This is a genomic window from Rhizobium sp. F40D2, from assembly GCF_051810745.2.
Classification (GTDB): domain Bacteria; phylum Pseudomonadota; class Alphaproteobacteria; order Rhizobiales; family Rhizobiaceae; genus Rhizobium.
Window position 1 is genome coordinate 3316937 of record NZ_CM131436.1, and the last position, 224502, is coordinate 3541438.

Here is a 224502-nt window from a genome sequence, read left to right on the forward strand (position 1 = left end):
CGGAAATCTCTCCGTTCTCGCCATCCTCGGTATCGCGGCCGCCGCCGCCAGCCGAAGCCGGGCGCCGGCCGAGACGGCGGAGACGGCCCCGCGGCCGGAGACGAGCGAGGATAAGGAGACGATCGCTGCGGTCGATGCGCTGATGGAGACTCGCAAACTCTATCGCGATGCCAATCTCAATCTGGACCGGCTGGCCCGCAAGGCCGGCATTCCCGCCCGCCAGATTTCGGCGGCGATCAACCGGGCAATGGACAAGAACGTCTCGCAATATGTCAATGATTACAGGATCGGCGAGGCCTGCCGGCTGCTCGCCGCCACCGAGAAACCGGTGACCGAGGTCATGTTCGAGGTTGGCTTCCAGACCAAATCCAATTTCAACCGCGAATTCCGCCGGGTGACGGATATGACGCCGGTTGCGTGGCGGCAGAGGAAGGGGTGAGGGAGCGCCAACCTCATCCTCAAAGGACACGGTCGGCCACTTCCACGTACACAATCGCGATCGAGGACTGCCTGGATCGTGTTCGAGGGCGCGATTTCTGCCGGGTCGGCGATGTTTGCCGGCATGAACACGACATCAGAACATGACCGAGACCTTGCCGCCAAGCTCAGATCGCTTTCGATCGAGCCCGGGGCCCTCAAGACCGAGCCGCCGAAGCCTCATGCGCGGCGGCGCGTGATCCCCGGCGCGATGCTTGTCCTTGCTGCGACTGCATCGCTGGTGGCGGCTCTTTTCTATAGACCTGAGACGCTGCAGCGTATCGAGCGCGCGCTTGCGGGTTTTTCGGGCGGCGACCTTGCGATATCTGCTGATCGGGTGAAGGCGCGAGCAGGGACGGTGCCGCTGTTGAGGCGGTGCGGACTCGGACCGAGGATGGAGCGAAGAGCGCGATTGCACCGACCCGGGAAATCACCGGCTCCGGTTATGTCGTCGCCTCCGACGTCGCCACTGTCTTTTCCAAATATGAGGGCCGGATCGTCGCGGTCGAGGTCGAGGCGGGCGACAGCGTCGTCGCGGGGCAGGTGCTGGTGCGGCTCGACGATGCCGGCGCGGGCTTTGCGCTTCGGGGCGCCGAGATAGCGGGACGGGCGGCGGCGCTGGCGCTTGATACGAGGACTATCGAGCTTGCACAGGCGCGCTCGTCGTTTGCACGCAGCGAGCGGCTCGCCGGGCGCGATGCCATGTCGGCACAGGCGCTGGAGGAGGCGAGGACGGCTGTCGACAAGGCCGAGAATGCCGCCCTGCAGGCACGCCAGGATGTCGAAAAGGCGGAGCTCGAGTTCGACAAGGCGCGCGAGCAGGTGGAGGCGCTAACCGTGCGTGCGCCGATCTCCGGCACCGTCACGCGGCTCGACGCGCATGTCGGCGACACGGTGCTGTCGCGCGAGGACAGCGTGCGGGAGGATGAAAGCCTGCTCACTATCACCGATGCGGCGAGCCTGGTCATCGATGCCGATGTGGCCGAGGCCAATATCGCGCTGATGCGGCCGGGCCTTTCGGGCGAGGCGGTGCTCGACGGCTTTCCCGGTCAGCCCTTCGCGATCGCGGTGTCGAAGATCGCGCCGGTCATTTCGCGGGAAAAGGGGACGGTGACGCTGCGCCTGTCGCTGACATCGCCACCGCCTGGCATGCGGCCTGCCATGGCTGCGCGCATCCGGCTTGTGGTGCGGGAGGTGGCGGCTTCCGGTGCGTCGGCCGCTGGTGCCCATCACCCGCCCCCGTCCTTCGAGGCTCCGGCCCTTGGTGCGCGTGCTTCACGATGAGGGCGGCCACCGGTTACCGGTCACAAAACAACGAACCACCAAGGAGCAGAGCATGACCGACACTGAAGACCCCTATATCGCGCTTGCCGGCGTCAGGAAGGCGTTCCGGATCGGGGCAGAGACGATACCGATCTTCTCGGGGCTCGACCTTGCCATTCCGCGCGGCGATTTCGTCGCGGTGATGGGGCCGTCGGGATCGGGAAAATCGACGCTGCTGAATATGCTCGGCGGCATCGACAGCGCCGACGCCGGCGAGATCCGGATCGGGCGCAGCCATCTCGAGCAGATGGGCGAAGGGGCAAGGGCCGCCTGGCGGGCGCACAGCATGGGCATCGTTTTCCAGTTCTATAATCTGCTGCCGATGCTGAATGCGGCGGAGAATATCGAGCTGCCGCTGCTCTTGAAACCACTCGGGCGCAAGGAGCGGCGCGCGCGCGTCGATACGGTGATGGATCTGGTCGGGCTCACTGGGCGGCAGCGGCAGTTTCCGTCGAGCATGTCGGGCGGGCAGCAGCAGCGCGTCGGCATTGCGCGTGCTATCGTCGCCGATCCCGATCTCATTCTCTGCGACGAGCCGACCGGCGATCTCGACCGGAAATCGGCCAATGATATCCTGGAGATGCTCGGCTTCCTCAATCGCGAGCTTCAGAAGACCATCATCATGGTCACGCACGATCCCGAGGCCGCCGCCTTTGCCAGGCGCACGCTGTATCTCAACAAGGGCGAATTCGTCGAGGGGGAAGGCCGATGACCTTTTTCCAGCTGATGCGGCGCAATGCCTGGCGCAAGCGCCTGCGGGCCATTCTGCTGATGTTATCGGTCGGCATCGCCTTCCTGATCTACGGACTGACGGCGAGTTTCGTCAGCGGCAGCCAGGGGCGGCCGGCGCCAGCGACAATCTGCTCGGTGTGTTCAACAAATCGGGCCGGGGGCTGCCGCTGCCGATTGCCTATCTCAACCGGATCGCGGCGCAGCGCGATGTCGCGGCCGTCGCCTATACCGCGCGCATGCGGGGCTTCGTCGAGATCGAGAAGAATGTCGTCGCCGTCAGCGCGGTCGATCCGCGGGCGATTGCCGCTGCCAATGGCGCCGAACTCCGGCTGACGCCCGAGCTGATCGCGGCGCTGGAAGAAGGCGGCGACCGGGTGCTCGTCGGCAGGGCGCTGGCCGAGGCGCAGGGCTGGTCGGTCGGCCAGCGCGTCGGCCTCACCAGCCAGCTCATGAAGGCCGACGGCAGCCGGAACTGGAGCTTCACCATCGCAGGCATCTTCGAAGGTGCCGATGCCGGCACCGACACCTATTTCATGCTCGCCCGCTACGATATGGTCAATGCCGCCCGCGCGCGGGACAGGGATACGGTCGACGCCTTCGTGGTGCGCCCGCGCGACGGTGTCATCTCAGGCGTGCTGGCGGCGCGTATCGACGCGCTCTTTGCCAATTCGGCGGCGCAGACCCGGACACAATCGGAAAAACAGTTCCTCGAAGGGTTTCTCCGGCAGTTCGCCGATGTCGGGCTGATCGTCAGCCTCGTCGTCGGCGCGGCCTTCGTGACGATCCTGATGATATCGGTCAACACCATGCTGTTTGCCATCCGGGAGCGCCGCTTCGAAATCGGCGTGATGAAGGTGCTCGGCTTCTCCCGGGGCCGCATCGTCGCGCTCATTCTCGGCGAGACGCTGTTCATCTTCGCCATCGGCGGGGCGGGCGGGCTCATTCTGGCCAAGCTCGCGACGCTGTCGATCGGGCCGGAATTCGGCCTCGTCTTCAGTGGTGAGGTGCTGCTGAAATCCGTCGCGATCATTGCCGGGCTCGGCCTCCTGACCGGACTGCTGCCGGCCGTGAATGCCATGCGTCTGCCGATCGTCAATGCCTTCAAAATGAGATAGTCCAATGTCATCAGCGCTCAAGCAGACCTTTCTCATGATCAGAATCAATCTCGGCAGCCTGCCGCGGCGGCTGTGGATTTCGCTGTCGATGGTCTTGTCGGTCGCTCTCGTGGTGGCGGTGCTGGCAGGGTTTCTGGCGATGGCGCGCGGTTTCGAGGCGGCTCTTGCCGGCGCCGGCTCGCCAGACATCGCCGTCATCCTCGGCGGCGGCACCAACCAGGAAACCGGCTCCGACGTGCCGCCAGATGCCATCCGCAGCCTGACCGCTATCACTGACGACACCGGGATCGCACGCGACGGGGCCGGCAGGCTGGCGCTGTCGCGCGAGACCATCGTGCCGATCGATGTAAAGGGGAGCGACGGTGCCGAGCAGACACTGTCGCTGCGGGGCATGGACCCCACAGGGCTCGATCTGCGCGGCCGCGCCGGGCTTTCGCAGGGGCGGCTGTTTGCGCCGGGCGCGCTCGAGATCGTCGTCGGCGCCCGCATCGCAGACGCTTTCCCCGACTTTGCCGTTGGCCGGAGGGTGCGGTTCGGGGCTGTCGACTGGACCGTCGCCGGCCATTTCTCCTCCGGTGGCAGCGCCTTCGAATCCGAGATCTGGGCGGACCTGGACGCGGTGCAATCGGCCTTCGACCGCCAGGGGCAGGTGCAGAGCCTGCGCGTGCGGCTTACCAGCGGGGGCGATCCCGCGCGTGCGCTGGCGGCGCTGCGCGAGCGACTGTCCGATATATCGAGCACGCCGCTCACCGCCATCCCCGAGGCTGAACTCTATGCCGCCCAGGCCGAGCGCACCGAGAGCCTGATCCGCCTGTTTGGCTGGCCGATCGCGCTGCTGATGGCGGTCGGCGCGACGGCGGGCGCTCTGAACACGATGATGAGCTTGGTTTTCGACCGCGGCGTTGAGATCGCCACCTTGCGGCTGCTCGGCTTTTCCCGCCTGCCGGCCTTCGCCGCCACTTGGGTCGAGGCTATGCTGCTATCGGCCCTGGGAGCGGCGGTCGGCGCAATCGTCTCCCGTCTTGCCTTTAATGGCTGGCAAGCGAGCACGATGGGCGCCAACAACACTAAGATGGCGTTCCAGCTCGATGTTACGCTCGACGTGATCCTGACGGCCGGTGTGCTGGGGCTGGCGATCGGCATCCTCGGCGGCGCCTTGCCGGCGCTGGCGGCGGCGCGGCTGCCGCCGAGGGCGGCGTTGCGGGCGAGGGGGTGAACTAGCACCGTGACGACGCGCTTGTCCTTCAAGCTCCGGCATTTGGCCTGCGCATCTCAGGCTGAGGGCTGGTGGGTGTGCCGTGCCGCGCAGCCGTGACGAACCGCGCGATCTGCCGATTCATGCAATTACCCCGCCGGATATTTTTCGGATAAGTTGCATCTTTCCAGTGCCTTAGAGAATCCGGGCATTGCCTGTGGAGTAAGGTCCGCAAACCGACCCGCTGCCGCATTGACAACATCTTCTCGCCCTTTTGCCGTGGCGGGTTGCCCCCGTCGCGTTCGGACGGCCGGTTCCGGTCGATTCGCGTGGCAATGTAGCGATCCGACGAACAGGGCAACATTGGCGATATGACAATCTACTATGTGAACTCAGCGACTGGCTCCGACCGCAATGGCGGGACGGACCAGAAATCGGCTTTTGCGACTTTGTCCAAAGTGGAATCCTTGGGGCTGAAACCGGGCGACAGCGTCCTTCTTGCCAAGGGAAGCGTGTTCAACGAACAGTTCGATATCAAATATTCCGGCAGCGAGACTGCGCCGATCAAGATCGGCAGTTACGGGACGGGGGCCGCACCCGTCATCCACAGCGGCGGCGATGGCATTCACAGTCTTTATGCCTCGAACATTGTCATCGAGAACCTCAAAATATCGAACACCGGCGGTGCGGCCATCTATGGCGGCGATGTCACCAACTGGACGGTCCGCAATGTCGAGATCGCCAAGAGTGGAATGTCTGAAAACGCAGGTGCTGTCACCTTCAGGAGCAGCAAGAACGTCACGGTCGAAGACAGCAAGATATCTGATGTCAAAGGCGACGGCTTCTGGATCGAAAAGGTCAGCGGCGTCAAACTTCTCAACAATACCGTCACCAGCGCCAATGGCTCTACGGCCGATGCGATGCAGGTCAACGACAGCAGCAATATTCTGATCAAGGGCAATCATCTCGACCAGACGCATGCCGTGAGTCCGAAGGGGGGGATCGCGCTGGTGCGGGCCACCGATGCCGTGGTGGCGGACAATGTCCTGACCGGCGGGGGCTTCGGCATCAGCGCGCCTGCGGGCAAGAACGTCGCCATCCACGGCAACGACATATCGGGATATCACGGTTACAGCTGGTCCTTCGCCGTCGGCCTCGGCGATCAGGGCAGTGCGAGGGACTACGACATCTCGGGCAACCATATTCACGATGGCGCCTGGGGCGTGGCCGTCAGCGGCGCCACCGGCACCAGCTATAGCCTCACGAATATCAAGGTCCACGACAATGTCTTCGACGATCTCACCCAGGCGGCGCTGAAGGTCGACAGGCCGGCATCCGGCTCCTTCTACAACAACACCATCGAGACCGGCGTCAAGGCCACCAGCATATCGCCCGCCATCGTCGACGCGCATACCTTTTCCGTCAGCAACAACCACACGGTCGCAAATGTCGAGACGGCGCTTGCGAGCACCGAGACCAAGGTTGCCGCAGCCACGGAGGCGGTTGCCGACCCGGCAGTCGTCGCCGTCCACGACAATCTGAAGATCTTCACCGATACGGGCGAAGCCCATCGCGGCAATCTTCTGGATAATGACAGCTCCGACAACGACACGCTGGTGCTTCGCCGCTTCGGCGACGAAGCCGTCGGCAAACACGGCCTGACGCTGACCGGAGACTACGGTTCCATCCACATGGACCGGGAGGGCAACTATGCCTATACGCTCGATGAAACGAAGCTGCCCGACGACCATAGCGGGCATGTGAGCGAGTCTTTCAAGTACGGCATCGACGATGGAACCTCGCATCACAGCGACGCGGATACACTGACCGTCTTCATCCATATGGATGGCTTGCTGAGCTGAGATAGGCGGCGGCTTCTCTCCGCCCTCACCCTGAAGCGCCTCGTGAGGGGCGTTGAAGGGCGAGGGCGGCCATTCCCTCACGTTAATTGCAAACGGTCCGTTACCGTTTCATTCACCTTTCGGTCGTTATTTCATAGACTATTTTCTCTTAAGTTGTATTGTCGAGGTTGCAGCCACCGCCAGGCTTCTCGGGAACATCGCAGGCTACAGCCTGTCTGCCGCCGTCATGACAATGGAAGATTGTCCTATGGCCTTTCGCCCCGACCGCATCCGATCCACTCATCGCAGCTGATCCCCAGACGGCTGCGCGACAATGCGAGCATATGGCGATATGACAGTCTATTATGTGAACTCGGCGACAGGCGCCAACAGCAACAGCGGCACGAGCGAGGATGCGCCTTTTGCATCCTTCTGGGCGGTGGAAAATTTGAAGCTGCAGCCCGGCGACACCGTGCTGCTCGCCGCCGGAAGCGTGTATAACGATCAGCTCGACCTCAAATATTCCGGCACAGCCAGCGCCCCGATCACAATCGGCAGCTACGGGATCGGCGATGCGCCGGTCATCCATAGTCCCGGCGACGGCATTCACAGCCTTTATGCGTCGAACATCGTCATCGAGAACATCAAGATCTCGGATACCGGCGGTGCAGCCATCTATGGCGGTTATGTTTCGAACTGGACGGTGCGCAATGTCGAGGTCGATCACACCGGCTTGGCGGGCAAGTCCGGTTCCGTCACCTTCCGAACCGGCTCGAACATCACCATCGAAAACAGCACGATCAACGACGTAAACGGCGACGGCGTCTGGATCGAGAAGATCAACGGCGTCACCTTTCTCAACAACACCGTCACCAATGCCCATGGCACTGCGGCAGATGCCGTGCAGATGAACGACAGCAGCAACATCCTGATCAGCGGCAATTATCTCGACCAGTCGGGCGCCAGTAGCCCGAAGGGCGTGCTGGCGCTCGTCCGGCCAGTCGATGCCTTGATCGAGGATAACACGCTGGTTGGCGGCGGCTTCGGGCTGAGCGCTCAGGCGGGTACGAATATCGCCATCCACGACAACGACATATCGGGATATGGCGGCTACAGCTGGTCCTACGCCGTCGGTCTCGGCGATCAGGGCGACACCAGGGACTATGATATCTCAGGCAATTACATCCATGACGGCGTATGGGGCGTGGTGGTCAGCTCCGCCGGCACCACAAGTTACGTTCGCGAAGATATCGATGTTCACAACAACGTTTTCGACGATCTGTCGCAGGCGGCGTTGAAGGTCGACCGGCCTGCATCCGGGGCTTTCCACGACAATGTCATCGCCAGCGATGTCACGCCGTACAGCATATCGCCGGCCATCATCGCCGCGAACACCTTTCCCGTCAGCAACAACACGACGCTCGAGGAGGCTGACGCCTTGTTTGTGAGCCTCGATAGTCACGTTGCCGGTGATACAACGCATGTGAGCGCGGCCCCGATAATTGTCGCGGCCCATGACAGCTTGAAAATTTCAGCCGACGCGGATGGCGCCCATCATGGCAATCTGCTGGAAAACGACAGTTCGGCCAATGGGATCCTGCTGCTTCGCCGCTTCGAGGGCGAAGTCGTCGACAAGAACGGTCTGACGCTGACCGGGCAATACGGCACCATCCATGTCGACGATCACGGCGACTACAGCTACACGCTCGACGCGGCGAAGCTTGCTGGAGTTAGCGGAGACGTCAGCGAGACTTTCCACTATAAGATCTCCGACGGTGCTGCGCATCATTTCGATACGGATACGCTAAGCATCTCCATTGATGTGGACGGCGTACTGACCTGACAGAGGGATACCCACAGCAGCTTATCGGCCGCCGAGCAGGATCCTGGTGACGTCGACTTCGATTTCCGTGCAGATCATCTCGTATTCGCTGACGATCGCCGGATCGGCCGACTGATCCTTGCGCATGCGATCAAGAACGGCGCAAGCCTCCCCATAGGCTCCGCACAGTTCGTAAAGATGGGGCTGGGTCGCCGCGGCTGCTCGGATCGTTGCCCTCGTCGCGGGCAGCCTCATCATAAGCCTGGCCAGCCCCTGTTCGGCGACTTGTCGGATGATGTGTGCGACGCCTTCTTTCCTGACCATTCCATCAACCCTCGCCGCCTGTAACTCGCTGTCGAGAGTTAATACGCAGGAATGCTGCATCTGGTTTCATGCCGGATGCAAGATCGTCCTTTAAAGCCTCGATGGTGGAGGAAGTCCGGCAAGGCCGGGCGTTGACGATCGGCGGCTTTCTCTGCCATCTGCTTACGAAGAGAGGCCGATCGTGATGGTAGCGGAAAGCACGCCGCCATCGAGCTTCTTGAAGTCGAATATGTGATCGGCGGCATCCTCCGGGATGATGGCGTCCGATTCATTGCGGGTATCGCGGGGAGGGCGTCCAAGATAGTCCGGATGCTCGCCATAGATGATGTCGCTCAGCGTATCGTCGAAATAGAGCTGGCTGACGAGAAGCTCCTTGCCTTCGACGAGGATGAGGCAATGAACATGCGGCGTGCGGCCCTTGTACCATCCGGGGTAGGCCGTCAGGAAGCTTGCCTGCCCCTCAGTATCCGTCAGCTGGCGTCCGCGAAAGGCGAGGCCGCCGATTGCCTCGGTATCACCGAGCGTACACATGTCGGCTGCCTCGCGGCCGGAATAGATGCCACGATGATCGGTATGCCAGATTTCGATATCGGCATTTTCGATAGGCCGGCAATCGGCGGCATGGACCATGCGAACGGCCAGCCGCAACGGCAGTCCGGCCTGTCCTTCCGACACGTCCTGACGGGCCGGAATATTGTTGACGTGGCAGGGGCCGAGGGTTTGGGCGGTGGTCACGATGCAATTCGGACGGCTGCGGAAGAGCGGCGCAGGCAGCCTTTCCAATGCGACCGACTTTGTGCCGCCGCTAAGGAAATCCGTTCCCTTCCAGTCGAATGTCCTGGCGGCAACAGTGATATGCTGCCGTGGCCAGATCGCCGCCGCGGCCACGGTTGAGGCCGCAATGGCTGCACCTCCAAGCACCAGAGTTCGCCTTTGCATCGGTCTTCCTTTCCTGAAGACGCAGCGTGTAAGGAGGATGCGCAGCAAACTCCAATTAAATCCAGGCAATGATTGATGGCAGAGGGAGCCAAAGTCTCCAAACTTGCCACTTCCGGTTCCGCAGCCTTTACAGCGCGTCGTGTCTTTTCAGATGCGCAAGGTCGCTGTAATTCTTTGCGGCGGGCATCCGACATTCGTTGCTGAGCCAGGGCAGGGCATATGGAACCAACCCACTTATTCGAGCTTGTTATCGCGATGTTTCTGGCGATCATCGCGCTGCACTATGCCGCCCACAGGCTCGGCCTGCCGCCGTCCGTCGCGTTGCTGACCGGTGGCGCTTTGCTGGCGTTTGTGCCGGGATTGCCGGCGATTTCAGTCGATCCAGGGCTGGTGCTGGTCATCTTCCTGCCGCCGCTGTTGATGGATGGCGCCTGGTCGATTGCGCTGTCGCGGCTGCGACGCCACATGATCGGGATCGCCTCGCTTGCCGTCGGCGCGGTTTTGTTCACCTGCGCCGTCGTGGCTGTTGTCGTCCATCTCATCTTTCCGTCACTTCCCTGGGCCGCCTGCGCGGCACTGGGCGCGATCGTTGCGCCGCCGGACGCAGTTTCGGCGCGCGCCGTGCTGGAGCGCGTCAGGCTGCCACGGCGGCTGCAGATTCTGCTGGAAGGTGAGAGCCTGCTCAACGATGCGAGCGGCCTGGTTCTTTTCCGTTTTGCCGTCGCCGCCGCCGCAACGGGCGCCTTCAGCGCGGGGGAGGCCGTTGGCAACTTCTTCGTGCTGGCGCTCGGCGGCGCTATCGTCGGCATCGTGATCGCAGCCGCATGGGTCAAACTTATCCGGCATCTCGGCGACGACTATCTGATCATTGCGGCCACCGTGCTGCTCGGCTGGATTTCCTATCTGCTTGGCGAACTGCTGCATGTTTCCGGCGTCATCGCCACCGTGACCACGGGCCTGGTCGCCTCCTGGCACCAGCACACGGTATTTTCAGCGGCGACGCGCATGCGAGGCACGTCGTTCTGGACGGTGATGATCTTCCTGATGGAAGCTGCGGTCTTCACATTGATCGGGCTGTCGCTCCGGGATGTCGTCGAACGCGGCGGCGGCTTTAGCACCGTGATCGCGACAATGGGACTGCCGATGCTGGCAGTCCTCGTGACACTCGTGGTCGCGCGGTTTGCCTGGGTCTTTGCCTCGGATCTCGTCATCAAGTCATGTGCAGCGCTGGGGCTCACGCGTACCCAGCCGCTCGGCGCCGGCGGCGCGACCGTTCTGAGCTGGGCGGGTGTGCGCGGCGTGGTGACGCTGGCCTTGGCGCTGAGCCTGCCCGACGGTTTCCCCGGCCGCGACTTTATCCTCGCCACGTCCTTTACCGTCATTCTCGGAACGGTGCTCGTGCAGGGCACGACATTGGGGCGAGTGATTGCCTGGGCGCGGCTTGCGCCGGAGACGGAAAGAGCGCGCCTGACAATGAGCCAGGCGGAAGCCGCCATGGCGCAGGTGCAGCTCGGGATCGTGCAAAACCTGGCCTATGACGCGAAGGGAAAGCTCATTCATCCGCAATTGTTGGAGCGCTATCAACGCAGGGCGACGGCGATCGTCGACTATGCCGAGAGAACCGAGCACTACGTGCCGCTGCTGCATGCTCATTTCGACGTCGTTCTCGAAGCTGTCGCGACAGGGCGCCGGGAACTCATTCGTCTCCACCGCGCCGGCGACATCGATGACGAGACGTTGGACGAACTGGAACGCGATCTCGATCTCGAGGAGTTGAGCGCGATCTCGGCCAAGGCCTGACTCAGTCTCTGACGCCGGCGGCGCTGGCGACGCGCGCCCATCCGGCACTGCAATTTTTCGCCTTCGCTATCCCGCTCTAAGCGCGTCGCATCAAACTTGATTCATGCGACGCACTTTAGCTCTTTGTTTTGATGCATGTCGTTATCCCGGAACCGCTGCACACTTCCGGGCGACATGCATTAAATGGCAATCTGTTCGCCGAGTTCGACGACGCGGTTTGACGGCAGGTTGAAGTAATCGGAGGGATCGATCGCAAAGCCTTCCAATGCCATGAATATGCGCTCCTGCCAGTCGGGCAGGCCGGTGTTCGGCGTCCTCACAAGGTTCCGGCGACCGAGATAGAAGGAGGTCTTCATGATCTCGAATTTGAAACCGCCCTCCCGGCAGAGCGCCAGCGCCCTGGTGACATCAGGATCGTCCATGAAGCCGAAGGTGAGATCAAGGCGCACGAAGCGCGGCGAGAGCTGGCTGATCTTGATGCGCCTGTTGTCGGGGACATAAGGTTCGTCTTCGGTCCAGACGGTCAGGATGACGTTCTGTTCGTGGAGCACGTGGTTGTGCTTGAGATTGTGGAGCAGAACATTCGGCGTTCGGTCCGGGACGCTGGTCAGGAAGACAGCCGTTCCCGGAACGGTGACCGGCGAATGGTCCGACTTTCGCTCGATCGATCTGATGAAGGAATCGAGCGGAATCTCGTTGCTGGCGCGCAGCCGCTTCAGATAGGCCTGCCCGCGGGTCCATGTCCACATCAGGATCATGATCGCCAGTGCGAGGGCGACCGGAACCCAGCCGCCATCGTAGATCTTCAAGAGGTTGGCCGCCAAAAACAGGACTTCAATGAGAAAGAGCGGCAGCAGCACGACGCCGGCGAGCAGGAAGGAGTAGCCCCAGACGGCGCGGAGAAACTGGAAGACCAGCATGGTCGAGATGACCATGGTTCCGGTCACCGAGATGCCGTAAGCCGTCGCCAGTGACTCGGAATCGCGGAAGAAAAAGATCAGCATCAAGACGCCGACCAGGAGGAGAAGATTGACGCTCGGCACGTAGATCTGGCCCGTGTTGGTCTCCGACGTGAACTTGATCCGCAGCCGCGGCAGGAAGCCGAGGTGAACCGCCGAGCGGGCCAGCGAAAACGCACCGGTGATGACAGCCTGGCTGGCGATGATCGTCGCCATCGTCGCCAGCAGAACCACCGGCAGCAAGGCCCAATCGGGATACATCAGAAAGAATGGATTGGCCGCCGCTTCGGGATGGGCGAGAACGAGCGCGCCTTGTCCGAGATAGTTGAGAAGCAATGCCGGAAAGACCAGCACGAACCATGCCGTCTGGATCGGGCGGCGCCCGAAATGCCCGAGATCGGCATAGAGCGCTTCGCAGCCGGTGACGGTCAGAAAGACGGCGCCGAGCACGATAAGGCCGACAGTGCCGGCATGGGTGAGGAACAGGAATGCATTGACCGGATTGAGCGCCTCCAAAATCGCCCAGTCGTCACCGATATGGATCAGACCGCCCGCCGCCATCGCCAGAAACCACAACACCGTGATCGGCCCGAAAAACATCGAAACGGCAGCGGTTCCCCGCGACTGGACGCCGAACAGAACGATCATGATCGCAGCCGACGCCAGCGGCACATAGTCGGCAAAGGCCGGGGTGACCAGCTTCAGGCCTTCGAGCGCCGACATGACCGACAGAGCAGGCGTGATCATCGCATCGCCGATGAAGAGAGCCGCTCCGATCAGGCCGGCGAAGAAGAGCACGGGGACGTTCCGTCCCATCTTCTTCATCAGGAGGGCGAGAAGCGAAAGCGTGCCGCCTTCGCCGTCATTATCCGCCCTGAGAAGGAAGAGCACATATTTGAAGGTCACAATGATCGTCAGCGTCCAGACCATCAGCGAAATGAGCCCGATGACCTCGGCCTCATGCACGCCATCGGCGGCAAAGGGCCTCAGCGCCTCACGAAGGGCATAGAGCGGGCTGGTGCCGATATCGCCATAGACGACGCCGATCGCGCCGACGACCAGTCCGACAAAGCCCTTGCGGCCGGCACCTTCACCCGTATTGTCTGCACGTGTTGACGTCATGGTTCCCCGCTCATGCCACCTGGCCATGCACACAAACATATGCCGCATTGCAGAACGGCAAGTAAATTGATGCGGGTGCGAATTTTTGTGAGGGGGAGAATGCGGACTGAGGAGGACAGCATCCACGCGTGGTGTCACAAACGGTTGCCCGACGACTGCTTCCGGCAAGCCGCCAATCCTCCTGAAACGAGCAACGGTGGGAGATAATCGAGAACCGCGGATTTTGCGGCCAGTCGCCATTTCGTTGGAATGTCCGGCTATCTCGGATAGCTGGGCTTCAATCGCCGCCCCAATCGGAGCAAGTCCCCGAAATGAAGCCGCATCATCGCATTTTTTTCATTCAATTTGCCGTCGCCCTTTCCGTCGGTGCCTTTCTTTCGCGGCTGCCCGATCTGCAGCGCAAGTTCGGCCTTGCCGAGGGCGAGCTCGGCCTTTTGCTCGCTGTCTTGTCCTCAGGGGTTCTGTGCGGGCTGACGTTCTCGGTGAGGTTCATCGAGAGGCTCGGTGCACGCAAGACCGCCTTCGTCACAGTCTTCGGCGCGTCGCTGTTTTTGGCGCTGATCGCCTGGATGCCTTCGGCTCCGTCGGCGGTGCCTTTGTTCTTCATTGCCGGCATTTTCACCGGGGCATTCGAGATCAACGCCAATATCGAAACCGATCGCCATGAGGCGCTGCTTGGATACCGCATCATGAGCCGGGCTCACGGCATGTGGAGCCTCGGCTTCTGCCTCACCGCCCTTGTTGCCGCCGGCATGCGGCAGGCTGCCGTCTCCATCGAACTGCATACTTTCCTCATCCTCGTCATTGTCTTGATTGCGGGTTCCATCGTTTTCTCCGGGATCGAGAATGCGCCCAAGCGGCGCGATACTCACCCCGGCCATGCGCCGCTTATCGCCTTTCCCACCATCGGGCTGCTGCCCCTTTGCCTCGTCGGCGCAGCCCCGCTTCTTGCCGAAGGCGCAAGCGTCGATTGGTCGGCAATCTATATGCGGGACGTATTTGCCGTCGAACCATTCGTCGGCGGGCTTGGCGTGACCACCTTCTCCTTGCTGATCGCCATCGGACGGCTCGGCATGGACCCTGTCATCGATCGCTTCAATCCCCGCCCGGTCGCCATAACCCTCCTTGGAATTACGGCCGTCGGTGTTGTGATGGTGGCGACGGCGACGCATCCTGTTGTCGCGCTTGCAGGCTTCGGCCTGACGGGGATCGGCTGCTCATCGGTCTATCCGCTTGCCATCTCGGCTGCGGCCCGGCGCAGGGATCGACCTGCACCGGTCAGCGTTGCAGCACTCGGGCAGACGACGTTTCTCGTGTTTTTCGCTGGGCCGCCGCTGCTCGGTTTCGTTGCCGAACACCTCGGCATCCGCTTTTCTTACTGGGCAGTCGTCCCTGTTCTTGCTGCGGCACTTCTGGTCACCAGGGCGCTTGCCGCGGATCCTGCTTCGGTCACAGGCCGGCCCGAACCGGTGCAACCTCACGGTTGACTCGCCGCGCCGGCTATCCACTGTCCGGCAGCGTCCATCTCCGCAACCTACATGGTGGTGCACTACCAGCTTTGGCCGCAGTATGGGCGCGGGCGCAATGTATTTCCGGTCGAAACTAAGTATTACTTTGGCTATCTTGAATATAACCCGTATAGGTGATGGCCGCGGCCGCTCACTGCTGTCAACTTTTTGGTGAATCAACTTGTTGCTCAATCACTTGCGGGTGCGGTTCATCCTACCCAGAAGGAACTGGGTTCGGATGGTGAAACGCTAGCCTTTCGACCCAACAAAACATACGGTTTGCAGAGTTCGCGATGATCGGGTCCAGCCGCAAACCAAGCCTGCCTGCAGCGGTTTCGGGCCTTTCTCTGGTCTAATTTCTGTCGGCAAAATACCAGTATTAGTTGTTTCTAAATCACGCCATAATTGGCTTCTACGTTGCCGCGCCTGTTTTATTCTTCGCCACATTTCGAAATTTCAGCGTTATACAAACAATGGTGGGTAACTATGAAGGTTATTCTCGTCATCGTCCTCACGGTGCTTGCCGTGCCCTGTGAGGCGGACATGCTGGGCACGGCGGTCAAGTACAAGAGCATGCACGAACGCTCCATCTCCTTCCTCAGCATCAATCCCCGCAGGGTATCGTGGTGCGGGGCGTTCCTGGCCTTTGTCGCCAAGCGATCTTCGCGACAACCGCCGCCCAACCCCAATATGGCGGTGTCCTGGAGGAAGTTCGGCAAGCCGGTGTTCTTCCGCGCCGCCAGGCGAGGGGATGTCGTCGTGATCCGCACGGGCAGGCGCTTTCATGTGAGCCTTTTCGATCACATCGACCAGCGCCGGCAGTACGTCTACCTGTTCGGCGGCAATCAATCCAACCGGGTGCAACTGTCCAGGTATCGCGCCAGCTCAGTCGTCGCAGTGCGACGATAAGGGGGCGGAGAGGGTGCGCTTGCGTCACCCGATGGTGTCGCTGCGTGCCAGCGGCAAAACTTTACAGGGCTATCGATTGGCGACGGACGCAAGGGCGGGTTAGCGCTGATGGGAATTGCCGCTGACGCGCCTGAACGCAGCGATGATGCTCTCCGCGGCCAGTTCCGCCTGATCCGATGTCGTCTGGAAGTTGGTGACGGAGAGGCGCAACACGTCGCGGCCGTGCCATTTGGCGCCGCCGGCAAAGATCAGGCCATCCGCCTGGATCTTTTCGATCGTCTTTCGGGTCAGCGCATCACCTTCTGCGTCCGGACGGTCGGCTGCGAAGCGGATGACGAGTTGGTTCAGCACGACCTCGTTCAGAATGGCGATGCCGGGCTCGCGCCCGAGCAGGTCGGCTGCCCGCCGCGCCGAGGCGCAGCACTGGTCGATGAGGGCGGCCACGCCTTCGCGGCCGAGATGTTTCAGCATCGCCCAGGTGGCAAAGCCGCGCGCCCTTCTTGATAGCTCCGGCACGTAGTGGGAAGGATCGCGTTCGCCGTCGCCGGCGAGCGGCAGATAGCTTGCGGCGATCGTCATGGCGCGGCGATGGGCGAGTTCGTTGCGGACAATCGCATAGCCGCAATCATAGGGTGTCTGCAGCCATTTGTGGCCGTCGGTCGCCCAGCTGTCGGCGGCTTCGATGCCGCGGCTGAGATGCCTGGTCTTCACCGACGCCTGCGCCCAGAGGCCGAAGGCGCCGTCGATATGCACCCAGGCGCCTTTCGCTTTCAGCAGCGGGATGATCGCGGCGAAGTCGTCGAAAGCGCCGGTATTGATCTGCCCCGCCTGGAGAATGGCGATGACGGGACCGGAGACCGTATCGAGCGCGCCCGCCAGCGCGGCCGGGTCTATCCGTCCCACCGGATCGGTGCGCACGCGCAACACGCGATCATGGCCGAGGCCCAGGAATTGCAGCGCGGAGAACACCGTCGTGTGAGCATCGTCACCGATCAGCACGGTGATTTCCGGCGCGCCGAACAGGCCGCGGGCATCGCCATCCCAGCCGACCTTGCGCAGCACCTCGCCGCGGGCGGCGGCAAGGCAGGTGAAGTTCGCCACCGTCGCGCCGGTGACGAAGCCGACCGAGCTTTCAGCCGGCAGCTTCAGGAGATCGAGAAGCCATCTCGCAGCGACCGTCTCGACGGCGGCAGCGGCCGGGGCGGCGGTATGGTTTCCGGCATTCTGGCCCCAAGCGCTGGTGAGGAAATCGGCTGCGACGCCGACGGGATGGGAACCGCCGATGACCCAGCCGAAGAAGCGCGGGCCTGTTGTCGCATGAAGCCCAGGTTCGGCGCCATCTGCGAGCTGCGTGATGACATCAAGCATCTGCGAACCGACCGTCGGCAGCGGCTCGTCAAAGCAGGCAAGCGAGGTGGCGTAGTCGTGAATGGGCATATGGCGAGCGGGTGTCGCCTGCCGAAACCCGGCCGCAAGCCGGGCAGCTTCCTGAAACAGAGATGCAATTGCCGACATGCGGATACCCCTGCCGCCGACCGCCCCGGGATGCCCCTCGGCGCAAGCTGTCGGCGCATGCAGTCCAGCCGATCTTACCGACGCCGTCTTGGCGGCGCAATATAAGATTGACGTGCTTCTCGCCTTTACCGGGATGGCCAAAATAAATCGAGCGCTGCGGGAGATGTTTATTCAAACTCGGCAATAACTACCCTATTTTGCGTCGTCCATTTCCGAATTCTACTGGTTTTCATTTAAAATCTATTGCCTTCTCTTCAAGTATCATTCAATGATGGAGAAATATCATTCGCGCCGCTGTCAAGGCCGCTCTGCCAATCAGCGAGGGATATGCACTGAAGTATTTCGTTCTCTATACGCTGATTTGCATGGTGGTCGGGATAGTTCTTCTCGTCATTGTCCGTCAGACTGCCCCCTTCAAGCTGGAAAAGCCGAGCGATCAAACGACCGAGTGGTCAGCTGATGGATCGGCGACGGGGTCCACCGATCAGCCGGATAATCTGGTTGTACGGTCGACGCGCGAGCCGGCGACCGAGCGACCTGCCGTCCGGCCGTCCAATCAATGGGACCTCCGGCCAACGAACCAGCCGACGGACGGGGATCCGTCGGGTGTCCGGAAGGGCGGCCGGGTGGGAACCCCGGCGCAGTAATTGCAGCCGGAGCCTGCCTCGTCCTTCGAGACCCCTCAGAATGAGGCTCTCTGGGGTGCGGCATCTTCCGACGCCCTCCATCCTGAGACGGAGCCTCGAAGGACAGGCTTCAGCATTTCCCCCTGCATTCTTGCGCCACCGGCGCACCTTGTCTTCGAGGCCCCTTGCGGGCTGTCTCGGGATGAGGCTCTTCTAGGTGTTGGCGTGAGGCGGGTGCAATAAGGGCCAGATTTCAGTCATCGTCTCCGCTTGCATCGGCCGGAACACACTGTCATGACGACAGCTGAGATATCCGGGAGGTCTCCGAATGGATGCAAGCGGCGTAACGATCAGGCATATCCAGGCAGGCGAGGTGGAGGCCTTCCGGCGCATCCGTCTGGAAGCGCTTCGCACCGAACCCGCCTCCTTTGCCAGCCGCTACGAAGACTGGGCGGCTCTTTCCCTGGATGAGTGGCGCAACCGCCTGAGCGAGCCGGTTTTCATTGCGTTTCAGGGCGGTGAGCCCGTCGGTATCATGGGCCTGCTCCGCCAGCGGTCGAGCAAGATGGCCCATCGGGCGACGATCATCATGGTCTACATCGGAAGGAGCCTGCGCGGCACCGGTCTTGCCGAGAGGCTTCTTGATGTCGTGGTCGATCATGCGCGCGATATCGGCATCCGGCAGCTCGAACTCTTCGTCAGCGCGGAGAATGCGGCGGCGATCCGGTTCTATCAGCGGCAGGGCTTTTCCGAGGTCGGCAGGATCCCTGCCGGGGTTCTGGAAGAGGGCAGGGAGATCGACGACGTCATCATGGCTCGCCGCCTGGTCGATTAGGCCTCGCGCGAAATTTTAGCGCATTTGCTCTACCTGATCTATTGACCTCAAGCGCGGTTGGGGTCGGAGGATGCCGACACAAGCTGGTAGAGGTTCGCCCGTGACGAAAATATTGAGAGACGAGGATCTGGCCGACAATGCGTTGATGGGTGTTGCTATCGATGCGCTCGAGACCGCTTTTCTTGCGAGAGCCGGCAATCGGCTGGTCTCTCCGCCCCGGCATCATGTGTCCTTTCCCGATCGAGGCGATCTCGTCTTCACGGTCGGCGGCATGCTTGGCGACAAACCGCTTGCGGGTTTTCGCGTCTACGAAACATTCGACGGGGCAGAGCATTCGCAGATCGTCGCGGTGTGGTCGGCCGACGATGCCAGGCTCAAGGGCATTGTTCTCGGTGAGCGCCTCGGCAACCTCAGGACCGGTGCCATCGGAGGTCTCGCCGTCCGCCATCTCAGCGCGCCCGGCGCCAGGATCGTCGGGATCATCGGCAGCGGGGCGCAAGCGCGAACCCAGCTTGCCGCAGCCGCCGCCGTTCGAAAACTGGATCGCGCCCGCGTCTACAGCCGCGACGAGAACAATCGCGCCGCCTTCGCAAGCGAAATGCAGCACGTCCTGGGGCTGGAGGTGGAGCCTGTCGGCAGCGTGTCAGAAGCTGTTTATGAGGCAGATATCGTCATTTGCGCGACGACGAGCCAAGCGCCTGTCCTCCATGCGCGCGATCTGAAGCCCGGCGCCCACGTCAACACTGTCGGCCCGAAAATGCTTCAGGGATACGAACTCGGTCTTGATGTCGCGGATGCCGCTGCCGTGATCGCGACGGATTCTCCCGAACAGACCCGAGCCTACGCTTCGACCTTTTTCCTCGCCGGCTCCGGCAACGAAGATCGCATGGCCGACCTTGCCAACATCATTGCCGGGAAAGCGGCCGGGCGGGAATCGCCTGAGGATATAACGCTATTCTGCTCCGTAGGTCTTGCTGGAACCGAAGTCGTCGTCGCCTCTGCGATCCTCGATAGGGTGGGCGTGTCGGTGTAGGCTTTGATTCAGAGGCGGGCTTCAAGCCTTTGTTTTAATGCAGGTATCGTTGAGGTGGTTAGGGCAGGGAGATTTGCGACGTCAGATGAGAGGGCGCGGCACCCTCAACGCTCCTGAGCCGCAGCCATAGGGAGGAGCCTCGAAGGACACACCACAGCGCTGCTCCCTCCGTCATTCCACATTGGTGCATCCGCCTCGCCCTTCAACGCCCCTGCTGGGCACAGCATGAGGCTCTCTTGGAGGCCGGGCACAACCGGGGACCCGCTTAGACTTAGATTCAAGGACGCGCTTCAAGCCTCTGTTCACCCTGTCTCTTCGGTCTTTCTCAGGCCAGATCCAGCACATCCTGCATGCTGTATTCGCCGGGCGCGCGCCCAGCGACCCAGCGGGCGGCGGCAAGTGCGCCGCGAGCGAACATGCCGCGGTCGAGCGCCGAATGCGAAAGTGTCACGACTTCCTCGGCGGCGGCAAACAGCACGCTGTGTTCTCCGACGAGCCCGCCGGCGCGCAGGACGGCAAAGCCGATTTCGCCGGGCGGCCGTTCGCCGGTGATGCCCTCGCGCCCGCGCTGCTCGACGGAGGCGAGGGAGACGCCGCGGCCCGCGGCGGCTGCCTCACCGAGCATCAGCGCCGTGCCGGACGGCGCGTCGATCTTCCTGTTATGATGGGCTTCGAGGATTTCGATATCCCAGCCCTGCGCGGGAAGGGCGCGCGCGGCCTGGGCGACGAGGCCGAGCAGCATATTCAGGCCGATGGAGAAATTGCCGGAGCGCAGGATTGGAATCGTCCGGGCTGCCTCCGTGATCCGTTCGATCTCGTCCGCTTCGAAACCCGTCGCCCCGATCACCAGTGCAGGTCCGCCGGCCGAGGCGCACAAGGCGGCAAGTTCGGCGGCGGCACGTCCTGTGGTGAAATCCAGGATCACGTCGGCGGCGGCGATCGCGGCCGAACGGTCGATCAGCCCTTCGCCGATGGAGCCGGGACGACCGATGCCGCCGACGACTGCAAAAGCCGGATCGGCCGCCAGCAGCGGCAGGATGGCGCGACCCATGCGGCCGTTCGCGCCGGCGACCGCTATTTTGATTGGTGAGGTCACAGTTTTTCCTTGCTGCGGTATTTCCGATGGAGGGGCTGTTTTCATCCGGCATTCGCGCAGGAGAAGGGATTTGCACCTACCGCACTTCCGCTCCCGGCGCAAAGCGGGGATCTCCTCCGGCCGTCCCCGTGAACGGCTGGCCCTTACCAGTTGCCGGGGTCGACGGTGTGATCGATGCTGGCGAATTCATCCGCCTTTTCCCGATCCAGCTTCACGTCCATGGTCACGCTTGTTTCGTCGGTGACCGCGTAGCGGTCAGGGACCGATCCTTTTGATAGTTCTTGGTACATGAGCAAGGCAGCCTCTTCGGCGGTATCGGCCTCGATCTCCCGAGTGAGGGTAACGGTGAATTTATGCATGGTTCGGCCTTTCGATCGGCGCGCAGGCGATGCGCAGCTTACGCACTCTGACACGAGTTTTGTGGCAAGGACACAAAAAGCGTGTCGCTTAGAATTTGATTCATGCGATGGTTTCAGGTTCTTGTTTTTATGGATGTCGCGGTCACGGCGTGTTCTGCTGTCGGCGCTTTTTGGTCACTTGGCAGGGCGCGGCGATCGCCATCGGGAAATTGTTTCGGTGGGCTGGAGAAACCCGGTTTGCTTCTTATTTCACCGAGGGAATTCGAAACGAAAAGCGAAAGGACCGCGCAATGGCAAAGAACACGATCTGCGTATGGTACGACAAAGACGCCGAGGCGGCGGCCCGCTTTTATGCGGCGACGTTTCCCGACAGTGCCGTCGGCGCCGTCATTCGGGCGCCGGGAGATTATCCGGATGGCAAGCAGGGCGACGTATTGGTCGTTGAATTCACCGTGGCGGGTATTGCCTGCATCGGCCTGAACGGAGGGCCTACGTTCAAACACAGCGAGGCTTTCTCGTTTCAGATCGCAACCGACGATCAGGAGGAAACCGATCGCTACTGGAACGCCATCATCGGCAATGGCGGCCAGGAAAGTGAGTGCGGCTGGTGCAAGGATAAATGGGGTGTGTCCTGGCAGATCACGCCGCGCGTCCTCTCCGAAGCGCTGGCGGCAGGTGGGGGGCAGGCAAAGCGTGCTTTCGATGTGATGATGACGATGAGGAAGATCGATGTCGCAGCGATCGAGGCGGCCCGGCGCGGCTGAGGGGTCTGCCCGAAGCCAAGAGATATCAGGCTGTCAGAACCAGAGGTCGCGCACGCAGCGCCCTTTGGTGGGAAGATCTTCGAAGGTGTCCAGGCCATCGAAATGATCGATGGGCAGATCGGCGACGAGATCCGGCGGCGCAAGCCGCATGTTGACCGCCATGCGCCGGCGGCCATCCTTTTGAAGCCGCAGGCCGCGCCAGCTCAAGACGCAGGCGCAGGATGGGCAGAACAAGATTTCGAGGGACGATGTCTCCCGGCCGGAACGGGTATAGGAGGCGGTTTCTCCGCTGAGAGCGATACGCTCTCCTTCGTAATCATAGGCCCAGAGAGTGCCGTAGCGGCGGCAGAGGGTGCAGTTGCAGGCGGTGACCGAGCCGGGATCGCCTTCGAGCGTCCAGCTTGCCTTGCCGCAATGACATGAGCCCGTCAGCATCAGTGTTCGTTCAATCTGCTGTTTCTTCAGGTGCATCCTGCCCCAATCGCGAGGCGATCGCAATTGGGCTTTCAAGCGCCTCGCTTCCCTCCGCTCGCTAGCCCGTTTGGTCAACTTATGAAATTTCTGGTTGGGATGGCGGCCGAAAGATGATCCCATGCGACTTGGCGTAGCCGAGTCCACGCTTCTTCCCAATTTTTGATCCGAGCGGCCCATGTCGATTTCCGATGCGATCTACCGTCCCTTCGAAACCTGGATCCGGCCGCTCGACATTCCGTACCGGCCGCTGCCTTCCAAGGGGCCTGTGGCCGTCCTTCTGCACTTCATTTCGATGTTTCGAGGCGTTCTCATCGCTTTGGCGCTTTCCTCGATGGCGATCGAAGCAATCAACCTCACGATCGTCTGGGGGCTTTCGGTCATTGTCGACGGTGTGACTCAAAAGGGCGCGCCTGCTTTCCTGAACAGTGAATGGCCGCTGCTTGCCTTCCTCGGCCTCCTGATCTTTCCAGCCATGCCAATCGCCTCGTTTCTTCTCAACACTTTCAATTCGCATACGCTCGGCGTCGGTATGCCTGCCGCCATCCAGTGGCAGGGTCACAAGGCGGTGGAGCGGCAGGATCTGGCTTTCTTTCACGATGTTTTTGCTGGACAGGTCTCCTCGCGCCTGTCGCAAGTGGCGTCCTCCGTCCAGCAGCAGATCGTTGTCGCCTTCCAGGCCATTCCGCGCTTCCTGTTGCAGATGGTCGGTTCCGTGCTCTTGCTGGTGAGTTTGTCCTGGCAGCTTGCCCTGCCGGTCGTCATCTGGATCGCGCTCAATGTAGCGCTCGCCATCAGGATGGCGCCGGTCTTCACTGAGCGTTCGCGGCGCACCGCCAAGCAGCGCAGCCTCGTCGCCGGTGCTATTACCGATCTCTACACCAACATGCAGATGATCAAGCAGTTTGCGGCTGAAGACAGCGAAGCGGGTGCCATCCGCCGCATCATCCAGAAATCCGTGCAGACGCAGCACAAGGAGCAACGCATCTACCGCACGTCGGAATTGATCGTCGTGGCGCTCAACATGATGCTGTGGCTCGCCATGCTTTCGATCGGCTTTTCCGGGCTCATCAACGGCTTTCTCACCGTCGGCGAGTTCGTCGGCGCGGTCTATATCCTGCACCGGCTGTCCGGGCACACCTTCACTTTCTTGCAGATGGGACAGCAGATCTTCCAAGCGATCGGCACGATCAAGGACGCCATGCCGGTCATGACGACGCCGCCGACCATCACCGACCGGCCGGATGCGTCAAATCTCACGGTCAGCCGCGGGGAGATCCGCTTCGAAAAAGTCCACTTCGCCTACAAGTCGGGCAAACCGGTCATCGATGCGTTGTCGCTGACGGTGCGGCCCGGCGAAAAGGTGGGCCTGGTCGGCCTCTCCGGCGCCGGCAAGACCACGCTCGCAAATCTGCTCCTGCGCTTCTACGACATCGGCGACGGCGCGATCCTGATCGACGGGCAGGACATTCGGGCGGTCACGCAGTCGAGCCTTCGCCGCGCCATCGGGGTCATCGCGCAGGACGTCGCGCTGCTGCACCGGTCGGTCGGCGATAATATCCGCTATGGCCGGCCGGACGAGACGCGGGACGAGATCGAAGAGGTGGCGAAGATGGCAAGCGCCGATGCCTTCATTGCCGATCTTACCGATGGCGAAGGCCGCAAAGGTTATGACGCTTTCGTCGGCGATCGCGGCATCAAGCTTTCCGGCGGCCAGCGGCAGCGTGTCGCTATCGCTCGCGTTCTCCTGAAAGACGCACCGATCCTGGTGCTGGACGAGGCGACCTCGGCGCTCGACAGCGAATCCGAAGCCGCCATCCAGGAGAGACTGAACCTCGTCATGGAGGGAAAGACGGTGATCGCCATCGCGCACCGCCTCTCGACCATCGCCAGGATGGACCGGATCGTCGTGCTTGATCACGGGCGGATCGTGGAAGAGGGCAGGCCGGACGAGCTGGTCGAACGCGATGGCCTGTTTGCCCGTCTTTGGAAACGCCAGACCGGCGGCTTCATTCCCGAAGACATCGATGAAGCATTGCCGGCTTCGCCTGCGACCTGACAAGCGATGTCGTTGCGGCAAAGCGGCTGCACGGTTTTGCGCGACATGCTTTCGGATGCCGTCAGCGAACCAAGAGCAGGCGGCCGCCGATCAAGATCAGGGCGGCGCCCATCACGCGCTCGATGCTGGCCTTGAAGCGCAGGAAACCGGCGGAAACGCGCGGATTCGAAAAGAAAAAGGCCAGGCCGCAATACCAGAGAGCCGAAAGAAGGAAGCAGGTCAGGGCGATGAGGCAATAGAGCCAGACGGGCGCATGTGCCGGGATGACAAGCGCAAAGATACTGCCGAAGAAAGCCACCGATTTCGGATTGGTCATGCTGACGACGTAAGCGCGGCGCATGGCGGAGCGCCAAGAGACTTCGCTCGGTCCCGTCGGCTTCAAGGGCTTGGACGCGTTGCGGATCATCTTCAGCCCCAGCCAGATCAGATACAATGCGCCGGCCACCTGCAACATCATATGCAACCATTCGAAATGGGTCAGCAGAAAACCGAGCCCCGCCATCGCCATGACGGCCCAGGTCAGGGATGCGATCGCAAGTCCGAGACCCGCAAAGAGCCCGGCAGCGCGCGATACCGTCATGCTTGTGTTGGTGACGATGATGAAATTCGGTCCGGGGCTGACGAGGGAGGCGATGTAGACGCTGACGAGCAATGCGAGCGAATTGATATAGTCCATCCGGTTTTCCTACATTGCTGGCCCGAGCCTATGCGAGGCCAGTGGCTTTTGAAAGGGCTTCTCACTCAAGGGCTGCTTAAGGGCTGACGGACAGGCCGTCGCGGCACCCCTTGACGATCACGGCGGCAATCCTGCCTACTGCCGGCAAGGGAACCGGGGGCTGAGTGGTTATGATCAATCCGTCGAGCAACGCGGGAATGCGCGACCCCGATGTCACCGTCCGTCGCATTCTCAAGGTCAACCATGCGGGCGAGTTCGGCGCCATCAGGATCTATGGCGCCCAGATCCTGATGGCCCGGCGGCTGTTTCCCGGCATCGTGCCGGCGCTGGAAGAAATGCGTGAGGACGAAATCGAGCATTGCCGGCTGTTTCGCGAGGCAATGCCTGCAAGGCGCGCCAGGCCCTGTCGCGTCATGGCCTTCTGGAGCCTCGGCGGTTCCGTGCTCGGTATCCTGACGGCGCTTGGCGGGCGCAACATGATCTGGATCTGCACAGAGGCGGTGGAAAGCACGGTCCATCGCCATCTCGAAGACCAGCTGGCCTTCCTTGCCCAGCGTGATCCCGAACTTCACGCCCTCATCGCGTCGATCCAGGAACAGGAGCTGGCGCATCTGAGGAAAGCCGAAGACAGCCAGAAGAGACGGGGCCTACGCCACGCCTTGCTGCTGCCCGTCATCGGTGCCCTGACCGACCTGATGATCTGGCTCTCCACTTGGGGAGACTCGAGCTGGATGCGCGCCGAAATGACGCGTGCGAGGAGGGAATAGGCTTTGATGAGGAAGCTTCAGGGGCATTTATGGCCGTAGAAGAAACGGTAAGCTTTGAGGTCGGTGGGTGTCGCGTTGTCGGAACATTGTGTCTGGCGGCCTCGGAAAACGCACCGATTGTCGTGCTTCTCCATGGGTTCGGAGGAACGCGGCACGAACTCATGATTTCTCACACCGGCATCGGTATCCTGGCTCATACGGCGGAGAAACTCGCATCCCTGGGTTTTTCGAGCCTCAGGATTGACTTTCGAGGTGTCGGCGAAAGCGGCGGACATTTTCAAGACACCACGTATAATCGCCAGGTCGAGGATTGCATCGCTGCGATGGACTTCGTCAGCGATCTGCTGTCGGCTGGTCCAAATGCGATATTTCTGCTGGGATGGAGCCAGGGTGGGCTGGTTGCTGCTGTGGCGGCGGGCCGTACAAATCGACCAGCGGCGGTCGCGCTCTGGGCTCCCGTCGGCGAACCGAAAGTTTCCTTTCCAGCCTTGATCGGGCGCGATGTGTATGAACGGGCGCTCGCAAGCCGATCGCCTACCAATGTCCAGATGCCGTGGGGCGTATCGCTAACCCTCGGGCATGAATTCTTTGCCGACGTCGAAAATCTGGATCCGTTGGACGAGATTGCCAACTATCGTGGACGGGTTTTTATTGCGGAAGGTAGTCTGGATACTGCTATTCCTCTGGGAACGGCGGCAAAATTCGCTCAGGCGCACAAGGGGGCACATGAAGTTTGGGAGGCTCCCATGGATCACATTTTCAACACTTCTGAAAACGTCGAGATGCTGGACAAGCTGATCACCGCCACGGCACTGTTTTTCGGTGCCCGACCGATTTGAGGTGAATCAAGATGCGGTACGCGGCTCGATGCCCACTTCGATCCAGGCGGATTTCCTCGGCCACTATTCGACAAGCCCCAGCATCGGGCCGTAGCCGCCGTGCCAGGAGCGGTCGTTGCGGCCCATCGCCGGATGGTAGAGCCCGACACCGTTTCCGCCGTCGAGAAACAAGGCGTCGGGGCATTGCAGATGATCGCGGAAGAGCCGTGCGAAATCGTGGAAATTCACTCCATCTTCGCTGATCGCCAAGCGAACCGTGCCCGCCGCGCAGACGCCGATACCGCTTCGGCGGGTTCGATCCGTCGAGCCGGGGATGAAGATCGGGTTCAGCTTGTCGGCGATGACAAGCATCGGACCGGACTGCGTAGCGAACCGCACCTTCTGCGCACGCTTCAGAAACTCATCGGTCGGCAGTATGCCGGCGCCGGTTTCACCAAGAAAGAATACGCCGTTCGGCTTCTTGTAGAAATTCGGCACCTGGCCGGCGGAGCTTTCGGCCTTTGCGGTATTGGCGGGTTTCAATTCCCTGGCGTTCTCTACATACAGCCCCATCGGCGAAAAATCGGCCCGGTACATGCCGGCGTTGACGGCAAGCGCCAGCGTCTTGCCCTCGGCGCGAACGGCTTCGGCAAGGCTTGAAAAAGTCCGGTACGGCTTGCCATCGGCGCCCTTCCAGAACAGGCGCAGGTCGGATTTCCCCGTTTGCAGGGTGCAGACGACGTATTTCGCCTCTTCGAAAGTCTCCTGGTCGCATTGCTCGGCATGGGCCTGATGCAGGGGTGTCATCGTTGCTGCCAGCATCATGGTGGCAGCGAACGCGGCTTGTTTGAAATAGGTCATCGGCGTCACGTCCTCGAGCTGTCTACCATGTGCCCGACAGAGCCGCGCCGGCGAGCAGCACGCCCGTCAGGATATTGGCGAGGAACAGGCGATAATTCAGATCCGGGCGGGCAAGGTCGATCCGCCGGGTCTGCCAGGCCAGGTGGGCTGCGATCACCAGCATTCCGATCGCATAAGGCGGCGACATCTCCAGCAGCCAGCCCCCGAGCGACCACGCCCCAACGGCCAGAGCATAGAACAAGCCGATCCACAACTTGCCGCGCCGGCCGAACAGGATTGCCGTCGATTTCAAGCCGAGGCGGGTGTCATCCCTGACGTCGACATAGGCATAGACCGTATCATAGCCGATCTGCCAGGCGACGGCCCCGGCCCACATCAGCACAGCGCCGGCCGGGATATGGCCGGCAATCTCGGCCCATGCCATGAGCATGCCCCAGTTGAACGCCGCGCCCAGCACGGCCTGGGGCCAGTGGGTGAAGCGTTTGCAGAGCGGATAGACGAACACGAGCGGCAGAACCGATATTGCGATCAAACGCGTGTAAGGCGTCAGGAAAAACAGAAGCGAGGCCGCGAGCATGAGTTCGGCGACCAGAAAGACGAAGGCCTGCAGCGTGCCGATATCTCCGCTTGCAAGCGGCCGAAAACGGGTCCGCTCAACGTGAGCGTCAAAGTTCCGATCCGCGATGTCATTGACTGTGGAGCCGGCACTTCTCATCAGCAGGGCGCCGAGAGAGAAGATCACGAGTTCACCGAGGTCCGGCAGGCCGCGCGATGCCTGGATGAGGGCAGCCCAGCACGGGAAAAGCGTCAGCCATATTCCGACCGGCCGATCCAGCCGCGCGAGCCGCGTATAAGGCCGCCATGCGGCCGGCAATCGGCGATCCACCCAATCGCCAAGGTGGATGTCGCTGAGGTCGGGGTGACTGAGACTGGTCATGATGTAATCTGCAATTCCTATCGCAATAACCCCCATGACTCAGTTTATCATCGTCATCGGCGGCGCCGAGGATAGGAATTTTTGCATGCACGGCAACCACCGTCTGGCGCGAGTGGCATTCGATGATTTTCGGAAACCGTTGCGGCCGAGTCGCGCCTATTCGAGCCCTCGGCATCAGCACAAGCGAGAGCCCACTCCGGCAGAGGGACATCCGATCCCTACCAGGCGGTACGGGCAGTGCCGAGTGCTGTCGTATGCGAGGATGATACCTGCGCGATATGCGCTTTGAGCGACACGACGCAGTTTCCCGGAAAACTGAGTTTGTGCATCGTCAAGTGCTTCAGCAATGCCTCCGCATCGCGCTTCTCGGTAAGCGGAAATGTCACAGTCATGTGAGTTCCTCCAAAGAACACAGTGAGCATCTGTGATAGCTAATGTCTAAATTCTTTTGCGCTGCAACAAGAAAATTTTAATGATAAAATTAAAATCGATTAGTTTTCTGGCGTGTGTTTTTAAGATCGTTTGAAATCGATTCCCGTTCATGGTTGCCAACGCGCCGATGCAAGTCAGGGCTCATCTGCCGTTGCGGGCTGCCCAGCTTCTGAGCCGCAATCCGTTGAGTTTGATGAAGCCTTCGGCGTCGTGATGATCATAGGCGACGGCGCTTTCCTCGAAGGTGACGAGATCGGCGGAATAGAGTGAGCAGGGCGAGGTGCGGGAGATGACCGTAGCGCTTCCCTTATAGAGCCTTACCGTCACTTCGCCGCTGACGAAGTCCTGGCTCCGGTCGATCAGAGCCTGCAGCATGTCCCGCTCGGGAGAGAACCAGAAGCCGTTGTAGATCAGCTCGGCGTAGCGGGGCATGATCTCATCCTTCAGGTGCGCGGCGGCACGATCGAGCGTGATCGATTCAATGCCGCGATGCGCCGCAAGCAGGATCGTGCCTCCCGGCGTCTCGTAGACGCCTCGCGACTTCATGCCGATGAAGCGGTTTTCAACGAGATCGAGCCGGCCGACGCCATGCCGGCCGCCGAAGCGGTTGAGCTCGGTCAGCAGGGCGGCTGGAGTCATAAGCCTGCCGTTCACCGACACCGGGTCGCCGCTTTCGAAGCCGATGGTCACGGTCTCGGGGGCATCGGGCGCATCGACGGGGTCGACCGTGCGTTGATAGATGTAATCGGGCGCGATCTCGGCCGGATTTTCGAGGATCTTGCCCTCGGTCGAGGTGTGTAGGAGATTGGCATCGATCGAAAACGGCGCTTCGCCGCGCTTGTCCTTCGGCACCGGGATTCCATGCATCTCGGCATATTCCAGAAGCTGCATGCGGGAGCGCATGTTCCATTGGCGCCAGGGAGCAATGACCTCAATCGACGGGTCGAGCGCATTGACGGCAAGTTCGAAGCGGACCTGGTCATTGCCCTTGCCTGTCGAGCCGTGGGCAACGGCATCAGCACCGACCTGCCGGGCTATGGCGACCAGATGCTTGGCTATCAGCGGCCGGGCGATGGAGCTGCCGAGCAGATACTGACCCTCATAGACTGTGTTGGCACGCAGCATCGGAAAGACGAAGTCGCGAACGAATTCCTCCCGCAGATCGACGATACGGATGTCCCTGACGCCAAGCATTGCCGCCTTCGTCCGCGCCGGCTCGAGCTCCTCGCCCTGGCCGAGATCGGCGGTGAAGGTCACGACCTCGCATCCGTAGGTCTCCTGCAGCCATTTGAGGATGATCGAGGTATCCAAGCCGCCGGAATAAGCGAGCACGATTTTATCTATCTGTCTTGCCATCAGCCGTCTCCACATCAATGCTTGCAACGATAGGTCATGTCTTGCGCAATGGGCTTGCGAAGCGTCCTCAAAATTGCGATCATTTGGCATATTGTGCCACTATGGAAGAAGTCTGTAGCTATAAAATGCCGCTAGTCCTCGACGTGATCGATCGCCATATTCTGCGCGTGCTTCAGCGCGACGGGCGCATTTCGAATGTCGAACTGGCGAAGGAGGTGGGGCTCTCGCCTTCGCCGTGCCTGCGCCGCGTGCGGCTGCTCGAGGAGGCGGGGATCATCGATCGCTACGTCGCGGTGCTGGACCCCGCCAAAGTCGGGGCGGGGCTGACGGTGTTTGCCCGGGTGTGGTTCAAGACGCAGGATGCCGAGGTGACGCTGCGCTTCGGCGAAGCCGTCAAGCGCTTTCCAGAGGTGATGGAATGCTATCTGACGACGGGGGAATGCGACGCCGTGCTGCGGATCGTCACCGCCGATCTTCACAGCTATTGGCGTTTCCAGGCCGACCACCTGACCCGCATTCCGAGCGTGCTCAGCGTCAAGACCGATGTGCCGATGGAGACGTTGAAGCGGAGCTACGAACTGCCGGTTCGGTAGGCGTCTTGTTCATGCGGTGGCCAGCCCCGTCCTTCGAGGCCCCTGCGAGGCGCCCGCCTCAGGATGAGGCTGGAGAGAGGGCGTGCTTTTGGGCTGGGAATGGGGACCGTTGGATGCGGTGGGAGAGGGGGAGCGCCGGCGACAGGGTCACATCGGTCAGCCCTCATCCGAGGTGCGGAGGCTGAAAGCCGGAGCCTCGAGGGACGAGGGCGGGTGATTGGGCGAACGGTTGCAACATGTTCATCGCATCCCCACGTGTCCATGAAACGGGCAACGGAGCAGCCATGGACGACCGGGAGCAGAAGGCGAGTGGTGGGGGATTTTTTCATAATTTTCAGTCGGCATTGGAAGCTATCGTTGAAGGGATCTGGGAGTTGGATTCCGAAATCGCTCTTCTGCTGGTGGCCGCTCCCCTGGTGATCCTTGTCATCTACTACGCATTCCGCGCCCTGTTTCGGCTTGGACGGTGGGTCTGGAGCGTTTGCCGATCCGGCCGCGTTAAGAAAGCGGTTTTCAGATCGGCTGAAAGCCACAGCGCGCGCGCCGAATTGGCCGCGAAGCCTTTGGGGTAACTCCGGTGATCGTCACAACGCGTGGGAAGCTAATATCCGGAGCTGACATTGAAGTTCGTGACGGCGAAAGAGGTCTTTCCCGTCCGCAGCCGCGGCCTCTTCAACGTGCATCCGCGGCGCGCGTGGGGATCTGAAGCAGCGCACGTTCAGTCAAGACGGTTTCCTCATCGACTGGGTAGCTGCGAAGCACCGACATCAGGGATTGCCTGCGGCGTTCAAAACATGATTTCGAATGGCGGCCGCACTTTCCTTCGGTGAAGCGAAAGTGACATCCAGGACAAGGGTATTTTGATGCTGAGGATCGAGAACGCACGCTCGTCGGCTGCGTTCTCTCGAGGTTTCCACATCTATCGATTTTAGATGGACGCGGCGTTCGGGGGTGGAAATCCGGCGTGCCAACTCGTCCTCATCACAGAGCAACCGGATGGGCACCAGCAAGGCCTGGCGCTGTTGAGCTGCGGCAGCAATTTGCTGAAACGTGCGCATGCTTCGCGGATCGCCTTCAATCCCGGCATGCGTGAAGATGAAATTGGCCGAGGGCGCGCTGTAGGCCACGATCGCATCCAGGACGGCTTGCCGAACTCCTCCGGTATATTCCCATATTCCTTCCGGGAGGGCAGACATCCCGTCGTCATCCAGGAGGCGCAGTATCGGGTTATTGAACCAGTGATTGTCGATAATCTTTGCGGGGATAATCGGACTTAATTCTTTGGCAATCGCGAGTTTCCCGACGCCTGGAAAACCGATCAGCAGAATGAAAATATTCATATGAAGCAACCTCCTCACTCTCGTCGGACATAGTCTTTGCTGCGCGATAGGGCTTTTCGCAATCCTTGCAGCTAATGCTCACTCGACCTGGATATGGATATGGTCGTCGTGGCGGGCGGCGCGGCAGCCTTGGAAACGGACATGGCTGTCGGTGATGCCAAGCGCGTTCTTCAGATGCGGCTCGATGAAGATCTTCTGCAGGCCGAAGCGCGCCCCGCCTTCGCTGGTCAGCCAGGCGAGCGCGGCCGATGTGCGCCGCTCCTCGATGCCATAGGCCGGAAACAATGGCTGCAACTCGTCGAAATCCCAACGAGTTGTCAGCCAGTCGTTGCGGCCTTCGCATGGCAGTTCGTCACCCGGTGCCGGCTCTTCGAAGGCGAAATAGCCGATCGGGGAGCGGGTGGCGCCATTCAGGAAGGCACCGTCGGCATTCCTGTAATAATAGGCGAAGTCGAGCTTTTTCCCGTCAGCATGCGACAGATGCGGAAGCAGCGGAAAGCCGTTTACGAAGGGAAAATTTGCATCGAGCGCCACGGTGACGGTACCGGGAAATTCCGCGTCCATATGGGCGGCAAGCGCCTTTGCGAGATCGCGCACGTCAGGCGTGACGTAATTGCGGTTCAGCAGGCAATAGATCGGGGAGCGAACCGCCAGCCTGTCTGTGGTGTCCGATATGCAGGAGAGGGGAACGCGCCCGAACATCGGGGCTGCGAGGTTCGCTGCAAACGACGCACCGGCATAGAAAAGCAGGAAGATGGCGAGCTTCACTAGTAAGCGGCGGATGCCCCAGGCGCGAGACGCGGCGAGGGCAATCAGATAGGCGACGCCGCCGATCTGCGTGAGCAGCGTCAGAATGACAACGATCAGGACGTGGAGGGTAAAACGGAACACGGGGAGGGGCCTTGCGGGACGTTGCCATTCCATAGGCGAGGGGATGGTGATCGGCAAGACGGCTGCAAGCCGCCGACCGGCCAGATGCCTAATGCGCTCCGAATTGACAGCGGCAGTTATCTGACTTAAGTCAGATAATATGGCTTGTGATCCCATCTCTCGCGTTCGTCGCTTCAACCGTGCCGTCACCTCCGAAGTCGGCGCTCTCGACAACTCGTTCCTCGGACGCGGACGGCCGCTGGGCGCTGCGCGGGTGCTCAATTCGATCGGCCGGGGACAATCGGATGTTGCGGTGATCCGCGATTATCTCGGCCTCGACTCGGGCTTGATGAGCCGTCTGCTGCGCAGCCTGGAGGAGGAGGGTCTCATCGAGACGGTGCCGAACGCTGAGGACGCACGTCGCCGCGTCGTCAGATTGACCGAATACGGCCGGTCCGAGTTTCAGGCCTATGAAGCGCTGTCCAATGCGCAGGCGGAAGGATTTCTGGCGCACCATCGCCGCCCGGAAGAACTTCTGCGCGCTATGGATATGGTTGCTTCCTCGCTGAGGCGCGACTGGATTTTGATCGAGGAGACGGACCCTCGGCACGAGGATGCCCGCTATTGCCTGAGTGAATATTACGGCGAACTTGCACGCCGCTTCGAGAAGGGTTTCGACGTGTCGCTGTCCCGCGATCCCGACGCCAAGGATATGATCCGTCCGCGCGGTGCGTTTCTGGTGGCCATGTCCGATGGCCTGCCGATCGGCTGCGTTGGGTTGAAGGGCAGTGGCGGCGAGGCCGCGGAGATCAAGAGACTGTGGGTTGCCCCATCCGCACGTGGCCTCGGTCTTGCAACACGCCTGATGACGGCCGTCGAAACTATCGCTGGCGAACTGTCCGTCCAGCTCCTGCGCCTGGATACGAACAGCGCGCTTTCCGAGGCGCAACAGCTTTATCGCGGAAGCGGCTGGGTTGAGATCGACCGTTTCAATGACGATCCATATCCCGACACGTTCTTTGAAAAGCGCCTTTAAGCGTGTCGAAGCAGCCGCGCGGCTGATGCGTGGCTTCTAGGGGAGCGGATACTACTGATGCTCCAGCTGCTTCGACAGCTCGGCTAAAAGCCTATTGCGGTCAGTGTTCAACTGGACGAGATCGACGGCAATGGTGATGGCGCGGCGCCCTTCAGTGCCGTCGATATCGAGCTTTCTCTCGCAGCACCATCGCCGAACAGCATCGGTGACGATTGTTATTTCATCGTCGTTGAGTGAGATGAGCGATAGGAGCATCGTCGTGCCATCCGAAAAGCCCAAAAGCGCCTATGGTCTCAAACGGTCGTGCCGACGCCGCTGTGCCAATGGCGCTTAGTTTACGCGCATTCCCCAACAACTCCACAGCTATTTTGACACGGTTTGGCGCCGATCCTGCTGCGCGTGCTTCCCATCCTTGCCAGTGCATGCCTCGGGAAGCCTGCGGCATGCACTGGCGGAAAGAATGCCGATCGGCTGCCAGTTATTTTGCCAGCACGATGTGTGTGGCGTGTTCGGTGGCGACATGCTCGGCGACGCGGAAGCCGAGGGCGGGCAGGTCGATGCCGGTGAACATCGCTTCTCCCTTGCCGAGCACGACCGGCGAGATGGCGAGATGCAACTCGTCGATCAGGCCGGCCTGCAGATATTGGCGGACAGTGCTGACCCCGCCGCCGATTTTCACGTCCTTGTCGCCGGCCGCAGCCTTCGCCTTTTCAAGTGCATCTTCGATGCCGCCGGTGATGAAGTGAAAGGTCGTGCCGCCCTCCATGACGAGGGGGTCACGCGGATAATGCGTCAGGATAAAGGTTGGCGCGTGATAGGGCGGGTTCGGCCCCCACCAGCCCTTCCAGGTCTCATCCGGCCAATCGCCGCGAACGGGGCCGAACATGTTGCGCCCGAGAATGAAGGCGCCGAAATTCGCCATGCCGCGGGCGGCATAGTCCTCGTCAATTCCTTGCGAACCGTCGTCCTTTCCCTGCATCGCGCGGAAAGTGCGGGTATGGAAAAACCATCGAAACATCTCGGCTCCGCGTTTGCCGAGCGGATCTTGCATGCTTTGTTCCGGACCCGCGCCGAAACCATCTACAGACAGGGAAAACCCTGCAACACGCACCTTTGACATGATCTCCTCCATCTGATTGCGATTTGAAACCGGTTGCGTTGTTGCATAAGCGCTCCTATATTGCAACCAGTTTTTTATAGGAGTGCATCTCGTGGATATCGAACTGCGGTCGGGCTGCCCGATCAACCTGACGATGGAGGTGCTGGGCGACAGGTGGAGCCTCATCATCATCCGGGACATCATGTTTGGCAACCGTCGCCATTTCCGCGATCTCCTGACCCATTCCGAGGAGGGAATCGCCTCCAATATTCTGGCAGCCAGGTTGAAGCGCCTGCTTTCGCTCGGGTTCATCAGCAAGCGGGACGATCCGAGCCACAGCCAGAAGGCAATCTATAGCCTCGAGGAGCCGGCTATCCAGCTGGTTCCCGTCTTCGCCATGATCGGCGCGTGGGGACGGCGCCATCTGCCTGTCAGCGAGGAGTTGAGCATCCGCGCGCAGCTTCTCGAAGAAGGCGGGCCGCCGCTCTGGGACGACTTCATGGAGGATCTCCGGGAAATCCATATCGTCGATCCGATCGGCGGAGCCAACGGCACACGCACCTCGGCCGTGCTGGCCAAGCTGACGGCAGCGTTTCTCGAGGTCCGCGCGAAATCGTCGGCGCCGGCATCCTGATGTCGAAGGAAGTCACCCGGCCCGATCAGCCGCCGGCACCCTGGTATTTCCGGGTGGCGTAGCGCCAGTACGCGATTGCGATCAGCACCCAGACCGGGCCGGCCGCCAGGGCCGCGGGCGCGGCCCAGTCCCCGAGGATCGGGACGGGTTTGCCGAGCAGGGCGGCGACGGGAACCGAACTGGTCAGCGCCAGCGGAACAGCGGTGAGGAGGGTGATCTGGATGCTGCCGGGAAAAATGTTGAGCGGGTAGCGCATCAGCTCCCAGAAACCGAAGAAGATCGAGAACAGATGGCTGGAGCGCACCCAGATCAGCGCGGTGGCGCCGATCATGGTGATGAGCGCGGCGGTGAGAAGCGTGGCACTGAAAACTGTGGCAACGAGGAACAGGGCCGAAGGGATCGACCAGGCGAAATCGACGGAGAAAACCGCCCAGCCGAGCAGCGGCACGGCAAGGATGATGTGGCCGGCATAGCCGATATTGAGGCCGGAAAAAATCAGATAGACCCAGGGGCTGAAAGGCTTGACCAGCAGCGCGTCGTAAATGCCGAGCCGCACCAGTTCCTCAAGATCGCGTAGCTGCGTGAAGCTCATCGCAGCGCCAAGGGAGTAGGCCAGCAGCTGGAAGCTGTAGAGCAGCGCGAGCTCCGACCAGCTCCAGCCGCCTAACGTTTGGAAACGGGCAAGCAGGATGCCGATGGTGGCGAAGACGCTGCCATAGGAGAGGATCTGCGCAAGACGATCGAGCCAGAATGCGCCGCGATATTCCATCTGCGAGCGCACATGCATGCGCACCAGCAGCGGAATAACGCGGAGGTGATGAAGGAGCACGGTCAGCCTCCCTGCACGGTGATGCGGGTGGAGGCTGAGCGCCATAGCCAAAGGACGCCCAAGAGGAACAATCCGGCCCAGCCGAGACCGAGGCCAAGATGAAGCCAGGTGTCGGCAACCGAAAGCCGGCCGAGATAGACGGCATTGGGATAATAGACCACCCAGGCGAAGGGCAGATGGCGGGCGATCGTCGCCAGCGGCTCGGGAAAGAACCAGAAGGGCACCAGCAGGCCGGAGAACAATTGCAGCAGGGCGCCGAGGATCCAGTCGAGCGAGAAGCTCGTCATCAGCCAGAAGGCGATCAGGCCGCAGAACGTCGACATCAGGGACAGCAGGATGAAGGAAAGCGCCCAGAAGGCGATGAACATGGCGCCGTCGAACAGGCTTGCCGGCGGCAGCATGCCGTAGAGTATCGCTGTGACAGCGACGGTGGGGATGACCTGCGTCATCAGGCGATAGCCGAAACTGCCGCATTCATTGGCGAAGATGTAGAGCGGATAGAAGATGGGCTTCAGCAACCAGACGGCGACGTCCCCCGTCTTCAGCGACCGGCCGATCTCGTTGATGATCCTTTCCGGGCGGGTGGCGCCCATCACCGCGCCGCCGAGCAGAGCATAAGTCACCATCTGCTGCAGCGAGACGCCGTCGACCACGATTGCGCCGACGCCGGCATAGGCGGCCTGCCAGATGGTGACACGGGCGACGACCTGCACCAGTTTGCCGAAGATGTTGGCCCAGACCTCGTTGCGATAAGCGAGCTGGGAATGGAAGGAACTCCGGGTAAAAGCGAGATAAGCGCTCATGACGCCCGCGCCCTGGCGTTGCGCCCCTGGTAAAAGGTGCGGATGACTTCTTCGATGTCGGGCTCGTGCAAAGCCACATCCTTGAGGCCGCGGTCGCTTCCCACCTCCGACAGGATCCTGACCAGTGAAACGTCTTCGCGTTCGATCAGATAGTTCTTGCGCAGGCCCTCATCGCTGACGAGCGTAGCGGTGCTGAGCGGCAGCGGTCCTGGATCGCTGGCAAATTCGAGTGTCAGCCGCCGGGCCGAACCCAAGGCCGCGCGCAGGCTCCTCAATTCGCCGTCGAAGATCAGCCTCGAGTGATCGACCATGATCAGCCGCGGGCAGATGGTCTCGATGTCCTGCAGGTCGTGGGTGGTGAGGATAATGGTGACGCCGCGCTCGCGGTTGATCTCGGCAAGAAACCGCCGCACGGCATCCTTGGCGACCACGTCGAGACCGATGGTCGGTTCGTCCAGAAAGAGGATTTTCGGATCGTGCAGCAGCGACATGACGATCTCGGCGCGCATGCGCTGGCCGAGGCTGAGCTGGCGCACCGCGCGGTCGAGAAAGGGCGTGAGGTCGAGCAGTTCGCTGAAGCGCCGGAGATTATCCGCATAGCGGGTAACGGGAATGTCGTAGATGCGCTGGCGCAAGGTAAAGCTGTCGACCAGCGGCAGGTCCCACCACAGCTGGCTGCGCTGGCCGAAGACGACGCCGATCTCGCACGCATTGTCCATGCGGCTCAAATGCGGCGTGCGGCCGAGCACGGAGAGCGTGCCGGCGCTCGGCACCAGAATGCCGGTCATCATCTTGATCATCGTGGATTTGCCGGCGCCGTTGGGGCCGAGATACCCCACCGCTTCGCCGGCCGCGACGTCGAAATCGATGTCGGAAACGGCCAGAACTTCGGTATATTCGCTCGTCACCAGCGTCTTCAGGGCGCCCAGAAAACCCGGAAATCTCTTGTGCTGCCGGAAGCGCTTGCTGACGCCCCGTGCCTCGATCAAAGCCGTCATCTCTATTTCCCGCCGATTCGGCAGCTGTCAGGATTGGAACTCAAGCTAGCGCCGGGCTCGGCCAGTGCAAGCAAAAGTCGCTTTTGCCTGTCTCTCAATCGCGCAATTCGAGGTGCCGCAGTGCCGCCTGCCGATCCGAAAAGACGCGCGGCGCCACAGCCTTTTGCGTTGACAGCCGCGGTCAATCGATCGCTGTTAGGCTCATGAAGATTCTCGCAATATCCGGTAGCGCTCGGCGCGATTCCACCAATACGGCCATGCTGCGGGCTGTCAGCGTCGTTGCACCAAGTGATATCGAAATTGCGATCTTCGATGGCGTGGGAGGTTTGCCGGTGTTCTCGCCCGATCTCGAGGGGGAAGCTCTGCCGGCGGCCGTGCGGGATTTCGTCGCAGCGATCGCTCGGAGCGACGGGGTGATTATTGCCAGCCCGGAATATGTGCGATCCATCCCCGGCGGTCTCAAGAATGCGATCGATTGGCTGGTGTCAGGAGAGCAGATCGTCCACAAGCCCGTTGCGCTGCTGCACGCATCACATCGCGGCGATGACATGCTGGCAGGCCTGCGCACGATCCTTGCGACCATCACCGATCGGTTCGCAGCGGACATCTTCCTCCGGCTTCCTCTGATGAAGCTGGAACCGGCCGAGGTGTTTCGGGCCATCGATACGGCGGAGAACCGTTCCAGAGTGCAGGCCTATCTTCAGGCATTCTCGGCCTATTGCGAGGCCGCCGGCCAGACCGTCATCGGACCTCCATCATGAGGCCGCTCTCGAACGCTGCTTTTCCGAGTGGGCCGGTAGCCGCGGCACGCCGACGAGGAGCACGAAACCGGTGCCAACGGTGAGGACGGTGGAAACATGCAGCGCGCTGCGATCGTCTGGTCGCGCGGGGGCAAACTCGCTGCAGAACAGGCCCCGCGTTTCGGAAGTCGGCGACGCCTATAGCCCGCTTCGAAATTCAGCAGCGAGTTTCCCGTAGGCTGATTAAAGGCCGGCAACCGAAAAAGCCTCGCATCTTCATGCGAGGCTTTCTGCGTGCGGGTAGACGGGTTTAACGGCACTGGCGGCGCGGGCCGTAATTTGGCTGATAGGTATTGTCGTAGGCGCGGTACGACCGATAGCGGGCGTAGCAATATTCGGCGTGCGAGCTGTAGCCGGTGGAACGGTAGGCGCGCGGCTGAGAGGCGATGATGCCGCCGATCAGGGCGCCGGCCGCCAGGCCGCCGATGATGGCGCCTGTATTGTCATGATGGTAGCGGTGACCATAGCGCCGGCCGTAGCGGTCGCCGCGATGGTAGTCTCGGTCCCGATAATAGCTGCGGTCGCGGTAGTGGTGGCGTTTGCGGTACCAGTCGTCATTGTTACCAAACTGGCCAGGGCAGTTGGTGAAGTTGTTGCAGCCGACGGTCATGATACGGGCATCTGCACTTTGAGGCGCCGGTTGCGCCGATTGCGCCGGGCTCGGCACGAAGGCCGGGCCTGCCGAGGCCGGCATTCCGGAGAAAGCCGTCGCTATCGACAGGGCAATGATGGCGAATCTGTTCATTTCACTCACCTTGGGTAACGGATGTATCGAGGGGATAACGCAGGGAAAGGCTATAGGTTTCATTTTGGGATGGGAGGCGCGATCTATGTGCGCATCTGCTAACGCAACGGGGCGAAATGGGGCTCGGCCAATGGCGGTCGGCGTCGTGGGTCCCGACCTGCCGGACACCGGAAATAATGATGAATTTGAGCGTATAACGGGTCGCGTGTTATCAGGTTCGCTTCCCGCCGGCCAGCAATCGAAGCTGGTTCTCGTCATGCACGCCTTGCCGGTAAAGCTCGATGATAAGGGCGCCGAGATGGGTGGCTTCCTGGCCTGATCGGTCGATCTGGAGCTCGCCACACAGCGCTTCATGGACCCGCCTACACACATCGAGGTCTTCGGATGCGAGCGGTTCGTCACGCGTGCTGAACAGCTTGTCTGACATCGCAATCTACCCTCTTTCGATGCCGTGAATCGCCAACGGTGAAAAAAAGATAATTTCGCGATCCTTGCTCTGCAAGATGGGCGAACGTCCGATATTCAAAACAATTCGGGGAGCGCCAACTCGGAAGGATATTGGCGACGCAACGCGGGACGGGATGATAGCGACGAGCGTTTCGGCCTGACAGGCAGCGTGGAAATCTACTTGGTTGCGGGATCCTTGCCGCTCTGCTTCGACAGGCGCAGTTCTTTCAGCCGCTTGGTTTTCTCCCGGCGGGCTCGCTGCTCAGCCTCGATGGTTTCCTTGGCGGCTCGCTCGGTGTTTTCGAAACGATCCTGCCGGTAAGCCTTTGATGAGGGTTCACGTTCTCTTGTCATGGCCGCTAAACGCAAATCGGCGAAAACGGTTTCATGAGAAAATGCGTAACCGGCTATCAATCGATCGGTCTGCGGCGACAGCGCCCGTTTGTGATGCCGGGTGCCGGGCGCCTGATCGACGCCCGGCGGATTGATCGGTCAGCCCTTGATAAAGGCGAGGATGTCGGGATTGATGATGTCGGCATGGGTGGTGCACATGCCATGCGGAAATTTTTCGTAGACCTTCAGCGTGGCGTTCTGCAGCAGCTTGGAGGAGAGCAAAGCGGAGTCGGCGATCGGTACGATCTGATCATCGTCGCCGTGCATGACGAAGGTCGGCACGGTGATGATCTTCAGGTCTTCCGTGAAGTCGGTTTCCGAGAAGGCCTTGATGCCGTCGTAGTGCGCTTTGGCGCCGCCGATCATGCCCTGGCGCCACCAATTGTTGATAACCGGTTCCGACACCTTCGCGCCCGGCCGGTTGAAGCTGTAGAATGGGCCGGCCGGCAGGTCACGGTAGAACTGCGCTCGATTGGCGGCGAGCTGCCTGCGCAGGTCATCGAAGACCTCGATCGGCAGACCGCCCGGGTTGGCAGCCGTTTTCACCATGATCGGCGGCACGGCGCCGATAATGACGAGCTTGGCGACGCGGCCCTGCGGCTGGCCATGGCGGGCGACGTAATGGGTCGCTTCGCCACCACCGGTGGAGTGGCCGACATGGACGGTGTTTCTGAGATCGAGATGCTCGACGACAGCTGCGGCATCGGCGGCGTAATGATCCATATCGTGACCATCGCCGACCTGGGTCGAGCGGCCGTGGCCGCGCCGGTCATGGGCGACGACGCGGTAGCCCTTCTCGAGAAAGAACAGCATCTGGGCGTCCCAGTCGTCGGAGCACAGCGGCCAGCCGTGATGGAACATGATCGGCTGGGCGGCCTTCGGCCCCCAATCCTTGTAGAAGATCTCGACGCCGTCCTTGGTGGTGACTTTGCTCATGTCATAGCTTCCTTGGTTGGTTCGGTTGATGCAGTCGGAAATTTGCGCCGTTGCCGGCAGAATTGGCAAGACGACGAGCGCTGCCGCGCCGAGGCTTGGGCAAGAGTGTTGAGCCGAAGGCAACGCCGGCTCGATGTTGTTATTGAATGCCTGTTTCTATTCTATTGATATGACCGCAGTTTGTATGGTCCGATGCATTGTCGCCGTAACAGGCTGGTCATAGCGTATCGAGGGTAGCGGATTGCACGGGCGAACATCTGCAGTGAGCCAGTTTTTTGCCGTTCGTTCAAGATATCTGTCCGGGTAGTTCGATCTAGCTGTCCGCCTAGTTATGCTCGCGTGCAGCCGCAATTGCCGGAGCTACCCTCGCTCACTTGAACCGCGTTCGAGGCCCAACCATCTAATCCTCAACAACAGTATGATGGCGATCCGTTGCAACCAAGGCCGCTTGGGCCGCGGACGACGGCTACTCCCGCCTGAGGATCAAATCATGGGTTACATGGACAAGGCGATAGCGCCTCAAAATGACGGGGTGCTGATCGATGCCTATTCGCAATCGATCGCAGCAGCTGTCGATATGGTCGGGCCGGCCGTCAGCCGGATTGAGAGGGTCGGTGGCCGGCAAGGGCATGGTTCGGGCTTCGCCGTCTCGCCAGACGGCCTGATCATTACCAACAGCCATGTCGTCGACGACGCCAAAGCCGTTCGCATTACCACGCCTGACGGCTTCGTTACGGAGGGCCGGGTGTTGGGGCGCGATGTCGATACCGATATCGCCCTCATTCGCGCCAACACAAGCACCGGCGCCTGGGCGAGGCTCGGGGATTCCCAACGCCTGCGCCGAGGCCATATCGCCATCGCAATCGGAAACCCGCTCGGTTTCGAATGGACTGTCACCGCCGGCATCGTCTCGGCGCTCGGCCGGTCGATGCGGGCGGCCAGCGGCCGCCTGATGGAGGATGTCATCCAGACAGATGCGGCGCTCAATCCCGGCAACTCAGGTGGACCGCTGGTGTCTTCCAGCGGAGAGGTTATCGGCGTCAACACCGCCGTCATCCAGGGCGCGCAGAGCATCGCCTTCGCCGTGGCGTCGAATACCGCCAATTTCGTCGTTTCGGAAATTCTCCGCTACGGCCAGGTCAGGCGCGCCTTTATCGGCATCGCGGGCGATACGATCGTCCTGCCGCGCCGGGTGGCACTGGCGGCGGGGACAGTGCAGACGACGTCCGTTCGCATCCGACGCGTCGAGCCGGAAGGACCGGCCGCAAAGGGTGGGCTGCAGGACGGCGATTACATCCTCGCCATCGACGGCAGTCCGGTCGGCGGCGTCGACGATATCGTCAGGCTGATGGATGGCAGCAGGATAGGCAGGGAGACGGAGATTTTGGTGTTCTCGGTGGCGGGTCGGATCGAGAAGAAGACCTTGCTGCCGATGGCGCGGACGTCCTGACAAAGACGTGACGTCCCGTCAGGCGCTGACCGCCTCCTGCTCCGTTCCCGAAAAATCCACGGCCGCAAAAGCTGCGGCCAACACTTCCGGTCCGGCACCGCTTTTGGCCGCGTCGGTTGACAGGATCTGGCGGTAGCGCCTGGCGCCGGGCAGGCCGGTGAACAGGCCGACCATGTGGCGGGCCACGTGCTGCAGCCGGCCGCCGCTGGCGATATGGCGTTCGGCATAAACCATCATCCGGTCGCGCAGGTCTTCCCAGTCCGGCTCTCCCGCGGGAGTGCCGAAGAAGCGCTGGTCGACTTCGGCAAGGATCGCCGCATTCTGATAAGCGGCGCGGCCCAGCATGACGCCGTCGACATGGGCGAGATGGGTTGCGGCTTCATCAAGCGTGCGGATGCCACCGTTGATGCCGATGAAGACATCGGGCCAGCGCTGTTTCATCCGGTAGACGATCTCGTAGTCAAGCGGTGGGATCTCGCGGTTTTCCTTGGGGCTCAGGCCCTTCAGCCAGGCCTTGCGGGCATGGATCCAGATCGCGTCGGCGCCGGCATCGAGAACGCGGGTGATCAACTGCGGCAGGGCCTGTTCCGGTTCCTGCTCGTCGACGCCGATGCGGCATTTCACCGTCACCGGCGCGGTCGCGACCCTCTTCATCGCCGCGATGCACTCGGCCACCGTCTCCGGCGTCAGCATCAGGCAAGCGCCGAAGGTGCCCGACTGCACGCGGTCGGAGGGGCAGCCGACATTCAGGTTGATCTCGTCATAGCCGTAGGCTTCTGATATCTTCACCGCCTCGGCAAGCTTGGACGGGTCCGATCCGCCGAGCTGCAGCGCCAGCGGATGTTCCGCAGCATCATGGCCGAGCAGCCGCTCGCGCGGGCCGTGAATGATGGCATCGGCCACCACCATCTCGGTATAGAGCAGCGCCTGCCGGCTGATCTGGCGATGGAAATAACGGCAATGCCGATCCGTCCAGTCGATCATCGGGGCGACCGCGAAAATCGGGCTCTTTTGCGTCATCGACGTTCCATAATTCGTTGTTCTCTTGGTGCCGCACGGGCGCCGCACCGCCACAGGAGCGGGATCATCTCTTCAGCGCGCATATAACATCTGGCGGTGCGATCGACAAATGCCGTTCACGCCGCAAACAGAAACGGCGCCCCTTGCGGAGCGCCGTTCATGCCGCCGAAGCGGAAGTCTGACTTACGAAGCCGAGATGTTGACGGCCTTCGGGCCCTTGCCCATGCGGTCCGGCTCGGTGTCGAAGGTAACCTGCTGGCCTTCGCGCAGCGACTGGATACCGGAAGCCTGCAGCGCAGAGATATGGACGAAAACGTCCTTTGCGCCGCCGTCCGGCGTGATGAAACCAAAACCCTTGTCCTGGTTGAAGAATTTTACGGTGCCCTTGGTGGCCATTGGGATCGTCCTTTTCCCTTAGTCTGTGTAGTATCCGCGCCCCCGAGAGGAAGCGGACGGCTTTAGCTTTCGCCCCGATCGATTGGGACGAAGGGTCAGTCGGAGAAGTCACGTACGGGGAAAGAACGTCTACGTAGGCGGGTAGTCCCGCGCCGCCTTCCAAACGGAAGGGATTACCACATCAGTCCAGTCACCGGCATGCAAATGCCCGAGTAGGTGAATTGGTGCCAGCTTTTCGGGCAAAAAGCAAGCGGGATTATTTTGGCATGCCCGCATCGATGGCAGGAAATGCCGAAGATTCAGATACTTGACGGAGAGTTAGCGGTTCCTTGCAAAGGCGTCCCATAGCGGGATTCCGTGTCGAAACGGGATGAGCCCGCAGATTCGATAGCCGGGCATGGATTTTGCCGTCTGGCGCGGCCCTCGAGCCGCCCTCATCCAGAGGTGCGGAAGCCGAAGGCTGAAGCCTCAAGGATGGGGGCGGCCACTGGCGCCATTGCCTTCGCTTCCGGATGCGAGGCATACGAAATTGCATCGGAGTTTTCCACGCCCGCCCTCGTGGTTCGAGACGGCCCTTTGGGCCTCCTCACCATGAGGGCTATCCTCAGCATCTGCGGCTTGCTACCCAAGTTAGCGCAATTGTCGCTTCATCCATGGCGAGGGTGCCCAAGGCCACCCCTTATTGTGTATCACCCAGCAACGCGCTCAGGCTCCACGGATTGTCCCCTTTCTGATTGGCGATGTCGTCGACCTTCCAGCCGCCGTGTTGCCGCACCAGCGTGTAGAAGAGCGTCACCTCTTCGCCGTTTTCGAACTGCACCTCCACCTCGGCCTTGTCATCCAGCAGGATCGGCTGGCCGATCCTGACGTCGCTCGCCGTGCCATCCTGGCCCGCGATGACGGGATCGAAGTCGATCGCGCCGACATCGCCCTCGGGCGTGTTGTCGAGGTCTGCTTGAAGGAGCTCGTTCAGATGATCGGAGAAGAAGATCGAGTAAGGCGAGGGCGCCTCGGCGTCGCTGTTGTCGGTGTTGTAACTGTAGAGCGCCTTGAGCAACGCCTTCGGCGTCTTGTAGGTCTCGGCCGATGCCGGCAAGGCTGCGAGTGCTGAGACGGCAAGGGCCAGGATGAATGTGGGCAGGCGCATGCGGGCTCTCCTCGGATGACGAGAAATCATAACCGAAACGGGTATCAAGGTGGAGGTGCATTTTGGAAAAGGGCGGTCCGGAAGCGGTCGCCGCCCTCGCGGTTTCCTACGGATGTCCTGGGCACAAGGAAAGTTCGGCCGCTTGGGCAGCCAGGCGGGGAGTCCGGCCTTTTTGTCGAGATCGCCGGTGGCGCATCTCTGCGTCCACCGGCGATCGTATCGCGGTTAGATCAATGCTTCATGCGACTGGCTCGTAAACGACGGTTCGAAGACGTCCTTCACCGCGATGGTGAAATCGTGGCTGGTGACATTTCCAGCCGAGTCATAGGCTTCGGCGGTGAAGGTCAGGCTGTGGTTGCTTTCGAAGTCGATCGCGGCCTTCGTCTGGATCTTGTTGCCGACGAGCTTGAAGATGCCGTCGGCATCATCGGTCAGCCGCCACTTCACCGCGCCGCCTTCCGGGTCGACGGCCGAGAGAAGACCGACCGATGTGCCGATCGCGACGTTTTCGGAGATTGAGCTGCGCGAGAAGGAGAGCTTGATCGGCGCCTGGTTGACCGGCGCTTCGTTGACGTCGAGCACGTTGATCGTGATGTCCTTTTCGACCGTGACCTTGCCGTCGGAGACGGCGACCTTGATCGTGTGGGACTTGTCCGTCTCGTAGTCGAAGGCCTTCGAGGTGACGATGCGATTGCCATTGAGGCGGAAGTGATCGTCGGCGCCATCGATGAGCTTGTAAGTGAGGGTGTCACCATCGGCGTCCTTGGCGCTCAGCAGGCCGAGCGTCGTCCAGATCGGCGTGTTTTCCAGCAAGGAGGTTTTCGACAGCTGGATATTGGTCGGCGCGCTATTGCTGCCATCGGGCGTGAACGTGCCCTTGGCGAAATCGTAGACACCATCGGCAAAACGAGCGATTTCGATATCACGCAGCGTATCGGTACCCTCTTTGGCGCTTGTCAGGATATGATCAGCGTTGTTCATCGCGAAGGCATAATTGGCAAAATTGCCGGAGAAGACCGCCGTGTCGATGCCAGCACCGCCAAACAGTGCGTCATTGCCGGCGCCACCTTCGAATCGGTCGTTGCCATCGGTCCCGAAGAAATAGTCGTCGCCGCCGCCGGTCTTGACGTCGATACCGAAGGCGGTGCCGAAGATGTCGACGTGGCGGTTTGCCAGTTCGTCGGAGAGGTCAGCATGGGCGCTGTCTGTCAGCGTCAGCGCGAGGACATCGTTCTCGTAACCCGGCTTGTCGTATTTGACGATCTTGTCGAAGCTTTCGAACTGGGCGGCCGAGGCAAGAACCTCGGCTCCCGCCGTTTCAAGAATTTCGACGTTCTTGATCGTCAGGCCGGCAAGCCCGATGAATTCGTTGCCAGGGCCTAGCGTGGGCTTGATGACTTGCAGCGTATCCGTGCCGGTACCGCCGTCGATCACTCCGGAAATCGCGGAAGAGTGTGTCTGCAGGTTGATAGCATCATTACCATCGCCGGCGTCAATATCGAAGGTCTCTGGAGCGGTGGAAATATTATCGCCATCAGTGATCGTGTCGTCGCCTGCGCCACCCTTGATGACGTCATTTCCGACACCGCCGAAGATCTGGTCGTTGCCATCGCCGCCGGTCAACTTGTCATTGCCGGCATTGCCGTTGATCGTGTCGTTGCCGCCGCTACCGTCGAAAATGTCGTTGCCGTCGGTGCCCTCCAGTTTGTCGTTGCCCGTACCCGTCGTCACGTCGATACCAGAGACGTTGCCATATATCTGTGCCCGACGGCCAGCCAGCTCGTCGGAGAGATCGAGATGGGCGCCGTCCGTCAATCTCAGGAAGACGGCATTGGTCGTATTCGAGTTGATGATCGTATCGAAACTTTCGAATTGGGCGGCCGAACCGACACCCGCAAATCCCGCGGTGTCAAGGGTTTCGATGTTCTTGATTGTCAGGCCGGTAAGCTTGTGAGCTTGCAATTTGTCTGTGCCTGCACCGCCGTCGATAATGCCGGAAAGGGCGGTGTTGTCGTTCTCCAAGATCACGGAGTCATTGCCGTCGCCAGCATCAATGTCGAAGGCTTCGGGGTTAACGGCGATCAGTTCGCCATCGACGATCTTGTCATTGCCGGCGCCGCCCCTGATGACGTCGTTCCCGGCGCCGCCTTCGATGGTGTCGTTGCCCGTTCCTCCGGTCAACCGATCATTTCCCTCGTTGCCTTTGATAAAGTCGTCACCGGCGCCGCCATCGAGGATGTCATTCACGCTGGACCCGAAGAGTTGATCCCTCGTGCCGCCGGTCGTGACATCGATGCCGGTGGCATAATCGTTGGCGTAGATGAAGACCGCTCCGGGTCCCAGCTCTTGCGAAAGGTCGACATGGGCGCTGTCCGTCAACCGCAGGGTGATGCCAGGACCGGAGCCGGGAATGACGGTGGAACTGATAATCCTCTCGAAGCTTTCGAACTGCGCAGACGATCCGGTAACGCCGGATATTTGCGTGTCGAGGATTTCGAAGCTTTTGAGCGTCAGGCCGGTCAAATCGGTGGCTTGCAGCGTGTCGACACCGGGGCCGCCATCGACTTTGCCGGTAGCCTTGCTAGCGGAGCCATTTCCCAAAGACACCAGATCGTTACCAGCGCCCGCGTCAATATCGAAGATTTCAACAGTGCTTGAAATAAACATGCCATCGGCGATAACATCGTCACCCGCGCCACCCCTAATGACGTCGTTGCCGTAGAAGTCGAAAAGCTTGTCGTTGCCATCGCCGCCATTCAGCGTGTCATTGCCGGCTTCGCCTCTGATAAGATCGTCGCCAGCGCCACCGCTCAGCGTGTCATTGCCGTCACCGCCTAGTATCGTGTCGTTGCCTGCGCCCGTCGCGATCGTGTTGTCGCCGCTCGAGCCGGTCACGTTCGCCGATGCCGAGCCCAACTCGTCGGCGAGGTCTGCCACGGTGGAATCTGAGACGGTGAGGGCGACGGCGGCGAGAGGAGTGGCGTTAGAGTGGCGGATAACATCGTAAGCTTCGAACTCAGCGCCGGTCTTGGTGATCGTTGCGCCGTTGGTGTCCAGAATGTTCAAGGCCATATTCAAACTTTCAAAAAAGAGGTTGGCGACGCATCCCTGAATCTGGGAGCGATCATGTTGAGGCTAGGTCAGCGCTTAGTGCAGCAGGCTCGAAAACGATGGCTCGAAGACGTCCTTCACGGCGAGCGTGAAGTCGTGGCTGGTGATGTTTCCAGCCGAGTCATAGGCTTCGGCGGTGAAGGTCAGGCTGTGGTTGCTTTCGAAGTCGATCGCGGCCTTCGTCTGGATCTTGTTGCCGACGAGCTTGAAGATGCCGTCGGCATCATCGGTCAGCCGCCACTTCACCGCGCCGCCTTCCGGGTCGACGGCCGAGAGAAGACCGACCGATGTGCCGATCGCGACGTTTTCGGAGATTGAGCTGCGCGAGAAGGAGAGCTTGATCGGCGCCTGGTTGACCGGCGCTTCGTTGACGTCGAGCACGTTGATCGTGATGTCCTTTTCGACCGTGACCTTGCCGTCGGAGACGGCGACCTTGATCGTGTGGGACTTGTCCGTCTCGTAGTCGAAGGCCTTCGAGGTGACGATGCGATTGCCATTGAGGCGGAAGTGATCGTCGGCGCCATCGATGAGCTTGTAAGTGAGGGTGTCACCATCGGCGTCCTTGGCGCTCAGCAGGCCGAGCGTCGTCCAGATCGGCGTGTTTTCCAGCAAGGAGGTTTTCGACAGCTGGATATTGGTCGGAGCGTTGTTTGTGCTCGTAAAGGTTGCTGTGGCGAAGTCAAAAACGCCGTCGGCAAAAAGGGCGAATTCGACGTCTGTCAGCCTATCGTCACCGTCCTTCCAGCTCATGCTCGCTACAGTGTAGGTGTCACCATCGGATGGGATTATAAAATAGTCGGCGAAATCATCGGAGAAGACCGCCGTGTCGATGCCGGCGCCACCATTGATGACGTCGTAGCCGCCGCTGCCCTCGAAAATGTCGTTGCCGTCGGTGCCCACAAACTCGTCATCGCCGTTGCCTGCCTTGACGTCCATGCTGGAGCCGTAGCCGGTAATAAAGGCTCCGAGAAACCCCAACTCGTCGGAAAGATCGAGGTGAGCGCCGTCAGTCACTGCCAATGAGGGGCGAGAATAGCTTTCGAACGGATTGGTCGATCCGACGATGCTATCAAAACTTTCGAACTGCGCGCTCGAACCGGCAACCTGAAATCTTCCCGTTTCAAGCACTTCGATGTTCTCGATCGTCAAGCCTCTAAGATCGGGGGCTTGCAGCGTATCGAACCCGTCACCGCCATTGATTGTTCCGGAAACCAGTGGAGCGAATGGCTGCACGATGACGACATCGTTGCCGTCGCCGGCGTCGATGTCCAGGACTTCCGGCACGAGGCCGAGATCCGGAGAGAAGTTGCCGACATCGCCGTCGGTGATCGTATCGTTGCCGGCGCCGCCCCGAATGACGTCATTCCCGCCGTCGCCGAAGATCTGGTCATTGCCGGCGCCGCCATTCAGCGTGTCATTGCCAACTCCGCCGTGGAGATGATCGTTTCCAGCGCCGCCGTTCAGCACGTCTGCGCCGTCACCGCCGGAGATCGTGTCGTTGCCTGCGCCTGTCGTAATCGTATCGTCGCCGCTCGAACCCGTCACATTTGCGGAGCCCGAGCCCAGTTCGTCGGAAAGGTCTACCGTCCCGGAATCCGAGATGACCAGGCTGGCCGCGACGAGGGGATTAAGCTCAGAGTGGCGAATGACGTCGTAAGCTTCGAATTCCGCGCCGGTCTTGGTAATCGTGGCACCGTTCGTCTCCAGGATGTTCAAAGGAACATCCGGAAGGGTACTGTTGAGCGTGAAAGTCTTCGTGTCGAAATTGTAGACACCGTCGGCAAACCGTGCGAATTCGACGTCTCTCAGCGTATCCGTGCCTTCCAGTGCGCTCGTCACGACGTTGTCGAAGTTTTCTATCGAAAGGGAATAGTCGGCAAAATTACCGGCGAAAACAGCCGTGTCGGTGCCGTCGCCGCCATCGATCTGGTCGTCGCCGGCGCCGCCGGTCAGTTTGTCATCGCCGGCATTGCCATAGATGTTGTCGTTGCCGCCACTGCCGTCGAAAATGTCTGTGATGTCGGTGCCGTCAAACAGGTCGTCGCCACCGCCGGTCTTGACGTCAATACCGGATGGATTGCCCCGGATAGAAGCTCCGCGGTCTTCCAGCTCGTCGGAAAGATCGAGGTGAGCGCTGTCCGTCAACGTCAAAAGGGCGGAATTGAAGAACGGAATGATCTTATCAAAGCTTTCGAACTGCGCGCTCGAACCGGTCACCTCAGATGACGGGGCCTGAAGAACTTCGATGTTCTTGATCGTCAGGCCCACGAACGAATAGGCCTGCAGCGTATCGATCCCGGCGCCGCCATCGATTATTCCTGATTTCTGCTCGAAATTCTCCAAAACGATGGAGTCGTCGCCGTTGCCGGCGTCAATGTCCAGGAATCCCGGCTCCGAGCCACTGTCAGGCACCGGCCAAGGACTGTTGCTATCGTAGATGTAATCGTTGCCGTCACCGCCGATCAGCTTATCGTTGCTGCCGCTGCCGAAAATCGAGTCGTTGCCTGCGCCGCCACTCAGCGTGTCCATGCCGTGGCTATCCGAGATGGTGTCATCGCCTGCGCCCCCCGTGATTGTGTTGTCGTAGTAAGAGCCAAACACGTTTGCCGAGACCGAACCCAATTCATCGGCCAAATCCACCACGCCGGCATCGGAAACAACGAGAGTCACAGGCGCGGAAGGATTGGCCGCGGAGTCGCGGATGACGTCATAGGCTTCGAACTCGGCGCTGGTCTTGGTTACTGTGGCGCCATTGGTGTCCAGTATATTCACGGCCATATAAAATTTACCCCCAATAGATGCGTTGTACTTTGAAAAATGAAAAATCCGCGGAAGAACTGCTTTATTGGTTTCAGCGGAAGACAACCCCACGGGGATCTATGCCAACCATTAATGAAGTTTTCAATGAAAAATTGTGATTTTTTCCTGGTCTTTTAACGAAAAAATAAGGCTGAAATACTGAGGAATAACTTTGAATTTGCAAACCAAAGGTCGTATTTTAGTCTTTTAATTTATACCCATCCTAAGTGGACATAAGCTCGCGGTATAAGCGTGAAAAACTGTATTCGTTTGGCGCGCTTTGGCATTGCGCGTCGGCGCCTGACCGTCGGCTTCGCTATTCCGCCTGATGACGGGCTTGGCGCCTGCCGTTTGAGGGCGGCCTGTTGAGACCTCTCATGCGAGCTTGATGAGGCCCGCTTCGGTGGGGGTAAATCCGCAGGCGCGGTAGAAGCCGGTCAGGTGCGGTTCGAAATCGACATGCAGCCACGCAGCGCCGCGCTCGCGCGCAACCCTCGTCGCTTCCCTGACCAACCGCGTCGCAATTCCCTGCCGGCGCATGTCGGGATGAACTGAGGTGTCGAGAATGAAGGCATGAATGCCGCCATCCCAGGCGACGTTGACGAAGCCGACGAGTTTGTCGTCGTGATAGGCGCCGATATGGGCGAGGCTGCGGGACAGGATGCGGGGGAAATTCGGTGCTTCAGGGGTGCTCCAGGCGGCTGACCAGAGGGCGTTGAGTTCGGCGGGCGACGGGAAGGGGTCGATGCGGAGTTCGGGCATGGGTGATTTCCGATTCGTTTGTCGCGCCGCTTGCGGCCGTGTTTTTCTGCCCATTCCGCTTGTTTCGCAATGGGATGGATTGCTGGGCAGGCCTCCTCTCAGCCTCGACGTGAGGACGCCCACTTCTCATCCTTCATTTCTGTGTCCTCGTGGCCGCGAAGGGGTATTCCTCAACGGGCACAACTGAGGCTTCGTTGACGACGTCTCTGTCGAGAACATAATAAGAACATCTAATATGCCATCGACAGGAAGCACAATGTGCGGACGCATCTTCGTAAAAACGTCGCTTGAAGAATTGATCGGCAATTTCGCCTTTGCAGTGAAGGGCGGGGATATCGACGGGCTGGGAAATCGCTTTCCCCGCTGGAATGGGGCGCCGTCGCAAGATTATCCTATTATCATCAGGGATATCGTGCGCGAACCCGATACGTCGGGCCCCATATTCGCGACCGCGCGCTGGGGCCTGATGCCCTCCTGGGCGAAATCCGGCGGCAGGCCGCCGCCGGTCAATGTTCGATGCGAGACGATCAGCGGCAACGGTATGTTCCGCTCGGCATACCGATCGCGTCGCTGCCTCATTCCGATCAATGGCTTCTTCGAATGGAAGGACATTCACGGGACCGACAAAAACAAGCAGCCCTATGCCATCGCCATGACGGACGGGTCGCCTTTTGCGCTCGCCGGCATCTGGGAAACATGGACGGATGAAAAGGGCGTGTCCATCCGCAACTTCGCCGTCGTCACCTGTGAGCCGAACGAGATGATGGCGACGATCCATGACCGCATGCCCGTCATCCTGCATCGCGCCGATTACGAGAGATGGCTGTCGCCTGAACCGGACCCGAACTATCTCCTGAAACCCTTCCCGGCGGAGCTGATGACGATGTGGAAGATCGGCCGGGATGTCGGCTCTCCAAAGAACGACAGGCCGGAGATCATCGAAAAGGTCGAGGACGATGCGGAACCGACGCTGATCTAAAGCAATTCCGGCAAATGCGTGCGGCGTTTTGCGCACCTTCGGAATTGCTCTGATTTTACCGGCTCGGGCGGAGCCATTCACGAAACCATGCGGCAGAGACATCCTCACGAGGAGAGGAAACGCATGCAAGACGATATCGGAACGCTTCTCAGATCGTTCCTCAATAATGCCCTTCGCAAACAGCCTCAGCGCCGCATCCGGGATTTCGGCGGTTATGAGGTCGGCAAGCGCCGAAACCTCCATGTCATCGAACCGATCGCGCGGGCTACGGCAGATTTTCTCTGCACCTATCTCCGTATCAGGCTGCGCGGCGAACCGGCGAGCCGGGAAGGTGTTGCCTCCATCGTCGCCGCTGCTTTGAAGAATGTCTCCGATGAGTTCGCCTACAAGCTGACCTGGCACAGTGACGAGGCATGGAGCACCGTTTGCAACTCGGTCGCAGAGTTTCTGGAAGGCTGCCTGCAGATCGAGCCGAAACCCTATGACGGCTCGCTGACGGCGCAATCGGACTATAACGGCTGGAAGAGCTGGGAGATGGTCATCAGCGGCGAGACGCCGCGGGGGAGGTGGCGCCACTCCTGGAAGGAAAAGCCCGGCGACGATTTCATCGGCTTTTACGGTGATGCCTGCATGGGGCGGATCTTCAAGATCGACCTGACGGGGTCGGACGAGCGCTGGTACTGGCTGATCGCGGCGGACGGCAGCCCTCGACGCGGATGGCCGGCGGCGGGGTTCGAGGCGAGCGCAAGGAGTGCCGCCTGTCGGGTGGAGCGGATTTATTTTGCTCTGGCGGCGGGGACGGCGAGGGTCGGGTGTGGATGAGTGGGGAGGTATGCTCGCCGCGGCATTGGTAATTTTGCGGAGTGGGGCTCCCTCACTCGGCGTCCCGCTCGCCTCACCGCCCCGGTCGCCCAGTCTTTCCCTTCGTCCGGCCTTTGCGCTTCTGCTCGCCCGGCTCCTCATAGCTGCCGGCGCCCACTCGGGCGCGTACCACGGGCCGCACGCCATCTTCGCGCTCCGGCTGGCCCTCCAGCAGTGGTGAAAACCGCTTCGTGCCCTTGGCGGCATCAGGCTTCTCCGGCACCTGCCCGATGACCGGTTTTTCCGTTCGGCCGACGGTCATTTCGTCGAGGTCGTTCCGGCGGAACAGACTCTTCTTTGTAGGTTCGGCGATGTCGCGGCCCATGTCGTCGAGGGCGGGTTTGCGGAAGAGGGGGGTGTCGGTGCCTGGGCCCATGTCGTCGAGAGAGGGGCGGGAGAAGTAGGAGGGTGTGGCCCCCTCATCCGCCCTGCCGGGCACCGACCGGGGTCGAGCCGCTTGTCTCGACCCGTCCTCCGGACCCCCGGCGGGGAGAAGAGACTCGCGGGTCGCCTTGGCATTCCGCTTGATGCCTTCCATCGACTTGGCCTCTTCGCGCGCCATCGGGTCGTCCATGACCGCCAGTTCCGCCGCCTTGAGGCGTTTGATTTCGTCGCGGAGGCGGGCGGCTTTTTCGAAGTCGAGGTCGGCGGCGGCGTCGCGCATGCTTTTTTCGAGCGCGTTGAGATGGGCCTGCAGGTTGTTGCCGACCAGGTTGCCGCCATCGGCGAAGCCTTTGCCCGAGACGCCCGAGATGTCGGCGCGGACGTGGTCGCGTTCGTAGACAGAGTCGAGGATGTCGGAGATCCTGGCCTTGACCGATTCAGGTGTGATGCCGTGTTCCTGATTATAGATCATCTGCTTTTCGCGGCGGCGGCCGGTTTCCTCCATCGCCCGCTTCATCGAGCCGGTGACCTGGTCGGCATAGAGAATGACCTTGCCGTCGACGTTGCGCGCCGCACGGCCGATCGTCTGGATCAGCGAGGTCTCCGAGCGCAGGAAGCCTTCCTTGTCGGCGTCGAGGATGGCGACGAAGCCGCATTCGGGAATGTCGAGGCCCTCGCGCAAAGGTTGATGCCGACGAGCACGTCGAAGGCGCCGAGGCGGAGATCGCGGAGGATCTCGATACGTTCAAGCGTGTCGATGTCGGAGTGCATGTAGCGCACACGCACGCCCTGCTCATGCAGATACTCAGTCAGGTCCTCGGCCATGCGCTTGGTCAGCACGGTGCAAAGGGTGCGGTAGCCCTTGGCGGCGGTCTCGCGGATCTCGCCGAGCACGTCGTCGACCTGGGTGCGGGCCGAGCGGACCTCGACCGGCGGATCGATCAGGCCTGTGGGTCGGATCACCTGTTCGGCAAAGACGCCGCCAGACTGTTCCATCTCCCAGCCGCCGGGGGTGGCCGAAACGGCGATGGTGTCGGGGCGCATGGCGTCCCATTCCTCGAAGCGCAACGGCCGGTTGTCCATGCAGGAGGGCAGGCGGAAGCCATATTCGGCCAGCGTCGCCTTGCGGCGGAAGTCGCCGCGGTACATGCCGCCGATCTGCGGCACGGTGACATGGCTCTCGTCGATGAAGACGAGGGCGTTGTCGGGGATATATTCGAACAGCGTCGGCGGCGGATCGCCGGGGTCGCGGCCGGTGAGATAACGCGAATAGTTCTCGATGCCCTGGCAGGAGCCGGTGGCTTCGAGCATTTCGATATCGTAGCGGGTGCGCTGCTCCAGGCGCTGGGCCTCCAGCAGGCGGCCGGCCTTCTCAAGCTCGGCGAGGCGAAGCCTGAGCTCCTCCTTGATCGACTTGATGGCGCCGTTCAGCGTCGGGCGCGGCGTGACATAGTGCGAATTGGCGTAGATCTTCACCGATTTCAGATCGCCGACCTTCTGGCCGGTCAGCGGATCGAACTCGGTGATGGCGTCAATCTCGTCGCCGAACATCGAGATGCGCCAGGCGGCATCCTCAAGGTGGGCGGGGAAAAGCTCGATCGTATCGCCGCGCACCCGGAAGGAACCGCGCGTGAAATCCATGTCGCGGCGCTTGTATTGCTGGGCGACGAGGTCGGCCAGCAACTGGCGCTGATCGAGCCGGTCGCCGACCGACATCTGGAAGGTCATCGCCGTATAGGTTTCGACCGAGCCGATACCGTAGATGCAGGAGACCGAGGCAACGATAATACAGTCGTCGCGTTCGAGCAGCGAGCGCGTCGCCGAGTGGCGCATACGGTCGATCTGCTCGTTGATCGAGCTTTCCTTCTCGATATAGGTGTCCGAGCGCGGCACATAGGCTTCCGGCTGGTAATAATCATAGTAGGAAACGAAATATTCCACCGCATTGTCGGGGAAGAAATTTTTGAATTCCGAATAGAGCTGGGCGGCCAGCGTCTTATTCGGCGCCAGGATGACGGCCGGGCGCTGCGTCGCCTCGATCACCTTGGCCATGGTAAAGGTCTTGCCGGAGCCGGTGACGCCGAGCAGCACCTGGCTGCGGTCGCCATTCTCCAGCCCTTCGACGAGATCGCGGATGGCTGTGGGCTGGTCGCCGGCCGGCTCATAGTCCGACTTCATCAGGATGCGGATGCCGCCTTCGGACTTGTCCGGCCGGGCCGGGCGGTGCGGCGTCCAGATTTTGCCGTTCTTGTGCAGCGGATTGCCGCTCTCGATCAGCGCCGACAGCGCCTCGACCGTGGCGGTGACGGCGGTGCCGGCCTGCAGCGACGAGGCCTCCTCCAGCGTCGTATCCATGCCGGCGACGGGATTGAGGCCGGCGGCCGCGCGCGTCTTCGGGTCGGTCGAGCCGCCCATCGAAGTCCCACGCGCGCTCTTTGAGGCGCTCACGCTGTCGGCGTTTTGCGCCTTCGCTCCGCGGGGGCCTCGCAACGGCTCGGGCGCCTGTTCGGGCTTGCGGCCTTCGGCCGATTTGGCGGCGATTTCGACCTTCTTGCGGTGCTTGCCGGCCTTGGAGGCGATCTGGCGCTGGGTCTCGACGCCCGAGGCTTCGGCATCGGCCTCCAACTGCTTCACCCAGTCGGCCACGGAGCCGGACAGGGGAGCGCCCTCGAAGGACGACTGCGGGGCTTCCTCGAAGCCATTCGGGGCGGGGATTTCTTCGGAGATTTGGCCATGGCTGGAATATGGAGAGAGTCAGCGCGAAAGGGAAGAGGGGAGGAGTACAAAAGGGAAACGAACTGTGTGTTCGAAGGATGGAATAGTTTGGAGTGGTTTAGCTCAGGGCCTGGGTAAGACCACCGCAGCTTTGCACCAATAACAGTCGTTGCGCCCTCAAGGCTTGGTTTCCGTCGTGCAATTCGTGTTCTCATTGTAAAAATTGAAATCAATGCCGAATTTTCCGGCGGCCTCACTGAGCTTCACGTTGACGGTTTCTCCCGAGGGCGAAGCGAATCTCGCGTCGATATTCGATATCCATGTCGGCCCAACCGGGAATGTCAAAATGGTCGTTGCCGGCTCGCCATATTTTATTCGAAAGGTTTGCACGATCAATGCGAAGTCATGAAGTCCGCCATCGCGATGCTGTTGGATAGAGCCGACTTTGTCGTTGCATATGAAAAGACTGAGATTCGACCCTTCCACGACCCAATTGCCAGGAAGGTTGGGAGAAAGCTCCTTCAATCTCCAACCTTTTTCACTCGCATTCCGCTGGGCATCGGCAAACGAGCTACCCAATTTGAAATCGTGCAAACCGTCCAGCATTTGTGCGCAAGTTGCGTCGCTCGAGAGTTCCGTCAGGGCAAAAGCAAAGCCGCAAATCAAAGGCAGTCTATTGGGCATGAAGGCCGTCCACTGTAATAAGTTGAGCGCCGACAGCGACGCCGCGTCGGGTGATTATTTCGCGTTGAGATTGCTCAATTCGCCACCTGCTCCATCATATTCGATGAATGTGGTTGGGCAGGACATCCGGGCGGCCTGGAATCTGCGGCGGGCCTCTTCCGTGGCCCCGGCAAGCAGATACCATTCGCCATTGTAGAAGATCGACTCGCAGATCTGGTTGCTGTCGGCCGCCTTCGCAGTCAGCTCGTCGGGTTTCAACTCGCCGAGGAAAAGACGGAAGATGGGGTGGGGCCAAGCCGTCTGGTCGATCTCGCCGGCTGCAGCCCTGAGCTCATCGAGCGCTTTCGGATCGCCGCCCCGGCTTTGAGCAATGAAACGCCAGAGACGAAAATAGGGGGCGGTGCGCGGATCCTCGCTTGCCAAGACGGCAAACCCCGTCGCGGCCTGCTCGTACCTTCCCCGGAAATAGTTGGTCATCGGGTCGTTGACATAGAATTGGCGCGCATTGGTGATGGGCCAAAGCGACCCGGCCGCGATGAGGACGAATGCAGCGCTGAAAGCGATCGCGGCTGCGCCGAAACGCGGCGTCGGGCGTTCCCGTGGCCAAAGGGTCAACAGCAGGAGCGAGAGCGCCGCGCCGGTCACCGCGCCGCCGAAATGGCCGGCATAGTCGATGGTCTGCCCCTCCTTCGCCGCAGACAGGAACGGCAGCAGCGAGGGAACCAGAATCTGGATGGCGCCCACCTGCAGGGAAGATGCGACCGGCGTCGACCGGAAACGGATGCTGCCGGCGATCAGGGCGGCGAAAAGCCCGACAATGCCGCCGGAAGCGCCGACACCGACCGTGTGGACGTCGTTGATCCAGACCGATGCGAGGGAACCGCCAAGGGCGCTGGCGAAGAAGATCGCCGCAAACCAGCGCCAGCCGATCAGCCGTTCGAACAGCATTCCCGCAATCCACAAGCATAAGCAATTGGATACGAGATGGATGATGCCTCCGTGCATGAACGGCGCGGTGAACAGCCGCCACCACTCGGCACCCTCGACGATGCTCGGGCGAAACGTGCCGCCGAGCATCAGCAATGTGCGAATGCTGGGAGAGCCGGCCCTGGATGCTTCGACGCCGAAGGCGAGTTCGCCGGCATAGACGGCGACGAGAACGGCAAGAAGAGCATAGGTGAAGACGGGATAACGGGCGCCATCGAAAGCGGGTTCTGGCACTTCGTCTTCTTCCTCCTCGGCGATCGAACCGGCTTCCTGCAAGGCTTGCCATTTGGCCTCGAACGCTTCGGTCGCCACTTCCGCGAATTCATAGAATATGAAGTTCGAACGGCCCCGCAACATATGCAGAGGGATGCCGACCTTGAGGCGCGAACCAACGAACCACTCCGGCAGCCTGGCGGCCAGCCCCCGTCTGATCAACGCCTTGGCAGCGCCGGGATCAAGGTGGAGGACTATGGAGTCTGCACCTTTGCTCTGGAATCTTTCGAAGCTCCGGATGTCCGACCAGCGTATGATCTGGTCGGGGAAATTCGGCAGCCGGACGCCGGCCGTCGATATGACCAATCCTGGCCCCCTAGAAAAGAGCTTTGGCACGAGCAGCAGTGCGAGGAGGCCAAAGAACACTGCGCCCAGCAGCGAGAAGAACCAGATGGCATGAGGGTCCTTGTCCTTCGGCGGATGGAAGCCCAACAGGATGGCCCCGGCCGCGATGGCGATCAAAATCAGGATGATGAGCAGCAATTTGCCTTTGTTGTAGTTGTATTCCGATCTGCGCAATTCTTCCGGCTTCATTCAAAATTCTCACTGAAAAGGGCATTCATGGCACCGCGCTGATCCGAGATCGCAAGCGAGTGATTTCCGTATCAAGAAGATTTCCCCGAGAGAGACTATCTACTTGCAATAGAAATTTGCAAGGTGGCTTTGGACGTTCTCGAGACGAATAAGCAGGGCGGATGGCGGTCCGCCGCCCGCCGGCGCGGCATTCTGCAACGGTCCTGATTCTGAGGCGCGCAGCCCGCAGGGCGAAGCGTCGAAGGACGCGCCGCAGCGGCGATACCTGCGTCGTCCCTGACAGGCGCGTTGCCCTTTGCACGCAGTGAGTTTCGACTGGAACCGAGATCGGCCTTCCACAGTTAGTCCTAGTCAATTCAGCTTCAGGTGCTACTGCCATTAGCGACCATTCCGCCTTCTGGAAAAAACCGATCTCGATCGACCTCGATAGTGGCGAACGGCTGGTTCTCCGCTCACCGCAGGATGCGCTTTATGCTCTCGTCTCGGACTGGCCGATCCATGGCGGCGTCCATCAGCAGAGAGCCATCGATTTCTGCCGCGCCTGGCTTGCCGGGCGGATGCCGGCCGAGACCGTGCGGCAGGCCTTTATCCTTGCGGCGCTGGAAGCCGGTGTGCCCATCGATGATCATGAGGGCGATGCCGGTCATGCGGACAGCCGGTAACGCCAACGAAATTTGTTGCTATGTATTGCAAATATTATTCCCGCTGTGTTTGTGGGAATTGGCGTATATGCGCTTCGATTCTTTGGGGATTTTACTGAATGAGAATAAAAGCCATTGTTTGTGCCGCTCTGCTGGCGCTCGCCGGCTGCAATGCCCCGGTGTCGCAATCCGTTGCCGATTCCCAGCGACCTCCCTCGAACGACGTCCGGCAGAACTTCATCAACCTCATATTCAAGAGAAGTTATAGACACGAAGCGGGAGAAGTCGTCTGGGCCCGGATTTCGAGCGTTGTGCTGCTTGATCCCGAGAAGAAGATCTATGCTTACTGTGTCCGCGTGGTGCCCAAACGCAGCTGGGGAGACTGGGCCTATCTCGGCATCTCCTTCACGGATAGCCAAATCCTAGGCGGGACCGCGAATGATAATCGCTGCAAAGACAAGCGGCTGCGCTACTACCCGTTTCCCGAGCTGACCGGGATGAAGACCTGACCCAGGACGAGGGCTCGGGTCGCGTCGCCGTTCCAGGCTTTGTTGAGCGGCTGCGCGATTTGCCCCCAGTGTCGTGGGAGCGCCGTCCCTCCGGCAAGCTCAGTCCATCGATTTTCGTAGAGAAAGATCCAACCGAATGAAAAGCAAATTCCTTCTCTACGCTGCCCTGCTGGCGCTGGCCGGCTGCCAGACGCCGGAGCCGCAATCGGTTGCCGATTCCCAGCGACCGCCTTCCAGCGCCGTTCGACGCGAGCACGTCGATGCGCTGCAAGGAACCATCAAGTCGGGGAACTTCGTAAAGGCCGAGATTTCGAGCGTGGTTCTGCTGAATGCGGAAAAGCAGATATATGCTTATTGCACGCGCACGACGGAACGCAGCAATCCGAACTGGTCCTATATCGGCCTGAGCTTGCAACACGACTTGATAGTGGACTTGAAAAAGAACGACTATCGCTGCCACGATAAGCGGCTGCGTTACTATGATTTTCCTGAATTACGGAACATGAAGTACTGAGGCAGAGGCGGGCTTTTGCCAACCGCGCCGGTCCCCTTCGGGATGCCGTCAGAAGCGGACCGCGCACCCCGCAGTCCGCGTAACGACGATGACCGGTGCCTCGGACCCGCTCAACCCGCGAGGATCATCCTCACACCTTGCTCACGCGAACACGGCTTCCCTGGAATCATCCATTGTCGACGCCCTGCGGTACCATACGAGCACGACAACCGATCCAATGGGAACTAATAGTGCAAGAAGCTGCCACCATCCGCTTCGGTTGACGTCGTGAAGGCGTCGGGCGGCCACGGCGATCCACGGAAGAAACGTGGCCAGCGACCAGATCCGGTTCAAGGTTTGGCTCCGATCGACGACAAGCAAAGCGATGGCGACGAGAGAGACGAAGAGTGCCGAATACCAGAATTCCGATCGGCTCGCTCTGCCGTTGAAGTTCACATAGTTCTTGAAATAGCTTCCAATCGCCTGGCCGAAACCCATGGCCTGCGGCCGGCCGCCGAAGCGGTTCGGCCCAACCAGCGGTTTTCTGAAGACGAAGAACAATGGCACGCCGAACAGGATCAAGACGATCAACCAGTGAAACAGAGAAAAACTGCCCATGAGAAACCCCAGCTGTTAAAACGGCTTAGAGATAAGCGACGTTTGTTTCCGGAGGATTAACCGGCTGGTAATTGAATATGTTTCGCAATCACAGCGTGAGAAACTGCGGCTGCCATGGGGGCGGCGGGATGATGCTTTGAGCAGGCCGCAATCGCCGCCGCTCAGTGCTTGACCAGCACACGTGCCTGCACTGGCTGCTCGATGCCCTTCAGGGCCAGCATGCGGGTTTCGGCGCCCGCCGCTAGGTCGGAAGCTTTCGCGGCCGTTTCCGCCGAGATCAGGATCTCGCCGGCGGCGGCCTGGGATTCCAACCGCGCGGCTTGGTTGACGACGCCGCCGATCGCGGTGAAATCGCTGCGGAAGCTCGAGAATTCGCCGATCTGCACCTCGCCGGAATGGATGCCGACGCCGACGCCGAGGGTGCGGCCGGGCAGGGCCTCAAGCGCCAGGCCGTTCAGTGCCGCGGCACAGTTTCGCTGGATCTCCTGCGCGGCGCGGATCGCGGCGCTGGCGTGATCCTTGCTGACGATCGGGAAATTGAAGATCGCCATCAGGCCGTCGCCCATCTGCTTGTTGACGATGCCGTCATGCGCCCAGATCGCCTGGGCGCAGCGATCCTGGAACAGGCTGACGATCTCGCTCAGTTGCACCGCCTCGATGCGCTCGGACAGGTCCGTGAAGCCCCTGATGTCGGCAAACAGGATGGTAGCGTCGACGGTGATCTGGCGCTGTTTCTTGACGTACTGAAAAGATCGTTCGCAGATGGTGCAGATATCGGGGTTCATCTTGCTGCGAGTGATGCCCAAGGCGCGGAAAGGCAAGGCGAGCGGGCCGCCGATCGGTATTGGCATATGCATCTGGTCCCAGCAGCCGCGGCAGATCCTGGCGCTGCCGTGTCTGGCCTGCTGGCTGGAGGAGGCTGTCGTCATATCGAACAATCCGTCGGCTGATAGCCAAAAAACAAGCTTCTGATACTCGCCTGCTTTTGGCAACTCTCTCCCGATCAAACCGGCTGCGATGGTTTGAAGTATTTCGGCGGGCGCGATTGTTGTCGCCCAGATCGCTGCCAAGCCGAATGTCATCGGTTACAGTCGATTGAGCCAGATCGAAGAAGAGGGCACGCGCGTTTTCGGGCGGACTGACGAAATGCTGCCTCATTAAGGCTATTACCGGCGGGAAGCGATCTGCAGCGCCATATGAAACAGGATTTTGCCAATCGATGCGCGCCGGCTGGGCCGGTCGCGCTGCGAGGGTGGCTTGCGCTAACGCTAGCCAACCACTTCGTTGCCGGCGGCCGGATCGGCGGCGCCGACCGCGGGAATTGCCGTCACACTTGTTACTCCCACTGTCCGATCTCCGATGCGAAACTATCTCCGACCAATGCGCGATGAACCAGTTTCGACAACGGAGCGCGGGAATTCGCCTCAAAGAGGAGATCGACGCAATGACTGCAACAACGGAGAATGGAAAAGGCGGGCAGGCCATGCACAAGCCCGCGGTCGTCTCGCAGCAGGCCTGGGAAGCGGCCCATAAACAGCTTCTGGTGAAGGAGAAGGCGCATACCCGCGCTCGCGATGCGCTTGCCGCCGAGCGGCGGCGTATGCCCTGGGTGGCGGTCGAAAAGAATTATGTCTTCGAAGGGCCTGAGGGAAGGGTGAGCCTGCTCGATCTGTTTGCAGGCCGGCACCAGTTGATCGTCTATCGCGCCTTCTATGAGCCAGGTGTCTTCGGCTGGCCCGAGCACGCCTGCCGGGGCTGCTCGATGGTGGCCGATCAGGTCGCCCATGTCGCTCATCTCAACGCCCGGGACACGACGCTGGTCTTCGCCTCACGCGCACCGCAGGCCGATATTGCCCGGCTGAAAGCGCGGATGGGCTGGACCATGCCGTGGGTGACGATCGTCGACAGCTTCGACAAGGCTTTCGGCGTCGACGAGTGGCACGGCACCAACGTTTTCTACCGCGACGGCGAGCGCATCTTCCGCACCTATTTCATCAACAACCGCGGCGACGAGCAGATGGGCGGCACCTGGAACTATCTCGACGTTACGCCGCTCGGGCGCCAGGAAGTCTGGGAGGATTCGCCGGAGGGTTATCCCCAGACTCCGACCTATAAGTGGTGGAACTGGAACGATGCTTATGTCGCCGACGCCGAGCCCGACAAGAAGTGGGTCGAAGTCTCCGATGCCGGCGAGGCGGCGTTCCGGGCCGAGGGTGCAAACGAGAAATCGTGAGGGGCAACTGCCCTGCCGGCCTTGCATAGCGGCCGGCAAGGCGGAGGGGCCGATGACCGGATTGCAGCTGGCTCGGCCGAAGTGCTGTCGTTAACGGCAGTATCGACCGGCGGCGTCTGGGGCGGAAGAAAGTTCAATGCACAGTCGAAACATTCTAGGGCCGGCCGCGTTGTAGCCGTTGCCGGCGGTGTGCCCGCGGCCGGACAAGGAGGCTATTCATGAAGGTCATGATCGTTGAAGACGAGAATATCATCGCTCTCGAACTCGAACGCATTGCGCAAGAGGCCGGACACCACACTGTCGGGCCGCTTTCGACCGTGGAGCAAGCTCTCGCCTACGCTCCGAGAAGCGATGTGGCGCTCGTCGATCTCAGCCTCTCCGACGGGCTGAGTGGCGCCCAGCTTGCGCGCCGGCTGATCGACCGCTTCGGCGTGGACGTGATCTTCGTGACCGGCAGCCCGGAGAATGTCGGTAACGGTATCGAAGGGGCGCTCGATGTGATATCCAAGCCCTTCACCGACGAAAGGATTGTCAACGCGCTTTCGCAGGCAGAGGCTCGACGCAAGGATTTCGACAGCAAGGCAGCGGGCTGATCAGGTGGATTGACGTCGTTTATTGGGTGCCCTCCAGGGAGATCATCCGGATGAAGCTTGCACTTTTCGCCATTCTCCTCACCCTCACGGCTTGCGCCGGCGCGGGAGAGCCGCAGCCTCTTTCGGGCAGCCTCACCTATGGCGGAAAGGTCGTTCATTCACCCTATAGACCGGGAACGGTGGTCAAACATACCTTTCTTGGTCAATTCGGCTACCGTGTCTTCGAGACCTATGTTGTTCAGCCCGACGGGAGGCTGAAGCTCACGTCCCAGAGCACCGGTCCCGATTTCCTCTGGCGGTAGCGTCATCGCCATCTTTCCGCGTAACCCTCAAAGCTAGGCGCCAAAGGCCCGACTGGCGGGAGCTAGTCCCTTTGCTTCCCGATGTTACAGTCCTTGCGAAGGAGGTTCCGGCCTGTCTATGCGCAATTGAATGTTGCGCTGCGGCAAAAATCTCGTCTATACGGTCGGCATTCACCACGGACCCGGTGAGACCCCGGGTGGCTCTTCTGGCCGCCGATCCGCCAGACAACGCAAAACCTGCATGTCATTACGCGACCACTCGGCAGAGTGTGTCGGGCCATGCTTTGCGAGACTCCATCCTATGCTGCTTTCCTCCATCCGTCGCGATTGGTCTGCTAATCCCATGCGCGAAATGCTTGCCGGAGCGGTGGCGACCTTCGCCCTGATCCCCGAAGTTATCGCCTTTTCATTCGTCGCGGGGGTCGATCCCGAGGTCGGCCTGTTCGCCTCCTTCGTCATCGGCATCGTCATTGCGTTTACCGGCGGGCGCCCGGCGATGATTTCGGCGGCGGCCGGGTCGGTCGCGTTGGTCGCAGCACCGCTGGTGCACGCCCATGGACTGCCTTATCTCTTTGCGGCCGGGCTGCTGGCGGGGCTACTGCAGATCGTGTTTGGCCTGCTGCGGCTCGGCGTGCTGATGCGCTTCGTTTCAAAGTCCGTGCGCACCGGCTTCGTCAACGCGCTTGCCATTCTGATCTTTGCCGCGCAGATGCCGCACATCATCGGCGCCGGCTGGATGGAATATGCCGTGCTGGGTGCCGGGCTTGCGATCATCTATCTGACGCCGCGGATCACCACGGCCATTCCGTCGCCGCTGATCTGCATTCTGATCCTGAGCGTCGCTTCGATCGGGCTCGGGCTTCCCGTGCTGACTGTCGCCGATCTCGGCAGATTGCCGGATTCGCTTTCCTCGTTCGGCTGGCCGGCGGTGCCGCTGACGCTGGAAACCCTCCGGATCATCGCCGGCCCGGCGCTTGCCATCGCCATGGTCGGGCTGCTGGAATCGATGATGACCGCGAGCGTCGTCGACGATCTCACGGATACGCCGAGTTCGAAGAACCGCGAATGCACCGGTCTCGGCCTCGCCAATGCGGCCGCGAGCCTGTTTGGCGGCATCGCCGGCTGCGGCATGATCGGCCAGACCGTGAGCAATGTGAAGTATGGCGGGCGCGGCCGGCTCTCGACGCTGTTTGCCGGCGCGTTTCTGTTGATCCTGATGGTGCTGCTGAAGCCATGGGTCTCCGAGGTTCCGGTCGCCGCCTTGGTGGCGATCATGGTCATGGTCTCGATCGACACCTTCGACTGGTCGTCGCTCAGGGCGGTGGTGGTCCATCCCCGAACGTCGAGCGTCGTCATGGCGGCAACTGTCGTCGTCACCGTCTTCACCACCAACCTGGCCCTCGGGGTCACGGTCGGCGTGCTGCTCAGCGGCGTGTTCTTCACCTTCAAGGTCGCCCGCCTATTGCGCGTCGACGTCGCGCCCGATCAAGCCGGCGAACGGCTGATCTACCGCGTCTCCGGTCAGGTGTTCTTTGCCTCCGCCGACGTCTTCGTCGACGCCTTCGACGTTCAGGATGCGATCGGCAAGACCGTGCTGATCGACGTCTCCGAGGCGCATTTCTGGGACATCACCGCGGTTGCTGCGCTCGACAAGGTCGTGCAGCGCTTCAAGGCACACGGCAGCGCCGTGGAGGTCGCCGGCCTCAACCAGGCCAGCGCCACCTTGATTGGAAGCCTCGATGGCAAAGTGGCGCTGGAGGAGGCGTGACGGACTTTCCGCTATATGATGGCGAAGTCGTCGCTGCCGTCGGCTCCCGCGTTCAATCGTCTGGCGGCGAGTTCGATAAAGGTCTTGACCAGAGGCGGCAGGTGCCGGCTGCTCGGATAGACGACGTGCAGGCCGCCGACCGGGGTCGTGTAACCGTCGAGAACGCGGCACAGCCGCCCATCCCTGAGGCAGGTATTGGCGACCCCATGGGGCAGTCGGGCGATGCCATAACCGGCGATCGCTGCGGCCATGACCGCCTGCATTTCATTGGCGGCGAAGCGCCCCGAGACCGAGACTGTTTCCTGTCCGTGCGGGCCTTCAAGTAGCCATTGCGCATGGGTGGATTGGCCGGCGACAACGCAGTCGTGGCGGACGAGATCTGCCGGGCGATCGGGCGCGCTGCAGCGGGCGAGATAGTCGGGGCTCGCGCAGAGCAAGCGATGGGTAGAGCCGAGTTTGCGGGCGATCAGCGTCGAATCCTCCAGAATGCCGGTGCGGAAGGCGAGGTCTATGCCGTTTTCGACGAGATTCAGCCTGTCGTCGGTCAGCCGCAACTCGACCCTCGACTTCGGGTAGGTTGCCAGAAGATCGAAGACCGCATCCTGCAGGAAGTGGCCACCGAAGCCGACCGGCGCCGATATGCGGATCGTGCCGGCGAGCTCCGTCCTTGCTTCCGCAAGACGCAGGTTTGCGCCTTCGATCGCTCGGAGCGCTTGGCTGCTTTCCTCGTAATAGAGGCGGCCGGCATCCGTCGGGCTGAGGCTGCGAGTCGTGCGCTGCAGCAGGCGCACGCCGAGTTCGCGCTCGAGAGCGGCAATGCGTCGGCTGACTGTTGTCTTCGGCATGCCGAGCAGGCGCGCCGCGGCGGTGAAGCTGCCGGCCTCGATGACGCGGGCGAAAATCAAAATATCGTTGAGATCGAGCATTGTATCCTGAAATGGTACGATGTTTCTCAACTATAGGCCATTATGGTTCAATGCGACAGGCCTTAACTTTGCTCTATCGTTCACAACAAGGAGCAGACAGATGAGCAACACACGAAGCGTTCTGGTGACGGGCGCCACCGGCCAGCAGGGCGGCGCGGTCGTTCGCGCCCTAACCGCGCGGGGACACCGAGTCAAGGCTATCTCGCGCAAGCCGGACAGCGATGGCGCAAAGCGGCTGGCCTCGGCCGGGGTCGAGGTCGTCGCCGGCGATCTCAACGATGGCGCATCCGTGGCGAGGGCGGCTGAGGGCGTCGATACGATGTTCCTGATGGGCAACAGCTACGAGGCCGGGACGGAGGCGGAAACGCGCCAGGGCATCACCGTCGCCAATTCGGCAAAGGCCGCCGGCATCGGGCACCTGATCTATTCCTCCGTTGGCAATGCCGACAAGAAGACCGGCATTCCGCATTTCGACAGCAAGTACCTCGTCGAAAAGCATATCGCAGGCCTCGGCATTCCCTATACGATCAGCGCGCCCGTCGCCTTCATGGAAAATACGGTGGCGCCCTGGGCGATCGACGGGCTGCGCCAGGGCGTCTATGCCGCGGCCCTGCCGCCGACCCGGCTGCTGCAGCAGATCACCATCGACGACATCGGCGCTTTCGTCGCAGCACTGGCCGCGCGGCGCGAGCAGGTGTTCGGCAAGCGTTTCGATATTGCCGGCGACGAATTGTCTGGCGAGCAGCAGGCGAAGATCCTGTCCGAGGCGCTAGATCGGCCGATACGCTACCTGGAACTGCCGATCGCCGCGATGCGGCAGCAGAGCGAGGACGCGGCGCTGATGTTCGAATGGTTCGACCGCACCGGCTACGACGTCGACATCGCTGCCCTGCGCCGCGATTTCCCCGATGTCGGCTGGCACAGCTATGCCGATTGGGCGCGCGGCTTCGACTGGAGCGTTCTCGGCAAGGCATCCGCCTGATACACTCTCCGTCGTCCCCGGCCTGAACCGGGGACGACGGAGAGCCCGACCCGCCTTGCGCAAGCCGACGGATCGCTCGGCTCTGCGGCGATAGACCATCGTTGTTGAAGAGGGAGGCTTCGATGCCGTCGAGTTTCAATGTTGAAAGTGCGGATGGTTATGAGCGGCTGATGGGGCGCTGGAGCAGGAGACTGGCGCCGCTGCTGATCGATTTTGCGGGATTGGCGGATGGGGATCGTGTGCTCGATGTCGGCTGCGGCACCGGCAGCCTGGCTTTTACGCTGGCGGAAAGACCAGGCTTAAAGGAGATCGCCGCCATCGATTATTCGCCGGTTTTCGTCGAGGCGGCGACGCGGCGCAATACCGATCCGCGGATCGCGATCGGGCAGGCAGATGCCTGCGCGCTGCCGTTCGAGGATAACCGCTTCGACCGGGCGATGTCGCTGCTCGTGCTGCATTTCGTGCCGGAGGCGGGAAAGGCAATATCCGAGATGCGCCGTGTCGTGCGCCCGGGCGGCATGGTCGCGGCCGCCGTCTGGGATCATTATGGCGGCATGTCCGGCATGCGGATGATGTGGGATACCGTTGTCATGCTCGACGGGAACGCGCTGCCGCTGCGCCGTAGATATTGTTTCCAGCCGATGATGCGGCCCGGCGAAATGAAGGAAAGTTTCCTCAGCCAGGGCCTTACCGATGTCGAGGAAACATCGCTGCTGATCCGGATGGAATACCTCTCCTTCGACGACTATTGGCTGCCGATCGCCGCCGGCGAGGGGCCGCTCGGCAAATATGTCGCCGGGCTGGAGCCGGCGAAGCGAAAGGCAGTCGATGCGGCCGTCAGGGCGGCATATGAGGCCGGCGAGCCCGACGGGCCGCGATCGTTCGCGTCGGTGGCGTGGGCGTGCCGGGGCAGGGTTGTTTGAGTCACGTTACGGATGCTCCGACGCTCAAGAGAGCCTCATCCTTGAGCGCCCCGCAGGGGCCTCGAAGGGTGAGGCGGGTGCTCCGGCGGGATGGATGCAAGAAGCAATGTTGCGGCGCGTGCTTCGAGGCTCCGCCCTGTCGGGCTGCGCACCTGGGCACGACGGAGATTGGTGGGTGCCGCCACCGCGGATAAAGAGCGCTGGGAGGTGCTCCCCCCACCGAGACGCCGCTCTTGATCACGCGAAACGTGATGGAACTCGGCCAGCATCGCTGCCGTTGTTTCCGCTGTCTCCGATTGCGAATGCGCTTTCCCGCAACCGCAGCCCCTGACAGCCGCAACCCGCCCGGTTCGGGCACCCCTTCCGACGGCATCCGGAATTGACCGCCTCGCCGCCGCTTTCGGACGGAGGAATTCATATGTCCGCTTTGGAAAGTCTGCGCCGGCTGACGCCGCAGCAGCGTAACACCGTCATCGCCAGCTATCTCGGCTGGACGCTCGATGCTTTCGATTTCTTCATTCTCGTCTTCGTTCTCAAATATATCGCCGAGGAATTCCACACCGACGTCCCCGCCGTCTCGGTGGCGATCTTCCTGACGCTCGCCATGCGGGCGCTCGGCGCGCTGATCTTCGGGCTGGCGGCCGACCGGTACGGGCGGCGCATCACGCTGATGGCCGACGTGCTGCTCTATTCGCTGTTCGAATTCCTGACCGGCTTCTCCACCGGCCTCACCATGTTCCTGGTGCTCCGGGCGCTTTACGGCATCGCCATGGGCGGCGAATGGGGCGTCGGCGCCTCGCTGGTCATGGAGACGGTGCCGGAGGAGAGCCGCGGCATCGTCTCCGGCATTCTGCAGGCGGGTTATCCCTCGGGCTATCTGATCGCCTCGATCGTGTTCTTCCTGCTCTTTCCCGTCATCGGCTGGCGCGGCATGTTCTTCGTCGGCGCGGCGCCGGCGCTGCTGGTGCTCTACATCAGGCGCAATGTCGAGGAGAGTCCGGCCTTCCTGAAGCGGCAGGCGGCGGGGCGCCGGCCATTCCTGACCGTCCTGCGCGAAAACATTCCGCTGTTCATCTGGGCGGTGCTCTTGATGACGGCGTTCAACTTCTTCAGCCACGGCACGCAGGACATCTACCCCACCTTCCTCGAAACTCAGCGCAACTATTCGAGCTATACGGTCGGCGCGATCGCCATCGTCTACAATATCGGGGCGATCTGCGGTGGGCTGTTCTTCGGAGCACTGTCGCAGCGGATCGGCCGAAAACGGGCGATCGTCATCGCCGCGCTGATCGCCGTGCCCGTGGCACCGCTCTGGGCCTATGCGCCGGGACCGGTGCTGCTCGCCATCGGCGCCTTCCTGATGCAGTTCTTCGTCCAGGGCGCCTGGGGCATCGTGCCGGTGCATCTGAACGAGTTGTCGCCGGACGAGGTGCGCGGCACCTTTCCCGGTTTCGCTTATCAACTCGGCAATCTGCTGGCCTCTGGCAACGCCACGCTGCAGGCGGGGCTCGCCGCCCGCTGGGACGGCGATTACGCCTCAGCGCTGCTGATCGTCGCGGCGGTGGTGGCGCTCGTCGTCGCCCTGCTCGCCGGCTTCGGCTACGAGAAGAAGGGTGTTCGCTTCGGCATGGAGGAAGCCGAGGAGCCGCATGGCGCGATGCAGATCTAGCGCTGCCTGCGGTCCAGAGGCCGGCGGCTGAGGTCGCCGGCCTTTGCTGGACCACGAGCGCGCGAAATACTGGCGATCCGCCTCGTCTTGGTAACGTGAGACGATCGGTCCGAGTCTCGGGGGCTTGCCGTCGAATTGCGGCGTGCTAGGTAAAGCCCGCCGGTATCTCGCCGGATCAGCCGTGTTCCCTCCGAAGCCCCGAGTTACTCCATGTCATTTTCTCCCGCCGCCCTCTGGCCTGTCATCATGCTGTTTGCCTCCAACATCTTCATGACTTTCGCTTGGTATGGCCATCTCAAGCACAAGAGCAGCGCCATCTTCCTTGCCATCCTCGTCAGTTGGGGTATCGCCTTCTTCGAATATTGCCTGGCGGTGCCGGCCAACCGCATCGGCTCGGCGGTCTATACGACGGCGCAGTTGAAAACGATGCAGGAGGTGATCACGCTGATCGTCTTTGCCGGCTTCTCGATCTTCTGGCTCGGCGAGAACCTGACCTGGAACCATGCGATCGGCTTTGCGCTCATCGCAATCGGAGCTTCCTTCATCTTTCGGGCGTAAATTGTAATTTTTTCAACAGATTACAAATCGTCCATGTCTGGATATCGCCACATTTCCTACAGATTGCCGTCGCAATCGGCTGGCAGCCTGTCACCTCAAGCATTCCTGCTCTCTTCGAGTTGTTGAAATGCTCTGTCTTTTGTTTGCGCAATTCCAGCAAACCGCGGCGCAGTTTGCTGGAATTGCTTCAGCATTGATCAGGAGTTGACCGGCCATGAGCCTCTCTTTCCCGACGATGGCGGCGATCCGGTTCGGCTATGGTTTCCGGCCGGGCGAGGCGCCGCCGCAAAGCAAGGATGAGCTGATCGGCCAGCTCGGCAAGGGAATGGCGGCAACGCCGGACTTTCCGCTTGGCGGCCCCGAGACACGCCGCCGGGCGATCCTCAGCCTCCAGGCGCAGCTGAAACAGATCCGAGAGGACGCCGGCACGGTGACCGACGATCCGACGCGGCGCGAGATGCGCAAGGGCGTGCAGCGCCAGGCGCAGCAGCAATTCCAGCACGATGCGAACCTGCGGCTGATGCAGGCGGTGCTGTCGCCGTATGGCTTCTACGAGCGGCTTTCGACCTTCTGGACCGACCATTTCTCCACCAGCGCCAACAAAAGCCTGCCGATGCGCCTTATCGTGCCGCTCTATGAGGCCGAGGCAATCCGGCCGTTCATATCGGGCAGGTTCGGCGATCTCCTGCGCAGCGCCACGGCCCATCCCGCCATGCTGATCTACCTCGACCAGGCGGAATCACTCGGGCCGGAATCGGTCGGCGGCATGAAACGCAACAAGGGGCTGAACGAAAATCTCGGCCGCGAACTCCTGGAGTTGCACACGCTCGGCGCCGGCAGCGGCTATACCCAGGCGGATGTGACGGCGGCTGCCATGGTGCTGACGGGCCTGACCATCGACCGCAGGGAGATGGACATCGCCTTCCGGCCGAATATTTCCGAGCCCGGCGCGCATGAAGTGCTCGGCGTCCGCTATGGCGGTCACAAGCGCTCGCGCGACGATTATCTCGAGATGCTCGACGATCTCTCGGTCCATCCGAAGACAGCGGCGCATATCAGCCGCAAGCTCGCGGTGCATTTCGTCTCCGACCAGCCCGACGAGGGGCTGGTGTCCGACATGGCCGCGGCCTGGAAGAAGACGGATGGTGATCTCACAGCCGTCTACACCGCCATGCTCGACCATCCCGCCGCCTGGCGCGACGAGGGCGTAAAGGCGCGTCAGCCCTTCGATTATGTCGTTGCGGGATTGAGGGCGCTGAATGCGGGGCCGGTCAACGGCGTCGTCGGCAGCTTCCTGGCGGCCAACCAGCAGGGCACCGAAGAGGGCGACATGGCGGCGAATACGCCTGGCATGGCAGGATCGCCTGTGACGACGGATCCGGCCGGCGAGGCGAGGGACAAGCGGCTGAAAGCCTTCCGGACGGCGCGGGCGTTGGGGCAGGGGGCGCTGAAGCGCATGGGCCAGCCGATTTGGCTGCCGCCGAGCCCGGCCGGTTTCGAGGAGGGTTTTTCCGCCTGGATCACCGGCAGCCAGCTCGCCGAGCGATTGGCCTGGGCACGGCGGGCGGCGGCGCAATTCGGCCGCGACGAAGATCCGCGAGAATTCCTGAAGTCGACGCTTGCGGATGCTGCGCGCGACGAGACGATCCGCGTGGTGTCGCAAGCGCCGAACAAGATCAGCGGGCTGACATTGGTGCTGGCATCACCCGAATTCAACCGCCGCTAAGCAGACTTTCGTTGGCAAGCCAACGCTTCGTCTCCTTAGCTCATTTGTTTTGTCGCAGGTTCTGACCGGAAAACCGCTGGACACTTTTCCCGAACCTGCTCAGGAGGCCCCCGCCATGACGCTGTCGATGAACCGGATTTCCCTTTCCCGCCGCGGCTTTCTGACGTCGGCCTGCTGTCTTGCCGCCACACCCATCTTCACGCCGGTCACCTTCGCGGCGATGCCAGGCGACAACCGCTTCGTCACCATCGTGCTGCGCGGCGCGATGGACGGGCTGGATCTGGTGCAGCCCTATGGCGATGCGGGTTTTGCCGCGCTTCGGCCGACCTTGGCACTGACGCCTGATACCGGGCTTCTCGATCTCGACGGGCGTTTCGGTCTCAATCCCGCTGCCGTGGATCTTATGCCGCTTTGGAAGAACCGGGAGCTCGCCTTCGTGCATGCGGTGTCGACGCCCTATCGCGACCAGCGTAGCCATTTCGACGGGCAGGACATGCTGGAATCCGGCGGTGAACATGTCGCCGAGGAAAAGACCGGCTGGCTGAACCGGGCACTTGCCGTCATTCCACGCTCGGATGCGCGCAAGGCGATCGATGTCAACACCTCGACCGAGCTGATCCTCTCCGGGCCGAACAATGTCGACGTCTGGGCCTCGGATTCCAATCTGGCACCGGCGCGCGACGAAATGCAGTTCCTGGCGCGGCTCTATGCGGGCGATCCGCCGTTTGCCGCAGCGCTTGCCGAGGCGACGCGGGCCGACGCCGCCTCGATGATGGTCGAGCCGGATGGCCAGCGCGGCGAGAAGGTTGCTGATGTGGCAGCGCTCGCGGCCAACATGCTGAAGGGCGATTACCGGATCGCCAGTTTCTCGATCACCGGTTGGGACACGCATATCGGCCAGGCCGGCCAGTTCAAGCGGCCGGCACAGGATCTGGCGCAGGCGATCAACACGCTGAAGACGACGCTTGGGGCCGAGATCTGGGCAAAGACCGTGGTGCTCGCGATGACCGAATTCGGCCGCACCGCCCGCCAGAACGGCTCCGCCGGCACCGATCATGGCACCGGCGGCTGCGCGCTGCTTGCAGGCGGCGCGATCAACGGCGGGCGTATCCTCGGCAAGTGGCCCGGCATCGGCGACGGCCAGCTGCTCGACGACCGCGACCTGATGCCGACCGCCGACGTGCGCGAGGTGGCGGCGGCAATGCTCTACCGGCAGTTCGATGTCGGTGTGGATGATCTGACGGGGAAGATTTTTCCGGGGCTGGGATTTGATAAGGGGTCGCAGTTTTTGAAGGCGTGAGGGGCGGTCGGGCGCAGCCCGAGCGATCGATCCAGTGAATTGATTGCAGCGGCGAACGCCCTGAGCCCAAGCGAATGGCCGGGCGGCCGCCTGCTCTTGTCGAGGCACAACCTCTCCTCCGTCATTCCTGTGCTCGTCACAGGAATCCAGCAGCCGCGTGTCCACGCGGCAGAACACTTAAGAACGTTGCCGGAGGATGCTGGACGATGCCGGCAACGCCGGTCAGCAGCCTGGCAAGCGAAAGGCTGATGACCATGCCCATCACTACCTTGATGTGAAGGAAGACTTCCGGCGAGCTGACCGTTTCCATTCTCTATTCCCCGGGCCGTTTAATTCTCGCGCCATTTACTTCTCGCGATTATCACTGCTCGGGGACGGCCTTCGGTTTGCCCTCTTCATCGAGCGCCACCATAATGAATGTGGCGGCGGTAACCTTCTCCATCTTGGCATAACGGGCACGATGCGCCCAAGCTTCGACGATCAGCGTGATCGAGGTGCGGCCGACGCGCTCGATATCGGTATAGACCGACAGCGTGTCGCCGATCTTGACCGGCAGCTCGAAGGCCATCTCCTTGACGGCGGCGGTAACGACGCGGCCCCTGGCGCGCTCGGCGGCGCGAATGCCGGATGCAAGGTCCATCTGCGCCATGACCCAGCCGCCGAAGATATCGCCGGCCGGGTTGGCATCACCCGGCATTGCGAGCGTGCGCAGCGTCAGTTCGCCTCTCGGCTTGGCGGCATCGGTCATCAAGGGTTCTCCATCTGGTGCGGGCCATGGGCCGGCGATTCACTGATGAGTACCCTAGTGCAAAGGCTGGAGGCTGTAAAAGACTGCCGGACCAGGCCCTTGGAGTAGACGGCGGCCGAAAAATGCCGTGCCGGCGCGGATCCAAATTCTATTCAATTTCAATTGGTTGAATTTTACAACCGCTACCTCCCTTACGTTATTTAATCGTCTTCTAACTAAACTTTACGCTCCAGTAATTCTGATGGGTCAGTATGTGAACGATCTCACATAGAAGACTCGCCGGGAACCTCATGCGCAACATCAAGATTTCCACACGCCTTTATTGCCTCGTCGGCTTCACGCTTGCCGTGCTCGCGGCAACGATGGTGTTCTTTCTGAACTATTCCTATTCCGAGCTGCAAGCGGAGCGGAAGGCGGGGCTGGAGAAGATGGAGGCGACGGCGATCGGCATCTTCGACAAATATCACCAGATGGAGCAGGCGGGCACGATGACCCGCGAGCAGGCCCAGGCGGCCGCCAAGGACGTGATCGGCGCGATGCGTTACGGCGCCGACGGCTATTTCTGGATCAATGACATGCATCCGACCATGGTGATGCATCCGATCAAGCCGGCACTTAATGGTACCGACATCTCGCAGATGAAGGATCCGAACGGCAAGTTCCTGTTCGTCGAATTCGTCAACAAGGTGAAGAAGGACGGCAAGGGCTTCGTCGATTATTACTGGCCGAAGCCGGGCGCCGACGAGCCGGTGCTGAAATATTCCTATGTCGCCGGTTTCGAGCCCTGGGGCTGGATCGTCGGCACCGGCGTCTATGCCGATGATCTTGCCGCGCTCTATCGCCAGAACGCGATCTGGGCGGCAGTGCTCTGCCTGCTCGGCGCGGCCGTCACGGTTGCCATCGCCTATGCCATCGTGCGCAGCGTGACGGCGCCGATCGCCAGGCTGAAGACGGCGATGAACGCGATCGCCGCCGAAGAGGCATCGGTGGAGATCGCCGGCAGCGATCGTCGCGACGAGATCGGCCAGATGGCCAAGGCGCTGCTGGTGCTGCGCGATTCCGTCGACGAGCGCAGCGCGCTGCGCGGGCGGGAAGACGAAAGGCAGCGGCAGATCGAGGACGAGCGCCGCGGCAACGAGGCAAGCCTGCGTTCGGCTTCCGAGCGGCAGACCCTGGCGATGCAGGCGCTGGGCGTCGGCCTGGAGAAGCTCGCGGGCGGTGACCTGACGGTCGCGATCGGCGATATCGGCGAAGACTATGCCAAGCTGAGGGGCGATTTCAACGCCGCCGTCGATGCGCTGAACGGGGTCATCCATGCGATCGCCGAATCGAGCCGCGTCGTCAACGACAGCGCTTCCGACATCAGTGAAGCGACCGGCAACCTGTCGAAGCGGACGGAACAGCAGGCGGCGGCACTCGAAGAGACGGCGGCAGCGCTCGACGAGATCACTGCGACGGTCAAGACGGCATCCGAGCGGGCGAACGAAGCGCGCGAGATGGTGGCCGAAACCAAGGCAAGCGCCGGCCGTTCCGGCGATATCGTCCGCAATGCGGTGACGGCGATGGGCCGGATCGAGGAATCGTCGAGCCGCATCAACCAGATCATTTCGGTTATCGACGAGATCGCCTTCCAGACGAATCTTCTGGCGCTGAATGCCGGCGTCGAGGCGGCGCGGGCAGGCGAGGCGGGCCGCGGCTTTGCCGTCGTCGCCCAGGAAGTGCGCGAGCTCGCCCAGCGTTCCGCCAATGCCGCCAAGGAGATCAAGGAGCTGATCAGCCGGTCGGCCAACGAGGTCGAGGGCGGGGTGGCGCTGGTGCGCTCGACGGGTGAAGCACTGCTGGAGATCGAGGCGCTGGTCAACAAGGTCAACGACCACGTTGCGTCGATCGCGACGGCGGCACGCGAACAGTCGACCGGACTGAACGAGATCAACGGTTCCGTCAACCATATGGACCAGATGACGCAGCAGAATGCCGCGATGGTCGAGGAAACGACGGCGGCGAGCCGCACGCTCGCCGACGAAAGCACCCAGTTGAAGACGCTGCTTTCGAATTTCCGGCTGCGTGGGGCAGGGCAATCGCCTGGAGCCCGGTACACACGGGCAGCGTGAGTTGAACGACAGATTGAAGGCCGCGAAAGCGGCCTTTTTCATCTCTGTCGCGTTCAGATTGTGCCGGTAAGTTTTCATTCACCGTTTTTAATTAAAATTGGAGTGAGTTTTTTCTGTCACTGCCCAGTCGGCCTGCGGAAGCGATAAGAGTATGGCGTTTGTTTCCTTTCCTCGGCGATCCCTTTTGCCCCTGCTGCTCTCGGCGGCGCTGACGACCTGTTCGATCAGCGATGGGCTGGTGCCGCCGGCCAATGTCGACAGCGGCACCAGGGTCAGCTCGATCTCGCCGGCACGGGCGCCGGCGGCGCGCATGGCGCCCTCGGTCCGAATGGCGCCGGTGGAAAGCCAGGCCTCCTATCCGGTTTCCAATGCGCCGGTCGGCAATAGTCAGGGCTCCGTCGATTACCTCAATACGCCGAACCTTGCCGGCACCGGTCATGCCGCGCCCTCCCAACCGGCGGCGCGCCGGGGGCGCCTGCCGATGATCGACAGCGATGAGGCGCTGGCGGCGGGCCAGCCGAGCGGCAATTGGGGCGGCACCCAGAACCTTGCGATCCCTTCCGGCGGCGTCAATATGGATGACGAACTTGGGGCTGAGCCGGTCGTCGGGCTGGCGCAGGAGCAACAGCAGCAGATCGCCGAGGGCAATGCGACCGAGCCCGTCGTTGACGGCATCGGCACCGATAGCCCTAGGCAGGTGAACCAGCCGCTACGCCAGCCCGCACCGATGCCGCAGCCGGCAGCACAAGCGCAGATGAGCCGGGCGCCCGCCTGGAACGACGGCAGCCCTGTGGTGGCGCCGACACGCGTTCCGGAAGAGGACGAAAGCGAAGAGGTCGCGATGCTCCGGCCCAACAATCCGATGATGAGCGAGCCGGCGGCACCCGTCGATCCGAGCGTCATGCCCGCCTCCGAGCTTGCCTGCCGGCGCGAGCTGAAGCGCATGGGTGTGCTCTTCGACGAGAAGCCGCCGATCTCGAACGGGCCGGCTTGCCAGGTGCCCTATCCTGTATCGCTGAAAGGGCTTTCCGGCAGTATCGGCGTCAAGCCGGCGGTGACGCTGAACTGTCAGGTGACGCTCGCCTTCGCCAAATGGGTGAAGAACGAGTTGGCGCCGTCTGCCCGCTACCGCTACTGGAGCGGCATCAGGACGATCCAGCCGCTCGGCGGCTATTCCTGCCGCCGCATGAACAACAGCCGGCAGAGATACAATCCGATGTCTGAACACGCCCATGGAAATGCCATCGACGTCGGCAAGTTCGTGCTGAAGAACGGCCACGAGATCGACGTGCGCAAGAAGGGCCTGTTCTCGCTGCGCGAGGGCCGGTTGCTGAAGGCGGTGCGCACCGACAGCTGCCGTTATTTCAGCACCGTGCTCGGTCCCGGCAGCAACCCGGAGCACTGGAACCACTTCCACTTCGATCTGCGCTCCCGCAAGAGCGGCAAGGTCTATTGCGACTGATATCTGTCCCCTTGAACCGTGCAGCGTGGGTGCGGCGGTGGTCGCGGCAAATAGGCCCGCCGGCAGAAAATGGTTCATCCTGGCGGCCCGGCGCGCTATAGATCGCCGGGGCGGATTGCCGTTTGAGAGTTGGATCCATGAGCTATGATTTTCATGTCGGCCAGAAGGTCGTCTGCATCAACGATACCTTCAAACATGTCAGCATCGACCAGCTCATCCGCAAAGGCGAGATCTATACGATCCGCTGGGTGGGCGAATATACCCATTATGTCGACGGCACCTTCATCGGGGTGAAGCTCGCGGAAATCCACCGCGGCAATGATGACGGGCCGGAAGGTTACGGGGCGGCCGATATGCCCTATCGCGCGACGCGCTTCCGGCCTCTGGTGAAGGACAAGATCGCATCGCTGCGCAAGCTGCTCGCCCCGACACCCGATGCACCGGCGGAGCCAAAGGAAAAGGTCAGGAAGAAAGAGAAGGTCTGAGCGCCGCTCTGCCCCGGCCGGTCGCGATCCCGAAAGACGGTGATCCGATCAGGCTGGCTTCCTGCTAATGAACAGCCCGGTTTCCCTGCTGACATCGAGCGCGCCGCTGCCTTGCCTGAAGGCATCGGCGATCGCTTGGCGGAAGTGGGTGAGGTGAGGCTCGCCAGCGCCTTCGCCGGGCGGATAGGAGGTGAGAGCCAGGAAGACATCTTCCGGCTCGGTGATCCGCATGCTTGCCGGATACTGCGACATGGCGACGTTTCCGAATTGCGACCGCATCATTTGCTCGGCAGCGTCATATCCGAAGGCTTCGGCGGCCGGATCGGTCGGCGCGCTGCCGAAGACGGTCGTCAGGCGATAGATCTCGCGCATATTGCCGATGCCATTGGTGGTGACCGCGAGAAAGCCGCCCGGTTTCAGAACCCTTGCCATCTCCGCGACGCCGGCGGCGGGGTCGGGCAGGTGATAGAGCATATGCATAGCGATCACGAGATCGAAGGCGCCGTCTTCGAAGGGAAGTGCGGCGGCATCGGCCCGGCAGCTTCGAACGGAGCCGAAGGGCAGTGCGCTGCAGCGCGCCACTGCCTCGTCGACCATGCCTGACGAAAGGTCGGTCAGCGTCAGGTGCAGATCCTCCGGCAGCAAGCTTGCCGTTGCCGCCCAGAACCATGCCGGTCCGCAGCCGACGTCGAGCAGGTGATTTCCCGGTTTCAGGGGTAGTTGCCCGGCAACCCACGGGAACCAGGCGGTTTCGGCGATGGTATATTCGGTATGGAGCCTGGCGCGGGCGGCGAGCTTGCGGCTGTCGCCATACTGCACCGCATTACCTTCGGTTATGGAGGACATCTCAATTCTCCGCCTTCCTCGTCAAGTCCCGGGCCTCGAGGCAGAGCCTATAGAGGGCTTCGTTCATGGACAAGACACGACTATGCGCCGCTCGAGCCTGCCCGCGCGGTTGGCTCAAGCCTTCTGTTGGAAATAAATCGCATCCGATGAAATCGGAATATTGTTGACATCGAAATCGGCTCAACATATTAAGGCGCATCCGATTAAATCGGATACGATAAAAAGATCAAACAGGAAGGATACGACAATGACTGAGAAGCTTCTTTTCGCCGGCAGGACCCATATCGCCGGCGGCCGCAACGGCTATGCACGCAGCAGCGACGGTACGCTCGACATCAGGCTGCCGCAGCCGCATCCGGCGGCCGAAAACCTGTTCGGCGCCGCCTGGTCGGCCTGCTATATCGGCGCCATCGAGCTGGCCGCCGCGCAGCGGAAGATCACGTTGCCAGCCGGTCCCGAGGTCGATGCCGAGATCACGCTCAATGGCGATAACGGCTCGTACTTCCTGCGCGCACGGCTCAATGTCAGCCTGGCAGACATCGATCGCGGGATCGCGCAGGAGTTGATCGAGGCGGCCCACGGCATCTGCCCTTATTCCAAGGCGGTGCACGGCAATATCGACGTCGAAACCAGGCTCGTCTGAACGGGAATGGCCGGCCTCGCGCCGTCACCTTCAAGGCGGGGTCTGCCGATTGGCGGCAGACCCGTTTCTGAGCCAGCAGCCCAACCTGCCGATCCGGAGGATGTGCCATGATCAACAGCCACGCCGAGCCGCACCAAGCCTATGACGAGTTTTCGCTTGTACTCGATCCCGACGTCTACGAGCCGTTGCCTGACGATTGGCTGATCGGCATCACCGACGTCGTCAGCTCGACCGCGGCGATCCGGTCGGGGCGCTACGAAGACGTCAATTATGCCGGCGCATCGATCATCGCCGCCCTCGGCAATGGCTGGGGTTCATTCGATTTTCCCTTCGTGTTTCGCGGAGACGGAGCAGCCTTCGCCTTGCCGGCGAACGGCATCATGGCTGCGACATCGGCCTTGCGTGATGTCGCGGGCTTCGCCAAAACCGATCTTCATCTCGACCTGCGTGTCGGGCTCGTCACCGTCGGCGAAATCCGCGCGAACGGGCGCGACGTCAGGATCGCGCGCTATGCCGCTTCCGAGAGCGCGACCTATGCGATGTTTGCCGGCGGCGGGCTGAAATGGGCGGAGCAGCAGATCAAGAAGGGCCGCTATCTAGTCAAGCCCGGCCGTTATGCGATGAAGCCTGACCTGACGGGCTTGAGCTGCGACTGGGCGCCATTCCCGAGCCAGCGCGGCGAGATCCTTTCGCTGTTGGTCGAGCCGCGCGACCAGACGCGCCCGGAGGTTTTTGCGGCGCAGGCGAAACGCGTTCTGGCGGTTTTCGACGCCGCGCCGCGCCGGTCTCATCCGCTGTCCGGGCGGACGGGTATGGCAAGAGAGAAACAGGTCAGCGCCAAACGCTGGCCGGAGGTTGCCTCCAATTCGGATTTCCGCAAGTTCGACGACGGCCTGCGCCTGACGCTGGACTGCGCGCCGGAGCAGATCGACAGCGTCGAAGCGATGCTCATTGCGGCGCGGGCGCGCGGCGAGATCGATTTCGGCCTGCACCGCCAGTCTCACGCGCTGATGACCTGCCTTGTGCCATCGGGCCGGCCGGATCTGCACCTGCATTTCCTCGATGGAATGGGCGGTGGTTACGCGAAGGCGGCCGAGATGATGGAGGAGGGCGCTCTGGAGGATGTGGCGCGGTCATGCGCGTTGTAGGCTGGGGTTAGCACTACCTGTCCTCCTTCATTCCTGTGCTTGTCACAGGAATCCAGTGCGCCCAAGTCCTTGGGCGCGGGAGAATATTAAAGGTCACAAGGAGTCGTTCACCGCGCGGACGCGCGGTGGCTGGATTTTTGTGACGGGCACAGGAATGAGGGAGGGTGGGGAAGGCACCTTCATCGTGTCTTGCGGGTCACTCCCGCCTGAGCAGCTTCAGGAGCATTTCACCAAGCTGAGGCGGCGCCAGTTCGGTTTCGCATTCTATCTCCGAGGTGGTAAACCATCCGAGCGCCGTGTGTTCATCGCCGATAAGTCGTGGAGAGCCTTGCCATCGGTCGACGTGATAGACATGGAAGGTGGCGGATACCCCGGGCGGGCTTTCCGAAACGAATTTTCCGGCAAACAGCCAGTGCTGCGGCGTCACGCCGATTTCTTCCTGCAATTCCCGGCGCATTGCCGTCTCGGCGTCTTCGCCGTCTTCGACATGGCCGCCCGGCAGGCTCCACCGATCCGGGTGCGTCCGGCGCTCCGAACTTCGCCTGGCGAGAAGAACGCTCCCATTCCCGATCAATGCGCCGATTGCGATCTCGGGCATGTCACCGGGTACCGACATCTGCCGCGATCATGATTTTTGCGGCTCCGCCTGCGCCCGCAGCAGGTTGTCGCGCAGCCGCGTCACCGATTTCTGTACGATGGGGAAATCGTCGCCGAGGCCGACCGCGTCGATCAGGACTGAGCCGGGATCGGTGTCGAGAAGATCGCGCCCCGCCGGCGTCAGGTTCACGCGCACCTGGCGTTCGTCGGCGGGGTCGCGATGGCGGGTGATAAAGCCTGAGGACTCCAGCTTCTTGAGAATGGGCGTCAGCGTGTTGGATTCGAGGAACAGTTTTTCCCCTAGCATGCTGACCGTCTGGTCGTCCTCCTCGGAGAGGGCCACCATGGCGATGTATTGGGTATAGGTCAGGCCGAGTGCGTCCAGGACCGGCTTGTAGGCGCGGCCGAAGGCGAGATTGGCCGAATAGACCGCGAAGCACAGGAAGGTCGAAAGCTTCCTGCTCTCCGCGCCTGGGCCGGCGGGCGTCGGCATCTCGGGCTGTTTCGCGGTTTTGGAGGTAGACATGGGAAATCCTATCAACGCTCTGATTGCTTAGGACTATATATACATCGCATCCGATTAAATCGCAATGCGTATTCACCTGGTTTCTAACAGCGTGTCCGGCCGTCGTCCCAGCTTGCGGAGCGGCGGCCAGCGTTGGCGTCCAGCGGATTAACCGAACTTCTCCGTCGTATCGGCCTTGCCGAATACCCAGTAGCCGGATGCCTTGATCCAGCTCAGCGGGTAGCGTCGTTCCAGTAGATGGGCGCGGATGTCGCGTGTCACCGAGGCTTCCGCCGCGACCCAGACCAAGGTTTCCTGCTTGATGTCGATTGTGCGCAACAGTTTCAGCAGTGCCGCGGCATCGGTTGCCTCGGAAAGAGGCCGGTGCGCCCAGTGAACATCAAGGTCCGCGCGGGTCTCGAAGCTCTGCTCTTCCAGCGGGCCGGTGACGGCGGCGATCGCGGTGACGGCCGTTCCGGCCGCACTCTCCTCGATCCGGCGGCCGATCGCAGGCAGCGCGGTCTCGTCGCCGATCAGCAACCATCGCGTCGCCGCCTTCGAGACCACGGCAGAGCCTCTTGGCCCGCCGATCTCGAGCCTGTCGCCGGGGCGTGCGCCGACCGCCCATTGCGTCACCGGACCTGCCTCGTGCAAGGCGAAGTCGATGGTCAATCTGCGCGCAGCATTGTCATAGCGGCGCGGCGTGTAATCCCGACGCGCTTCCCCGCCATCGGCGGCGGGAACGAAGATCTTGATGTGGTCGTCGGGCGCAAGACTGGTGAAATCGACAAGATCGTCGCCGCGCAATGTGATACGGCGCATGCCGGGGGTGATGTCGACGACGCTTTCGACCGTCAATGTGCGCCGCCGCGTGTCGTGGCGCACCCGCTCGATTCCGGGGGCCGGTAAAGTCTGCTCTTTGAATTGATTGTTATCCATGTGTCCTCAGGAGCTTTTGAAACTCGATCCGCAGGACACAGTCGCGCAGATCGAAGCCGCAAAGCCGTTCGATCATACGCGTTGAGTGACGTTAACGCTTACGTGGCCGGGTGACCCGGCCATTGACGAGGATGATGTAGCGGAGCGCGGCGGCATGCGCAACCGCGTCGAGGCTGCCAAATCCGATGATTGCCTAAGTTTAACTTTTCGCAGCCAGTTCGGCCGGGCAATATCGGCCATCAATCGAGGACAGAAGAGCAGGGCCGTTGGACAACAGGATCGAGGAAGTCCTCGATATCTATCGCGCGATGATCGAGACGGAGCGCAACAGCTTGCGCGAGCTGCCTCCCGGCGGCCGCGACGGAGGGCAGGACCAGCGGCTGCGCGCAGTCGGGCTTGAGACCGGGCAGTTCATCAATATTCTCGCCAGGAGCCTAAGGCGCTACGGCGAAGCCATCCGCGCCAAACCCGGGATATCAAGCGTGCTGCTGCCGGTCGGCAGCGGACTTGAGGTCAGCCGGTTCGACCGAGGTTGACGGCGGGCGATCACAAGAATCCGGTGCGTCCAACTGCTTAGGCGAGAGCGTATCGTGGGATTGCACCGTGTTTTGTCGACCTCGTAACTGCACACAAATTGCCGCTCATTGCTACTTTTGAATGCGGCACAAAAGATGACACGTTTGAAGCTCATTTCCGACATTTTCCCGATCGAAGCTCCGCGCCATTCAGTCTTGGGGAAATGTGATGTCGGGCATTCTTATCGCCACCCTTTTGGCAACGGTTTCAGCAAAGATTCCCGCCGGATTATCCAGCGGTGACGTTCTCTATTCTGATTGCAGCGGGTCCCGGCAGTTTGTCGTCGGGTATGTTGCCGGCTGGTTGGACAAATGGAATAGTGACGAGTATCTCGCTCGTCGCATTTTTACCGAGGCCGCTCCCAGACCCAGCAGGATGGTGAACTCGGCGCATTTTGCAATCGCCGTTGGTGTTAACGTCTGCATTCCAACCGGGACCACGGCGGAAGCGATCGGCAATACGCTATGCACGTTCCTCGAAGAGAATCCCGGCATACGCGAGGCGACCGGCGACGAGCTGATGATGACCTTGGCTCATTACAAATACCACTGCCCGATTCCTTAGGGGATTCACACCGGCTTCTTGGCCTCGATGAAACGGCTGAGGGAGGTGGCGGCGTTCAACATGTGGGCGCGCATACGGCGTGAGGCCATCTCGCCGTCACCTTCGGCAATGGCCTGCATGATCGCCTCGTGCTCGTCGCGGGAGCGGCTTAGCCTTTCGCCTTGGCGCAGCTGCGTGCGGCGGAAGGCGTTCAGGCGGTTGCGGATGGCGATCGCCTGTTCGGCAAGAAAGCCGTTGTGGGTGGCATGATAGATGGTCTCGTGGAATTGGCGGTTGAAGCTGTCATAGGCATTGACGTCGCCGGCGTCGACGATCGGCCGTGAGAGGTCGTGCAGTTCGATCAGGCGGCTGCGCTCCAATGGTGTCATGCGGTAGGTCGCGAGCCTGACGCAGACGGCCTCGATTTCGGCCACGGTCTCGAACATGTCCATGATGCGCTGCGGCGTCATGCGGGCGACGACGCCGCCTCGTCGGGCACGAAGCTCGACGAGGCCGCCGGCGGCGAGCTGGCGTAGCGCTTCCCGAACCGGGGTGCGTGAGGCGCCGAAACGATCGGCAAGCTGCTGTTCATCGAGTGCCGCGCCCGCTGGCAAGGTGCCGGCGGCGATTTCGTCGGTCAGGGCGTTGCGAATGCGGTCGGAGAGCAGCCCGCGATCGTCGCTGTCATCCTCAGTTTCGAAGCCATTTCCCATTTCGTCATCTCCCCGACCTGTTCCAGGCCAGCGGCTCCAACAGCCGTGTATGCAAAGCTGCTCGGAACACTCGCCTGTGTATGCGTATCCGCTATCATGACGCTGTTACGTATTCAACAATTGACATTCTGCGAGGTGGGAATACATAAATTTCCAGTTGGCGGCGCTCTGTATACGCAGGCCGCAGCAAATGCCGAATTGGAATACACCCAAGGACAATCTCGATGCGGCCGGAGCCGCCGGCGAGACGACCGGTTCTGGCGCAGCATCTTGAATCCTAGATTTTTCACCGAGCCCGGATCCTGGTCTCGGCCGCATGCTTTTCGCAGTCTCAACATGTGAGGAACCATATGATGATTATGAACAGACGGGCTTTCTCGGCCGCCCTTGTTGCCGGTGCTGCCGCCACTCTTCTCTCCAGCCGCGGCATGGCCGCGACGCCCGCTCAGGCCAAAGCGCGCAATGTCGTGTTGGCGCACGGGTTGTTTGCCGACGGCTCGTGCTGGAGCGAGGTGATCACGCGCCTGCAGGCGGCCGGGCTCAATGCAACGGCAGTGCAGAACCCGCTGACGACACTGCCGGAGGCTGTTGCTTCGGTAAAGCGGGTGCTCGACCGGCAGGATGGCCCGACGGTGCTGGTCGGGCATTCGTTTTCGGGCATGATGGTCACCGAGGCGGGTGTGCATCCCATCGTCTCGGCGCTCGTCTATGTCGCGGCCCGTGCGCCGGATGCCGGCGAGGATTACACAGCGCTCGCCAAGACCTTCCCCACGCCGCCGGCTTCGGCCGGTATCGTATTCTACGGCGACGAGGGACGCTTGAGCGAAGCTGCCTTCCTGCGCGATTTCGCCGGCGACCTTCCGGAAGCCAGGGCAAAGGTGCTCTATGCTGTGCAGCAGCCGTTCCAGAAGGCGCTGCTGACCGGCAAGACCACTCAGGCCGCCTGGCGTTCGAAGCCGAGCTGGTATGCGGTTTCGACCGAGGACCGAACGATCGATCCCGATCTCGAACGCTTCATGGCCAAGCGCATGGCAGCGAAAACCATCGAGGTGAAGGCCAGCCACTTGTCGCTCATCTCCCATCCCGATGAGATCACCCGGCTGATCCTGGAGGCGGCGGGGCAGTAGTTTCCCGGGGCTGGTGTCTATAGAAAATGTGCCACCGCTCATCACCCGCCCTCCTATAAGGCTCGGGCGTTTGGCCTGCGTATGAGTGCTGCTGGCGGGAGCGGGTGGGCAAGTGCCGCCATATCGTCTTGCGCGCCCGGCGCTTTCACGCGACAAAGTCCGGATGAGTATCCCCACTACCCATCCCTTCGACTTCGACCCGACCTACGGCATGCAGCTCGAAGAGCTTCTTGCGGTCGAGCCGCCGGAGGAGCCTGATGGTTTCGACGCATTCTGGGAGGCGCGGCACCGCCAGGCGCTGACAGTCGATCCGCAGCCGGCGCTTTCCCGGAGCCAGCTCACCCACCCCGATTGGCACGTGCTCGACCTTGTCTATCTCTCCACGAATGCGTTCCGGATCGGCGGCTGGCTGCTGCTGCCACGTGAGGGGCAGGTGCGGCGCGGCCTCGTCGTCGGGCATGGTTACGGTGGTCGGGACCGTCCGGATTTCGACTTGCCGGTGAAGGAAACGGCGCTCATTTTTCCCTGCTGCCGCGGGCTGTCGCTCAGCGCCCATCCGCCGATTTCGCAGAATCCGTCCTGGCATGTGCTGCACGATATCGACAAGAAGGATTCCTACGTCATCGGCGGCTGCGTTGAGGATATCTGGCTTGCCGTCTCGACGCTCGCAGCCCTCTATCCCTGGCTTTCAGGGCATATCGGTTATAGCGGCATCAGCTTCGGCGGCGGCGTCGGAGCGATGGCGATCGCTTATGATCCGCGTATCGACCGCGGGCATCTCGCACTTCCAAGCTTCGGGCACCAGCCGCTGCGCCTCAAACTGCCGAGCGTCGGCAGTGCGCAAGGAGTGCAGGAATATCAAGCGGAACACGGAAACGTGTTGGAGACGCTGCGTTTCTTCGATGCGGCGACGGCCGCGCGACGGATCAGGGTGCCGATGCTGACGGCGGTGGCGCTTTTCGATCCTTCGGTCGCGCCGCCCTGCCAGTTCGCTGTCGCCAATTCGATACCGAAATTTAACGAAATCTTCATCCTGGACGCCGGGCATTTTGACTACCCTGGAAGCGCTGAGCAAGAGGCGGTCCTCCGCGACAAGATCGGACAGTTCTTTGGGGTGCCATGAACCGCGAATATCTCCGCTGGTACAGTCAGTGTCTGCATCGAGACCTGGAGATGCCGCTACATAATTCCTTCAATCGGAATCGACTAAGGACAAATTATGCAGCCATTCAAGTTGCTACAGCGTCCTTTGCGCGTGTGAAGACGCGGGTCATGGCCAATGCAGTGCGGCCGTGGCTACCGGCGCGTCCCACAGCGCGATCTCCTCGTCGGTCAGTAAGGCGAGGGTGACCGACAGCCCCTGCATGTCGAGCGAGGTGACGTAGGTTCCGACCAGCGAGCGCTCGATCTGGATAGATTTTTCCTCGAGGAAGCGGCGGGCAGCATTATAGGCGAGGTAGAGTTCGGCCGGCGGTGTGCCGCCGAGGCCATTGACGAACAGCAGTGCTCTGCTGCCCGGCGTCATTGAGATGTCGCCTAGAATCGTCTCGCAGAGATGGCCGATGATGGTGTCGGCGGTGGCGAAGGGCTGCCTGGCATGGCCGGGCTCGCCATGGATACCGACGCCGATTTCGATCTCGTCGGGTCCGAGCGAAAATGTCGTACGTTCGGTCTGCGGCACAGTCACGCCGTTCAGCGCGACTCCCATCGAGCGGATCCGCCCGTTCAAGCCTTCGCCGAGCGCTTTCAATTCCGCAAGCGACATGCTGCGTTCGGCGGCCGCGCCAAGGATCTTTTCGACGATGAGCGTGCCGGCAACACCGCGCCGGCCGCGGCCATCACCGGTTCTCGACGTCTCGATGTCGTCGCTGACGACGACCATGTCGAGGCTGTGGCGGTCGCCTGCCATCTCGATGGCCATTTCGAAATTCATCAGGTCGCCGTCGTAATTCTTGACCACGAGCAGGCAACCGGCACCGGTATCGGCCTCCTCGATGGCGGCAATGATCTGGCTCGGCGTCGGCGAGGTGAAGATATGGCCGACGCAGGCGGTATCCAGCATGCCGTGGCCGACGAAGCCGATATGCATCGGTTCATGCCCGGCGCCGCCACCGGAGATAAGCGCCACCTTGCCAGGGGTGAGATGGCGGCGGCGGATGCATCTGCGCTCGGGCCCGAACACCACGGAGGCCTCATGGGCGCGCACGAAGCCTTCGACGCTTTCGGCGACCATGGTTTCCGCAGTGTTCATGAACTTCTTCATCAAGCCCCCAAGGCCAAAAGCATTACGTTACGTCAAGCGGCTCACGTCATTCCGCGCCCGATATTGCGACGATCTTCTGCACCAGATCGGAGATCGCCTCTTCAAGAAGACGGTTTTTCCTGTCGTCACCGAAATCAGGCACCATCAGCGACAGGTGCCGCAATTTCTCTGAGTGGCCGACATCCGGCAGCTTTCCAGGATGGGCGGCCTGATAGGCTTCGAGAAACCGCTCCTGTTCGGTGGCGCTGAAGTGGCAGACACGGACGATTGTCGCGAGATGGCGCGCCGGCAGCGGCGTCGCATAGGTCGGGCTGGTGATCTGGGTGACGAAGCTGCGATGCTTTCCAAGCGCCGTCGCCAGTCGCTGGCGCGTGCCCGATGGCCTGTTGTCGATGATCTGCGCCAGAATGGACTTGTAGGCGATAATGGCGTCTTCGGTGTCTTCGCGCGCCATTCTATTCTCCGGCTGCCCTTGTGCCATCGGCATTGAGGCCGATGATCGCCGATCTTATCGCGGGACGCCGGGCTGGCGCCACGGAAAAATGCCGGAGGCCGGCAGCAAGCAATGCAGGCAGATAGGTAGGATCGCCGGCCATGTCGCCACAGATGCTGACCGGCTTGCCGGCGGCAAGCTTCACCGCCTCGGCAATAAGCCGGAGCACGGCGGGTGCTGCCTTGCCGGCATCGGCGTCGACGTCCTCTCGGGCGGAGGCGGCAAGATACTGGGTAAGATCGTTGGTTCCGAACGAGAAGAACGCCGCAGTTCCAAAGGTGTCGAGCATCAATGCGGCCGCCGGCACCTCCACCATCATACCGATCGGCGGCATGCGGTGCAGCAGGGAACGGCGACCGAGCTTTTCGGCCTCCTCACGAAATAACTCGCGCATCCTGTCGATCTCGTCGGGAAAGGTCACCATCGGCAGCATCACCGAAAGCCTGCCGAAGGCGGCGGCGCGCAGCAGGGCGCGTGCCTGGACGCGGGCGATTTCCGGCTGGGCAAGCAGCATCCGGATGCCGCGCAAGCCCGAGGTGAGAGCCGGCAGGTTTTCGAGGCCAGCGAGCGGCTTGTCGCCGCCGATATCGAGCATGCGGATCGTCACCGGCCTTTCGCCCGCCTGCTCCAGCACGCGGCGATAGATGGCCAGCTGCCGCTCCTCGTTGGCGGCATCGGCGACCGAGGCAATTGAAAATTCCGAGCGCATCAGGCCGACGCCCGCGGTTGCTGGATCGAGTGCATCGATCTCGGCGGGATCGTTGATGTTGATGGAGAGCAGGATCGGCACGCCATCCGCCGTGCGCAGCTCATCACCGGCTGTTTGCGTGTCGCCGGCAGGCGCTTGTGCAGGTGCGAGCGGCGAGATCAGCATGCTGCCCGGCTGTAGGACGACCGTACCGGCGTTTCCGTCGACGCTGACGGGATCTCCGTCCACGGCCGAGAAGCGGCCGGCGCCGACCACCATCGGTACGGATTTCGTCCGGGCGAGCAGGGCGACATGGCCGGCGGTGCTACCTGCAAACAGCGCGATGCCGCCGCCTTTCGACCAGTCGTGCGCGAGAAAGCGGCTGGGCTCCATGTCCTTGCCGACAAAGACCGAGCCGGGCGGGAAATCGGCGATCGGGGTGCCGGCAAGCGCGCCGAGCACGCGGTTCTTAATGTCGAGAATATCGACGGCACGCGCCCGCATCTGCTCCTCGTCGGCCGCTTCGAGTTCACCGATATAGGCGTCGAGGGTGGCGACCCAGGCAAAGACGACGTTCGCGTCAGCTTCCATGCGGGCGCCGCTCGCTTCCGCGATCGTCGGATCGCGCAGCACCTCGATCTGGAAATCGATGATATCGCGGCTTTCGGCGTCGGATCCCATGGCGAGGCGCTCGAGTTCGCCGATCGAGACGTCGATCGCCTTTTCCAGCGCGGCGTATCCGCCGACGGTACGAGGCGCGGCGGGAGCGCCCGGCCGCTCGGCCAGAAAGGCCGGGCCGGATGCGATGCCCGGAGATGCGCTCTTCGCTTTCAGTCTAAGCGGTCCGGCCATGTTTCTTTTCCTCATCGAAATTGCGCTCGATGAGTCCCTTAAGGGCGCGGATCGCCTCTTCTGCGAGAATGCCGTCGGCGCGGATCCTGAGGACCGATCCCTTGCGGATTCTCGCGCCCATGATCTTGATGATGCTCTTACCGTTCAGCCAGACGTCGCTGCCGTTGACTGCGACCTCGATCGAGCAGGGGAAGGACTTGGCAAGCCGCGTGAAGGTGACGGAGGGGCGGGCGTGCAGCCCGACACCGTGCTTGACTTCCACCTCCGTCTGGCAGTTCACCCTAAATGGCTCGGGCAATGGCTCGGGCTCCTGTTTCTCTATGCGCACTCCGCTCGTCATCAGGGCGATAGTTCCTCGGCTGTAGCAACGACCTTGGCCAGTGAGGCGCCCCCCGACGCCTCGGCGGCGGCGATGACGGCGCCTTCGACCAAAGGCGCGTTGCAGATGGAGACGAGCGCCGAGCGGGGATGGCCCAGCATTTCGATCGCCATCTCGCTGTTGGTTTCGGCGCCGCCGAGATCGACGAAGACGGCGACGCCGGCATCGGACCAGGCGGCCTCGATCGCCCTGAGGATGCCGCCGGCATCAGTGCCGAGCTCGCCATGGACGTTGCCGCCCGACCAGGAGAGCGGCACGCAGTCGCCGACCATCTGCCGCACCATGTCGGCGATACCCCGTGCCACAAGCGGCGAATGGGAGACGATCACGATACCCACATTTGCGGTCTTTCCGTTCATTCCGGACGGTGCTCCCCGAGAAAGCGGCAGATCGCCGTAGTCAATAGTGCGCAGCTCGACGCGCCGGGATCGACGTGGCCGATCGAACGGTCGCCGAGATAGGCCGCGCGCCCGCGCATCGCCTTCATGTCAGCGGTGCGGCTGGCGGAACATTCGGCCTTGCTGGCGATGGTACCGAGCGGCGAGCGACTGGCGAGTGCTGCATGCACGGGATAGAGCACATCGAGTAAGGTCTTGTCGCCGGCATGCGCGCGGCCGCGCCTGGCTACGGCGTCGATCGCCTGTTTTAGCACCAGCGAAAAATCGGCCTCCGCCTCGCTTTTGCGAAGCTGGCGGCCAATTTCCATCAGCAGTGTGCCGTAGAGCGGCCCGGCGGCACCGCCGACATTCATCACCAACGTTAGGCCGATCTTTTCCACGGCGTCGGGGAAGGGCAGGCGGGACAGGCTTTCGCCTTCGGCGCTCACTGCCTCGCAGCCGCGCCGCATGTTGGTTCCATGGTCGCCATCGCCGATGGCGCGATCGAGCGCGCAGAGGTGATCGCTGTTTTCCGCGATCGTTGCCCGGCACACCTCGATCAATCCCGCAACTAGCACCGGTTCCGCCTGCACTGCCATCCTCCCTGTCGCCGCGCCTCCCGCGCGGCTCTCAAACTGTACTCCGGTCAGACGAGGCTTGCTACCACGCCGAACGCGCCGGCAATCGCGACGGCGCCGGGATCGGCGACGCCCGCCAGATCTCTTTCGCCGACATAGGAGGCGCGTCCGGCTCTCGCCTTCATCATGGTTTTCGTCGACTCGGCACCGGCTGCCGCAGCCCTCGCTGCGGCGGCGATATCACCGGAGGCAAAGGCCTTCAAGGCGGGTGCCAAGGCATCGACCATCGTCCGGTCGCCGACCGTGGCGCCGCCATAGAACGTCATCCTATCGAGCCCGGCAAGAAGGGCGGCGGCGATATCGGCCTTGTCAGCCATCGCTTTTGCCGCCGCGGTGAAGAAGATCGAAAGCAGCACGCCGCTCGACCCGCCCATGCTGGTGCCGAGGATATCGCCGAGCGAGGCGAGCGTTGCCGCCGGCCGGTCGAGCGGCAGCGTGTCGAGGCGGGCAAGCACGCTGCGGGCCCCCGTCGCCACTGTCGAGCCGGTATCGCCGTCGCCGACACGGCCGTCCAGCCTGTTGAGTTCGCTTTCCTGCGAGATCAGATGGTCGCAGAGCGCCGTGATTAAGCGACGGTTGCGCGTGTTTTCCCCGGCTGCGGCCGCGCCATTCATGCCGGCCGCAGTCCTCGGTGCGGCGATGATGTCGATCTCGTGTCGTTCGACGGCAGGCATCCAGGCATGCGGTTCCACCGCTACTGTCAGCGCCGCCTCGCGAGCGGCATCCAGCCGGATCAGCGACAGCGAGAAGCCATTCATATTGAGCGCGGTCATCATCGGCGCCGGCCCGATGATCAGTCGGACGCGACGGCCAAGCGGCGAGGCGAGCACGGCATTGGCGATGACCGCCATTTCGAGCGGCGGCACGGCGCCGAGATTGTTGATGAGGAGGGCGTGGCTTACTCCTTCGCGCAACGTCGGCGACAGGCGCGCCACCATGGTCGCGACAATATCGGCAACCGGCTGCAGTGTGATGCGCTCGATGCCCGGCTCGCCATGGATACCGAGGCCGAGTTCGCCTTCGTTGGCACCAAGACGGTCCTCATGCGCCTGGCCCGGCGCGCTGCATGTGGAGAGCGACATGCCAAGCGAGACGATGTCGCCCGCTGCTGAGGCGGCATGGGCCGCGACCGTCGTCAGGTCCTCGCCATTTTCGGCGTGATAGCCTGCGATCTTGTGGACGAACAGTGTGCCGGCGACGCCGCGCGGCTGGTTGATGTCGGGGATGGCTATGTCGTCGGCGACGATGACCATCTCGACATCGAAGCCCTCGGCGCGCGCCTTCTCGGCGGCGAGGCCGAAATTCAGGCGGTCGCCGGTATAGTTCTTGACGACCAGCAAGGCACCCTTCGGACCGGTAACGGCGCGGATCGCCGTCAGCACGGCATCGACGCTCGGCGAGGCGAAGATCTCCCCGGATACGGCTGATGTCAGCATGCCCTTGCCGACGAAACCGGCATGGGAGGGCTCATGGCCGGCGCCGCCGCCGGAGATGATCGCCACCTTCGATTTGTCCCAGTCCGCGCGCAGGATCACCTTGATGTCGGGAAAGCTGTCGAGGCGGGCAAGGCGACCGCTGCTGCTCGTCAGAAGCAGACCATCCAAGGCTTCGGTGACGATGCTTTCCCTGCGGTTGAAGAAGTGTTTCATCGATTGAGACCCGTCTGTTTGTTTTTCATGCCGTTATCATGCCAGTTCGGCGGTTAGGACAGGCGCTGTCCAGCCGCATCGAAATAGAGCGGATCGCGCAGCGTCAGGCTGATCCGGTCGCCCGGCGCGATCGCCAGATATGGATCTGCAAGTGTGACGAGCTTGTGATCCCGCGCTAGCTGCTTGGGATCGACAACCCTGATGTGTAGATGGTTCTGGTCACCGAGATGTTCGATCCAATCGATCTCGGCATTGGCATCCTCGCCGACGATGATGTCGAGATGCTCGGTACGGGCGCCGACAGTCTTCGTGCCGGCCGGCGGATTGCCGCCGGGCAGGAGGTCCGCCGGCAGAAGGTTGATATGCGGCTGGCCGAGACGGGCGGCGACATGCAGGTTGGCGGGATTGCCGTAGATCTCGCGCGGCGTTCCGACCTGCATCAGCCGTCCCTCGGCGACGATGCCGATGCGGTCGGCCATGGTCATGGCTTCCACCTGATCGTGGGTCACATAGAGCAGCGTCGAGCCCAACTCCTTCTGGATGCGCTTCAACTCCAGGCGCAGTTCGGCGCGCAGCTTGGCGTCGAGCGAGGAGAGCGGCTCGTCCATCAGATAGATCGCCGGCCGGCGCACCAGTGCGCGGCCGATGGCGACACGCTGCATCTCGCCGCCGGAAAGTCTGGTCGAGCGGTTCTCCAGCTTGTGGTCGATCCGGACCATGCGTGCGACCTCGCGGACGCGCCGGTCGATCTCCCCCGCGCTCAGCTTGCGGACCGGCGCCTTCAGCGGGAAGGCGAGGTTCTCGTAAACCGTCATGTGCGGATAGAGCGAATATTGCTGGAAGACGAAGGCGACGTCACGTTCGGCGGGCGCTTCGGCGGCGACATCGCGGCCGCCGATCTCGATACGCCCGCCATCCGGCTTTTCCAAGCCGGCGATCAGCCGCAGCGTCGTGGTCTTGCCGGCGCCTGTGGGACCGAGCAGCACGACGAATTCACCGTCGCGGATCGACAGATCGACATCGCACAGAGCCTGGGTGTCGCCGAAGCGCTTGTTAAGGTTTCTGAGGACGACATCAGCCATGCCGGGTCTCCTGATAGAGCGAGGATGCCACCGCGTGGCCGGACGCGCAGTCGAAGAGCGCGAGTTTTTCCGGGTTGAATTCGAGGCCGACGGTCTCGCCGATCCGGAAGCTGCGATTTGCGGGAACACGAGCCTTGATCAGACCGCTCCGGGTTTCCACAGCCACGACCTGGTTGGTGCCGAGATATTCGCTGCCGTAGACGGCACCGCGGAGCGCCGAGGCGTCATTGAAGCGGATATGCTCCGGCCGCACGCCGAGCGCCAGCTCACCCTCGGCCATATCCTCATGGATCTCTGGGACGGCAACATCGACACCGTCTAGCAGGATGGAGTGGTCGCCGCTTTTCAGCCCCGAGGTAAAGCGCATGAAGTTCATCGGCGGCGAGCCGATGAAATCGGCGACATACATGGTCGCGGGCTTGGCATAGATCTCCTGCGGCGTGCCGAACTGCTCGATGACCCCATGGTTCATGACGGCGATTTTGTCGGCCATCGCCATCGCTTCGTGCTGGTCGTGGGTGACGTAGACGGTGGTCGCGTGGATCCGGTTGTGCAGTTCACGCAGCTCGTGGACCATGATCTCGCGGAACTCGGCGTCCAGCGTGCCGAGCGGCTCATCCATCAGAAAGCATTTCGGACGCCGGACGATGGCGCGGCCGAGCGCCACTCGCTGCCGGTCGCCGCCGGCTAGGCCCGATACCGAACGGTCGAGAATATGATCGATCTGCAGCAGCCGAGCGGTCTCTTCCACGCGCTGACGGATTTCGGCATTGGCCATGCCCTGCGACAACAGCGGGAAACCGATATTCCTGCGCACGTTCATATGTGGGTAGAGTGCGAAGAGTTGGAAGACGAAGGCGATGTCGCGGGCGCTGGCGCGGTTGAACGTAACATCCTCGCCGTCGAGATAGATCTTGCCGCTGCTCGGCAGCTCGAGACCAGCGATCATGCGAAGCGTGGTGGTTTTGCCGCAGCCGGAAGGCCCGAGCAGCGCCAGGAATTCCCCGTCATGAACGGTGAAGCTCGAATCCTGCACGGCGACGAAACTGCCGAACTCCTTGCGGAGATTTTCGATCCGGATGTCCGCCATGGTTCACTCCGGGAATTTCGAGACGATGATGAACATGACGGTGCCCGCAAGCAGGGTAACCAGCGAATAGGTGTAGAGCACCAGCAGGAAGGGCTGGAAGAGCATCAGGAAGCCGAGCCCGATCAGCGTGGTGGCGATGGCCTCCATCGGGCTGCGGCGCAGAAAGAATGGCCGTTTCGGGCGGGCAGGGATGCGTGTTTCGATCAGGTGGGTCATTTGCGGACGGCTCCGAAGGTGATGCCGCGCAGCAGCTGCTTGCGCAGGAGAATGGTGAAGACGAGGATCGGGATCAGGAAGATCGTCGTGCCGGCAGCAACAGCCGGCCAGTCCTGCCCGCCTTCGCCGATGATCGTCGGGATGAAGGGCGGTGCGGTCTGGGCCTCGCCCGAGGTCAGCAGGGCGGCGAAAGCATATTCGTTCCAGGCAAATATCAAGCAGAAGATTGCGGTGGCGGCGATGCCGGTGGTTGCCTGCGGCAGCACGACCTTGCGGAAGGCCTGCAGCCTCGTATAGCCGTCGATCATCGCCGCTTCCTCGTATTCGCGCGGGATTTCGTCGATGAAGCCCTTGAGCAGCCAGACCGCGAGCGAGACGTTGACGGCGGTGTAGAGCAGGATCATGCCTACAGCCGTGTCCGACAGGCCGAGCTCGCGATACATCAGGTAGATCAGGATGGCGACGGCAATCGGCGGCATCATGCGCGTCGATAGGATGAAGAACAGCAGGTCATCGGCAAGCGGGACCTTGAAGCGCGAGAAGCCATAGGCGGCGAGCGTGCCGAGTAAGACCGCCAGGAAGGTGGAGCCGAAGGCGATCACCAGCGAATTGACGAAGCGCGGCAGGAAATTCGACGGACCTGCGATCACCATGTTGCGCTTGCGGGTCACCTCATCACAGGTGCCGACCGGCGCCGGCAGCGAGGCGATATAGTCGGGCGTCTGCCGCGTACGCGTGGTGAACAGGTTGCAATAACCTTCGAGCGACGGCGTGAAGACAATCTTCGGTGGATAGCTGATCGAATCCGGCGGAGACTTGATGCTGGTCAGGAAGATCCAGACGAGCGGAATGAGGGTGATCAGCGCATAGAGGATGACGATCGTGCCGGCAATGCGCTTGCTGGAACGGCTCGGTGCGACGACCGAATGGGCTGAGTTAGCGGCGCTCATCGTTGCTTCACCCTGTTCAATGCCTTGACATAGATGTTGGCGAGGCCGAACACCGCGACGAAGAGGACGATGGCGAAGGCCGAGGCCCGGCCGGTCGCCCAGCTTTCGAAGGCGGCGCGCTTCAGCGTGATCGAGGCGACTTCGGTGACCGAGCCCGGCCCGCCGCCGGTGAGCAGCGTCACCATGTCGAACATCTTGAAATTCTCGATGCCGCGAAAGAGCACGGCGAGCATGATGAAGGGCAGGGCCATCGGCACGGTGATCGACCAGAACTGGCGCCACGGCGAGGCGCGGTCGACCTCGGCCGCTTCGTAGATATAGTCGGGGATCGAGCGCAGGCCGGCGAGGCAAATCAGCATCACATAGGGCGTCCACATCCAGGTATCGACGATGATGATCGCCCAGGGCGCCAGAGTGACATTTCCGAGCATCTGGATATCGGAGGTTGGAATGCCTGATACCAGCGACACCGCATAGGCGAAGAGGCCGATTTGCGGCTCGTAGAGGAAGCGCCAGAAATTGCCGACGACGGCGGGCGACAGCATCATCGGGATCAGGATGATCGTTGTCCAGAAGGCATGGCCGCGGAACTTGCGGTCGATCAGATAGGCAAGGCTGAAGCCGATCACCGTCTGCAGGACGATGGTCCAGAAGACGAAATGCGCGGTGGTCTGCATCGCCTGCCAGATATCGGGGTCGTTCAGAACGCGCTGGTAGTTTCCAAGGCCAACACCCTGGACCGGCGCATTCGGCCGGTTGGCGCGGTAATTGGTGAAGGAGAGATAGATTGCCCAGATCAGCGGGAAGATGTTGATCGCCAGCAGCAGGGTGATGGCAGGCGCGATGAACAGCCAGGCGATCGCTCTGTCGGAGAGGCCGCGAACGCGCCGGGCGACCGAGACCGGCGTTGCCCTTGCTGTCGCATCGACTGCATTCTCGACGATGGAGGAATGGGAAATGGTCAATTTTTCACCCGGTCTATTGGGATATGGAAGATCTGGCGGCCCGGCTCGTCTGCCGATCCGGGCCGCCACCCTGGTGAGGATGGCGCGCAGAGGGGTGCCGCCTGTCCTGTCGTCCGGCACTAGATTTTGCCGTCGTCCTTGAAGACGTCGCTCCAGTCCTTCACCAGGCCATCGAGCGCTTCCTTGGCGGTGCCGTTGCCAGCAACCACGTAGTTATGGACGCGCTTCTGCATGGCTTGCAGCAGCGAGGCGTAGCTCGGCTCGGCCCAGAAGTCCTTGACGATCGCCATCGAGTCCAGGAAGGCCTGGGCATAGGGCTGGCTCTTGGCAAAATCTGGCGCATTGACCACGGAGTTCAGGCAGGAGAACCCACCTAGCTCCCACCATTTGGCCTGCACATCGGGCTGTGCGAACCACTTGATGTATTGCAGGGCGGCGTCGCGTTTGTCGGAGTAAGAGACCACCGAGATTCCCTGGCCGCCGAGCTGGGCGAAATGCGCCTTTTCAGCAGGATTGGGGAAGAAGCCGATCCTGTCGCCGCCGACCTTCTCGTCCTTGTAGAGGCCGGGCCAGGTGAAGGCAAAGTTCATCTGCATGGCGACCTGGCCGGATTTGAAGGCGTCGGCCGATTCGACCATGTAGACGTTGGAACTGCCGGGCGGTGTGCAGCAATCATAGAGCGATTTGTAGAATTCGAGGCCCTTGACCGCGTCTGCCGAGTTGACGAAGCCCTCCATGTCATAAGGCTTCTTCGGGTTCTCGTACTGGAAGCCCCAGTCGTAAAGGACGTTGGTCACGCCCATGGTGATGCCTTCGGAGCCGCGCTCGGTATAGATCGAGGCGCCGTAGACGGTCTTGCCGTCGATCTCGCGCTTCTGGAAGAACTCGGCGATCTGCTTCAGTTCATCGTAGGTCTTCGGGGCTGCGAGATCGCGGCCGTATTTCGCTTTGAATTCCTTCTGCAGTTCCGGCTTCTCGAACCAGTCCTTGCGGTATGTCCAGCCGACGACATCGCCCATGGCAGGCAGTGCCCAGTAGTTCGGCGTGTTCTTCGGCCATTCCGAATAGCCGACGACCGTCGCCGGCACGAAGTCATCCATCTTGATGCCTTCCTTGTCGAAGAAGTCGTTGAGCTTGACGTAGTGGCCGTTCTCGGCCGAGCCGCCAATCCACTGGCTGTCGCCGATGATGAGGTCACAGAGCTTGCCATGGGAATTCAGCTCGTTGAGGAAGCGGTCGGCATAACTCGTCCAGGGAACGAATTCGAACTTCATCTGCGTGCCAGTCTTGGCGGTGAAGTCCTTCGACAGCTCGACGAGCGCATTGGCGGGGTCCCAGGCGGCCCAGCACAGCGTCAATTCTTCGGCTTTGGCGAGATTGGGCAATGCCGACGACATGACGAGTGCCGCAGCCAGCCCCAAAAGGGCTTTCGATGTTTTCTGCATAAGTTCCTCCCAGAACCAATGCCGGCTCCCCGCCGGCGTCGCATGTTCACCCATTTTAGAGAATGCTCACATGAACTCATCAATCATCATGTTTAGCAATATGTTTAGTGATAGCGGTTTATGTAAACATTGCAAGCGCCAATCGTTGCTGCACTGCACAGGTCGATCGCCAAGTGGGCAACGACTTTGCGGACTAATCTCGGCGCTTCTCGGAATTTTAGTTCGCGAGCGTACCGATACGGGGAAATCTGACCTCGCTGCGAGATGGGCCGCAGGATATGGACCTCGATGCCGCTCCTGTTTTCCCGGGAGCGGTTCAAACTTGGCCTCGCTCCGGCGGGGCCTTTTTCTTAAAGTCGCGCCGCCCGCCGCGTCGGGAATATTCTCGCGTAGTGCGAGATTTGGCCTTTCCGGCCGCGCGCAACGAGCGTATGCAGCCCGTGCGCGGCGCGTTTCCGCGTTCTCTCGCGCGGCAGATCCTCCGATCGGCTCCTTCCCGTTTCCCTGCCGCGGCATTCTGAATTTCATTGGCGGATCGATGACCACGATTGGCGGATCGATGACCACGGCAGAGACGAGCGAGAATGGGCAGGAGGCGGCAAGCGGCCGCCAGGCGAAGATCGTGGCGCTGGTCGTTGCCGTTTCCTTCTTCATGCAGATCCTCGACGGCACCATCGTCGCCACCTCGCTGCCGCAGATGGCGGCAAGCTTTAACGTCCAGCCGGTGTCGATGAGCATCGGCATCACCGTCTACATGCTGACGATGGCCGCCTTCATTCCGTTGTCGGGCTGGCTCGGCGACAGGTTCGGTGCGCGCCGTATCTTCCTGATGTCGATCGCCGTCTTTACCGCCGCCTCGCTGTTCTGCGGCTTGTCCGGCAGCCTTACGGAATTTGTGATGTGGCGCGCCCTCCAAGGAGCGGGCAGCGCGCTGATGACGCCGGTCGGGCGCATCATCGTGCTGAAGAACGCCCGCAAGTCCGAGCTCGTCCAGGCGATCGCGCTGATCACCTGGCCGGCGCTGACCGCACCTGTGATCGGCCCGGTGCTCGGCGGCTTCATCACCACCTATGCCAGCTGGCACTGGAACTTCCTCATCAATATCCCGATCGGCATTCTCGGCATGGGGCTGGTGCTGCGCTTCGTGCCGGAGCAGCGCGAGACAGATCCCGGCCGGTTGGATTTCGCGGGCTTCGTTCTGAGTGCTGCAGGGCTGACCTTTCTGCTCGCCGCCCTGGAGCTTTCGGTCAAATGGGACGGCGGGCTTTTGCCCGTCATATCCATGCTTGCAGCCGGCATCGTGCTGTCTGTGATGGCGACCCGGCATTTCCTCGCTGTCGACAATCCGCTGCTCGACCTTTCGGCCTTCCGCGTCCAGACCTTTTCGATGTCGACGCTGTCGGCGGGCACGGCTTGCAGGGTGGCGATCAACGCGACGCCGTTCCTGCTGCCGCTCCTGTTCCAGCTCGGTTTCGGGCTGAGTTCGATTGCCGCCGGCACCTATCTGCTCGTCTACTTCCTCGGCAATCTCGGCATGAAGACGGTGACGACACCGCTCCTGCGCTTCTTCGGCTTCCGCATCGTGCTTGTGTTCAACGGGCTGATCGCGGCGCTTTCAATCGTCGCCTGCGGTTTCCTCACGCCAGATACGCCGCAGTTTTTCATCCATGCGCTGCTTTTTCTCGCCGGCCTGTCGCGGTCGATGGAATTCACCGCGCTGAACACGCTTGCCTTCGCCGATATCGGTCCGGCGCAGCGAAGCTCGGCCTCGACGCTGTCTAGCATGCTGCAGCAGGTGTCGATGCTGCTCGGCGTCGCCGTTGCGGCGGCCGTGCTGAATATCGCCTCGGCCCTCAGGGGCGTCGACAATCCCGTTCTCGCCGATTTCCGCTGGGCGTTCGTCGTGGTCGGCGCGATCGGCGTCATATCGTCGTTGCGCTTCCTGCAATTGCCGGCGGAGGCAGGCGCCGAAGTATCGCGCCATCGGAAATTCCAAAAGAATTAGCCCGCCGGCGGAACCAATCGGGCCGCTCGGCTTTTAAGCGTTTCATTTCAGGTTGTCCGTTTCCATCCTTCAATGGCTCCATGGGATACTCCTCCAGGTCGGTTCGTGTTCTGAAAATACCGGCTCCCCGACATCCTCCTTTCGCGCCACCTGCGACAAGGGCGAGGGATAACCGCTGTTTACCGCAGGCGGCCGATGCAATACGACATTGCCATGCGGACGACTCGGACGCTTGCGAGCGGTCGTCGCTGCGAGAGAAAGCCGGGAGACGGAATGAGCACTTCTAGCGGCAATGCGGATGCCCTGATCCGCATCCTCTATATCGATGACGACGAGGGGCTCGCCGTCTTGATGCAGAAGAACCTCGGCCGGCGCGGCTTTTCGGTTGAATGGGCCGAGAACGGTGCTGTCGGCCTTGCGAGACTCGGCAAAGGCGGCATCGACGCCGTCGTGCTCGATCATGTCCTGGCTGGCGAAACCGGTCTCGACATCCTGCCCTGCATCACGGCGCTGCCGGATCATCCGCCGGTCATCTATGCGACGGGCTCGGGCGATACCAGCATCGCGGTCGCGGCGCTGAAAGCCGGCGCCGACGACTACATGCTCAAGGGGATCTCGGCCGATTATTTCGACCTGCTCGCCGCCGCCCTCGAACAGGCGCTGGAGCGGGCGCGCTTTCGCCACGAGACGGCGCAGGCGCAGGAGGTGATCCGCCAGCAGCGCGACCTTGCCGAGATGCTGCTTGCCGAGGTCAATCACCGCATCGCCAACAGCCTCGGCCTCGTCGGCGCGCTGATCCGCATGCAATCCTCGATGACCAAAGATCAGGTGGCGATCGACGCGCTGCACGAAACCCAGATGCGCATCAACGCCATCGCCAGCGTGCATCGCCGGCTCTATACCAACCGGCAGGTCGGCTCGGTGCAGGTGGATGGATATCTGAACAGCCTGCTCACCGAGCTCGAAGCCTCGATGCGCGACGACAAGCGGCCGCACCGCATCGTGCTCACCGCTGAGCCCGTCAATCTGGCGACCGACAAGGTGATCACGCTCGGCTTGATCGTCAGCGAACTCGCCACCAATGCCTTCAAATACGCCTATCCCGACGGCGTGCCGGGCGAGATCCGCGTCTTTGTCGATCAGACGGATGAGGCGTTGAGGGTCATCGTCGAAGACGATGGGGCGGGGTTCGATCCGGAGAGCCCGGCGAGGGGAACCGGGCTCGGTACGCGGATATTGACGGCCATGGCTGCGAGCTTGAAATCGGATTTTGCCTATGATCCCGGACATGATGGGACAAAGGCGACGCTGGTGTTTTCGTTGAACGAGGGGAAGTAGACGGACGTGGGTGGCTAGAAGCAGGAAGGCCTGCCGTGTGGACCACGCGGCACACTATTATTCCTTCTCTGCAATGGTTTACCGACGCCGCATTATCAAACATAACGCTAGGGGAAGCGAAGATGACGACGATCCGTAGGCCGAAGGAAGTCTATGATTTCTGGTTTGTCCGATGCGGCCGGGAGCTGTGGTTCCGCCCGCCGCCCGAGCTCGACGTCGAGATCCGCGAAGGCTTCCGAGAGACGCATCTGGCTCTCGCCGCGGGCATCGGTGACGAATGGCGGGTCGATGCCGAAAGCCGGCTCGCGGCCGTGATCGTGCTCGACCAGTTTCCCCGCAACATTTATCGCGGCACGCCGCTCGCATTCGCAACCGACGGGCTCGCGCTTCGGGAGGCCAAGCTCGCCCTTGCCGCCGGCGCCGACCAGGCGATCGAGACCGCCTGCCGCACATTCTTCTACCTGCCGTTCGAACATGCCGAAGACCTTGGTGAGCAGGAACGTTCCGTGGCATTGTTCACTGCGCTCGGCGATGAGGAATATCTGGATTATGCGATCCGCCATCGCGACATAATCGCCGCCTATGGCCGCTTTCCGCACCGCAATGCCATGCTCGGACGGGAATCGACGGCTGGCGAGCGCGATTATCTCTCCAAGCCCGGGGCCGGCTTCTAAACCTTTCCAGGAGCCTCCGCCTTTCTGTCGCCTTTCTTTGCTAGGAAAAGCAGGCATTCTATCCCGACGACAACCTTTCCGGAGGCGCTTTTGCGGCTGAGGTCCATCCTGCTTCGCACCGTTCTTCTCGTGACGCTGGCGCTTGCCGGCGCGCATTTCGAGGGTGCCGCGGCCTTCGCGCAGGAAGCGCAGACGCAGGCGGTCGCGCAGGCGTCTGTCGAGACGCCGCTCGACCAGGCGGCGAAGGAGATCGACAAGGCGAAGGTCCAACTGACGGCGCTTCAGGACGGCGTCAAGGGGAATGCCGACAATGACGACGCGCTGGTCGAGCTTGCGACCAAGGCCGACGAACTCAGCCGCGCAATCATCACCATATCGGTCAATCTGAGACCGCGTTTCGACCAGATCAAGAACCGGCTTGCGGAGATCGGCGAGCCGCCGACGGACGGGCAGCCTCCTGAAGCCGAGATCGTCACCCAGGAGCGCAATGCGCTTGCCGCCGAGCGGGCGCAGATCAACGCGGTGACGGGCGACGCCGAAAACCTGTCGATCGCGGTGACGAAGCTCGTCAATCAGATTATCGAGATGCGGCGGCAGCTGTTTGCCGATACGCTTTTCAGGCGGACCGAGGTCTCGGCTTCGGTGATCGACGATGCGGCTGGCGCCTTCGTGCACGAGATCAGCGAATTCTCGCAGGCCCTGTCCAGTTGGGCCGTCTTCGTCTGGAAATTCAAGCGTTTTCCGATGTTTGCCGCGATCTTCCTGTCGCTTGCCTCGGCCCTCATCCTGCTTTCCGGCAGCTACCGGCTGTTCGGCGCGTATCTGCGCCGGGATGAGGCGGTCGAGGAGCCTTCCTATATCGGCCGGCTGTCGATCGCCTTCTGGTCTACCCTGATCCGTACGCTGGCGCTCTCGGTGCTGCTCGTCACCTCGTTCTTCTTCCTCAACGGCTTCAACGTGCTGAGGCCGGATATCGCGCCGGTCATCGGCGCGCTGTTCGGAACGATCGGGCTCGTCTATTTCGTCGGGCGCTTCGTCAATGCCATCTTCGCGCCACGCGAACCGCGCTGGCGGCTCGTGCGGCTTTCCAACCTCGGCGCCCGCTCGATCGGCTATTGCCTGTTGGCGATGGCTGTCGTCAACGGGCTCGACTATCTGTTCGGCACCGTCAGCGAGGCGATGGGCTCGCCGCTGGTGCTGACCGTGATCAGAAGCCTGTTTGCGGCGCTGATCATCGGCATGATCCTGATCACGGTCTCCTTCGGCAAGCCGATGCTGGCAAGGAACGGCGATCCCGATGCGCCGGGCAGGCATTGGCCGCGCGGCATGGCGATCATCCTGCGCGCCGTCGGCGCCGGCCTGATCATTGCCGCGCTGACAGGGTATGTTGGGCTCGCCCGCTTCGTTGCCACGCAGCTCATCATCACCGGTGCGGTTGTCGCCACCATGTATGTCGGCCTGCTCTCCGGCAAGGCGATATCAAGGCAGGAAAGCTTCGGCGATACCTTCTTCGCGCGCTTCCTGACGCGCCGCTTCAATCTCGGGCCGGTGGCGATCGACCAGGCCGGCCTGCTCGTAGGGCTTGCCATCTATGCCGTGGCGCTGCTAGTCGGCGTTCCGCTGATCCTGCTGCTCTGGGGCTTCCATGTTCAGGATCTGCAGCTTATCGCCTATAGGCTGTTTACCGAGGTCAGGCTCGGCGGCATCAGCATCTCGTTGCTCGGCATCTGCACCGGCATCCTGCTGTTTGCCGGCGTCTTCCTGCTAACGCGCTGGCTGCAGCGCTGGCTCGACGGCAATGTCATGGCAAGAAGCCATGTCGATCTCGGCGTGCGCAATTCGGTCAAGACGGGCATCGGCTATCTCGGCGTCGGTATCGCCGCGATCATCGGCGTCTCTGCCGCCGGCATCGATCTGTCGAGTTTCGCGCTCGTCGCCTCGGCGCTCTCCGTCGGTATCGGTTTCGGCTTGCAGAACATCGTCTCCAACTTCGTCTCCGGCCTGATCCTGCTTGTTGAGCGGCCGTTCAAGGTTGGCGACCATGTCGTATCGGGCACGGCCGAAGGCATTGTCAAACGCATCTCGGTGCGCGCTACCGAGATCGAGACTTTCCGCAAGCAGTCGATCATCGTGCCGAATTCGGAACTGATCAACGGCCTGGTCGGCAACTGGACGCATCGCAACAGGATCGGCCGCTCGGAAATTCCGGTTTCCGTCAGCTACAACGCCGATCCACAGCAGGTAATGGATATTCTGCTGGAGCTGACGGCAAAGATACCGCTCGTCATGCGCAATCCCGAGCCGCATGTCGAATTCCTGCGCTTCGGACCCTATTCGCTGGATTTCGAGCTGCGCTTCTTCCTCGCCGACATGGGCGACGGCATGACGGTGCGCAACAATCTCAGGATCGAGATCCTACGGCGCTTCAAGGCCGAAGGTATCGAGATCCCGCTGCCGCAGAGCGATCTCACCATCCATCGCGGTGCCGCGCCTGTCCTTGCCAATGCCGTCAAGGAGCAGACGGACGGCCGGGACGATCCAAAGAATAAGCCCATCGAGGAAGAGGAGCGGCCGGTGCGGCAGCTGCGCGGGCGGACGGCGGATGGCAGCCTGAAGAGCTGAGCGGCTCATTCAGCCATCATTCACAGGTCTATGTGCATGATCTCCACCATCGGGATCGCTGCCGAGGGCAGCACCGATCGTTAGAGGGGAGGGCGCGCCCGCGCCGCCGCACATGATGGCAAGGTCTGCCGCCGTTCTGCTTGTCCCGCTGCTTGCCGCGCCCGCGGTCCAGGCGGCATCCATCACCAACACCGATCCAGCTGCAGTGGTGCTCGTCATCACCGAGAGCGGCCAGCGCGTCGAGGTGGTGGTCGATGCCGGCGCCTCGGAAAACCTCTGTTCCTCAGGCTGCTTCATGACGACGCCCGACGGCGACCGGATCGGGCTCGACGGTGGCGAGACGATCGAAATCGTCAAGGGGTCGGCCGTCGTCAAGTAGGCGGGATCAGACGATCCGCTTGCCCTCGGCGTCGAGCACTTGGCGCCTCTGTGCGTCTGGGCAGGATTTTCCAGAACCAGCTCGGAGGGCCGTGAGAGACGCTGGCGAGCGGTGTAGGAGAGGCCGGTTGATCAGGATCGGATGCGCGGGCATCGCGTCGAGAAGCTGGTGGTCGGTCAGATCGAGATTGTCGAGGCCGAGTACGATATAGGGCTTATCCTTCTGGCGAATGGTTCGCGCACGGCGAGGCCGGCATCGGCGATCATCCGAGCCATTTCCTCCCGCGAGGGCGGGGTTTCGAATCCATATCCGGCGCGTCTTGCGCACGCTGGGCTTGGCGTCAGGTATCGATTGAGCGCTGAACATCCCACCATCTGAGCACCCGCATCGCGCGGAGCGTGATCCATCGCGAGGGCTCGCCTTGCCCATCGTCGACCTCGAACCACGCACGCCCCGGCAGGCGCCAGTCGAGCGGCCAGCGGCCGTCCTGAAGGCGCCGGGAGCGCAGATGGTCGATCGCCTCGCTAAGGCGGCGATCGGGAGTGGCGCCGGTCAGGATGGTGCTGGCGCGGAAATAATCGAGGGCACGCAGAATGTCGTAGCGCCAGCGGTTCGGGTGCAGGAACTGCAGAAAGCGCTCGTCGGCCGGCTCGCCGGTGCCGAGACGACGAAAAAGATGGCGCTCGAGCAGGAATTCTTCGCCCGTCCGGCGCGCCTGGCGGGATCGTGGCGTGCCGCCGGTCGATTTCTCGAACTCCAACAGCCCTTCCAGCACATTGATGGTGCTGGCGAAGGATGAGCGGTGAGAGCCGTTGATCCTCTCGCAGTTCCAGCCGCCGTCGTCGAGACGCTCACCGGCCAGCCTGTCGACAATCGGCGAGACATCGATGCCGAAATAGGCGCCGTCGGCGACAGTGCGGCCGTTGATGCATTCTTCGACTTCGCCTTGCCAATAAGGCTGGCCGCCTTCCTCCCAGCGGGCATTGGCGCCAATCAATTCGACGGCGCGCCTGGCCTGCTCGCAGGCGGGATCGAGACCGAATTCCCTCAGTTGCGACAGCGAAAAGGTCGTGGCCGTCCATGGCTGGCCGTGCTCGCGCCATTCCTGTGGATCGAAACCGGCAGGCAGGAAGGCGCCGCCCGCCCATTGCCCGTCCTCGTCCCGGGAGGCAAGCAGCTTTGCACCCCAACCTTCGGTCTCGACTTTCGCCCGCTCGGCCACCCAATTCCGCTCCGGTGCGTCGATGAGGTCACGCATCACCTGCCACCGGATCGATGGGTCGGAATCGAGGAGCCATTCGATCACCGGGTCGGATTGGGTCATGGGAGAACCTCTCGGCGGGTCGGTCGATACCGCTTATAATCGCTTCGGCCGGGCGCGGCCAGCCGAGGGGCTGAAGTAGGCGTCTCATCGAGCTGCCCAACCTACCGCCCCGTCCTTCGAGGTTCCGGCCTCTAGCCTGCTGAGAATGCGACAATTTATCGGCGAAAGCCCGTTGGATGGCCGCGGGGTTTCGCGCCTGATTTCTTAATCATATCTGCAAGAAATAGGAGGCGGTCCCATCGGGCCGCTTCTTCGTTTCACATCCGGGCGCGCCGATTAATAATTACTCAAATGAATTGATGTACCAATTTGACCCGGGGACAGATTTTACATCAAAGGTTTGCTATGGCGTTTCTAGGTATTTCGGGGATGCAATATTCCGGGGAAATGTTTGCCGGCGCGCGCATTATCGTCGCGGAAGATTCCAACGTATTCACCTCGATGATCAGCAAACGCCTCAAAGAGCTGTTCGACATTGACGTCGAGATTTGCCGCAGCTTCGAGGATCTGCAGTTTTCCTACGACAAGTCTTCCGATCCGATCACGCTGGCAATCTCGAACATCAACCTGCCCGGCGCCGAAAACGGCGAAGCGCTTGAATATCTGGTCGATCTCTCCATCCCGACCATCGTCTTTACCGGCACCTTCCACGATGGCATGCGCGACAAGCTGATGGCCAAGGACATTGTCGATTATATCCTCAAGGACAATATCTTCGCCGTCGACCTCCTGGCGGAATCGATCTGCCGGTTCCTGACCAATCATCGTCACCACGTGCTGATCGTCGACGACAGCGCCACGGCCCGCGCGCTGCTGTCGAGCCGGCTGAAACGCTATAATTTCCGCGTCAGCACCGCCGAGAACGGCGCCAAGGCGTTGGAGATCCTGAAGGCCAACCGCGATATCGGCCTGATGATCACCGACTACAATATGCCCGACATCGATGGCTTCGAGCTGACGCGACGCATCCGCTCGAATATCGGCTCGCACGAGCTGCGCATCATCGGCGTTTCCTCCTCCTCCAACCGGTTGCTTTCCGCGCGTTTCCTGAAGGCCGGCGGCAATGATTTCATGCTGCGCCCGTTCATCGACGAGGAGTTCTACTGCCGCGTCAATCAGAACCTCGATACGCTGCTGCAAATCCAGTCGATGCGCAGGGAGCGGGCGGTTGCCTGACGGCCCTTCCAGTATCGGCATCGCCAGCGGGGCGGAGATGACGGTCGTAGACCGTCATCGAATTTCTGCAATTATAAGTAACGCCGTCATTTGTCCCCTTCACGCGCGCGGGCCCCTCGGTTATCGTCCGCCGCGCCGGGGAGATGGCCGAGTCGAGGCCATCGGACGCATGGGGGAGTAGCGGCTGTGGCTTTTCAAGCGGATTTTCAGCGAGATGGCATCGGGCTCCGCTCAGGCGGGCTCAAAATACTTCTGGTTGAAGATTCCCGGATGTTTTCCGCCGTGCTCTGCCATCGGTTCCAGACCGAGCTCGGCCTCGCGGTCAAATCCTGCTCGTCGCTAAAGGCTCTTCGCAAAGAACTTGCCGAGGACGGTCACGGCTACACCATGGCCGTCGTTGATCTCAACCTGCCGGATTCGCCCTATGGCGAAGCGCTCGACTGCACGATCGAGCACGATATCCCGGCGATCGTCTTCACCGCGACATTCGATCTCAACACGCGCAACAGGATCATGGAGCGCAATGTCATCGATTACGTGCTGAAGGACAATGAATTCGCGCTCGACAATCTGGTTGCCACCGTCCGGCGGGCGATCTCCAACCGCAAGACGCGGGTGCTCGTCGTCGATGATGTCGTCTCTGCGCGCCAGGTGCTCGTCGACCTCCTGAAGGCGCAGCAATATCTCGTCGTCGAGGCAAATTCGGGGCTTGAGGCGCTGGCCGCGCTTGAGGCTTACAGCGATATCGAGCTCGTGGTCACCGACCACCACATGCCCGACATGAGCGGCTACGAGCTGACGCGGCGCATCCGCCATCGCTTCGGGTCGGACAGGCTGCGCGTCATCGGCGTTTCCGCCTCCAACGACCGCATGCTGTCTGCCAGCTTCCTCAAGGCCGGCGCCAGCGATTTCGTCTACCGCCCCTTCGTCGCCGAGGAATTGCAGTGCCGCATCGCCAACAATGCCGAAACGCTAGCGCAGATGCGGCAGCTGAGGGCGGCAGCGGCCTGCGACTACCTGACCGGCCTCTACAACCGCCGCTATTTCTACGACAACGGCCCGAAGTTGGTGAACGAGTGCCTGCGGCTGAAAGTGCCGAGTTCGGTGGCCATTCTCGATATCGATCACTTCAAGCGATTGAATGACACCTATGGCCACGAGATCGGCGACAAGGTGCTTAAGGCTGTCGCAAACAGGCTGTTCACGATCTTCGAGGGCAGCGACAATCTGCTCTCGCGGCTTGGCGGCGAAGAATTCGCCATCCTTTTCCCGCAGATGGATTCGGCTGCCGCGACCAAGCTCTGCGACGAGATCCGCTCGGACATCTCGCGGCTGAAGGTGACGGCCGACGACGAGGAACTCGGCGTCACCATCTCGATCGGCATCGCCGAAATCGAGGGCTACGAAACCTTCGAGAACTACCTCAACGCCGCCGACCAGTTCCTCTATATGGCCAAGCATCGAGGCCGCAACCAGGTCTTTTCCGACGCCAGGATGACGGAAGAAGCGGCGCAATAGGGCTATTCTGGCAAGGCGCCGCGCTTTCATTTCAGGCGGCGCTCTCTTTCAAATTCTCAGGCCGCGACCGCCTGTTGACGCGCCGTCGCCATGGTCATCTTGCGCTCGGCGCGCTCCTGCTGCGGCGAGCGATGGTAGAGTTCGCGATAACACTTGGAAAAGTGCGATGCCGAGACGAAGCCGCAGGCGACTGCGACCTCGACGACGGGCATGGAGGACTGCACCAGCAGGTGGCGGGCGCGATCGAGGCGGATTTCCAGATAGTAGCGGGCCGGCGAACGGCCCATCTCCTGGCGAAACAGCCGTTCGATCTGGCGGCGCGAGAGGCCGGCGCCGTCGGCGATCTCGATCAGCGACAGCGGCTCGGCGAGATTGCCTTCCATCAGCTCGATGATCGACAGGACCTTGGCGTTCTGCACGCCGAGGCGGGCGCGCAGCGGCAGGCGCTGGCGGTCGTGCGGGTTGCGCACGCGGTCGGTCAGGTGCTGTTCGCAGATGCGGTTGACGAGGCTTTCGCCGAAATCCTCGCCGACGAGGTTCAGCATCATGTCGAGCGAGGCGGTGCCGCCGGCGCAGGTATAGAGATTGCCGTCGATCTCGTAGAGATCGGCATAGACTTCGGCCTGCGGAAAGGCTTCCGAAAAGCCCGGCAGGTTTTCCCAGTGGATGGCGCAGCGCTTGCCGTTCAGAAGGCCGGCCTGGGCCAGCACATGTGCGCCCGTACAGAGGCTGCCGACTGCAACGCCGCGATTGTAGCATTCGCGCAGCCAGGCATTGACCGACTTGTTGTTGAACTGCTCGACATCGATGCCGGAACAGACGAGCACCATGCCCGGCCGGTTTTCGCCGCCGAGATGGCGGCGCTCCTCGGCGAGCGAGGAATTGGCCTCGACGCCGATGCCGCAGGAGGAATAGACTTTCTCCCCATCAAGGGAGGCGAGGCGCCAGGTATAGGCCTGGTAGCCGAGCATGCGATTGGCGATGCGCAAAGTGTCCACGGCCGCCGAAAAGGGCAGCATGGTGAATTGCGGTACCATAAAGAAGACCAGCGAACGCTTCTTGATCTGCATCCTGTTCATAGCGAAATCCATGCTCGAGGGGCGATGACATATTCGTTGCGCGGAATGCGTCGCGCCGATGTCCTGAAAGCGACACTGGCATGGAAAAATGCGGCCGGGAAGAGCAAATATGCGACATTGGTCGCGATCTAGCCAGTCAAGCCGCCAGGAGGGCTGCGGATGGGGCAAAGAACGGGCTGATGGGCAACTGAACTTCAAGACTGAAAACGGCCCGGGAATGGATGGTCAGGCCACGAAAAAGGCGGCGTTGCATGATGCAGACGCCGCCCTCATCTTAAGAGGAATGTCGCATTCATTACATGGTCCGGTGTTTGTTGTCGTCCGTGCTCGGCCAGCCGATATCCTTGCGGATGTCGAAGGGCATGGCTTCGATTTCACGGGCGGTCCGCCAGCGGGTCCAGGCGAGTACGAGCTTGCGGGCATAATTTGCCAGATCGAAGCGGCCTGCGCCGGAGGTGAAGGGCTTGTCGCCACCGCGATAGGTGAGCGTGGTCATTTTCCGGTTCCTTTCTTTAGGTCAGGGACATGGTCATCGATGGGAGGTTCGTCCATGTCCATGATGCTAATATGGTCCCTGGGAACTCATCATTCAAACGAATAGAGTTTATGGATAACATCAGAGATATTGAATGATCGCTGCACCGCGGCCGGGTTGTCCCGCGTTGCCGGATTTGTCGGGACAAGTTATTTGCGACGCTGAATCCAAAAGAAGCGTACTCGATCTCGTATCAATTGAGATTTTTGAATCGGTATCCTTACGCGATTGTTGAGAATTCATTGAGTTAGCGAAGACGCGGACAGGCAGCTAGCTATTAGTCGTTACGGGCACGAAACAAATAAAACGCGATTGCATCCAAAGAATGTCGATTTCCGCATTGAGCGTGACCTGATGTGGTGGACGGCCTCCGCTCCCGGCATCGCAATGTGCCAAAGTGTGGCTGTCGAAAGTCACATAAGGGAGAGCCGTCCATGGAGAAGATTACCACAATTGGTCTGGATATCGCCAAGCATGTATTTCAGGTTCACGGGATCAATGGTGCTGGCGCGACGGTGAGCCGCCGCAAGCTGCGCCGCGACGATGTCGTTGGATTCTTCAAGGCATTGCCGCCATGCCTGATCGGAATCGAGGCATGCGCGACTGGACACCACTGGGCTCGGGTTCTTATGGCGCTGGGTCACGAGGTTCGGCTGATGCCGGCGTCTTACGTCAAGCCATACGTGAAGCGGCAGAAGAATGACGCGACGGATGCCGAGGCGATTTGCGAGGCGGTGACGCGGCCGACGATGCGGTTTGTCCCTGTGAAGAGCGAGGAGCAGCAGAGTGTGCTGATGCTGCATCGGGTCCGCGAGCTTTTGATCCGGCAGCGGACAATGCTGGTAAACGCCTTGCGCGGCCACTTGGCGGAGTTCGGCATCGTAACGCGACAGGGCATTGCCGGCGTCGGAATGCTGATCGCGTTGGTCGAAGATGGTGATCACGATCTCATCCCGCCGCTCGCGCGGTCCGCGCTTCTTCCGCTGATCGGGCAGTTGCGGGAGGTGCACGAGAAGGTTAGCGAGCTGGATCGCCAAATTCATGCTTGGCATCGCTCGAACGAACTGAGCCGCCGCCTTGAGACGATCCCTGGAATTGGCCCGATCACTGCCAGCGCAATTGCCGCGACGGTGACCGACGCGTCGCTCTTCAAATCCGGCCGACAATTGGCGGCCTGGATAGGCCTGGTGCCGCGGCAGAACTCATCAGGTGGCAAGGACCGCCTCGGAAGGATCAGCAAACAAGGCGATCCCTATCTCCGCCGGCTTCTCGTTGTGGGCGCGCATGCGGTGCTTCGTTTCAGCGGCAAGGCTAAAGTTGCACCGACGCGTTGGGCGGCCGAACTTCTGGTGAAGAAGCCGTACAACGTCGTCGCTGTTGCTTTGGCCAACAAGATGGCGCGGATCGTCTGGGCGTTGATGACGACGGGCAGGCGCTTTGAGGCAACCGCCGCCCTTTGAATGCTCACAGAGGATGCAGAAATTGGTGAGGTGCTGATGGCGTGATGGCGAACGGTCGAGCCGGGATCGGACAAACCCGATCAGTGGGTGCCGCTTGAAAGCGCGTTGACCTGTCTGGGATCCGATCAGCGGACTACATCAGGGCCAGCGGCATGAACGCGCCGCAATCAAAGGCCGTATACATGCCTGCACCCGACCAATCTGCCAGAAATACTACACTGCCCCTTGCCACGCGGAGGCCGTCCATACATGCCACTGAAGTTTCATCCGACTGCGATTAGAGCCTCGGCGGTTTTGAATACGCCAAGTGGCGCGGTGGGAGCAACCGGCGGAAACGCGAAGCTTTCATCTCGCGCAGCGTTGGAGCCGGTTGCGGCGATGGACCCGGCATAGCTTGCCGGGGTCTGATATCCGAGCGATGAGTGCGGCCGGAAATGGTTATAATCGTCCGCCCATTCAGCAATGGCGCTTCGGGCATGATCAAGGCCGAAGAACAGGCTTTCGTTGAGCAGCTCGTCGCGCATGCGCCCGTTGAAACTTTCGACATAGCCATTCTGCATCGGTTTCCCCGGAGCGATGTAGTGCCATTCGACCTTGTGATCTTTCGACCAGGCGAGGATGGCATTCGACGTGAGTTCGGTGCCGTTGTCGGAGACGATCATTCCCGGTTTGCCGCGCCGCTCGATCAGCGTCGTCAGTTCTCGAGCGACACGACGACCGGATATAGATGTGTCCGGGATCGCGGCCAGGCATTCACGCGTCACGTCATCAACGATATTGAGGACGCGAAAGCGTCTGCCGCAGGCAAACTGGTCATGCACGAAGTCCAGCGACCATCGGGCATTGGCCTTCGCTTCGACCAGGATCGGTGCACGGGTGCCGACAGCACGGCGTCTGGCTTTGCGCTTGCGGACAGAGAGACCCTCCTCGCGATAAAGGCGATAGATGCGATTGACACCGGACGGCTCTCCCTCCCGCCGAAGCAGGACGAACAGCCGCCGGTAGCCGAAACGCCGACGCTCGTTGGCAAGGTCACGCAGCTTTGCTCGCAACTCGGTCTCCGGCGCTCGGTTCGACTGGTAGCGGACCGTCTTGCGGTCGGCGGATATGATCTGGCAGGCCCGCCGTTCCGAAAGACCCATCACGGTCTTCAGATGCGCGACGGCGTCACGCTTGGCGGCGGGCCCTACCATTAATGGGATGGTCCGCCTCGTCCTCCTGCCGCATCATGAGGCTGTCAAACCGAAGGAGGTTGCAATGCCACAGCGCAATGTGCCGCGCCCAGCGGCTGTCTACGGAATTGATATCGGCAAGAACATATTCCACGTCGTCGGCCTCAGAAGCGATGGCGTGCCCGTCCAGAAGGTGCGGTTCCGACGCGACACACTGCTGCAGTTCTTCGAACGAGCGGCGCCGGCGATCGTGGGGATGGAATCGTGCGCGGGATCTCAATGGATCGCTAGAAAGATACAGGCTCTCGGGCATAGGGTACGCTTGATCCCCGCACAGTTTGTGAAGCCCTACGTCAAATCGAACAAGTCCGATATCATCGATGCGGAGGCGATCGCTGAGGCGGCGACCCGACCAACAATGCGGTTTGCAGCACTCAAAAGCGAAGAACAAGCCGATCTTCAGGCTTTGCACCGAGTGCGGGACCAGATGATCGGAACAAGAACGCGTCTGATCAATCAGATGCGGGCTTTCTGCCTCGAATACGGGATCGCCCTCCGGCAGGGCGCGGGCCTGTTCAAGCTCGACCTGCCGCAAGTTATCGAGGACCGATCAAACGACCTTTCGTCGGCGATGCGTAAGCTGCTTGCAGATTTGTTCACCGATCTAGGCCAGTTGGAACGACGCATTGGCGACGTCACACGCGAGATCGAAGCTATAGCCAGTCGAGAGGATGCCGCAAGACGGCTCATGACGATCCCAGGGATCGGAGCGTTGGGGGCAACTGCACTCTTGGCTGCCATTGGAAACGGCCGACAATTCCAGAAAGCTCGTGATCTGGCAGCATGGCTTGGCCTTGTGCCACGGGAACACTCGACCGGAGGAAAGCAGAAGCTTCTCGGCATCAGCAAGCGGGGGAACCGCTATGTGCGCAAGCTCCTCGTACATGGAGCACGATCCTGCTTTCGGCACCTCGACCGAACACGAGATCGATTGGGGAGCTGGCTGGATGGCCTTCAGGCTCGGATGCACCCCAACAAAGCTGTCGTCGCACTTGCCGCAAAAATGGCCCGGATCGTCTGGGTCGTCCTGACAAGGCCTGGAGCACTCTACGAACGCAGAGACCCTGCCTTCACCTGAGGATCCAAGCTCGATTGCAAGGCTCGGGAATAGTGATGACGAAACAGTGGATCAACATGCCGTAAGCCCTGTGCAAAAAAGCGGGCTTCGTGCCTGGACCATTTATTGGGAACGGCGTGTGCGGATCTCATCATGGCCTGGCTGCAACCGCAGTCCACTCGCGAGAGGCCGGATACATTTATGCAACTGGAATCGTCATTTACGATGTCGCGTACCCTTGCACGGACGAGGCGGACCATACATTTTTTGCAAGAAGCTCGCGAAGCGCGGCTGCATCCAGCATCTGCTCGGCGAGCAGCTTCTTCAGTCTCACGTTCTCGTCCTCAAGCGCCTTCAGCCGTTTCGCCTCGGAGATTTCCATACCGCCGTATTTGGCCTTCCAGTTGTAAAACGTCGCTTCCGAAATTCCGTGCTTGCGACAGAGGTCGGCTGCCTTCGCACCAGCCTCCTGCTCCTTCAGTACCGCAATAATCTGCTCTTCCGTAAATCGCTGCTTCTTCATGCGTCCGTCCTTTAATAGGCCGGACTCTAATCCATTCTGGAGGAAATTCTCAGTGGCATGTATGGACGGCCTCCGCGTGGCAAGGGGCAGTGTAGTATTTCTGGCAGATTGGTCGGGTGCAGGCATGTATACGGCCTTTGATTGCGGCGCGTTCATGCCGCTGGCCCTGATGTAGTCCGCTGATCGGATCCCAGACAGGTCAACGCGCTTTCAAGCGGCACCCACTGATCGGGTTTGTCCGATCCCGGCTCGACCGTTCGCCATCACGCCATCAGCACCTCACCAATTTCTGCATCCTCTGTGAGCATTCAAAGGGCGGCGGTTGCCTCAAAGCGCCTGCCCGTCGTCATCAACGCCCAGACGATCCGCGCCATCTTGTTGGCCAAAGCAACAGCGACGACGTTGTACGGCTTCTTCACCAGAAGTTCGGCCGCCCAACGCGTCGGTGCAACTTTAGCCTTGCCGCTGAAACGAAGCACCGCATGCGCGCCCACAACGAGAAGCCGGCGGAGATAGGGATCGCCTTGTTTGCTGATCCTTCCGAGGCGGTCCTTGCCACCTGATGAGTTCTGCCGCGGCACCAGGCCTATCCAGGCCGCCAATTGTCGGCCGGATTTGAAGAGCGACGCGTCGGTCACCGTCGCGGCAATTGCGCTGGCAGTGATCGGGCCAATTCCAGGGATCGTCTCAAGGCGGCGGCTCAGTTCGTTCGAGCGATGCCAAGCATGAATTTGGCGATCCAGCTCGCTAACCTTCTCGTGCACCTCCCGCAACTGCCCGATCAGCGGAAGAAGCGCGGACCGCGCGAGCGGCGGGATGAGATCGTGATCACCATCTTCGACCAACGCGATCAGCATTCCGACGCCGGCAATGCCCTGTCGCGTTACGATGCCGAACTCCGCCAAGTGGCCGCGCAAGGCGTTTACCAGCATTGTCCGCTGCCGGATCAAAAGCTCGCGGACCCGATGCAGCATCAGCACACTCTGCTGCTCCTCGCTCTTCACAGGGACAAACCGCATCGTCGGCCGCGTCACCGCCTCGCAAATCGCCTCGGCATCCGTCGCGTCATTCTTCTGCCGCTTCACGTATGGCTTGACGTAAGACGCCGGCATCAGCCGAACCTCGTGACCCAGCGCCATAAGAACCCGAGCCCAGTGGTGTCCAGTCGCGCATGCCTCGATTCCGATCAGGCATGGCGGCAATGCCTTGAAGAATCCAACGACATCGTCGCGGCGCAGCTTGCGGCGGCTCACCGTCGCGCCAGCACCATTGATCCCGTGAACCTGAAATACATGCTTGGCGATATCCAGACCAATTGTGGTAATCTTCTCCATGGACGGCTCTCCCTTATGTGACTTTCGACAGCCACACTTTGGCACATTGCGATGCCGGGAGCGGAGGCCGTCCACCACATCAGGTCACTTGGACGGACATCGTCAAAAACGTAATTGATGGCGTTGTTGAGGTATCTGTTAAAGACGGCACCGAGCCACTTATTCGCCGGCTGCAGGTCGCTCACGTGGGCCAGCTTGAGAACGTCGTCGCGAAATCTTCGTCAAGACGCTGGTCGGAAAACGTAGTGCTTGGCAACTACGAGGTCGGATTCTATCTGGGCATCTCGGAGTGCGAGGTCTCCAATCTCGTGACCAGTGGTCTGCTGCCGACCCACGGTATACAGCTTTCGGCAGCGAGACAGTTCCTAAAGCGATACATATGCGCGGCGGAAATCATAAGTTATCTCTCCCTGCACGGGCATCCCAACCGATCGGTCGCGGCGACCTTCTCTAAAGTGCTGAAAGCGGGCATTGAACCCGTTCATCTGCGCCCTGCGGTACGGGACAGGGATGCGATGAGGGCATATTTTCGGTCGATTGGTTACTGAGGCACGGCGACCTATTCTGACCCGAGAATCGACATTCTCAGTTCGATTTCAGTGTTTTCAAAGACTTATGTGAATCACATTTTACTTGTCCCGACAGGATTGGTCCCGGCCAGCATAATTCCAGCTGCGTCAGGCCGCATCGGAACCATGTCCGCTCCATGTCGTTGCCGCTTTGTAGCAATGACGCAAAGGAGGAAATGATGATTTCCGCAGACCAGATCCGAGAACATATGGAAGTGCGGGCTGCCGATGGCACCCATATGGGAACGGTCGATCATCTCGACGGTCCCACCCGCATCAAGCTGACGAAGACCGACTCGGAAGACGGCAAACACCACCTGATCCCGATCGATTGGGTCGATCACGTCGACGCACATGTTCACCTGTCGAAGAACGCCAGGGATGTCCGCAGCCAGTGGGCCACAATCAACTGACGAGCGGTCGGCTGCGGCTTCGGCCGCAGCCCCATCGTCAAAGGGAACAGACATGTCCAAACACTTGAAGAAAGGCGACGAAGTAGGCTGGGATACCAGCCAGGGAGAGACCGAAGGCAAGGTGGTAAAGAAGCAGACCAGCCCCACAAAGATCAAAGGTCACAGGGTGAAGGCGTCGGCGGCGGAACCGCAATATGTCGTCAAGAGCGACAAATCGGGAAAGCGCGCCGCACACAAACCGGGTGAACTGAGGAAGCATTAAGGGCTGCTGATCCCAACAAGAAGGAGATCGATATGCCAGCCAAATCCAATGCCCAGCAGAAGGCGGCGGGTGCCGCACTTTCGGCCAAGCGCGGCGAAACGCCCAAGAAGGAGCTCAAGGGTGCTTCGAAGCAGATGGAGGAATCTATGAGCGAGAAGCAGCTCGAGGAGTTCGCATCCACCAAACGAAGGGGTAAACCGGAGCACGCCTCCAAATAGGTCGAAGAACAGCGGCAGCGACGGTGGCGTCCCGGTCACGTCGTCGTTGAATGCATCGCGAAATTCGCGACCTCGTAGGTCTCGGAGACGGCGAAAAGGATTGCGCGAGCTGATGCATCCGGATCTTTCGCCAGCCAGCGCAATTCGAACGTCACACCGATGCGGCCATCTTCGGTCTGTCCCAGCGCAAGGAACAATGCGCTGCATTCAAGAGAGCCCAGCACATCTGACAGGTCGGGAATATCGGAGCTCGAGCCGTAGACGACGAGCGTCGCCTTGCGTTCGCAGCGCAGCCAACTGTCCAGGCGTTTCAGCGGCGACAGCACGATGAAGGCAAAGATGGTCGCCACTGTGCCGGTGACGATCTGGCCGCCGCCGAAACAGAGGCCGACAACCGTCATGAACCACAGGGTTGCCGCCGTGGTGACGCCGGTCATCATGTCGCCGCGCCTGAGGATCGCTCCGCCGCCGATGAAGCCCACGCCTGTGAGGACGCCGAGGGGAAAACGCAGCACGTCCATCTGCGTGAAGAAACTCAGCGTTTTTCCGTAGGTCGATAGTAGCAGGTTCGCCTGGACCATCGCGATGCAGGCGGCAAGCGCCACCAGGATCGTGGTCCTGAAGCCTGCGGCGTGGCCGCCGCGCTCGCGGTCGAGGCCGATAAGGCCGCCGGCAATTACCGTCAGCATCATGCGCGCGGCGATATCCCACCAGCTCGGCGTCAGCGGCATGGCGTCGGTCAGGAGCGAAGGCATGTTTCGCTCCAGACTTCGTCACGGCCTTTCCGCTGCTCGTCGGGCATTCGATCCTCCTCGGTCTCGATGCATTAGGGGCCTAAACTTCATGCGGCGCAGGACGCTCCCCCGTTGCCGGTGTCGCCGCCGACAGGTCGAGATTGGCGGTTCGGCTGCAGCCGGTGTATGTATGGTTTCAAATATGGGCGGTTCGCCCCTCAACTAAAGGGCACAGCGCCCAAAACGGAGCATAGAATTGGCCGTCGCCTTCACCAAGGAAGAGAGTTTCGAAACCGCTTCGGAAACCCTGCTGCCCGATCGTCCGGTTTCGCCGCATCTGAATCTGGTCACGCAGGCTGGGCTGAAGGCTCTGGAATTGCAGTTCCAGCAGGCGCGCGAGGCATATGATGCTGCGAGCACCATCGAAGACGTGAACGAACGGCGGCGGCAGGCAGCAGGTCCCTTGCGCGACCTGCGTTACCTCGCGGCAAGGCTGCGCACCGCCCAGCTCATGGCCGATCCTGCGTCAACCGACACCGTTGCCTTCGGCAGCACGGTGACCTTCAGCCGTGACGACGGGCGCGTGCAGACCTATCGAATCGTCGGCGAGGATGAGGCCGATCCCAAGGCCGGATCGATTTCCTATGTCTCTCCGGTGGCGCGGTTGCTGATGGGCAAGGCTGTCGGCGATGTGGTGGAAACCGGCGGCCGGGAGCTGGAGATCATCACTATCGCATAGGCCGCGATCTCTAAGCTGTGTCGGAGACACCCACACGGATAAAAATGGTACTGTTCGGTACTTTATTTATCGGGCATTTACCATTCGTGACCTAGAAGGTCACATTCCATCATCGAAAGTCATGCTCATGGTCAGCGCAATTTCCAGTTCTGCATCCACCATTTTGAGTTCAGCCGCTTCAACCTCGTCTTCCAGTTCATCGGATCAACTTGCTTCTCTCGAGGCGCAGCTTGCCGAAAAGCAGGCAGCCCTGTCGCAGACACAGGACGAGAAAGAAAAGGCCACGATCGAAAAATCCATCGAGACGCTGGAAGCCAAGATTGCCAAGCTCGAAGCGTCCGAGAGCAGCAAGACCGAGGCGTCTGCGGGATCGAAGCCAGCCGCTGAGGCTCCGCAGGAGCTCTCTGGCGAAAGCGAGCGTATCGGCACGAAGAATTTCGACGAGACCAGCGAGTTCGGCAACCGCACCGCTTACGTTTGAGCGCAATCAGAGGCGGCGCTTCGCCACCGTGACGACTTCGCGCGTCAACTCCGCTAGGCGGTCGGCGGCGAGACGGTTGATCTGCCAATAGAGTGGAATATCCAGCGGTGTATCGGGAACGAGTTCCACCAGCCGGCCTGAGGCGAGATGTTCGCGGGTCAGCTGGATCGGGTTCATTCCCCAGCCCATGCCCGAAAGCGCGGCCTCGACGAAGCTTTGCGTCGAGGGCAGCCAGTGGGTGGGGTGGTCGAGATCGTCTCCGAAGGTCTGCCTTATCCAGCCGCTCTGCAACCTGTCCTTCTGATTGAAGGTCAGCGTCGGCGCGTTGCGGATCGCTTCGGCGGTAACGCCATCAGGAAAGTAGCGCGCAACGAAATCGGGGCTTGCGGTGGCGTGATAGCGGAGAACGCCGAGTTCGAAGCGACGGCATCCTCGGATCGGCTTTTCCAGGCTGGTGACGGCTGCGATCACCCGTCCGCGCTCAAGCCATTCGGCGGTGTGATCCTGGTCGTCGACGGCGATGTTCAGGAGGTAGGACGCGTTCTTCGCGAAATTCGCCATGGCCTCGACGAACCACGTTCCGAGACTATCGGCATTGGTTGCGATCTGAAGGGTGACCCGCTGGCGCGGCTCGTCGGGATCAACGAGCGCCGGCAACTGCCCGAGGAGTTCGGCCTCCAACATGCCGACATTCTCCATATGACGACAGAGCCACTCTCCTTTTTCCGTTGCCGTGCAGGGCGTGCCTCTGACGATGAGGACGGTGCCGAGACGCTCTTCAAGTTGCTTCACGCGCTGCGAAATCGCCGAAGGCGTAACGTTGAGGATGGCGGCGGCGCGTTCAAAGCTGCCTGTCTGGACGACAGTTGCGACGGCGCGGAGGGCTGGATAATCGAGCATGGATTAGTTTCGCTTAATTGGGCTAAAATGGATTAACTAGCCTAATTCGCGAAATAGCGATACCCCATCGTCACCGAAGTGAGGGTGTTCGCCGAAGCGATGAATTTTTCCATCTATGTCACCGGCCTGATGATGGGCCTCAGCCTGATTGTCGCGATCGGCGCGCAGAACGCTTTCATCCTGCGCCAGGGTCTACGCAATGAACATGTCTTCGCCGTCTGCCTTGCCTGCGCGCTCTCCGATGCCGTGCTGATCGTGCTCGGTGTGACCAGCCTGCAGCAGATCGCCCGGTTCATTCCCTGGCTCGATCCGGTCATGCGTTATGGAGGAGCCGCCTTTCTCGCCTGGTATGGCGCCAAGAGCCTCTATTCCGCCTTCCGGTCATCCGCTACCCTCACGGCGGCGGAGGCCAAGACGGCGAGATTTCGCCAGACGCTTGCGACCTGCCTCGCGCTCACCTGGCTCAATCCGCATGTCTATCTCGATACGGTCCTGCTGCTCGGCACGATCTCGACGCGTTATCCCGGACAGCAGGCTTCGTTTGCCGCAGGCGCGGTGACGGGTTCTTTCCTGTTCTTCTTTTCGCTCGGATACGGCGCGACTTGGCTGCGGCCGATCTTCTCGAAACCTTCATCCTGGCGGATGCTGGAAACGCTCGTCGCTTTCACCATGTGGATCATCGCCGTCAAGCTGCTCGGCGGGATGTAACGTCACGGCATTTCCGGGTTCGACGAGACCAGCTCTAGGAATTGTTCCTGCGCGCGCGTCGGCATCCAGTTGACACGCAAGGTGAGGCCGATCGGCCGGGCGGTGTGGCCGAGGTCGAGCGGCAATGCCTTAAGCAAGCCGCGGGAGAGTTCGGCCTGAGCCTGCAGGTAGGAAATGCAGCCGAGATGATCCGTCCCGTTCAAGAGCTCGCGCATCAGGATGAGGGAGCTTGATTCGACGATACTCGACGGCCGGCGCTCCAGGCCTTCGAACAGGGCGTCGAAATGCCGCCGGATCGGCGTGCCGCGCTGGCCTACGATCCAGGGATAGGCCGCAAGCTCTTCGACCGAGACCGTGGATCGCGCCGTCAGCGGATGGTTGCTGCCGGCGACGACGACAAGCGTATCCGTGAACAGGAAGCGCTGCTCGACGTCACCGATGGGTGCAGGTTCGCGTAGCGCGCCGATCAGGAAGTCGATCTCGCCGCGCCTCAGACCTGCGAGCAGGTCGGCATAAGGCCCTTCGAGAATGTGGATCGGTGTGTTCGGACGCAGCTTGCGGAACTCGGCAATGGCGCGCGGCAGGACGAAGGAGCGGGACAGCGGCATCGCGCCGACGACGATGCTGCCTGCTTCCTCCGACAGCGTCTCCGCGAGATCCACTTCGGCCTGCGCCAGTTCGGCAAAGGCGAGGCGTGCCGCCTGGGCGAGCGTTCCGGCGGCACGCGTGGCGACGATGCCGTAGGAGGTTCGCTCGAACAGCGGGCGGGCGGCTTCTTCCTCGAGCTGTGTCACCGCCCGGTGAACGGTCGGCTGCGCCAGCCCGAGCCGGCGCGCTGCAAGGGTGAAGTTCTCGGCTTCGCGCACGGCGATGAGGGCCTGCAGCTGCGAGGTCGTGGCGACCATGCGAAGGCGCGGGCTGAGTTCGTTCAGAGCCGGGTCGAGGAAGCCGAAGGCTCTTCGCACGCGTTTTGCCACAACGTCTCCCTGCCCATTGGCGAACAGTCCCTGCGGCGTCCTGGTGAACAGTGTCGTGCGCAGGCCGCGTTCGATCTTGGAGAGCGCTTGGGTGACGGCTGGCTGCGAGAGATGGCAGATATCGGCGGCCCTGGTGACGGAATTGGTGTCGACCACGGCCAGGAAGACCCGGAGGTGGCGGAGATTGTGCTGGACTTGCGATGCCTGAGACGCCGTCGGGTTCAAGTCAGATTCCGCTCCAGGATGGCATCCGCCCGCGCCTCCAGGGAATTCTCCGGCGCTGTGATGCCCAATTCGCCGATCTGGCGCTGCCAGTCGGCTGCCGCCGCGGCCATGCGATCCGGCAGACCGAGTTCCCTGAGGGTTGCGGCGACTTCCTGCATCTCCGCGGCCCGCCGCCTCCCGTGAACAATCATGCGCTCAAGGTTGTAAGCTGCACGCGCGGTCCAGTCTATCCCTGGATCGGAGGCCTGGAGAGAGGCGAGCACCGCCTTCTCGACGCCGGCGCGGCGCGCGGCGAGCATGCATTCGGCGGTCAGCGCCTCCAAGCCCTTGATCATTACCGACCGCAGCAACTTGATCGAGGAGGCCTGTCCGACCTCGTCTCCCGCGATCTGTGCTTTCATTCCAAGGCCGAGGAGAATGTTGTGTGCGCGCTTTGCCTCCGATCCGGAGAGCAGAAGCGGCGTGCGATGGCGGGCGGGATGAACGGGCGACATCACCGCGACGTCGACATAAACCGCGCCGGCAGCTTCAACGACCCTGGCGGCGGCGGCTTTGGTCGCAGGGGAGCAGGAGTTGCAGTCGAGATAGAGGGCGTCCCTCTCGAGAAATTCGGCGACATTTGCCGCTGCTTCCAACGCACGGTCGGCGGTGACCAGGCTGAAGACGGTGGCGGCGCCTGCCAATGCCTGTCGAGGGCTTTCCCCACAGGTGACGTCAAGATCCGAGCAGGCGCGACGCAGATTGTCGCGTGGCGAAGGGGTCTCGACCTTGATGTCGAAGGTGGAGATTTGACCGAGAGACACACCGTCCTCGGATCTCCAGCCCGATACGAAGGCCTGCGCCGCTTCGCCGAACCCGATCGTTGCTATCGCCGACATGGATTTTCCTTTCCGAAGGTTTTCCCGAACCTATGTTGTAAGACAGGCGCGGCTCTGCCACGCCTGCGTTGCTGCGCGATATCCCGGCTTGGGAGATCGGCGAGCCCCTCATCCGGCTGCCGCCACCTTCTTCCCGCTTGCGGGGCGAAGGGGATATGCCGCAAGCTCTCCGTCCCTCACCAACGCCTCGCAGGGCACGTCCTCTCTCCCCGTTAGAAGGGGGAGAGGGTTGGGGTGAGGGGCAACCGCTGGTGCCAACCGCAGTCTGAGCGCGGCCCAGCCGCGCGCCTCTCAGCCTTAGTGAGCTGGATCCTTGACGTGCTCGAACGTCTGGAATTCCGTGTTATACAGCTCGCCGTCCACTTTTTCGACCTTGCGCATATAGATGTCCTGAACGATGTCGCGGGTGTCGGGATCGATGGAGATCGGGCCGCGCGGGCTCTGGATCTGCATGCCCTTGGCCGCTTCGACGAAGGCATCGCCGCCGGCGTCGCCCTTGGTCTTGTCGAGCGTCTTGTAGATCAGGTCGAGGGCGTCCCAGGCAGCGGCCGCCACCATGTTCGGGCGCATCCCGTCATTGTTCTTCTTGAACGCCTCGACGAAGGCCTTGTTCTCGGGCGAATCGTGGTTGGCGGAGTAGGGGCCGCCGGTAACGACGCCGATTGCCGGATCGCCCATGTTGTTGATCAGGTCGTCATCCGTCACGTCGGCCATGGCGATGACCTTGATGCCCGATTTGTCCAGCCCGCGTTCGACGAACTGCTTCATGAAGGCAGCACCCGCGCCGGTGGGCACGAAGACGAAGAGAGCCTCAGGCTTCTCGTCGGCTGCGCGCTGCAGGAAGGGGGCGAAATCAGGATTGGCAAGGGGAACCTTGAGCTTGGAGATGACGGTGCCGCCGTTCGCCTGGAGAGTCTTGCCGAACCACTGCTCCGCATCGGCGCCCGGGCCGTAGTCGGAAACGATGCTGACGAATTTCTTCGCGCCGTTTTCCGGCGCCCATTTGCCGATGATGCTTGCAACCTGTGGAATGGTCCACGAGGTGCGCAGCATATAGGGCGAGGCCTTCATGATCGACGAGGTCGCGGCGACCATGATGACCTGCGGAATCTTTGCCCGCTTGGAGAGCTGGGCAACCGAAAGCGCCGTCGGCGTGTTGCCGAAGCCGGTGAGAACGGAAACCTTGTCTGATGTGACGAGTTCCTGCGAGATGCGTAGCGCATTGTCGGGCGAGCTGCCGTCATCCTTGACGATGAACTCGACCTTCTTGCCGCCGGCGGTCTCGCCGTGCGTGGCAACGAAGGCCTTCAGCGCGGCGTTCATCTGGCGGCCGTTGGACTGGAAACCGCCGGTCAGCGGAATGACCACGCCGACTTTTACGCTCTCCTCGGCGTGGGTTGTGACGGCTGACGCCGCCACGACCGAGAGCGCGGCAAGCGCGCCTGTTAGAAGCTTTCTCATGTTCATTGCTCTCCTCCTTTGGAAATTCGGCGTGCAGACCTTCTCGTGCACGCCATCTGCCTGATTGATTTCAACGGTCCGCGATCCGCTCACGCCGCCGCCCCGACGCCCAGAAACCGGCCGAGCGTTTCCCGATCCCCGGAAAGCTGTGCGCTCTCGCCGGAATAGGCGACGCTGCCGCGGTCGAGGATGATCGCCTCGTCGGTGATCGCCAGGATCTGCTGGGCGTGCTGTTCGACGATGATCGCGGCAAGGCCTTCCTCGCGGACGATCCTGCGGATCGCCGCCAGCAGCTCCTCGACGATGATCGGCGCCAGGCCTTCGGTGGGTTCGTCGAGCAGCAGGATCTTCGGGTTCAGCACCAGCGCGCGGGCGATCGCCAGCATCTGCTGCTCACCGCCAGACAGTTGGTTGCCGAGATTGGCGCGGCGCTCCTTCAGGCGCGGGAACAGCTCGTAGGCGGCCGAAAGAGTCCATCGTCCCGCTCGTGCGACTGCGGTGATATTCTCCTCGACCGTCAGGGAGCGAAATACGCCGCGCTCCTGCGGCACCCAGCCGATGCCGGCCTCGACGCGCCGTTCGGGCGGCAGCCGGGCGATGTCGACGCCGTCCAGTCGGATCGATCCCGAGTGGTGGCGCGTCAGTCCGACGATGCTGTTCAAAGTGGTCGTCTTGCCGACGCCGTTGCGCCCGAGCAGCGCCAACGCCTTGCCGCGCTCGACCGAGAGGCTGACTTCGTAGAGGACGGTCGCCTTGCCGTAGCCTGAAGAGAGGGATTCAAGTTTCAGCAGTTCAGTCATGGCCCGCACCTCCGAGGTAAACTTCCTTGACGCGCTGATCCCTGGAGATTTCATCGACGTTGCCTTCGGCAAAGAGCGCCCCGGCGACGAGCACGGAGATGCGGTTGGCGAAGTTGAAGACCAGGTCCATGTCGTGCTCGATCAGCAGGATCGAGACATCGGAGGGCAGGGCTGCGATGCGGGCCATCACCTCCTTGCGGTCGGCCTCGGGCACGCCGGCGGCAGGCTCGTCGAGCAGCAGCACCTGCGGCCGGCAGGCAATGGCAAGGGCGATCTCGAGCAGCCGCTGCTTGCCGTAGGGAAGGGCCGAACATTGCTGGTCGAAGACGGCTTCGAGGCCGAAATCTCGCAGCAGCATGGCAATTTCCTCTTCGATGCCGGCCGCCGCTGTCGCAGGGCGGAACCAGTTCCATCCGCGTCCGCGGCGCTCGCTGATGACAAGCGCGAGGCTCTCGACGACGCTCAAGCCGGGGAAGAGCTGGTTGATCTGGAACGTCCGCACTAGGCCCCGGCGCACCCGTTTCTCGCGCCTGAGCGAGGCGATGTTCTCGCCGTTCAAGAGAATGTCGCCGCTCGATGCAGGCAGAACGCCGGTCAGCAGATTAATGAAGGTCGTCTTGCCGGCGCCGTTCGGCCCGATAAGGGCATGACGGGCGCCCTTTTCGAGGCGGAAACTGACATCGGTGGTCGCTTTCAGCGCGCCGAAGGTCTTGTTGAGATGCCTTGTTTCGAGCGCTGGGGCGGTCATGAGCTTTTGCCTTTCGAAGCTGCCGGCTCGAGGCGGCGCAGGGCGGAAAACCTGCCGGCGAGGAGCTGGACGAGCTGCCGGGGACGGTCGCGCCCGATCAGCACGAAAGCGACTAGCAGGATGCCGAGCCAGAACTGCCAGTATTGCGGCGTGAGCGAGGAAAGCGCGTCCTGGATGAGTTCGTAAACCAGCGCGCCGAGAAGGCCGCCATAGAGATAGCCGGTGCCGCCAATGACCAGGACCATGAGGCCGTCGGCCGACTTCTGGAACGACAGCGCGTCCAGCGAGATGAATTGCTGCGTCTGGGTGAACAGCGCTCCCGCGATCCCGGCATAGGCGCCGGCGAGCGTGTAGATTGCGACCAGCCGCGGCTTGACGGGAATGCCGACCGCGGAAGCTCGCAGCGGATTGTCGCGGATCGCCTTCAGCGAATAGCCGAACGGCGAGGAGACGATCAGGCGGGCGAGAAGGAAAAGCACGAACAGCACGGCAAGGCTGTAGGCGTAGCCGGTGTGGCCGTAGATGTCGAAGTCGAGCACGCCGAAGAGCGGTTCGATGGTGATGCCCTGCAGGCCGTCGGCGCCCCCGGTCAGCCAGCCGGCCTGGTTGGCGATCTCGAGCAGCACGGCGGCAACGCCGAGCGTTACCATCAGCCGTGTCAGATCGGCGCCCCGCAGCAAGAGCAGGCTGGTCGGAAGCGCGACGGCGGCGCCGGCGAGAGCTGCGACGAGAAGCCCGGTCAACGGTTCGCCAGAGACACGAATGGAGAAGAGACCGCTCGCATAGGCGCCGACGCCATACATTGCCGCCTGTCCGAGCGTGACGATGCCGGCATAGCCCAGAACGAGGTCGATCGACAGGGCAAGCAGCGCGAAGATCACGATCTCCGTCAGGATCAGATGCTCATCCGGCAGGAAGAACCAGGCGGCAACCGCCAGCGCCCAGAACAGGATTTCAAGCATACCCCAGCGGGCCTGCCGCTTCAGGGTGCCGCGCACATCGGCGGCAAGAGAATGCGTCGAATTCGAACTCAACATCAGCCGGCCCTCGAGAAAAGTCCCTGGGGACGGATGACCAGCACCGCCACGAGGACGATGTAGATGATGAAGCCGCCGAGGGAGGGGATGTAATATTTGCCGAGAACATCGGCGACGCCGAGCAGGAGGGCTGCCACCAGCGGCCCGGTCATGCTCGAAGTCCCGCCGACGGAAACGACGATGAGGAAATAGACCATGAATTTCAGGGGGAAGGTCGGGTCGAGGCCGATGATTTCGGCGCCGAGCGCGCCGCCGAGGCCGGCAAGGCCGGAGCCGACGGCGAAGGTGACGGCGAAGATGGTGTTGACCCGGATGCCGACACCGCGCGCGACACGCCGGTCGTCGACGGAGGCGCGCAGCCTGCTGCCGAAACGGGTCTTCGCGAGCACCAGTTGCAGCGCCAGCGCCAGCGCACCGCAGACGGCGATGAGAAAGGCCCGGTAGACGCCGATGCCGACGCCGAGAACCTCGACGCGCCCCTTCAGGAAGTCGGGCAGGTTGAGGATCTGCTGTTGGGAGCCCATGACATAGTCGATGCCGGCGACCGTGATGAAGACGATGCCGATCGAAAAGAGCACCTGATCGAGATGGGTCTTGTCATAGAGCCGCGCATAGAGCGTCCGCTCGAGAACCAGGCCGGCGGCTGAAGTGGCGAGGAAGGCGATCGGCAGCGTCAGCAGGAAGGGCACGCCCCACCGGTTAGTCAGGATGACGGTGACATAGCCGCCGGCCATGGCGAAGGCGCCATGCGCAAGGTTGATGAAATTCATGAGCCCGAGGGTGACGGCCAGTCCGCACGAAAGCACGAACAGCAGCATTCCATAAGCGAGCCCATCGAAAAGAAGGGTGAGCATTGATCCTCCCTGCGTCGACGCCCGCCTTTCATTAATGGAGAGGCGCCGGTGCGTATGAGGGCCCGGCATGGTGCTGCGAGCCCGAACTTGGCCTTAGGCTGTCGGGATATGAGGCAAATGCCCATTTCAAAATGGTCGGCGACATATAAGAAAAAGCTATAGTTGGCTGGCGGAATGGCCTGTCTTGAAAATTCCCTATAGCGAAAACTTATAGGCTCGGCGCCAATTCCAAATTGGCAAACGGCAGGCTAGGGCATGAAATCTACCCAACCTGGAAGGAGACATTCATGTCGGAAAATAAGACGGCTCTCGTGATCAGCGCTCATGCTGCGGATTTCGTCTGGCGCTGCGGCGGTGCGATCGCGCTGCATGCCGAAAGAGGTTACGACGTCACGGTCGTCTGCCTGTCCTTCGGAGAGCGTGGCGAATCCGCCAAGCTGTGGAAGGAGCCCGGCATCACGCTCGAGAAGGTGAAGGCGGCCCGCAGGGCTGAGTCGGAGAAGGCGGCCAAAGCGCTCGGCGTGCATGACCTCATCAGCTTCGATCTCGGCGATTATCCGCTGCGGCTGACCGATGAGGACAAGTTCCGCCTGGTCGACGTCATCCGGCAGGTGCAGCCGGCTTTCATGCTGAGCCATTCCCAGTATGATCCTTACAATACCGATCACATGTATGCGACGCAGGTGGCGCTCGAGACGCGGATGATCGCGCAGGCATGGGGCCACAATCCCGGGCAGAAGGTGCTCGGCGCGCCGCAGCTTTATCTCTTCGAGCCGCATCAGACCGAGCAGATGGGCTGGAAACCGGATGTCTTCCTCGACATAACCCCGGTTTGGGAGAAGAAGCGCGCGGCGATCGAATGCATGGAAGGCCAGGAGCACCTTTGGGAATTCTACACCCGTGTCGCGCAGAACCGCGCCAACCATTTCCAGCGCAATTCCGGCGGCCAGTCCGGCGGACGCGCCGCCAAATATGCGGAAGGTTTTCAATCGGTCTTTCCGCGCACGGTCGACGAGCTTTGACCGGCCGGGAGGAGATAGAAGATAGATGGAACCCTGTTTCGACATTGCCCACCTCGCGCATGTCGAGATGTATTCGAACAAGTTCGATGAAAGTCTCGACTTCTTTCTCAGGGTGTACGGCCTGAGCCTTGCCGGCCAGGATGAGAACTCCGCCTATCTCAGGGCATGGGACGACTACGAATTCCATACGCTGAAGTTGACGCGCCATCACACCACCGGCGTCGGGCATATCGCCTATCGGGCTTCCTCGCAGGCCGCACTCGACCGGCGGGCGAAGGCGATCGAGGCGAGCGGCTACAAGGTTCTCGGATGGGTCGATGGCGATCTCGGCCACAACAGGGCCTTCCGCTTCGAAGATCCGTTCGGGCATGTGTTCGAGATCTATTACGATACGGTCCGCTACCAGCCGCCCGAGGATGAGAAACCGGCGCTGAAGAACATCGCGCAGCGCTATCACGGCCGCGGATGCCATCCCCGGCGCCTCGACCATCTCAATCTTCTGGCGTCGGATGTTTCCGAGTTCAGGCGTTTCATGGAAACCTGCCTGGGAGCCCGGGTGACCGAAATGATCCAGCTCGACAATGGGCGACTGGGGGGCTGCTGGTTCACCATTAACAACAAGAGCTACGACCTTGCCTGCACCGAGGAGCATGGCCGCGGCAATGCCCGCCTTCACCACGTCACCTACGCGACCGACACCCGCGAGGATATCCTCCGGGCTGCCGATCTCTTTCTGGAGAACGGCGTCCATATCGAGACAGGCCCGCACAAACACGCCATCCAGGGCACGTTCTTCCTCTACGTCTGGGAGCCGGCAGGCAATCGCGTCGAGCTCGCCAATTCAGGTGCGCGCCTGATCCTGGCGCCCGACTGGGAGCCGGTCGTCTGGACCGAGGCCGACCGCAAGAAGGGACAGGCCTGGGGCCTGAAGACGATCGAGACCTTCCACACCCACGGCACGCCGCCGGTGGATAAGAACGGAGCATGAGCATGGGCATCGTGGTGCAGACCATAGAGAGAGCGGAACCCGATGTGATCGACAGGCTCGCTGCGGCCGGCGTTGCGACGGTCCACGAGGCGCAGGGGCGCAAGGGCATGCTTGCCAGCCATATGAGGCCGATCTATGCGGGTGCGCAGATCGCCGGCTCGGCCGTCACGATCTCGGCACCGCCCGGTGACAACTGGATGCTGCATGTGGCGATCGAGCAGATCCGGGAGGGCGACATCCTGGTGCTTGCGCCGACGTCCCCCTGCGACAACGGCTATTTCGGCGACCTGCTCGCCACCTCGGCCAAAGCGCGCGGCTGCCGCGGCCTCGTCATCGATGCCGGCGTCCGCGACGTCAGGGATCTCACCCAGATGCAATTCCCGGTATGGTCGAAGGCGGTTTCTGCGCAGGGCACCGTCAAGGAAACGCCGGGATCCGTGAACGTTCCGATCGTCTGTGCCGGCGCCCACATCGAAGCCGGCGACATCATCGTCGCCGATGACGACGGGGTCTGCGTGGTCAAGCGCGCCGAAGCCGTTGATGTCCTGGCCGCGGCCGAAAAGCGGATGGCGAACGAAGAGGCCAAGCGCAAGCGCCTCGCCGCCGGCGAACTCGGGCTCGATCTCTACGGCATGCGGCCGACGCTCGAGGCCAAGGGACTGAAATATGTATGAGGACGGGATTGCCTGCCTCTGGATGCGCGGCGGGACGTCGAAGGGCGCCTATTTCCTGGCCGAAGACCTGCCTCGGGACCCCCGGGAACGGGATGCTCTGCTGCTTGCCATCATGGGCTCGCCGGATCCGCGGCAGATCGACGGCATCGGCGGCGCCGATCCGCTGACGTCAAAGGTCGCGGTGCTTTCGGCCTCCTCGCGTGAAGATGCCGATGTCGACTATCTCTTCCTGCAGGTCTTCGTCGATCAGGCGCTGGTGAGCGATGCGCAAGGGTGCGGAAACATCCTGGCCGGCGTTGGTCCCGCCGCCATCGAGCGGGGCCTCGTAAAGGTGTCGGGCGAGGTCACATCGGTCCGGATCCACATGGTCAACTCGGGCGAGGTGGCGGTTGCCAGGATCGAGACGCCGAACGGCCGGGTGAACTACCAGGGCAACGCCGAAATCGCCGGTGTGCCGGGACGCCATGCGGCCATACCGCTGCTCTTCGTCAATACCGCGGGCTCGATGTGCGGCGCGCTTCTTCCCACCGGAAACGAGGTGGACGTCATCGACGGTGTCGAGGCGACGCTGATTGACAACGGCATGCCCTGCGTGATCATGCGGGCCGCGGACTTCGGGCTTTCGGGCAGCGAAACCAGGGAGGCGCTGGAGGCGGACGAGAGCCTCAAGGCGCGGATCGAAGCCATCCGCCTGAAGGCGGGGCCGATGATGAACCTCGGCGACGTCGTTGCTGCTTCCGTTCCCAAAATGACCCTGGTTTCCGAACCTCGCGCCGGCGGATCGATCAGCACGCGCAGCTTCATCCCGCATCGCGTTCACGCCTCGGTCGGCGTTCTCGCCGCCGTCACGGTTGCAACGGCCACCCTGCTTGGCGGGTCTCCGGCGCATGCGCTCGCAAACCTTCCCGCCGACGGCCGCTACCTCGTCGAGCATCCCACAGGCGTGATGGAGGTGTTCCTCGACCTTGCCGCAGACGGTTCGGTCAAGGGGGCGGGGACGATCAGAACGGCGCGCAAACTGTTCGACGGAAAGGTTTTCGCGAATATGCCGGCTTCGTGACCGGCAAAGTCAATAACGCGCGGTCGCGAAGATACGCGCGTTCCGTCGTTTGGGAGGACGAATGAGTATTTTTGAGGAACCGAAGATAGACTGCCACGCGCACGTCCTCGATCCCGCGCAATTTCCGTACGCGGCGGATGTTGCCTACAAGCCGTCGGGGCAGGAGATCGGCACGACCGCCCAACTCGTGCAGGTGATGCAGACCTATGGCACCCGTCACGCCTTGCTGGTGCAGCCGAACTCCGGATATGGCCCGGACAACAGTTGCATGCTGGACGCTATCCGGCGCCACCCCACGCTCTTCAAGGGCGTGGCGATCGCCTCTCTCGATGCGGAGACAACTGCGCTTCGCGACCTTCGGGATCAGGGCATCGTCGGAATTGCGCTGAACCCGACATTCCATGGAAATGCCTATTACGAGAGCGCTTTCAGCTTGATGGAGAAGCTCGCCGAGCTCGATATGTTCGTCCAGATACAGATTGAGCGCGACCAATTGGCGATGTTCCAGCCATGGATCGAACAGAATCCCTGTGCAGGTCTTGATTGATCACTGCGGACGCCCGACGCCCGGCGATGGACTGGATCCTCCCGCATTCGAGACCCTGCTGCGGCTCTCCGATACCGGCCGGGTCCATGTAAAGCTGTCCGGCTATGCGAAGTTCGCGGGCACGGCCTATCCTTTCAAGGACACTTGGCCATTCGTGCGGGCGCTGGTTGGCGCTTTCGGGGTAGAACGCTGCATGTGGGCGTCCGACTGGCCCTATCTGCGCGCGCCCGACCGCCAGGACTACGGCCCGCTTCTCAAGCTGGTTGAAGTTCTGTTTCCCGATATCGAAGAGCGCCGCCAGATTCTGTGGGAAACACCGCGCCGGTTGTTCTTCGGGGGCTGAGCTTGGTTTCGCGGGAAGTCCCGGGATTGCGGGAGCAGAGGGAGACTTTACGGTGCTGACGCTGAGACAAATAGAAATCATCCGCGCCATTATGGTGACCGGCACGATCGCCGGTGCCGCCAAGCTGCTGAACATCTCCGCGCCGGGTGTCAGCCGCCTGATGAAATATACCGAAGACATGGTCGGCGTGCCACTTTTCAACCGGCGGCACGGCCGCTACGTGCCGACACCCGAAGCGCGCAACGTGTTCGACCTCCTCGACAACATTCATCTGAAGGTCGAGGATCTGCAAAATGCTATCGGGCGTCTCGGCAGAGGCGAGGGACGCGAATTGAGTTTCGCCTCGGTGCCGAGTATCGCCAACGTCATGGTGCCGCGCGCTGTGGAAAGGCTGAAGCGTCGCTTTCCCGATATTGGCATCGAGATAGATATCCTGAAGATCGAACAGTCGATCGACTATCTGCTGCTCGGCCGCGGGGAGGTCGTGGCGATCAGCTCGCGGTTCGACCATTCGATCATCGACTTCGCGCCGCTTGCCACGGGGCGGCTGTTCTGCATTGTCCCGCTCGACAGCGCATTGGCGCAGCAGGATTCGATCCGTCCTGTCGACATCGTCAAGCACCCGTTGATCGGCATCGATCCGAACGACCCCTACGGCCGCATCATGACAGAGATCTTTCGCCGCGAAGGGCTCTCGTTCGACATGAAGATTAAGACCCGTTTCGGCATCACGGTCGGAAGCCTCGTCGCCGCCGGTCTGGGCATCGCCATCATTGACGAGTTCACCGCGGCATACGGCAAGATGCGCGACGTGAAATGCCTCGAAATCGAGGCGAAGACGACTTTCAGCACCTATGCGGCCTACCGGAACGATGTGGCGCTTTCGGTCTATGCCGAAGCCCTGATCGAACTTCTGCGATCCGAGATGAGGACCGTCTCGTCTCCGCCGCAGCAAGGGCTGCAAAAACGGCGCAAAACTTAACATGATGTTATCGTTTGGGGGGATTTTGGTATTTGCGATTCATTTTTGATCGGTTCATCAATCGTCAGGTCGAAGTTTTCTTCGAAGGCGGCACCAGGAAGCAGCCTTCCCACAGGGAGAAAATCCCTGTGGGAACTCTTCGGGATGGAGGATGGAGGATCGATGGTTTCGCTTAAGCGCAAGCGCGTTGTCACCGGCAAGACCGTCTTCATTCCGCTCGTCGGCCACCCCGTCGAGCAGGTCAAATCGCCTGGTCCGATGAACAGCTGGTTTGCCGAGCACGGCGTCGATGCCGTCATCGTGCCGATGGATATCCGTCCGGAAAAGGTCGCCGCTTTCTTCGATGTCCTGCGGGGGACGGAGAACTGCGCCGGCTGTTCCGTCACCATGCCGCACAAGCAGGCCGCCTTCGTCGCCTGCGACGAGGTCAGCGAACGAGCCCGCCGCGCAAGAGCCGTCAACACCATCAGGCGATCGCCTTCGGGAAAGCTGATCGGCGACATGACCGACGGCATGGCATTCATCGCCGCGCTTGAGGGGCACGGCGTCAGGGTGCGCGACTGCAATGCCCTGCTGATCGGAGCCGGCGGTGCGGGCACGGCGATCGCCTTCGAACTGGCATCGGAAGGCGCCAGCTCCCTTGCCATCATCGAGCCCGACCAGATGCGCCGCAGCGCGCTCAAGGCCGAGCTCAATCGCTATCATCCCGACCTCGAAGTGTTCGATCGCGTCGTAGCGGGCCGCAAGATCGATATCGCCGTCAACGCCTCGCCGCTCGGTATGAATTCCGGCGATCCGCTGCCTTTCCCGGTCGCCGAACTGGCCGGTGCGCTGATCGTCGCCGACGCCGTCACCAAGCCTGTGATAACGCCCTGGCTGAAAGAGGCGGAGCGGCACGGCTTGAAGGTTCAGAACGGCGAGGAAATGGCGGTGGCGCAGTTGCCGATCCAGCTCAGCTACCTTCGCTTCATGAAGCCGCCGTCACGATCCGCAAATGGTGCGGCAGGCGAGGATGGTCTGTCCGTCGTGCCGGAGGCGGTAAAATGAAGACCTCGATTGCAACGGTCTCGATCAGCGGCGATCTCCAGGAGAAGCTGGAGGCGATCTCCGCTGCCGGCTTCGACGGTGTCGAGATTTTCGAAAACGATTTCCTGACATTCGACGCCTCGCCCCGGGAGATCGGCAGGATGGTGCGCGACGCCGGGCTGGAGATTACCCTGTTTCAGCCGTTTCGCGACTTCGAAGGCATGCCTGAGCCGCACCGCTCCCGGACATTCGATCGCGCCGAACGGAAATTCGACGTCATGCAGGAACTCGGCACCGAGCTGATGCTGGTCTGCTCCAACATCTCCACCGTCGCGCTTGGCGGCATCGATCGTGCTGCCGACGATTTCCGTGAACTCGGGGAAAGGGCTGCCAGACGGTCGATCCGGGTAGGGTACGAGGCGCTGGCCTGGGGGCGCCACATCAATGATCATCGGGACGCCTGGGAGATCGTCCGGCGCGCCGACCATCCGAACATCGGCCTGATCCTTGATAGCTTCCATACGCTGGCGAGACGGATCGACGTCGAATCCATCAGGGCCATTCCCGGAGACCGCATCTTCATCGTGCAGCTTGCCGATGCGCCGATGATCGACATGGACCTTCTCTATCTCAGCCGGCATTTCCGCAACATGCCGGGTGAGGGCGACCTGCCCGTCGTCGACTTCATGCGGGCGGTTGCGGCCACGGGTTATAAGGGACCGCTATCCCTGGAGATCTTCAACGACCAGTTTCGCGGCGGCTCTGCGAAACTGATCTCCGTCGACGGCCGCCGGTCGCTGGTCGATCTGACGGACCGCGTGGCGCGCAGCCAAGGCGGAGTGTCCTTCGGCGCGCCCGAGATCGCGCCCCGCAGCTCTGTGAGAGGTGTGGAATTCATCGAATTTTCCACCAGCACCGAGGATGCCGACGAGCTCGCGGCCTTTCTCCGGATCATGGGTTTCAAGGTCCATGGCCGGCACAAGTCGAAGGCCGTAACCCTGTTACGTCAGGGCGGCATCAACATCCTGCTGAACACGGAGCGGTTGGGCTTTGCCTACTCGTCCTTCGTCGTCCACGGCACCTCGGCCTATGCCATCTGCCTCAACGTTGACGACGCGAAGAACGCGCTCGAGAGGGCGAAGGCGCTGGGGGCGGAGCCTTTCGAACAGTCCGTGCATCCGGGAGAGCTTGCAATTCCGGCAATTCGGGGTGTCGGCGGCGGTCTCATCTATTTCGTCGACGAGAAGAGCGAACTCGGCAGCCTTTGGGAGATAGATTTCCAGCCGGTGGAAGAGGTGGACGCCACTGTGGCGACCGGCCTTTTCAGGGTCGATCACGTGGGGCAGACAATGAAAGCGGACGAGCTGCCGTCCTGGCTGCTGTTCTACCTTTCGATCTTCGATCTCAAGAAGACGCCGATGATCGACATTGTCGATCCCTCCGGCCTCGTCCGCAGCCAGGTCGTCGAGAGCGCCGATGGTGCATTGCGGATAACGATGAACGGCGCCGACAATCGGCGCACGCTCGCCGGCCATTTCATCGCGGAAAACTTCGGCTCGAGCATTCAACACCTGGCGTTTTCGACGGCCGACATTTTCGCCACCGCCGAGGCGCTCAAGGCCAATGGATTTTCGCCGCTCAAGATCCCGCGCAACTACTATGACGACGTCGAGGCCCGCTTCGGCCTGGATCCCGTCATGGCGGACCGGCTGTGCGATCTGAACATCCTCTATGACCGCGACGAGCAGGGCGAATATTTTCAGCTCTACAGTCCGGGTTTCCGCGAAGGCTTTTTCTTCGAAATCGTCGAGCGGCGCGGCAGATATCGGGGATATGGCGCAGCCAATGCGCCGTTCCGCATAGCCGCCCAGAAGCGCCACCTCAGACCGGAGGGCATGCCAAATGTCTGACTCCGATCGGCCCACAGTCATTGCAGGAAAATGTCGCGCCGGCTCGCAAGTCGCCGATCGCATCGCAAAGAATTTCAGGGAGTGGAAATAAATGACGCTGAACCGCGCATTTGTCATGGGGCACCCGATTTCACATTCGCGTTCGCCGATGCTGCACGGCTATTGGCTGAAACGTTATGGGATCGAGGGTAGCTACGAGCGCCTGGACATCCCGCCTCAGGATATCGATACCTTTTTCTCGAACTTCAGGGAGGCGGGATGGATCGGCGGCAATATCACCGTGCCGCATAAGACCGCCGTGATCCCGCATCTCGATCATATCGACGATGCGGCAACGAAAATGGGCGCGGTCAATACCATCTGGTGGGAGGACGGCGTTCTCGTCGGCGGCAATACCGACGCCATCGGCTTCCTCGGCAATATCGACGAACTGGCGCCCGGCTGGGACATGGGGGCGAAGCGCGCCGTCATTCTCGGCGCCGGCGGCGCAACGCGGGCTGCCACCTACGGTCTTCTGAGCCGGGGACTGACGGTCGCCTTATGCAATCGTACCGTTTCCAAAGCCGAGGTCCTGGCTTCGCATTTCGGCGCCGGCGTCAGCGCGCATGGCATGAGCGAACTCCCGGATCTGCTGGCGACATGCGACTTGCTGGTGAACACGACCAGCCTCGGCATGATCGGACAATCGCCGCTCGATATCGATCTCAGTCCGCTGAAGAAGGATGCGATCGTCTACGACGTCATCTACGTGCCGCTCGAGACCGAGCTGATCAGAGCCGCAAAAGCGCGGGGGCATCGCAGTGTCGACGGGCTCGGCATGCTGCTGCATCAGGGCGTCGTCGGCTTCAACAGATGGTTTAAGGTCAAGCCTGACGTCACTGGTGAGCTTCGACAAATTCTTATCGACGATATCCGCGCGAAGTCGCCGGGTGCCTGAGCGGGCGCATAGGCCGTCCCGGGAACGGCGGTCTTGCAGTGCTCAAATGAATCCGTTTGGGCGTCGGCGCTTGCCGGCCTCGGGCGATTGGTGGAGGTCTCCTGCATGAGCGGGAGGTATTTGGGAGGAAAACATGAAAAGACGTAATTTCATAGCTTGGGCCGCAGCGTCCCTCATCACAGGCGCTGCCCTGCATCCTCAGAGCCTTCGCGCCGAGGACACGGTGTCGTTGCCGTGCGTATGCGAACTCTCCGGCGCCGGCGCCGTGTCCGGCCAGAACTATCGGGACGGCGCTCATATGGCGGTCGAGGAGATCAACGCCGCCGGCGGCATCCTCGGCAAGAAGATCGTCATGGACGATTACGACACGCAATCGGATGCGCCGACATCGCGTGCCCTGGTGCAGAAGGCGATCGACGCCGACGCATATGCGATCATCGGAACGGTCTATTCCGGTTCGACGATCGTCAACATGCTGGTGGCACAGCAGAATGGCATCCCGCAGTTCACCGGTTCGGAAGCCCCGAACATCACGCAGCAGGGCAATCCCTATATCTTCCGTACGTCATCGAGCGCCGCAAAGGGCGTGCCTGGACTGACGCCTTATTTCAAGGACACGCTGAAGGCCAAGAAGATCGGCGTTGCCTGGGTGAACAACGAGTTCGGCAAGGGCGGCCATGACGTCTTCATCCGCGAGATGAAGGGAGCCGGCATCGATCTCGTCGCCGACGTTCCTTCCGAGCAGGGCCAGGCCGATTTCGCGGCCGACGTCTCGAAGCTGAAGGAGTCGGGCGCCGAGGCCGTCTTCGTTTATCTGAATGAAGAGGAGGCCGCCCGCTTCCTGAAGGAAGCCAGCAAGCAGGGGCTGAAGGTGCCGCTCGTCGGCGAAGTCACCTTGACCGGCCAGAAGGTCATCGATCTTGCCGGCGAAGCCGCCAACGGCGCCTACGCGCATGTCGGCATCACCACCGGCGCCGACGTTCCGGCGATCCAGACCTTCGGCGAGAAGTTCAAGCAGAAGTACAATCGCGTCACCGACCACAACGGCCTCAAAGGCTATGTCGCCGTCTATGCGGTAAAGTACGTCTCCGAGATCAACGGCTCGCTCGACCGGGAGGCGCTTGCCAAGAAGCTGCACGGCCTGACGCTCGACGTCGCCAAATATCCCGGCATGCTGCTTACCACCACCTGGGACGACACCGGCGAAATGTCGCGTGAAAGCTTCATGACGCAGGTCGTGGATGGCAAGCAGAAGGTCGTCGGCAGCGTTCCGGCGAATTGAGGTTCAGCACGGGTGCCGGCCGGGCCGGCACCCTTTTGAGGCAAGATCCATGCAACAGTTTCTGCAAGTCCTGATGTCGGGCCTGGCAACGGGATCGATCTATGCGCTGGCGGCGATCGGCTTCACGCTGGTCTGGCAAGCTGCGCAGACGGTCAATTTCGCCCAGGGCGAATTCGTCATGCTGCCCGCTTTCTTCCTGCTGATGGCGATGGGGGCCGGGTTGCCGCTGCCTCTGGCCATTCTCGTCGCGCTTGCGGCTTCCATTCTCGTGCTCGGCTATCTCTTCAAGCGGCTGATCGTCGAGCCGATGAAGGCGTCGAAAGCAGGAGGCGGTCTTCCCCTGGTGATTGCGACGATGGCGTTGGCGATCCTGTTGCGGGAGAGCGTCAAGGAATTCTATGGAGCGGAAGCGCAGCCCTTTCCGGAACTCGTCTCCGGTGGCAGCCTGAACATCTTCGGCGCCGTCATTTCGGTCACCGATATCGCCCATCTCTTCATCTCGCTTGCCGTCGTCGTGGCTCTCACCCTGTTTCTCAACCGCACCAGAACGGGCCGCGCCATGCAGGCGACCGCGCAGAATCCCGACGTGGCGGGCATTCTCGGCGTGGATACGAAACGCATGGTGCTCTACACCTTTCTGATCAATGCGGCGCTCGCGTCGCTGGCATCGTTCCTCATCACGCCGTTCTACCTTGCCAAGTTCTCGAACGGCGAATATCTCGGCCTTATCGCCTTCATCGCCGCGATCGTCGGCGGCTTCAACCAGATCCGCGGCGCGCTCGCCGGCGGCCTGCTGATCGGCGTGCTCGACAATATGACGGCAACCTACCTCACTGCCGAATATCGTGCGGCGGTTCCGCTCGTGCTGCTCATCGTCATCATCCTATGGCGGCCCGAAGGTCTGCTGGGGACGCCGGAAGGGAGGAAAGTCTGATGAACCTCGTTCCGAAATGGCTCCTGATCGTCGTCGGAATTATTCTTCTGGCGCTTGCTCCGATCGGACAGGGAAACTACGTCGCCCTCATCCTCTGCTCGTGGCTCATCTACACGATCGCGGCGATGGGCCTGAACCTGACGCTTGGCTATGCCGGGCAGATTTCGCTGGCACAGGCCTCGTTCATGGCCGTGGGCGCCTATATCACCGCCCTCGTGACCATGAATGGCATCCACTGGCTCGTCGCCATGCCGATATCGGTGGCGGCCTGCTTTGTCATCGGCCTGCTCGTCGGCTTTCCGGCGCTGCGCGTCAAAGGCCATTTCCTGGCCTTCGTAACGCTTGCCTTTAACACGCTGGTCGTGCTCGTGCTTCGCAATGAGGACTGGCTGACCGGTGGCTCTTACGGAAAGTCGAACATGCCGCGGCCTGATTTCTGGGTGTTCAACACCGGCATGAAATCCACGGTCCTGTCGATCCCGCTGACGTCGAACCAGAAGATGTATTATCTTTGCCTGGTTGTCTTCGTGATCTTCGCACTGCTGATGTACGGGCTGGTCCGTTCTCCCTGGGGACGCGCTTTCAAGGGCCTGCGCGAAAACTCAATTCGCGCCGAAAGCCTCGGCCTCAATATCCGCCGGATCACCTTGCTGTCCTTTGCCATCGGCTCGGCGGCCGGAGGGCTTGCCGGAACGCTGGTTTCGCCGGTGGTCCAATATATCGAGCCGAACTCTTTCGCGCTGAGTTTTTCGCTGAAAATTCTGCTGATGGTCGTTGTCGGCGGGTCCGGTTATTTCTTCGGCCCGATGCTGGGAGCTGCCGTCGTGATCCTTCTGCCGGAATTCCTTCGGTTTACCGAAGGCTACTATCTCATCATTTATTCCACTCTGGTCATCCTGCTCATGGTGTTTTCGCCAAGCGGCCTGATGGGGGTAGGTGGACGGCTGATCGGCGCTATTCGCCCAAGACGTGTCACCCGCGGCGACATGGAGGAGGGAGCACAGCTATGAACAGTTCCGTCCTCTCAGTGCGCAACATTTCCAAGACCTTCGGCGGTATCCAGGCCGTCAAGGACGTCAGCTTCGAAGTCATGAAAGGCGAGGTGCTCGGTCTGATCGGTCCGAACGGATCGGGGAAGTCCACTTTGTTCAATTGCGTGCTCGGTCAGCTCCGTCCGGATCGCGGCGAGGTCTTCGTGAACGGTCATCCGGTTGGCGGGGATGAAGTCATGCGATCTCGCCAAGCGCGGCGTCGGCCGAACGTTTCAGCAGCTTTCGGTCTTCCCGGAAATGTCCGTGCTCGACAACATCATCCTTGCCGGCCAGGAGCACCAGGGAACCATGTTGTCGAGGCTGTTCGGAAAGCCCGATGCGGGGCTGACGCAACAGGCGGAACAATTGGTCGATTTCTTCAAGCTCAGGCACCTGAAAGAGGAAAAGGCCGGCGCTCTTTCCTACGGCCAGCAAAAGCTTCTCGATGCAGCGATGGCCTTCATGGCCGGGCCGGATCTGGTGCTGCTGGACGAGCCGGCGGGCGGCGTCAACCTGACCATGCTCGGCAATCTGAAGGAACGCCTCCTGACCTATAACCGCGAACACGACACGACCTTCGTGGTGATCGAGCACAATATGGAATTCGTGATGTCGCTCTGCACGCGGATCATCGTGCTGGCGGAAGGGGCCATCATTGCTGAGGGGGCGCCGGACGAGATCCGCGCCAACCAGCAGGTCATCGACGCATATCTGGGAGGCTGATCATGCTGGAATTGAAGGAAGTCTACGGCGGCTACGGTAAGATCACGATCCTCAACGGCGTCTCGTTCAAGATCCCGGGGGGCTCGATCACAACGATCATCGGTCCGAACGGCGCCGGGAAATCGACGGTCTTCAAAGCGATCTTCGGCCTGCTCAACATTCATTCGGGCCAGATCCTGCTGAACGGCCAGGATGTGACGGGCAACAAGCCGCGCGACCTGCTCGGCCGCGGCGTCAGTTACGTCCCGCAGGGGCGCAATATTGTGCCGCAGCTTTCCGTCTATCACAATCTGGAGCTCGGCGGGATCACCTCGAAGGATCCATCAAAGGTGCGCGAGCGCATCGACCTAGTGATGGAGCAGTTTCCGGCGCTCAAGACCCATCGGGATCGAAAAGCGATCGAACTCTCCGGCGGCCAGCAGAAACAGTTGGAAGTCGCGCGTGCCCTGTTGCTGGACCCCAAGCTCATTCTGATCGACGAGCCTTCGATCGGCCTGTCACCCAATCTCGTCCAGGAGGTATTCCGGACGCTGATCCGGCTGCGCGACCAGGGTGTGACGATTTTGATGGTCGAGCAGAATGCCAAGGCGGCGCTCGCCATGTCCGACTACGGGCTCGTCCTGGAACTCGGCCAGACGCGGATGCATGACAAGGCCAGCGACCTTCTTGCCGATCCGCGGGTTGGCCGGCTCTTCCTGGGCGGGCACATCGATGACGTCGCGAGTTGATCGAGATCGATGTGCAACGAATGAAAGCAAAGAGGCGGTCTCTACCCTCTCCCATCTGCCTTGCAGCGCTTTGCGACGGCCAACTCTATTTCGGGCTGACAATCGGCCAGCAGATGCGATGGAAAACGCTTTAGCTGCTGGAGCGCATGCTCATGGTTCGCATCCCTGCGCCTTTGCGACTTGAATGCGGAAAGGGCCTGTACGATATTCCAGATGCTCGTTTGCGACATGTCGGGCCTCCTTTGCTGCATCGTTCCGACCGTCAAAGATATGCGGTTTGATTGACATTCAATCAAACAAAATGATATGGGGTTATAAATCAGAAAAATTGAAAGATGCGACGATGAGTATTCCCTTTCGCCGTCCCATTCCGCTGCTTGACAACGATGTGCTGCGTACCTTCGTCGCCATCGCCGAGACAGGCAATTTTTCGACCGCCGCAGAGGCGGTCTTCCGTACGCCTTCGGCGGTGTCGATGCAGATCAAGAAGCTTGAGGAACAGCTGGGCGCGACGCTGTTTCTGCGCGACGCCCGCTCGGTATCGCTGACGCGCCACGGCGAGATGCTGCTGTCTTACGCCCGCAACATCCTGGCACTGTCTAACGAGGCTGTGTCGCGTTTCATCATGCCGGAGCTCAGCGGTGTCGTCAGACTCGGCGCGCCGGAGGATATCGGCGAGCGGCTGCTGCCGAGCATCCTCAAGAGTTTCGCAGAGAGCTATCCCGGCATTATGGTCGACGTGACGATCGACATGAGCATGGGGCTGAAAAAGCGCATGGAGGAGCAGCGGCTCGACTTGGCCCTGATCAACTGTGCGACGCGGCCGTTCCCGACAGGCGGCGAGGTGGTGTTCCGCGAGCGGCTGGTCTGGGCCGGCGCCAGGTGCGGTTCGGCGCATCGCCGCGATCCCCTGCCGATTTCGATCTGGGAGGACGGCTGCATCTGGCGCCAGGAGGCGCTCTCCCAGCTCGAACGCAACAAGCGGCACTATCGCGTCGCCTATCTCAGCGGCCACACCATGGCGCAGCGCGCCGCCGTGCTCTCCGACCTCGCCATTGCGCCGCTGCCGCTATCCTATGTCAATGAAGACATGGCGATCCTCGGTCCGCAGGAAGGCCTGCCGGAACTCGGCGCTTTCGATATCCGCCTGCTGACCGCCTCGCAGGTATCGGGGCCGATCGAGACGGTGGCCGACAGCATTCGCGGCGCCTTTGCCGAGAGAGCGAAGGCGGTTGCCGCCTGATAATCTCTTTCAGGCGTTGAACCTTTTGTCCCCTTGTGCGTTATCGGCGCGAACGGCATAAGTCCCGTTCGGGGTTGATTTCAAACAAGGATATTCGAAATGACGACAACGGCCAAAATCGCCGCAGCCTTGATGGTTCTTCTTGCCCTTTCCTCCTGCGGCAACACGATCCGCGGCATAGGAAAAGATACTGCAAACACCGTGAACGCCACGCAGGATGCCGGCCGCTCGGTTGACCGCGCTGCAAAGAAGTAACGGCCGTTCAGATTCCTGCGGGGGCGCCGGATCAAGTGTTGATCGGGGGATAAGCCTTTTCCAGGCCACCGGATCGGTCAAGACCGGTCCGGAAGGCTTGGTAGGCCGGATGCTGGCTGGAGCGGGCGGTTTCCATCAGCCGGATCTGTAGCCGATCCGGCGCTTGGGCTCCGAGCCATAGGCCGAGATTTTCGAGCTTCAGCGAGTTCAGGAAGGGCGAACCGGCGGCGAGATCGAGATGGCGGCGCAGGCCGTCAAGCAGGTTATCGTCCTGAGCGACATTTTCCATGAGCAGCGTTAGATATGATTTGTCCGTCTCCGACAGCGCGGCGAGCTTTTCCGCAACGGTATCGCGGTCGGGAAAGGGAACGTTTCCATTCATGTCGAATCGTCCGGTCGTTGATCGTCTCCCGACGTTATAAGCTCGCCTTGACCTTTTCGGCTACATCAGCCGGAACCCATTTCATCCACAGGCCCTCGTAATTGCGAAGGAAATGGATCGCGGCATCCTCGTTGCTCTCACGGTTTTCGTCTTGCCAGGCGAGAACCTGATTGATCGTCTGATTGTCCCATTTGCGGGTTTTGAGATAGGTGGTGACAGGTCCGGCACGGCTGGCAAAAGACCTGGTCATCAAGGTGAAGGCGCGCGAGACCGGGTAGGAATTGAGTTCAGGCCTCATGCAGCCGGCAACCGCCGTGCAGCGGTCCCACTCGGTCTTGTTGTGGCCGACGCCGAAGCTCAGCCGCGTCATGTCGTATTTGCCGAGGACAGCCGTCGGCGCCCAATAATAACCGAGCCAGCCGACCTTGTTTTCGAAGGCGCGGGCAATCGAGGCATCGAGCCGTTCGGGGCTGCCGGTTTCGACGAGTTCGAAGCCCTTCTTGTCCGCGGCAAGCGCCTTGAACAGGTTGGTTGTCGATATCTGGCAGCTCCAGCCGGCGGGACAATTGTAGACCGCGCCCTTCGACGCATCGTCCTCGGCTGGGAAGAGTTCGGGATGTTTCAGCGCATCTTCGACCGACCGGATGTCGGGATTGGCGTCGGCGATGAATTTCGGGATCCACCAGCCCTCGACCGCACCGTCGGCCAGGATCTCGGCTCCTTGCACCAGTCGGCCGGTGTTGACGGCCTGATCGAGCAAAGCCCTGACGGAATTGATCCAATATTCAGAGGCGATGTCCGGAGTGCCTTTCTCGTTCATCGAGGCGAAGGTCGGCAACGTGTCGCCGTCGACGATGGTGACCAAGCAGCCGTAGCCCTTTTCCAGAATGATCTTGTCGAAATTCGCCGCAATACCGGCCGAGGCCCATTTCATCTCGGCGATCGAAAGCTTGCCGCACTCTGCGGCTTCGGCCGGCGCAACGGTAGAAAGAGCCGCGGCAAAGACGGCTGGAATCAGAAACGTCTTCATCGTCATTCCCCGAATTCTTCTTTACAGCGCCGCGTCTTTTCAGACGCGCTAAGGATGCTGGAATACTTTGAATCTACGGACGCACAGCCGGGGGTCGGAAATCAGCGACAAGTTTGTCCGGCGCCCCAAAGAAAATGTCTCGCGGGGGATGCCGCGACAAACGTTTTCCGGTTCATGGGCGCCTTCGTCCTTGCGGCTCCGGCAGCTTATCGCAGGTCTTGGCTCGAAAACGGCGTTTTTGGGAAGCCTACGCGTTCGCTCGCAGAAATCAACCGTCTTCTGCTGATGGTTGCGGTACTAAATGATTGAATTCGATGAATTTATCTAAATATCCCGAAAATGGCGCCTTTAAGCGGACTGCACGCTCTTGGCGATCGGCGGTGGATCTTCGGCAGAAATTTCGGCGAGAAAGTCAAAAAAGATCAAAATTAACATTTGCGTAAGCCTTCAATAACTCTCCGGTAAGAATGTGCCGTTATCAGTTGGGTCGTGGCGGCAATGACCGCCGCTTCTCCGGTTCAGGTAGTGCGTACCGGAGAAAGCGAGCTTCGCCGTGTAGGGGCGAAGACGCCTGAGTTTTCGGCAAACCGCGCAGAGCCAAGGCCATGCGCGGTTTTCGCGTTTCTGCGGGACGCTTGACCCGGTATCGTTGCCCATTGTAGGCCTCGCCTCAGCGAAAGGCGGCCACCATGGCAAGAGCGATCATGCTGCAGGGAACCGGCTCGGATGTCGGCAAGACGGTGCTGGTCGCGGGCCTTTGTCGGCTGGCGGCCAATCGCGGACTTGCCGTCCGGCCGTTCAAGCCGCAGAACATGTCGAACAATGCGGCAGTTGCCGATGACGGCGGCGAGATCGGTCGAGCGCAGTGGCTGCAGTCGCTGGCTGCACGCAAGCCGTCCTCGGTGCACATGAACCCGGTGCTGCTCAAGCCGCAATCGGAAAACGGCAGCCAGATCATCGTGCAGGGCAGGGTGTTCGGCGGGGCGAAGGGGCGCGACTATCAGCGGCTGAAGCCGCAGCTGCTCGGCGCCGTGCTCGAAAGCTTCGAAAAAGTCGCTGCAGGTGCCGACCTCGTCATCGTCGAGGGCGCCGGATCGCCGGCCGAAATCAATCTGAGGGCCGGCGATATCGCCAATATGGGTTTTGCGACCCGGGCCGGCGTGCCTGTCGTGCTCGTCGGCGATATCGACCGCGGCGGTGTCATCGCCTCGCTGGTCGGCACGCATGCGATCCTCGATGACGGCGACCGGGCGATGATCGCGGGCTATATCATCAACAAGTTCCGCGGGGATGTCTCGCTGTTTGACGACGGCATCCGCGCTATCGAAGGCTTTACCGGCTGGCCGTGTTTCGGCGTCGTGCCGTGGCTGCCGGGTGCGGCGCGCCTGCCGGCCGAAGATTCGGTCGCGCTCGAACGGCTGGTGAAGGGCATGGCGGGCGCTCTGAAGATCGCCGTGCCGGTGCTGCCGCGCATCGCCAATTTCGACGATCTCGACCCGCTGCGGGCAGAGCCGGACGTCGAACTGGTCTTCGTGCGATCTAGCGAACGGCTGCCTGCCGATGCGAGCCTCGTCATTCTTCCCGGCTCGAAATCGACGATATCGGATCTCGCCGATTTCAGGGCTGAAGGCTGGGACCGCGATCTCCATATGCATGTCAGACGCGGCGGCCGGGTTATCGGTATTTGCGGCGGCTACCAGATGCTCGGCTGCATGGTGCACGATCCGCTCGGTATTGAGGGCGGGACACTCGAGACGCCGGGACTTGCGTTGCTTGACGTCGAGACCGAAATGGCGCCTGAAAAAACCGTTCGCAACAGCCAAGCCCGCTCGACCGAATACGACGTGCCGCTTGCCGGCTACCAGATCCACCTCGGCGTGACGAACGGGCCGGATTGCGACCGGCCGTCAGCGATCGTTGATGGCGTGCCCGACGGCGCGATTTCCGCCGACGGCCGAATCATGGGCACCTACCTGCACGGGCTCTTCGGCAGCGACGCCTATCGCACCCGGCTGCTTCAAAGTTTCGGTCTTTCAGGCGAGCGGCGGAACTACCGTGAGAGTGTCGAGCAGGCGCTTGATGAGATCGCCGGAGAACTCGAGCGTTACCTCGATCCGCGCTGGTTGGCCGGGCTGCTCGGTTAGGCTGCCCCTCCTTGTACTCTTGCCAAATTAGTTGACTGAGTCCATTAATTCTCGCGGCGAGGCCGGTTGAGAGCGATGAAACCATGAGCATATCGGATAGATTTTCACTGGCCGGTCAGGTGGCGCTCGTGACCGGGGGCGGCCGCGGTCTGGGCTTCGAGATGGCGCGCGTGCTTGCCGAGGCCGGCGCGCATGTCATCGTCACCGGACGCACGGCGGCGACGCTGGACGAGGCCGTAAGGACGCTGCGTGCGGCGGGCGGTACGGCGGAGGTTGCCGTGTTCGACATCGCCGACCGCGAGGCCCAGCGTGCTGTGATGGCCGATATCCAAGAGGTCCACGGCCGTCTCGATATTCTGATCAACAATGTCGGCGCCCGCGACAGGCGGCCGCTGACCGAATTCGACGATGATGGCATCATCGAGCTGCTGCGTACCGATTTGGCCGCGGCGATGATGCTTTCGCGCGATGCCGCGGTGCTGATGAAGCGGCGCAATTATGGCCGCCTGATCGCGGTGACCTCGATCAGCGGTCATGTCGTCATGCCCGGCGATTGCGTCTACCCCGCCGCCAAGCAGGGCTTGACCGGCCTGATGCGCGGCATGGCGGTCGAATTCGGCCCTTACGGCATCACCAGCAACGCGATTGCACCCGGCTGGTTCGCCACGGAGACGAACGCGGAAATGGCCGCGAATGAGGAATTGATGCCCTTCGTGCGCCAGCGCATCCCGGTCCAACGCTGGGGACGCCCGGACGAGATCGCCGGCGCGGCGCTGTTTCTTGCAAGCGGCGCCGCCTCCTTCGTCAACGGCCATGTGTTGACTGTCGACGGCGGCATGACGGTCAGGATGTGAGGACGATACCCGCCGGCGTTGTGCCGGCTTCGTATGAAAAGACTTGCCGTTGATGACGGCTGGAAATATCGGCTTGGCGCGACTATCAATTAATAGGGCGTCAGCCGGTTCGGCATCGCCGCCCATTTGCCCGATTTGCCGTCATAAGGTTGCGCCGGCTCATGTGGAGGTTCGAAAATTAGCGATCATATTCAATGGATTATAGAGCAGGGAATCACCAGCGACCATATTGGCGACCTCGTTTCCGGCCTGTGCGAGCGGCTGATCGCGGACGGGTTTCCGATCTGGCGGGCGAGTATAAGAATGCCGTCCCTGCATCCCATGTATCGCGGCGTCGCGGCCAATTTCATCCGGGGCGGTGAGACCGTCCTTGAAAATGCCGAGCACGGCAGTGCGACGGAGCGTGACTTCGAGAAGACGCCGATCTTTCACCTTTTGAGCCGCGGCGAAAGAACGGGGCGATGGAACTTGGCGAGGGGCGAGGGTCTCGATTATACCGAGCTTCACGAGTTTGCGCTTTCCGGGGGCACGGATCACGTGATCAGCCTTTTCGAATTCCCGAAGGAAGTCGCGCTGCGCGGGCTTGGTTTCTCGCTGACGAGCGATGCACCGGGCGGATTTTCCGATGATCAACTGGCGGTCGTCGCAGCGCTATTCCCGGCACTCGGACTGGCGGCTTACCGCGTGGCGGTGTCGAAGACGGCGAGCGACATCCTCGCGGTCTATACCGGCGCTAGAACGAGTGCGCGCATCCTTGCCGGCGAAACCCGCAGAGGAATGGGCGGTTCCATCGATGCCGCCATCCTGCTGGCCGACCTTCGCAATTTCACGGCTTTGACCGAGGTCTATCAGCCCGCGGAGATCGTCGGGTTTCTCAATGAGCATTTCGAGCTGATCGGCCGGCATGTCGAGGAAAATTCCGGCGAGATCCTCAAATTCATGGGCGACAGCGTGCTGGCGATCTTTCCGACCGAGGCCGAGGATCCGCAAAAAGCCTGCAGGGCGGCGTTGGCTTCGGCGCAGAATCTGCTGAAGGCCAACGAAGAGCTCAATCGCGAGCGGACGCGCAACGGAGGCCCCGATATCGGCATCGATGTCGTGCTGCATCTCGGCGAAGTTTTCTACGGAAACGTCGGCGCCCACGACAGGCTCGACTTCACGGTGATCGGCAGGGCGGTCAACGAAGCCTCGCGGCTGGAAAGGCTCTGCGGAATGCTCGAGCAGGACCTGCTGCTGTCGGAGAGCTTCGCGGCGACGTCAGCCGTCCCCTGCGAGTATCTCGGATCGTTCGAATTGCGGGGCGTGTCGAAGAAGGCCGACGTCTTCCGGCTGGCCGGCGCAGGGTCATAGCAGCCCTTCAGATTTCGCCTGAGACCTCGCGGCGGCGGCGGTCAAGTTCTTCGCTGTAGCGGCGCAGCGTATAACTTTCGCTGAGCTGGCCGATCACCTTGCGTTCGATCAGGTTGTTGACGACGGCGAGTGCTTCGCTTTCGCTCTTGTCGAAGATCGCCGCCGCCTGCCTGGCATTCATCTGCGGCTGCAGGAAATCGTTGCGGTAGTGGATGAAATCGGCGAGCGTCTTGCCTTCGTCCTGCGCGTCGGTCGGGTTGGCGTAGATCTCCGGCACCAGCACGAGGCCGGCATATTTGTCGCTCTCTTCGACGAGGATAACGCGCTGGGTCGAGCCGATCGGGAAGGCCTGCTTGAATTCCTCCAGCGAGATGCCCGCCTTTGCCGTCTTGACGTCGGCGCGCATCAGCTTGTCCACCGTCAGGTTGCGGATCCAGCCGACGTCATGGGCGCTGCGGATGCTTTCGCCGCGCAGATGGAAGCGCCATGTGGCGAAGGAGTAGCCGAAGGTCGAGCGCACGACGAGCGAGGAGGTGATGACGGCGGCGAGCACCAGCGCCGTGATCGGGAAGTCGCCGGTGATTTCGAGCGCCAGGAACGTCATCGTCAGCGGCCCGCCGATGACGGCGACGGCAAGCGAACTCATGCCGACCACGGCATAAATGACGGGCGTCAGCGTCGCATCGGCAAAATAGGGACCGCAATAGGCAAAGAGCTTGCCGAGCAGGGCGCCCATGAACAGCGAGGCGAAGAACAGGCCGCCCCTGAAGCCCGAGCCGATCGAGATCGCCGAAGCCAAGGATTTCAACAGGAAGAGGCCGATCAGCGCCGGGACGGCCACGTCGCGGGAAAGGTTCAGATGGAGTGCGCCGTGGCCAGCCGAAAGCACCTGCGGCGAGATCATCGCCAGCAGCCCGACGACGATGCCGCCGAGCGCTGGCCGGAAGGGCGGGGCGATCGCGCTCTTCCGCGCCAGTTCTTCGACGAAGGCGACGCCCTGCATGATCAGGATGCCGACGCCGGCTGAGACCGCGCCGAGCAGCAGCGCCGGGATATAATCGGCCGGCACGACTGTGCCGAAGCTGCCGATGTCGATAGTGAAATCGCCATGGGTGAGCAGCCTTGCGATCAGGGTGGAAACGAGGGCTGAGACGACCACAGGGGTCAGCGAGACGATCGTATAGGTGCCGATGATCAGCTCGAAGGCATAGAAGGCGCCGGTCAGCGGCGCGTTGAAGGCGGCGGCGATGGCGCCGGCTGCGCCGCAGCCGACGAGGACGCGCAGATCCGCGCGGCGAAGCTGCAGCTTCAGGCCGAATTTCGAGGCGAGGCCCGCTGCAAGCTGGGTGTAGCCGGCCTCCAGGCCGACGGAGGCGCCGAAACCATTGGAGATCAGGTTCTGCACGGCGACGATGATGCTGTCGGTCAAGGACAGGCGGCCGCCATGCAGCGCATTGGCCTCGATCGGATCGACCATCGGCTTCTTACGGCGTTTGGCCAAAATGAAGAGCAACAGGCCGAGCAGGATGCCGCCGATGACCGGGGCGGTGAGTAGCAGCAGCTTGTCGCCGATCACCGACGAACTCAGTCTTTCGCTGTCGGCGATGCCGAAGACCAACTGATGCAGTTCATTCGAGACGAAGCTCATGCCGGTCACGGCAAGACCGGAGGCAATGCCGACGACAGCGCCCGCCAGAGACAGGCCGACTTCGCTGCGGCGGGTCAGCGCGCGCAGCCGCCCCGGATCGAAGAAAACACGCAGCGCTCGGAACCGGCGCCGATCCAATTTCATAAGCATGGCAAGACAACTAGGCAGGAAGAGGCCCGGTCAAGGGCGATGGCGCAGTCCGCTTGCAGTGTAATTGCGGCGAAAAGCCGGCGCGCGGGTCAAATATTTATGACGTAAACCTCTGATAAATGACGATATTTCTGGTGGAGTAAGTCGTGTTTCAATGAACGTGCCTGCCTTGCCGCCGGCGGCCGGCCGTCAAGGCCGGTTGACTTCACTCCTCACCTTGCCTAACCATCCCTCAACGGATGGCCTCAAGACCATCCCACGCGGATGGTCATCTGACCATCCTCGGATATAACGGATGGTTCCGGATCGGCGTTATGCCTTCCGGATGAAAAGGGAATGTGACGGGGCGGACCCACACCGGGCGCCTTCATCACAGCCGACCCCGCGACTGTAGAGCGGTCAGGGTCTTCCATCCGGCATCGAGCCCTTCCTGCCCGCATGCAATCGTGTCGGCGGGCGGGACGGGCGGCATGCCGGAAAAGCCACTGGACATGCATGGTGATCAACCGGGGTCGGACGCCTCCATTTCTACGAATCGTCCACTTCTTCACCAATGCAGCCGGGAAGGCGAGGCAGATTCGCTGGCACGATCAGGGGCGACCGGTTTCCGGTCCGCCCCGATCGCGGCCGACAACCGCGAGCCAGGAGACCTGCCACTCGTGCCGGGCGAAAAGCCCAACCCTGGGCAAGAGACCCGCTGCCAGCACGGAGGTTGTTTTGGCTGAACGATTGAATTCGGCGCTGCCTCGTGCGGTGCAGGGGAGCACTTTCCTCTCCACCCTCATTCCTGTGCTTGTCACAGGAATCCAGTGCACCCAAGTCCTTGGGCGCGGGAGACTACCTTCCCGAATGAGAGTCATTCACGGCGCGGACGCGCCGTGGCTGGATTCCTGTGACGAGCACAGGAATGAGGGTGGGTGGAGCGCAGTACCCCGTCAAAGGGCCGTTTGCGCATGACGACCGCTCTATCGATCACTACAGTCTTCATCCTCGGCGGCGCACGCTCCGGTAAATCCCGCTTTGCCGAAAACGTTGTCGTTTCAACCGGCCTTGATCGCCACTATCTCGCGACCGGCCGGGCCTGGGACGAAGAGATGCAGGCCCGCATTGCCCAACACAGGGCTGATCGCGGCCCGTCATGGACGACGCATGAGGAGCCGTTCGATCTCGTCGGCAAGCTCGCCGCCATCGACGGTGAGGGCCGGGTCGTGCTGATCGACTGCCTCACACTCTGGGTCACCAATCTGATGATGGCGGAGCGCGATATGGCGGCGGAATTTTTGGCGCTCGCCGATTATTTGCCGCGGGCAAAGGCGCGCCTTGTTTTCGTTTCCAACGAGGTCGGCCTCGGCATCGTGCCGGACAATCGGATGGCGCGGGATTTTCGCGATCATGCCGGCCGGCTCCACCAGATGATCGCGGCAAAGGCCGCCGAAGTCTATTTCATCGCGGCAGGCCTGCCGCTGAAAATGAAGGGTTAAATCCATGAGCCAACATAAGATTCCTGCGACCGTCATCACCGGTTTCCTCGGCGCCGGCAAGACGACGATGATCCGCAACCTGCTTACCAATGCCGGCGGCAAAAAGATCGCGCTGATTATCAATGAATTCGGCGATCTCGGTGTCGACGGCGAGGTACTGAAGGGCTGCGGTGCGGAGAACTGCAGCGAGGACGATATCATCGAGCTCACCAATGGCTGCATCTGCTGCACGGTTGCCGACGATTTCATTCCGACGATGACGAAGCTCTTGGAACGCGGGCAGCGGCCCGACCATATCGTCATCGAAACCTCGGGCCTGGCTTTGCCACAGCCGCTGGTGGCGGCCTTCAACTGGCCTGATATTCGTACCCAGGTGACCGTCGACGGCGTCATCACGGTAGTCGACAGCGCGGCTGTCGCCGCCGGACGTTTCGCCGACGACCACGATGCCGTCGAGGCGGCGCGCGGCGAGGATCAATCGCTCGATCACGAGAGCCCGATCGAGGAACTGTTCGAGGATCAGCTCACCTGCGCCGATCTCATTGTGCTCAACAAGACCGACCTGATCGACGTGGCCGGTCTCGGCCGGGTGCGCGACGAGGTCGCCGCCCGCACCCAGCGCAAACCGGCGATGATCGAGGCGAAAAACGGCGCGGTGCCGGCCGGCATCCTGCTCGGCCTCGGCATAGGCACAGAGGACGATATCGCCAACCGCAAGTCTCACCACGAGCTGGAGCATGAGGACGGCACGCCGCACGATCATGACGAATTCGACAGCTTCGTCGTCGATCTCGGCCCGGTCGCCGATCCCGCCGGCTTCGCCGAGTCGCTGAAGAGCATCATATCAGCCCATGACGTGCTGCGCCTCAAGGGCTTCGTCGATGTTTCGGGCAAGCCGATGCGCCTGCAGCTCCAAGCCGTCGGCAGCCGCATCGACCACTATTTCGACCGCGCCTGGGCGCCTGGCGAAAAGCGCGGCACGCGCCTCGTCGTCATCGGTCTGCATGAGATGGATCAAGGCGCGGTCAAGGCGGCGATCGAGGCGCTGGCGTAAACCCATGCATCTGCTTCTGGCCCAGCAGGGAACGATCAGCGACGGCGAGGAGGCGATCGATCTCGGTCAGACGCCGGGCGATATCCTGTTCCTGTCGGCTGCCGACAGCGAGCTTGCGGCGATCGCGGCCGCCCATCGCGCCTGCGGTGGGCCGCATTCGCTGAGGCTTGCGAGCCTGATGAGCCTCAAGCACCCGATGTCGGTCGATACCTATGTCGAGCGCACGGCGCGGCACGCCAAGCTCATCATCGTTCGTGCGCTCGGCGGCGCCAGCTATTTCCGCTATGCGCTGGAAGCGCTGCATGCGACAGCCTCCCGCGCCGGCGCGCAGATTGCGGTGCTGCCGGGCGATGCGAGGCCGGATGCGGGGCTGGTACCCTTCTCGAACCTCGCTGCCGACGATCTCGATGCACTCTGGTCCTATCTCATCGAGGGCGGCGACGCCAATGCGCGCGCCTTTCTCGATTATGCCGGGGCGATGCTGTCGGGCGCGAAGAAGCCGGCGCCGGCGGTGCCGTTGATGAAGGCCGGCATCTGGTGGCCGGGGCAGGAGCTGATCGGGGTCGAGGAGTGGCGGCGGATGACCGCGCATTCGACGGAGAAGGTGGCGGTGAGGCCAATCGCCGCCATCAGCTTCTACCGCGCCCTCGTGCAGAGCGGCGAGACCAAGCCGATCGAGGCGCTGATCGACGCCTTGCAGGCGCAAGGCCTTCGGCCGCTACCAGTCTTTGCCTATAGCCTCAAGGATCCGGTTTCGACAGGCATTATCGAAAGCGTGTTTTCAGCGCTGAAACCCGATGTCGTGATCAATACGACCGGCTTTGCGGTCTCGGCACCCGGCGCCAACCGGCAGCCGACAGTGCTGGAGGCGAACGGGGCAATGGTGCTGCAGGCGATCCTGTCGGCCTCGTCGCGGGAGACATGGACAGCTTCGGCGCAAGGCCTGTCGGCGCGGGATCTCGGCATGAACGTGGCGCTGCCCGAAGTTGATGGCCGGGTGCTGGCGCGGGCGGTCTCCTTCAAGACGGCGGCGCTTTACGATGCTGCCGTCGAGACCAACGTTGTCGCCAGTGAACCGGATGCCGGCCGGGTGCGCTATACGGCGGAACTCGCCGCCAACTGGGCGCGGCTACGCGCCACTCCGGCTCGCGACCGGCGCATCGCGCTCGTGATGGCGAATTATCCGAACCGCGATGGCCGGCTCGGCAACGGGGTCGGCCTGGATACGCCTGCCGGCAGCATCGAGGTGCTGCGGGCGATGGCGGCGGCGGGTTATCCGCTCGCCGATATTCCGACCGACGGCGATGCGCTGATCCGGCATCTGATGCAAGGGCCGACCAATTCGGGGCATGATGGCAGGAACATCCGCGAAACGCTTTCGCTCAGTCTCTACAACAGCTTCCTGGACTCTCTTCCCAACAAGATTCAGGATGAGGTGAGGGCCCGCTGGGGCGATCCCGAGAACGATCCGTATTTTCGCGAGGGTGTGTTCGCTCTGCCTTTCGCCCGCTTCGGCGGCGTCCTCGTCGGCATTCAGCCGGCGCGCGGTTATAATATCGATCCGAAGGAGAGCTATCATTCGCCGGATCTCGTGCCGCCGCACGGTTATCTCGCCTTTTATGCTTTCCTGCGGCGCGCGTTCGGCGCCGATGCCGTCATTCACATGGGCAAACACGGCAATCTCGAATGGCTGCCGGGCAAGGCGCTGGCGCTGTCGGAGGAGTGTTATCCCGAGGCGATCCTCGGGCCCATGCCGCATCTCTACCCCTTCATTGTCAACGATCCGGGCGAGGGCACGCAGGCCAAGCGCCGGACTGCCGCCGTCATCATCGATCACATGACGCCGCCTTTGACGCGAGCCGAGAGCTACGGGCCGCTCAAGGATCTCGAAGCGCTGGTCGACGAATATTACGAGGCCTCCGGCGGCGATCCCCGCCGCATCCGCCTGCTCAGCCGGCAAATCCTCGATCTGGTCACCGATATCGGCCTCGACCGGGATGCCGGCATAAAGAGCGGCGAAAGCGAAGGCGAAGCGCTGAAGAAGCTCGACGCCTATCTCTGCGACCTGAAGGAAATGCAGATCCGGGATGGGCTGCATGTGTTCGGCGTGTCGCCCGAGGGGCGGCTGCTGACGGATTTGACCGTGGCGCTGGCGCGGGTACCGCGCGGGCTGGGCGAGGGCGGGGATGCGAGTTTGCAGCGGGCGATTGCTGGGGATGGGCTGAAAAACCCCTCCCCAACCCCTCCCCACAAGGGGGAGGGACTTGCTGGGCGCATCGTCTCGTCATCAGCTTTGGTCGCAGAGGTTGCCGCAAGCGCGACGGTAAGCCCCTCCCACCTGTGGGGAGGGGTTGGGGAGGGGCCTTCCTTCGACCCTCTCGACTGCGACATGGCCGCCCCGTGGACCGGAACGCGTCCCGCAATACTCGCCGACGTTCTCGATGCACCATGGCGCACCAACGGCGACACTGTCGAGCGCATCGAATTGCTGGCGGCCAATCTGGTCTCTGGCGAGGTCGCCTGCCCCGCGGAATGGACGGCGACGCAGGCGGTGCTCTCCGAGATCGAGACCCGTCTCAAACCCTCAATCCTTGCCTGCGGCCCGGCGGAAATCGCGGGCCTGCTTGCCGGCCTCGACGGCCGCTTCGTCGCACCCGGTCCGTCGGGTGCGCCGACGCGCGGGCGGCCCGACGTACTGCCCACGGGGCGCAATTTCTATTCGGTCGACAGCCGCGCGGTGCCGACACCGGCCGCTTACGAACTCGGCAAGAAATCCGCCGAACTGCTGGTGCGCCGCTATGTGCAGGATCACGGCGAATGGCCGGTTTCTCTGGGGCTGACGGCCTGGGGCACGTCGAACATGCGCACTGGCGGCGACGATATTGCCCAGGCGCTGGCGCTGATCGGCGTCAAGCCGCTTTGGGATATGAGTTCGCGCCGCGTCACCGGCTATGAGATCATACCGCAAGCCATGCTCGGGCGGCCGCGTGTCGACGTGACACTCCGCATCTCCGGCTTCTTCCGCGACGCTTTTCCCGAGCAGATCGCCCTGTTCGACAAGGCGGTCCGCGCCGTCGGCGCGCTTGAAGAGGACGAGGCCGACAATCCGATAGCGGCGCGCATGCGTGGCGAGGCGGCAAGGCTTGCAGCCGCCGGTCTCGACGCCGCCGCGGCGAAACGCCGGGCGGGCTACCGGGTCTTCGGCTCGAAGCCCGGCGCCTACGGCGCCGGACTGCAGGCGCTGATCGACGAGAAGGGTTGGGAGCGGCGCGCCGATCTCGCCGAGGCCTATCTCGTCTGGGGCAGCTATGCTTATGGCGCCGGCGAGGAGGGCAAGGCCGAACGCGGCCTGTTCGAAGAGCGGCTGCGTTCGGTGCAGGCCGTGGTTCAGAACCAGGACAATCGCGAACACGATCTGCTCGACAGCGACGACTATTACCAGTTCGAGGGCGGCATGGCGGCCGCGGCCGAGGCGCTCAGAGGCGCCCGCCCCTCGATCTACCACAATGACCATTCGAGGCCGGAGCGGCCGGTGATCCGTTCGCTGGAGGAAGAGATCGGCCGCGTCGTGCGCGGGCGGGTCGTCAATCCGAAATGGATATCGGGCGTCATGCGCCACGGCTACAAGGGCGCGGCCGAGATCGCCGCCACTGTCGATTATCTCTTCGCTTTCGCGGCGACGACGGGTGCGGTCGGCGCGCATCATTTCGAAGCTGTCTATCAGGCCTTCGTCACCGATCCGGCCGTGCGTAGCTTCATGGTGGAAAAGAACCCGGCGGCATTTGACGAGATGGCGGCGCGGCTGCGCGAGGCGATCGACCGCAGCCTTTGGACGCCGCGCAGCAATTCGGCCCGGTTCGACCTGGCCATACAACAGAATGAGGTGAACCGATGAGCGACGAAATCCCGGACAACGAAACGGGCAAGGACGATGCGCGCCACGCCGAGAAGATGGCGAAGAAGAAGGCCGCGCGCGACAAGATCATGGCGACCAAGACCGACGGCAAAGGTCTGATTATCGTCCACACCGGCAAGGGCAAGGGCAAATCATCCGCCGCCTTCGGCATGATCTTCCGCCACATCGCCCATGGCAAACCCTCGGCCGTCGTTCAGTTCATCAAGGGCGCGATGTGGACCGGCGAGCGCGACCTGATCGAGAAACATTTCTCTGATCTCTGCCAGTTCCACACCATGGGCGAGGGGTTCACCTGGGAAACGCAGGACCGCGCCCGCGACGTTGCCGCCGCCTCGGCTGCCTGGGAAAAGGCCAAGGAGCTGATCCGCGATGAGCGCAATTCGATGGTGCTGCTCGACGAAATCAACATTGCGCTGCGCTACGACTATCTCGACATCAACGAAGTCGTCGCCTTCCTGACGGCCGAGAAGCCCGTCATGACGCATGTCGTGCTGACGGGGCGCAACGCGAGGGAAGAACTGATCGAGATCGCCGATCTCGTCACCGAGATGGAACTCGTCAAGCATCCCTTCCGCTCCGGCATCAAGGGCCAGCCGGGGGTGGAATTCTAGAGCGATTCAGCTTGGAATTGCTCCAGGCATCAGTTGAGGGAAAGGCTGCGCAGGATCGCGGCCGTCTCCTCATCCGCCGGGAAGAAGGATTCCACGGCCAGTTCCGACAGAGTAATGTCGACGGGCGTGCCGAAGACCGTGGTCGTCGAGATCAGGGATAGCAGGCCGGCCTTAGTCGAAAGCTTCAACGGAATGGCGATGCCGGCGTGGTCGGCATGCGCCTCGTTCGCAGCTTCCGGTGCCGGATAGGACAGCAGCTCTTTCAGCAGCCTTTCCAATACCGGATCGCCCGAGGCCGATATTTGCTGACGCAACCGGTCGATAAGGTGGGCGCGCCATTCCGGGAGGTTTGCGATGCGGGGCGCAAGTCCTTGCGGGTGCAGGCTGAGGTGCAGCACATTGACCGGCGGTTCCAGCAGGGACGGATCGGCAATGCCCGAGATGAGCGGCGCCAGCGCCGCGTTGGCGGCAACCAATGTCCAGTGGCGGTCGATCGCGAGCGCCGGGAAAGGCTGATGCGCTTTCAACACCATGTCGATGGCGCTGCGCGCCGGTTCCAAGGCGGGATCGTCGAGTGTGCGTTCGGCAAAGACGGGAGCGAAACCCGCTGCCAGCAGCAGCGGGTTCCGGTCGCGGAGCGGCACGCCGAGCCGTTCGGCAAGATGCAGCAGCATGTCGCGGCTCGGCGTCGCGCGCCCGCTCTCGATGAAGCTCAGATGCCGCTGCGAGATATCGGCCTCCAGCGCCAGGTCGAGCTGGCTCATCCGGCGGCGCTGGCGCCATTCGCGCAGGTGATCTCCAAGAGGGCGGGCGGTCGGCGCCATCAGGCGGCTTCCGGCAATTGGTCGATGAAACCGCGGACGGATTTCAGCTTGCCACCCTCGAGCTCGGCAAAATCCGTGCCCTTGATCAGTGCTTCGCCATTGGCAGGCCCGAGACCCCAGGAGAAGCGCAGATTGTCGCCATAGCCGTCAGCCGCACCGATCAGTTCGAAACGGAAACCGGGGAAGCGGTTCTGCACGGCCTCCACCAGCGAATTGATCTGCTCGTGGCCTTCGCCGCGCATCAGCGGATCGATGTAGGTTGCGGCTTCCGCCCAGCTCTCGGCGATGAGAGCGCGGCGGCGAGCCGCATCCGTCTCGTTCCAGACGGCGAGGTAGCGCTCGGCATTGCTGTTTGCGTCGTTCATCGGGTCATCTCCTTTTGATCGCCCGTCCATTCCAGGCAGCGCGATCATGCGGCAAGGCGATGCGGCCTATCAATTACGTCAGAGGTAATGGAGGCCGGTCAAGTGTGCTAGAACATGATGATTTTAGGCCCGTTTGGCCTAAAGTCTGAATCCTGTTCTAAATTAAAGAGTTAGAGCATGATGTCGACTGAAAACCGCGCACATTTTTCGGCATCATGCTCTATACGCCGAGCCAGACGCGCAGCGGATTTGCCGGATCGGCGAGCAGTTTGATCGCAAGGGCGACGCAGACGATGACGAGCAGCGGCTTGATGAGCTTTGCGCCGATGCGCATGGCGAGTCGCGAACCCAACTGCGCGCCGAGGAATTGGCAGACGCCCATCAACAGGCCGATTTTCCATAATATTGCGCCGAAACTAGCGAAGACGATCAGAGCGCCGAAATTCGAGCCGAGATTGTGAAGCTTGGTGTGGGCGGTTGCCTTCAGCACGCCGAAGCCGGCGAGGGTGACGAAGGCGAGCATGAAGAAGGAACCGGTGCCGGGGCCGAAGACACCGTCATAGAAGCCGATAGCCGGGACCAGTGTCAGACCGAAGGCGAAGGGCGTGATGCGGCGATGGGTATCGACGTCGTTGAGGTTCGGCTTGACGGCAAAGAAGATCGCAATCGACAGCAGCAACACCGGCATGATCGCCTGCAGCACTTGTCCGGGCACGATCGTGGCAAGAGCGGCGCCGAGCGCTCCGCCCATCACCGCCATCAGCGCCATCGGCAGTTGTTCGCGAAGCTGCACGTGGCCCTTGCGGGCATAAGCGAGCGTTGCCGAGGCGGCGCCGAAGATCGACTGCACCTTGTTGGTGCCGAGCGTCTGCAGCGGCGGAATGCCGGCAATCAGCATGGCGGGAACGCTGATGAGACCGCCGCCGCCGGCGATCGAATCGACGAAACCGGCAAAGAAGGCAGCCGCGCAGAGCAGCAGAAGCAGATGAAGAGCAATGTCAGGCAAGATGGTATTCCGGAAGAGCTTTCGGGTGGTTTTGTTGCATTTCCCATCCCAAGCTGCAATGGCTGCCAGAGCATGATGCCGACAAGCAGGAGCGGTTTTCCGACGGCATCATCTTCTGAGACACGGCAGAGCGCATTTGACGGCTTCCATGAGTGACATTTCCTTTGATACGGCACGACGCCACGTGCTCGGGCTCGGTTGCGAGCGCGGGACGCCCTCTGCGGAGGTTCTGCTGCTGGCCATTGCGGCGCTGGAGGCGGCCGGTATCGGCGGGGCGCAGCTTGCTGCCATCGCTTCCATCGACAGCCGCAGGCAGGAGGCGGCAATCCTTGCCGTTGCCGAACATTTTTCCATGCCGGCATTGTTCTTCGATGCGCCGCGGCTGGAAGCGGAAACGCCACGGCTCAAAAATCCCTCGGAGATCGTCTTTGCCCGCGTCGGCTGCCATGGTGTGGCGGAATCAGCGGCACTTGCGGCCATTGGCCCGGATGCGGAGCTCCTGCTCGGCAAAATCAAATCCGCGCATGCGACGGCGGCGGTCGCCCGCATCGGGTTGCAGAAAGCCTGACGGGCGTTATGGTGGCGGCAATTCGCGGCGCCGTCCGGCAGCTCGCGGTCTACATATAAAAGGATATTCCATGCACAAGGTCATTTATGACACGGACCCGGGCGTCGACGATGCCATGGCACTTCTTTTCCTGCACCGCCATCCCGAAATCGATCTGATCGGCATCACCACCGTTTTCGGCAATGCCTCGGTCGAGACGACAACGCGCAATGCGCTTTTCCTCAAGCGGGAATGGGATATCGCAGCGCCGGTTGCCAAGGGCGCCAGCGTCACCATCGATCCCTCGCGCGCCGAGCGGGAATGGCCGGCCATGGTGCATGGCGACAACGGCCTCGGCGATATCGAGGTGCCGGAAACGATTGATGTGCCACTCGATCCGCGTCCGGCGCATCGCTTCATCATCGACACGGTCCGCGCCAACCCCGGCGAGGTGCGGCTGGTGGCCGTCGGGCGAATGACCAATCTGGCGAGGGCGCTGAAGGAAGACCCGGAGATTGCGAGCCTGGTCAAGGATGTCGTCATCATGGGCGGCAATTTCTATGTGCCGGGCAATGTCTCGCCGGTCGCCGAGGCCAATATCCACGGCGATCCCGAGGCGGCCGACATCGTCATGACCGCGGCCTGGAAGGTCGCCGTCATCGGCCTCGACGTCACCTCGATCACCACGATGAGCCGCAGCTATCTCGGCGAGATGGCTGACAAGGGCGACGGGGCGGTAAAGCTGCTCGACGCACTGTCGCAGTCCTACATCGATTTCTACAAGCATGCGGTCGAGGACGGCATGATGGTGCATGACAGCTGCGCCGCGGTCTATGTCGTGGCGCCGGAACTGTTCTCGTCGATATCGGGTGCGGTGCGCGTCGTCTGCGGCGGCATTGCCGATGGCCAGACAATCATCAAACCGGACGGTCGCCGTTTCCCGCCGAGCGACTGGGATGGCCTGCCGAGCCAGATCGTCTGCACCGGCATCGAATCGGAGAAAGTCATCGACCTTATCCGCAAGGCGCTGCATACGGCTTGAGCGTCTGGGAGGCCGGCTGCATCGCGGCCGGCCTTTGCGATCATATGATAATATATTCATATTGTTATTCGAATTTTCGGAGAATTCGAATCTGCTTCCTCGCAAAGTGAGTCATGGTCATCTCAGCAACTTCAAGTGAGGCGGGGCGCACGGCGTTGACCTTGTCCTTTCCGGGGCCTAGATCAGCGGAATGATCGATGCCGCATTCTCCCATCTTCCGGCGCTGGAGCCGGGCAGCGTCTGGCTTGTCGGGGCCGGCCCCGGTGATCCAGGGCTGTTGACGTTGCTGGCTGCCAAGGGGCTGTCCGAGGCTGATGTCATCGTGCACGACGCGCTCGTCAACGAGGAATGCCTGGCGCTGGCGCGGCTGGAGACGGTGGTCGAATTTGCGGGGAAACGCGGCGGCAAGCCTTCGGCGAAACAGCGCGACATCTCGCTGCGGCTGGTGGAGCTGGCGCGGGCCGGTAAGCGGGTGCTGCGGCTGAAGGGCGGCGACCCCTTCGTCTTCGGCCGCGGCGGCGAGGAAGCGCTGACACTGGTCGAGCACAACATCCCCTTCCGCATCGTGCCCGGCATTACCGCCGGCATTGGCGGGCTCGCCTATGCCGGCATCCCGGTGACGCATCGCGACATCAACCATGCCGTCACCTTCCTGACCGGCCACGATTCCTCCGGCATCGTGCCCGACAGGATCAACTGGGAGGCGATCGGCCGGGGTTCGCCCGTTATCGTCATGTATATGGCGATGAAGCATATTGCCGAGATCAGCGCCAACCTGATCGCCGCCGGCCGGCTGCCGTCCGAACCCGTCGCCTTCGTCTGCAACGCCGCCACCGGACGGCAGCAGGTGCTGGAAACGACGCTGGCCGACGCGCCCAAGGCGGTCTCCGCCTCCGGGCTCGAACCGCCTGCGGTGGTTGTCGTCGGCGAGGTGGTGCGGCTCAGAGCCTCGCTCGACTGGCTCGGCGCGTTGGCGGGCCGGCGCCTGCAGCCCGATCCATTTCGCCGGTCCGGCAAGGTGCTGATATGAGCGGCCTCCTGATCGCAGCCCCTTCCTCCGGCGCCGGCAAGACGACGGTAACGCTCGGGCTGCTAAGGGCGCTGCGCCGGCGCGGCGTCGCAGTCGCACCCGGCAAGGCCGGCCCCGATTACATCGATCCCGCCTTCCATGCGGCGGCAAGCGGCACGCCTTGCCTGAATTTCGATCCTTGGGCGATGCGCCCGGAACTGATCTCGGCCAATTCAGCCCTTCATCGCTTCGGCGACCGCATCCTCGTCATCGAGGCGATGATGGGGCTCTTCGACGGAGCGGCCGACGGAAAGGGAACCGCGGCCGATCTTGCCACCCAGCTCGGCCTTTCCGTGGTGCTGGTCGTCGATGCCTCGCGCATGTCGCAGTCGGTGGCGCCGCTCGTATCAGGTTTTGCCGGCTTCCGCGCCGATGTCCGCGTTGCCGGCGTCATCCTCAACAAGGTCGGCAGCGAGCGGCATGAGGCAATGTTGCGCCAGGCGCTGGAAGCGATCCGCATGCCTGTTGTCGCGGTGATCGGCGGCGACAAGGCGCTTACCTTGCCTGAGCGCCATCTCGGCCTTGTTCAGGCCGGTGAACATGCGACGCTTGAAAATTTCATCGACCATGCGGCGGACGCCGTTTCCGAGGAATGCAATTTCGAATTCCTGCTGCGCATCGCAAGGCAGGGGCTCAACCGGCCGTCGGCTGCGAATATCGACCGGCTGATGCCGATCGGCGCCCGCATCGCCGTTGCGCGCGATGTCGCCTTTTCCTTTTCCTACGAGCATATGCTGCTCGGCTGGCGGCGGCGCGGGGCTGATATTTCCTTCTTCTCGCCGCTTGCCGACGAGGTGCCGGCCGCCAATGCCGATGCGATCTATCTGCCGGGCGGTTATCCCGAGCTGCATGCCGGGCGGCTATCCCAAGCGCAGAGTTTTCGCGCCGGCATGCTCGATGCGGCGGCGCGTGGCATCAGGATCTACGGCGAGTGCGGCGGCTACATGGTGCTGGGCGATGGGCTGATCGATGCGCAGGGCAGCCGCCACGAAATGCTCGGGCTGCTGCCGGTCGTCACCAGCTATGCCGAACGCCGACGCCATCTCGGCTATCGCCGTGTCACGCCGCTCGACGGCGCCTTCTTCGCGCGGACGATGACGGCGCATGAATTCCACTATTCCACCGTTGTCTCCGAGGGCGAGGGAAAGCGGCTGTTTGCAGCACAGGACGCACTAGGAACCGATCTTGGTGCTGTCGGCCTGAGACGCGGCCAGGTGGCGGGTTCCTATATGCATCTGATCGATCTTGCGAGAGCGGCCGCGTGAGCGCGCCGATCGCCCATGGCGGCGGCATCACCGCTGCAGCCGCTGCTTTCGGCGGCAGACCGGAAGACTGGCTCGACCTTTCCACCGGAATCAACCCCTGTCCCGCCGCGCTGCCTGACATCCCGGCAAGGGCCTGGCACCGTCTGCCGGACAGGCATCTCGTCGACGAGGCAAGGTTTGCGGCGCGCGATCATTATGGCAGCGCAGAGATTCTGCCGCTACCGGTGCCGGGGACGCAATCGGTGATCCAGCTTTTGCCGCGCCTGCTTCGACAGGGAGGTCGGGTCGCCGTGACGGACGACAGGGTCGCCGCGACGGACAATAGAATTGACGGACGACAGGGTCGCCGTGGTGTCGCCGACCTACGGCGAATATACGCGCGCCTTCGCCTCGGCGGGTTTTGTCGTCGATGCGATCGACGATCTTGCTGCGATCGGCGGTGAACACAAGCTTGCCGTCGTCGTCAATCCGAACAATCCGGACGGCAGGGTCTGGTCGGCCGAAACGCTGGTTGCCCTGCACGACAGGATGAAGGCGGCAGGCGGGCTTCTCGTCGTCGATGAGGCCTTCGGTGATACCGATCCGGCGCTGAGCCTCGCAGCCCACGCGCAAAAGCTCTCCAACCTGATCATTTTCCGCTCCTTCGGAAAGTTTTTCGGGCTTGCCGGCCTGCGGCTCGGTTTTGCGATTGGGCGCCATGATATTCTAGAGTCTTTCGAGAACTGGCTCGGCCCTTGGGCGGTCTCCGGCCCGGCGCTGTCGCTGGCCGCCTCGTTGCTGCGCTCCGACGTCTCCGCGATCCGCCACTCTCTCGATAAGCGCAGCGCCGCGCTGCAGGCGACGCTGACTTCGGCCGGGTTGCGGATCAGTGGAGGAACGGCGTTGTTCGCCCTTGCCGCCGATAGCAGGGCGGGCGACATTTACACGCATCTTTGCCGGCATCATATTCTCGTCCGCAAGTTCGATTATGCGCGGGATTGGCTGCGGTTCGGGTTGACGCCCGATCCGGCGGCGGACAGGCGGCTTGGCGAAGCCCTTCAGGGATTTGAGCGATGACGATCGACGAAAACCTTCTTGTGCTGCTTCTGGCGCTGCTGCTCGATCGGATCGCCGGCGATCCGCAATGGCTGTGGTCACGGGTGCCGCATCCCGTCGTCTTGTTCGGCGCGGCGATTTCCTATGCCGACCAGCAGCTCAATCCCTCAAGCCTTACGGGCTCCCAGCGCCGGATGAACGGCGTCGCGGCGATCCTGGCGCTGCTGCTGCTATCGATCGCCGCAGGCTTCGTGTTTGACCGGTTCTTCGCGCTCTTCGGCCTTGCCGGCCTCGTGCTGGAAGCCGGTCTGGTGGCGATTTTCCTGGCGCAGAAGAGCCTTGCCGATCATGTCGCGGCCGTCGCGACCGCCTTGCGCGGCGAAGGGCTTGCCGGCGGCCGGAACGCCGTCTCCCGCATCGTCGGCCGCGATCCCGAAACGCTCGACGAGCCGGCGGTCTGCCGCGCGGCGATCGAAAGCCTTGCGGAAAATTTCTCCGACGGCGTCGTGGCGCCGGCCCTCTGCTATGCCGTCTTCGGCCTGCCGGGCCTGCTCGCCTATAAGATGCTGAACACGGCGGATTCGATGATCGGCCACAGATCGGAAAAATACATCGATTTCGGCTGGGCCGCGGCCCGGGTCGACGATATCGCCAACTGGCCGGCCGCGCGGCTCTCCATCCTGCTGATCGCCGCCGGCGCCTGGATCCGGCGCGGCATGAGCCCCTGCCGCGAGGCGATCCGGGTGGCGATGCGCGACGGCGGCCTGCACCGCTCACCGAATTCCGGCCGGCCGGAGGCGGCCATGGCCGGTGCCCTCAATGTCCAGCTCGCCGGCCCACGCATCTATGGCGGTGTCATCGTGACGGAGCCGATGATCAACAATGCCGGCCGCGACATTGCCACCGCCGGCGACATCGAGGACGGCGTGTCGGTGTTCTATGCCAGCTGCATGGTGCTCACCGGTCTGACGTTGGGGTTGTTCTTGTGTTTTCTGTAGGGCGCCACGCACCGCGTCTGCGCCCCGGTGGACAGCTCCGCCGCAAAGGTTTATGCGAAGCGCCTCATATCTCATCAGACCGGAAGCAAAGCGATGACAGTTCAGGTTGAATTACCGTGCCCGAAGTGCAAGAGCACCAAGATGAAGTTCGAGCGGCCCGAAATCCGGGAGACCGATATCATTACCTGTGCCGCCTGCGGTCACAATCTCGGCACGATGGCCTCTATCCGCGAGAAGATGAACAAGGCCTATCAGCGCCTCAACCGGCCTGCGGCTGGGCGCAAGCTCCAGTAGGTGAGCCGCTCACGGCTTAAACGTGTTAAAATTGTGATTACCATTCGGATTAAAGCAATATAGAAAGTATTGTCTTAGTCTCTCTGTCGTGAGGGCGCAATTAAACTGCGCGGGTGCGAAGAGGGGCTATCATGAAGACGATTTTGGCGGCTGCGGCCGCAAGTTTATTGCTGCAGTTTTTGCCTGTTGCCGCCGAGGCGGCGACGCTGGTTGCCAATATCAGCATCGGCAAGCAGACGATGACCGTCACCGAGAACGGCTTCGTCAAGTATCGCTGGAAGGTCTCAACCGCACGCAACGGCTACGTCACGCCGACCGGTTCGTGGAGCGCCAAGTGGCTGTCGCGCGATCACCGTTCCCGGAAGTTCGACAATGCGCCGATGCCCTACGCTGTGTTCTTTAACGGCGGTTATGCCGTTCACGCCACTTTCGACCTGAAGCGCCTGGGCAGGCCGGCCTCGCACGGCTGCGTCCGCCTGCATCCCGACAATGCCGCCCAGTTCTTCTCGTTGGCGCGCCAAGCCGGCCTTGCCAATACCCGCGTGGTGATTACCCGCTGATTTTCTTTTCCAGCTCATCCATGTCAGGGACGACGATATGCCGGATGTTCTCGATGTGGATGACGCCCTCTTTGCGCAGCCGGGTCAACTGGCGGCTGACGGTTTCGATCGTCAGCCCGAGAAAATCGGCGATCTCGGCGCGCGATAGCGGTAGATCGAAGGCGGTGCTGGTGGCCGTTTGCGGCTCGGCATGCGTGGCGATGAGGTGGAGCAGGCTTGCGACCTTCTCTTCGGCGGTGCGCCGGCCGAGTGTCAGCATCCATTCGCGCGCGGCATCCAGCTCCTTCAATGCCTGATCGTGCAGGCTGCGCTGCAATTCCGGCGTCTCCGATATCATGCGGTCGAGCAGGCTACGGAGGAAGACGCAGATTTCGGCGTCGGTCGCAGCCTCGGCCGACAGCTTGCTCTCGCGCACGAAGGGCCTGCCGACGAAATCGGGGGCGAATTGCAGGCCGACGATCTGCTGGCGCCCGTCCGGCATCACCTTGCATAGCTTCACCACCCCGCGCATGATGTTCGAATAGAAAGAATTTTCTGACCCTTGAGCGACGATCTCTGAACCGGCATCGATCTTGCGGCGCAGCGAATGGCGGCCGAGCTCTTTCAGTTGGCTGCTCGACAAGGCGCTGCAGACGACGCCGTGCCGCGCCTGGCAGGAACGGCAAGCGACAGGCGTGCCGGCCTCGGAAACCTTAATGGGTGCAACGTCCATCTCCTGATCCTTTCGAAATCCTGATGCACCCCGGCATTGCTAGCGTACTGAGCATAATCGAGACGATTACGCCGCGATTGCGGGTTCGGCTATCCCGATTTCTTCCCGCGCGCTTGATGATTATCAATTTCGCCGGATCGCGATTTGATCCAGGTCAAGTGTCGTGCCTGCGGCTTCGGTCGGGAGGATGCTCGCGCCGAGCCGAGGCTTTGCGCAGCTTTGATTCGGATGGCCTGTTTGGCGCTGGCGGCGCGGTGGCCTGCCCGCAGCGGCATCGCCACCCGCCTTGGGTGACGGCAACGACCTGCATTCCATTGCTGTTTAGGCAACACCCGGCCGGCAAATTGCCGCAACTCCGGGACGAAAGCATTGGCTTTTGAAATGGATTTGCCTATGAGGGGGTTTAAATCGTCATTTCATGAGGTACAGCGCGTGACCGCTACATTCGACAAAGTTGCCGACATTATTGCAGAAACCAGCGAGATCGACCGCGCGACGATCACGCCGGAGAGCCATACGATCGACGACCTCGGTATCGACAGTCTCGATTTCCTCGACATCGTCTTTGCGATTGACAAGGAATTCGGCATCAAGATTCCGCTCGAAAAGTGGACGCAGGAAGTCAACGAGGGCAAGGTTTCCACCGAAGAATATTTCGTGCTGAAGAACCTCTGCGCCAAGATCGACGAGCTCAAAGCAGCCAAGGCCTGAGCGACATAACCGTCTTTTTTGAGCGCCCTGCCGCCCTGACTATGGCGGCTGGGCGGTTTCGTTCCTAACTAGGCGTCACCGGCGGGCGGATCTGGCCTGTCGGGCCGGAGGATCCGCATGCTGCTGGAATATTTCCAGATGATTGACCGCGTCGAAGCGGTGGACCTAAAGAAGGGCACGCTTAACGCGCGATCCATCGTGCCGGCCAAGAGCCCCGTCTTCGAGGGTCATTTTCCCGGCATGCCGCTCGTTCCCGGCGTGTTGTTGATCGAGACCATGGCGCAGGCCTCCGGCATGCTGGTGCTTGCCGTCACTAACTTCGCCGCCATGCCCTTCCTGATGTCGGTCGATGGTGCCAAGATGCGCACGTTCGTCGAGCCTGAAGCCGTGCTCGATATCGAGGCGGTGCTTGAGCACGACGGTTCGGGTTTCGCGGTTACCAAGGCTAAAATCACCAGCGCCGGCAAGAAGGTCTGTGATGCGCAGCTGAAGCTTCGCACCATGCCGTTTTCCGAAGTGCCGCTCGGCGATATCGTGAAAAAACGTGCCGGCGAGATCGGGCTTCTCGAAGCGATCGCGGCGCAGGGAGTGGTTGGATGAGCAAGGCTGCAAACGACGTCGTCATCTCGGGCATCGGCATCGTCACCTGTCAGGGCGTCGGCAAGGATGCGCATATAGCGCTGCTTTCGGCGGCAAGCGCGCCGAAGGCGATCGTTGAGACCGAGAAGTTCAAGCCCTATCCGGTGCATCCGCTGCCCGAGATCGATTGGTCGCAGCAGATCGCCAAGCGCGGCGACCAGCGCCAGATGGAGAACTGGCAACGCATCGGCGTCTTCGCCGCGGGCTTGGCACTCGACGATGCCGGCTTCAAGGACAATCTCGAGGCCTGCGGTACGATGGACATGATCGTGGCGGCCGGCGGCGGCGAGCGCGACATCAATGTCGATACGCTGATCGTCGACGAGGCGCTGAAGCGCAACGACCGCGAATTGCTGCTGAACGAGAAGCTGACGACGGAGCTGAGGCCGACGCTGTTCCTCGCCCAGCTTTCCAACCTGCTCGCCGGCAACATTTCGATCGTGCATAAGGTCACCGGCTCGTCGCGCACCTTCATGGGCGAGGAAGCGGCAGGGATTTCGGCCGTCGAAACCGCCTTCTATCGCATCAAATCAGGCGAATCCTCGCATGCTCTGGTCGGCGGCGCCTTTGCGGCGGAGCGGCCGGACATGATCCTGCTTACAGAAGCGATCGGCGCCCATGCGCGCGGCGACTGGGTGCCGCTCTGGTCACGCAAATCAAGCGATGGCGGCGGCATGATCACCGGTTCGGCAGGCGCCTTCCTGGTGCTGGAATCGCGCCAGCATGCGGAAGCGCGTGGCGCGCATATCTATGCCGTCATCGACGCGGTCGAGGGCGACCGCGGCAACCGCAATGCCGGCAATCTCGAGGTCCGGCTGGAGCGGCTTTTAGCACCCGCCGCCGGGCTTGCCGCCGAAAGCACGGCGATCTTTTCCGGCTCGACCGGCATGCACGATCTTGCCGCCCGCGAACGGGCAGTGCTCGAACATCAATTGCCCGGTGCTGCCATCCGTGGCTTTGGCGGCGTCACCGGCCACACGATCGAGACGCAGTTCACGCTGGGTCTGGCGCTTGCAGCACTTGCCGTCGACGGCAAGGCCAAGGTTCCGCCCTTCGATGCCGCCCATGAGGCGCCCATGCGGGCAGGCGCCGTCGCCGCCGTCGTCACTGCGGTCGGACACCAGCGCGGTGAGGGCGTTGCCGTCCTTTCCGCAAATGCGTGAGGAGTGAAAGATATGACAGCTTCCGCTTACAGGGATCACCTCGGCCGTCCGATCGTGGCCGTGACCGGCATGGGTATCATCACCTCGCTCGGTCAGGGCCTCAGCGACAACTGGGCAGCGCTTTCGTCAGGCACCTCGGGCATCCACGAGATCAACCGTTTCCCGACCGAAGGACTGTCGACGCGGATTGCCGGCACCGTCGATTTCATCGGTATCCCGGCCCCGAACGCCGTCGAGCGCTCCTACGCCTTCGCCCGCGAAACGACGATCGAGGCGCTTGCCGATGCCGGCCTTTCCGGCGATTTCAATGGCCCGCTGTTCCTCGCCGCTCCGCCGATCGAGCCGGAATGGAGCGCCCGTTTCGAGCTTGCCGACCGTTCGCCGGCCTCCGAGCATCCTGGCGATGCTTATGAACGTTTCCTGACGGCGCTGCGCCAGCGGCCGGATCCGGCCTTCCATGAGGCGGCCCTGTTCGGGGCGATTTCCGAGCGCCTTGCCGACCGGTTCGGCACGCGCGGCCTTCCCGTCACGCTGTCGACGGCCTGCGCCTCCGGCGTCACTGCGATCCAGCTCGGCATCGAGGCGATCCGCCAGGGCCGCACCGATCGCGCCCTGACGGTTGCGACCGACGGTTCTCTCAGCGCCGAAGCGCTGATCCGCTTCTCGCTGCTGTCGGCCCTTTCGACGCAAAACGATCCGCCGACCAAGGCTTCCAAGCCGTTCAGCAAGGATCGCGACGGCTTCGTCATCGCCGAAGGTGCGGCGACGCTGGTGCTGGAATCACTGGAAGCGGCGGTCGCCCGCGGCGCCAAGGTGCTCGGCATCATGAAGGGCGCCGGCGACAAGGCCGACAGCTTCCACCGCACCCGCTCCTCGCCGGACGGCGGCCCGGCGATCGCGACGATCCGCGCGGCCCTTGCCGATGCAGGCATCGACGAAAGCGGCATCGGCTACATCAACGCGCACGGCACCTCGACGCCGGAGAACGACAAGATGGAATATGGGGCGATGTCGGCCGTCTTCGGCGAGCGGCTCGTCGGCATTCCGGTGTCCTCGAACAAGTCGATGATCGGCCATACGCTGACGGCGGCGGGCGCCGTCGAGGCGGTGTTCTCGCTGCAGACGATGCTGACCGGCACACTGCCGCCGACCATCAACTACACCAATCCCGATCCGTCGATCGTTCTCGATGTCGTGCCGAACAAGAAGCGGGAAGCCCAGGTTTCCGCCGTGCTTTCCAACTCCTTCGGCTTCGGCGGGCAGAATGCCAGCCTTGTCATGGCGCTCGAACCGGCTTAAGCGGTTCCCGACACATTTTTGAGATGAGATGACGCCTACAGCATCGGCCCGAAAGTCGGGCGATTTTCGGAAAGCCTGATGCGTAGATTTAAAGAGTTAGAGCGTCCTTTGTGCGTCCGAACGGACGCACGGCGCTCTAACGGCGAGGGATTTTGCTATGCGCGCTTTGCAACTGATCGATGACCGCAAGCTTGAGATCACCGACCTGCCGGAACCGGATGCGCCTGCCGCCGGCGAGGTGACGCTGCGCGTCAAGGCGGTGGCGCTCAACCATATCGACGTCTGGGGCTGGCGCGGCATGGCATTCGCCAAACGCAAGATGCCGCTCGTCATCGGCGCGGAGGCTTCCGGCGTCGTGGAAGCGATCGGCCCGGGTGTCGCCAACGTGCTGCCGGGCCAGCTCGTTTCCATCTACGGAGCGCGCACCTGCGGCCTCTGCCGCCCCTGCCGCGAAGGCCGCGACAATCTCTGCGAACATGTCTCCGGCGTGCACGGCTTCCATCTCGACGGCTTTGCGCAGGAGAAGGTCAATCTGCCGGCGCGGCTGCTGGTGCCGGCTCCTCCCGGCGTCGATGCCATCGGCGCGGCACTCGCTCCCGTCACCTTCGGCACGGTTGAGCACATGCTGTTCGACAATGCCAAGCTCGAACCCGGCGAGACGATCCTCGTCCATGCCGGCGGCTCAGGCATTGGCACGGCAGCGATCCAGCTTGCCAAGAAGATCGGCTGCACCGTCATCACCACCGTCGGCTCGGACGACAAGATCGAAAAGGCCAAAGCGCTCGGCGCCGATCACGTTATCAATTACCGCACCGACCGGTTCGAGGGCGTGGTGCGCAAGCTCACCAAGAAGAAGGGCGTCGACGTCGTCTTCGAACATGTCGGCAAGGATACCTGGGCGGGCTCGATGCTCTGCATGAAGCGTGGCGGGCGGCTCGTCACCTGCGGTTCGACCTCCGGTGTTTCCACGGAAATGAACCTGATGATGCTGTTCCAGCAGCAGCTGAAGCTTTTCGGCTCCTTCGGCTGCCGCATGGAGAACATGGCGGATGCGATGCAGAAGATGGGCCGCGGGCTCGTCCATCCTGTCATCGATACAGAGGTCAGCTTCAGCGATATCGACCGGGCGCTGGAGCGGATGGAGTCGCGCCAGATCTTCGGCAAGATCATTCTGAAAATGGATTGAGCCCCAAGTGAAGCTCCTCATCACCCGGATCGTTCTGGCGCTCAGGCACTTCCAGCAATGGCTGGTAGCGCAGGTGATGTTCGGCATTCTGAACCTGCTGAAGCTGTTTCCGGCTGATGGCGCGATTCGCTTCGCCGACAGGATGACGCGCCGCCTCGGCCGGCGGACGCGCCGCCACAAGCTGATGCTCGTCAATCTGCGCAATGCCTTCCCTGAGAAGAGCGAGGCCGAGATCGAAGAGATCGCGCTCGCAAGCTGGGGCAATATGGGCCGGCTTGCGGCCGAATACGTCTTCCTCGACCAGTTGTTCGACTATGATCCCGCAAATGACAAGCCGGGCAGGGTGGAGGTGTCGGGCATCCCGATCTTTCTCGATCTTCGCGACAATCCGCGCCCTTTCATCGTCTTCACCGGCCATACCGCCAATTTCGAGCTGCTGCCGGTGGCGGGTGCCGCCTTCGGGCTTCATGTGACCGTGCTGTTTCGGCCGCCGAACAATCCCTATGTCGCCAAGAAGGTCTTCGATTTCAGGAGCGCGCGGATGGGCAAGCTGGTGCCGTCGCATGCCGGCTCCTCCTTCGCGCTCGCCCGTCAGCTGGAAGCCGGCCAGGGCGTCGGGGTGCTCGTCGACCAGAAATTTGGCAAGGGGCTGAAGGGCACTTTCTTCGGCCGTGACGTCAAGACCAATCCGCTGCTGCCGAAGCTGGTGCGCCAGTTCGATTGCGAGGTCTATCCGGCGCGCTGCATCCGCCTGCCGGGCAACCGCTATCGGCTGGAAATCGAGCCGCGGCTGGAAATGCCCCGCGACGCCAAAGGCAATCTCGACCTGCCGGCAGCCGCCCAGCTGCTCAACGACAAGGTGGAAAGCTGGGTGCGGGAATACCCGGAACAGTGGCTCTGGTATCACGACCGCTGGCAGATCAAGCAGACGCTCAGCTCCTAAAGCGCGTCGCGATCTATCGGATTCGCTGTCGCGCTTTAGTTCTTTGTTTTGGTGCATGTCGTTATCTGCAAAACCGCGACACACCTTTGCGCGACATGCTTTCAGAATATCCACCCCCAATTATCAGCGGTGAAAAGCGGCAATGGTCTCGGATTGAAACTGAGTGCATTTTCATGTTACCCGTCACTACCAAGACGCGAATAATGTCTACCGAAGGGCGCATTTTTCGAAATATGCCGCCATAATAGGTCTCGGACCGTCTCTTGGACCAATGGGAGTTGGGCGTCTTGCTGGAGCTTTTTCGAGCTTTTTCCTTGCGTTGCACGCAGATAGAGGAAGCCATACGCCTGGGTGACGATCAGCGCGTCACGGCGCTCGACGGCCATGTCGAACCGCTGGTCGAGGCAATCCTCGCCTATCAAGCGGTCAATCTGCTCGAAGTCTACATGCAGCTGCAGTTTGTGACTCATCTGATCGGCCAGGACGCCGACGACAGCGCCAGCGTCACCGAGCACACGACGGTGCTTTCCTACCTGCTTGACCGCTATTTCGGCACGCATGGCCCGGACTGGCGCGTGCCGTCGCCTCAGGACGTGCGCATCGAGCCGCCGCCAGCCTATGTGCCTGATACCGACAACGGCCAATTCCTTAATTCGGCGATCCTCGAAAGCCTGCCGGACCGCGTCGCGGTACTGACCAGGGACTATCGCTTCCTTTATTCCAATCCAGCCAACTGCGCCCATCTCAACAAGAAGCCGATGGAGCTCATCGGCCGCCATCTTTCCGAATTCATCGGAGAGGAGCTGTTTGCCGCCTGCGCCAAATACAAGCTCGACGACTGCTTTGCCGGGGAGCAGATCGACTACGCCTATGAGTGTCCGAACGGCAGCGGCAGATCGGGGCAAGTGCGCTGTCGTATGTCGCCGTTGCGCGATGTCGGCGGTATGGTGATTGGCGCGCTGCTCGTCATGGAAGATATCGAGCCGCAGCAGCCAACTGGCTGATCAATAGCTGGCCGCGACCAGCCAGGCACCTTCAGGCAGTCGCCCAGACGGCGAGTTCATATCCGTCGCGGTCGAGGAAATGGAAGCGGCGGCCACCGGGAAAATCGGTGATCGGCCGGACGATGGTGCCGCCGGCCCTCTCGACCGACGTCAGCACCTCTTCAAGATCCCTGGCGTAGACGACAACCAACGGGCCGCCCGGCCGCACGGGGCCGAAATCGGTGAAGCCGCCCTTCAACCGGCCATCGTCGAATTCGCAGTAGTTCGGGCCGTAATCGGTGAAACGCCAGCCGAAGGCCGAGCCGTAGAAGGCTTTGGCGGCGGCGATGTCGGCGACGTTGAATTCGACATAATCGATGCGGCGATCGTGGTTTTCTGTTTTCTCGGACATCTATCTCTCCATCAGGGCTTTCAGCATGGCGAGATCCTTCTCGACATGGGCGGCGTCGGCTGAAAACTGCGCATCGGTCATGCCGGGCAGGCGCAACAGCGTGAACATGACCTCGCAGCCGTCGCCGTTCGGCACGATGCGCAGCGCATTATAGACCCTGAGACCGGATTCGATCGTCACCGTGTGGTCGATCACGCCAAATTCATTGGTCGGCACGAAGCTCACTTTAACGGTGCCAAGCGCGCCGTGTGCAATCCAGTCGGCGCCGTTCGGCTCGAGGCCGCTCGCAAGGCCGGAGGCCCACAGCGGCATGTTCTCCGGCTTGCCGGCGAAATCATAGACGTCGCGCCAGTCGCGCTCGATCGATTGGTGGATGATTTTCGCGGCCATCGTCGACATGGCTTGCAGGTCCTCGATATTGGGTCTGGCTGTAATAACAGGCCGATCCGCGGCGTCTTGAACAAAACGGTCAGCCTGGCCGTTTCCGCATGCTGAGTTGGCCAAGAATGGCGGTAGGGGTCAGGCTCGAGAGCTCGCCGACCTCGCGCGTCATGTGAGCCTGGTCGGCAAAGCCCGCTTCGAACGCAAGATGGGCAAGCGGCATCGTGCCCGACCTGCGGCAGAGGTCGAGGAAACGCTGGAACCGACGGATCCGTTCCAGCGTCTTGGCGCCATAGCCGAAATGGTGGTGGCAGCGGCGGCGCAGCTGCCTTTCGCTCATGTCGAGCCGGCCGAGCAGCCCGGACGCCGGGCAGCCGCTGTCGGCGGCGGCGAAGATCACGGCGGCATCCTCAGCGGGTTCGTCCGCATCGCGCGCGAGCTCTTCGAGCAGGCGGCCGAATAGCGCCATGGCATCCGGAGGATCGGGGCAATCGCCAAGCCGTGCTTCGAATTCGGCCGCGTGCTTCCAGCCGATGTCGGCAAGCGGCACCGAGCGGCCGAGCAGCGCGGAGAGCGGCGTCTTCAGCCAGGGTACTGCTGCGCCCGGCACAAAACGTGCGCCGATGACCGTCGTGCCCGGCCGGAGAGCGGGAAAGGCCGCCGTCCTGTCGGGCCCGGCGACTGCCAGCCGGCCGTCGAGCCAGAGGAGGTCGCAATAGCCGTCCGGCACGATCGCCACCTGTGCCGGCGGACCGTCATGGAGCGCATGCGACCAGAACCGGCTGAAATGGCGTCGCAGCGCCGGCGGCGGCGCATATTCGCGGTAGTGGCCGGCACGGGCAGCGAGCAGCGCCGTATCTTTTGGTCTTTCCGGTGCCAAGGCGATATCTCCCGAAACGCCGATGATACCATCAGATAGGGCATCAAGGGCAGGTCGTGCGAAAACTTGGTTGCCGATGAGCCGGCGTAAGCGGTTGTCGGACAAGTCGGATTATTGCAAGCGTCATTTCATTGGTTTTGCGAACCGATTAGACCCTTGCGAGACTTGCCGTTTGACCGAGACAGTGCCACAACACCGGTCCAAATGACACATCGGAGGTTTGTCGTGGAAAAGGCAGAAATCGGACTGATCGGTCTTGCGGTCATGGGCTCCAACCTTGCGCTCAACATCGCGGAAAAAGGCAATAAAATTGCGGTCTTCAACCGTACGCCTGAGAAAACCGACGAATTCTACGAAAGCGCCGGCGATCTGAAAAAGCAGATTATTCCCTGCAAGACGATCGAAGAGTTCGTCGACGCGATCCGGCCGCCGCGCCCGATCATCATCATGATCAAGGCGGGTGATGCCGTCGATCAGCAGATGGAGGCGTTGCGCCCGCATCTGTCCAAGGGCGACATCATGATCGATGCCGGCAACGCCAATTTCCGCGATACCGTCGCTCGCTTCGACCGCCTCAAGGATACCGATCTAACCTTCATCGGCATGGGTGTTTCCGGCGGCGAAGAAGGTGCGCGCCATGGCCCGTCGATCATGGTCGGCGGCACGGAAGACTCCTGGAAGCGCGTCGAGAAGGTGCTGACCTCGATTGCCGCCCGCTACAACGACGAGCCCTGCGTTGCCTGGCTCGGCAATGACGGCGCCGGCCATTTCGTTAAAACCATCCATAACGGCATCGAATATGCCGATATGCAGATGATTGCCGAAATCTACGGCATCCTGCGCGATGGCCTCGGCAAGAGCGCCTCCGACATCTCCGGCATCTTCGGTGAGTGGAATAAGGGCCGGTTGAACTCCTATCTGATCGAGATCTCCGAAAAGGTGCTTGCCGCGACCGATCCTGTTTCCGGCGGCCCGATGGTCGACATGATCCTCGACAAGGCCGGCCAGAAGGGCACCGGCAAATGGTCGGCGATCGAGGCACAGAACATGGGCATTCCGGCAACGGCGATCGAAGCCGCGGTCGCCGCCCGCAGCCTCTCCTCGATGAAATCGCAGCGCGAAGCTGCCGAAAAAATCTTCGGCACGCAGGCCGTATCCTTCCCGATCGCTTACGGTCCCGAACTCAACAAGGATCTCGAGCTGGCGCTGTTTGCCGCCAAGATCGGCGCCTATGCGCAGGGCTTCGCGGTGATGGCGGAAGCCTCGCGCGAGTTCAACTGGTCGCTGCCGATGCCGACGATTGCCCGGATCTGGCGCGCCGGCTGCATTATCCGCTCACAGTTCCTCGACGAGATCACCTCGGCCTTCACCAAGGCGCCTGACGCTGCGAACCTGATCGTCACGCCGGCCTTCTCCGACATGGTCAAGGAATCGATCCCGGCACTGCGCCGCGTCGTCGCCGCGGCAATTTCCGCCGGCCTGCCGGTGCCGGCGCTGACTTCGGCGCTCACCTATTTCGACGCCTACCGCCAGGGCAGGGGAACGGCAAACCTCATCCAGGCGCAGCGCGACTTCTTCGGCGCCCACGGCTTCGACCGCCTGGATGGTAAGGATTTCCACCACGGCCCTTGGGGCAGCGGTGCGGCGAGCTTCTGAGGCTTGCCGACATCAGCAAGGGAGCCCGGCCGTCGCGCCGGGCTTTTTCGTGGCTTTGGCCGCTCAGACGGCCGAGGAGGATACCGATGTGAAAAGCATCCGGATAGCCGCTGCGCAGACGCCGGAATTTCGGGAAAATGTTGCGGCGGCCTTGGATTATGCCGTGGGAGTCGCAGCCCAAGCCGAGACCGATGGCGTGGCCTTGCTGCTCTTTCCTGAAGGGTTTCTGCAAGGCTACCTGACCGATGAACCATCGGCACGTCGCATTGCGCTCGATCTCGCATCGACCGAGTTTGCGGCTGTCCTGCATCGGCTGCCGAAGTCGGGACCGATGCTGGTCATGGGGCTGATCGAGATCGATGACGGGCGATTGTTCAACACCGCCGTTGTTGTCGAGCACGGTGTTCTTCTCGGCCGATACCGCAAAGCCCACCTGTTACGCGGCGAACAGGTCTTCGAGGCGGGAAGGGAGGGCCCGCTCTTTGCTATCGGTGATCTGCGCTTCGGGATAAACATCTGCTACGACACCAACTTTCCCGAAGCGGCGGCAAAGCTCGCAGCGCTGGGTGCATCGCTGATTTTATGTTGCTCCAACAATATGATGCCACGAAATAAGGCGGAAATATTCAAGGAGCAGCACAATGTCGTCCGCGGAGAAAGATGCCGCGAAACCGGCCTCTGGATGATATCGTCCGACGTGACAGGCGAGCGCGGTGGGCGCGTCGCCTGGGGACCAACGGCGGTTCTGAACCCGGAAGGGCAGGTCGTGGCGCAATTGCCCCTGGAAAAACCCGGCTTACTCATTTTCGATTATCCTGCTTAGCATCGGCAAGCGATCATGCATGAGGAGTTGAGATGCTCATCAGATACGAAACGCAGGCGGATATCGATGCAATCCACGATCTGACCTCGGTCGCGTTCAAGCCGATGCCCTATAGTGACGGTACGGAAGCGGAGATTGTCAGCAGGCTTCGTGCGAGCGGCGATCTGACGATATCGCTGGTTGCTGAAGATGATGGCGAGATCCTGGGGCATGTCGCATTTTCCCCGGTGACGATCAACGGCGTGCGTGGCGGCTGGTTCGGACTGGGTCCGATATCGGTCAAACCGGACAAACAGCGGCAGGGGATCGGCAAGGCGTTGATCGTCAGGGGACTCGAGCTGTTGAAGGAGATGGGTGCCACCGGCTGTGTCTTGATCGGAAACCCGGACATCTATAGCCGTGTCGGTTTCAGCAGCGACGGGCAGCTGATGTATCTCGACCTCGATAGGCGGCTCGTACAGCGGATCGTTTTCCGCGGGACCACGCCAAGCGGAATGCTGCAATTTGCCCCGGCCTTTGAAACCCCAAACCCCACCTGACAGAGGCGACAACATGTCCGAAACGGGCGCAAAGATCATCCAGACCGAGCGTCTTAGGCTTCGCATGCCCGAGATGGATGATTTCGCCGCCTATGCGGAACTCATGGCGTCACCACGGTCCGTCGGAATGGGCGGGCCGTTCGATCGGCGCGCGGCTTGGGGAATGTTCTGTCACGACGTGGCGCTCTGGCAGCTTTTCGGGCACGGGGCGCTGATGATCGACCTTGCCGAGACCGGCGAATGCGTCGGCCAGGTCGGCATCAATCACGGGCCGCTTTTTCCGGAAAAGGAGCTGGGTTGGTTGGTCTATGAGGGCCACGAGGGCAGGGGTTATGCGACCGAGGCGGCCACGGTGTTGCGGAACTGGGCCTTTGCTACGCTCAGCCTGCCGTCGCTCGTCAGCTATATCGCCCCCGGCAACGCCGCCTCGATTGCTGTCGCGCAACGGTTGGGCGGGCGTCTTGATCTGACGGCTCCTCGAACCGATCCCGAGGATCTCGTTTATCGTCATCTCGCTGCCTGAAAACATGTACACTCACCGCGCACCGCGGCTGGGCAGACGGCTCAATCCTCACATGTTGATCGGTCAGGATCGGTGCCGCAAAAATGGGGATGGCGGATGACGGACGCGAAGCGGGAGCACTGGGACGAGGTCTATCGTACGAAGGCGCCCGAAAGCGTCAGCTGGTATCAGCCGACGCCTGAGCCTTCCTTGCGGGCGCTTGACGAGCTGCGATTGCCGGTCACGGCCTCGCTGATCGACGTGGGCGGTGGCGCATCAAGCCTTGTCGATCGCCTTGTCGAGCGCGGGTGGCCCGATCTCACCGTTCTCGATATCGCCGCGCCGGCGCTCGACCTCGCCAAAGCACGGCTGGGGGACGAAACCGCCCGCGTTGCCTGGGTGATCGATGATGTCACCGCGTGGCGACCGGAGCGTCAGTACGATGCGTGGCACGACCGCGCCGTCTTTCATTTTCTCACCGAACCCGAGCAGCGGCTGGCTTATCGCCGCGCCCTCGAAACCGGCACGGCGCCGGGCAGTGCCGTGATCATCGCGACCTTCGCGCCGGACGGGCCGGAACGGTGCAGCGGCTTGCCGGTCCAGCGCTACGACGCGGCCGCTCTTGTGCGTGAATTCTCGTCCGTCTTCGCGCTTGAGCGCGACTGGCGCGAGGAGCACACGACACCCAATGGCGGCCGACAGTCGTTTCAGTGGTGCGTCTTTCGCAGGCGTTGAGAAAGCAGCTTGGGCGGCTACCTTGTTTCCAGGCGGTCGAGGATGAAATCCGCTCGGTCGGCGACCGCGATTTTCGGCAGCGTGACGACGTCGTAGCCGAGCGCCGGGTAGATGGCGGCAAGCCGGTCATATTCGGCGACTGCTTCGTCGAAGCCATGGCGTCGCTCGAGGTCGGTGACATAGATTTCCGGCCATGGCGGGGTGAGAAAAACGCTGCTGTTATAGCGATGGAGGGCGCTCACTCTGTCCAGGACCGGTTCTCCGGTCAGGTGTGGAAGTGCTGCTGCGGCATCGATCAGCCCTCGGTCGAAAAACGTCCAGCCGGCCCGGCCGCGGGCTGCTGCGTGGTCGGCGATCGCCATCTCGATGGCGCGCCGGGCGAAGGCCGCCATGTCGATCCAGGGCAAGGCTGCGCCATCGCTTTCGAGCTCCTGCCTGACGATCCGCCGGCCCGGCTCTTCGACGATCGCATGACCCCGACGTCCAAGTTCGCCCAGCAGCGTCGATTTTCCGCCGCCGGAACATCCGGAAATCAGGACTGACCTGTTCATGCTCAGGTCCGGCCGGCGCGCGCCAGGCCGTGCTCCACCAGCCTGTCGATGATTTCGGCGTAACCGACGCCGCTTGCCGCCATCGCCTTGGAATACATGCTGATATCGGTGAAGCCGGGGATGGTGTTGATCTCGTTGACGAGGAACCGCATGTCATCCATCAGGAAAAAGTCGACGCGTGCCATGCCGTCGCAGCCGACCGCACGGAAAGCTCTTGCAGCCATGTCGCGCATGGCGGTCTCGACCTCCTCAGGCAGGTCCGCCGGGACTTTCAGCGCCGCGCCCTTCTCATCGATATATTTGGCATCATAGCTGTAGAAGCCATGGCTTTCGGCCGGCACGATCTCGCCCGGCCGGGAGACGAAGAGCTCGCCTGCCGCGTCCTCGAGCACGCTGAATTCGATCTCGCGGCCGGCGACGAACTCCTCGGCGAGCAGTATGCGATCGTGGCGGAAGGCCTCGGCAAGGGCGGGCGCGAATTCCTGGCTGGCATGGACCTTGGCGACGCCGACCGACGATCCCTGGCGCGCCGGCTTGATGAAGAGCGGCAGGCCAAGCTCGCTTTCGAGGGCCGCCAGCGAAGGGGCAGCATCCTCCCGCATCGTCACCGAGCGCGCCACCGGCAGGCCCGCGGCCCTGAGCAGACGCTTGGCGATATCCTTATCGAGCGCCGCGGCCGAGCCGAGAACGCCGCAGCCTGCGAGCGGCACGCGCGCCACCTCGGCCAGGCCCTGCACCGATCCGTCTTCGCCATGCAGTCCATGCAATACCGGAAACAGGATGTCGATCCTTGCCAGCTCATGCGGCGCGCCATGGGCCGGGATTGCCAGCACCCGTCCCCGTCCGCCCGGCACGAGGCAGATTTCGACGCCTGACGACGGTGTCGCCAACATCCCGTCCTTGAAATTGCTCAGCAGCCATTGCCCCTCGCGGGTGATGAAAACGGGGATGGCGTCATATTTCTCGGGCTTGAGCGCACCCATGACATTGGTTGCCGAAAGGATGGAAACCTCATGCTCGGCCGAGCGGCCGCCGAAGAGTACGGCGATGCGCAGCCTGTTTGGGGAAGGGGTCATGCAAAACTCCGAAGCGATCTGGTGTTGAAAAGGTCAGGCGCCGACCGATATGCCGCGATTGGCGAAGAAACGGTCGAAGACCGCAAGCGGCAGCGTCACATCAGCCTGGCTCGCCTCGTCATGGCCGGACGGGTTGTGGAAGCGGATCGCCTCGCCACTCGCCGCCGTCACCAGCACCAGATGGCCGCCCTTCGACGGCGGCTGGCGCTCCGGCCAGCGGATGCCCGAATGCACAGAGGCGATGAAGAAACGCCGCTTCGATAGAAGCTCTGGAATCGCAGATGTCTCGACGCCTGTGATCGTCTCCGCGCTCAGCGCGAATCGCTCGGCAGCGAAGCGGACAAAGGGTGCGTAGATCAGCCCCTTGATTGAGGCATCGATCTCGTTGACGACATAACCGCCATAGGCCGTGCAGGCGCGAGCAAGCTCGAGGGTCGGATGGATCTCACCGCGGGCGGCAAGGATCATCTTCAGGCAGGCCATGCCGCAGACATTGACCGCCCAGCGCGCATATTCCTCGATCGTGCCGGCTCCCGAGTGATGCCAGAGCGGATCGCCGAGCAGAGCCTGCGATCCGTCGGCAAGCACCGGCAGCGTCATGCCGGGTGTTTCCCATTGGCTGAAATAGGGCACGCCGCTTTCTTGCATTCTGTCGATCCCCCGTCACTCACTCCGAGATGGCGAGCAATCTTGGCTTTTTCGAGCCGATGCCCCGCTTGCGATTGGCGCGGTGAGTTGGGGGAGAGCTGAGGTCACTACGTCGCTGGAACCGATTTGAGCCACCGAAACCCGACGGGTCGCGCGTCTTAATACGCCTTACCTGCCGCCCTCCGGCCAGATCGGCTGGCTGATGCTCTGCAGCAGTTCTGGTTCGACGCCGTCGATCCGGGCGATGACGGCTTTGGCCATTTCGCGGCCGGCTTGGCGCACGTCTTCCTGGACGGTGATGATCTCCGGGCGGATCCAGTTGAGGATCGGCACCGATTGCTTCGACACCATGTCGAGATCGCGGCCGAGCGCCTTGCCGGCGGCTTCGATGCCGGCATTGACGGCGATTGCCGCGCTGCCGGCCGAACAGACGATGCCATCAGGGGCATTGGGTGAGCGCATCATCACCTCGACGACGTCGCGAATGTCGGCGAGTGGCGCGTCGCTGTTAACGCGCAGCGGCACTTCCTCGGCGCCGTAATCATGTAGGCCGGTCTGGAAACCGATGCGGATATGGGCGTAATAGGTGAGCTTGCTCGGCGGCTGCAGCAGGGCGATGCGCCGCCGGCCGCGTTTGACGAGCCGTTCCACCGCCTGGTGGGCGAAGGCTTCGTTGTTGAAGTCGTGGAAAGGGTGCGTCAGACCGGCGTCGGTGCGCCCATGCGTGGCGAAGGGCATGCCGCGCTCGGTCAGCAGCCGCACGCGGGGATCGTCCGGCTCGATGCGCGAGATGATGACGCCGTCGGCCGAGCCGGTGTCGAGGATATAGCGCACCGGCAGCATTGGATCCTTGCTGTGGGAATGCGGCGTGACGACGATATGATAAGGCGTGCCGGACAGCACCTCGGAGATGCCGAAGACCATCTGGCTCGAAAAGCCCATGATCTCTTCATCGATGCTGAGGACGAGGGCGATGACGTTGGTCTTGCCGGTGCGCAGGCGCACGCCGGCCCTGTTCGGCTGGTAACCGAGTTGGCGGGCGACCATGCGCACCCGCTCCTTGGTTTCCGCCCCAATGTCGGGCGCATCCTTCAGGGCGCGCGATACTGTCGTCACGCCGAGGCCGGTCATGAAGGCGATCGTCTTCAATGTTGGGCGCTCGCGCGCCGCTGGCGATGCCGCTTGCCCGAAATTTTCCTTGTTTTCCATCCCTGCAGGCCTGCCTCGCGCGAATTGGTGTCGCTTATAGAGGCTTTTTCAGGCGCCGTAAGCCCGCCGCCTGCCAAAATCGCGCCTCCCTAAGAAGCGCAATCTGTAACGATACAGTAGAAATGTCGAGGGCTTTTTCCGGTGTGCTTTGCAGCATTGTGTGCATAGGTTGAATCCATGATTCATTCCCTGATTTTTTGCGATTACGAAAGGAATACGTTGGCGCTTAAGGCGGTTTTCGAGATTTTTTGGTGTATTTTCAACATAATATTCAGAGAGTGCATCTGCGAAATCTGCGACGGAATGCCGGTTCGGAGTGGAGAGTCGGGCCGACAGGAAACAGGCACAGGTAGTAATTCCCGTTGTCGCGGAAAAATTTGAAGGCGGGCGGTTGCGTGCTGAAATCGATTGATCTAAGTTTTTCCGGCAACGTTTCAGTGAGGGAGGAAAACTCATGAAAATTCGTATTATGGCGGCCCTGCTTGCCGCTTCGGTCGCGCTTCCGTTTAGCGCTGCCAATGCTACCGATCTCGAAGTTACGCATTGGTGGACATCAGGCGGCGAATCGGCTGCCGTCGCCGAGCTGGCAAAGGCATTCGACGCCACCGGCAACCACTGGGTCGACGGTGCTATCGCCGGTTCCGGCGGCACCGCCCGTCCGATCATGATCAGCCGCATCACCGGCGGCGACCCGATGGGCGCCACCCAGTTCAACCACGGCCGCCAGGCTGAGGAGCTCGTCCAGGCTGGCCTGATGCGCGACCTGACCGACGTGGCGACCGCCGAGCACTGGAAAGACATCATCCGCCCGGCGAGCCTGCTCGATTCCTGCACGATCGACGGCAAGATCTATTGCGCTCCGGTCAACATCCACTCCTGGCAGTGGCTGTGGCTGTCGAATGCCGCCTTCAAGAAGGCTGGCGTCGAGGTTCCGAAGAACTGGGACGAGTTCGTCGCTGCCGCTCCGGCTCTCGAAAAGGCAGGCATCATTCCGCTCGCCGTCGGCGGTCAGCCGTGGCAGGCGACAGGCGCCTTCGACGTGCTGATGGTTGCGGTCGCCGGCAAGGATACCTTCAACAAGGTTTTCAAGGACAAGGATGCGGAAGTTGCCGCCGGTCCTGAAATCGCCAAGGTATTCAAGGCCGCTGACGATGCGCGGCGCATGGCCAAAGGCAGCAACGTCCAGGACTGGAACCAGGCCACGAACCTCGTCATCACAGGCAAGGCCGGCGGTCAGATCATGGGCGACTGGGCGCAGGGTGAGTTCGCGCTCGCCGGTCAGAAGGCCGGCACCGACTACACCTGCCTGCCGGGCCTCGGGGTGAACGAGATCATCTCGACCGGGGGCGATGCCTTCTACTTCCCGCTGCTGAAGGACGAGGAAAAGTCCAAGGCGCAGGCCGTGCTCGCCAAGACCCTGCTCGATCCCAAGACCCAGGTTGCCTTCAACCTGAAAAAGGGCTCGCTGCCGGTTCGCGGCGATGTCGATCTCGCCGCCGCCAACGACTGCATGAAGAAGGGTCTCGACATCCTGGCGAAGGGCAACGTGATCCAGGGTACCGACCAGCTGCTTTCGGCCGACAGCCAGAAGCAGAAGGAAGACCTCTTCTCCGAATTCTTCGCCAACCCGTCGATGACGCCGGAGGACGCTCAGAAGCGTTTTGCCAAAATCATCGCTTCGGCTGACTGATCGGTAGATTCGCTGCCTTTGCGATCCGGCTCTTGAGGAGCCGGATCGTCCCCCGGACGAATGGTCCGGCCGGCGGCGTGTCTCCGGCATTCCGGCGAATCCCGGGACAGGATGGCAAACGGTGCCAGCCCGTTCCGTTACGGGTCGCAGCTGCGAATTGAGGAGAAATGTTCATGACGGGTCAAGCGCAAGCAGGCCGGCCAATCAAGTTACTGCGCAATCTGAATGCCAAGATTGCGTCCATTCCGATGATCCTGACAGCGCTGGTGATCTTTGTCGGCGGCACTTTCTGGACGGTCTTTTATTCCTTTACCAATTCCAAGCTCCTTCCGCGGTTGAGCTTTGTCGGCATCGATCAGTATGAGCGGCTCTGGGCGGCACCCCGCTGGGTGACGGCCATCGAGAACCTGGCTCTCTACGGCGTGCTCTCACTGATCTTCAGCCTGGTCATCGGTTTCATGCTCGCCGCGCTGATGGACCAGAAGATTCGTTTCGAAAACACCTTCCGCACCATCTTCCTCTATCCCTTCGCGCTGTCCTTCATCGTGACGGGCCTCGTCTGGCAATGGGTTCTGAACCCCGATTTCGGCATTCAGTCGGTCGTGCGTTCGATGGGCTGGACGAGCTTCACCTTCAATCCCCTCTATACGCCTGAAATCGTCATATACGGCATTCTAATCGCGGCCCTGTGGCAGGGAACGGGTCTCGTCATGTGCCTGATGCTGGCCGGCCTGCGCGGCATCGACGAGGACATCTGGAAGGCGGCGCGCGTCGACGGCATTCCGATGTGGAGGACCTATCTTTTCATCGTGATCCCGATGATGCGGCCGGTGTTCATTACGACGATCGTCATCATCGCCTCAGGTATCGTCAAGGTCTACGACCTCGTGGTCGCGCAGACATCGGGGGGCCGGGCATTTCTTCGGAAGTGCCGGCGAAATACGTCTACGACTACATGTTCCAGGCGCAGAACCTGGGGCAGGGCTTTGCTGCCTCGACGATGATGCTCGTCACCGTCGCGATCATCATCGTTCCGTGGGCCTACCTGGAATTCGGCGGAGGGCGCAAGCGTGGCTGATGTAGGAACTCTCAACACCACCGTTGCCGGCATGGACGCCGTCGCGCCGAAACTCGGGCAAGGCCCGAGCGGTCCGAGGCCGCGGCCGGCGCTGTCGTCGCGCAACATCGTGCTCTACGGCACGCTGACAATTGCGGCGCTCTATTATCTGCTGCCGCTCTATGTGATGGTCGTGACGTCGCTGAAGGGCATGCCGGAGATCCGTCTCGGCAATATCTTCTCGCCACCGATGGAAATCACCTTCGAGCCCTGGGTGAAGGCCTGGGCGGAGGCCTGCACAGGCTTGAACTGCGACGGCCTGTCGCGCGGTTTCTGGAACTCGGTGCGCATCACCGTGCCGTCGGTCATCATCTCGATCGCCATTGCATCTGTGAACGGGTATGCGCTGGCAAACTGGCGCTTCAAGGGATCAGAGCTGTTCTTCTCGATCCTCATCATCGGGGCGTTCATTCCCTATCAGGTGATGATCTATCCGATCGTCATCATCCTGCGCGAAATCGGCATATACGGCACCCTGACCGGCCTTGTTATCGTGCATTCGATCTTCGGCATGCCGATCCTGACGCTGCTCTTCCGGAATTATTTCGTGTCGCTGCCGGAAGAACTGTTCAAGGCGGCGCGTGTCGACGGCGCGGGCTTCTGGCAGATCTTCCTGAAGATCATGCTGCCCATGTCGCTGCCGATCTTCGTCGTCGCGATGATCCTGCAGGTGACCGGCATCTGGAACGACTTCCTGTTCGGCGTGGTCTTCACCCGGCCGGATACCTATCCGATGACCGTGCAGCTCAACAACATCGTCAATTCCGTCCAGGGCGTGAAGGAATACAACGTCAACATGGCGGCAACGATCCTCACCGGTCTCGTGCCGCTCATCGTCTACTTCGTGTCGGGGCGACTATTCGTCCGCGGCATCGCCGCTGGCGCAGTGAAGGGTTGATCCCATGAACGTGAACTCAAGTGTCTCCAACTCAAGCGTCTCCATCAAGGATCTGTCGCTGAACTTCGGCGCGGTGAGCGTGCTGAAAGATCTCAACCTCGACATCAACGACGGCGAGTTCCTGGTGCTGCTCGGCTCGTCCGGCTGCGGCAAGTCGACCTTGCTGAACTGCATCGCCGGCCTGCTCGATGCCTCAGAAGGGCAGATCTTCATCAAGGGCAAGAACGTCACCTGGGAAGAGCCGAAGGACCGTGGCATCGGTATGGTGTTCCAGTCCTATGCACTCTATCCGCAGATGACCGTCGAGAAGAACCTGTCCTTCGGCCTTCGTGTTGCCAAGGTGCCGCAGGCCGAGATCGACAAGCGGGTGGCGCGTGCCTCCGAAATCCTGCAGATTCAGCCGCTGCTGAAGCGCAAGCCGGCTGAGCTTTCCGGCGGCCAGCGTCAGCGCGTGGCGATCGGGCGGGCACTGGTGCGCGATGTCGACGTCTTCCTGTTCGACGAGCCGCTGTCCAACCTCGACGCCAAGCTGCGCTCGGAATTGCGCGTCGAAATCAAGCGCCTGCACCAGTCGCTGAAGAACACGATGATCTACGTCACCCATGACCAGATCGAGGCGCTGACGCTTGCCGACCGCATCGCCATCATGAAGAGCGGCATCATCCAGCAGCTCGACGATCCGACGACGATCTACAACAGGCCACGCAATCTTTTCGTCGCCGGCTTCATCGGCTCGCCGTCGATGAATTTCCTGCGCGGCGAGCTGGTCAAATCAGGCGACGGCATTGCCTTTTCCGCCAACGGCGTCATTTTCTCGCTCGCAGCCTACGACGCCAACGAGGTGCTGCAGCCTGGCCGCAAGGTGGTGCTCGGCGTTCGCCCAGAGCACATCAAGGTCAACGAGAATGCCGGCGGTGAAGAACATGACGCGACCGTCGATATCGAGGAGCCGATGGGTGCGGACAATCTTCTGTGGTTGAAACATGCCGGTCATACGATGTCGGTCCGCGTCAACGGCGCACGCCGCTTCAACGTCGGAGCCAAGGTGAAGCTGAGCTTCGACATGGCGCTGGCTTCGGTGTTTGATGCCGAGAGTGAGCTGCGCCTCTAGGGAGATTTTGCGGGCGGGCCGGCGATGGCGCCGCCTGCTTGCAGTAGGGCTGCATGAATTCGACCAACGCTCATCCCTCCCTCAGGCAGGCGCGAGCTTGGCAAGAGACCAACTCCGCTCTCCGTCATCCTCGGGCTTGACCCGAGGATCCATGCCGCGGCTGCTGATCGATGCCGATTGGATGCTTGGGTCAAGCCCGAGCATGACGGAAGAGAAGGGGGCACAACGAACGACAATGACCGGACGGCAATCACGCGCCGTCCATTTCAAAAACGTAATTCGGAAACGACATCGTGACGCATCCATCGACCACCCCCAACATCGACCTTTCCGGTTCGTGGCAGCTCGCCTCCGTCGACGGCGAGATCCGCACCGCGATCATGCTACCGGGCGACGTGCACACCGCGCTTCACCGGGCAGGGCTGATCCCCGATCCCTATTTCGGCCGCAACGAGGAAAAGGTGCAGTGGGTTGCCGAGCGTGAATGGGCGGTCGAGCGCAGCTTCACGCTGCCGGAGGTCGACGGCGACTGGTATCTGGATATCGATTACCTCGACACGGTCGCCAGCGTCCACGTCAACGGCTTCCTGGCGCTCGAAGCCGACAACAGCTTCCGCCGCTACCGACCCGATGTGTCCAGCATGCTGAAATCCGGCGACAATGTCATCCGCATCGTCTTCGCCTCAAACATCGCCGTCGGGGCCGAGCGGCAGAAGAAGCAGCCCTTCTACATACCCTACAGCACGGGCAATTCGCCGATCCCGGATGGCAACATGCTGCGCAAGCCGCAATGCCATTTCGGCTGGGACTGGAATATCGCCATTGCGCCGTTCGGCCTTTACGGCACGATCGCGCTGAAAAAGCTTGAGACCGCGCGCATCGAACATGTGGTCACCCGCCAGACGCATAATTTCGACGGTTCGGTCGATCTGACGGTGACGGCGACGCTCTATTCCAAGGGGCCAGGCATTACCCAGGTCTATTTCGACCTCGATGGCGAGCGCGTGCGCCTCGATGTCGGCGTCCATGGCGAGACCCATGTCAACCATCTCTTCCATATCGACAATCCGCGTCTATGGTGGCCTTCCGGCAGCGGCGAGCAGGCGCTCTATAGCCTGTCCGTCGAATTGCCGACGGATGAGGTGACGAAGCAGATCGGTCTTCGCACCATCGAGCTGATCACGACGCCGGATGCATCAGGCAGCCGCTTTGCCTTCAAGGTCAACGGCCGCGAAATCTTCTGCCGCGGCGCCAACTGGATTCCGGCCGACGCGCTGTTTTCGCTGTCGTCGCCTGAGAAAACCGAGGATCTGCTGCAATCGGCCGTAGCCGCCAACATGAACATGATCCGCGTCTGGGGTGGCGGCTTCTACGAGCAGGATCATTTCTACGATTTGTGCGATCGGCTGGGCCTGATGGTCTGGCAGGACTTCATGTTCGCCTGCAACCTCTATCCCTCGACCGAAGATTTTCTCGACAATGTGGCTGTTGAGGTCGACTACCAGGTGCGCCGGCTTTCCTCGCATCCCTCGATCGCGCTCTGGTGCGGTGACAACGAGCTAGTGGGAGCACTCACCTGGTTCGAGGAATCGCGGAAAGACCGCGACCGCTATCTCGTCTCCTATGACCGCCTCAACCGGACGATCGAACAGGCGGTGAAGAAGGCGTTGCCCGGCGCTCTCTGGTGGCCGTCGAGCCCGGCTTCGGGCTATCTCGATTTCGGTGATGCCTGGCACGCCGACGGGTCTGGCGACATGCATTACTGGTCGGTCTGGCACGAGAACAAGTCGTTCGACAATTACCGTTCGGTGCGGCCCCGCTTCTGCTCGGAATTCGGCTTCCAGTCCTATACTTCGCTGCCCGTCATCAAGACCTATGCCGAAGAGAAGGACATGAACGTCGCTTCCCCCGTCATGGAACTGCACCAGAAGAATGCCGGCGGCAATGAGCGTATCGCCGGCACGATGTTCCGCTATTTCCGTTTCCCCAAGGATTTTCCGAACTTCGTCTATCTCTCCCAGATTCAGCAGGGCCTCGCCATTAAGACGGCGGTGGAATATTGGCGGTCGCTCAAACCCCATTGCATGGGTACGATCTACTGGCAGCTCAACGACACATGGCCGGTCGCCTCCTGGTCGAGCCTCGACTATGGCGGCCGCTGGAAGGCGATGCATTATCTCGTCAAGCGCTTCTTCCAGCCGGTCGCGGTCGCCGCCATTCCTTCAGAGGACGGCAAGACGATCCGTTTCTCGCTGGTCAACGACACGCTGGCTGATATCAACATCGATCTTTCGATCTCGGCTCTGACGATGAAGGGCGAACGCCTGCACCTGAAAGACGTGCAAGCCATGTGCTCGCCGGATGTGGCGGCGACGGCTGCGAGCATCGACGTCTCCGACATTCCCGCCGACACGCTGCTTGCCTGGCATTTCACCGCGTCGAACGGCATGGGCGGCGAGGGACATTATGTCAACGGCACCTATAAGGCGCTGGAATTAGAGCCTTCGGGCCTGGCGGTCACCCACGAATATGTCGAGGAGAGCGGCGCGATCGATATCAACGTCACCGCACGGGGACTTGCGCTCTTCGTGATGATCGAGACCGAGACGGACGGCAAATATTCCGACAATGCCTTCGATCTTGCAGCCGGCGAGAGCCGCCGCATCACCTTTACCCCGGCACGGCCGCTTGATCGCGGCGCGCTTCCGGCGTTCCGGTTCTACGACCTGCATTCCTGCCAATCGGCAGATTGATCCTTCCCAAGCATGGGCACGAGGCCCGAGGAGAATATAATGACGAAACTCAGCTACCAGCTCTACAGCGCCCGCAATTTCCAGCCTTATTCTGTGATTTTCGAAAAGCTCGGCAAGGCGGGTTATGCCGAAGTCGAGGGCTTCGGCGGCATTTATGCCGATCTCGACGATGCGGGGCTGAAGAGCCTTCGCGCCGATCTCGACAAGAACGGCCTGGTCATGGCGACCGGCCATTTCAGCCCGGATTTCCTGGAGAAGGACGTGCAGAAGTCGCTGAACATTGCCAAGATTCTCGGCATGGATTCGATCTATGCGCCGCATCTGGCCGCTGAGCAGCGCCCCTCCGACGCCGCCGGCTGGGTCGCCTTCGGCAAACGCCTGCAGGAGATGAGCAAGCCATATAAGGAAGCCGGCTACGAATTCGGCTGGCACAATCACGATTTCGAATTCGTGAAGCTGGCCGACGGCTCGCTGCCGATCGAGCGCATCTTCGAGGGCGCGCCTGATATTTCCTGGGAAGCCGATATCGCCTGGGTCATTCGCGGCAATGCCGATCCTTTCGCCTGGATCGAGAAGCTTGGCTCGCGCATCACCGCGGTGCATGTCAAGGACATCGCGCCGGCTGGCGAGGCCAAGGACGAAGACGGCTGGGCCGATGTCGGCCACGGCAAGGTGGAATGGGGCAAGCTGATGACGGCCCTGCGCGCCACCAAGGCGAAGCACTTCGTCGTCGAACATGACAATCCCAAAGACATCGACCGCAACATCAGCCGCTCGATTGCATCCTTCCAGACTTATTGAGGCACATCATGACCAGGGAACTTGGCGTCGGCATCATCGGATGCGGCAACATCTCCACCACCTACTTTTCGCTGGCACCGCTCTTCAAGGGGTTGAAGGTGCTGGCCTGCGCCGATATCAACGTCCAGGCGGCCGAGGCGCGCGCCAAGGAATATGGCGTGAAGGCGCAGACGATCGACGCGCTTCTCGCCAATGACGAGATCGACGTCGTCGTCAACCTGACGATCCCGGATGCGCATTTCCGGGTGTCGAAGTCGATCCTCGAGGCCGGAAAACACGTCTATTCCGAAAAGCCGCTGGTGCTTTCCCTCGAAGAGGGCGAAGAGCTTCGCCGCATCGCCAAGGAAAAGAACCTTGCGGTCGGCTGCGCGCCCGACACTTTCCTCGGCGGCGCCCATCAGCTCGCCCGCAAGTTCATCGACGACGGCGGCATCGGCCGGGTGACGTCGGGCGCCTGCTACGTGATGAGCCCCGGCATGGAAATGTGGCATCCGAACCCGGATTTCTTCTTCCTGCCGGGCGGCGGCCCGATCCTCGATCTCGGCCCTTATTACATCGCCAACCTGATCAACCTGATCGGCCCGGTCAAACGCGTCGGCGCCATGACATCGATGGCGTCGCCGACCCGCACCATCACCAGCCAACCACGCAACGGCGAGATCATCCCGGTCAAGACGCCGACGACGATCCAGGCGCTGCTCGAATTCGTCAACGGCGCCACCGTGACGCTGTCGGCGAGCTGGGACGTCTGGTCGCATCGCCATGCCAATATGGAGCTCTACGGCACCGATGGTTCGCTCTATGTGCCGGACCCGAACTTCTTCGGCGGCACCGTCGAGGCCAGCGGCCGCGACAAGGATATCAAGCCGCTCGACGCCTGGGAGCATCCGTTCGGCAAGATCAACCAGGAAAGCCCGAACGGATCGCGCGCCAACTACCGCACGGCCGGCCTTGCCGACATGGCGATGGCGTTGATCGAAGGCCGCGACGCACGCTGCTCGCTTGACCGCACGCTGCATGGGGTCGACGTCATGACCTCGATCCTGAAGTCGGGCGAGGAGGGCCGTTTCATCGACCTGACCACAACCTGCACGCAGCCGGCGGCGCTGGGCATCGAGGAGGCGCAGGCGCTGTTGAAGTGATAGGATAGCGTTAGAATCGTTGTGCTGAGGATTGCCCCTCACCCTAACCCTCTCCCCGCAAACGGGGAGAGGGGACGTGCCAAACGCAGCGTCAAGATTTAAGGGAGAGGGTGCGGCATACCCCTTCGCCCCGTTTACGGGGAGAAGGTGGCGGCAGCCGGATGAGGGGCAGCTCCTGCCCGGCACCGGCGGGACATCAATAGAAATATTTTAGCAAGGAGAGTCTCATGAGCTGGCAACCAGCCGCAGACCGCTATTCGAAAATGAAATATAACCGCACGGGCCGGTCCGGCCTGAAGCTGCCGGCTGTTTCTCTCGGCCTCTGGCATAATTTCGGCGGCGATGCACCGCATGACCGCAAGATCGACATGTGCCGCACGGCTTTCGATCTCGGCATCACCCATTTCGACCTCGCCAACAACTACGGCCCGCCTCCCGGCAGCGCCGAGACCGCCTTCGGCGAGATCCTGCGCAGCGAATTTTCCGGGTTTCGCGACCAACTGATCATCTCCTCCAAGGCCGGCTACGACATGTGGCCGGGGCCTTATGGCGAGTGGGGCAGCCGAAAATATCTGATCGCTTCCTGCGACCAGAGCCTGAAGCGCATGGGTCTCGACTATGTCGACATTTTCTATTCGCACCGCTTCGACCCGGAAACGCCGCTTGAAGAGACCTGCGGCGCGCTCGACCATATCGTCCGCTCCGGCCGGGCGCTTTATGTCGGCATCTCCTCCTATAACTCACAGCGTACACGTGAGGCGGCTGCCATCCTCAAGGAGCTCGGTACGCCCTGCCTGATCCACCAGCCGAGCTATTCGATGCTTAACCGCTGGGTCGAGGATGACAGGCTGCTCGATACGCTCGACGAGGTCGGCATGGGCTCGATCGTGTTCTCGCCGCTTGCCCAGGGCATGCTGACGACGAAGTATCTCGGCGGTATCCCGGACGACAGCCGCGCGGCGCAGAACCATTTTCTGAAGCGCGACTTCATCCGTCCGTCGATCATCGACAATATCAAGAAGCTCAACGACATCGCCGAGAAGCGCGGCCAGACGCTGGCACAGATGGCAATCGCCTGGGTGCTGCGCGGCGGACGCGTGACCTCGGCTCTGATCGGCGCCAGCCGCTCATCGCAGATCGTCGATTGCGTCAAGGCGCTGGATAATCTTGAATTCACGGCCGAGGAACTCGCAGAGATCGATGTTTATGCCCGTGAGGCGGATATCAATCTCTGGGCGAAGTCGGCGGAGCGGGAATAGGGAAGGCAACCGCCGCGCGTCGGCGCGGCGAAAAGAGTCCTTTCCGCCCAAGGATTTGGGCTGGCTGGATCTCTGTGACACCCCTTGGGTCAAGCCTGAGGACAGAGATGAGGGCGGAGAAGTTTTACCGCCTACATCTGACGTACGTACCACAACAATAACCTTGGAGGAGGCCGCTTATGATCCGCAATCCCATCCTGCCCGGGTTCAACCCCGATCCGTCGATATGCCGCGTCGGCGCGGATTATTACATCGCGACCTCTACCTTCGAATGGTATCCCGGCGTGCAGATCCACCATTCGCGCGACTTGGTGAACTGGACGCTGGTGCGCCGGCCGCTGGAGCGCCGGTCGCAGCTCGATATGCGCGGCAATCCCGACAGCTGCGGCATCTGGGCGCCGTGTCTTTCCTATGCCGACGGGCAGTTCTGGCTCGTCTTTACCGACGTCAAGCGCTTCGATGGTAGTTTCAAGGACGCGCCGAACTATATCGTCACCGCGCCCACGATCGAGGCCGAATGGTCCGACCCGGTGTACGTCAATTCCTCCGGCTTCGATCCCTCGCTTTTCCACGACGATGACGGCCGCAAGTGGTTCCTCAATATGCAGTGGAACCACCGCACCGAAAGCTATGGCGGCTCGCCGAAATCGCCGGCCTTCGACGGCATCCTGCTGCAGGAATGGGACCCGGTGACGAAGGCGCTGAAAGGCCCGATCCGCAATATTTTCGCCGGCAGTCCGCTCGGCCTCGTCGAGGGTCCGCATCTCTTCAAGCGCAATGGCTGGTACTATCTGACGACCGCCGAAGGCGGCACCGGCTACGACCACGCCGTCACCATGGCGCGGTCGCGCCGCATCGAAGGACCTTATGAGATGCATCCGAACATGCATCTCATCACCTCCAAGGATCATCCGGGCGCGGTGCTGCAGCGGGCTGGGCACGGCCAATATGTCGAGACGCCGGACGGTGAGGCCTATCACACCCATCTCTGCGGCCGGCCGCTGCCGCCGAAGCGGCGCTGCACGTTGGGGCGCGAAACGAGCCTGCAGAAATGCGTCTGGCGCGACGATGACTGGCTCTATCTCGAAAATGGCACCTCGGTGCCCGATGTCGATGTGCCCGGCCTCTTCGGCGCCGAGCCGGCGGAGAAGCCGATGCGCAGCGAATACAGCTTCGACGGCGGCACGCTGCCGGCCGATTTCCAATGGCTGCGCACGCCCGAGCCCGAGCACATTTTCAACCTGACGGACCGCCCCGGCCATCTCAGACTGATTGCGCGCGAAAGCATTGGTTCCTGGTTCGAGCAGTCTTTGGTTGCCCGCCGGCAGGAGCATCACAGCTTCCGCGCCGAGACCGTGGTCGAGTTCTCGCCCGACACCTATCAGCAGGTCGCGGGGCTGACGCACTATTATAACCGACATAAATTCCATGCCGTTGCCGTGACGCTGCACGAAACACTCGGCCGCTGCGTGACGATCCTCTCCTGCAATGGCGATTATCCGAACGGACGCCTGAGCTTTCCCGCCGAAAGCGGTGTGGCGATCGCTGCTGAGGGCCGTGTCCAGCTCGCGATGGAAATTCGCGAGAACGATCTGCAATTCTTCTGGCAGACCGAGGGCAAGGGCGCCTGGCAGCCGATCGGCCCGATCCTCGACGCCGGCATGATTTCCGACGAGGGCGGGCGCGGCGAACACGGTTCCTTCACCGGCGCCTTCGCTGGCGTGTTTGCCTTCGATACGTCGGGACGTGGGAAGATCGCCGATTTCGACTGGTTCAACTACGACGAATTGTGAGGGAGCACTGCTCCCCGCCCGCCCACGCCCTTGAGGTTTCGACCTAGCAAAAAAGAAAGCCGGCGCAGTGGCCGGCTAAGACGAACGCGGCTGAACAGGGGATGCTGGCCGGTTCCAAGCACTTCGTGACTGAACAATAACTTTCACTACATGCCGAGGCAGCGGAAAAGGGGTGCAACGAGAACACCCGAAGACGGCTCCGCAAAGGGATGGGCGGCGGGACGGATGCCGGTGCTGGCCTCGGCTCTTTTATCGGGCACGAAGATCACCGGATGATGACATCAAAAACCGGCAGCTATCTTTTTTTCACCGCAGCGGAGCGGCTCTCGCAAGGCTCCGACGCCAGCGGGCCGCCGTGTGTTAGTAGGGCGCGAATGCAGTGTTCACGTTCCCAAGGATGTCAACGCGTCATGAAGGCATTATATAGCGGTCCGAAATACTTCGATAATCCTCAAGAGTAACGCATGACCCCCATCATTTCCGTTCAGAATCTTACCAAGACCTACGCCAATGGGTTCGAGGCCCTGAAAGGCATCAACCTCGACGTCGAAAAGGGTGAGATCCTGGCGCTGCTCGGGCCGAATGGCGCCGGCAAGACGACGTTGATTTCGATCATCTGCGGCATCGCCAATCCGAGCAGCGGCAAGGTGCTAGTCGCCGGCCACGATGTCGTCAAGGATTTCCGTGCCACCCGCGGGATGATTGGGCTGGTGCCGCAGGAACTGACCACCGACCAGTTCGAGACTGTGTTCAATACGGTAAGCTTTTCGCGCGGGTTGCACGGCAAGAAAGCCAATCCCGCCCATATCGAGAAGGTGCTGCGCGCGCTTTCGCTCTGGGATAAGAAGGACAATATGCTGCGCCAACTCTCCGGTGGGATGAAGCGGCGGGTGCTGATCGCCAAAGCGCTCTCGCATGAGCCGGCTATCCTTTTCCTGGACGAGCCGACCGCGGGCGTCGACGTGACGCTACGCAAGGATATGTGGAATGTCGTTCAGGAGCTTCGGGCCTCTGGCGTCACCATCATCCTGACCACCCACTATATCGAGGAGGCCGAGGAAATCGCCGACCGCGTCGGCGTGATCAATGGCGGGCAATTGCTGCTTGTTGAAGACAAGGCGGCGCTGATGGCCAAGCTCGGCCGCAAGCAGCTCATCCTCGATCTCACCGAGCCGCTCGAACGGCTTCCGGATTGTTTTGCTGGTAACGGGTTGACGCTGGAAACCGGCGGCAGCCGGCTGACTTACGATTTCGACGCCGACAACGAGCAGGAAAGCATCGCCGCGCTGCTGACCAGGCTGGGTGAAAACAATATCCATTTCAAAGATCTCTCGACGCGGCAGAGCTCGCTCGAAGACATCTTCGTGGCGCTGGTAGGAGCGGGCAAATGAACGTCGAAGCGATCAAATCGATCTATTTCTTCGAGATGGCGCGCACGCGCCGCACGCTACTGCAGAGCGTCATCTCGCCTGTTATCTCGACCTCGCTCTATTTCATCGTCTTCGGTGCGGCGGTCGGTTCGCGCATCCAGGAGGTGGAGGGCGTGTCCTACGGCGCCTTCATCACGCCGGGCCTGATCATGCTGACGCTGCTCGGCCAGTGCATCAGCAACGGCTCCTTCGGGATTTATTTTCCGAAATTCACCGGCACGATCTATGAGGTCCTCTCCGCGCCTGTGGCGATGACCGAGATCCTGCTCGGTTATGTCGGGGCCGCCGCCACCAAGGGCATGATCATCGGCTTCATCATTCTGCTCACTGCCAATCTCTTTGTCGACGTCAGGATCGAGCATCCCTTCATGATGATCCTGTTCTTCCTGCTGACGGCCGTCACCTTTAGCCTGTTCGGCTTCATGATCGGGATCTGGGCCGGCAATTTCGAGCAGCTGAACCTCATTCCCATGCTGGTCGTGCCGCCGCTGACCTTCCTCGGCGGCAGCTTCTATTCGGTCAATATGCTGCCGCCCTTCTGGCAGGCGGTCAGCCACCTCAATCCGGTGCTGTATCTCGTCAGCGGCTTCCGCTGGAGTTTTTACGGGATCGCCGACGTCAACCCGGCGATCAGCCTGGCGATGATCACTGTGTTCCTGGCGATATGCCTGGGCACACTCGGCTGGATCTTCAAGACCGGCTACCGGCTGCGCAATTGATCGGTTCCTGAACAGCATCATCGGGAAAGCCGATGATGCTATCGGTTTCTTCCGTTTTTCTTCCGCTTCGAGCCGAGGCATCTGCTCTCCCATTCAAATGGAGATGCGAGATGACTACAATCAAGATCGAAGGTGCGAAGGTGTTGATCGTCGGCGGCAGCTCGGGCATGGGGTTGGCGCTTGCCAGGCGCCTGCTCGATGAGGGGGCGTTGGTGACGATCGCGGGGCGCAGTGAAGAGAGGCTTGCGGCAGCTTGCCGCCAGCTCGGCGACAACCCGAAACTTGGAACCTACGCTTTCGACATATCGCGGGAGGAGGAAGTCGCGGCACTCTTTCGCATCACCGCAGCGGTCGACCATATCGTCAGCACGGCCGCCGATATTGAAGGCGCCTATCAGTTGCTACCGTCGATCGAGCTTGCCGCCGCGCAACGCGTGGTCGAGAGCAAATTCTACGGGCCGCTGCTGCTGGCGAAATACGGCGCCGACCACCTGCCGCCGTCGGGATCGATCACCTTTACCTCTGGAGTCGCGGCCTATCGACCGGCAGCGCGCGGATCGGTGGTCGCCGCCGTCAATGCGGCGCTTGAAGGTCTGGTCAGGGCGCTCGCCGTCGAATTGGCACCGATCCGAATCAATGCCGTTTCACCGGGATGGGTGGATACGCCGATCTGGAGCTTCGTTGCTGGGGACGCCAAGCAGGCAACGCTGGATGCGATGGCGCAGCGCCTGCCGACCGGGCGTGTCGGCCAGCCGGAGGATATCGCCGATGCGATCCGCTTCCTGATCGGCAACGGTTTCACCACAGGCACTATCCTGCATGTCGAAGGCGGGCATCGGCTGGTCTGAGGGGCAAAAGTTCTTCGCTGGCCGATTGCAGCAGGAGAGCGAGCGCCGACGGCTGCACACGCCGGCGCCGCCACATCATTACCAGCGAAGCGGTGGGCGGTCCGCCCGGCCACGGCAATTCGACGACATCGCTGCGCGCAGCGGCCGGGCCGATTGCAAGACGCGGGACGAGGCCGTAACCGGCGCCCGATGCAACGAGGCGGATAATCGTCGCGATACTGTCGGCTTCCGTGACGATGGGCGGCGCAGTCACGCCCGCCTCTGCAAAGGCTGTATCGAACAGGTAGCGATAGACGCAACCGGTTTCGGTCGCGACGAAAGGCGCCGTGCTCAGCGCCGTAAGACTTTCAAATGACGGGGCCTGCAGATCGCTGCCCGCGATCAACACCAGCGACTCGATGGAGATGCGGCGCGTCGCGAAGCGCTCGTCCTGCTCACCGCGATCGAAGGTGAAGGCGACGTCGATCGAACCATGATGCAGTTGCGCACGCAGCTCGCCACTGCCGCCGATCTTGAGTTTGAGACCGAGGCCGGGATTCTGCCTGCGGAAGAGAGAAAGCCAGGGCGCCAGCCTTTCGGCGGCGATGGTTTCAAGCGTGCCCAGGATGATGGACTGCTCGCTTCTGCCCGCTGCAGCATAGACGGCGGCCTTTGCCTCGTCATTCAACGCCAGGATCTCCTCCGCATAGGCCTTTAGCGCCACACCCGCCGGCGTCGGGGCGACACCCTGGCGGGAGCGGAGAAAGAGTTCCACGCCAAGCTCTTCCTCAAGCGCCTGTATCTGGTCGCTGAGGCTTGATTGGGCGAGGTTGACCTCGGCGGCGGCGCGTGTGAGATTTTCATGGCGGATCACAGCAAGGAATGTCTTCAATTGTCGTGGGTTCATCTCAAGCTCCGGTGGGCGCGCAGGCGCCTTGACGCAGAATATCAACAAAGCGGAACCTGCTGCAACGCAGGAGCATTTTTGGCGACGAAGGGCCTGCCTGTGTTGTGTCCTCTCCCCTCAGGCGCTGCTGACGAGAAGGGCGCCTGAGATGATGAGGAGGGTGCCGGCGACGAGCTTCATTATGTTGAGCTCGGCAGCTTCGCCGAGAAACACAGCGCCGATTGCCAGCGTCACCAGCACGTTGCAGCTCCAGATCGGGGCGAGTTTCGAGACCGGGACGCCATAGGCGAAGAGCGCGAAGCTGATGAGGCCGGTGCCGACGGCGAAGCAGGCGCCGGCGGTGGCGGCAAAACCAAGACCCTCCGTGGTCCAGGGAGCAGGGCGCCAGATCAGCGCAGCGATCAGGCCGGCCAACGCGCAGGCGGCGCCGAAGGCGATCAGATAGACGGCGGAGCCGGTCGCGGCCGTAGCGCTCTGCTTCTGGAAGATGGCGGTGATGCCCCAGAAAAAGGCGGGCAAAATGCCGCCGACGACGATCGGCCAGAGTGAATTCATCGCGAAACTCCTGTCGCACCCATGGGGCAGGGCCTTCGCCGCAGGCGAAGGCCGGTCGAGCATGCGGGGTGCCACCAGACTAGGAGTTTCTTTTTGCTCTTTGTGGTCTTGTTGTTGCGCCTGAAGGTGACAGATGCGAACGCTGCCGTAAAGCCGCGGCGGCGGCAGATCGCGAGCGCTGCGGCTCAGTCGCGCATGCGCAGCTCGTCGGTCTGCATCTGCAGCGAGCCGAGCGTTTCCAGGAAGCTCATGCCGAGCAGGCTCTGGTCGAGCCGGCCGTCTTCGGCGACGGTGGCTGCGACATTGTTGCGGACGATCGGGCCGATCGCCACCTGGTCGAGCGTGACCGGTGCTGCGCGGCCGCGGCCGTTGGCGGTCATGACGGTCATGGAATAGCTGAGGCGGGAGAGGTCGATGCCGATCCGCGCGGCATCTTCGTGGGACAGCGCCACCATGCTGGCGCCGGTATCGACGAGCATCTCGATCGTCTGGCCGTTGACGGCGACATCGGCTTCGAAATGGCCGTTCAGCAGCTTGTGCAGGATGATCTCCTGGCCGCCTTCGCTTGTGGTGACGACGACGGCGCGGCCGGGAACGAGGCCGGCGAGCAGCCGGTTGCCGACGCCGAGCGCTTCCTGACGATAGAGATACACGGTCACGAGCGCCAGGATGATCACCAGCCAGATCATCATCTGGCGCATTGTTTCACCGATGCTGCCCCGGCGCGCCCAGATGCCGGCCGACAGCATCAGTGCGATCGGCAGCAGATAGACGACGCGGACGAAGTCATCGCTCTGCAGGCCAAGAATCCGGCTGCTGTCATTGTTGACGATCAGCACCGCAAGACCGATGCCGATGACGACGAGGAAGACGGTCAAACGAATCATATAGACCGCTCCGGCCCGCTGCCGTGGCCTGTTTTCATGTCGTTCGATAGCGCGGCGGCGCCCGCAAGCCTTGCCGGCAGCAGAGCCATGATCCGTCTCCGCTCGATGTCGGAGTAGCTCACCCAGCCGCCGATTTCCTGAAGAGTCCGGCCGCATCCGGCGCAAAATCCGGTGGCTGAAACCAGCGAGCAGATGTGAATGCAGGGTGTTTGCATGAAGGACATATCGGAGTTTCAAAGAGCTGTGGCAAGGGCGCAAAGCGCGGCGATCTCGCAAATTTGCTGTGTCGCGCCCAGCGTGTCGCCGGTGTGGCCGGCAAGCTTGCGGCGGATGAAGGCGGTAAAGGCAAGTGCTGCGATGCCGGCGGCAAGCAGGCTTGCGACCAGCGGCCGGAGGCCGAGGGCAGGCCAGATCAGAAGCGCCGCGACGAGGCCGGCCGAGGCGAGGGCGAACTGCATCGCCGCCTCATCCGGCTGGCCGGTCGAAGCGGCGACGCCATCCGCCTTGGCCGGCGGCAGCCGATGCCAGTGCCAGGCGATGGCGCCGCGGCTGAGCGCCGCGACGGCGGGAATGGCAAGGGCTGAAGTGAGCGGCGAGGCGTGGCGGGTGATGGCGGCAAGTGCTGCCGCGCGGATCGCGAAGGAGAGGATCAACGCGATCGCGCCATAGGTGCCGATCCGGCTGTCCTTCATGATCTCGAGGCTCTGCTCGCGGCTCTTGCCGCCGCCGATGCCGTCGGCGGTATCGGCCAGGCCGTCCTCGTGCAGCGCGCCGGTGACGACAACCTGGGTGGAAAGCGCGATCAGGGCCGCCATCAGCGGATCGGCGCGCAGCCCCAGAAGGAGGAGCAGGGCGAGCGCGGGAACAAAGCCGATAACGATGCCGGCGAAGGGAAAGGCGCGCACCAGCCGGCCGAGCCTGCCGTCATAGGTTTTGAACAGCGATTGCGGCATGGGAATGCGGCTGAGGAAGGCGACGGCGCGGGCGGTATCGACCGCAAGGTCCTTGATCTTCATTCTGCTTCGTTCTGCCCAAGGTTTCGGCTTATAGCCCCGGCTTATGGTCGCGGCGGCGCTTTTGCTGTTGTTCGCTCCGCCAGCCCGCTTTAAGAGAGTTGCGACCCGCAAAGAAGCTGATTTGCGTGAAAACAAGAATACCCGGATTCAAAGGAAAACCGCACAGATGAGCGTTTCAGGCCTGCCGTTCGACGATTTCCGCACCCTGCTCCGCGACCTGCCGGGGCCGGATGCCCGTGCGCTGGTGGCAGCGCGCGAACGCGACGCGCAGCTGACCAAGCCGCCGGGCGCGCTCGGACGGCTTGAGGAAATTGCCTTCTGGCTTGCCGCCTGGTCGGGCCGCACTCCTGCCGTCAACCGGCCGCTGGTGGCGATCTTCGCCGGCAATCACGGCGTCACCAGGCAGGGAATCACACCCTTTCCGCCGGCCGTGACGCAGCAGATGGTCGAGAACTTTGCAGCCGGTGGTGCTGCGATCAATCAAATCTGCGTCGCGTATGATCTCGGGCTGAAGGTTTTCGATCTGGCGCTTGATTACCCGACCGGCGACATCACCGAGGAGGCAGCGCTTTCCGAGCGCGATTGCGCCGCGACCATGGCCTTCGGCATGGAGGCGATCGCCGGCGGGACCGACCTGCTCTGCATCGGCGAAATGGGCATCGGCAATACGACGATTGCCGCGGCGATCAACTATGCGCTCTATGGCGGTTCGGCCCGGGACTGGGTCGGACCTGGCACCGGTTCGGAAGGCGAGATGCTGGAGCGCAAGGTCGCGGCCGTGGAAAAGGCCGTGGAACTCCACGGCGATCATCTCGACGATCCCCTGGAAATCATGCGCCGGCTTGGCGGCCGCGAGATTGCTGCGATGGCCGGCGCCATCCTTGCCGCCCGCATGGAGCGCATCCCGGTGCTGATCGACGGTTACGTCGCAACCGCTGCAGCGGCAATCCTCAAAGCCGCCAATCCATCCGCGCTCGACCACTGCCTGATCGGCCACGTTTCCGCCGAGCCCGGACATTTGCGCGCGATCGAGATGCTCGGCAAGACGCCGCTTTTGGCGCTTGGCATGCGGCTCGGCGAGGGCACCGGGGCGGCGCTCGCCGCCGGCATCGTCAAAGCCGCCGCCGCTTGCCATTCCGGCATGGCGACCTTTGCCCAGGCCGGTGTGACCAATAAAGACTGACGCTGCAGTCGGCGCCGCCGATCCGCACGCGGCTTCGCTTGCGCCGCCCAGACGGATTCGGTATCTGCGTATTCGGTCATCAAGCGGGGCGGCAAAGCCTTTCCCGGTCTGCAAGAGGAGAGGGGCGCCTTGACGAAGCCTGCGGTGACGAAAGAGACCGGATTTCGGCATTTCACCGCCGCCGCCAGCTATTCCTGGGCAGGCTTCCTGCGCGTTCTGAGAGAGGCAGCCTTCCGCCAGGAACTCGGTTTCTTCGTCGTTTCGATCGCGGCGCTGGTGCTGGTCGGGGCGAACGCCGGCGAGATCGTCGTTGCGGCGGTTCTGTTTCTCGGGCTGTTTTCGATGGAGGCGATGAATACCGCCGTCGAGGAGGTGATCGACCGGATTTCGCCGGAGATTTCGATCGTCGGCAAACATGCCAAGGATCTCGGCTCATTCGCGGTCAGCTGCATGATCGCCGCCTGCTGCCTCTATCTTGGCTTCGTCCTCGGCAAACACTTGTTTTTTGGCTGAATCAGGCAAAACTCTTACGCTTGCGCGCGACGGCCTGGGCCTCTTCCACGGCCGGCAGGCTCTGCAGCACGCGTTTGGCGGGCAGGATGGCGATGACCTCGGTGCCCTCGCGCAGCTTCGACTTTAGCAGGAATTGTCCGTCATGCTTGGCAAGGATCGCCTGGACGATCGGCAGTCCGAGGCCGGTGCCCTGTTCGGCGCTCTTGATGGCGATCGAGCCCTGGCCGAAGGCCGACAGGACGACGGGAACCTCGTCCTCCGGAATGCCGGGGCCGTTGTCCTTGATGGAGATGTACTGCCCGCCGCCGGCGGTCCAGCCGACCTTGACATGGATTTCACCGCCCTGCGGCGTGAACTTGACGGCATTGGAGAGAAGGTTGAGCACCACCTGGCGCATCGACTTCTCATCCGCCCAGATGGCCGGCAACTGACGTTCGAATTGATCCGAAATGGCGATGTTCTTGGCGCGGGCGCGCAGCTGGACCATGCCGATGCAATCTTCGGTGATATCGAGAAGCGAGATCGCCTCCTCGCTCAGCTCGTATTTGCCGGCCTCGATGCGGGAGAGGTCGAGGATCTCGTTGATGAGATCGAGCAGATGCTGGCCGGAGCGGTGGATATCGCCGGCATATTCCTTGTAGGTCGGATTGGCGAGCGGCCCCATCACTTCCGCCGACATCACCTCGGAGAAGCCGAGGATGGCGTTAAGCGGAGTCCTGAGCTCGTGCGACATGGAGGCAAGGAAGCGGGACTTGGCGAGGTTTGCCTCTTCGGCGCGGCGACGCGCCTCGTCCGACATCGATTTAGCCACTTCAAGCTCGGCGATCAGGTCGTCCTTCTCCGACTGGTAGGAAAGGATCCTCAGGTTCGACTTGAACAGCCGGTCGCTGATATAGTTGAAGAAGACGAGGGTGCTGGTGAAGAGCCCCGTCAGGCTGATTTCGAGGAGATCGCGCGACAGGCCGCTCTTGGCGGCAAGCGCCAGGATCGCCGGCGCGAAGGCGACGAGCACGGCAGGCGTCAGCATGAAATTGGACATCGCCGTGACGGAGAGCGCAATCAGCAGCGTCGCGCCCTTATAAAGGATGAAGCTGGACGGCTCGCACGTGTCGCAGCCCTGCAGGGCGAAGACCGCCCAGCAGCAGCCGAGCAGGAACTGGCCGAGCAGCAGCAGGCGGCGCCATTTGCGGGCGCTCTCTGGGGTGATTTCCTGCCGGCGGGCGCGCCGTGCAAGCAGGATATTGCCGGTTTGACAGGTGAGCGTCAGCAGCGCCCAGAAGATTAAACGGGTATCTTCAGTGAGATAGACGCCAAGCGCGGTGATGAGGACGATGAACAGCGGCATGATCGTCGCGCCCTGCAGCATCGACGCCACATACATCTTGAGCACGTCACGGTCGAAGGAGGAGTTGGACGCATGGCCGGACTGAAGACGTTCGCGCGTTTGCCGCACGGCCTTGGAAACGGCCTTGTTGCGGTGGCTGCGCGACCTGTCGACGATAATCTTGTCGGTCGATGTGCTGACGCCGGTACTCATGTGCACGTTGAAACTTCATCCCAGGGTGGATAAGAGCTTAACCGGCAATTCTTAAGAAGATGTTTGCCATCTTTGCCAAGGATTTGTTTTTTAAGGAGGCGAAAGCGTGACACGGTGCCTGCGCCTGATTCGCGACGGCGTGACCGCTTTTGCCCTGCTGGCGCTCCTGGCGCTGATCGCCGCCAAGTTCAACGATGCAGCAAAAATTGAGCATGCGGGCGCTTTCGATGCTGTCGATGGCGACAGTCTGACTTTGGGAGACGCACGTTTGCGCCTTGAAGGCATCGATGCACCGGAGCTCAACCAGAGCTGCGAGCGGGCTGGACATGCCTGGGCTTGCGGGCGGGCGGCGCGCGAGGCGCTGCAGGGCATGGTACTGGCATCGGGAACGCTTTGCCGGGGCAGCCGGCGCGACCGCTACGACAGGCTGCTCGTCGTCTGCCGGAGCGGGACGGGCAGCGACATCAACGCCGCCATGGTGCGCCGGGGCATGGCCATCTCCTACGGCGGTTATGGCAAGGAGGAGGCCGAGGCGAGGGCCGCCAAGGCGGGCCTCTGGGCCGGGACTTTCGAGCGGCCGCGCGATGTGCGCGACCATGTGCGCCAGAGTTCCGATTTCGACGGCCCGCTGCGCTTCATCAGACGGATCGTCGGATGGGAGTGAAGAAATGAGCGACGAAGCCAAGCTGGAGATGCTGCGGCGGGAGATTGCCTCATGTCGCATCTGTCGTGACGCGCCGGCGAAAGGTCTCGCACATCGGCTGCCGCACGAGCCGAGGCCCGTTGCCGTGATTTCGTCGAGCGCACGCATCCTGATCGCCGGACAGGCACCCGGACTTCGGGCGCATGCGAGCGGCCTGCCGTTCGACGATTCTTCGGGCGACCGGCTGCGGTCATGGCTCGGCGTTGACAGGGCAAGCTTTTACGACCGCGACCGATTCGCCATCGTGCCGATGGGTTTCTGCTTTCCCGGATATGACGACAAGGGTGCAGATCTGCCGCCGCGCCGCGAATGCGCGCCGTTCTGGCGGGCAAGGGTGATTGCGGCCATGCCGCAGATCGAACTGGTGCTGGTCATCGGCCAATATGCGCAGGCCTGGCACATGGAGGGCGAAAGGCGGGGCAATATGACCGAAACGGTGCAGGCATGGCGGGACGCTCTGTTGTCTAACCGGTCACCGGCGGTGTTGCCGCTGCCGCATCCGAGCTGGCGCAACAGCGGGTGGCTGAAGCGCAATCCATGGTTCGAGAAGGAATTGCTCCCGGTCTTGCAGAATCGAACGAAAATGCTGCTTTCCTGAAACAAAATTCTTTTCGTCGCACGGAATCGCGTTATACAAAGAAAATAATTCGAAAGGACTGATGCGCGCATGGACCGCCTCGACCGAAAAATACTGCGTCTGCTGCAAGAAGATTCGACCCTTGCCGTGGCCGATCTCGCCAAAAAAGTCGGACTTTCGACGACGCCCTGCTGGCGGCGCATCCAGAAAATGGAAGAGGACGGCGTCATCAAGCGCCGGGTCGCTATCCTCGATCCGGAGAAGGTCAACACCAAGGTCACCGTCTTCGTGTCGATTCGCACGGCCACCCATTCGATCGAATGGCTGCGGCGCTTTTCCGAAGTGGTCGCCGAATTCCCTGAAGTAGTGGAATTCTACCGGATGAGCGGTGACGTCGACTATCTCTTGCGAGTTGTCGTGCCCGATATCGCCGCTTACGACGCCTTTTATAAGCGGATGATCGCCAAGATCGAAATTCGCGACGTCTCCTCCGCCTTTGCGATGGAGCAAATCAAGTATTCGACGCAGCTGCCGCTCGATTACATGATGCTCGACAATGCCAAATCCAACGAGGATTGAACCGGTCTGCGACCGCCCGGCCCGAGGACGCGAGGATTGTCTGGGTCGACCCGACCAGATTTGAGTGCGCCGACCCGGCAGGTGCGGAGCGGCGGAATGTCATCACGACTGCAAAAAAAGCCCTAGAAATAGCGAAAAAACGCTCGAATCCAACCAAAATTCCGAAAAATACATAGCCTGGTAAGGAATTTGACGCTACGTTGAATGCAACCAGTGAGCTCTATGTCATCATTTTGACGCATTGGTATCGAATTCAGGACACCAAGTTCTAAACCGCTGCCTTTTATGTGTTGATTAGCCAGCGGTAAGTTTATGCACTTCACCAATAATGTTCGACGGGGGTCGAGCGGTGGAGATTTTGACAAATGGGGCATAGCGTTTGCGGCCTGCGATGGAGGTTTTTCGTCGCGGAGCCATTCCTGCGTCTGCTGTCTAAATAATTGAAATTGTTGTATAAAAATCACGTCGCCGGCGAAAGTTGCTTTGCGGAACCCATCCGGCGTGTATCGAGAATTGCTTGATAAGGTCTGGTATGTGATGACGGTTTCGCGGTTCGATCGATCCGCACGCCGAGATGGCTGTTCAAACAGGGCCGGCTTCAAATTGACTACCCGATTGGAAGCCAGCCCCGATCGACAAAGGAATGGATTGGTAAATGAACATCAGAATGGTTTTGCTTGCATCAGCAGCAGCATTTGCTGCATCGACGCCGGTTCTTGCAGCTGACGCTATTGTTGCTGCTGAGCCGGAACCGGTTGAATATGTTCGCGTCTGCGACGCTTACGGCACCGGCTACTTCTACATCCCGGGCACCGAAACCTGCCTCAAGATCGAAGGCTACATCCGTTTCCAGGTTAACATTGGCGAAGATGTCGGCGGCGATTCTGACTGGGATGCGGTTACCCGCGGTCAGGTTCAGTTCACGGCCAAGAGCGACACCGAGTATGGTCCGCTGACCGGCGTCATCGTCATGCAGTTCAATGCTGACAACGCCACCGATCAGGAAGCCATCCTCGATTCCGCTTACCTCGACGTCGCGGGCTTCCGCGCTGGTCTGTTCTACAGCTGGTGGGACGATGGCCTCTCCGGCGAAACCGACGATATCGGTTCGGTTGTAACGCTGCACAACTCCATGCGCTATCAGTATGAAAGCGGAACCTTCTACGCTGGCCTCAGCGTCGACGAACTGGAAGACGGCGTTTACAAGGCTGATGAAGAAGCCAACAACGTTGGTGTTGCCTTCGGCGTCGGCGGTACGGCTGGTGCCTTCAGCTATCAGGTCACTGGCGGCTGGGACTTCGACAACGAAGACGGTGCAATCCGCGCTATGGGTACGGTTGAAATCGGCCCCGGCACGCTCGGCCTCGCTGGCGTATACTCCTCGGGCCCGAACTCCTACTACTCTTCGGCTGAATGGGCTATTGCTGCCGAATACGCCATCAAGGCAACCGACAAGCTGAAGATCACCCCGGCCGTTCAGTACTACGGCAACTACTTCGGTGGCGACAAGGCTGTTCCGGATGACTTCGACGGTCTCGGCGATGCTTGGAAGGTTGGTCTGACGGTTGATTACCAGATCGTCGACAACTTCTACGCCAAGGCTTCGGTTCAGTACCTCGATCCGGATGATGGCGACGACTCCACGACGGGCTACTTCCGCCTGCAGCGTTCGTTCTAATCCACTCGGTCAATGCTCCCGGTCTTTGGACCGGGGGCACCTCAAATCAATTTCTGATCCCAGTGACCTCCGATCAGCTACGGGGACGGGTCCGGTCTTCCCTGCCGGGCCGTCCCTATAGCGTTTGTAACGATCAGTCCTTTGGCCAGTCTCTCGGAAGCCTTTCCAGATTAGTCGACCCGGTCCGTTGCGTATTCGCACGCAGGCTCCTTGGCAGTCTTGTTTTCGAGGTACTCGCATTTTAATTTTCAAGCGAGCTCTATCAGTCGATAGCATTATCGTGCGGACGGAGCTGTTGATCTCTTCCTTATTCGGACGTCGGCTGGCTTTGCCGCAACAGGTTTCGAAAAGAAAATCTAACACCAACAATGTGAATAAAGCTTCGTTGGAGAGGCGATACGACCCTTTGTAGGGGGGCCGCATTCATTTCCTTCTCGCGGGCAGCTTATGGACGATCTCAACGACTATTATTATTTCGCCGCTATTGTCTGCAGCGGCGGTTCGCTTCTGCAAGTCGCGATCTGAAGATACCGCGATCGAAGCTGAGCAGACGGGTCAGCCGCCTTGAGGACGGCCTTGGCGCAAGGCTGATGGAGCGCTCGACTCGTCACTTCCGGGTGACGGAGATCGGTCAGGCTTTCTATAAGATGCCAGACATTTTGCCGGAGGCCTACCGCGCCAAGTCAATCGTCAGCGAGGCCCAACTGCATGGTGCGGATGGGCTGCCCGCTCAGCCCCGTCGATATCTAGGTCGCGGGAATCCTGTCTGAGTTCCTGGAGCGCTATCCGAAGATCAAGCTGCAGATCATCGGCTCCGATCGGTGCGCCGACATTATCAACGAACGGATCGATCTTGGGGTTGAGGTGAGGGCGACCAACGAGCCGGAAACGCAGACGAGCCTGAGGATGCGCAAGCTCGACCATGCGCAGCGTATCCTGGTCGCAGGTCCCTCGCTGGTCGAGCGTACCGACGGCCCGAACTTCGTGGACGAGTTCGCCGACTTTCCGACGCTTGCTTTGACGTCATTGGTGTCTTTTCCCAGCTGGGAATTGATTGGTCCGAACGAGGCCAATCGCGTGGTTCGACATCAGCCGCGGCTCACCTGCCGCAGCATGACCGCCATCCTCGACGCGGCCCGTGCCGGTCTCGGCTTCGGGCTTTTGCTCGAAAGCGCCTGCGAAGCCAATCTCCAGGCCGGCAAGCTGGTGCGGGTGATGCCGGATTGGCAGTCGGAGGAGAGCCAGTTCCATATCGTCTTCGCGACCGCTAAGGGGATGCCCCCGGCAGTGTGAGTGCTGATCGATTTCCTGGTCGAAAAATCCCGGCAGCATTGATGAAGCAGCATCGACGAAGAAGGGATTCGCCTTGAAACCGGCATGCGCCTATTTCAGCCGTGCCAGCAGCTTTTCGCCGGCCAGTTCCTTGACGGCATCCTTGCCGATCCAGCGGGCGGTTTTGTCAGGGCTTTCTGCTAGCGCCTTGGCAAGGGCGAGGGCTGGTGAATGGCAGGCGAGGTTGCGCTTGCCGACGCTGCGGAGTGCCCAATTGACCGCCTTGCGCACGAAGTTTCGAGGATCGCCGGCATGAGCCTTGATCAGCGGTAGCCAAGCAAGGATGAGGGTGTCGGACGCGTTCTTGCGATGGACGGCGGCACCTGCAATCATGGCGAAGGCGGTGCGCCTGACAAATTCGCGCTCGTCGTCGGCAAATTCTGAGATGAGCGCGTCCAGCCCGGCCTCGACGAAGAGATCGGCGGCGCAATCGACCATCTCCCAGGAATTGAAATCATTGGCCCAATTCCGGGCTTCTTCCGCGGTCAGTCGTTTCGGCTCGGCGGTGCAGAGGGCGAGCAAGCGGGCTTCACGGATATCGCTTCGCCAGAGCTCGATTGCTCTGGCGTGATTCTTCTTGGCCAATCTGGCGACCGCCCTGATATCGGGATTGGAGATGCCGAGGGCGCGTGTGGTGACGATGCCGAAGCGCGCCATGCCGGCGACATTCTCCTCCGAACGCAGCGTTTCGAGATGCGCGATCAGCTCGGCCGCATCGGAGGAGGGATCGATCATTTCTCCAGACGCGCAAGCAACGAGGATGTATCCCAGCGATTGCCGCCCATCGCCTGAACGTCGCCGTAAAATTGGTCGACGACGGCGGTAACCGGCAGCTTGGCACCGTTGCGGCGGGCTTCGGTGAGCACGATACCGAGATCCTTACGCATCCAGTCGACGGCGAAGCCGAAATCATATTTGCCGGCGTTCATGGTCTTGTGGCGGTTTTCCATCTGCCAGGAGCCGGCCGCCCCCTTGGAGATCACCTCGACGACCTTTTCGATATCAAGGCCGGCGCGCTTGCCGAAATGCAGCCCTTCGGCAAGCCCCTGGACGAGGCCGGCGATGCAGATCTGGTTGACCATCTTGGTCAGCTGGCCAGAGCCCGCCGGTCCCATCAGACCGACCATGCGGGCATAGGCGTCGATGACGGGCCTGGCGCGATCGAAGGCGCCCTCATCGCCGCCGCACATCACGGTCAGGACGCCGTTTTCAGCGCCGGCCTGGCCGCCGGAAACGGGAGCGTCGATGAAATCGACGCCTTTTTCCTTTGCAGCGGCATAAAGTTCGCGGGCGACCTCGGCGCTGGCGGTGGTGTTGTCGATCAACACCGAACCCGCCTTCATGCCGCGCAGGACGCCGTTTTCGCCCAATGTCACCGACCGGAGATCATCGTCATTGCCGACGCAGACGAAGACGAAATCGGCGCCCGCGGCAGCCTCGGCCGGGGTGGGCGCGGATTTGCCGGAGAATTTCTCTGCCCAGGCGGCGGCTTTTTCGGCAGTACGATTGTAGACGGTGACATCGTGGCCGCCCTTCGTCTTCAGATGACCGGCCATGGGAAAACCCATGACGCCGAGACCGATGAATGCGACTTTAGCCATATGTCCTGTCCTTATCCGGAGTGCGAGGACCTGAGGATTAACCGAAACGGCCGGAGCAGAAAAGCCGGCAAGACGCACTTCCGTGCGATAGACGGATATGAGGCTGGTCGCCGTTCGCCTCAGCCCTATATGGGACGCAGGCAAATGTTTCCGGGGGTGACATGCGCGAAACTCCAACGATCAAGCCGCGGCGCAAAGGCCGCAGTGGAATGCAGTCGATGCTTATTCCATCGCAGCAGATGGTCGCAGAGCAGATCTGATCGACACAGCAAGGTGTTTTCACCGAGCTTGGCATCCTCCGCCGCCGCCTCGCTGCCGAATACGGGGCGGACGCCTGTTGTCCCGTCACCGTGCAGCGGCATCTGCGCGCGACTGCCCATCTGTCTTTCCGCGCGCTGCAAAAGGGCGAACCGGTTTCGACCGTCACGCCCTATTGGCGCATGGTCGATCCCACGAGCCTGCTGGCGACGCGCCTTGCAGGCGGGGCCGGCTTTATGCGGGAGCGGCTGGCTGCCGAACGTCGGGAAGGATAGCGGAAGAAGGCTGCCATCAGCAGCCATGGCGGCAATCTGAAGGTCGTTTCCGGTTCCTGAGATCGAACGAGGCGGCTAAGTCGGATATCTCCGGAAGCCGCCCGCGGCTTTCGAAGTTCTGTTGGCAAATTGACGTACAGGTGTATGCGGCCATGTCCATTTCCAAGCGACTGCTTGCCTGATTCTCGCGCCAAAAACGCATCGATGTATAGCCAATTGGCTATGCTTCAGTCGCTGACGGTCGTGTTCGCCGGCTCGTTGGCATTCGCATCTGCTGGCCCACTGATCATTCATCTTCATTTACCTCTTGACGAACGTATTCCTACGTAGCTATACGTTAATCCATAGCTGAATAGGTATGAATTCCAGATGTCCGATGTTCAAGACGCGCTGTTCAAAACGCTCGCTGATCCAACCCGGCGGGCACTGTTCGAGCGGTTGTGCCGGGAAGGGGAGAAGACGGTCGGGGCTCTTACGGCTCGGGCCGGGGTCTCGCAGCCGGTCGTCTCAAAACATCTCGGCATATTGAAACAGGCCGGATTGGTACGCGACCGCCACGAGGGCCGCCAGACGCATTATAGCGCACAGCTCGGTGCGCTTGCTCCGCTGGTCGACTGGACGAGCGAGATGGCCGGGTTCTGGCAAAACCGCTTCAACGATCTCGAAGATTTGCTGAAAAGGATGGATCAATGACCGACATATCGACAGAAACGCGCTCCGTCGTCATCGAACGGGAAATCCCTTTTCCTTCGGAAAAGATCTGGCGGGCGCTCACGCAGCCGCACCTGATCCAGGAGTGGCTGATGAAAAGCGACTTCAAGCCGGCCGTTGATCATCGCTTCAGCTTCAACGCCGATTGGGGCTCGGTCGACTGCAAGGTTCTGGAGGTCGAGCCGAACACGACCCTGTCCTATAGCTGGGATGCATACGGTCTTGAAAGCACCGTCACCTGGACTCTCACCCCGACCGGCACGGGCACGCATCTGCGTATGGAGCAGTCGGGTTTCCGGCCGGATCAGCGGCAGGCTTACGGCGGCGCCAGGAGCGGGTGGACGCAGTTCCTTGGAAATCTGGAGCAGGTGCTCGCGCGGATGGAGTGAGGCCGCCCATCGCCTCGGCTGATTTAAACGGGGGGAGGTCCCATTGAACTGGAACAACTGGTTGCGGTAGAGCCACCGCTGGCTGTCCGTTGCCTTTACCGTGGCGGTCATTCTCAATATTATCGCCATGGTACAGGAGAAATCGACCGTCTGGGTGGGCTTCTTGGCGCTGCTGCCGCTTGGCCTGCTGTTGCTGACCGGTCTTTACCTCTTTCTGCTGCCCTATGCCAACAGATGGCGTGGGAGATAGTGGGAGATAGGAGTGACGCAATGGCCGGCAAGACGTCCAAGACCCAAGTGACGCTCACCAGGAAGGCCGCCGCCAAGCCGTCCGCTGCAGAGCCGATCCTTCTTTCGGGCGGCAATCCTCAGATCGCCAAGGGTTGCGGCGAAGCTCCGGTGCAGGCCTATATCGCTGTGATGCCGGGCTGGAAAAGCGGCGTCGGGCGCCGCCTCGATGCACTGATCACACGTACGGTGCCCAATGTGCATAAGGCAGTCAAATGGAACTCGCCGTTCTACGGCATCGAAGGGCAGGGCTGGTTCCTCGGCATTCATTGCTTCACGAAATACGTCAAGGTGGCATTCTTCCGGGGTGCGTTGCTGCAGCCTCTGCCGCCTGGCCATTCCAAGCAGAAGGAAGTCCGCTATCTCGATATCCGTGAGGACGACGATATCGATGAAGCCCAGCTTGCAGTCTGGGTGGAGCAGGCGAGCCAACTGCCGGGCGTGCGGATATAATAACCAGTACCCCTCGAATGACGGGCGGGAGGAACCATGAAGAAAGCAACAGCAGCCATGAAGAAGAGCGATTCCGGGGCCGCAACCGGGGGAGCCTCGCCGTCTCAACTGATCGACACGAGGATCAAGGAACTCGCCGATTGGCGCGGCGAAATGCTCGCCAGGATCCGTGCGCTCATCAAGCAGGCCGAGCCCGAGGTGATCGAGGAATGGAAGTGGCGAGGGGTTCCAGTGTGGGAGCGTTCCGGCATCATCTGCACCGGCGAGACCTATAAGAGCGCGGTGAAACTGACCTTCGCCAAAGGCGCCTCGTTGCAGGACCCTTCAGCTCTCTTCAATTCCAGCCTCGACGGCAATACGAGGCGGGCCATCGATTTCCATGAAGGCGACGAGATCGACGAGGAGGCGTTGAAGACGCTCTTTCGCGCCGCCGCAGCTTTGAATATGTCAGCAAAGGCTGCCGTATCCCGGAAGAAATCAAGGGGCTGAGGTTCGGCTAATGGATCGAGTTCGTCTCGCGCTCTAGGAAGAGTTCGAGATTGTCGAGGCCGATTTCCGTGCCCTGAAGGCGGGCGCCGTTGTCGGCGTAGCCGTCGAGAAAGGCCACCTGTTCAGTGAAGATCATCCTGGTGCCCTCGGGGTCGGCTTCGAAGGCGACGGTGGCGAGCGAGGCGGAAATGCGCCTTTCGCCGAGCTTCATCTCATAGGCATAGATGATGCGGGCATCGGGCACGATATCGATGTAATGGGCGTCAAAAGCATGCAAAAGACCATCGGTATCGGCGACATAGTTCCGCTCGGTACCGCCTGGGCGGAAGTCGAGGTCGTATTCCAGCGCCGCCCATTCGTCGTGGCAGGCGAACCATTGGCGCTTGGCCTCCGGCGTCGACCAGGCGCGGAAGACGCGGGCGACCGGCGCCTTCAGGCGCCGCTCGATGACGAGGGTGGTGTGTTCGGCGGATCGTGTCGTCATTCGGAAAAGGTCCCCGGTTCTTCGGTGAGATATTGATCCAGCCTGTCGAAGCTAGCGGTCCAACGGCTCTTCCGCTGTTCCACCCAGCGTTCGACGGCTGCAAGCGCGTCCTGCTGCAGGTGGTAGGTTCGCACCCGGCCGGATTTTTCGGAGAGTACGAGGCCGCTTGCCTCCAGCACCTGCAGATGTTTCATCACCGTCGGCAGGGCAACCGCAAGCGGCTCAGCCAGTTCGGTGACGGAAGCCGGGCCGCGGCCGAGGCGGTCGATCATGCCGCGGCGGCTGCGGTCGGAAAGCGCGTGGAACATGCGGTCGAGACCCGCCTGGCCATCAATCATATCGCGGTATCCCGGAAGTGGTTGGGCAGTCTGTCATGGTAGGGATAGAACTTGAAATAAGGCCGGGCCTCTTCCAGCGCCCTTGCAAAGGATGGGCGGGCGAGGAGCCGGTCGTAATAGGCGCGAAGCCTCGGCTGCTCCTCTAAAAAGGGGACCAGCGTCTCGGCGTAGAAGAGGGCGGGGGCTGCAGCGCAATCGGCCATGGTAAAGACCTCGCCCGAGATCCATGAGCTTTCGGAGAGCTGCTTTTCAATCATCGCATAGGCGGTGGCAAGCGTCGCCTTGCAGGCGGCCACCTCCGTCTCGTCCTCCTTGCCCTCGGGGCGCCGGCGATTGCTGACGATGGTCTGCATCGGCGCCTGGACATAATGGTCGAAGAAGCGATCCCAGAGGCGGACCTGCAGCGCCCGATCGATTTCCAACGGCAGCAGGGAAACGGGGCCAGGATAATAATGGTCGAGATATTCGATGATGATCGACGTCTCGGGAACCGTGCTGTCGCGCGCTTCGTCCCGCAGCAGCGGCATCTTGCCGATCGGCCAGAAGCGGAAAAGATCGGCACGCGAGGCCTCGTCGGAGAGATCGACGAGGCGGTTTTCGAAGGGCGTGCCGTTTTCGTAAAGTGCGACTAGCACTTTGTGGCAAAAGGAGGCGAGCGGATGCCCATAGAACACGAGCGACATGCGACGACCTTTCCTGTTTGGTGGAAAACTTTACCGAATGACTAAGTATCAGGCCGGAAAGGAATGCGCAACAGATAGTTCGCCGATCGTGTAACTATTGTATCAGCCGATATATCTGGCGATCACCAGATGGCCGGGGGTCGGTTTGCCGTCTTCCATGCGCACGTTGATATCCGATATCTCGACAAGTTCAAAACCGGTGGCCGCCAGGCGTTCTTTCACATAGGTGTCGGCATGGGCAAAGCGCTGGTGCGGGCCCACCATGTAGGCGCGACCGGCAAGGGTCACCTCCGGCAGGGTTTCCGAGGAGAAGATGAACAGGCCACCGGGGGTCAGATTCTCGGCGGCGCCGAAGAACAGCGGTTCGAGCGCGCCGAGATAGGGCAGCACGTCGGTGGCGGTGATGATGTCGAAGGCTTCCTCATCATTGTCGTCGAGGAAATCCTCGACCTCGGCGACGAAGAGCGTCTCGTAGAGATCTTTTTCATGGGCGACCTCGACCATCTTCTCCGAAAGGTCGAGGCCGGTCATATCCTCGCAGAGGTCGCGCAGCGCGCCGCCGGTGAGGCCCGTGCCGCAGCCGAGATCGAGCAGTCGCTTGAACGGCCCGAGTTGCAGCGCCTGCAGCCGCTGGCGAACCAGCATCGGCACGTGATAGCCAAGCTGCTCGACGAGCACGTCTTCGAAAACCTCGGCATGCTGGTCGAACAAGGTCTCGATATAGGCGTCCGGCGCCTTGACCGGCGTTTCGCCTCGGCCCATCGCGGCGATGCGCACGGCTGCACCGCCGTGATCGTCGGGATCAATCGCCAGGACTTCCTCATAGGCTGCAACGGCCGCGTCGACATCGCCGGCCTTTTCCAGCGCCAGAGCGCGGTTATAGGCCTTGCCAAGGGCTTCTTCGTCGATCTTCTTTGCCATAACAGTCCGCGGTCCTTTTGTTTCACGCATGCGTCTAAGGCGGCTTTCGATGTTTTGCAATGGCGTGGCTGTGGGCGCAGAATGGCCAAAAACAAGACGAAGGGAGGAAAAGCCATGAAATCGGAGCAAGACAGGCCGTCACCGGCATTGGATGGCGAGGATGCGCGGGCATTGCTTCTGCCTGGTACGCCGGGCGAGGTTACCAACACGCTCAGCCATTATTACCGCGGCGAACTCGGGCGGATGACGAGCTGGCGCGACCGCATCGATCGGACGTCGAACTGGGCGATCACCGTGGTGGCGGCTCTACTCTCGGTGTCGCTGTCGACGCCAACCTCGCATCACGGAGTCGTGCTGTTCGGAATGATGCTGGTGACGCTGCTTCTGATCATCGAGGCGCGGCGCTACCGCTTCTTCGATATCTACCGCGCCCGCATCCGCCAGATTGAGCGCAGCTACTTCGCACAGATTCTGGCGCCGCAGGCGGGGGCCGGTAGAGAATGGGCCGCTGTGGTCGCCAGCAGCCTACGCAAGCCGCGTTTCCTGCTCAGCTATCGGGACGCGATGCACCGCCGGCTCAAACGCAATTACGTCTGGATGTATTCCATCCTGTTTCTCGCCTGGTGCCTGAAGATCTCGACGCCGAAGCTGCAGACGGAGGGCATGCCGGCGCTGCAGGCGCAGTCATGGACCTATGTCATCGACAATGCCGTGCTGGGGCCCATTTCCGGCCTTGCGGTCATCGTCATCGTCGCCGTCTTCTACCTCGGCATCCTCGGTTTTGCGCTCAGCCCGGTCCGCGATCAAGGCGAATTCGGCCGTGGCGAGGCGCATGTCTGATGCTGGGCAAGCCGGATCAGTGCAGGATGAACTCTCCCTTCAGCGCCCGCCACTCGGTCGCCGAGATCAGCTTACGGTGGATGTAGCGCACCGAATGCAGCGGTCCGTCGAGTTTCTCTTCCCAGAATTTCAGGAAGCCGCGCATTTCGGGGAAATCGGGGGCGAGATCATATTCCTGCCAGACATAAGTCTGCAGAATCGCCGGATGATCCGGCAGGTGGTAGAGGATCTGGGCGGTCGTCAGACCATAGCCCTGCAGCTGCTTTTCCATGTCCTTGTGCATCGTGTTCACTTCTTCTCGTTCCCACTCGCGCGCTTACTAGCGCTAAGTGATATGGAAACATGCGAGTGGTTAGCGGAAGCTTTACAGATACTTTATAAAAGGACAATTGATTTTTGGTATCAATGGCTTGGCAGCATCTCTCGGAGAGTGCTGCCAAGCCGAACCGCATGCGTCAACGCTTGAGATGCCGGGTCAGGCGGCGTTCGATCCAGCCCCAGAGATGGCGTAGCGCTTCGACGAGGGCGAGGTAGAAGATCGCCGCCCAGAGATAGGTCTGGTAGTCGAAGGTGCGGGAGAAGGCGTAGCGGGTTTCGCCCATCAGGTCGAGCACCGTGATGATGGCGACGACAGCCGAGCCTTTGATCAAAAGGATGATCTCGTTGCCGTAGGGTCGAAGTGCAACGATGAGAGCCTGCGGCAGGACGATCTTCCGGAAGGCGATGAACCTGTGGATGCCGAGGGCCGCGGCCGCCTCGTGCTGGCCGTGCGGCACGCTTTCGACGGCGCCGCGCAGGATTTCCGCCTGATAGGCCGCCGTATTGATGGTCATGGCAAAAAGGCCGCAATACCAGGCTTCGCGAAAGAACCACCAGATGCCGATGGCCTCAAGCTGCGGGCGGAATACGCCGAGGCCGTAATAGACGAGGAACAGCTGGGCAAGCAGCGGCGTGCCGCGGAAGAAATAGATGTAACCGTAGGCGAGCGCATTCAGCACCTGGTTCTTCGACATGCGCGCCGCCGCAAGCGGCAGCGACAGAACTGCGCCGCAGATGACGGAAATGAAAACGAGGCTCAGCGTGATCCCGAGGCCGTGGAGGTAACGCGGTCCGTAGCGGGTGAATTTCTCGGGATCCCAGCCGTTGATCACGGAGATCACCAGCAAAGCGCCGAATACGGCCCAGACGGTAACGAGAATATAGCCGGCAATGCGCGCCGGTGTCATCGGCTTCATCACTTCGCGAGGTGCGGGTTGCGGCGGGATCAGCGTTTCGGCGTAGCTCATCGGCGGATCTCCGAACGCTTGGCCCAGCGCTCGACATAGACGAGCAGAAAGGAGGAGAGGATGGCCAGCACCAGATAGAGGCAGCAGGCCAGACCATAGAAGAAGAAGGGTTCCTTGGTGACCCGCACGGCGACGCTCGTCTGGCGCAGGATATCGGCAAGGCTGATGATCGAGACGTAGGAGGTGTCCTTCAGCAGCACCATCCAGAGGTTCGTCAGGCCCGGCAACGCGATGCGCACCAACTGCGGCAGGATGATCAGGCGCAGCGTGCGGCCGTGATGCAGGCCAAGCGAGTCGCCGGCCTCATATTGCCCCTTGGGAATGGCGCGAAAGGCCGAAAGGAGGACTTCCGAACAGTAGGCTGAAAAGACCACCGAAAGCGCGATGACGCCGGCGAGGAATGCGTTGATTTCGACCGGCGGTCCGTCATAACCGACGAAGGTCAGCAGAGACTGGATGAGCATCTGCATGCCGTAATAGATGATGAAGAGCGTCAGGAGCTCCGGCAGACCGCGGAAGATGGTCGTGTAGATGCCGGCCGCCAGCCGCAGCGATTTTTCTTCCGACTGCTGGCCGAGCGCCACCAGGAAGCCGATGGCGAGGCCGATCGGCAGGGTGACGATCGCCACCGAAACGGTGACCTGCAGGCCAAGTGCGATCTCGTCGCCCCAGCCGGTATCGCCACAGGCAAGGATAGTCGACTGACCCAGCCAGGTGAACACGCCGACGGGTCCGCACAGCGGATCCAAAATGTGCACAAGTGCGCTCCAGAAGGAGCCGAGCGCGGAAAATAA

220 protein-coding genes, 13 pseudogenes, 1 riboswitch and 1 other annotated feature (2 of these 235 only partly in view) are annotated in these 224502 nt (G+C 61.6%); of the genes and pseudogenes, 132 read left to right on the forward strand and 101 right to left on the reverse strand.

What is annotated here, in order from left to right:
• From ACS4RS_RS15900 to ACS4RS_RS15930, 7 genes and pseudogenes are all read left to right on the forward strand, one after another.
• Window positions 1-439: the final stretch of a helix-turn-helix domain-containing protein gene (locus tag ACS4RS_RS15900; RefSeq protein WP_439011823.1), read on the forward strand. 572 nt of this gene lie to the left of the window's left edge; 439 of the gene's 1011 nt are visible here — the last part of the coding sequence; its start codon lies beyond the left edge, outside the window; its stop codon occupies window positions 437-439.
• A gap of 78 nt (window positions 440-517) precedes the next feature.
• Window positions 518-1761: pseudogene (locus ACS4RS_RS15905) on the forward strand (efflux RND transporter periplasmic adaptor subunit).
• A gap of 52 nt (window positions 1762-1813) precedes the next feature.
• Entirely contained in the window at window positions 1814-2512 is a 699-nt protein-coding gene (locus tag ACS4RS_RS15910; RefSeq protein WP_449313724.1) for an ABC transporter ATP-binding protein, read from the forward strand.
• Window positions 2509-3647 (forward strand): annotated as a pseudogene (locus tag ACS4RS_RS15915) (ABC transporter permease). The gene ACS4RS_RS15910 and the pseudogene ACS4RS_RS15915 overlap by 4 nt, the downstream one beginning before the upstream one ends.
• A 4-nt stretch (window positions 3648-3651) precedes the next feature.
• Complete coding sequence (locus ACS4RS_RS15920; protein ID WP_439010204.1) at window positions 3652-4863, forward strand: ABC transporter permease; 1212 nt, start codon at window positions 3652-3654, stop codon at window positions 4861-4863.
• A gap of 350 nt (window positions 4864-5213) precedes the next feature.
• Entirely contained in the window at window positions 5214-6704 is a 1491-nt protein-coding gene (locus ACS4RS_RS15925) for a right-handed parallel beta-helix repeat-containing protein (RefSeq protein WP_449313725.1), read from the forward strand.
• 331 nt (window positions 6705-7035) lie between these two features.
• Window positions 7036-8526, forward strand: coding sequence for a right-handed parallel beta-helix repeat-containing protein (locus ACS4RS_RS15930; RefSeq protein ID WP_439010203.1), 1491 nt, complete (start codon window positions 7036-7038; stop codon window positions 8524-8526).
• A 21-nt stretch (window positions 8527-8547) separates the two neighbouring features.
• On the opposite strand, the gene ACS4RS_RS15935 is transcribed toward ACS4RS_RS15930, so the two are convergent.
• Window positions 8548-8829, reverse strand: coding sequence for a nodulation protein (locus tag ACS4RS_RS15935; RefSeq protein ID WP_439010202.1), 282 nt, complete (start codon window positions 8827-8829; stop codon window positions 8548-8550).
• A gap of 162 nt (window positions 8830-8991) precedes the next feature.
• Window positions 8992-9768 (reverse strand): dioxygenase family protein, encoded by a 777-nt coding sequence (locus tag ACS4RS_RS15940; RefSeq protein ID WP_439010201.1) that lies wholly within the window; start codon window positions 9766-9768, stop codon window positions 8992-8994.
• Window positions 9769-9987: 219 nt separating this feature from the next.
• On the opposite strand from ACS4RS_RS15940, the gene ACS4RS_RS15945 reads away from it, so the two are divergent.
• The gene (locus ACS4RS_RS15945; RefSeq protein WP_439010200.1) at window positions 9988-11568 is read left to right on the forward strand and encodes a Na+/H+ antiporter; all 1581 of its coding nucleotides are present in this window, start codon (window positions 9988-9990) and stop codon (window positions 11566-11568) included.
• Window positions 11569-11747: 179 nt separating this feature from the next.
• Here the strand turns inward: ACS4RS_RS15945 and ACS4RS_RS15950 are convergent, their stop codons facing one another.
• Window positions 11748-13649 (reverse strand): KUP/HAK/KT family potassium transporter, encoded by a 1902-nt coding sequence (locus ACS4RS_RS15950; protein WP_439010199.1) that lies wholly within the window; start codon window positions 13647-13649, stop codon window positions 11748-11750.
• 311 nt (window positions 13650-13960) lie between these two features.
• On the opposite strand from ACS4RS_RS15950, the gene ACS4RS_RS15955 reads away from it, so the two are divergent.
• Window positions 13961-15136 (forward strand): MFS transporter, encoded by a 1176-nt coding sequence (locus ACS4RS_RS15955; protein WP_439010198.1) that lies wholly within the window; start codon window positions 13961-13963, stop codon window positions 15134-15136.
• 507 nt (window positions 15137-15643) lie between these two features.
• On the forward strand, window positions 15644-16066 hold the full coding sequence (locus ACS4RS_RS15960) for a TIGR02594 family protein (RefSeq protein WP_097625952.1): 423 nt from the start codon (window positions 15644-15646) through the stop codon (window positions 16064-16066).
• Window positions 16067-16165: 99 nt separating this feature from the next.
• On the opposite strand, the gene ACS4RS_RS15965 is transcribed toward ACS4RS_RS15960, so the two are convergent.
• Window positions 16166-17581 (reverse strand): pyridoxal-dependent decarboxylase, encoded by a 1416-nt coding sequence (locus tag ACS4RS_RS15965; protein WP_439010197.1) that lies wholly within the window; start codon window positions 17579-17581, stop codon window positions 16166-16168.
• Window positions 17582-18535: 954 nt separating this feature from the next.
• Between ACS4RS_RS15965 and ACS4RS_RS15970 the strand changes: the two genes are divergently transcribed.
• Both ACS4RS_RS15970 and ACS4RS_RS15975 read left to right on the forward strand, forming a co-directional pair.
• On the forward strand, window positions 18536-19042 hold the full coding sequence (locus ACS4RS_RS15970) for a GNAT family N-acetyltransferase (RefSeq protein ID WP_439010196.1): 507 nt from the start codon (window positions 18536-18538) through the stop codon (window positions 19040-19042).
• Window positions 19043-19142: 100 nt separating this feature from the next.
• Window positions 19143-20075: an ornithine cyclodeaminase family protein gene (locus ACS4RS_RS15975; protein WP_449313726.1), complete on the forward strand. Its 933-nt coding sequence runs from the start codon at window positions 19143-19145 to the stop codon at window positions 20073-20075.
• Window positions 20076-20400: 325 nt separating this feature from the next.
• On the opposite strand, the gene dapB is transcribed toward ACS4RS_RS15975, so the two are convergent.
• Both dapB and ACS4RS_RS15985 read right to left on the reverse strand, forming a co-directional pair.
• Window positions 20401-21171 (reverse strand): 4-hydroxy-tetrahydrodipicolinate reductase, encoded by a 771-nt coding sequence (gene dapB, locus ACS4RS_RS15980; RefSeq protein WP_439010194.1) that lies wholly within the window; start codon window positions 21169-21171, stop codon window positions 20401-20403.
• A 143-nt stretch (window positions 21172-21314) separates the two neighbouring features.
• Window positions 21315-21530: a hypothetical protein gene (locus ACS4RS_RS15985; RefSeq protein WP_439010193.1), complete on the reverse strand. Its 216-nt coding sequence runs from the start codon at window positions 21528-21530 to the stop codon at window positions 21315-21317.
• A gap of 290 nt (window positions 21531-21820) precedes the next feature.
• Here ACS4RS_RS15985 and ACS4RS_RS15990 point away from each other — a divergent pair, with 290 nt between their 5' ends.
• Window positions 21821-22294 (forward strand): VOC family protein, encoded by a 474-nt coding sequence (locus tag ACS4RS_RS15990; protein ID WP_439011822.1) that lies wholly within the window; start codon window positions 21821-21823, stop codon window positions 22292-22294.
• Window positions 22295-22327: 33 nt separating this feature from the next.
• On the opposite strand, the gene ACS4RS_RS15995 is transcribed toward ACS4RS_RS15990, so the two are convergent.
• On the reverse strand, window positions 22328-22729 hold the full coding sequence (locus ACS4RS_RS15995) for a GFA family protein (RefSeq protein ID WP_179613592.1): 402 nt from the start codon (window positions 22727-22729) through the stop codon (window positions 22328-22330).
• 214 nt (window positions 22730-22943) lie between these two features.
• On the opposite strand from ACS4RS_RS15995, the gene ACS4RS_RS16000 reads away from it, so the two are divergent.
• A complete protein-coding gene (locus ACS4RS_RS16000; protein ID WP_439010192.1) occupies window positions 22944-24824 on the forward strand; it encodes an ATP-binding cassette domain-containing protein in 1881 nt (626 codons plus the stop codon).
• Between the two features lie 61 nt (window positions 24825-24885).
• Here the strand turns inward: ACS4RS_RS16000 and ACS4RS_RS16005 are convergent, their stop codons facing one another.
• Window positions 24886-25500, reverse strand: coding sequence for a LysE family transporter (locus ACS4RS_RS16005; protein ID WP_439010191.1), 615 nt, complete (start codon window positions 25498-25500; stop codon window positions 24886-24888).
• A 170-nt stretch (window positions 25501-25670) separates the two neighbouring features.
• Between ACS4RS_RS16005 and ACS4RS_RS16010 the strand changes: the two genes are divergently transcribed.
• Together ACS4RS_RS16010 and ACS4RS_RS16015 are read left to right on the forward strand one after the other, a co-directional pair.
• Window positions 25671-26267, forward strand: coding sequence for a demethoxyubiquinone hydroxylase family protein (locus tag ACS4RS_RS16010; protein ID WP_439011821.1), 597 nt, complete (start codon window positions 25671-25673; stop codon window positions 26265-26267).
• A 29-nt stretch (window positions 26268-26296) separates the two neighbouring features.
• Window positions 26297-27106, forward strand: coding sequence for an alpha/beta fold hydrolase (locus ACS4RS_RS16015; RefSeq protein ID WP_439010190.1), 810 nt, complete (start codon window positions 26297-26299; stop codon window positions 27104-27106).
• A gap of 63 nt (window positions 27107-27169) precedes the next feature.
• Here ACS4RS_RS16015 and ACS4RS_RS16020 read toward each other — a convergent pair whose 3' ends face one another.
• The 4 genes from ACS4RS_RS16020 to ACS4RS_RS16035 form a co-directional block, all read right to left on the reverse strand.
• On the reverse strand, window positions 27170-27946 hold the full coding sequence (locus ACS4RS_RS16020) for a phosphodiester glycosidase family protein (protein ID WP_439010189.1): 777 nt from the start codon (window positions 27944-27946) through the stop codon (window positions 27170-27172).
• Window positions 27947-27968: 22 nt separating this feature from the next.
• Window positions 27969-28883, reverse strand: coding sequence for a 4-hydroxybenzoate octaprenyltransferase (ubiA, locus tag ACS4RS_RS16025; protein WP_439010188.1), 915 nt, complete (start codon window positions 28881-28883; stop codon window positions 27969-27971).
• Between the two features lie 218 nt (window positions 28884-29101).
• On the reverse strand, window positions 29102-29275 hold the full coding sequence (locus tag ACS4RS_RS16030; protein WP_003593803.1) for a hypothetical protein: 174 nt from the start codon (window positions 29273-29275) through the stop codon (window positions 29102-29104).
• Between the two features lie 181 nt (window positions 29276-29456).
• Complete coding sequence (locus tag ACS4RS_RS16035) at window positions 29457-30671, reverse strand: argininosuccinate synthase (RefSeq protein WP_439010187.1); 1215 nt, start codon at window positions 30669-30671, stop codon at window positions 29457-29459.
• Between the two features lie 125 nt (window positions 30672-30796).
• Between ACS4RS_RS16035 and ACS4RS_RS16040 the strand changes: the two genes are divergently transcribed.
• Together ACS4RS_RS16040 and ACS4RS_RS16045 are read left to right on the forward strand one after the other, a co-directional pair.
• Window positions 30797-31264 carry a winged helix-turn-helix transcriptional regulator gene (locus ACS4RS_RS16040; RefSeq protein WP_439010186.1) on the forward strand — a complete coding sequence of 156 codons (468 nt, stop codon included), beginning with the start codon at window positions 30797-30799 and terminating at the stop codon, window positions 31262-31264.
• A 284-nt stretch (window positions 31265-31548) separates the two neighbouring features.
• On the forward strand, window positions 31549-31836 hold the full coding sequence (locus ACS4RS_RS16045) for a hypothetical protein (RefSeq protein WP_439010185.1): 288 nt from the start codon (window positions 31549-31551) through the stop codon (window positions 31834-31836).
• A gap of 195 nt (window positions 31837-32031) precedes the next feature.
• Here ACS4RS_RS16045 and ACS4RS_RS16050 read toward each other — a convergent pair whose 3' ends face one another.
• Window positions 32032-32604 carry a chloramphenicol phosphotransferase gene (locus ACS4RS_RS16050; protein WP_439010184.1) on the reverse strand — a complete coding sequence of 191 codons (573 nt, stop codon included), beginning with the start codon at window positions 32602-32604 and terminating at the stop codon, window positions 32032-32034.
• Window positions 32605-32682: 78 nt separating this feature from the next.
• Window positions 32683-33495: a hypothetical protein gene (locus ACS4RS_RS16055; RefSeq protein ID WP_439010183.1), complete on the reverse strand. Its 813-nt coding sequence runs from the start codon at window positions 33493-33495 to the stop codon at window positions 32683-32685.
• 139 nt (window positions 33496-33634) lie between these two features.
• Here ACS4RS_RS16055 and ACS4RS_RS16060 point away from each other — a divergent pair, with 139 nt between their 5' ends.
• A complete protein-coding gene (locus tag ACS4RS_RS16060; RefSeq protein ID WP_439010182.1) occupies window positions 33635-34510 on the forward strand; it encodes a GNAT family N-acetyltransferase in 876 nt (291 codons plus the stop codon).
• Between the two features lie 51 nt (window positions 34511-34561).
• On the opposite strand, the gene ACS4RS_RS16065 is transcribed toward ACS4RS_RS16060, so the two are convergent.
• Together ACS4RS_RS16065 and ACS4RS_RS16070 are read right to left on the reverse strand one after the other, a co-directional pair.
• Window positions 34562-34765, reverse strand: coding sequence for a hypothetical protein (locus ACS4RS_RS16065; protein WP_439010181.1), 204 nt, complete (start codon window positions 34763-34765; stop codon window positions 34562-34564).
• Between the two features lie 223 nt (window positions 34766-34988).
• Window positions 34989-35630, reverse strand: a complete 642-nt coding sequence (locus ACS4RS_RS16070) for a dihydrofolate reductase family protein (protein ID WP_439010180.1) — start codon at window positions 35628-35630, stop codon at window positions 34989-34991.
• A gap of 91 nt (window positions 35631-35721) precedes the next feature.
• Between ACS4RS_RS16070 and ACS4RS_RS16075 the strand changes: the two genes are divergently transcribed.
• Window positions 35722-36243: a winged helix-turn-helix transcriptional regulator gene (locus ACS4RS_RS16075; protein WP_439010179.1), complete on the forward strand. Its 522-nt coding sequence runs from the start codon at window positions 35722-35724 to the stop codon at window positions 36241-36243.
• A 25-nt stretch (window positions 36244-36268) separates the two neighbouring features.
• Here ACS4RS_RS16075 and ACS4RS_RS16080 read toward each other — a convergent pair whose 3' ends face one another.
• Genes ACS4RS_RS16080 through ACS4RS_RS16090 form a run of 3 tightly spaced genes read right to left on the reverse strand, consistent with a single transcriptional unit; the run spans window position 36269 to window position 38873 of the window.
• The gene (locus ACS4RS_RS16080; protein ID WP_439010178.1) at window positions 36269-37117 is read right to left on the reverse strand and encodes an ABC-2 family transporter protein; all 849 of its coding nucleotides are present in this window, start codon (window positions 37115-37117) and stop codon (window positions 36269-36271) included.
• Window positions 37075-37875 carry an ABC-2 family transporter protein gene (locus ACS4RS_RS16085; RefSeq protein WP_439010177.1) on the reverse strand — a complete coding sequence of 267 codons (801 nt, stop codon included), beginning with the start codon at window positions 37873-37875 and terminating at the stop codon, window positions 37075-37077. The genes ACS4RS_RS16080 and ACS4RS_RS16085 overlap by 43 nt, the downstream gene beginning before the upstream one ends.
• The gene (locus tag ACS4RS_RS16090; RefSeq protein ID WP_439010176.1) at window positions 37872-38873 is read right to left on the reverse strand and encodes an ATP-binding cassette domain-containing protein; all 1002 of its coding nucleotides are present in this window, start codon (window positions 38871-38873) and stop codon (window positions 37872-37874) included. Before ACS4RS_RS16090 ends, ACS4RS_RS16085 begins: the two co-directional genes overlap by 4 nt.
• Before the next feature lie 203 nt (window positions 38874-39076).
• Here ACS4RS_RS16090 and ACS4RS_RS16095 point away from each other — a divergent pair, with 203 nt between their 5' ends.
• On the forward strand, window positions 39077-39634 hold the full coding sequence (locus ACS4RS_RS16095; RefSeq protein ID WP_439010175.1) for an NAD(P)H-dependent oxidoreductase: 558 nt from the start codon (window positions 39077-39079) through the stop codon (window positions 39632-39634).
• A 90-nt stretch (window positions 39635-39724) separates the two neighbouring features.
• A pseudogene (locus ACS4RS_RS16100) lies at window positions 39725-39876 on the forward strand (DUF3313 domain-containing protein); the annotation flags it as partial.
• 47 nt (window positions 39877-39923) lie between these two features.
• On the opposite strand, the gene ACS4RS_RS16105 reads toward ACS4RS_RS16100, so the two are convergent.
• The 4 genes from ACS4RS_RS16105 to ACS4RS_RS16120 form a co-directional block, all read right to left on the reverse strand.
• Window positions 39924-40418 (reverse strand): BA14K family protein, encoded by a 495-nt coding sequence (locus tag ACS4RS_RS16105; protein ID WP_439010174.1) that lies wholly within the window; start codon window positions 40416-40418, stop codon window positions 39924-39926.
• Window positions 40419-40629: 211 nt separating this feature from the next.
• On the reverse strand, window positions 40630-40845 hold the full coding sequence (locus tag ACS4RS_RS16110) for a hypothetical protein (protein ID WP_439010173.1): 216 nt from the start codon (window positions 40843-40845) through the stop codon (window positions 40630-40632).
• A 197-nt stretch (window positions 40846-41042) separates the two neighbouring features.
• Entirely contained in the window at window positions 41043-41279 is a 237-nt protein-coding gene (locus tag ACS4RS_RS16115; protein WP_439010172.1) for a hypothetical protein, read from the reverse strand.
• A gap of 78 nt (window positions 41280-41357) precedes the next feature.
• The gene (locus ACS4RS_RS16120; RefSeq protein WP_439010171.1) at window positions 41358-42194 is read right to left on the reverse strand and encodes an alpha/beta fold hydrolase; all 837 of its coding nucleotides are present in this window, start codon (window positions 42192-42194) and stop codon (window positions 41358-41360) included.
• Window positions 42195-42684: 490 nt separating this feature from the next.
• On the opposite strand from ACS4RS_RS16120, the gene ACS4RS_RS16125 reads away from it, so the two are divergent.
• Window positions 42685-43644, forward strand: a complete 960-nt coding sequence (locus ACS4RS_RS16125; RefSeq protein WP_439010170.1) for a trypsin-like peptidase domain-containing protein — start codon at window positions 42685-42687, stop codon at window positions 43642-43644.
• Window positions 43645-43662: 18 nt separating this feature from the next.
• On the opposite strand, the gene dusA is transcribed toward ACS4RS_RS16125, so the two are convergent.
• The 6 genes from dusA to ACS4RS_RS16155 form a co-directional block, all read right to left on the reverse strand.
• Window positions 43663-44664 carry a tRNA dihydrouridine(20/20a) synthase DusA gene (gene dusA / locus ACS4RS_RS16130; protein WP_439010169.1) on the reverse strand — a complete coding sequence of 334 codons (1002 nt, stop codon included), beginning with the start codon at window positions 44662-44664 and terminating at the stop codon, window positions 43663-43665.
• 183 nt (window positions 44665-44847) lie between these two features.
• Window positions 44848-45060 (reverse strand): cold-shock protein, encoded by a 213-nt coding sequence (locus ACS4RS_RS16135; protein ID WP_003540801.1) that lies wholly within the window; start codon window positions 45058-45060, stop codon window positions 44848-44850.
• A gap of 679 nt (window positions 45061-45739) precedes the next feature.
• Window positions 45740-46207, reverse strand: coding sequence for a DUF3828 domain-containing protein (locus ACS4RS_RS16140; protein ID WP_439010168.1), 468 nt, complete (start codon window positions 46205-46207; stop codon window positions 45740-45742).
• 225 nt (window positions 46208-46432) lie between these two features.
• Entirely contained in the window at window positions 46433-49279 is a 2847-nt protein-coding gene (locus tag ACS4RS_RS16145; protein WP_439010167.1) for a metal-binding protein, read from the reverse strand.
• 75 nt (window positions 49280-49354) lie between these two features.
• Window positions 49355-52096 (reverse strand): metal-binding protein, encoded by a 2742-nt coding sequence (locus tag ACS4RS_RS16150; RefSeq protein WP_439010166.1) that lies wholly within the window; start codon window positions 52094-52096, stop codon window positions 49355-49357.
• Window positions 52097-52492: 396 nt separating this feature from the next.
• Window positions 52493-52879, reverse strand: coding sequence for a GNAT family N-acetyltransferase (locus ACS4RS_RS16155; protein ID WP_439010165.1), 387 nt, complete (start codon window positions 52877-52879; stop codon window positions 52493-52495).
• A gap of 256 nt (window positions 52880-53135) precedes the next feature.
• On the opposite strand from ACS4RS_RS16155, the gene ACS4RS_RS16160 reads away from it, so the two are divergent.
• Window positions 53136-53858 (forward strand): SOS response-associated peptidase family protein, encoded by a 723-nt coding sequence (locus ACS4RS_RS16160; RefSeq protein WP_439010164.1) that lies wholly within the window; start codon window positions 53136-53138, stop codon window positions 53856-53858.
• A gap of 123 nt (window positions 53859-53981) precedes the next feature.
• Window positions 53982-54680 (forward strand): hypothetical protein, encoded by a 699-nt coding sequence (locus ACS4RS_RS16165; RefSeq protein WP_439010163.1) that lies wholly within the window; start codon window positions 53982-53984, stop codon window positions 54678-54680.
• A gap of 73 nt (window positions 54681-54753) precedes the next feature.
• Here the strand turns inward: ACS4RS_RS16165 and uvrB are convergent.
• The 3 genes and pseudogenes from uvrB to ACS4RS_RS16180 form a co-directional block, all read right to left on the reverse strand.
• Window positions 54754-57838 (reverse strand): annotated as a pseudogene (uvrB, locus tag ACS4RS_RS16170) (excinuclease ABC subunit UvrB).
• Between the two features lie 157 nt (window positions 57839-57995).
• Complete coding sequence (locus tag ACS4RS_RS16175) at window positions 57996-58502, reverse strand: hypothetical protein (protein ID WP_439010162.1); 507 nt, start codon at window positions 58500-58502, stop codon at window positions 57996-57998.
• Between the two features lie 54 nt (window positions 58503-58556).
• On the reverse strand, window positions 58557-60296 hold the full coding sequence (locus ACS4RS_RS16180) for a rhomboid family intramembrane serine protease (protein ID WP_439010161.1): 1740 nt from the start codon (window positions 60294-60296) through the stop codon (window positions 58557-58559).
• A 440-nt stretch (window positions 60297-60736) separates the two neighbouring features.
• Here ACS4RS_RS16180 and ACS4RS_RS16185 point away from each other — a divergent pair, with 440 nt between their 5' ends.
• From ACS4RS_RS16185 to ACS4RS_RS16195, 3 genes are all read left to right on the forward strand, one after another.
• On the forward strand, window positions 60737-60958 hold the full coding sequence (locus ACS4RS_RS16185; protein WP_210301135.1) for a DUF982 domain-containing protein: 222 nt from the start codon (window positions 60737-60739) through the stop codon (window positions 60956-60958).
• 98 nt (window positions 60959-61056) lie between these two features.
• Window positions 61057-61446 (forward strand): hypothetical protein, encoded by a 390-nt coding sequence (locus ACS4RS_RS16190; protein WP_439010160.1) that lies wholly within the window; start codon window positions 61057-61059, stop codon window positions 61444-61446.
• 136 nt (window positions 61447-61582) lie between these two features.
• Window positions 61583-61960, forward strand: a complete 378-nt coding sequence (locus tag ACS4RS_RS16195; protein ID WP_439010159.1) for a hypothetical protein — start codon at window positions 61583-61585, stop codon at window positions 61958-61960.
• Window positions 61961-62101: 141 nt separating this feature from the next.
• Here the strand turns inward: ACS4RS_RS16195 and ACS4RS_RS16200 are convergent, their stop codons facing one another.
• Together ACS4RS_RS16200 and ACS4RS_RS16205 are read right to left on the reverse strand one after the other, a co-directional pair.
• Window positions 62102-62557: a DUF805 domain-containing protein gene (locus ACS4RS_RS16200; protein ID WP_449313727.1), complete on the reverse strand. Its 456-nt coding sequence runs from the start codon at window positions 62555-62557 to the stop codon at window positions 62102-62104.
• 161 nt (window positions 62558-62718) lie between these two features.
• On the reverse strand, window positions 62719-63486 hold the full coding sequence (locus tag ACS4RS_RS16205) for an adenylate/guanylate cyclase domain-containing protein (protein WP_439010158.1): 768 nt from the start codon (window positions 63484-63486) through the stop codon (window positions 62719-62721).
• A gap of 515 nt (window positions 63487-64001) precedes the next feature.
• Here ACS4RS_RS16205 and ACS4RS_RS16210 point away from each other — a divergent pair.
• The 4 genes from ACS4RS_RS16210 to ACS4RS_RS16225 all read left to right on the forward strand — a co-directional run bounded on the left by ACS4RS_RS16210 (window position 64002) and on the right by ACS4RS_RS16225 (window position 67453).
• Window positions 64002-64790, forward strand: coding sequence for a DUF899 family protein (locus ACS4RS_RS16210; protein ID WP_439010157.1), 789 nt, complete (start codon window positions 64002-64004; stop codon window positions 64788-64790).
• A gap of 218 nt (window positions 64791-65008) precedes the next feature.
• A complete protein-coding gene (locus tag ACS4RS_RS16215; RefSeq protein ID WP_439010156.1) occupies window positions 65009-65383 on the forward strand; it encodes a response regulator in 375 nt (124 codons plus the stop codon).
• 50 nt (window positions 65384-65433) lie between these two features.
• Window positions 65434-65685 carry a hypothetical protein gene (locus tag ACS4RS_RS16220; protein WP_439010155.1) on the forward strand — a complete coding sequence of 84 codons (252 nt, stop codon included), beginning with the start codon at window positions 65434-65436 and terminating at the stop codon, window positions 65683-65685.
• A gap of 175 nt (window positions 65686-65860) precedes the next feature.
• Window positions 65861-65916: a sequence feature (sul1 is cis-regulatory element that is thought to sense ions involved in sulfur or methionine metabolism; They are found in Alphaproteobacteria), on the forward strand.
• Between the two features lie 70 nt (window positions 65917-65986).
• The gene (locus ACS4RS_RS16225) at window positions 65987-67453 is read left to right on the forward strand and encodes a SulP family inorganic anion transporter (protein WP_449313728.1); all 1467 of its coding nucleotides are present in this window, start codon (window positions 65987-65989) and stop codon (window positions 67451-67453) included.
• Window positions 67454-67464: 11 nt separating this feature from the next.
• Here ACS4RS_RS16225 and ACS4RS_RS16230 read toward each other — a convergent pair whose 3' ends face one another.
• Complete coding sequence (locus ACS4RS_RS16230; protein WP_439010153.1) at window positions 67465-68379, reverse strand: LysR substrate-binding domain-containing protein; 915 nt, start codon at window positions 68377-68379, stop codon at window positions 67465-67467.
• A gap of 100 nt (window positions 68380-68479) precedes the next feature.
• On the opposite strand from ACS4RS_RS16230, the gene ACS4RS_RS16235 reads away from it, so the two are divergent.
• The 6 genes from ACS4RS_RS16235 (at window position 68480) to ACS4RS_RS16260 (ending at window position 75537) form a co-directional block, all read left to right on the forward strand.
• Window positions 68480-69361, forward strand: a complete 882-nt coding sequence (locus ACS4RS_RS16235; RefSeq protein WP_439010152.1) for an NmrA family NAD(P)-binding protein — start codon at window positions 68480-68482, stop codon at window positions 69359-69361.
• Window positions 69362-69483: 122 nt separating this feature from the next.
• Window positions 69484-70284 carry a methyltransferase domain-containing protein gene (locus ACS4RS_RS16240; RefSeq protein ID WP_439010151.1) on the forward strand — a complete coding sequence of 267 codons (801 nt, stop codon included), beginning with the start codon at window positions 69484-69486 and terminating at the stop codon, window positions 70282-70284.
• Window positions 70285-70702: 418 nt separating this feature from the next.
• Window positions 70703-71953, forward strand: a complete 1251-nt coding sequence (locus tag ACS4RS_RS16245) for an MFS transporter (RefSeq protein WP_439010150.1) — start codon at window positions 70703-70705, stop codon at window positions 71951-71953.
• A gap of 210 nt (window positions 71954-72163) precedes the next feature.
• On the forward strand, window positions 72164-72511 hold the full coding sequence (locus ACS4RS_RS16250; protein ID WP_012558011.1) for a DMT family protein: 348 nt from the start codon (window positions 72164-72166) through the stop codon (window positions 72509-72511).
• A gap of 214 nt (window positions 72512-72725) precedes the next feature.
• A complete protein-coding gene (locus ACS4RS_RS16255) occupies window positions 72726-74237 on the forward strand; it encodes a DUF1800 domain-containing protein (protein ID WP_439010149.1) in 1512 nt (503 codons plus the stop codon).
• A 115-nt stretch (window positions 74238-74352) separates the two neighbouring features.
• A complete protein-coding gene (locus ACS4RS_RS16260; protein ID WP_439010148.1) occupies window positions 74353-75537 on the forward strand; it encodes a DUF1501 domain-containing protein in 1185 nt (394 codons plus the stop codon).
• 136 nt (window positions 75538-75673) lie between these two features.
• On the opposite strand, the gene ACS4RS_RS16265 is transcribed toward ACS4RS_RS16260, so the two are convergent.
• Together ACS4RS_RS16265 and ACS4RS_RS16270 are read right to left on the reverse strand one after the other, a co-directional pair.
• Complete coding sequence (locus ACS4RS_RS16265; protein WP_439011891.1) at window positions 75674-75847, reverse strand: hypothetical protein; 174 nt, start codon at window positions 75845-75847, stop codon at window positions 75674-75676.
• A 51-nt stretch (window positions 75848-75898) separates the two neighbouring features.
• Complete coding sequence (locus ACS4RS_RS16270; RefSeq protein WP_439010147.1) at window positions 75899-76285, reverse strand: hotdog domain-containing protein; 387 nt, start codon at window positions 76283-76285, stop codon at window positions 75899-75901.
• Window positions 76286-76575: 290 nt separating this feature from the next.
• Between ACS4RS_RS16270 and ACS4RS_RS16275 the strand changes: the two genes are divergently transcribed.
• The 3 genes from ACS4RS_RS16275 (at window position 76576) to ACS4RS_RS16285 (ending at window position 80343) form a co-directional block, all read left to right on the forward strand.
• Window positions 76576-78396, forward strand: a complete 1821-nt coding sequence (locus tag ACS4RS_RS16275) for a methyl-accepting chemotaxis protein (protein WP_439010146.1) — start codon at window positions 76576-76578, stop codon at window positions 78394-78396.
• 151 nt (window positions 78397-78547) lie between these two features.
• On the forward strand, window positions 78548-79858 hold the full coding sequence (locus tag ACS4RS_RS16280) for an extensin family protein (RefSeq protein ID WP_449313729.1): 1311 nt from the start codon (window positions 78548-78550) through the stop codon (window positions 79856-79858).
• Window positions 79859-79995: 137 nt separating this feature from the next.
• A complete protein-coding gene (locus ACS4RS_RS16285; protein WP_449313730.1) occupies window positions 79996-80343 on the forward strand; it encodes a CAP-Gly domain protein in 348 nt (115 codons plus the stop codon).
• A gap of 48 nt (window positions 80344-80391) precedes the next feature.
• Here ACS4RS_RS16285 and ACS4RS_RS16290 read toward each other — a convergent pair whose 3' ends face one another.
• Window positions 80392-81189, reverse strand: a complete 798-nt coding sequence (locus ACS4RS_RS16290) for a methyltransferase domain-containing protein (protein ID WP_439010143.1) — start codon at window positions 81187-81189, stop codon at window positions 80392-80394.
• Window positions 81190-81436: 247 nt separating this feature from the next.
• Between ACS4RS_RS16290 and ACS4RS_RS16295 the strand changes: the two genes are divergently transcribed.
• Together ACS4RS_RS16295 and ACS4RS_RS16300 are read left to right on the forward strand one after the other, a co-directional pair.
• Window positions 81437-81832: an Ohr family peroxiredoxin gene (locus ACS4RS_RS16295; RefSeq protein WP_439010142.1), complete on the forward strand. Its 396-nt coding sequence runs from the start codon at window positions 81437-81439 to the stop codon at window positions 81830-81832.
• Between the two features lie 107 nt (window positions 81833-81939).
• Window positions 81940-82980, forward strand: coding sequence for a DUF3095 family protein (locus tag ACS4RS_RS16300; RefSeq protein ID WP_449313731.1), 1041 nt, complete (start codon window positions 81940-81942; stop codon window positions 82978-82980).
• A gap of 196 nt (window positions 82981-83176) precedes the next feature.
• Here ACS4RS_RS16300 and ACS4RS_RS16305 read toward each other — a convergent pair whose 3' ends face one another.
• From ACS4RS_RS16305 to ACS4RS_RS16315, 3 genes are all read right to left on the reverse strand, one after another.
• Window positions 83177-83578 (reverse strand): NUDIX domain-containing protein, encoded by a 402-nt coding sequence (locus tag ACS4RS_RS16305; RefSeq protein ID WP_439011820.1) that lies wholly within the window; start codon window positions 83576-83578, stop codon window positions 83177-83179.
• A gap of 27 nt (window positions 83579-83605) precedes the next feature.
• The gene (locus ACS4RS_RS16310; protein ID WP_449313732.1) at window positions 83606-84103 is read right to left on the reverse strand and encodes a MarR family winged helix-turn-helix transcriptional regulator; all 498 of its coding nucleotides are present in this window, start codon (window positions 84101-84103) and stop codon (window positions 83606-83608) included.
• Window positions 84104-84250: 147 nt separating this feature from the next.
• On the reverse strand, window positions 84251-85021 hold the full coding sequence (locus ACS4RS_RS16315) for a siderophore-interacting protein (protein ID WP_439010139.1): 771 nt from the start codon (window positions 85019-85021) through the stop codon (window positions 84251-84253).
• A 266-nt stretch (window positions 85022-85287) separates the two neighbouring features.
• Here ACS4RS_RS16315 and ACS4RS_RS16320 point away from each other — a divergent pair, with 266 nt between their 5' ends.
• Window positions 85288-85557, forward strand: a complete 270-nt coding sequence (locus ACS4RS_RS16320; RefSeq protein ID WP_449313733.1) for a hypothetical protein — start codon at window positions 85288-85290, stop codon at window positions 85555-85557.
• A 208-nt stretch (window positions 85558-85765) separates the two neighbouring features.
• On the forward strand, window positions 85766-86161 hold the full coding sequence (locus ACS4RS_RS16325; protein ID WP_054185645.1) for a Rap1a/Tai family immunity protein: 396 nt from the start codon (window positions 85766-85768) through the stop codon (window positions 86159-86161).
• 5 nt (window positions 86162-86166) lie between these two features.
• Here the strand turns inward: ACS4RS_RS16325 and ACS4RS_RS16330 are convergent, their stop codons facing one another.
• On the reverse strand, window positions 86167-86853 hold the full coding sequence (locus ACS4RS_RS16330; protein WP_439010138.1) for an FCD domain-containing protein: 687 nt from the start codon (window positions 86851-86853) through the stop codon (window positions 86167-86169).
• Window positions 86854-87206: 353 nt separating this feature from the next.
• On the opposite strand from ACS4RS_RS16330, the gene ACS4RS_RS16335 reads away from it, so the two are divergent.
• Window positions 87207-87980: an alpha/beta fold hydrolase gene (locus tag ACS4RS_RS16335; protein ID WP_439010137.1), complete on the forward strand. Its 774-nt coding sequence runs from the start codon at window positions 87207-87209 to the stop codon at window positions 87978-87980.
• Window positions 87981-88143: 163 nt separating this feature from the next.
• Window positions 88144-89103 carry an acetylxylan esterase gene (locus ACS4RS_RS16340; RefSeq protein ID WP_439010136.1) on the forward strand — a complete coding sequence of 320 codons (960 nt, stop codon included), beginning with the start codon at window positions 88144-88146 and terminating at the stop codon, window positions 89101-89103.
• 147 nt (window positions 89104-89250) lie between these two features.
• Here the strand turns inward: ACS4RS_RS16340 and ACS4RS_RS16345 are convergent, their stop codons facing one another.
• From ACS4RS_RS16345 to ACS4RS_RS16405, 13 genes are all read right to left on the reverse strand, one after another.
• On the reverse strand, window positions 89251-90243 hold the full coding sequence (locus tag ACS4RS_RS16345) for a dihydroxyacetone kinase subunit DhaK (protein ID WP_439010135.1): 993 nt from the start codon (window positions 90241-90243) through the stop codon (window positions 89251-89253).
• Window positions 90244-90289: 46 nt separating this feature from the next.
• Window positions 90290-90697 carry a hypothetical protein gene (locus ACS4RS_RS16350; RefSeq protein ID WP_439010134.1) on the reverse strand — a complete coding sequence of 136 codons (408 nt, stop codon included), beginning with the start codon at window positions 90695-90697 and terminating at the stop codon, window positions 90290-90292.
• A gap of 1 nt (window position 90698) precedes the next feature.
• Window positions 90699-92276 (reverse strand): putative PEP-binding protein, encoded by a 1578-nt coding sequence (locus ACS4RS_RS16355; protein WP_449313734.1) that lies wholly within the window; start codon window positions 92274-92276, stop codon window positions 90699-90701.
• Complete coding sequence (locus ACS4RS_RS16360) at window positions 92260-92616, reverse strand: HPr family phosphocarrier protein (protein ID WP_439010133.1); 357 nt, start codon at window positions 92614-92616, stop codon at window positions 92260-92262. Before ACS4RS_RS16360 ends, ACS4RS_RS16355 begins: the two co-directional genes overlap by 17 nt.
• Window positions 92616-93014 carry a dihydroxyacetone kinase phosphoryl donor subunit DhaM gene (gene dhaM, locus ACS4RS_RS16365; protein WP_449313735.1) on the reverse strand — a complete coding sequence of 133 codons (399 nt, stop codon included), beginning with the start codon at window positions 93012-93014 and terminating at the stop codon, window positions 92616-92618. The genes ACS4RS_RS16360 and dhaM overlap by 1 nt, the downstream gene beginning before the upstream one ends.
• The gene (gene dhaL, locus ACS4RS_RS16370) at window positions 93011-93631 is read right to left on the reverse strand and encodes a dihydroxyacetone kinase subunit DhaL (protein WP_439010132.1); all 621 of its coding nucleotides are present in this window, start codon (window positions 93629-93631) and stop codon (window positions 93011-93013) included. The genes dhaM and dhaL overlap by 4 nt, the downstream gene beginning before the upstream one ends.
• Before the next feature lie 47 nt (window positions 93632-93678).
• A complete protein-coding gene (locus tag ACS4RS_RS16375; protein ID WP_439010131.1) occupies window positions 93679-95319 on the reverse strand; it encodes a dihydroxyacetone kinase subunit DhaK in 1641 nt (546 codons plus the stop codon).
• A 53-nt stretch (window positions 95320-95372) separates the two neighbouring features.
• The gene (locus ACS4RS_RS16380) at window positions 95373-96401 is read right to left on the reverse strand and encodes an ATP-binding cassette domain-containing protein (protein WP_439010130.1); all 1029 of its coding nucleotides are present in this window, start codon (window positions 96399-96401) and stop codon (window positions 95373-95375) included.
• A complete protein-coding gene (locus tag ACS4RS_RS16385; protein ID WP_439010129.1) occupies window positions 96394-97491 on the reverse strand; it encodes an ATP-binding cassette domain-containing protein in 1098 nt (365 codons plus the stop codon). Before ACS4RS_RS16385 ends, ACS4RS_RS16380 begins: the two co-directional genes overlap by 8 nt.
• 3 nt (window positions 97492-97494) lie before the next feature.
• Window positions 97495-97707, reverse strand: coding sequence for a hypothetical protein (locus tag ACS4RS_RS16390; protein WP_439010128.1), 213 nt, complete (start codon window positions 97705-97707; stop codon window positions 97495-97497).
• On the reverse strand, window positions 97704-98657 hold the full coding sequence (locus tag ACS4RS_RS16395; RefSeq protein ID WP_449313736.1) for a carbohydrate ABC transporter permease: 954 nt from the start codon (window positions 98655-98657) through the stop codon (window positions 97704-97706). Before ACS4RS_RS16395 ends, ACS4RS_RS16390 begins: the two co-directional genes overlap by 4 nt.
• Window positions 98654-99622: an ABC transporter permease subunit gene (locus tag ACS4RS_RS16400; protein WP_439010126.1), complete on the reverse strand. Its 969-nt coding sequence runs from the start codon at window positions 99620-99622 to the stop codon at window positions 98654-98656. Before ACS4RS_RS16400 ends, ACS4RS_RS16395 begins: the two co-directional genes overlap by 4 nt.
• Before the next feature lie 119 nt (window positions 99623-99741).
• A complete protein-coding gene (locus ACS4RS_RS16405; RefSeq protein WP_097625830.1) occupies window positions 99742-101067 on the reverse strand; it encodes an ABC transporter substrate-binding protein in 1326 nt (441 codons plus the stop codon).
• A gap of 559 nt (window positions 101068-101626) precedes the next feature.
• On the opposite strand from ACS4RS_RS16405, the gene ACS4RS_RS16410 reads away from it, so the two are divergent.
• The 5 genes from ACS4RS_RS16410 to ACS4RS_RS16430 all read left to right on the forward strand — a co-directional run bounded on the left by ACS4RS_RS16410 (window position 101627) and on the right by ACS4RS_RS16430 (window position 108085).
• Complete coding sequence (locus tag ACS4RS_RS16410) at window positions 101627-103072, forward strand: MFS transporter (protein WP_439011819.1); 1446 nt, start codon at window positions 101627-101629, stop codon at window positions 103070-103072.
• A 273-nt stretch (window positions 103073-103345) separates the two neighbouring features.
• Window positions 103346-104410, forward strand: a complete 1065-nt coding sequence (locus ACS4RS_RS16415) for a histidine kinase dimerization/phosphoacceptor domain -containing protein (RefSeq protein ID WP_439010125.1) — start codon at window positions 103346-103348, stop codon at window positions 104408-104410.
• Between the two features lie 122 nt (window positions 104411-104532).
• Window positions 104533-105084, forward strand: a complete 552-nt coding sequence (locus ACS4RS_RS16420) for a DUF924 family protein (RefSeq protein WP_439010124.1) — start codon at window positions 104533-104535, stop codon at window positions 105082-105084.
• Window positions 105085-105174: 90 nt separating this feature from the next.
• Window positions 105175-107706, forward strand: a complete 2532-nt coding sequence (locus ACS4RS_RS16425; protein ID WP_449313737.1) for a mechanosensitive ion channel domain-containing protein — start codon at window positions 105175-105177, stop codon at window positions 107704-107706.
• 112 nt (window positions 107707-107818) lie between these two features.
• Window positions 107819-108085, forward strand: a complete 267-nt coding sequence (locus tag ACS4RS_RS16430) for a hypothetical protein (RefSeq protein WP_439010122.1) — start codon at window positions 107819-107821, stop codon at window positions 108083-108085.
• 6 nt (window positions 108086-108091) lie between these two features.
• Here ACS4RS_RS16430 and ACS4RS_RS16435 read toward each other — a convergent pair.
• Both ACS4RS_RS16435 and ACS4RS_RS16440 read right to left on the reverse strand, forming a co-directional pair.
• A pseudogene (locus tag ACS4RS_RS16435) lies at window positions 108092-108384 on the reverse strand (ArsC/Spx/MgsR family protein); the annotation flags it as partial.
• Window positions 108385-108425: 41 nt separating this feature from the next.
• Window positions 108426-109409, reverse strand: a complete 984-nt coding sequence (locus tag ACS4RS_RS16440) for a squalene cyclase (RefSeq protein ID WP_439010121.1) — start codon at window positions 109407-109409, stop codon at window positions 108426-108428.
• A gap of 345 nt (window positions 109410-109754) precedes the next feature.
• On the opposite strand from ACS4RS_RS16440, the gene ACS4RS_RS16445 reads away from it, so the two are divergent.
• Both ACS4RS_RS16445 and ACS4RS_RS16450 read left to right on the forward strand, forming a co-directional pair.
• Window positions 109755-110585: a response regulator gene (locus ACS4RS_RS16445; RefSeq protein ID WP_003593930.1), complete on the forward strand. Its 831-nt coding sequence runs from the start codon at window positions 109755-109757 to the stop codon at window positions 110583-110585.
• A 186-nt stretch (window positions 110586-110771) separates the two neighbouring features.
• Window positions 110772-112103, forward strand: a complete 1332-nt coding sequence (locus ACS4RS_RS16450) for a diguanylate cyclase (protein WP_439010120.1) — start codon at window positions 110772-110774, stop codon at window positions 112101-112103.
• Between the two features lie 56 nt (window positions 112104-112159).
• Here the strand turns inward: ACS4RS_RS16450 and ACS4RS_RS16455 are convergent, their stop codons facing one another.
• Window positions 112160-113182 carry a GlxA family transcriptional regulator gene (locus ACS4RS_RS16455; protein WP_003564299.1) on the reverse strand — a complete coding sequence of 341 codons (1023 nt, stop codon included), beginning with the start codon at window positions 113180-113182 and terminating at the stop codon, window positions 112160-112162.
• 295 nt (window positions 113183-113477) lie between these two features.
• The gene (locus ACS4RS_RS16460; RefSeq protein WP_439010119.1) at window positions 113478-113678 is read right to left on the reverse strand and encodes a hypothetical protein; all 201 of its coding nucleotides are present in this window, start codon (window positions 113676-113678) and stop codon (window positions 113478-113480) included.
• Window positions 113679-114151: 473 nt separating this feature from the next.
• Between ACS4RS_RS16460 and ACS4RS_RS16465 the strand changes: the two genes are divergently transcribed.
• On the forward strand, window positions 114152-115177 hold the full coding sequence (locus tag ACS4RS_RS16465; protein WP_439010117.1) for an IS110 family transposase: 1026 nt from the start codon (window positions 114152-114154) through the stop codon (window positions 115175-115177).
• 263 nt (window positions 115178-115440) lie between these two features.
• Here the strand turns inward: ACS4RS_RS16465 and ACS4RS_RS16470 are convergent.
• Window positions 115441-116370, reverse strand: a pseudogene (locus ACS4RS_RS16470) (IS3 family transposase); the annotation flags it as partial.
• 64 nt (window positions 116371-116434) lie between these two features.
• Between ACS4RS_RS16470 and ACS4RS_RS16475 the strand changes: the two are divergent.
• Window positions 116435-117487 (forward strand): IS110 family transposase, encoded by a 1053-nt coding sequence (locus ACS4RS_RS16475; RefSeq protein WP_439010118.1) that lies wholly within the window; start codon window positions 116435-116437, stop codon window positions 117485-117487.
• 238 nt (window positions 117488-117725) lie between these two features.
• Here ACS4RS_RS16475 and ACS4RS_RS16480 read toward each other — a convergent pair.
• Both ACS4RS_RS16480 and ACS4RS_RS16485 read right to left on the reverse strand, forming a co-directional pair.
• Window positions 117726-117989: pseudogene (locus tag ACS4RS_RS16480) on the reverse strand (transposase); the annotation flags it as partial.
• 308 nt (window positions 117990-118297) lie between these two features.
• Window positions 118298-119323 carry an IS110 family transposase gene (locus ACS4RS_RS16485; protein ID WP_439010117.1) on the reverse strand — a complete coding sequence of 342 codons (1026 nt, stop codon included), beginning with the start codon at window positions 119321-119323 and terminating at the stop codon, window positions 118298-118300.
• Between the two features lie 17 nt (window positions 119324-119340).
• On the opposite strand from ACS4RS_RS16485, the gene ACS4RS_RS16490 reads away from it, so the two are divergent.
• The 4 genes from ACS4RS_RS16490 to ACS4RS_RS16505 all read left to right on the forward strand — a co-directional run bounded on the left by ACS4RS_RS16490 (window position 119341) and on the right by ACS4RS_RS16505 (window position 120785).
• Window positions 119341-119871: a hypothetical protein gene (locus tag ACS4RS_RS16490; RefSeq protein ID WP_439010116.1), complete on the forward strand. Its 531-nt coding sequence runs from the start codon at window positions 119341-119343 to the stop codon at window positions 119869-119871.
• Window positions 119872-120071: 200 nt separating this feature from the next.
• Window positions 120072-120305 (forward strand): DUF2171 domain-containing protein, encoded by a 234-nt coding sequence (locus ACS4RS_RS16495; RefSeq protein ID WP_012557983.1) that lies wholly within the window; start codon window positions 120072-120074, stop codon window positions 120303-120305.
• A gap of 52 nt (window positions 120306-120357) precedes the next feature.
• A complete protein-coding gene (locus ACS4RS_RS16500; RefSeq protein WP_439010115.1) occupies window positions 120358-120567 on the forward strand; it encodes an HVA1 family protein in 210 nt (69 codons plus the stop codon).
• Window positions 120568-120599: 32 nt separating this feature from the next.
• Window positions 120600-120785 (forward strand): DUF3008 family protein, encoded by a 186-nt coding sequence (locus tag ACS4RS_RS16505; protein ID WP_439010114.1) that lies wholly within the window; start codon window positions 120600-120602, stop codon window positions 120783-120785.
• 35 nt (window positions 120786-120820) lie between these two features.
• Here the strand turns inward: ACS4RS_RS16505 and ACS4RS_RS16510 are convergent, their stop codons facing one another.
• Window positions 120821-121540 (reverse strand): MgtC/SapB family protein, encoded by a 720-nt coding sequence (locus ACS4RS_RS16510; protein WP_439010113.1) that lies wholly within the window; start codon window positions 121538-121540, stop codon window positions 120821-120823.
• 235 nt (window positions 121541-121775) lie between these two features.
• On the opposite strand from ACS4RS_RS16510, the gene greA reads away from it, so the two are divergent.
• Both greA and ACS4RS_RS16520 read left to right on the forward strand, forming a co-directional pair.
• A complete protein-coding gene (greA, locus tag ACS4RS_RS16515) occupies window positions 121776-122258 on the forward strand; it encodes a transcription elongation factor GreA (protein ID WP_439010112.1) in 483 nt (160 codons plus the stop codon).
• 121 nt (window positions 122259-122379) lie between these two features.
• A complete protein-coding gene (locus tag ACS4RS_RS16520; RefSeq protein WP_439011818.1) occupies window positions 122380-122739 on the forward strand; it encodes a hypothetical protein in 360 nt (119 codons plus the stop codon).
• Between the two features lie 6 nt (window positions 122740-122745).
• Here ACS4RS_RS16520 and ACS4RS_RS16525 read toward each other — a convergent pair whose 3' ends face one another.
• Entirely contained in the window at window positions 122746-123639 is an 894-nt protein-coding gene (locus tag ACS4RS_RS16525; RefSeq protein WP_439010111.1) for an ArgP/LysG family DNA-binding transcriptional regulator, read from the reverse strand.
• A 99-nt stretch (window positions 123640-123738) separates the two neighbouring features.
• Between ACS4RS_RS16525 and ACS4RS_RS16530 the strand changes: the two genes are divergently transcribed.
• Window positions 123739-124347: a LysE/ArgO family amino acid transporter gene (locus ACS4RS_RS16530; RefSeq protein ID WP_449313738.1), complete on the forward strand. Its 609-nt coding sequence runs from the start codon at window positions 123739-123741 to the stop codon at window positions 124345-124347.
• 2 nt (window positions 124348-124349) lie between these two features.
• Here ACS4RS_RS16530 and ACS4RS_RS16535 read toward each other — a convergent pair whose 3' ends face one another.
• The 7 genes from ACS4RS_RS16535 to ACS4RS_RS16565 form a co-directional block, all read right to left on the reverse strand.
• A complete protein-coding gene (locus tag ACS4RS_RS16535; RefSeq protein ID WP_439010110.1) occupies window positions 124350-125549 on the reverse strand; it encodes a LysR substrate-binding domain-containing protein in 1200 nt (399 codons plus the stop codon).
• Window positions 125546-126427 carry a DUF1932 domain-containing protein gene (locus ACS4RS_RS16540; protein ID WP_439010109.1) on the reverse strand — a complete coding sequence of 294 codons (882 nt, stop codon included), beginning with the start codon at window positions 126425-126427 and terminating at the stop codon, window positions 125546-125548. Before ACS4RS_RS16540 ends, ACS4RS_RS16535 begins: the two co-directional genes overlap by 4 nt.
• Before the next feature lie 297 nt (window positions 126428-126724).
• Complete coding sequence (locus ACS4RS_RS16545) at window positions 126725-127894, reverse strand: ABC transporter substrate-binding protein (RefSeq protein ID WP_439010108.1); 1170 nt, start codon at window positions 127892-127894, stop codon at window positions 126725-126727.
• 83 nt (window positions 127895-127977) lie between these two features.
• The gene (locus tag ACS4RS_RS16550; RefSeq protein ID WP_439010107.1) at window positions 127978-128688 is read right to left on the reverse strand and encodes an ATP-binding cassette domain-containing protein; all 711 of its coding nucleotides are present in this window, start codon (window positions 128686-128688) and stop codon (window positions 127978-127980) included.
• On the reverse strand, window positions 128681-129436 hold the full coding sequence (locus ACS4RS_RS16555) for an ATP-binding cassette domain-containing protein (RefSeq protein WP_439010106.1): 756 nt from the start codon (window positions 129434-129436) through the stop codon (window positions 128681-128683). Before ACS4RS_RS16555 ends, ACS4RS_RS16550 begins: the two co-directional genes overlap by 8 nt.
• Entirely contained in the window at window positions 129433-130473 is a 1041-nt protein-coding gene (locus ACS4RS_RS16560) for an ABC transporter permease subunit (RefSeq protein WP_439010105.1), read from the reverse strand. Before ACS4RS_RS16560 ends, ACS4RS_RS16555 begins: the two co-directional genes overlap by 4 nt.
• Entirely contained in the window at window positions 130473-131327 is an 855-nt protein-coding gene (locus ACS4RS_RS16565; protein WP_439010104.1) for an ABC transporter permease subunit, read from the reverse strand. The genes ACS4RS_RS16560 and ACS4RS_RS16565 overlap by 1 nt, the downstream gene beginning before the upstream one ends.
• A gap of 287 nt (window positions 131328-131614) precedes the next feature.
• On the opposite strand from ACS4RS_RS16565, the gene ACS4RS_RS16570 reads away from it, so the two are divergent.
• From ACS4RS_RS16570 to ACS4RS_RS16635, 14 genes and pseudogenes are all read left to right on the forward strand, one after another.
• On the forward strand, window positions 131615-132349 hold the full coding sequence (locus ACS4RS_RS16570; RefSeq protein ID WP_439010103.1) for a PIG-L family deacetylase: 735 nt from the start codon (window positions 131615-131617) through the stop codon (window positions 132347-132349).
• Between the two features lie 25 nt (window positions 132350-132374).
• Window positions 132375-133337 (forward strand): VOC family protein, encoded by a 963-nt coding sequence (locus ACS4RS_RS16575; protein ID WP_449313739.1) that lies wholly within the window; start codon window positions 132375-132377, stop codon window positions 133335-133337.
• A gap of 2 nt (window positions 133338-133339) precedes the next feature.
• A complete protein-coding gene (locus tag ACS4RS_RS16580) occupies window positions 133340-134011 on the forward strand; it encodes a 4-carboxy-4-hydroxy-2-oxoadipate aldolase/oxaloacetate decarboxylase (protein ID WP_439011817.1) in 672 nt (223 codons plus the stop codon).
• Complete coding sequence (locus ACS4RS_RS16585; protein WP_439010102.1) at window positions 134004-135071, forward strand: 4-oxalomesaconate tautomerase; 1068 nt, start codon at window positions 134004-134006, stop codon at window positions 135069-135071. The genes ACS4RS_RS16580 and ACS4RS_RS16585 overlap by 8 nt, the downstream gene beginning before the upstream one ends.
• Window positions 135072-135132: 61 nt before the next feature.
• Window positions 135133-135961 (forward strand): annotated as a pseudogene (locus ACS4RS_RS16590) (amidohydrolase family protein).
• Window positions 135962-136013: 52 nt separating this feature from the next.
• Window positions 136014-136943 carry a LysR family transcriptional regulator gene (locus tag ACS4RS_RS16595; protein ID WP_449313740.1) on the forward strand — a complete coding sequence of 310 codons (930 nt, stop codon included), beginning with the start codon at window positions 136014-136016 and terminating at the stop codon, window positions 136941-136943.
• A 162-nt stretch (window positions 136944-137105) separates the two neighbouring features.
• On the forward strand, window positions 137106-137990 hold the full coding sequence (locus tag ACS4RS_RS16600) for a shikimate dehydrogenase family protein (protein ID WP_439010101.1): 885 nt from the start codon (window positions 137106-137108) through the stop codon (window positions 137988-137990).
• Window positions 137987-139879, forward strand: coding sequence for a bifunctional sugar phosphate isomerase/epimerase/4-hydroxyphenylpyruvate dioxygenase family protein (locus ACS4RS_RS16605; protein ID WP_439010100.1), 1893 nt, complete (start codon window positions 137987-137989; stop codon window positions 139877-139879). Before ACS4RS_RS16600 ends, ACS4RS_RS16605 begins: the two co-directional genes overlap by 4 nt.
• A 91-nt stretch (window positions 139880-139970) precedes the next feature.
• Entirely contained in the window at window positions 139971-140816 is an 846-nt protein-coding gene (locus tag ACS4RS_RS16610; protein ID WP_439010099.1) for a shikimate dehydrogenase, read from the forward strand.
• A 133-nt stretch (window positions 140817-140949) separates the two neighbouring features.
• A complete protein-coding gene (locus tag ACS4RS_RS16615) occupies window positions 140950-142098 on the forward strand; it encodes an ABC transporter substrate-binding protein (RefSeq protein ID WP_439010098.1) in 1149 nt (382 codons plus the stop codon).
• 49 nt (window positions 142099-142147) lie between these two features.
• Window positions 142148-143032 carry an ABC transporter permease subunit gene (locus ACS4RS_RS16620; RefSeq protein ID WP_439010097.1) on the forward strand — a complete coding sequence of 295 codons (885 nt, stop codon included), beginning with the start codon at window positions 142148-142150 and terminating at the stop codon, window positions 143030-143032.
• Window positions 143032-144042 carry a branched-chain amino acid ABC transporter permease gene (locus ACS4RS_RS16625; RefSeq protein WP_449313741.1) on the forward strand — a complete coding sequence of 337 codons (1011 nt, stop codon included), beginning with the start codon at window positions 143032-143034 and terminating at the stop codon, window positions 144040-144042. The genes ACS4RS_RS16620 and ACS4RS_RS16625 overlap by 1 nt, the downstream gene beginning before the upstream one ends.
• Window positions 144039-144786, forward strand: a pseudogene (locus tag ACS4RS_RS16630) (ABC transporter ATP-binding protein). The gene ACS4RS_RS16625 and the pseudogene ACS4RS_RS16630 overlap by 4 nt, the downstream one beginning before the upstream one ends.
• Window positions 144787-144788: 2 nt before the next feature.
• Window positions 144789-145514 carry an ABC transporter ATP-binding protein gene (locus ACS4RS_RS16635; RefSeq protein WP_003593982.1) on the forward strand — a complete coding sequence of 242 codons (726 nt, stop codon included), beginning with the start codon at window positions 144789-144791 and terminating at the stop codon, window positions 145512-145514.
• A 41-nt stretch (window positions 145515-145555) separates the two neighbouring features.
• Here ACS4RS_RS16635 and ACS4RS_RS16640 read toward each other — a convergent pair whose 3' ends face one another.
• The gene (locus ACS4RS_RS16640) at window positions 145556-145744 is read right to left on the reverse strand and encodes a hypothetical protein (RefSeq protein WP_439010094.1); all 189 of its coding nucleotides are present in this window, start codon (window positions 145742-145744) and stop codon (window positions 145556-145558) included.
• A gap of 71 nt (window positions 145745-145815) precedes the next feature.
• On the opposite strand from ACS4RS_RS16640, the gene ACS4RS_RS16645 reads away from it, so the two are divergent.
• Window positions 145816-146757, forward strand: coding sequence for a LysR family transcriptional regulator (locus tag ACS4RS_RS16645; protein WP_192815297.1), 942 nt, complete (start codon window positions 145816-145818; stop codon window positions 146755-146757).
• A 99-nt stretch (window positions 146758-146856) separates the two neighbouring features.
• Window positions 146857-147012, forward strand: coding sequence for an entericidin domain-containing protein (locus ACS4RS_RS16650; protein ID WP_003540537.1), 156 nt, complete (start codon window positions 146857-146859; stop codon window positions 147010-147012).
• A 31-nt stretch (window positions 147013-147043) separates the two neighbouring features.
• On the opposite strand, the gene ACS4RS_RS16655 is transcribed toward ACS4RS_RS16650, so the two are convergent.
• Both ACS4RS_RS16655 and ACS4RS_RS16660 read right to left on the reverse strand, forming a co-directional pair.
• Window positions 147044-147394 (reverse strand): hypothetical protein, encoded by a 351-nt coding sequence (locus tag ACS4RS_RS16655; RefSeq protein ID WP_439010093.1) that lies wholly within the window; start codon window positions 147392-147394, stop codon window positions 147044-147046.
• A gap of 34 nt (window positions 147395-147428) precedes the next feature.
• Complete coding sequence (locus ACS4RS_RS16660) at window positions 147429-148430, reverse strand: glycine betaine ABC transporter substrate-binding protein (protein ID WP_439010092.1); 1002 nt, start codon at window positions 148428-148430, stop codon at window positions 147429-147431.
• A gap of 683 nt (window positions 148431-149113) precedes the next feature.
• On the opposite strand from ACS4RS_RS16660, the gene ACS4RS_RS16665 reads away from it, so the two are divergent.
• The 3 genes from ACS4RS_RS16665 to ACS4RS_RS16675 all read left to right on the forward strand — a co-directional run bounded on the left by ACS4RS_RS16665 (window position 149114) and on the right by ACS4RS_RS16675 (window position 152772).
• Complete coding sequence (locus ACS4RS_RS16665; RefSeq protein ID WP_449313742.1) at window positions 149114-150568, forward strand: cobyric acid synthase; 1455 nt, start codon at window positions 149114-149116, stop codon at window positions 150566-150568.
• Window positions 150569-150651: 83 nt separating this feature from the next.
• Window positions 150652-151422: an SDR family oxidoreductase gene (locus ACS4RS_RS16670; protein WP_439010091.1), complete on the forward strand. Its 771-nt coding sequence runs from the start codon at window positions 150652-150654 to the stop codon at window positions 151420-151422.
• 303 nt (window positions 151423-151725) lie between these two features.
• Complete coding sequence (locus tag ACS4RS_RS16675) at window positions 151726-152772, forward strand: adenylate/guanylate cyclase domain-containing protein (RefSeq protein WP_439010090.1); 1047 nt, start codon at window positions 151726-151728, stop codon at window positions 152770-152772.
• A 7-nt stretch (window positions 152773-152779) separates the two neighbouring features.
• On the opposite strand, the gene ACS4RS_RS16680 is transcribed toward ACS4RS_RS16675, so the two are convergent.
• Window positions 152780-154570, reverse strand: coding sequence for a chloride channel protein (locus tag ACS4RS_RS16680; protein ID WP_439010089.1), 1791 nt, complete (start codon window positions 154568-154570; stop codon window positions 152780-152782).
• A 279-nt stretch (window positions 154571-154849) separates the two neighbouring features.
• Window positions 154850-155242: riboswitch (cobalamin riboswitch) on the forward strand.
• Between the two features lie 281 nt (window positions 155243-155523).
• Between ACS4RS_RS16680 and cobU the strand changes: the two genes are divergently transcribed.
• From cobU to cobO, 4 genes are read left to right on the forward strand one after another with little or no spacing between them, the layout of a single operon-like run.
• A complete protein-coding gene (cobU, locus tag ACS4RS_RS16685; RefSeq protein ID WP_439010088.1) occupies window positions 155524-156051 on the forward strand; it encodes a bifunctional adenosylcobinamide kinase/adenosylcobinamide-phosphate guanylyltransferase in 528 nt (175 codons plus the stop codon).
• Window positions 156052-156055: 4 nt separating this feature from the next.
• Window positions 156056-157105: a cobalamin biosynthesis protein CobW gene (gene cobW / locus ACS4RS_RS16690; protein ID WP_439010087.1), complete on the forward strand. Its 1050-nt coding sequence runs from the start codon at window positions 156056-156058 to the stop codon at window positions 157103-157105.
• A gap of 4 nt (window positions 157106-157109) precedes the next feature.
• On the forward strand, window positions 157110-161000 hold the full coding sequence (cobN, locus tag ACS4RS_RS16695; RefSeq protein ID WP_439010086.1) for a cobaltochelatase subunit CobN: 3891 nt from the start codon (window positions 157110-157112) through the stop codon (window positions 160998-161000).
• Window positions 160997-161632, forward strand: a complete 636-nt coding sequence (gene cobO, locus ACS4RS_RS16700) for a cob(I)yrinic acid a,c-diamide adenosyltransferase (RefSeq protein ID WP_439010085.1) — start codon at window positions 160997-160999, stop codon at window positions 161630-161632. Before cobN ends, cobO begins: the two co-directional genes overlap by 4 nt.
• Window positions 161633-161661: 29 nt before the next feature.
• Here cobO and ACS4RS_RS16705 read toward each other — a convergent pair whose 3' ends face one another.
• The 3 genes from ACS4RS_RS16705 to ACS4RS_RS16715 all read right to left on the reverse strand — a co-directional run bounded on the left by ACS4RS_RS16705 (window position 161662) and on the right by ACS4RS_RS16715 (window position 163827).
• Window positions 161662-162456: an MmyB family transcriptional regulator gene (locus ACS4RS_RS16705; protein ID WP_439010084.1), complete on the reverse strand. Its 795-nt coding sequence runs from the start codon at window positions 162454-162456 to the stop codon at window positions 161662-161664.
• Window positions 162456-162821 (reverse strand): nuclear transport factor 2 family protein, encoded by a 366-nt coding sequence (locus tag ACS4RS_RS16710; protein ID WP_439010083.1) that lies wholly within the window; start codon window positions 162819-162821, stop codon window positions 162456-162458. Before ACS4RS_RS16710 ends, ACS4RS_RS16705 begins: the two co-directional genes overlap by 1 nt.
• A gap of 220 nt (window positions 162822-163041) precedes the next feature.
• Window positions 163042-163827, reverse strand: a complete 786-nt coding sequence (locus ACS4RS_RS16715) for a TSUP family transporter (RefSeq protein WP_439010082.1) — start codon at window positions 163825-163827, stop codon at window positions 163042-163044.
• 148 nt (window positions 163828-163975) lie between these two features.
• On the opposite strand from ACS4RS_RS16715, the gene ACS4RS_RS16720 reads away from it, so the two are divergent.
• The 8 genes and pseudogenes from ACS4RS_RS16720 to ACS4RS_RS16755 all read left to right on the forward strand — a co-directional run bounded on the left by ACS4RS_RS16720 (window position 163976) and on the right by ACS4RS_RS16755 (window position 170637).
• Window positions 163976-164395 carry a cobalamin biosynthesis protein gene (locus ACS4RS_RS16720; RefSeq protein WP_439010081.1) on the forward strand — a complete coding sequence of 140 codons (420 nt, stop codon included), beginning with the start codon at window positions 163976-163978 and terminating at the stop codon, window positions 164393-164395.
• A gap of 70 nt (window positions 164396-164465) precedes the next feature.
• On the forward strand, window positions 164466-165416 hold the full coding sequence (locus ACS4RS_RS16725) for a nucleoside hydrolase (RefSeq protein ID WP_439010080.1): 951 nt from the start codon (window positions 164466-164468) through the stop codon (window positions 165414-165416).
• Between the two features lie 190 nt (window positions 165417-165606).
• Window positions 165607-166446, forward strand: coding sequence for a uroporphyrinogen-III C-methyltransferase (gene cobA, locus ACS4RS_RS16730; RefSeq protein ID WP_439010079.1), 840 nt, complete (start codon window positions 165607-165609; stop codon window positions 166444-166446).
• Complete coding sequence (locus ACS4RS_RS16735) at window positions 166443-167750, forward strand: cobyrinate a,c-diamide synthase (RefSeq protein WP_439010078.1); 1308 nt, start codon at window positions 166443-166445, stop codon at window positions 167748-167750. Before cobA ends, ACS4RS_RS16735 begins: the two co-directional genes overlap by 4 nt.
• Window positions 167747-168806, forward strand: a pseudogene (locus ACS4RS_RS16740) (threonine-phosphate decarboxylase). The gene ACS4RS_RS16735 and the pseudogene ACS4RS_RS16740 overlap by 4 nt, the downstream one beginning before the upstream one ends.
• A complete protein-coding gene (gene cbiB / locus ACS4RS_RS16745) occupies window positions 168803-169783 on the forward strand; it encodes an adenosylcobinamide-phosphate synthase CbiB (protein ID WP_439010076.1) in 981 nt (326 codons plus the stop codon). Before ACS4RS_RS16740 ends, cbiB begins: the two are co-directional and overlap by 4 nt.
• Window positions 169784-169876: 93 nt before the next feature.
• A complete protein-coding gene (locus ACS4RS_RS16750) occupies window positions 169877-170077 on the forward strand; it encodes an ECs_2282 family putative zinc-binding protein (RefSeq protein WP_003564241.1) in 201 nt (66 codons plus the stop codon).
• Between the two features lie 131 nt (window positions 170078-170208).
• Complete coding sequence (locus tag ACS4RS_RS16755) at window positions 170209-170637, forward strand: L,D-transpeptidase family protein (protein WP_439010075.1); 429 nt, start codon at window positions 170209-170211, stop codon at window positions 170635-170637.
• Here ACS4RS_RS16755 and ACS4RS_RS16760 read toward each other — a convergent pair.
• Window positions 170627-171349, reverse strand: coding sequence for a Crp/Fnr family transcriptional regulator (locus ACS4RS_RS16760; RefSeq protein WP_449313743.1), 723 nt, complete (start codon window positions 171347-171349; stop codon window positions 170627-170629). The genes ACS4RS_RS16755 and ACS4RS_RS16760 overlap by 11 nt on opposite strands.
• 432 nt (window positions 171350-171781) lie before the next feature.
• Here ACS4RS_RS16760 and ACS4RS_RS16765 point away from each other — a divergent pair, with 432 nt between their 5' ends.
• From ACS4RS_RS16765 to ACS4RS_RS16795, 7 genes are all read left to right on the forward strand, one after another.
• Window positions 171782-172060, forward strand: coding sequence for an acyl carrier protein (locus ACS4RS_RS16765; RefSeq protein WP_003540486.1), 279 nt, complete (start codon window positions 171782-171784; stop codon window positions 172058-172060).
• Window positions 172061-172177: 117 nt separating this feature from the next.
• The gene (locus ACS4RS_RS16770; RefSeq protein ID WP_439010073.1) at window positions 172178-172660 is read left to right on the forward strand and encodes a 3-hydroxyacyl-ACP dehydratase FabZ family protein; all 483 of its coding nucleotides are present in this window, start codon (window positions 172178-172180) and stop codon (window positions 172658-172660) included.
• A complete protein-coding gene (locus ACS4RS_RS16775; RefSeq protein ID WP_439010072.1) occupies window positions 172657-173862 on the forward strand; it encodes a beta-ketoacyl-ACP synthase in 1206 nt (401 codons plus the stop codon). Before ACS4RS_RS16770 ends, ACS4RS_RS16775 begins: the two co-directional genes overlap by 4 nt.
• Before the next feature lie 12 nt (window positions 173863-173874).
• Window positions 173875-175161 (forward strand): beta-ketoacyl-ACP synthase, encoded by a 1287-nt coding sequence (locus tag ACS4RS_RS16780; RefSeq protein ID WP_012557954.1) that lies wholly within the window; start codon window positions 173875-173877, stop codon window positions 175159-175161.
• 157 nt (window positions 175162-175318) lie between these two features.
• Window positions 175319-176347: a zinc-binding dehydrogenase gene (locus tag ACS4RS_RS16785; protein WP_003564229.1), complete on the forward strand. Its 1029-nt coding sequence runs from the start codon at window positions 175319-175321 to the stop codon at window positions 176345-176347.
• Between the two features lie 7 nt (window positions 176348-176354).
• Window positions 176355-177290, forward strand: a complete 936-nt coding sequence (locus tag ACS4RS_RS16790) for a lipid A biosynthesis lauroyl acyltransferase (protein ID WP_439010071.1) — start codon at window positions 176355-176357, stop codon at window positions 177288-177290.
• 287 nt (window positions 177291-177577) lie between these two features.
• The gene (locus ACS4RS_RS16795) at window positions 177578-178294 is read left to right on the forward strand and encodes a PAS domain-containing protein (protein ID WP_439010070.1); all 717 of its coding nucleotides are present in this window, start codon (window positions 177578-177580) and stop codon (window positions 178292-178294) included.
• A gap of 31 nt (window positions 178295-178325) precedes the next feature.
• On the opposite strand, the gene ACS4RS_RS16800 is transcribed toward ACS4RS_RS16795, so the two are convergent.
• The 3 genes from ACS4RS_RS16800 to ACS4RS_RS16810 form a co-directional block, all read right to left on the reverse strand.
• Window positions 178326-178685, reverse strand: a complete 360-nt coding sequence (locus ACS4RS_RS16800) for a VOC family protein (protein WP_439010069.1) — start codon at window positions 178683-178685, stop codon at window positions 178326-178328.
• A complete protein-coding gene (locus tag ACS4RS_RS16805) occupies window positions 178686-179084 on the reverse strand; it encodes an SRPBCC family protein (protein WP_439010068.1) in 399 nt (132 codons plus the stop codon).
• A gap of 70 nt (window positions 179085-179154) precedes the next feature.
• On the reverse strand, window positions 179155-179946 hold the full coding sequence (locus ACS4RS_RS16810; RefSeq protein WP_439010067.1) for a helix-turn-helix domain-containing protein: 792 nt from the start codon (window positions 179944-179946) through the stop codon (window positions 179155-179157).
• Between the two features lie 204 nt (window positions 179947-180150).
• Between ACS4RS_RS16810 and gndA the strand changes: the two genes are divergently transcribed.
• The 5 genes from gndA to ACS4RS_RS16835 all read left to right on the forward strand — a co-directional run bounded on the left by gndA (window position 180151) and on the right by ACS4RS_RS16835 (window position 184201).
• Window positions 180151-181602, forward strand: a complete 1452-nt coding sequence (gene gndA, locus ACS4RS_RS16815; RefSeq protein ID WP_179610373.1) for an NADP-dependent phosphogluconate dehydrogenase — start codon at window positions 180151-180153, stop codon at window positions 181600-181602.
• An 88-nt stretch (window positions 181603-181690) separates the two neighbouring features.
• Window positions 181691-182425 carry a carbon-nitrogen hydrolase family protein gene (locus ACS4RS_RS16820; protein WP_439011816.1) on the forward strand — a complete coding sequence of 245 codons (735 nt, stop codon included), beginning with the start codon at window positions 181691-181693 and terminating at the stop codon, window positions 182423-182425.
• 32 nt (window positions 182426-182457) lie between these two features.
• Window positions 182458-182964, forward strand: a complete 507-nt coding sequence (locus tag ACS4RS_RS16825; protein ID WP_439010066.1) for a GNAT family N-acetyltransferase — start codon at window positions 182458-182460, stop codon at window positions 182962-182964.
• A 13-nt stretch (window positions 182965-182977) separates the two neighbouring features.
• Window positions 182978-183487: a GNAT family N-acetyltransferase gene (locus ACS4RS_RS16830; protein WP_439010065.1), complete on the forward strand. Its 510-nt coding sequence runs from the start codon at window positions 182978-182980 to the stop codon at window positions 183485-183487.
• 96 nt (window positions 183488-183583) lie between these two features.
• Entirely contained in the window at window positions 183584-184201 is a 618-nt protein-coding gene (locus ACS4RS_RS16835) for a methyltransferase domain-containing protein (RefSeq protein ID WP_439010064.1), read from the forward strand.
• Window positions 184202-184218: 17 nt separating this feature from the next.
• On the opposite strand, the gene ACS4RS_RS16840 is transcribed toward ACS4RS_RS16835, so the two are convergent.
• The 4 genes from ACS4RS_RS16840 to ACS4RS_RS16855 form a co-directional block, all read right to left on the reverse strand.
• Entirely contained in the window at window positions 184219-184752 is a 534-nt protein-coding gene (locus ACS4RS_RS16840) for an AAA family ATPase (protein ID WP_439010063.1), read from the reverse strand.
• Between the two features lie 2 nt (window positions 184753-184754).
• Window positions 184755-185828: a D-alanine--D-alanine ligase gene (locus tag ACS4RS_RS16845; protein WP_439010062.1), complete on the reverse strand. Its 1074-nt coding sequence runs from the start codon at window positions 185826-185828 to the stop codon at window positions 184755-184757.
• Window positions 185829-185861: 33 nt separating this feature from the next.
• Window positions 185862-186476 carry a C39 family peptidase gene (locus ACS4RS_RS16850; RefSeq protein WP_439010061.1) on the reverse strand — a complete coding sequence of 205 codons (615 nt, stop codon included), beginning with the start codon at window positions 186474-186476 and terminating at the stop codon, window positions 185862-185864.
• A gap of 168 nt (window positions 186477-186644) precedes the next feature.
• Window positions 186645-187685: a LacI family transcriptional regulator gene (locus tag ACS4RS_RS16855; RefSeq protein ID WP_439010060.1), complete on the reverse strand. Its 1041-nt coding sequence runs from the start codon at window positions 187683-187685 to the stop codon at window positions 186645-186647.
• A 454-nt stretch (window positions 187686-188139) separates the two neighbouring features.
• On the opposite strand from ACS4RS_RS16855, the gene ACS4RS_RS16860 reads away from it, so the two are divergent.
• The 12 genes and pseudogenes from ACS4RS_RS16860 to ACS4RS_RS16915 all read left to right on the forward strand — a co-directional run bounded on the left by ACS4RS_RS16860 (window position 188140) and on the right by ACS4RS_RS16915 (window position 203246).
• Window positions 188140-189375 (forward strand): extracellular solute-binding protein, encoded by a 1236-nt coding sequence (locus tag ACS4RS_RS16860; protein WP_439010059.1) that lies wholly within the window; start codon window positions 188140-188142, stop codon window positions 189373-189375.
• Between the two features lie 173 nt (window positions 189376-189548).
• Window positions 189549-190453: pseudogene (locus tag ACS4RS_RS16865) on the forward strand (carbohydrate ABC transporter permease).
• The gene (locus ACS4RS_RS16870; protein WP_439010058.1) at window positions 190446-191390 is read left to right on the forward strand and encodes an ABC transporter permease subunit; all 945 of its coding nucleotides are present in this window, start codon (window positions 190446-190448) and stop codon (window positions 191388-191390) included. The pseudogene ACS4RS_RS16865 and the gene ACS4RS_RS16870 overlap by 8 nt, the downstream one beginning before the upstream one ends.
• A gap of 4 nt (window positions 191391-191394) precedes the next feature.
• On the forward strand, window positions 191395-192501 hold the full coding sequence (locus tag ACS4RS_RS16875) for an ATP-binding cassette domain-containing protein (protein ID WP_439010057.1): 1107 nt from the start codon (window positions 191395-191397) through the stop codon (window positions 192499-192501).
• Window positions 192502-192794: 293 nt separating this feature from the next.
• Window positions 192795-195254, forward strand: coding sequence for a beta-mannosidase (locus ACS4RS_RS16880; RefSeq protein ID WP_449313744.1), 2460 nt, complete (start codon window positions 192795-192797; stop codon window positions 195252-195254).
• A gap of 39 nt (window positions 195255-195293) precedes the next feature.
• A complete protein-coding gene (locus ACS4RS_RS16885) occupies window positions 195294-196055 on the forward strand; it encodes a TIM barrel protein (RefSeq protein WP_439010055.1) in 762 nt (253 codons plus the stop codon).
• A gap of 8 nt (window positions 196056-196063) precedes the next feature.
• The gene (locus ACS4RS_RS16890; protein WP_439010054.1) at window positions 196064-197197 is read left to right on the forward strand and encodes a Gfo/Idh/MocA family protein; all 1134 of its coding nucleotides are present in this window, start codon (window positions 196064-196066) and stop codon (window positions 197195-197197) included.
• Between the two features lie 227 nt (window positions 197198-197424).
• On the forward strand, window positions 197425-198456 hold the full coding sequence (mgrA, locus tag ACS4RS_RS16895) for an L-glyceraldehyde 3-phosphate reductase (protein WP_439010053.1): 1032 nt from the start codon (window positions 197425-197427) through the stop codon (window positions 198454-198456).
• A 179-nt stretch (window positions 198457-198635) separates the two neighbouring features.
• The gene (locus ACS4RS_RS16900) at window positions 198636-200249 is read left to right on the forward strand and encodes a family 43 glycosylhydrolase (RefSeq protein WP_439010052.1); all 1614 of its coding nucleotides are present in this window, start codon (window positions 198636-198638) and stop codon (window positions 200247-200249) included.
• Between the two features lie 464 nt (window positions 200250-200713).
• Window positions 200714-201640 (forward strand): ATP-binding cassette domain-containing protein, encoded by a 927-nt coding sequence (locus ACS4RS_RS16905; RefSeq protein ID WP_439010051.1) that lies wholly within the window; start codon window positions 200714-200716, stop codon window positions 201638-201640.
• Window positions 201637-202398 carry an ABC transporter permease gene (locus tag ACS4RS_RS16910; RefSeq protein WP_012557935.1) on the forward strand — a complete coding sequence of 254 codons (762 nt, stop codon included), beginning with the start codon at window positions 201637-201639 and terminating at the stop codon, window positions 202396-202398. The genes ACS4RS_RS16905 and ACS4RS_RS16910 overlap by 4 nt, the downstream gene beginning before the upstream one ends.
• Before the next feature lie 110 nt (window positions 202399-202508).
• The gene (locus ACS4RS_RS16915) at window positions 202509-203246 is read left to right on the forward strand and encodes an SDR family oxidoreductase (RefSeq protein ID WP_439010050.1); all 738 of its coding nucleotides are present in this window, start codon (window positions 202509-202511) and stop codon (window positions 203244-203246) included.
• On the opposite strand, the gene ACS4RS_RS16920 is transcribed toward ACS4RS_RS16915, so the two are convergent.
• The 5 genes from ACS4RS_RS16920 to ACS4RS_RS16940 all read right to left on the reverse strand — a co-directional run bounded on the left by ACS4RS_RS16920 (window position 203209) and on the right by ACS4RS_RS16940 (window position 206590).
• Complete coding sequence (locus tag ACS4RS_RS16920; RefSeq protein WP_449313745.1) at window positions 203209-204132, reverse strand: LysR family transcriptional regulator; 924 nt, start codon at window positions 204130-204132, stop codon at window positions 203209-203211. The two genes, ACS4RS_RS16915 and ACS4RS_RS16920, sit on opposite strands and share 38 nt — an antisense overlap.
• 117 nt (window positions 204133-204249) lie before the next feature.
• Window positions 204250-204687, reverse strand: coding sequence for a hypothetical protein (locus ACS4RS_RS16925; RefSeq protein ID WP_439010048.1), 438 nt, complete (start codon window positions 204685-204687; stop codon window positions 204250-204252).
• 185 nt (window positions 204688-204872) lie between these two features.
• Window positions 204873-205574 carry a TIGR02281 family clan AA aspartic protease gene (locus ACS4RS_RS16930; protein ID WP_439010047.1) on the reverse strand — a complete coding sequence of 234 codons (702 nt, stop codon included), beginning with the start codon at window positions 205572-205574 and terminating at the stop codon, window positions 204873-204875.
• Window positions 205571-205789, reverse strand: a complete 219-nt coding sequence (locus ACS4RS_RS16935; RefSeq protein WP_439011815.1) for a DUF1289 domain-containing protein — start codon at window positions 205787-205789, stop codon at window positions 205571-205573. The genes ACS4RS_RS16930 and ACS4RS_RS16935 overlap by 4 nt, the downstream gene beginning before the upstream one ends.
• A gap of 18 nt (window positions 205790-205807) precedes the next feature.
• Entirely contained in the window at window positions 205808-206590 is a 783-nt protein-coding gene (locus ACS4RS_RS16940) for an adenosylcobinamide-GDP ribazoletransferase (RefSeq protein ID WP_439010046.1), read from the reverse strand.
• Window positions 206591-206756: 166 nt separating this feature from the next.
• On the opposite strand from ACS4RS_RS16940, the gene cobT reads away from it, so the two are divergent.
• Window positions 206757-207773, forward strand: a complete 1017-nt coding sequence (cobT, locus tag ACS4RS_RS16945) for a nicotinate-nucleotide--dimethylbenzimidazole phosphoribosyltransferase (protein ID WP_439010045.1) — start codon at window positions 206757-206759, stop codon at window positions 207771-207773.
• Between the two features lie 129 nt (window positions 207774-207902).
• Window positions 207903-208286 (forward strand): diacylglycerol kinase, encoded by a 384-nt coding sequence (locus ACS4RS_RS16950; RefSeq protein ID WP_439010044.1) that lies wholly within the window; start codon window positions 207903-207905, stop codon window positions 208284-208286.
• Between the two features lies 1 nt (window position 208287).
• Here the strand turns inward: ACS4RS_RS16950 and ACS4RS_RS16955 are convergent, their stop codons facing one another.
• Window positions 208288-209823 (reverse strand): ATP-binding protein, encoded by a 1536-nt coding sequence (locus ACS4RS_RS16955; RefSeq protein WP_439011814.1) that lies wholly within the window; start codon window positions 209821-209823, stop codon window positions 208288-208290.
• A gap of 106 nt (window positions 209824-209929) precedes the next feature.
• On the opposite strand from ACS4RS_RS16955, the gene ACS4RS_RS16960 reads away from it, so the two are divergent.
• The 5 genes and pseudogenes from ACS4RS_RS16960 to ACS4RS_RS16980 all read left to right on the forward strand — a co-directional run bounded on the left by ACS4RS_RS16960 (window position 209930) and on the right by ACS4RS_RS16980 (window position 214653).
• Window positions 209930-210487, forward strand: a complete 558-nt coding sequence (locus tag ACS4RS_RS16960; RefSeq protein WP_439010043.1) for a thermonuclease family protein — start codon at window positions 209930-209932, stop codon at window positions 210485-210487.
• A gap of 4 nt (window positions 210488-210491) precedes the next feature.
• Window positions 210492-211124, forward strand: a complete 633-nt coding sequence (locus tag ACS4RS_RS16965; RefSeq protein WP_449313746.1) for a uracil-DNA glycosylase family protein — start codon at window positions 210492-210494, stop codon at window positions 211122-211124.
• A 69-nt stretch (window positions 211125-211193) separates the two neighbouring features.
• Window positions 211194-211682: an Lrp/AsnC family transcriptional regulator gene (locus ACS4RS_RS16970; RefSeq protein ID WP_131709235.1), complete on the forward strand. Its 489-nt coding sequence runs from the start codon at window positions 211194-211196 to the stop codon at window positions 211680-211682.
• 655 nt (window positions 211683-212337) lie between these two features.
• A complete protein-coding gene (locus tag ACS4RS_RS16975) occupies window positions 212338-213360 on the forward strand; it encodes a porin (RefSeq protein ID WP_439010041.1) in 1023 nt (340 codons plus the stop codon).
• A gap of 447 nt (window positions 213361-213807) precedes the next feature.
• Window positions 213808-214653, forward strand: a pseudogene (locus tag ACS4RS_RS16980) (LysR substrate-binding domain-containing protein).
• A 90-nt stretch (window positions 214654-214743) separates the two neighbouring features.
• Here ACS4RS_RS16980 and ACS4RS_RS16985 read toward each other — a convergent pair.
• The gene (locus ACS4RS_RS16985) at window positions 214744-215427 is read right to left on the reverse strand and encodes a DNA alkylation repair protein (protein ID WP_439010040.1); all 684 of its coding nucleotides are present in this window, start codon (window positions 215425-215427) and stop codon (window positions 214744-214746) included.
• Window positions 215424-216293, reverse strand: a complete 870-nt coding sequence (locus tag ACS4RS_RS16990) for an NAD(P)-binding domain-containing protein (RefSeq protein ID WP_439010039.1) — start codon at window positions 216291-216293, stop codon at window positions 215424-215426. The genes ACS4RS_RS16985 and ACS4RS_RS16990 overlap by 4 nt, the downstream gene beginning before the upstream one ends.
• 161 nt (window positions 216294-216454) lie before the next feature.
• On the opposite strand from ACS4RS_RS16990, the pseudogene ACS4RS_RS16995 reads away from it, so the two are divergent.
• From ACS4RS_RS16995 to ACS4RS_RS17020, 6 genes and pseudogenes are all read left to right on the forward strand, one after another.
• Window positions 216455-216826, forward strand: a pseudogene (locus tag ACS4RS_RS16995) (hypothetical protein).
• Window positions 216827-217195: 369 nt separating this feature from the next.
• Complete coding sequence (locus ACS4RS_RS17000) at window positions 217196-217519, forward strand: metalloregulator ArsR/SmtB family transcription factor (protein ID WP_439010038.1); 324 nt, start codon at window positions 217196-217198, stop codon at window positions 217517-217519.
• The gene (locus tag ACS4RS_RS17005) at window positions 217516-217926 is read left to right on the forward strand and encodes an SRPBCC domain-containing protein (protein WP_439010037.1); all 411 of its coding nucleotides are present in this window, start codon (window positions 217516-217518) and stop codon (window positions 217924-217926) included. Before ACS4RS_RS17000 ends, ACS4RS_RS17005 begins: the two co-directional genes overlap by 4 nt.
• 100 nt (window positions 217927-218026) lie before the next feature.
• Window positions 218027-218176 (forward strand): hypothetical protein, encoded by a 150-nt coding sequence (locus tag ACS4RS_RS17010; RefSeq protein WP_439010036.1) that lies wholly within the window; start codon window positions 218027-218029, stop codon window positions 218174-218176.
• Window positions 218177-218196: 20 nt separating this feature from the next.
• Window positions 218197-218667, forward strand: a complete 471-nt coding sequence (locus ACS4RS_RS17015) for a DUF1801 domain-containing protein (protein WP_439010035.1) — start codon at window positions 218197-218199, stop codon at window positions 218665-218667.
• A gap of 36 nt (window positions 218668-218703) precedes the next feature.
• Entirely contained in the window at window positions 218704-219156 is a 453-nt protein-coding gene (locus ACS4RS_RS17020; RefSeq protein ID WP_439010034.1) for a DUF1801 domain-containing protein, read from the forward strand.
• 7 nt (window positions 219157-219163) lie between these two features.
• Here ACS4RS_RS17020 and ACS4RS_RS17025 read toward each other — a convergent pair whose 3' ends face one another.
• The 4 genes from ACS4RS_RS17025 to ACS4RS_RS17040 all read right to left on the reverse strand — a co-directional run bounded on the left by ACS4RS_RS17025 (window position 219164) and on the right by ACS4RS_RS17040 (window position 221582).
• A complete protein-coding gene (locus ACS4RS_RS17025) occupies window positions 219164-219640 on the reverse strand; it encodes an SRPBCC family protein (protein ID WP_439010033.1) in 477 nt (158 codons plus the stop codon).
• Window positions 219637-219978: a metalloregulator ArsR/SmtB family transcription factor gene (locus tag ACS4RS_RS17030; RefSeq protein WP_439010032.1), complete on the reverse strand. Its 342-nt coding sequence runs from the start codon at window positions 219976-219978 to the stop codon at window positions 219637-219639. The genes ACS4RS_RS17025 and ACS4RS_RS17030 overlap by 4 nt, the downstream gene beginning before the upstream one ends.
• Complete coding sequence (locus tag ACS4RS_RS17035) at window positions 219975-220661, reverse strand: glutathione binding-like protein (protein WP_439010031.1); 687 nt, start codon at window positions 220659-220661, stop codon at window positions 219975-219977. Before ACS4RS_RS17035 ends, ACS4RS_RS17030 begins: the two co-directional genes overlap by 4 nt.
• Window positions 220662-220763: 102 nt before the next feature.
• On the reverse strand, window positions 220764-221582 hold the full coding sequence (locus ACS4RS_RS17040; RefSeq protein ID WP_439010030.1) for a methyltransferase domain-containing protein: 819 nt from the start codon (window positions 221580-221582) through the stop codon (window positions 220764-220766).
• A gap of 114 nt (window positions 221583-221696) precedes the next feature.
• Between ACS4RS_RS17040 and ACS4RS_RS17045 the strand changes: the two genes are divergently transcribed.
• The gene (locus ACS4RS_RS17045; RefSeq protein ID WP_439010029.1) at window positions 221697-222422 is read left to right on the forward strand and encodes a DUF2270 domain-containing protein; all 726 of its coding nucleotides are present in this window, start codon (window positions 221697-221699) and stop codon (window positions 222420-222422) included.
• Window positions 222423-222438: 16 nt separating this feature from the next.
• On the opposite strand, the gene ACS4RS_RS17050 is transcribed toward ACS4RS_RS17045, so the two are convergent.
• The 3 genes from ACS4RS_RS17050 to ACS4RS_RS17060 all read right to left on the reverse strand — a co-directional run.
• Window positions 222439-222705, reverse strand: a complete 267-nt coding sequence (locus ACS4RS_RS17050; protein ID WP_003594110.1) for an usg protein — start codon at window positions 222703-222705, stop codon at window positions 222439-222441.
• Window positions 222706-222877: 172 nt separating this feature from the next.
• Entirely contained in the window at window positions 222878-223708 is an 831-nt protein-coding gene (locus tag ACS4RS_RS17055) for an ABC transporter permease subunit (RefSeq protein ID WP_439010028.1), read from the reverse strand.
• Window positions 223705-224502, reverse strand: the 3' portion of a protein-coding gene (locus ACS4RS_RS17060; RefSeq protein ID WP_439010027.1) for an ABC transporter permease subunit. Its footprint extends 9 nt past the window's final position; the window shows 798 of its 807 coding nt (coding positions 10-807); the start codon falls outside the window, past its right edge; the stop codon is at window positions 223705-223707. Before ACS4RS_RS17060 ends, ACS4RS_RS17055 begins: the two co-directional genes overlap by 4 nt.

Coding starts and splice junctions, on each gene's coding strand:
- ACS4RS_RS15910 (WP_449313724.1), top strand. CDS start 1,814: ATGACCGACACTGAAGACCCCTATATCGCGCTTGCCGGCGTCAGGAAG.
- ACS4RS_RS15920 (WP_439010204.1), top strand. CDS start 3,652: ATGTCATCAGCGCTCAAGCAGACCTTTCTCATGATCAGAATCAATCTC.
- ACS4RS_RS15925 (WP_449313725.1), top strand. CDS start 5,214: ATGACAATCTACTATGTGAACTCAGCGACTGGCTCCGACCGCAATGGC.
- ACS4RS_RS15930 (WP_439010203.1), top strand. CDS start 7,036: ATGACAGTCTATTATGTGAACTCGGCGACAGGCGCCAACAGCAACAGC.
- ACS4RS_RS15935 (WP_439010202.1), bottom strand. CDS start 8,829: ATGGTCAGGAAAGAAGGCGTCGCACACATCATCCGACAAGTCGCCGAA.
- ACS4RS_RS15940 (WP_439010201.1), bottom strand. CDS start 9,768: ATGCAAAGGCGAACTCTGGTGCTTGGAGGTGCAGCCATTGCGGCCTCA.
- ACS4RS_RS15945 (WP_439010200.1), top strand. CDS start 9,988: ATGGAACCAACCCACTTATTCGAGCTTGTTATCGCGATGTTTCTGGCG.
- ACS4RS_RS15950 (WP_439010199.1), bottom strand. CDS start 13,649: ATGACGTCAACACGTGCAGACAATACGGGTGAAGGTGCCGGCCGCAAG.
- ACS4RS_RS15955 (WP_439010198.1), top strand. CDS start 13,961: ATGAAGCCGCATCATCGCATTTTTTTCATTCAATTTGCCGTCGCCCTT.
- ACS4RS_RS15960 (WP_097625952.1), top strand. CDS start 15,644: ATGAAGGTTATTCTCGTCATCGTCCTCACGGTGCTTGCCGTGCCCTGT.
- ACS4RS_RS15965 (WP_439010197.1), bottom strand. CDS start 17,581: ATGTCGGCAATTGCATCTCTGTTTCAGGAAGCTGCCCGGCTTGCGGCC.
- ACS4RS_RS15970 (WP_439010196.1), top strand. CDS start 18,536: ATGGATGCAAGCGGCGTAACGATCAGGCATATCCAGGCAGGCGAGGTG.
- ACS4RS_RS15985 (WP_439010193.1), bottom strand. CDS start 21,530: ATGCATAAATTCACCGTTACCCTCACTCGGGAGATCGAGGCCGATACC.
- ACS4RS_RS15990 (WP_439011822.1), top strand. CDS start 21,821: ATGGCAAAGAACACGATCTGCGTATGGTACGACAAAGACGCCGAGGCG.
- ACS4RS_RS15995 (WP_179613592.1), bottom strand. CDS start 22,729: ATGCTGACGGGCTCATGTCATTGCGGCAAGGCAAGCTGGACGCTCGAA.
- ACS4RS_RS16000 (WP_439010192.1), top strand. CDS start 22,944: ATGTCGATTTCCGATGCGATCTACCGTCCCTTCGAAACCTGGATCCGG.
- ACS4RS_RS16005 (WP_439010191.1), bottom strand. CDS start 25,500: ATGGACTATATCAATTCGCTCGCATTGCTCGTCAGCGTCTACATCGCC.
- ACS4RS_RS16010 (WP_439011821.1), top strand. CDS start 25,671: ATGATCAATCCGTCGAGCAACGCGGGAATGCGCGACCCCGATGTCACC.
- ACS4RS_RS16015 (WP_439010190.1), top strand. CDS start 26,297: ATGGCCGTAGAAGAAACGGTAAGCTTTGAGGTCGGTGGGTGTCGCGTT.
- ACS4RS_RS16020 (WP_439010189.1), bottom strand. CDS start 27,946: ATGACCTATTTCAAACAAGCCGCGTTCGCTGCCACCATGATGCTGGCA.
- ubiA (WP_439010188.1), bottom strand. CDS start 28,883: ATGACCAGTCTCAGTCACCCCGACCTCAGCGACATCCACCTTGGCGAT.
- ACS4RS_RS16030 (WP_003593803.1), bottom strand. CDS start 29,275: ATGACTGTGACATTTCCGCTTACCGAGAAGCGCGATGCGGAGGCATTG.
- ACS4RS_RS16035 (WP_439010187.1), bottom strand. CDS start 30,671: ATGGCAAGACAGATAGATAAAATCGTGCTCGCTTATTCCGGCGGCTTG.
- ACS4RS_RS16040 (WP_439010186.1), top strand. CDS start 30,797: ATGCCGCTAGTCCTCGACGTGATCGATCGCCATATTCTGCGCGTGCTT.
- ACS4RS_RS16045 (WP_439010185.1), top strand. CDS start 31,549: ATGGACGACCGGGAGCAGAAGGCGAGTGGTGGGGGATTTTTTCATAAT.
- ACS4RS_RS16050 (WP_439010184.1), bottom strand. CDS start 32,604: ATGAATATTTTCATTCTGCTGATCGGTTTTCCAGGCGTCGGGAAACTC.
- ACS4RS_RS16060 (WP_439010182.1), top strand. CDS start 33,635: ATGGCTTGTGATCCCATCTCTCGCGTTCGTCGCTTCAACCGTGCCGTC.
- ACS4RS_RS16065 (WP_439010181.1), bottom strand. CDS start 34,765: ATGCTCCTATCGCTCATCTCACTCAACGACGATGAAATAACAATCGTC.
- ACS4RS_RS16070 (WP_439010180.1), bottom strand. CDS start 35,630: ATGTCAAAGGTGCGTGTTGCAGGGTTTTCCCTGTCTGTAGATGGTTTC.
- ACS4RS_RS16080 (WP_439010178.1), bottom strand. CDS start 37,117: ATGGCGCTCAGCCTCCACCCGCATCACCGTGCAGGGAGGCTGACCGTG.
- ACS4RS_RS16085 (WP_439010177.1), bottom strand. CDS start 37,875: ATGAGCGCTTATCTCGCTTTTACCCGGAGTTCCTTCCATTCCCAGCTC.
- ACS4RS_RS16090 (WP_439010176.1), bottom strand. CDS start 38,873: ATGACGGCTTTGATCGAGGCACGGGGCGTCAGCAAGCGCTTCCGGCAG.
- ACS4RS_RS16095 (WP_439010175.1), top strand. CDS start 39,077: ATGAAGATTCTCGCAATATCCGGTAGCGCTCGGCGCGATTCCACCAAT.
- ACS4RS_RS16105 (WP_439010174.1), bottom strand. CDS start 40,418: ATGAACAGATTCGCCATCATTGCCCTGTCGATAGCGACGGCTTTCTCC.
- ACS4RS_RS16110 (WP_439010173.1), bottom strand. CDS start 40,845: ATGTCAGACAAGCTGTTCAGCACGCGTGACGAACCGCTCGCATCCGAA.
- ACS4RS_RS16120 (WP_439010171.1), bottom strand. CDS start 42,194: ATGAGCAAAGTCACCACCAAGGACGGCGTCGAGATCTTCTACAAGGAT.
- ACS4RS_RS16125 (WP_439010170.1), top strand. CDS start 42,685: ATGGGTTACATGGACAAGGCGATAGCGCCTCAAAATGACGGGGTGCTG.
- dusA (WP_439010169.1), bottom strand. CDS start 44,664: ATGACGCAAAAGAGCCCGATTTTCGCGGTCGCCCCGATGATCGACTGG.
- ACS4RS_RS16135 (WP_003540801.1), bottom strand. CDS start 45,060: ATGGCCACCAAGGGCACCGTAAAATTCTTCAACCAGGACAAGGGTTTT.
- ACS4RS_RS16140 (WP_439010168.1), bottom strand. CDS start 46,207: ATGCGCCTGCCCACATTCATCCTGGCCCTTGCCGTCTCAGCACTCGCA.
- ACS4RS_RS16145 (WP_439010167.1), bottom strand. CDS start 49,279: ATGGCCTTGAACATTCTGGACACCAACGGCGCAACGATCACCAAGACC.
- ACS4RS_RS16150 (WP_439010166.1), bottom strand. CDS start 52,096: ATGGCCGTGAATATACTGGACACCAATGGCGCCACAGTAACCAAGACC.
- ACS4RS_RS16155 (WP_439010165.1), bottom strand. CDS start 52,879: ATGCCCGAACTCCGCATCGACCCCTTCCCGTCGCCCGCCGAACTCAAC.
- ACS4RS_RS16160 (WP_439010164.1), top strand. CDS start 53,136: ATGTGCGGACGCATCTTCGTAAAAACGTCGCTTGAAGAATTGATCGGC.
- ACS4RS_RS16165 (WP_439010163.1), top strand. CDS start 53,982: ATGCAAGACGATATCGGAACGCTTCTCAGATCGTTCCTCAATAATGCC.
- ACS4RS_RS16175 (WP_439010162.1), bottom strand. CDS start 58,502: ATGCCCAATAGACTGCCTTTGATTTGCGGCTTTGCTTTTGCCCTGACG.
- ACS4RS_RS16180 (WP_439010161.1), bottom strand. CDS start 60,296: ATGAAGCCGGAAGAATTGCGCAGATCGGAATACAACTACAACAAAGGC.
- ACS4RS_RS16190 (WP_439010160.1), top strand. CDS start 61,057: ATGAGAATAAAAGCCATTGTTTGTGCCGCTCTGCTGGCGCTCGCCGGC.
- ACS4RS_RS16195 (WP_439010159.1), top strand. CDS start 61,583: ATGAAAAGCAAATTCCTTCTCTACGCTGCCCTGCTGGCGCTGGCCGGC.
- ACS4RS_RS16200 (WP_449313727.1), bottom strand. CDS start 62,557: ATGGGCAGTTTTTCTCTGTTTCACTGGTTGATCGTCTTGATCCTGTTC.
- ACS4RS_RS16205 (WP_439010158.1), bottom strand. CDS start 63,486: ATGACGACAGCCTCCTCCAGCCAGCAGGCCAGACACGGCAGCGCCAGG.
- ACS4RS_RS16210 (WP_439010157.1), top strand. CDS start 64,002: ATGACTGCAACAACGGAGAATGGAAAAGGCGGGCAGGCCATGCACAAG.
- ACS4RS_RS16215 (WP_439010156.1), top strand. CDS start 65,009: ATGAAGGTCATGATCGTTGAAGACGAGAATATCATCGCTCTCGAACTC.
- ACS4RS_RS16220 (WP_439010155.1), top strand. CDS start 65,434: ATGAAGCTTGCACTTTTCGCCATTCTCCTCACCCTCACGGCTTGCGCC.
- ACS4RS_RS16225 (WP_449313728.1), top strand. CDS start 65,987: ATGCTGCTTTCCTCCATCCGTCGCGATTGGTCTGCTAATCCCATGCGC.
- ACS4RS_RS16230 (WP_439010153.1), bottom strand. CDS start 68,379: ATGCTCGATCTCAACGATATTTTGATTTTCGCCCGCGTCATCGAGGCC.
- ACS4RS_RS16235 (WP_439010152.1), top strand. CDS start 68,480: ATGAGCAACACACGAAGCGTTCTGGTGACGGGCGCCACCGGCCAGCAG.
- ACS4RS_RS16240 (WP_439010151.1), top strand. CDS start 69,484: ATGCCGTCGAGTTTCAATGTTGAAAGTGCGGATGGTTATGAGCGGCTG.
- ACS4RS_RS16245 (WP_439010150.1), top strand. CDS start 70,703: ATGTCCGCTTTGGAAAGTCTGCGCCGGCTGACGCCGCAGCAGCGTAAC.
- ACS4RS_RS16250 (WP_012558011.1), top strand. CDS start 72,164: ATGTCATTTTCTCCCGCCGCCCTCTGGCCTGTCATCATGCTGTTTGCC.
- ACS4RS_RS16255 (WP_439010149.1), top strand. CDS start 72,726: ATGAGCCTCTCTTTCCCGACGATGGCGGCGATCCGGTTCGGCTATGGT.
- ACS4RS_RS16260 (WP_439010148.1), top strand. CDS start 74,353: ATGACGCTGTCGATGAACCGGATTTCCCTTTCCCGCCGCGGCTTTCTG.
- ACS4RS_RS16265 (WP_439011891.1), bottom strand. CDS start 75,847: ATGGAAACGGTCAGCTCGCCGGAAGTCTTCCTTCACATCAAGGTAGTG.
- ACS4RS_RS16270 (WP_439010147.1), bottom strand. CDS start 76,285: ATGACCGATGCCGCCAAGCCGAGAGGCGAACTGACGCTGCGCACGCTC.
- ACS4RS_RS16275 (WP_439010146.1), top strand. CDS start 76,576: ATGCGCAACATCAAGATTTCCACACGCCTTTATTGCCTCGTCGGCTTC.
- ACS4RS_RS16280 (WP_449313729.1), top strand. CDS start 78,548: ATGGCGTTTGTTTCCTTTCCTCGGCGATCCCTTTTGCCCCTGCTGCTC.
- ACS4RS_RS16285 (WP_449313730.1), top strand. CDS start 79,996: ATGAGCTATGATTTTCATGTCGGCCAGAAGGTCGTCTGCATCAACGAT.
- ACS4RS_RS16290 (WP_439010143.1), bottom strand. CDS start 81,189: ATGTCCTCCATAACCGAAGGTAATGCGGTGCAGTATGGCGACAGCCGC.
- ACS4RS_RS16295 (WP_439010142.1), top strand. CDS start 81,437: ATGACTGAGAAGCTTCTTTTCGCCGGCAGGACCCATATCGCCGGCGGC.
- ACS4RS_RS16300 (WP_449313731.1), top strand. CDS start 81,940: ATGATCAACAGCCACGCCGAGCCGCACCAAGCCTATGACGAGTTTTCG.
- ACS4RS_RS16305 (WP_439011820.1), bottom strand. CDS start 83,578: ATGCCCGAGATCGCAATCGGCGCATTGATCGGGAATGGGAGCGTTCTT.
- ACS4RS_RS16310 (WP_449313732.1), bottom strand. CDS start 84,103: ATGTCTACCTCCAAAACCGCGAAACAGCCCGAGATGCCGACGCCCGCC.
- ACS4RS_RS16315 (WP_439010139.1), bottom strand. CDS start 85,021: ATGGATAACAATCAATTCAAAGAGCAGACTTTACCGGCCCCCGGAATC.
- ACS4RS_RS16325 (WP_054185645.1), top strand. CDS start 85,766: ATGTCGGGCATTCTTATCGCCACCCTTTTGGCAACGGTTTCAGCAAAG.
- ACS4RS_RS16330 (WP_439010138.1), bottom strand. CDS start 86,853: ATGGGAAATGGCTTCGAAACTGAGGATGACAGCGACGATCGCGGGCTG.
- ACS4RS_RS16335 (WP_439010137.1), top strand. CDS start 87,207: ATGATTATGAACAGACGGGCTTTCTCGGCCGCCCTTGTTGCCGGTGCT.
- ACS4RS_RS16340 (WP_439010136.1), top strand. CDS start 88,144: ATGAGTATCCCCACTACCCATCCCTTCGACTTCGACCCGACCTACGGC.
- ACS4RS_RS16345 (WP_439010135.1), bottom strand. CDS start 90,243: ATGAAGAAGTTCATGAACACTGCGGAAACCATGGTCGCCGAAAGCGTC.
- ACS4RS_RS16350 (WP_439010134.1), bottom strand. CDS start 90,697: ATGGCGCGCGAAGACACCGAAGACGCCATTATCGCCTACAAGTCCATT.
- ACS4RS_RS16355 (WP_449313734.1), bottom strand. CDS start 92,276: ATGGCCGGACCGCTTAGACTGAAAGCGAAGAGCGCATCTCCGGGCATC.
- ACS4RS_RS16360 (WP_439010133.1), bottom strand. CDS start 92,616: ATGACGAGCGGAGTGCGCATAGAGAAACAGGAGCCCGAGCCATTGCCC.
- dhaM (WP_449313735.1), bottom strand. CDS start 93,014: ATGAACGGAAAGACCGCAAATGTGGGTATCGTGATCGTCTCCCATTCG.
- dhaL (WP_439010132.1), bottom strand. CDS start 93,631: ATGGCAGTGCAGGCGGAACCGGTGCTAGTTGCGGGATTGATCGAGGTG.
- ACS4RS_RS16375 (WP_439010131.1), bottom strand. CDS start 95,319: ATGAAACACTTCTTCAACCGCAGGGAAAGCATCGTCACCGAAGCCTTG.
- ACS4RS_RS16380 (WP_439010130.1), bottom strand. CDS start 96,401: ATGGCTGATGTCGTCCTCAGAAACCTTAACAAGCGCTTCGGCGACACC.
- ACS4RS_RS16385 (WP_439010129.1), bottom strand. CDS start 97,491: ATGGCGGACATCCGGATCGAAAATCTCCGCAAGGAGTTCGGCAGTTTC.
- ACS4RS_RS16390 (WP_439010128.1), bottom strand. CDS start 97,707: ATGACCCACCTGATCGAAACACGCATCCCTGCCCGCCCGAAACGGCCA.
- ACS4RS_RS16395 (WP_449313736.1), bottom strand. CDS start 98,657: ATGAGCGCCGCTAACTCAGCCCATTCGGTCGTCGCACCGAGCCGTTCC.
- ACS4RS_RS16405 (WP_097625830.1), bottom strand. CDS start 101,067: ATGCAGAAAACATCGAAAGCCCTTTTGGGGCTGGCTGCGGCACTCGTC.
- ACS4RS_RS16410 (WP_439011819.1), top strand. CDS start 101,627: ATGACCACGGCAGAGACGAGCGAGAATGGGCAGGAGGCGGCAAGCGGC.
- ACS4RS_RS16415 (WP_439010125.1), top strand. CDS start 103,346: ATGAGCACTTCTAGCGGCAATGCGGATGCCCTGATCCGCATCCTCTAT.
- ACS4RS_RS16420 (WP_439010124.1), top strand. CDS start 104,533: ATGACGACGATCCGTAGGCCGAAGGAAGTCTATGATTTCTGGTTTGTC.
- ACS4RS_RS16430 (WP_439010122.1), top strand. CDS start 107,819: ATGATGGCAAGGTCTGCCGCCGTTCTGCTTGTCCCGCTGCTTGCCGCG.
- ACS4RS_RS16440 (WP_439010121.1), bottom strand. CDS start 109,409: ATGACCCAATCCGACCCGGTGATCGAATGGCTCCTCGATTCCGACCCA.
- ACS4RS_RS16445 (WP_003593930.1), top strand. CDS start 109,755: ATGGCGTTTCTAGGTATTTCGGGGATGCAATATTCCGGGGAAATGTTT.
- ACS4RS_RS16455 (WP_003564299.1), bottom strand. CDS start 113,182: ATGAACAGGATGCAGATCAAGAAGCGTTCGCTGGTCTTCTTTATGGTA.
- ACS4RS_RS16460 (WP_439010119.1), bottom strand. CDS start 113,678: ATGACCACGCTCACCTATCGCGGTGGCGACAAGCCCTTCACCTCCGGC.
- ACS4RS_RS16465 (WP_439010117.1), top strand. CDS start 114,152: ATGGAGAAGATTACCACAATTGGTCTGGATATCGCCAAGCATGTATTT.
- ACS4RS_RS16475 (WP_439010118.1), top strand. CDS start 116,435: ATGCCACAGCGCAATGTGCCGCGCCCAGCGGCTGTCTACGGAATTGAT.
- ACS4RS_RS16485 (WP_439010117.1), bottom strand. CDS start 119,323: ATGGAGAAGATTACCACAATTGGTCTGGATATCGCCAAGCATGTATTT.
- ACS4RS_RS16495 (WP_012557983.1), top strand. CDS start 120,072: ATGATTTCCGCAGACCAGATCCGAGAACATATGGAAGTGCGGGCTGCC.
- ACS4RS_RS16500 (WP_439010115.1), top strand. CDS start 120,358: ATGTCCAAACACTTGAAGAAAGGCGACGAAGTAGGCTGGGATACCAGC.
- ACS4RS_RS16505 (WP_439010114.1), top strand. CDS start 120,600: ATGCCAGCCAAATCCAATGCCCAGCAGAAGGCGGCGGGTGCCGCACTT.
- ACS4RS_RS16510 (WP_439010113.1), bottom strand. CDS start 121,540: ATGCCTTCGCTCCTGACCGACGCCATGCCGCTGACGCCGAGCTGGTGG.
- ACS4RS_RS16520 (WP_439011818.1), top strand. CDS start 122,380: ATGCTCATGGTCAGCGCAATTTCCAGTTCTGCATCCACCATTTTGAGT.
- ACS4RS_RS16525 (WP_439010111.1), bottom strand. CDS start 123,639: ATGCTCGATTATCCAGCCCTCCGCGCCGTCGCAACTGTCGTCCAGACA.
- ACS4RS_RS16530 (WP_449313738.1), top strand. CDS start 123,739: ATGAATTTTTCCATCTATGTCACCGGCCTGATGATGGGCCTCAGCCTG.
- ACS4RS_RS16540 (WP_439010109.1), bottom strand. CDS start 126,427: ATGTCGGCGATAGCAACGATCGGGTTCGGCGAAGCGGCGCAGGCCTTC.
- ACS4RS_RS16545 (WP_439010108.1), bottom strand. CDS start 127,894: ATGAACATGAGAAAGCTTCTAACAGGCGCGCTTGCCGCGCTCTCGGTC.
- ACS4RS_RS16550 (WP_439010107.1), bottom strand. CDS start 128,688: ATGACTGAACTGCTGAAACTTGAATCCCTCTCTTCAGGCTACGGCAAG.
- ACS4RS_RS16555 (WP_439010106.1), bottom strand. CDS start 129,436: ATGACCGCCCCAGCGCTCGAAACAAGGCATCTCAACAAGACCTTCGGC.
- ACS4RS_RS16560 (WP_439010105.1), bottom strand. CDS start 130,473: ATGTTGAGTTCGAATTCGACGCATTCTCTTGCCGCCGATGTGCGCGGC.
- ACS4RS_RS16565 (WP_439010104.1), bottom strand. CDS start 131,327: ATGCTCACCCTTCTTTTCGATGGGCTCGCTTATGGAATGCTGCTGTTC.
- ACS4RS_RS16570 (WP_439010103.1), top strand. CDS start 131,615: ATGTCGGAAAATAAGACGGCTCTCGTGATCAGCGCTCATGCTGCGGAT.
- ACS4RS_RS16575 (WP_449313739.1), top strand. CDS start 132,375: ATGGAACCCTGTTTCGACATTGCCCACCTCGCGCATGTCGAGATGTAT.
- ACS4RS_RS16580 (WP_439011817.1), top strand. CDS start 133,340: ATGGGCATCGTGGTGCAGACCATAGAGAGAGCGGAACCCGATGTGATC.
- ACS4RS_RS16585 (WP_439010102.1), top strand. CDS start 134,004: ATGTATGAGGACGGGATTGCCTGCCTCTGGATGCGCGGCGGGACGTCG.
- ACS4RS_RS16600 (WP_439010101.1), top strand. CDS start 137,106: ATGGTTTCGCTTAAGCGCAAGCGCGTTGTCACCGGCAAGACCGTCTTC.
- ACS4RS_RS16605 (WP_439010100.1), top strand. CDS start 137,987: ATGAAGACCTCGATTGCAACGGTCTCGATCAGCGGCGATCTCCAGGAG.
- ACS4RS_RS16610 (WP_439010099.1), top strand. CDS start 139,971: ATGACGCTGAACCGCGCATTTGTCATGGGGCACCCGATTTCACATTCG.
- ACS4RS_RS16615 (WP_439010098.1), top strand. CDS start 140,950: ATGAAAAGACGTAATTTCATAGCTTGGGCCGCAGCGTCCCTCATCACA.
- ACS4RS_RS16620 (WP_439010097.1), top strand. CDS start 142,148: ATGCAACAGTTTCTGCAAGTCCTGATGTCGGGCCTGGCAACGGGATCG.
- ACS4RS_RS16625 (WP_449313741.1), top strand. CDS start 143,032: ATGAACCTCGTTCCGAAATGGCTCCTGATCGTCGTCGGAATTATTCTT.
- ACS4RS_RS16635 (WP_003593982.1), top strand. CDS start 144,789: ATGCTGGAATTGAAGGAAGTCTACGGCGGCTACGGTAAGATCACGATC.
- ACS4RS_RS16640 (WP_439010094.1), bottom strand. CDS start 145,744: ATGTCGCAAACGAGCATCTGGAATATCGTACAGGCCCTTTCCGCATTC.
- ACS4RS_RS16645 (WP_192815297.1), top strand. CDS start 145,816: ATGATATGGGGTTATAAATCAGAAAAATTGAAAGATGCGACGATGAGT.
- ACS4RS_RS16650 (WP_003540537.1), top strand. CDS start 146,857: ATGACGACAACGGCCAAAATCGCCGCAGCCTTGATGGTTCTTCTTGCC.
- ACS4RS_RS16655 (WP_439010093.1), bottom strand. CDS start 147,394: ATGAATGGAAACGTTCCCTTTCCCGACCGCGATACCGTTGCGGAAAAG.
- ACS4RS_RS16660 (WP_439010092.1), bottom strand. CDS start 148,430: ATGACGATGAAGACGTTTCTGATTCCAGCCGTCTTTGCCGCGGCTCTT.
- ACS4RS_RS16665 (WP_449313742.1), top strand. CDS start 149,114: ATGGCAAGAGCGATCATGCTGCAGGGAACCGGCTCGGATGTCGGCAAG.
- ACS4RS_RS16670 (WP_439010091.1), top strand. CDS start 150,652: ATGAGCATATCGGATAGATTTTCACTGGCCGGTCAGGTGGCGCTCGTG.
- ACS4RS_RS16675 (WP_439010090.1), top strand. CDS start 151,726: ATGCCGTCCCTGCATCCCATGTATCGCGGCGTCGCGGCCAATTTCATC.
- ACS4RS_RS16680 (WP_439010089.1), bottom strand. CDS start 154,570: ATGCTTATGAAATTGGATCGGCGCCGGTTCCGAGCGCTGCGTGTTTTC.
- cobU (WP_439010088.1), top strand. CDS start 155,524: ATGACGACCGCTCTATCGATCACTACAGTCTTCATCCTCGGCGGCGCA.
- cobW (WP_439010087.1), top strand. CDS start 156,056: ATGAGCCAACATAAGATTCCTGCGACCGTCATCACCGGTTTCCTCGGC.
- cobN (WP_439010086.1), top strand. CDS start 157,110: ATGCATCTGCTTCTGGCCCAGCAGGGAACGATCAGCGACGGCGAGGAG.
- cobO (WP_439010085.1), top strand. CDS start 160,997: ATGAGCGACGAAATCCCGGACAACGAAACGGGCAAGGACGATGCGCGC.
- ACS4RS_RS16705 (WP_439010084.1), bottom strand. CDS start 162,456: ATGGCGCCGACCGCCCGCCCTCTTGGAGATCACCTGCGCGAATGGCGC.
- ACS4RS_RS16710 (WP_439010083.1), bottom strand. CDS start 162,821: ATGAACGACGCAAACAGCAATGCCGAGCGCTACCTCGCCGTCTGGAAC.
- ACS4RS_RS16720 (WP_439010081.1), top strand. CDS start 163,976: ATGAGTGACATTTCCTTTGATACGGCACGACGCCACGTGCTCGGGCTC.
- ACS4RS_RS16725 (WP_439010080.1), top strand. CDS start 164,466: ATGCACAAGGTCATTTATGACACGGACCCGGGCGTCGACGATGCCATG.
- cobA (WP_439010079.1), top strand. CDS start 165,607: ATGATCGATGCCGCATTCTCCCATCTTCCGGCGCTGGAGCCGGGCAGC.
- ACS4RS_RS16735 (WP_439010078.1), top strand. CDS start 166,443: ATGAGCGGCCTCCTGATCGCAGCCCCTTCCTCCGGCGCCGGCAAGACG.
- cbiB (WP_439010076.1), top strand. CDS start 168,803: ATGACGATCGACGAAAACCTTCTTGTGCTGCTTCTGGCGCTGCTGCTC.
- ACS4RS_RS16750 (WP_003564241.1), top strand. CDS start 169,877: ATGACAGTTCAGGTTGAATTACCGTGCCCGAAGTGCAAGAGCACCAAG.
- ACS4RS_RS16755 (WP_439010075.1), top strand. CDS start 170,209: ATGAAGACGATTTTGGCGGCTGCGGCCGCAAGTTTATTGCTGCAGTTT.
- ACS4RS_RS16760 (WP_449313743.1), bottom strand. CDS start 171,349: ATGGACGTTGCACCCATTAAGGTTTCCGAGGCCGGCACGCCTGTCGCT.
- ACS4RS_RS16770 (WP_439010073.1), top strand. CDS start 172,178: ATGCTGCTGGAATATTTCCAGATGATTGACCGCGTCGAAGCGGTGGAC.
- ACS4RS_RS16775 (WP_439010072.1), top strand. CDS start 172,657: ATGAGCAAGGCTGCAAACGACGTCGTCATCTCGGGCATCGGCATCGTC.
- ACS4RS_RS16780 (WP_012557954.1), top strand. CDS start 173,875: ATGACAGCTTCCGCTTACAGGGATCACCTCGGCCGTCCGATCGTGGCC.
- ACS4RS_RS16785 (WP_003564229.1), top strand. CDS start 175,319: ATGCGCGCTTTGCAACTGATCGATGACCGCAAGCTTGAGATCACCGAC.
- ACS4RS_RS16800 (WP_439010069.1), bottom strand. CDS start 178,685: ATGTCCGAGAAAACAGAAAACCACGATCGCCGCATCGATTATGTCGAA.
- ACS4RS_RS16805 (WP_439010068.1), bottom strand. CDS start 179,084: ATGTCGACGATGGCCGCGAAAATCATCCACCAATCGATCGAGCGCGAC.
- gndA (WP_179610373.1), top strand. CDS start 180,151: ATGACACATCGGAGGTTTGTCGTGGAAAAGGCAGAAATCGGACTGATC.
- ACS4RS_RS16825 (WP_439010066.1), top strand. CDS start 182,458: ATGCTCATCAGATACGAAACGCAGGCGGATATCGATGCAATCCACGAT.
- ACS4RS_RS16830 (WP_439010065.1), top strand. CDS start 182,978: ATGTCCGAAACGGGCGCAAAGATCATCCAGACCGAGCGTCTTAGGCTT.
- ACS4RS_RS16835 (WP_439010064.1), top strand. CDS start 183,584: ATGACGGACGCGAAGCGGGAGCACTGGGACGAGGTCTATCGTACGAAG.
- ACS4RS_RS16840 (WP_439010063.1), bottom strand. CDS start 184,752: ATGAACAGGTCAGTCCTGATTTCCGGATGTTCCGGCGGCGGAAAATCG.
- ACS4RS_RS16845 (WP_439010062.1), bottom strand. CDS start 185,828: ATGACCCCTTCCCCAAACAGGCTGCGCATCGCCGTACTCTTCGGCGGC.
- ACS4RS_RS16850 (WP_439010061.1), bottom strand. CDS start 186,476: ATGCAAGAAAGCGGCGTGCCCTATTTCAGCCAATGGGAAACACCCGGC.
- ACS4RS_RS16855 (WP_439010060.1), bottom strand. CDS start 187,685: ATGGAAAACAAGGAAAATTTCGGGCAAGCGGCATCGCCAGCGGCGCGC.
- ACS4RS_RS16860 (WP_439010059.1), top strand. CDS start 188,140: ATGAAAATTCGTATTATGGCGGCCCTGCTTGCCGCTTCGGTCGCGCTT.
- ACS4RS_RS16875 (WP_439010057.1), top strand. CDS start 191,395: ATGAACGTGAACTCAAGTGTCTCCAACTCAAGCGTCTCCATCAAGGAT.
- ACS4RS_RS16885 (WP_439010055.1), top strand. CDS start 195,294: ATGACGAAACTCAGCTACCAGCTCTACAGCGCCCGCAATTTCCAGCCT.
- ACS4RS_RS16890 (WP_439010054.1), top strand. CDS start 196,064: ATGACCAGGGAACTTGGCGTCGGCATCATCGGATGCGGCAACATCTCC.
- mgrA (WP_439010053.1), top strand. CDS start 197,425: ATGAGCTGGCAACCAGCCGCAGACCGCTATTCGAAAATGAAATATAAC.
- ACS4RS_RS16900 (WP_439010052.1), top strand. CDS start 198,636: ATGATCCGCAATCCCATCCTGCCCGGGTTCAACCCCGATCCGTCGATA.
- ACS4RS_RS16905 (WP_439010051.1), top strand. CDS start 200,714: ATGACCCCCATCATTTCCGTTCAGAATCTTACCAAGACCTACGCCAAT.
- ACS4RS_RS16910 (WP_012557935.1), top strand. CDS start 201,637: ATGAACGTCGAAGCGATCAAATCGATCTATTTCTTCGAGATGGCGCGC.
- ACS4RS_RS16915 (WP_439010050.1), top strand. CDS start 202,509: ATGACTACAATCAAGATCGAAGGTGCGAAGGTGTTGATCGTCGGCGGC.
- ACS4RS_RS16920 (WP_449313745.1), bottom strand. CDS start 204,132: ATGAACCCACGACAATTGAAGACATTCCTTGCTGTGATCCGCCATGAA.
- ACS4RS_RS16925 (WP_439010048.1), bottom strand. CDS start 204,687: ATGAATTCACTCTGGCCGATCGTCGTCGGCGGCATTTTGCCCGCCTTT.
- ACS4RS_RS16930 (WP_439010047.1), bottom strand. CDS start 205,574: ATGATTCGTTTGACCGTCTTCCTCGTCGTCATCGGCATCGGTCTTGCG.
- ACS4RS_RS16935 (WP_439011815.1), bottom strand. CDS start 205,789: ATGCAAACACCCTGCATTCACATCTGCTCGCTGGTTTCAGCCACCGGA.
- ACS4RS_RS16940 (WP_439010046.1), bottom strand. CDS start 206,590: ATGAAGATCAAGGACCTTGCGGTCGATACCGCCCGCGCCGTCGCCTTC.
- cobT (WP_439010045.1), top strand. CDS start 206,757: ATGAGCGTTTCAGGCCTGCCGTTCGACGATTTCCGCACCCTGCTCCGC.
- ACS4RS_RS16955 (WP_439011814.1), bottom strand. CDS start 209,823: ATGAGTACCGGCGTCAGCACATCGACCGACAAGATTATCGTCGACAGG.
- ACS4RS_RS16965 (WP_449313746.1), top strand. CDS start 210,492: ATGAGCGACGAAGCCAAGCTGGAGATGCTGCGGCGGGAGATTGCCTCA.
- ACS4RS_RS16970 (WP_131709235.1), top strand. CDS start 211,194: ATGGACCGCCTCGACCGAAAAATACTGCGTCTGCTGCAAGAAGATTCG.
- ACS4RS_RS16975 (WP_439010041.1), top strand. CDS start 212,338: ATGAACATCAGAATGGTTTTGCTTGCATCAGCAGCAGCATTTGCTGCA.
- ACS4RS_RS16985 (WP_439010040.1), bottom strand. CDS start 215,427: ATGATCGATCCCTCCTCCGATGCGGCCGAGCTGATCGCGCATCTCGAA.
- ACS4RS_RS16990 (WP_439010039.1), bottom strand. CDS start 216,293: ATGGCTAAAGTCGCATTCATCGGTCTCGGCGTCATGGGTTTTCCCATG.
- ACS4RS_RS17000 (WP_439010038.1), top strand. CDS start 217,196: ATGTCCGATGTTCAAGACGCGCTGTTCAAAACGCTCGCTGATCCAACC.
- ACS4RS_RS17005 (WP_439010037.1), top strand. CDS start 217,516: ATGACCGACATATCGACAGAAACGCGCTCCGTCGTCATCGAACGGGAA.
- ACS4RS_RS17015 (WP_439010035.1), top strand. CDS start 218,197: ATGGCCGGCAAGACGTCCAAGACCCAAGTGACGCTCACCAGGAAGGCC.
- ACS4RS_RS17020 (WP_439010034.1), top strand. CDS start 218,704: ATGAAGAAAGCAACAGCAGCCATGAAGAAGAGCGATTCCGGGGCCGCA.
- ACS4RS_RS17025 (WP_439010033.1), bottom strand. CDS start 219,640: ATGACGACACGATCCGCCGAACACACCACCCTCGTCATCGAGCGGCGC.
- ACS4RS_RS17030 (WP_439010032.1), bottom strand. CDS start 219,978: ATGATTGATGGCCAGGCGGGTCTCGACCGCATGTTCCACGCGCTTTCC.
- ACS4RS_RS17035 (WP_439010031.1), bottom strand. CDS start 220,661: ATGTCGCTCGTGTTCTATGGGCATCCGCTCGCCTCCTTTTGCCACAAA.
- ACS4RS_RS17040 (WP_439010030.1), bottom strand. CDS start 221,582: ATGGCAAAGAAGATCGACGAAGAAGCCCTTGGCAAGGCCTATAACCGC.
- ACS4RS_RS17045 (WP_439010029.1), top strand. CDS start 221,697: ATGAAATCGGAGCAAGACAGGCCGTCACCGGCATTGGATGGCGAGGAT.
- ACS4RS_RS17050 (WP_003594110.1), bottom strand. CDS start 222,705: ATGCACAAGGACATGGAAAAGCAGCTGCAGGGCTATGGTCTGACGACC.
- ACS4RS_RS17055 (WP_439010028.1), bottom strand. CDS start 223,708: ATGAGCTACGCCGAAACGCTGATCCCGCCGCAACCCGCACCTCGCGAA.